General features: G+C 63.6%; 190 protein-coding genes, 2 tRNA genes, 2 pseudogenes and 1 riboswitch (1 of these 195 only partly in view). Of the genes and pseudogenes, 95 read left to right on the top strand and 99 right to left on the bottom strand.

The genetic code is table 11. The features are described from left to right. Positions 1-598: 598 nt before the first annotated feature. From XI06_RS28010 to XI06_RS28000, 3 genes are all read left to right on the top strand, one after another. The gene (locus XI06_RS28010; RefSeq protein ID WP_271607002.1) at positions 599-1,591 is read left to right on the top strand and encodes an ABC transporter substrate-binding protein; all 993 of its coding nucleotides are present in this window, start codon (positions 599-601) and stop codon (positions 1,589-1,591) included. A gap of 224 nt (positions 1,592-1,815) precedes the next feature. Further along, the gene (locus XI06_RS28005) at positions 1,816-2,784 is read left to right on the top strand and encodes an ABC transporter substrate-binding protein (RefSeq protein ID WP_271607001.1); all 969 of its coding nucleotides are present in this window, start codon (positions 1,816-1,818) and stop codon (positions 2,782-2,784) included. Between the two features lie 186 nt (positions 2,785-2,970). Next, positions 2,971-3,927 carry an ABC transporter substrate-binding protein gene (locus XI06_RS28000; RefSeq protein ID WP_271607000.1) on the top strand — a complete coding sequence of 319 codons (957 nt, stop codon included), beginning with the start codon at positions 2,971-2,973 and terminating at the stop codon, positions 3,925-3,927. Between the two features lie 508 nt (positions 3,928-4,435). Here the strand turns inward: XI06_RS28000 and XI06_RS27995 are convergent. After that, a pseudogene (locus XI06_RS27995) lies at positions 4,436-4,750 on the bottom strand (DUF459 domain-containing protein); the annotation flags it as partial. A gap of 171 nt (positions 4,751-4,921) precedes the next feature. Here XI06_RS27995 and XI06_RS27990 point away from each other — a divergent pair. The 5 genes from XI06_RS27990 (at position 4,922) to XI06_RS27970 (ending at position 10,501) form a co-directional block, all read left to right on the top strand. Continuing rightward, a complete protein-coding gene (locus XI06_RS27990; protein WP_271606999.1) occupies positions 4,922-7,255 on the top strand; it encodes a TonB-dependent siderophore receptor in 2,334 nt (777 codons plus the stop codon). A gap of 108 nt (positions 7,256-7,363) precedes the next feature. Further along, on the top strand, positions 7,364-8,299 hold the full coding sequence (locus XI06_RS27985) for a MarR family winged helix-turn-helix transcriptional regulator (RefSeq protein WP_271606998.1): 936 nt from the start codon (positions 7,364-7,366) through the stop codon (positions 8,297-8,299). Between the two features lie 279 nt (positions 8,300-8,578). Further along, positions 8,579-8,749 carry a hypothetical protein gene (locus tag XI06_RS27980; protein WP_271606997.1) on the top strand — a complete coding sequence of 57 codons (171 nt, stop codon included), beginning with the start codon at positions 8,579-8,581 and terminating at the stop codon, positions 8,747-8,749. A 12-nt stretch (positions 8,750-8,761) separates the two neighbouring features. After that, positions 8,762-9,781, top strand: a complete 1,020-nt coding sequence (locus XI06_RS27975) for a c-type cytochrome (RefSeq protein ID WP_271606996.1) — start codon at positions 8,762-8,764, stop codon at positions 9,779-9,781. A 60-nt stretch (positions 9,782-9,841) separates the two neighbouring features. Then, positions 9,842-10,501: a GAF domain-containing protein gene (locus tag XI06_RS27970; RefSeq protein WP_271606995.1), complete on the top strand. Its 660-nt coding sequence runs from the start codon at positions 9,842-9,844 to the stop codon at positions 10,499-10,501. A 162-nt stretch (positions 10,502-10,663) separates the two neighbouring features. Here the strand turns inward: XI06_RS27970 and XI06_RS27965 are convergent, their stop codons facing one another. From XI06_RS27965 to XI06_RS27955, 3 genes are all read right to left on the bottom strand, one after another. Beyond that, a complete protein-coding gene (locus XI06_RS27965) occupies positions 10,664-11,050 on the bottom strand; it encodes a response regulator (RefSeq protein ID WP_271606994.1) in 387 nt (128 codons plus the stop codon). Continuing rightward, positions 11,047-13,095, bottom strand: coding sequence for a GAF domain-containing protein (locus tag XI06_RS27960; RefSeq protein ID WP_271606993.1), 2,049 nt, complete (start codon positions 13,093-13,095; stop codon positions 11,047-11,049). The genes XI06_RS27965 and XI06_RS27960 overlap by 4 nt, the downstream gene beginning before the upstream one ends. Positions 13,096-13,556: 461 nt before the next feature. Further along, positions 13,557-14,363 carry a transporter substrate-binding domain-containing protein gene (locus XI06_RS27955; protein WP_271606992.1) on the bottom strand — a complete coding sequence of 269 codons (807 nt, stop codon included), beginning with the start codon at positions 14,361-14,363 and terminating at the stop codon, positions 13,557-13,559. A gap of 68 nt (positions 14,364-14,431) precedes the next feature. On the opposite strand from XI06_RS27955, the gene XI06_RS27950 reads away from it, so the two are divergent. Continuing rightward, complete coding sequence (locus XI06_RS27950) at positions 14,432-15,490, top strand: ABC transporter substrate-binding protein (protein ID WP_271606991.1); 1,059 nt, start codon at positions 14,432-14,434, stop codon at positions 15,488-15,490. 187 nt (positions 15,491-15,677) lie between these two features. Here the strand turns inward: XI06_RS27950 and XI06_RS27945 are convergent, their stop codons facing one another. Then, a complete protein-coding gene (locus XI06_RS27945; RefSeq protein ID WP_271606990.1) occupies positions 15,678-16,646 on the bottom strand; it encodes an MBL fold metallo-hydrolase in 969 nt (322 codons plus the stop codon). 246 nt (positions 16,647-16,892) lie between these two features. Beyond that, entirely contained in the window at positions 16,893-17,339 is a 447-nt protein-coding gene (locus tag XI06_RS27940) for a nuclear transport factor 2 family protein (protein WP_271606989.1), read from the bottom strand. 286 nt (positions 17,340-17,625) lie between these two features. On the opposite strand from XI06_RS27940, the gene XI06_RS27935 reads away from it, so the two are divergent. Beyond that, positions 17,626-18,597, top strand: coding sequence for an ABC transporter substrate-binding protein (locus XI06_RS27935; RefSeq protein WP_271606988.1), 972 nt, complete (start codon positions 17,626-17,628; stop codon positions 18,595-18,597). 848 nt (positions 18,598-19,445) lie between these two features. Here XI06_RS27935 and XI06_RS27930 read toward each other — a convergent pair. Beyond that, positions 19,446-20,372 carry a hypothetical protein gene (locus XI06_RS27930; RefSeq protein WP_271606987.1) on the bottom strand — a complete coding sequence of 309 codons (927 nt, stop codon included), beginning with the start codon at positions 20,370-20,372 and terminating at the stop codon, positions 19,446-19,448. An 812-nt stretch (positions 20,373-21,184) separates the two neighbouring features. Beyond that, positions 21,185-21,463 (bottom strand): hypothetical protein, encoded by a 279-nt coding sequence (locus tag XI06_RS27925; RefSeq protein ID WP_271606986.1) that lies wholly within the window; start codon positions 21,461-21,463, stop codon positions 21,185-21,187. A gap of 142 nt (positions 21,464-21,605) precedes the next feature. Between XI06_RS27925 and XI06_RS27920 the strand changes: the two genes are divergently transcribed. The 4 genes from XI06_RS27920 to XI06_RS27905 all read left to right on the top strand — a co-directional run bounded on the left by XI06_RS27920 (position 21,606) and on the right by XI06_RS27905 (position 25,643). Continuing rightward, positions 21,606-21,965, top strand: coding sequence for a hypothetical protein (locus XI06_RS27920; protein WP_271606985.1), 360 nt, complete (start codon positions 21,606-21,608; stop codon positions 21,963-21,965). 25 nt (positions 21,966-21,990) lie between these two features. Next, on the top strand, positions 21,991-22,542 hold the full coding sequence (locus XI06_RS27915) for a hypothetical protein (RefSeq protein WP_271606984.1): 552 nt from the start codon (positions 21,991-21,993) through the stop codon (positions 22,540-22,542). A 106-nt stretch (positions 22,543-22,648) separates the two neighbouring features. Next, positions 22,649-24,217, top strand: coding sequence for an AAA family ATPase (locus XI06_RS27910; RefSeq protein ID WP_271606983.1), 1,569 nt, complete (start codon positions 22,649-22,651; stop codon positions 24,215-24,217). A 151-nt stretch (positions 24,218-24,368) separates the two neighbouring features. Next, the gene (locus tag XI06_RS27905; RefSeq protein WP_271606982.1) at positions 24,369-25,643 is read left to right on the top strand and encodes a DUF2130 domain-containing protein; all 1,275 of its coding nucleotides are present in this window, start codon (positions 24,369-24,371) and stop codon (positions 25,641-25,643) included. Between the two features lie 448 nt (positions 25,644-26,091). On the opposite strand, the gene XI06_RS27900 is transcribed toward XI06_RS27905, so the two are convergent. Genes XI06_RS27900 through XI06_RS27885 form a run of 4 tightly spaced genes read right to left on the bottom strand, consistent with a single transcriptional unit; the run spans position 26,092 to position 28,857 of the window. Continuing rightward, positions 26,092-26,304: a hypothetical protein gene (locus XI06_RS27900; RefSeq protein WP_271606981.1), complete on the bottom strand. Its 213-nt coding sequence runs from the start codon at positions 26,302-26,304 to the stop codon at positions 26,092-26,094. Between the two features lie 35 nt (positions 26,305-26,339). Beyond that, positions 26,340-26,684 (bottom strand): DUF6527 family protein, encoded by a 345-nt coding sequence (locus XI06_RS27895; protein ID WP_271606980.1) that lies wholly within the window; start codon positions 26,682-26,684, stop codon positions 26,340-26,342. Continuing rightward, a complete protein-coding gene (locus tag XI06_RS27890; RefSeq protein ID WP_271606979.1) occupies positions 26,681-28,141 on the bottom strand; it encodes a ThiF family adenylyltransferase in 1,461 nt (486 codons plus the stop codon). The genes XI06_RS27895 and XI06_RS27890 overlap by 4 nt, the downstream gene beginning before the upstream one ends. After that, positions 28,063-28,857, bottom strand: coding sequence for a multiubiquitin domain-containing protein (locus XI06_RS27885; RefSeq protein WP_271606978.1), 795 nt, complete (start codon positions 28,855-28,857; stop codon positions 28,063-28,065). The genes XI06_RS27890 and XI06_RS27885 overlap by 79 nt, the downstream gene beginning before the upstream one ends. Before the next feature lie 252 nt (positions 28,858-29,109). Here XI06_RS27885 and XI06_RS27880 point away from each other — a divergent pair, with 252 nt between their 5' ends. The 3 genes from XI06_RS27880 (at position 29,110) to XI06_RS27870 (ending at position 31,120) form a co-directional block, all read left to right on the top strand. Further along, positions 29,110-30,183 (top strand): XRE family transcriptional regulator, encoded by a 1,074-nt coding sequence (locus XI06_RS27880; RefSeq protein ID WP_271606977.1) that lies wholly within the window; start codon positions 29,110-29,112, stop codon positions 30,181-30,183. Further along, entirely contained in the window at positions 30,155-30,667 is a 513-nt protein-coding gene (locus tag XI06_RS27875) for a hypothetical protein (protein ID WP_271606976.1), read from the top strand. Before XI06_RS27880 ends, XI06_RS27875 begins: the two co-directional genes overlap by 29 nt. 174 nt (positions 30,668-30,841) lie before the next feature. Further along, a complete protein-coding gene (locus tag XI06_RS27870; protein ID WP_271606975.1) occupies positions 30,842-31,120 on the top strand; it encodes a hypothetical protein in 279 nt (92 codons plus the stop codon). An 18-nt stretch (positions 31,121-31,138) separates the two neighbouring features. Here the strand turns inward: XI06_RS27870 and XI06_RS27865 are convergent, their stop codons facing one another. Both XI06_RS27865 and XI06_RS27860 read right to left on the bottom strand, forming a co-directional pair. Further along, positions 31,139-32,728, bottom strand: a complete 1,590-nt coding sequence (locus XI06_RS27865; protein ID WP_271606974.1) for a DUF6538 domain-containing protein — start codon at positions 32,726-32,728, stop codon at positions 31,139-31,141. A 100-nt stretch (positions 32,729-32,828) separates the two neighbouring features. Then, positions 32,829-32,903 (bottom strand) — tRNA-Gln (locus XI06_RS27860). Between the two features lie 245 nt (positions 32,904-33,148). Between XI06_RS27860 and XI06_RS27855 the strand changes: the two genes are divergently transcribed. Next, positions 33,149-34,927 (top strand): acyl-CoA dehydrogenase, encoded by a 1,779-nt coding sequence (locus tag XI06_RS27855; RefSeq protein WP_237863506.1) that lies wholly within the window; start codon positions 33,149-33,151, stop codon positions 34,925-34,927. A gap of 148 nt (positions 34,928-35,075) precedes the next feature. On the opposite strand, the gene XI06_RS27850 is transcribed toward XI06_RS27855, so the two are convergent. Further along, positions 35,076-36,323, bottom strand: coding sequence for an MFS transporter (locus tag XI06_RS27850; protein WP_237863505.1), 1,248 nt, complete (start codon positions 36,321-36,323; stop codon positions 35,076-35,078). Between the two features lie 300 nt (positions 36,324-36,623). On the opposite strand from XI06_RS27850, the gene XI06_RS27845 reads away from it, so the two are divergent. From XI06_RS27845 to XI06_RS27805, 9 genes are all read left to right on the top strand, one after another. Beyond that, positions 36,624-37,382, top strand: a complete 759-nt coding sequence (locus XI06_RS27845) for an enoyl-CoA hydratase-related protein (RefSeq protein WP_237870351.1) — start codon at positions 36,624-36,626, stop codon at positions 37,380-37,382. Between the two features lie 156 nt (positions 37,383-37,538). Beyond that, the gene (locus XI06_RS27840) at positions 37,539-39,197 is read left to right on the top strand and encodes a bifunctional metallophosphatase/5'-nucleotidase (RefSeq protein ID WP_271606973.1); all 1,659 of its coding nucleotides are present in this window, start codon (positions 37,539-37,541) and stop codon (positions 39,195-39,197) included. Positions 39,198-39,330: 133 nt separating this feature from the next. After that, positions 39,331-40,260, top strand: a complete 930-nt coding sequence (locus XI06_RS27835) for a histone deacetylase family protein (protein ID WP_237863502.1) — start codon at positions 39,331-39,333, stop codon at positions 40,258-40,260. A 73-nt stretch (positions 40,261-40,333) separates the two neighbouring features. Continuing rightward, positions 40,334-40,585 carry an exodeoxyribonuclease VII small subunit gene (locus XI06_RS27830; protein ID WP_027554315.1) on the top strand — a complete coding sequence of 84 codons (252 nt, stop codon included), beginning with the start codon at positions 40,334-40,336 and terminating at the stop codon, positions 40,583-40,585. Between the two features lie 582 nt (positions 40,586-41,167). Further along, complete coding sequence (gene dxs / locus XI06_RS27825; protein ID WP_237863501.1) at positions 41,168-43,096, top strand: 1-deoxy-D-xylulose-5-phosphate synthase; 1,929 nt, start codon at positions 41,168-41,170, stop codon at positions 43,094-43,096. A 37-nt stretch (positions 43,097-43,133) separates the two neighbouring features. Continuing rightward, on the top strand, positions 43,134-43,688 hold the full coding sequence (locus tag XI06_RS27820; RefSeq protein ID WP_271606972.1) for a nucleoside 2-deoxyribosyltransferase: 555 nt from the start codon (positions 43,134-43,136) through the stop codon (positions 43,686-43,688). 24 nt (positions 43,689-43,712) lie between these two features. Beyond that, the gene (locus XI06_RS27815; RefSeq protein ID WP_271606971.1) at positions 43,713-44,447 is read left to right on the top strand and encodes a TlyA family RNA methyltransferase; all 735 of its coding nucleotides are present in this window, start codon (positions 43,713-43,715) and stop codon (positions 44,445-44,447) included. After that, the gene (locus XI06_RS27810) at positions 44,440-45,687 is read left to right on the top strand and encodes a class I SAM-dependent RNA methyltransferase (RefSeq protein WP_237863498.1); all 1,248 of its coding nucleotides are present in this window, start codon (positions 44,440-44,442) and stop codon (positions 45,685-45,687) included. The genes XI06_RS27815 and XI06_RS27810 overlap by 8 nt, the downstream gene beginning before the upstream one ends. Before the next feature lie 110 nt (positions 45,688-45,797). Continuing rightward, positions 45,798-46,877: an Acg family FMN-binding oxidoreductase gene (locus XI06_RS27805; protein ID WP_237863497.1), complete on the top strand. Its 1,080-nt coding sequence runs from the start codon at positions 45,798-45,800 to the stop codon at positions 46,875-46,877. Here XI06_RS27805 and XI06_RS27800 read toward each other — a convergent pair. From XI06_RS27800 to XI06_RS27790, 3 genes are all read right to left on the bottom strand, one after another. Next, positions 46,874-47,464, bottom strand: a complete 591-nt coding sequence (locus tag XI06_RS27800) for a hypothetical protein (RefSeq protein ID WP_237863496.1) — start codon at positions 47,462-47,464, stop codon at positions 46,874-46,876. The genes XI06_RS27805 and XI06_RS27800 overlap by 4 nt on opposite strands. A 171-nt stretch (positions 47,465-47,635) precedes the next feature. After that, positions 47,636-48,271, bottom strand: a complete 636-nt coding sequence (locus tag XI06_RS27795; protein ID WP_237863495.1) for a hypothetical protein — start codon at positions 48,269-48,271, stop codon at positions 47,636-47,638. Positions 48,272-48,442: 171 nt separating this feature from the next. Next, entirely contained in the window at positions 48,443-49,303 is an 861-nt protein-coding gene (locus XI06_RS27790) for a DUF1194 domain-containing protein (RefSeq protein WP_237863494.1), read from the bottom strand. 203 nt (positions 49,304-49,506) lie between these two features. Continuing rightward, a riboswitch (Fluoride riboswitch) is annotated at positions 49,507-49,585 on the top strand. Between the two features lie 114 nt (positions 49,586-49,699). Here XI06_RS27790 and XI06_RS27785 point away from each other — a divergent pair. From XI06_RS27785 to clpS, 5 genes are read left to right on the top strand one after another with little or no spacing between them, the layout of a single operon-like run. Beyond that, a complete protein-coding gene (locus XI06_RS27785; RefSeq protein WP_271607006.1) occupies positions 49,700-50,908 on the top strand; it encodes an MFS transporter in 1,209 nt (402 codons plus the stop codon). Next, entirely contained in the window at positions 50,883-51,317 is a 435-nt protein-coding gene (crcB, locus tag XI06_RS27780) for a fluoride efflux transporter CrcB (protein WP_237863493.1), read from the top strand. Before XI06_RS27785 ends, crcB (XI06_RS27780) begins: the two co-directional genes overlap by 26 nt. Before the next feature lie 6 nt (positions 51,318-51,323). Further along, positions 51,324-51,749, top strand: coding sequence for a fluoride efflux transporter CrcB (crcB, locus tag XI06_RS27775; protein WP_237863492.1), 426 nt, complete (start codon positions 51,324-51,326; stop codon positions 51,747-51,749). Positions 51,750-51,751: 2 nt separating this feature from the next. Next, positions 51,752-52,093 carry a DUF190 domain-containing protein gene (locus tag XI06_RS27770; RefSeq protein ID WP_237863491.1) on the top strand — a complete coding sequence of 114 codons (342 nt, stop codon included), beginning with the start codon at positions 51,752-51,754 and terminating at the stop codon, positions 52,091-52,093. Positions 52,094-52,137: 44 nt separating this feature from the next. After that, positions 52,138-52,443, top strand: a complete 306-nt coding sequence (gene clpS, locus XI06_RS27765) for an ATP-dependent Clp protease adapter ClpS (RefSeq protein ID WP_237863490.1) — start codon at positions 52,138-52,140, stop codon at positions 52,441-52,443. Between the two features lie 9 nt (positions 52,444-52,452). On the opposite strand, the gene XI06_RS27760 is transcribed toward clpS, so the two are convergent. The 5 genes from XI06_RS27760 to fabI all read right to left on the bottom strand — a co-directional run bounded on the left by XI06_RS27760 (position 52,453) and on the right by fabI (position 56,958). Beyond that, positions 52,453-52,953 carry a GNAT family N-acetyltransferase gene (locus tag XI06_RS27760; RefSeq protein WP_237870334.1) on the bottom strand — a complete coding sequence of 167 codons (501 nt, stop codon included), beginning with the start codon at positions 52,951-52,953 and terminating at the stop codon, positions 52,453-52,455. An 18-nt stretch (positions 52,954-52,971) separates the two neighbouring features. Further along, on the bottom strand, positions 52,972-54,162 hold the full coding sequence (locus XI06_RS27755; RefSeq protein ID WP_237863488.1) for an adenylate/guanylate cyclase domain-containing protein: 1,191 nt from the start codon (positions 54,160-54,162) through the stop codon (positions 52,972-52,974). 83 nt (positions 54,163-54,245) lie between these two features. Next, positions 54,246-55,334 (bottom strand): chorismate synthase, encoded by a 1,089-nt coding sequence (gene aroC, locus XI06_RS27750; protein WP_237870332.1) that lies wholly within the window; start codon positions 55,332-55,334, stop codon positions 54,246-54,248. Between the two features lie 199 nt (positions 55,335-55,533). Then, entirely contained in the window at positions 55,534-56,133 is a 600-nt protein-coding gene (locus tag XI06_RS27745; protein WP_237863486.1) for a histidine phosphatase family protein, read from the bottom strand. A gap of 12 nt (positions 56,134-56,145) precedes the next feature. Further along, positions 56,146-56,958, bottom strand: coding sequence for an enoyl-ACP reductase FabI (fabI, locus tag XI06_RS27740; RefSeq protein ID WP_237870330.1), 813 nt, complete (start codon positions 56,956-56,958; stop codon positions 56,146-56,148). Positions 56,959-57,129: 171 nt separating this feature from the next. Between fabI and XI06_RS27735 the strand changes: the two genes are divergently transcribed. Beyond that, positions 57,130-57,618, top strand: coding sequence for a sigma-70 family RNA polymerase sigma factor (locus XI06_RS27735; RefSeq protein ID WP_128953175.1), 489 nt, complete (start codon positions 57,130-57,132; stop codon positions 57,616-57,618). Between the two features lie 106 nt (positions 57,619-57,724). Next, a complete protein-coding gene (locus XI06_RS27730) occupies positions 57,725-58,498 on the top strand; it encodes an anti-sigma factor family protein (RefSeq protein ID WP_237863484.1) in 774 nt (257 codons plus the stop codon). 318 nt (positions 58,499-58,816) lie between these two features. Here the strand turns inward: XI06_RS27730 and XI06_RS27725 are convergent, their stop codons facing one another. After that, the gene (locus XI06_RS27725) at positions 58,817-59,782 is read right to left on the bottom strand and encodes a DnaJ C-terminal domain-containing protein (protein ID WP_237863483.1); all 966 of its coding nucleotides are present in this window, start codon (positions 59,780-59,782) and stop codon (positions 58,817-58,819) included. 109 nt (positions 59,783-59,891) lie between these two features. Beyond that, complete coding sequence (locus XI06_RS27720; protein WP_333909372.1) at positions 59,892-60,293, bottom strand: RT0821/Lpp0805 family surface protein; 402 nt, start codon at positions 60,291-60,293, stop codon at positions 59,892-59,894. A 119-nt stretch (positions 60,294-60,412) separates the two neighbouring features. On the opposite strand from XI06_RS27720, the gene pdxH reads away from it, so the two are divergent. Together pdxH and XI06_RS27710 are read left to right on the top strand one after the other, a co-directional pair. Beyond that, entirely contained in the window at positions 60,413-61,054 is a 642-nt protein-coding gene (gene pdxH, locus XI06_RS27715; RefSeq protein WP_237863481.1) for a pyridoxamine 5'-phosphate oxidase, read from the top strand. Positions 61,055-61,105: 51 nt separating this feature from the next. Then, positions 61,106-61,858, top strand: a complete 753-nt coding sequence (locus XI06_RS27710; protein WP_237863480.1) for an SDR family NAD(P)-dependent oxidoreductase — start codon at positions 61,106-61,108, stop codon at positions 61,856-61,858. 187 nt (positions 61,859-62,045) lie between these two features. Here the strand turns inward: XI06_RS27710 and XI06_RS27705 are convergent, their stop codons facing one another. Both XI06_RS27705 and XI06_RS27700 read right to left on the bottom strand, forming a co-directional pair. Then, on the bottom strand, positions 62,046-62,264 hold the full coding sequence (locus tag XI06_RS27705; RefSeq protein ID WP_237863479.1) for a hypothetical protein: 219 nt from the start codon (positions 62,262-62,264) through the stop codon (positions 62,046-62,048). Between the two features lie 207 nt (positions 62,265-62,471). Continuing rightward, positions 62,472-63,449 (bottom strand): magnesium transporter CorA family protein, encoded by a 978-nt coding sequence (locus XI06_RS27700; protein WP_237863478.1) that lies wholly within the window; start codon positions 63,447-63,449, stop codon positions 62,472-62,474. 338 nt (positions 63,450-63,787) lie between these two features. Between XI06_RS27700 and XI06_RS27695 the strand changes: the two genes are divergently transcribed. After that, the gene (locus XI06_RS27695; RefSeq protein ID WP_237863477.1) at positions 63,788-64,471 is read left to right on the top strand and encodes a L,D-transpeptidase; all 684 of its coding nucleotides are present in this window, start codon (positions 63,788-63,790) and stop codon (positions 64,469-64,471) included. A 42-nt stretch (positions 64,472-64,513) separates the two neighbouring features. Here the strand turns inward: XI06_RS27695 and XI06_RS27690 are convergent, their stop codons facing one another. Then, entirely contained in the window at positions 64,514-65,614 is a 1,101-nt protein-coding gene (locus XI06_RS27690) for an extensin family protein (protein ID WP_237863476.1), read from the bottom strand. 65 nt (positions 65,615-65,679) lie between these two features. Between XI06_RS27690 and XI06_RS27685 the strand changes: the two genes are divergently transcribed. Next, entirely contained in the window at positions 65,680-67,308 is a 1,629-nt protein-coding gene (locus XI06_RS27685) for a fatty-acid--CoA ligase (protein WP_237863475.1), read from the top strand. 150 nt (positions 67,309-67,458) lie between these two features. Beyond that, positions 67,459-68,667 (top strand): ABC transporter substrate-binding protein, encoded by a 1,209-nt coding sequence (locus tag XI06_RS27680; RefSeq protein ID WP_237863474.1) that lies wholly within the window; start codon positions 67,459-67,461, stop codon positions 68,665-68,667. A gap of 86 nt (positions 68,668-68,753) precedes the next feature. Here the strand turns inward: XI06_RS27680 and XI06_RS27675 are convergent, their stop codons facing one another. Then, positions 68,754-69,959: a hypothetical protein gene (locus XI06_RS27675; RefSeq protein ID WP_237863473.1), complete on the bottom strand. Its 1,206-nt coding sequence runs from the start codon at positions 69,957-69,959 to the stop codon at positions 68,754-68,756. A 194-nt stretch (positions 69,960-70,153) separates the two neighbouring features. On the opposite strand from XI06_RS27675, the gene XI06_RS27670 reads away from it, so the two are divergent. Continuing rightward, positions 70,154-71,011, top strand: a complete 858-nt coding sequence (locus XI06_RS27670) for a DUF1499 domain-containing protein (protein WP_237863472.1) — start codon at positions 70,154-70,156, stop codon at positions 71,009-71,011. Between the two features lie 7 nt (positions 71,012-71,018). Here the strand turns inward: XI06_RS27670 and XI06_RS27665 are convergent, their stop codons facing one another. The 4 genes from XI06_RS27665 to XI06_RS27650 all read right to left on the bottom strand — a co-directional run bounded on the left by XI06_RS27665 (position 71,019) and on the right by XI06_RS27650 (position 76,440). Next, complete coding sequence (locus tag XI06_RS27665) at positions 71,019-71,942, bottom strand: MBL fold metallo-hydrolase (protein ID WP_237863471.1); 924 nt, start codon at positions 71,940-71,942, stop codon at positions 71,019-71,021. Between the two features lie 109 nt (positions 71,943-72,051). Next, positions 72,052-73,266 (bottom strand): acyl-CoA dehydrogenase, encoded by a 1,215-nt coding sequence (locus tag XI06_RS27660; RefSeq protein WP_271606969.1) that lies wholly within the window; start codon positions 73,264-73,266, stop codon positions 72,052-72,054. Between the two features lie 162 nt (positions 73,267-73,428). Beyond that, positions 73,429-74,505, bottom strand: coding sequence for a 3,4-dihydroxy-2-butanone-4-phosphate synthase (gene ribB / locus XI06_RS27655; protein WP_237863469.1), 1,077 nt, complete (start codon positions 74,503-74,505; stop codon positions 73,429-73,431). A gap of 204 nt (positions 74,506-74,709) precedes the next feature. Next, entirely contained in the window at positions 74,710-76,440 is a 1,731-nt protein-coding gene (locus tag XI06_RS27650) for a cation:proton antiporter (protein ID WP_237863468.1), read from the bottom strand. A 67-nt stretch (positions 76,441-76,507) separates the two neighbouring features. Here XI06_RS27650 and XI06_RS27645 point away from each other — a divergent pair, with 67 nt between their 5' ends. Next, complete coding sequence (locus XI06_RS27645) at positions 76,508-77,035, top strand: DUF3124 domain-containing protein (protein ID WP_333909371.1); 528 nt, start codon at positions 76,508-76,510, stop codon at positions 77,033-77,035. A gap of 255 nt (positions 77,036-77,290) precedes the next feature. Continuing rightward, positions 77,291-78,523, top strand: coding sequence for an aminotransferase-like domain-containing protein (locus XI06_RS27640; protein ID WP_271606968.1), 1,233 nt, complete (start codon positions 77,291-77,293; stop codon positions 78,521-78,523). Positions 78,524-78,533: 10 nt separating this feature from the next. Here the strand turns inward: XI06_RS27640 and hpaD are convergent, their stop codons facing one another. The 3 genes from hpaD to XI06_RS27625 are packed head-to-tail and all read right to left on the bottom strand — an operon-like array spanning position 78,534 to position 79,678. After that, entirely contained in the window at positions 78,534-79,190 is a 657-nt protein-coding gene (hpaD, locus tag XI06_RS27635) for a 3,4-dihydroxyphenylacetate 2,3-dioxygenase (RefSeq protein ID WP_271607004.1), read from the bottom strand. Beyond that, a complete protein-coding gene (locus XI06_RS27630) occupies positions 79,133-79,387 on the bottom strand; it encodes a hypothetical protein (protein ID WP_271606967.1) in 255 nt (84 codons plus the stop codon). Before XI06_RS27630 ends, hpaD begins: the two co-directional genes overlap by 58 nt. Positions 79,388-79,405: 18 nt before the next feature. After that, the gene (locus XI06_RS27625) at positions 79,406-79,678 is read right to left on the bottom strand and encodes a helix-turn-helix domain-containing protein (protein ID WP_237863465.1); all 273 of its coding nucleotides are present in this window, start codon (positions 79,676-79,678) and stop codon (positions 79,406-79,408) included. Between the two features lie 158 nt (positions 79,679-79,836). On the opposite strand from XI06_RS27625, the gene XI06_RS27620 reads away from it, so the two are divergent. The 3 genes from XI06_RS27620 (at position 79,837) to arsA (ending at position 82,782) form a co-directional block, all read left to right on the top strand. Next, positions 79,837-80,301, top strand: a complete 465-nt coding sequence (locus tag XI06_RS27620; protein WP_271606966.1) for a hypothetical protein — start codon at positions 79,837-79,839, stop codon at positions 80,299-80,301. A 93-nt stretch (positions 80,302-80,394) separates the two neighbouring features. After that, entirely contained in the window at positions 80,395-80,610 is a 216-nt protein-coding gene (locus XI06_RS27615; protein ID WP_237863463.1) for a hypothetical protein, read from the top strand. A 414-nt stretch (positions 80,611-81,024) separates the two neighbouring features. Then, complete coding sequence (gene arsA / locus XI06_RS27610; protein ID WP_237889480.1) at positions 81,025-82,782, top strand: arsenical pump-driving ATPase; 1,758 nt, start codon at positions 81,025-81,027, stop codon at positions 82,780-82,782. A 115-nt stretch (positions 82,783-82,897) separates the two neighbouring features. On the opposite strand, the gene XI06_RS27605 is transcribed toward arsA, so the two are convergent. The 5 genes from XI06_RS27605 to XI06_RS27585 all read right to left on the bottom strand — a co-directional run bounded on the left by XI06_RS27605 (position 82,898) and on the right by XI06_RS27585 (position 88,053). After that, on the bottom strand, positions 82,898-83,716 hold the full coding sequence (locus XI06_RS27605; RefSeq protein WP_237863461.1) for an aldo/keto reductase: 819 nt from the start codon (positions 83,714-83,716) through the stop codon (positions 82,898-82,900). 149 nt (positions 83,717-83,865) lie between these two features. Continuing rightward, positions 83,866-85,431 carry an alkaline phosphatase D family protein gene (locus tag XI06_RS27600; RefSeq protein ID WP_271606965.1) on the bottom strand — a complete coding sequence of 522 codons (1,566 nt, stop codon included), beginning with the start codon at positions 85,429-85,431 and terminating at the stop codon, positions 83,866-83,868. A gap of 292 nt (positions 85,432-85,723) precedes the next feature. After that, a complete protein-coding gene (locus tag XI06_RS27595) occupies positions 85,724-86,143 on the bottom strand; it encodes a hypothetical protein (protein WP_237863459.1) in 420 nt (139 codons plus the stop codon). A gap of 106 nt (positions 86,144-86,249) precedes the next feature. Next, on the bottom strand, positions 86,250-87,251 hold the full coding sequence (locus XI06_RS27590) for an NAD(P)H-dependent flavin oxidoreductase (protein ID WP_237863458.1): 1,002 nt from the start codon (positions 87,249-87,251) through the stop codon (positions 86,250-86,252). 64 nt (positions 87,252-87,315) lie between these two features. Next, positions 87,316-88,053, bottom strand: coding sequence for an SDR family oxidoreductase (locus tag XI06_RS27585; RefSeq protein ID WP_237889477.1), 738 nt, complete (start codon positions 88,051-88,053; stop codon positions 87,316-87,318). Positions 88,054-88,213: 160 nt separating this feature from the next. Here XI06_RS27585 and XI06_RS27580 point away from each other — a divergent pair, with 160 nt between their 5' ends. Next, on the top strand, positions 88,214-88,681 hold the full coding sequence (locus XI06_RS27580; protein WP_237889475.1) for a winged helix-turn-helix transcriptional regulator: 468 nt from the start codon (positions 88,214-88,216) through the stop codon (positions 88,679-88,681). On the opposite strand, the gene XI06_RS27575 is transcribed toward XI06_RS27580, so the two are convergent. The 4 genes from XI06_RS27575 to XI06_RS27560 all read right to left on the bottom strand — a co-directional run bounded on the left by XI06_RS27575 (position 88,678) and on the right by XI06_RS27560 (position 92,188). After that, positions 88,678-90,297: a DHA2 family efflux MFS transporter permease subunit gene (locus tag XI06_RS27575; RefSeq protein ID WP_271606964.1), complete on the bottom strand. Its 1,620-nt coding sequence runs from the start codon at positions 90,295-90,297 to the stop codon at positions 88,678-88,680. The genes XI06_RS27580 and XI06_RS27575 overlap by 4 nt on opposite strands. Next, positions 90,294-91,451: an HlyD family secretion protein gene (locus XI06_RS27570; protein WP_237870300.1), complete on the bottom strand. Its 1,158-nt coding sequence runs from the start codon at positions 91,449-91,451 to the stop codon at positions 90,294-90,296. Before XI06_RS27570 ends, XI06_RS27575 begins: the two co-directional genes overlap by 4 nt. Before the next feature lie 178 nt (positions 91,452-91,629). Then, the gene (locus tag XI06_RS27565) at positions 91,630-91,788 is read right to left on the bottom strand and encodes a hypothetical protein (protein WP_237863453.1); all 159 of its coding nucleotides are present in this window, start codon (positions 91,786-91,788) and stop codon (positions 91,630-91,632) included. A gap of 25 nt (positions 91,789-91,813) precedes the next feature. Continuing rightward, positions 91,814-92,188 carry a PRC-barrel domain-containing protein gene (locus tag XI06_RS27560; protein WP_237863452.1) on the bottom strand — a complete coding sequence of 125 codons (375 nt, stop codon included), beginning with the start codon at positions 92,186-92,188 and terminating at the stop codon, positions 91,814-91,816. A 142-nt stretch (positions 92,189-92,330) separates the two neighbouring features. Here XI06_RS27560 and XI06_RS27555 point away from each other — a divergent pair. The 7 genes and pseudogenes from XI06_RS27555 (at position 92,331) to XI06_RS27525 (ending at position 97,549) form a co-directional block, all read left to right on the top strand. Then, a pseudogene (locus XI06_RS27555) lies at positions 92,331-94,130 on the top strand (thiamine pyrophosphate-requiring protein). An 8-nt stretch (positions 94,131-94,138) separates the two neighbouring features. Further along, positions 94,139-94,366 (top strand): hypothetical protein, encoded by a 228-nt coding sequence (locus XI06_RS27550; RefSeq protein WP_128953211.1) that lies wholly within the window; start codon positions 94,139-94,141, stop codon positions 94,364-94,366. An 81-nt stretch (positions 94,367-94,447) separates the two neighbouring features. After that, a complete protein-coding gene (locus tag XI06_RS27545; RefSeq protein ID WP_271606963.1) occupies positions 94,448-94,999 on the top strand; it encodes a DUF4142 domain-containing protein in 552 nt (183 codons plus the stop codon). A 201-nt stretch (positions 95,000-95,200) separates the two neighbouring features. Further along, positions 95,201-96,091, top strand: a complete 891-nt coding sequence (locus XI06_RS27540; protein WP_237870297.1) for an SDR family oxidoreductase — start codon at positions 95,201-95,203, stop codon at positions 96,089-96,091. A gap of 81 nt (positions 96,092-96,172) precedes the next feature. Then, a complete protein-coding gene (locus XI06_RS27535; protein WP_237870295.1) occupies positions 96,173-96,760 on the top strand; it encodes a phosphatase PAP2 family protein in 588 nt (195 codons plus the stop codon). After that, complete coding sequence (locus tag XI06_RS27530; protein WP_237863448.1) at positions 96,753-97,100, top strand: DUF3147 family protein; 348 nt, start codon at positions 96,753-96,755, stop codon at positions 97,098-97,100. The genes XI06_RS27535 and XI06_RS27530 overlap by 8 nt, the downstream gene beginning before the upstream one ends. Then, positions 97,100-97,549, top strand: a complete 450-nt coding sequence (locus XI06_RS27525) for a DUF3147 family protein (protein ID WP_237870698.1) — start codon at positions 97,100-97,102, stop codon at positions 97,547-97,549. Before XI06_RS27530 ends, XI06_RS27525 begins: the two co-directional genes overlap by 1 nt. 184 nt (positions 97,550-97,733) lie before the next feature. Here XI06_RS27525 and XI06_RS27520 read toward each other — a convergent pair whose 3' ends face one another. Further along, the gene (locus XI06_RS27520; RefSeq protein WP_237863446.1) at positions 97,734-97,892 is read right to left on the bottom strand and encodes a hypothetical protein; all 159 of its coding nucleotides are present in this window, start codon (positions 97,890-97,892) and stop codon (positions 97,734-97,736) included. A gap of 173 nt (positions 97,893-98,065) precedes the next feature. Between XI06_RS27520 and XI06_RS27515 the strand changes: the two genes are divergently transcribed. After that, positions 98,066-98,326, top strand: coding sequence for a hypothetical protein (locus XI06_RS27515; RefSeq protein ID WP_237863445.1), 261 nt, complete (start codon positions 98,066-98,068; stop codon positions 98,324-98,326). 140 nt (positions 98,327-98,466) lie between these two features. Here the strand turns inward: XI06_RS27515 and XI06_RS27510 are convergent, their stop codons facing one another. From XI06_RS27510 to XI06_RS27500, 3 genes are all read right to left on the bottom strand, one after another. After that, complete coding sequence (locus XI06_RS27510; RefSeq protein ID WP_237870293.1) at positions 98,467-98,682, bottom strand: hypothetical protein; 216 nt, start codon at positions 98,680-98,682, stop codon at positions 98,467-98,469. Between the two features lie 85 nt (positions 98,683-98,767). Next, entirely contained in the window at positions 98,768-98,899 is a 132-nt protein-coding gene (locus tag XI06_RS27505; protein ID WP_271606962.1) for a hypothetical protein, read from the bottom strand. A 119-nt stretch (positions 98,900-99,018) separates the two neighbouring features. Further along, a complete protein-coding gene (locus XI06_RS27500; RefSeq protein WP_237863443.1) occupies positions 99,019-99,213 on the bottom strand; it encodes a hypothetical protein in 195 nt (64 codons plus the stop codon). Between the two features lie 96 nt (positions 99,214-99,309). Here XI06_RS27500 and XI06_RS27495 point away from each other — a divergent pair, with 96 nt between their 5' ends. Beyond that, a complete protein-coding gene (locus tag XI06_RS27495; RefSeq protein WP_237870291.1) occupies positions 99,310-99,822 on the top strand; it encodes a DUF4142 domain-containing protein in 513 nt (170 codons plus the stop codon). A 5-nt stretch (positions 99,823-99,827) separates the two neighbouring features. Here XI06_RS27495 and XI06_RS27490 read toward each other — a convergent pair whose 3' ends face one another. Continuing rightward, the gene (locus tag XI06_RS27490; RefSeq protein ID WP_237870289.1) at positions 99,828-100,124 is read right to left on the bottom strand and encodes a hypothetical protein; all 297 of its coding nucleotides are present in this window, start codon (positions 100,122-100,124) and stop codon (positions 99,828-99,830) included. 294 nt (positions 100,125-100,418) lie between these two features. On the opposite strand from XI06_RS27490, the gene XI06_RS27485 reads away from it, so the two are divergent. After that, positions 100,419-106,712: a HAMP domain-containing protein gene (locus XI06_RS27485; RefSeq protein ID WP_237870287.1), complete on the top strand. Its 6,294-nt coding sequence runs from the start codon at positions 100,419-100,421 to the stop codon at positions 106,710-106,712. Positions 106,713-106,726: 14 nt separating this feature from the next. Further along, positions 106,727-108,220 carry an HWE histidine kinase domain-containing protein gene (locus XI06_RS27480; RefSeq protein WP_237863439.1) on the top strand — a complete coding sequence of 498 codons (1,494 nt, stop codon included), beginning with the start codon at positions 106,727-106,729 and terminating at the stop codon, positions 108,218-108,220. Here XI06_RS27480 and XI06_RS27475 read toward each other — a convergent pair. After that, positions 108,217-108,438, bottom strand: coding sequence for a hypothetical protein (locus XI06_RS27475; protein WP_237863438.1), 222 nt, complete (start codon positions 108,436-108,438; stop codon positions 108,217-108,219). The two genes, XI06_RS27480 and XI06_RS27475, sit on opposite strands and share 4 nt — an antisense overlap. Before the next feature lie 220 nt (positions 108,439-108,658). On the opposite strand from XI06_RS27475, the gene XI06_RS27470 reads away from it, so the two are divergent. Together XI06_RS27470 and XI06_RS27465 are read left to right on the top strand one after the other, a co-directional pair. Then, the gene (locus XI06_RS27470; RefSeq protein WP_271606961.1) at positions 108,659-108,862 is read left to right on the top strand and encodes a hypothetical protein; all 204 of its coding nucleotides are present in this window, start codon (positions 108,659-108,661) and stop codon (positions 108,860-108,862) included. A 95-nt stretch (positions 108,863-108,957) separates the two neighbouring features. Further along, a complete protein-coding gene (locus XI06_RS27465; protein ID WP_237863436.1) occupies positions 108,958-109,188 on the top strand; it encodes a hypothetical protein in 231 nt (76 codons plus the stop codon). A gap of 71 nt (positions 109,189-109,259) precedes the next feature. Here the strand turns inward: XI06_RS27465 and XI06_RS27460 are convergent, their stop codons facing one another. The 3 genes from XI06_RS27460 to XI06_RS27450 are packed head-to-tail and all read right to left on the bottom strand — an operon-like array spanning position 109,260 to position 109,939. Continuing rightward, complete coding sequence (locus XI06_RS27460) at positions 109,260-109,460, bottom strand: hypothetical protein (RefSeq protein ID WP_237863435.1); 201 nt, start codon at positions 109,458-109,460, stop codon at positions 109,260-109,262. A 35-nt stretch (positions 109,461-109,495) separates the two neighbouring features. Further along, entirely contained in the window at positions 109,496-109,705 is a 210-nt protein-coding gene (locus XI06_RS27455) for a hypothetical protein (RefSeq protein ID WP_237863434.1), read from the bottom strand. A gap of 24 nt (positions 109,706-109,729) precedes the next feature. Continuing rightward, complete coding sequence (locus XI06_RS27450) at positions 109,730-109,939, bottom strand: hypothetical protein (RefSeq protein WP_237863874.1); 210 nt, start codon at positions 109,937-109,939, stop codon at positions 109,730-109,732. Between the two features lie 115 nt (positions 109,940-110,054). On the opposite strand from XI06_RS27450, the gene XI06_RS27445 reads away from it, so the two are divergent. Both XI06_RS27445 and XI06_RS27440 read left to right on the top strand, forming a co-directional pair. Continuing rightward, entirely contained in the window at positions 110,055-110,321 is a 267-nt protein-coding gene (locus XI06_RS27445; RefSeq protein WP_271606960.1) for a DUF3072 domain-containing protein, read from the top strand. A 76-nt stretch (positions 110,322-110,397) separates the two neighbouring features. Then, the gene (locus XI06_RS27440) at positions 110,398-110,664 is read left to right on the top strand and encodes a DUF6496 domain-containing protein (protein ID WP_220000580.1); all 267 of its coding nucleotides are present in this window, start codon (positions 110,398-110,400) and stop codon (positions 110,662-110,664) included. Between the two features lie 12 nt (positions 110,665-110,676). Here the strand turns inward: XI06_RS27440 and XI06_RS27435 are convergent, their stop codons facing one another. Continuing rightward, a complete protein-coding gene (locus XI06_RS27435) occupies positions 110,677-111,039 on the bottom strand; it encodes a hypothetical protein (RefSeq protein WP_237863432.1) in 363 nt (120 codons plus the stop codon). Between XI06_RS27435 and XI06_RS27430 the strand changes: the two genes are divergently transcribed. Next, the gene (locus XI06_RS27430) at positions 111,038-111,277 is read left to right on the top strand and encodes a hypothetical protein (protein WP_237863431.1); all 240 of its coding nucleotides are present in this window, start codon (positions 111,038-111,040) and stop codon (positions 111,275-111,277) included. The two genes, XI06_RS27435 and XI06_RS27430, sit on opposite strands and share 2 nt — an antisense overlap. A gap of 20 nt (positions 111,278-111,297) precedes the next feature. Here the strand turns inward: XI06_RS27430 and XI06_RS27425 are convergent, their stop codons facing one another. Beyond that, complete coding sequence (locus XI06_RS27425; protein ID WP_271606959.1) at positions 111,298-112,836, bottom strand: Do family serine endopeptidase; 1,539 nt, start codon at positions 112,834-112,836, stop codon at positions 111,298-111,300. A gap of 212 nt (positions 112,837-113,048) precedes the next feature. On the opposite strand from XI06_RS27425, the gene XI06_RS27420 reads away from it, so the two are divergent. Further along, on the top strand, positions 113,049-113,882 hold the full coding sequence (locus tag XI06_RS27420; protein ID WP_237889448.1) for a universal stress protein: 834 nt from the start codon (positions 113,049-113,051) through the stop codon (positions 113,880-113,882). Between the two features lie 21 nt (positions 113,883-113,903). On the opposite strand, the gene XI06_RS27415 is transcribed toward XI06_RS27420, so the two are convergent. The 11 genes from XI06_RS27415 to XI06_RS27365 all read right to left on the bottom strand — a co-directional run bounded on the left by XI06_RS27415 (position 113,904) and on the right by XI06_RS27365 (position 126,242). Continuing rightward, positions 113,904-114,116: a hypothetical protein gene (locus XI06_RS27415; protein WP_237863428.1), complete on the bottom strand. Its 213-nt coding sequence runs from the start codon at positions 114,114-114,116 to the stop codon at positions 113,904-113,906. A 178-nt stretch (positions 114,117-114,294) separates the two neighbouring features. Beyond that, the gene (locus XI06_RS27410) at positions 114,295-116,166 is read right to left on the bottom strand and encodes a putative bifunctional diguanylate cyclase/phosphodiesterase (RefSeq protein WP_237863873.1); all 1,872 of its coding nucleotides are present in this window, start codon (positions 116,164-116,166) and stop codon (positions 114,295-114,297) included. Positions 116,167-116,168: 2 nt separating this feature from the next. After that, on the bottom strand, positions 116,169-117,320 hold the full coding sequence (locus XI06_RS27405; protein WP_237863427.1) for an FIST signal transduction protein: 1,152 nt from the start codon (positions 117,318-117,320) through the stop codon (positions 116,169-116,171). Positions 117,321-117,498: 178 nt separating this feature from the next. Then, positions 117,499-118,227 carry a ribulose-phosphate 3-epimerase gene (gene rpe / locus XI06_RS27400; protein WP_271606958.1) on the bottom strand — a complete coding sequence of 243 codons (729 nt, stop codon included), beginning with the start codon at positions 118,225-118,227 and terminating at the stop codon, positions 117,499-117,501. After that, entirely contained in the window at positions 118,224-119,156 is a 933-nt protein-coding gene (gene cbbX, locus XI06_RS27395; RefSeq protein WP_237870265.1) for a CbbX protein, read from the bottom strand. Before cbbX ends, rpe begins: the two co-directional genes overlap by 4 nt. 99 nt (positions 119,157-119,255) lie before the next feature. Further along, positions 119,256-119,663: a ribulose bisphosphate carboxylase small subunit gene (locus XI06_RS27390; RefSeq protein WP_237863424.1), complete on the bottom strand. Its 408-nt coding sequence runs from the start codon at positions 119,661-119,663 to the stop codon at positions 119,256-119,258. 11 nt (positions 119,664-119,674) lie between these two features. Then, entirely contained in the window at positions 119,675-121,135 is a 1,461-nt protein-coding gene (locus tag XI06_RS27385; RefSeq protein ID WP_271606957.1) for a form I ribulose bisphosphate carboxylase large subunit, read from the bottom strand. Between the two features lie 31 nt (positions 121,136-121,166). Next, positions 121,167-122,252, bottom strand: coding sequence for a class II fructose-bisphosphate aldolase (gene fba / locus XI06_RS27380; RefSeq protein ID WP_271606956.1), 1,086 nt, complete (start codon positions 122,250-122,252; stop codon positions 121,167-121,169). Between the two features lie 14 nt (positions 122,253-122,266). After that, a complete protein-coding gene (tkt, locus tag XI06_RS27375; protein WP_237889441.1) occupies positions 122,267-124,288 on the bottom strand; it encodes a transketolase in 2,022 nt (673 codons plus the stop codon). 28 nt (positions 124,289-124,316) lie between these two features. Then, the gene (locus XI06_RS27370; RefSeq protein ID WP_237863420.1) at positions 124,317-125,192 is read right to left on the bottom strand and encodes a phosphoribulokinase; all 876 of its coding nucleotides are present in this window, start codon (positions 125,190-125,192) and stop codon (positions 124,317-124,319) included. Between the two features lie 12 nt (positions 125,193-125,204). After that, entirely contained in the window at positions 125,205-126,242 is a 1,038-nt protein-coding gene (locus tag XI06_RS27365) for a class 1 fructose-bisphosphatase (RefSeq protein WP_237863419.1), read from the bottom strand. 119 nt (positions 126,243-126,361) lie between these two features. Between XI06_RS27365 and XI06_RS27360 the strand changes: the two genes are divergently transcribed. Next, entirely contained in the window at positions 126,362-127,339 is a 978-nt protein-coding gene (locus tag XI06_RS27360; RefSeq protein WP_237889439.1) for a LysR family transcriptional regulator, read from the top strand. A 218-nt stretch (positions 127,340-127,557) separates the two neighbouring features. On the opposite strand, the gene XI06_RS27355 is transcribed toward XI06_RS27360, so the two are convergent. From XI06_RS27355 to XI06_RS27335, 5 genes are all read right to left on the bottom strand, one after another. Continuing rightward, positions 127,558-127,755, bottom strand: a complete 198-nt coding sequence (locus XI06_RS27355) for a hypothetical protein (RefSeq protein ID WP_237870257.1) — start codon at positions 127,753-127,755, stop codon at positions 127,558-127,560. Between the two features lie 136 nt (positions 127,756-127,891). Beyond that, the gene (locus tag XI06_RS27350; protein WP_237863416.1) at positions 127,892-128,311 is read right to left on the bottom strand and encodes a DUF4118 domain-containing protein; all 420 of its coding nucleotides are present in this window, start codon (positions 128,309-128,311) and stop codon (positions 127,892-127,894) included. Between the two features lie 140 nt (positions 128,312-128,451). Beyond that, on the bottom strand, positions 128,452-129,645 hold the full coding sequence (locus tag XI06_RS27345; protein WP_271606955.1) for an MFS transporter: 1,194 nt from the start codon (positions 129,643-129,645) through the stop codon (positions 128,452-128,454). A 62-nt stretch (positions 129,646-129,707) separates the two neighbouring features. Beyond that, positions 129,708-130,262 (bottom strand): TetR/AcrR family transcriptional regulator, encoded by a 555-nt coding sequence (locus tag XI06_RS27340; RefSeq protein WP_237889436.1) that lies wholly within the window; start codon positions 130,260-130,262, stop codon positions 129,708-129,710. Positions 130,263-130,477: 215 nt separating this feature from the next. Then, the gene (locus tag XI06_RS27335) at positions 130,478-131,437 is read right to left on the bottom strand and encodes an N-carbamoyl-D-amino-acid hydrolase (RefSeq protein ID WP_271606954.1); all 960 of its coding nucleotides are present in this window, start codon (positions 131,435-131,437) and stop codon (positions 130,478-130,480) included. Between the two features lie 241 nt (positions 131,438-131,678). On the opposite strand from XI06_RS27335, the gene XI06_RS27330 reads away from it, so the two are divergent. The 3 genes from XI06_RS27330 (at position 131,679) to XI06_RS27320 (ending at position 132,903) form a co-directional block, all read left to right on the top strand. Then, positions 131,679-131,903: a hypothetical protein gene (locus XI06_RS27330; protein WP_237863412.1), complete on the top strand. Its 225-nt coding sequence runs from the start codon at positions 131,679-131,681 to the stop codon at positions 131,901-131,903. A gap of 210 nt (positions 131,904-132,113) precedes the next feature. Beyond that, positions 132,114-132,440, top strand: coding sequence for a hypothetical protein (locus tag XI06_RS27325; RefSeq protein ID WP_237863411.1), 327 nt, complete (start codon positions 132,114-132,116; stop codon positions 132,438-132,440). A gap of 160 nt (positions 132,441-132,600) precedes the next feature. Next, positions 132,601-132,903: a hypothetical protein gene (locus XI06_RS27320; RefSeq protein WP_237863410.1), complete on the top strand. Its 303-nt coding sequence runs from the start codon at positions 132,601-132,603 to the stop codon at positions 132,901-132,903. Between the two features lie 280 nt (positions 132,904-133,183). Here XI06_RS27320 and XI06_RS27315 read toward each other — a convergent pair. After that, positions 133,184-133,260 (bottom strand) — tRNA-Pro (locus XI06_RS27315). 68 nt (positions 133,261-133,328) lie between these two features. Here XI06_RS27315 and XI06_RS27310 point away from each other — a divergent pair. The 6 genes from XI06_RS27310 (at position 133,329) to XI06_RS27285 (ending at position 139,051) form a co-directional block, all read left to right on the top strand. Further along, positions 133,329-134,318: an L-threonylcarbamoyladenylate synthase gene (locus XI06_RS27310; protein ID WP_237863409.1), complete on the top strand. Its 990-nt coding sequence runs from the start codon at positions 133,329-133,331 to the stop codon at positions 134,316-134,318. 17 nt (positions 134,319-134,335) lie between these two features. Beyond that, positions 134,336-135,763, top strand: a complete 1,428-nt coding sequence (locus XI06_RS27305) for an FAD-binding oxidoreductase (protein WP_271606953.1) — start codon at positions 134,336-134,338, stop codon at positions 135,761-135,763. 2 nt (positions 135,764-135,765) lie between these two features. Next, positions 135,766-136,197: a GNAT family acetyltransferase gene (locus XI06_RS27300; protein WP_237863407.1), complete on the top strand. Its 432-nt coding sequence runs from the start codon at positions 135,766-135,768 to the stop codon at positions 136,195-136,197. 9 nt (positions 136,198-136,206) lie between these two features. Beyond that, positions 136,207-136,788, top strand: a complete 582-nt coding sequence (locus XI06_RS27295; RefSeq protein ID WP_271606952.1) for an NUDIX domain-containing protein — start codon at positions 136,207-136,209, stop codon at positions 136,786-136,788. Between the two features lie 102 nt (positions 136,789-136,890). After that, positions 136,891-137,820 carry a glycine reductase gene (locus tag XI06_RS27290; RefSeq protein ID WP_237863405.1) on the top strand — a complete coding sequence of 310 codons (930 nt, stop codon included), beginning with the start codon at positions 136,891-136,893 and terminating at the stop codon, positions 137,818-137,820. Between the two features lie 37 nt (positions 137,821-137,857). Next, entirely contained in the window at positions 137,858-139,051 is a 1,194-nt protein-coding gene (locus tag XI06_RS27285) for a CaiB/BaiF CoA transferase family protein (RefSeq protein WP_237863404.1), read from the top strand. A gap of 3 nt (positions 139,052-139,054) precedes the next feature. Here the strand turns inward: XI06_RS27285 and XI06_RS27280 are convergent, their stop codons facing one another. Further along, a complete protein-coding gene (locus XI06_RS27280; RefSeq protein ID WP_237863403.1) occupies positions 139,055-139,615 on the bottom strand; it encodes a TetR family transcriptional regulator in 561 nt (186 codons plus the stop codon). A 105-nt stretch (positions 139,616-139,720) separates the two neighbouring features. Here XI06_RS27280 and XI06_RS27275 point away from each other — a divergent pair, with 105 nt between their 5' ends. Then, positions 139,721-140,137 carry a Tautomerase enzyme gene (locus tag XI06_RS27275; protein ID WP_237863402.1) on the top strand — a complete coding sequence of 139 codons (417 nt, stop codon included), beginning with the start codon at positions 139,721-139,723 and terminating at the stop codon, positions 140,135-140,137. 118 nt (positions 140,138-140,255) lie between these two features. Here the strand turns inward: XI06_RS27275 and XI06_RS27270 are convergent, their stop codons facing one another. After that, entirely contained in the window at positions 140,256-141,020 is a 765-nt protein-coding gene (locus XI06_RS27270; RefSeq protein WP_237870241.1) for an SOS response-associated peptidase, read from the bottom strand. A gap of 61 nt (positions 141,021-141,081) precedes the next feature. Here XI06_RS27270 and XI06_RS27265 point away from each other — a divergent pair, with 61 nt between their 5' ends. The 4 genes from XI06_RS27265 (at position 141,082) to XI06_RS27250 (ending at position 142,998) form a co-directional block, all read left to right on the top strand. After that, positions 141,082-141,579, top strand: coding sequence for a hypothetical protein (locus tag XI06_RS27265; protein WP_237863400.1), 498 nt, complete (start codon positions 141,082-141,084; stop codon positions 141,577-141,579). A gap of 17 nt (positions 141,580-141,596) precedes the next feature. Next, on the top strand, positions 141,597-142,031 hold the full coding sequence (locus XI06_RS27260; RefSeq protein WP_237863399.1) for an NUDIX hydrolase: 435 nt from the start codon (positions 141,597-141,599) through the stop codon (positions 142,029-142,031). A gap of 46 nt (positions 142,032-142,077) precedes the next feature. Further along, the gene (locus XI06_RS27255) at positions 142,078-142,455 is read left to right on the top strand and encodes a TIGR02301 family protein (protein ID WP_237863398.1); all 378 of its coding nucleotides are present in this window, start codon (positions 142,078-142,080) and stop codon (positions 142,453-142,455) included. 276 nt (positions 142,456-142,731) lie between these two features. Continuing rightward, positions 142,732-142,998, top strand: coding sequence for a hypothetical protein (locus XI06_RS27250; RefSeq protein ID WP_057757219.1), 267 nt, complete (start codon positions 142,732-142,734; stop codon positions 142,996-142,998). Between the two features lie 39 nt (positions 142,999-143,037). On the opposite strand, the gene XI06_RS27245 is transcribed toward XI06_RS27250, so the two are convergent. From XI06_RS27245 to XI06_RS27225, 5 genes are all read right to left on the bottom strand, one after another. After that, positions 143,038-143,352, bottom strand: a complete 315-nt coding sequence (locus XI06_RS27245) for a cupredoxin domain-containing protein (protein ID WP_237863397.1) — start codon at positions 143,350-143,352, stop codon at positions 143,038-143,040. 10 nt (positions 143,353-143,362) lie between these two features. Then, complete coding sequence (locus XI06_RS27240; protein WP_237863396.1) at positions 143,363-143,896, bottom strand: DUF4142 domain-containing protein; 534 nt, start codon at positions 143,894-143,896, stop codon at positions 143,363-143,365. An 85-nt stretch (positions 143,897-143,981) separates the two neighbouring features. After that, a complete protein-coding gene (locus XI06_RS27235; protein ID WP_237863395.1) occupies positions 143,982-144,671 on the bottom strand; it encodes an RNA polymerase sigma factor in 690 nt (229 codons plus the stop codon). Between the two features lie 97 nt (positions 144,672-144,768). Next, positions 144,769-145,638, bottom strand: coding sequence for a sulfurtransferase (locus XI06_RS27230; RefSeq protein ID WP_271606951.1), 870 nt, complete (start codon positions 145,636-145,638; stop codon positions 144,769-144,771). Between the two features lie 155 nt (positions 145,639-145,793). Next, complete coding sequence (locus XI06_RS27225; protein WP_271606950.1) at positions 145,794-147,128, bottom strand: dihydroorotase; 1,335 nt, start codon at positions 147,126-147,128, stop codon at positions 145,794-145,796. A gap of 101 nt (positions 147,129-147,229) precedes the next feature. Here XI06_RS27225 and ygfZ point away from each other — a divergent pair, with 101 nt between their 5' ends. From ygfZ to XI06_RS27195, 6 genes are all read left to right on the top strand, one after another. Next, the gene (ygfZ, locus tag XI06_RS27220) at positions 147,230-148,105 is read left to right on the top strand and encodes a CAF17-like 4Fe-4S cluster assembly/insertion protein YgfZ (RefSeq protein WP_271606949.1); all 876 of its coding nucleotides are present in this window, start codon (positions 147,230-147,232) and stop codon (positions 148,103-148,105) included. Further along, positions 148,102-148,728 carry a DNA-3-methyladenine glycosylase I gene (locus XI06_RS27215; RefSeq protein WP_237863391.1) on the top strand — a complete coding sequence of 209 codons (627 nt, stop codon included), beginning with the start codon at positions 148,102-148,104 and terminating at the stop codon, positions 148,726-148,728. The genes ygfZ and XI06_RS27215 overlap by 4 nt, the downstream gene beginning before the upstream one ends. Continuing rightward, complete coding sequence (locus tag XI06_RS27210; RefSeq protein WP_237863390.1) at positions 148,725-149,339, top strand: HD family hydrolase; 615 nt, start codon at positions 148,725-148,727, stop codon at positions 149,337-149,339. Before XI06_RS27215 ends, XI06_RS27210 begins: the two co-directional genes overlap by 4 nt. Before the next feature lie 103 nt (positions 149,340-149,442). Beyond that, positions 149,443-149,949 carry a tyrosine phosphatase family protein gene (locus XI06_RS27205; RefSeq protein ID WP_237863389.1) on the top strand — a complete coding sequence of 169 codons (507 nt, stop codon included), beginning with the start codon at positions 149,443-149,445 and terminating at the stop codon, positions 149,947-149,949. A gap of 16 nt (positions 149,950-149,965) precedes the next feature. Next, the gene (locus tag XI06_RS27200; protein WP_237889413.1) at positions 149,966-150,928 is read left to right on the top strand and encodes an NUDIX hydrolase; all 963 of its coding nucleotides are present in this window, start codon (positions 149,966-149,968) and stop codon (positions 150,926-150,928) included. Between the two features lie 46 nt (positions 150,929-150,974). After that, entirely contained in the window at positions 150,975-153,689 is a 2,715-nt protein-coding gene (locus tag XI06_RS27195) for a DUF2339 domain-containing protein (protein WP_271606948.1), read from the top strand. A gap of 4 nt (positions 153,690-153,693) precedes the next feature. Here XI06_RS27195 and XI06_RS27190 read toward each other — a convergent pair whose 3' ends face one another. From XI06_RS27190 to XI06_RS27165, 6 genes are all read right to left on the bottom strand, one after another. Then, complete coding sequence (locus tag XI06_RS27190) at positions 153,694-155,382, bottom strand: methyl-accepting chemotaxis protein (RefSeq protein ID WP_271606947.1); 1,689 nt, start codon at positions 155,380-155,382, stop codon at positions 153,694-153,696. Between the two features lie 279 nt (positions 155,383-155,661). Further along, positions 155,662-157,767: a methyl-accepting chemotaxis protein gene (locus tag XI06_RS27185; RefSeq protein ID WP_271606946.1), complete on the bottom strand. Its 2,106-nt coding sequence runs from the start codon at positions 157,765-157,767 to the stop codon at positions 155,662-155,664. Positions 157,768-157,962: 195 nt separating this feature from the next. After that, positions 157,963-158,214, bottom strand: a complete 252-nt coding sequence (locus XI06_RS27180) for a DUF6894 family protein (protein ID WP_237863384.1) — start codon at positions 158,212-158,214, stop codon at positions 157,963-157,965. Between the two features lie 165 nt (positions 158,215-158,379). Beyond that, the gene (locus tag XI06_RS27175; RefSeq protein WP_237863383.1) at positions 158,380-158,994 is read right to left on the bottom strand and encodes a hypothetical protein; all 615 of its coding nucleotides are present in this window, start codon (positions 158,992-158,994) and stop codon (positions 158,380-158,382) included. Between the two features lie 113 nt (positions 158,995-159,107). Beyond that, entirely contained in the window at positions 159,108-160,094 is a 987-nt protein-coding gene (gene acuI, locus XI06_RS27170; RefSeq protein WP_237863382.1) for an acrylyl-CoA reductase (NADPH), read from the bottom strand. Positions 160,095-160,134: 40 nt separating this feature from the next. Then, a complete protein-coding gene (locus tag XI06_RS27165; RefSeq protein ID WP_237863381.1) occupies positions 160,135-161,385 on the bottom strand; it encodes an MFS transporter in 1,251 nt (416 codons plus the stop codon). A 340-nt stretch (positions 161,386-161,725) separates the two neighbouring features. On the opposite strand from XI06_RS27165, the gene nadA reads away from it, so the two are divergent. The 3 genes from nadA to nadC all read left to right on the top strand — a co-directional run bounded on the left by nadA (position 161,726) and on the right by nadC (position 165,493). Next, a complete protein-coding gene (nadA, locus tag XI06_RS27160) occupies positions 161,726-162,829 on the top strand; it encodes a quinolinate synthase NadA (protein WP_271606945.1) in 1,104 nt (367 codons plus the stop codon). A 169-nt stretch (positions 162,830-162,998) separates the two neighbouring features. Next, positions 162,999-164,603: an L-aspartate oxidase gene (locus XI06_RS27155; RefSeq protein ID WP_271606944.1), complete on the top strand. Its 1,605-nt coding sequence runs from the start codon at positions 162,999-163,001 to the stop codon at positions 164,601-164,603. A gap of 11 nt (positions 164,604-164,614) precedes the next feature. After that, entirely contained in the window at positions 164,615-165,493 is an 879-nt protein-coding gene (nadC, locus tag XI06_RS27150) for a carboxylating nicotinate-nucleotide diphosphorylase (protein ID WP_237863378.1), read from the top strand. 9 nt (positions 165,494-165,502) lie between these two features. Here nadC and XI06_RS27145 read toward each other — a convergent pair whose 3' ends face one another. After that, a complete protein-coding gene (locus tag XI06_RS27145) occupies positions 165,503-166,963 on the bottom strand; it encodes a cell wall hydrolase (RefSeq protein WP_271606943.1) in 1,461 nt (486 codons plus the stop codon). A 214-nt stretch (positions 166,964-167,177) separates the two neighbouring features. Between XI06_RS27145 and XI06_RS27140 the strand changes: the two genes are divergently transcribed. Then, the gene (locus XI06_RS27140) at positions 167,178-167,339 is read left to right on the top strand and encodes a hypothetical protein (RefSeq protein ID WP_237863376.1); all 162 of its coding nucleotides are present in this window, start codon (positions 167,178-167,180) and stop codon (positions 167,337-167,339) included. Between the two features lie 78 nt (positions 167,340-167,417). On the opposite strand, the gene ppdK is transcribed toward XI06_RS27140, so the two are convergent. After that, positions 167,418-170,345 carry a pyruvate, phosphate dikinase gene (gene ppdK / locus XI06_RS27135; RefSeq protein WP_237863375.1) on the bottom strand — a complete coding sequence of 976 codons (2,928 nt, stop codon included), beginning with the start codon at positions 170,343-170,345 and terminating at the stop codon, positions 167,418-167,420. 96 nt (positions 170,346-170,441) lie between these two features. Continuing rightward, positions 170,442-170,597, bottom strand: coding sequence for a DUF3096 domain-containing protein (locus XI06_RS27130; protein ID WP_128953280.1), 156 nt, complete (start codon positions 170,595-170,597; stop codon positions 170,442-170,444). A gap of 223 nt (positions 170,598-170,820) precedes the next feature. On the opposite strand from XI06_RS27130, the gene XI06_RS27125 reads away from it, so the two are divergent. Next, positions 170,821-171,174 carry a DUF1236 domain-containing protein gene (locus XI06_RS27125; RefSeq protein ID WP_237863374.1) on the top strand — a complete coding sequence of 118 codons (354 nt, stop codon included), beginning with the start codon at positions 170,821-170,823 and terminating at the stop codon, positions 171,172-171,174. Positions 171,175-171,424: 250 nt separating this feature from the next. Here XI06_RS27125 and glyS read toward each other — a convergent pair whose 3' ends face one another. The 6 genes from glyS to XI06_RS27095 all read right to left on the bottom strand — a co-directional run bounded on the left by glyS (position 171,425) and on the right by XI06_RS27095 (position 177,103). Next, on the bottom strand, positions 171,425-173,533 hold the full coding sequence (gene glyS / locus XI06_RS27120; RefSeq protein WP_237863373.1) for a glycine--tRNA ligase subunit beta: 2,109 nt from the start codon (positions 173,531-173,533) through the stop codon (positions 171,425-171,427). Next, entirely contained in the window at positions 173,533-174,480 is a 948-nt protein-coding gene (locus XI06_RS27115; protein WP_237863372.1) for a glycine--tRNA ligase subunit alpha, read from the bottom strand. Before XI06_RS27115 ends, glyS begins: the two co-directional genes overlap by 1 nt. A gap of 214 nt (positions 174,481-174,694) precedes the next feature. Further along, complete coding sequence (locus XI06_RS27110; RefSeq protein ID WP_212297600.1) at positions 174,695-174,886, bottom strand: hypothetical protein; 192 nt, start codon at positions 174,884-174,886, stop codon at positions 174,695-174,697. 104 nt (positions 174,887-174,990) lie between these two features. Then, the gene (locus XI06_RS27105) at positions 174,991-175,899 is read right to left on the bottom strand and encodes a S49 family peptidase (protein ID WP_271606942.1); all 909 of its coding nucleotides are present in this window, start codon (positions 175,897-175,899) and stop codon (positions 174,991-174,993) included. Positions 175,900-176,115: 216 nt separating this feature from the next. Next, positions 176,116-176,883: a tRNA1(Val) (adenine(37)-N6)-methyltransferase gene (locus XI06_RS27100; protein WP_271606941.1), complete on the bottom strand. Its 768-nt coding sequence runs from the start codon at positions 176,881-176,883 to the stop codon at positions 176,116-176,118. Beyond that, a complete protein-coding gene (locus XI06_RS27095; protein WP_057757173.1) occupies positions 176,876-177,103 on the bottom strand; it encodes a putative signal transducing protein in 228 nt (75 codons plus the stop codon). The genes XI06_RS27100 and XI06_RS27095 overlap by 8 nt, the downstream gene beginning before the upstream one ends. A gap of 131 nt (positions 177,104-177,234) precedes the next feature. Here XI06_RS27095 and XI06_RS27090 point away from each other — a divergent pair, with 131 nt between their 5' ends. From XI06_RS27090 to XI06_RS27070, 5 genes are all read left to right on the top strand, one after another. Beyond that, entirely contained in the window at positions 177,235-178,242 is a 1,008-nt protein-coding gene (locus tag XI06_RS27090; RefSeq protein WP_237870216.1) for a polyprenyl synthetase family protein, read from the top strand. 413 nt (positions 178,243-178,655) lie between these two features. After that, complete coding sequence (locus XI06_RS27085) at positions 178,656-179,171, top strand: winged helix-turn-helix transcriptional regulator (RefSeq protein ID WP_237866762.1); 516 nt, start codon at positions 178,656-178,658, stop codon at positions 179,169-179,171. A gap of 1 nt (position 179,172) precedes the next feature. Further along, positions 179,173-180,435: a beta-ketoacyl-ACP synthase II gene (gene fabF, locus XI06_RS27080; protein ID WP_237866760.1), complete on the top strand. Its 1,263-nt coding sequence runs from the start codon at positions 179,173-179,175 to the stop codon at positions 180,433-180,435. A gap of 44 nt (positions 180,436-180,479) precedes the next feature. Continuing rightward, the gene (locus tag XI06_RS27075) at positions 180,480-181,112 is read left to right on the top strand and encodes a LysE family translocator (RefSeq protein ID WP_237866759.1); all 633 of its coding nucleotides are present in this window, start codon (positions 180,480-180,482) and stop codon (positions 181,110-181,112) included. Further along, entirely contained in the window at positions 181,105-181,977 is an 873-nt protein-coding gene (locus XI06_RS27070) for an alpha/beta fold hydrolase (RefSeq protein WP_237866757.1), read from the top strand. The genes XI06_RS27075 and XI06_RS27070 overlap by 8 nt, the downstream gene beginning before the upstream one ends. A 141-nt stretch (positions 181,978-182,118) precedes the next feature. Here the strand turns inward: XI06_RS27070 and XI06_RS27065 are convergent, their stop codons facing one another. The 3 genes from XI06_RS27065 to XI06_RS27055 all read right to left on the bottom strand — a co-directional run bounded on the left by XI06_RS27065 (position 182,119) and on the right by XI06_RS27055 (position 186,804). After that, the gene (locus XI06_RS27065; RefSeq protein ID WP_237866756.1) at positions 182,119-183,003 is read right to left on the bottom strand and encodes a 4-(cytidine 5'-diphospho)-2-C-methyl-D-erythritol kinase; all 885 of its coding nucleotides are present in this window, start codon (positions 183,001-183,003) and stop codon (positions 182,119-182,121) included. A 29-nt stretch (positions 183,004-183,032) separates the two neighbouring features. Further along, positions 183,033-184,829, bottom strand: a complete 1,797-nt coding sequence (locus XI06_RS27060; protein ID WP_237866755.1) for a tetratricopeptide repeat protein — start codon at positions 184,827-184,829, stop codon at positions 183,033-183,035. A gap of 313 nt (positions 184,830-185,142) precedes the next feature. Further along, entirely contained in the window at positions 185,143-186,804 is a 1,662-nt protein-coding gene (locus XI06_RS27055) for an electron transfer flavoprotein-ubiquinone oxidoreductase (RefSeq protein WP_237866754.1), read from the bottom strand. 136 nt (positions 186,805-186,940) lie between these two features. Here XI06_RS27055 and XI06_RS27050 point away from each other — a divergent pair, with 136 nt between their 5' ends. Beyond that, a complete protein-coding gene (locus XI06_RS27050; RefSeq protein WP_271606940.1) occupies positions 186,941-187,750 on the top strand; it encodes a uracil-DNA glycosylase in 810 nt (269 codons plus the stop codon). Between the two features lie 115 nt (positions 187,751-187,865). Here XI06_RS27050 and XI06_RS27045 read toward each other — a convergent pair whose 3' ends face one another. After that, positions 187,866-189,214 carry the 3' portion of a glycosyltransferase family 39 protein gene (locus tag XI06_RS27045; RefSeq protein ID WP_237870208.1) on the bottom strand. Its footprint extends 160 nt past the window's final position, so only the last 1,349 of its 1,509 coding nucleotides appear in the window; the start codon falls outside the window, past its right edge — the gene reads right to left on this strand; the stop codon is at positions 187,866-187,868.

The raw sequence follows: 189,214 nt of genomic DNA, 5'->3' as shown, positions 1-189,214 counted from the left end.
GCCCGTTGCTGCCCTTGAGCCTGATTGTCGTGGCGTCTGCTCTTGCGGTAGACCAGACAAACGGCAGGGCTCACGTCCACAGCCAATTTTGACCCATAGGCGACATTGTCGACCAACGGCTCTGCGCACGCCGCGTGCGCGATTTTGTGCCGGATACGGAGCATTGCGATAATCTAAAGAGCTTCAGCAAACGCCAAGGACGGTAGCCGGGTTCTGGAATTGACAACTTCTTAGAGCGGTGGAACTTTCCTGCTGAAGCCGCGACTTACTCAAAATATGCGCAAACTTTTCCCAGACGCGAAAGCGATTTTTCCGTAGGCAATTAGATCAGTCGTTGCACGAATAAGCAGTCATAGGAAACAGAGATGTTTGAGCGCATTTTCCGAAATGCATTTTGTCGGGGTATCGCAATCTCCCTTGCTCCAGCTTGTGCAATTTTAGCCTTGTTGCCCGATGACTGCGAAGCGGATCCCACGTCACCGTGGATTCAGCAGCCTACGTTTGACCCTCATGAGACACGGGGCGATCCTAGCATGAGGGCCTTCCGAGCGACGCTCTGGGGCAGATACACTGCCCGCATTTTGATCGGGGGACCCGAATGCGGCGACGTGAAGTTATCGGCCTTTTAGGTGGAGCGGCAGCTTGGCCGTTTGCGGCGCAGGCGCAATCGGCAAACAGGCAGGCGCGGATCGGGCTGTTAATTCCCGCTGCGGTCGACTCGCCCGCGGCGCATGAAGTTTTCGGTCTGGTTCGACAGGGATTGGCCGATTTAGGCTACATCGAGGGAAGAGACGTCATCTTCTATGAGCGAGGCGGAGATGGCTCGATCGAACGGCTCGCGGCAATGGCTGCCGAGATCGTCAGCCTGAAGGTCGATATCATCGTCGCCATTGCTACCCCAGCTGCACGCGCCGCGCAGCGGGCCACTTCAACCATTCCTATCGTTGTCGGCTCTGTCGGCGATCCCGTGCTGGACGGACTTGTGGAGAGCCTGTCACGCCCGGGCGGAAACATTACAGGCACTACATTCCTCGGCCCGGAATTGGTTGCCAAGCAGCTTGCGTTAATTAGGGAATTGCTTCCGGCTGCCTCTCGGCTCGCGGTCATTTGGAATCCGCGGGCGTTCAGTGAAGCGACCACCGCGGGGATGGTGAAGCAGGCCGCAGAGGCCGCCAAAGGTCTTGGCCTTGAGCTGCGCTACGTTGCAGTGCCCGGTCTCGATTTCGAGGGTGCATTCGCGGATGCTGCAAATGGGCAACCCGACGCGCTGTTTCAGTTCCCGAACCCGATATTTTTCGAAAACCGGAAGCGTCTGGTCGACCTAGCGGCACGATATCGGCTGCCTGGAATGTACAATGCGCGAGAGTTTGTCGTGGTCGGTGGACTAATCGGTTACGGTGCTAGCCCGCTCGGATTGAATCGCCGGACCGCATTCTTCGTCGACAGAATACTTAAAGGCGCCAAGCCAGCCAATCTACCGGTCGAGCAGCCAACGAAGTTTGACTTTGCCATAAATCGAACAACTGCGAAGACACTTGGTATCAACATCCCGCAAACCCTTCTTGCTGCCGCCGACGATGTTATCGACTAGGGTCATTGACTTCCGTGTCTGGCCCATCGCTGCCGCGTCCCACGGCCGAGGATATGTCCGCTGTCCAATGCGGACCGGACCCAACTCAAACCGCGCCAAACTGTACCGATTGACCCATGGGAGACACTACCCCGAATCCTTGTGCGCGTCGAAAGTCGGTGCGACCTTTGTCAAAGTCCTTGTGCAAAGTTAAGATGCTGCTCCTACAGGGGTGAGAGCACGGTATGCGACGTCGGGATTTCATAACCGGTGGTTTGGCCGCGGCGTGGCCCCTCGCTGCGCGCGGGCAGCAAGTACGCAAGCTTCCAGTGGTCGGTTTCCTCATCCCCGGCACTGAACAGTCGCACGGCAAGTGGGTCGCCGCCTTTACAAAACGCATGGCCGAACTCGGCTGGACCGATGACCAGACAGTGCGCCTCGAATATCGTTGGGCCGCCGGACATCCCGAGCGCTACCCAGAATTCGCCACTGAATTCGTCCACCTCAAAGCGGCGGTCGTCGTGACCTCGATCAATGACGGGGTGACCATCCTCAAGCAGACGGCGCCCGAGATGCCGATCGTTCACACCGCGATGCTTTCGGGATCACCGTTCATTGCGAGCCTGTCGCATCCGGGCGGCACGGTGACCGGGCTATCGCAAATTGGATCGGAGCTTGGCGGCAAACGTCTGCAGCTCCTTCGCGACGTTGTTCCCCAGCTTCGACGTGTCGCCGTGCTCGGGGTCGATAGAGATGTCAAACGTGTTCCGGAAACGGAGCAGGTCACTGCGGCCGCCAAACTACACGGCATCGAGGCCGTTCCGCTCGTGGTGAGCAAGCTCGACGACGTTGCCCCGGCGATTGCTTCGGTGAAGGGCAATGCGGAAGCGCTGTACGTAATCATCCATCCGTTCATCAGCGTCAATCAGATCGTCATCAATACATTGGCGCTCGAAGCTCGCTTGCCGACAATGCATGGCTTGCCTGAGCACGTCAGGTCTGGTGGCCTGATGTCGTATGGCCCAAGCTTTGAAGACCTCTTCGCCCGAGCTGGAAACTACGTCGATAAGATTTTGCGCGGCGCCAAGGCCGCCGATTTGCCGGTCGAGCAACCGGTCAAATTTGATCTCGTCGTCAATCTGAACATCGCGAAGGCGCTGGGATTGAGCGTGCCGGTGTCGCTACTCTCAAGTGCGGACGAGGTGATCGAATAAGCTCCGAGTTCCGGTTTTGGCCCGTGGCTGACCTTAGCTCAGAGCCGCCCGGAGTCCGCTTCCTGAAGGTGAGCCGAAGAGGGCGATGTATGCTGGCCAAGGCTGCCTTTGACCCGCTCCGGACATGAGCAGTATGGCCTACCACGTGATCGATTGAGTGGGTAAAGTGCGAAGTTTGGAGGTGGTATGCGGCGGCGGGACTTTCTAACCCTTGCAGGCACGGTGGCGTGGCCGCTTGTCGCGCGTGCGCAGCAACCGGAAATGCCGGTGATCGGCTATCTGTCCGAGAACACTGTTTCGGCGGATATACACGGGGCCTTCCTGCGAGGTATGTCTGCTTTGGGCTACTCAGAAGGCAAAAACTTCGCAATCGAGGACCGACACAAGCCGCGGTCGTTGCCTGAAGCTGCGGCTGATCTGGTTCGTCGTAAGGTGAACGTCATTTTCGCGTCGAACCCGGGTGCACTTTCCGCCGCCATCAAAGCCACCACCAGCATACCTGTGGTTGGAGTGGATTTGGAGAGCGATCCGGTTGCAAAGGGATACGTTCAAAGTATTGCCCGCCCTGGCGGCAATGTCACAGGAATGTTTTTAGATATCCCGCAGCTGTGCGGAAAGCACCTAGGTTTGCTGAAGGAAATCTTTCCCGGCTTATCTCGCATAGCCATCCTTGGAATACCCGGCACGAACGCCCCGCAATTCGCAGCGACTGAGACCGCAACGCGGGGGGCCGGGGTCGAGGCTGAAGTTCTGGAGGTTAGGACCTCTGATGACTTACAGGGTGCCTTGGAGAAGGCAAGAGTGCGGCCTGTCGACGCCGGTATCCTGTTGTCATCCCCATTTATGTTCCAGTATTCGAAACTAATCGCCGAGCTCGCGCTCGCCAAACGGCTTCCGCTCATTTCTTTATTCGCCGAGTTTCCGAGAAACGGCGGCCTCATGGCTTATGGACCGAACTTAGACGACATGTATCGAAGATGCGGGGAATATGTTGGCAAGGTTTTGCGCGGTGCAAAGCCAAGCGAGTTACCGCTACAGCGTCCGGAGACATTCGATCTGATCATCAATCTCAAAACTGCCACTGCGATTGGTGTCGAATTGCCAGCACGTCTTCAACTGCTCGCGAATGAGCTGGTCGAATAGACTTCGGAATTCCCGTGCGGATAATAGGGGTTTGGTGAACCCGCGCGCGATCCTCCCGTTGTGATCGCCAGCCGGCTTTACACTAGCTTGATTTCGCGCGCTTTCTCAAAGGTCACTTCTTGGCCCATCCGTATCCCACGACCGAAGACACGTCGGTCTCCAGGGGTAGACCGGACCTAACTTGAACCGCGCCAAACCGTCGCGATTGACCCACACGAGACATTGGCGATCATAGGCTCAGGGTCTTCCAAGTGATGCTCTTGGACAGATACACTCCCGCATTCTGTTTTCGGGGGAATGGAATGCGGCGACGCGAATTTATGGGCTTTGTAAGTGGGGCGGCAGCTTGGCCGTTCGTGGCGCAGGCGCAATCGGCACCGAGGAAGGCGCGGATCGGCCTGCTAATCCCCGCCGCGGCCGGCTCGCCGGCCGCGCGTGAAGTTTTCGGCCTGGTTCGGCAAGGATTGGCCGATTTAGGCTACGTCGAGGGAAGAGACGTCATCTTCGAGGAGGAGGCGACCAGCGGCAGGATTGGTCCTGCGAGGGGCCGCGCCGCGGGCTGACCGGGCACGGCATTGGCATCGGGCGTTGCAGGCTCGGTCGGCAGGGCGAGCGGCGCCGAACGTGCGGCCAGCAGCCGCGTGATTTCGCGCTCGACATAATGAGCGAGCTTCCGTGCGCCCGGTTTAGTGAAATAGATGCCGTCATAGGAGCGCAACTGGCGGATCTGGCCTTCGAAGTCGGGACCCTTCTGCAGGAAGCCGCCGGCTTCGTCGACAAATCCATCCCAGACATCGACATAGGTGATGCCGCTCTTGGCGGCGGTTTTCACTGAAAATAAAACGAATGAAAAATCGCGCCGTTTATAACAGAAGTTGCCCATTCTTGCCTGCCGCTCTTTATCGCTGACCATCGCACGCGTCGGGTTCCAAGTGGAGTTGCGCAGATCGCGGCGCCCTTCTACAATTTCGGGACATCGGGACTGGGGGCAGCCTTGGAAAGAGAAAAGCTCGAGCACCTCGCCGGGCGCCCGTTGCGGCTGAACCTCGAGGACAGGTTGCGCATTTTCGTGCGTGCCGCGCGGCGGATGGGCTTGGCTACACTGATCGCGGCCGGGCAGATCGCTCCGATCTCGGCGCAAGACGCTGATCGAATACCCGACCGCACTGTTACGCCGTCGACGCGCTTGCCGCCAGTATCGGTGTACCCTGACCGTAAACGCACTGAGAAACCCAAGTCCGGCAAGCCAGCGGTTGTGGCTTCGCCAGCTGCACCCAGGGCGAAACGCGCAAACGTGCCGGCGCTGCCCGATGGCGTCATACTGAATGGTGGCCCGCCCGCGACGCAGACCACCGCCGGGCCGGTCAGCGGGTATCGCGCGCTCACATCGGCTTCGGCAACGAAGACCGACACACTGATCGAGCGCATTCCGCAGGCGGTTGCGGTCATCCCGCGCGCCGTGCTCGATGATCAGCAACCGCTCGGGCAGATGGATGCGCTGCGCAACATCTCGGCCGTGACACCGATGTCGGCCAACACTTTCATCGGCTATGCCTACAAGGTGCGTGGCTTTCCGGCCGACCGCTATGTCGACGGCCTGCCGAATTATTATGATGGCGGTGACAACACCTCGCTGGTCAACACCGAACGGATCGAGGTGCTGAAGGGGCCGGCCGGCATTCTCTACCAGGGCGGTATCGGCCCTGTCGGCGGCATCATCAACACGGTCTCGAAGTTGCCGATCGAGACCAGGTTCGCCGAAATCGGCTTCACGGCCGGCGGTTACCAGCTTGGGAATGCGTGGTTCGACGTCAACCAGCCGCTCACGAACGGAGGCACGGCGCTGTTTCGCATCACCGGTGAGTTCGAGAAATCCGGCGACTTCGTCGACGTGATCGAGCACCGCCGCTACGCACTCAATCCGACGCTTCTCTTCAACGACCATGACGGCACCCGCCTCACCATCCAGGGCAGCTTCTCGTCGCGCTCGTTCCAGAACTACACCGGCCTGCCCGGCGCAGGCACGGTCGACCGGTCGCTGTTCACGATTCCGCCGACGCTGTTTCCCGACCGCGCCGACCTCGGCCGCAGCTGGACGACCTATAACGGCCTGACCGTGCATCTCGATCACGAGTTCAATGCGGTCTGGTCGGCCAACGCCACGACCCGCGTCAGCGAGATGCGCCTCGATCAGTTCGGACATTTCCTCGGCACCGACACCCCGCTGTTCGGCTCGACGTTCCCCTTTCTCAGCTTCCATTTGCCTGTTGATACGCGCGAGGTTGCGTCGAACGCCAACGCGGTCGCCAAATTCGCGATCGGGCCGACCAGGAATACGGTTCTGTTCGGGGCGGACAGCGATCGTGTCGCCGACAAGATCCGCGACGATGTCGGCTTCGCCGGTCTCGTCGACTTTGCCAATCCGGTGTTTCCCGCCTACACCCCGCCGACCACGCCCGCGTTCAACTCTGACAACCTTTACGTCAACAGCGGGCTGACCGCGCAGTGGCAATCGGACATCTATGAGCGGCTGCACCTGCTCGCGGGCGTGCGTCTCGCCAATGTCTATATTCACGGCACCGATACGGTTGCGGGCAGCGATTTCGTCACCAATGCCTGGAAGCCGCTGCCGCGGGTCGGCGCCGTGGTCGATCTCGTGAAGGGCGTATCGGCGTTCGCCGACTATTCGCAAGGCTACCGCGGTGTCCCCTTCTTCAATGCCGCCGGAGCGCCGAAGCCCGAGGAGGCCGAGCAGACCGAGGCCGGGTTGAAGCTCGCGCTGCCGTCCGGCTTTGCCGGCACGCTAGCATGGTTCACCAACACGCGGCGCAACGTCATGAACCTGCTGCCGGGCAGCCCCTTCCTCGCCACCCAAGTGGGCGAGCAGCGCGCCGAGGGATTTGATGCGGACCTGACCTGGCAGCCGCTCGCAGGCCTTTCGATCCTTGCCAGCTACGCGCACGTGAAGGCCATCGTCATTCAGGATCAGCTCTACGCACCCGGCACCGTGCTCGAACGCGTGCCGCGCGACTCCGGCCGACTCTGGGTCAACTACAAGGTCCAGGACGGATGGCTGCGGAATATCGCGGTCGGGGCCGGCCTTTACGCCGCCTCCTCGCAGGCCGTGGCACTCGACAACATCTATTTCACGCCGCGGTATGTGACGTTCGACGGTAAGATCGCCTACGAGACGGATCATGGGACCATCGGCGTAACAGGGAAAAATCTCGCCGACCACCGCTATTTCGTGCCCTATGCGAGCGGCTCCGGATACATCATGCCGGCCGAGGGACGCACCGTTCTCGCTTTCGCCAGGCTGAGATATTGAGCGGAGCAACTGGGCATTCCGTGCAAGTCGCCGGGTGCCTCGTCTGGAAAACATTGCGCAGATCGGCGCGGCCTTGTACTTTCCTGCTGAGGAAAGACGGGGGCGGCCTTGGAAAGAGACGAACTCGAGCGCCTCATCGGGCGCCCGCTGCGATTGAGCTTCGAGGACATTCTCAACCATCCCAGGCTGCCGGAGGCGCGGCACGCCTACCTCAAGAGCTTTTCCACGGTCTACGAAGGCGATCAATTCCTGGTCCGGCTTCTGCTTCAGGCAGGACGGTTCTTCGTTTTTCACAATGCGGCGGTGCTCGAAGCCGCGCAGGATCCGTCCCGGCGGGAGACTTGGTTCACGGTCGCAGCCCTGAAGCGGCAACTGGCCATGTTCGGATATGCGAGCGCGCGGCAGGTGGATCATCTCTTGGAGCGGCTGTGCGAGGTCGGATTCATGGAGCGGCGCCGCGCGCCGCAAGACGGGCGCGTGCGGTTGCTTGCGACCACGGAGAAGCTGCGTGCGCATCACGCCAACTGGCTTGCGGCGCATACCGTCCCGCTCGCCATGCTGTACCCCGAGCATGATTACAGCCCGGCCCTGTCGCGAGATCGCCTTTACCACGTTCTCCATTGCCGCGCGTCTCTGCCGCTCCATCCAGTCGCCGCGCGCCTGATGATGACCCTTCCCGACACGTTGCTGTTTTTTGCTCACGCCGCGGGACCGTTGATCCAGAACGCACTGCTGAAGGCCGCGATGGATGCGAGCGATCCGGCCGCAGCGATCCCCTACATGGAAGTTGCCCAGCGACTGGGCGTTTCCCGAACCCACGTCCGCAATCTGATGGACTCCGCGGAAGCGGCGGGTCTCGTCAGGATCGTGGGACGCGGCGGCCATAGCGTCGAGATCCTTCCCCGCCACTGGGTGAGCTACGACCGCGGCCTGGCCGTCGGAATCTATCTGCATGATGCTGTCAATCTCGCCGTGATGCCCGAGTGGACGAAGCGCCGGGCCGAGGACATGGCTCGGCCGCTTGCCGCTACGGCTGCCGGTTAGCAAGCAGACTCATCGAAGCCGCAGCCATAACCCCCATCGCGGGCAGAAGCCGAGCGGCCAGCCGAGGACGCGCCCGGCAGCTTGCCGTCTGATCGCGGGTCGGCCTGTCACGGCCATTTTTCAGCGTCCAAGGTATATGCGCAAAGTTTTCCGGACGCATCAGCCCCGGGACGGCTAATTTGCCATCGGCTGGAGGATTTTTCATGAGAGTGATTTGTGGTCGGCGTTTTGCTCGGTAACCCTTTGCGTATTTGAGACAGCCATTTTTGGAGGAATTGCATGTCGGAGACGGTCGACGTTCTGTTGTGGTGTGCTGCACTCGCCACGTGGCTCATGATGTTCTCCAAGATCGTCATCGAAAGCGTGAAAAAGCTCGTGCTTTTCGTCCGCGGCAGAACGAGCAAGCTTCGGCGAACACCGCCCGACCGGCATCAAAGCGCTGGTCGATGAGAGGCCACGACCTTGAATTTCATTCTGATCTCCTTGAAACGAATTTCGTTGTGCGCATTGGGCCTATTGGCGGTCGTGATTTCTATAAGTGCGGGCGGCCTTACGCTGCGGGGCGTTGGCCTGTCGGCCGCCCTGGCATCCGATGGGCTTCCGGCCTGGGCCTTCTTGTGGGACCCGACCGTCCAAGTGCCCTCGCCCACCGACACGCCCAATACGCTTCCAGGCAGCAACGCCGCGTTCAGCTGGAAACAGGCGCGAGATCTTTTCGCCGCGCTCGACTGGCATCCGGACGCCCATCCAGCGATGCCGGACATTGTCGCCAACGGACGCAAGCCCGACATTCGCGCGTGCGGAGCATGCCATCGCGTAGGGGGCACCGGCGGCCCCGAGAATGCCAGCCTCGCCGGTCTGCCTGTTGCCTATTTCGTCCAGCAGATTGCCGACTTCAAAAGTGGAGCGAGAACGATGTCCGGCCCTCAGAGGCCGTCCACACAATTCATGTTGGCCTCAGTCAAGAGCATGACGGACACCGATATTCTGGCCGCTGCGGAATATTTCGCCGCGCTCAAGCGCAAGCCGATCATCAAGGTGGTCGAAACGGAGACGATTCCGAAAACAGGACCGTCGCGTCTGTTTTACGTGAGGAGTCCGGATGGGGGCGTTGAACCGCTCGGCCAGCGCATCGTCGAGATGCCCGACGACGTCAATCAGTTCGAGCTTCGCGACTCACGGGCGACATTCACGGCTTACGTCCCGATCGGAAGCCTCGCGAAGGGAGAGGCGCTGGCGAAGACTGGCGGATCGGGCGTGACTGCCGCCTGCGCTCTCTGTCACGGACCGGACCTGAAGGGCGTCGACGCCATCCCGGCGATCGCGGGCAGATCGCCGACCTACATCATGCGCGAGCTCTACGAATTCCAGCACGGCGGCCGATCGGGAGAGGCCAGCGCCCCGATGAAACAGACCGTCGAAAAGCTGTCGCAGGACGACATGATCGCCCTTGCTGCCTACGTCAGCTCGCTCGATCCATAAAATCGCGTTCCCGGAAGGTGATTTGGCGATAATATGCCCGTCTCGGGTCGGGGGGTCGGTATGGCGCGTCCATCGGCGGCAGTCAGCGGTGCGCGCAAGCAGCGCACTCGCAAGGCTGCAAAGACTGCGGTAAAGAAGCCGCGGCGCAAATCCGCATCAGTTGCGGAGCCGCACGCCCAAATGACTGCAGCATCGCGCGTGCTGGAGCTCATTGCAAAATCGCCGTCGGACCTGCAGCCGGTGTTCGACGCCATCGTTCAGACCGCGGTACGGCTCGTTGGCTGCGAGACGGCTTCCATCCAGCGTTGCGACGGGAAGCATTTCTGGAGCTTTGCCAGGTGCAGGCATGAAGATGGCTTCTTAAATTCCCGCCTAGCGCCGATTGAGCCCAGCGCCAACCTTCCCTCGCGGGCCATTGTCAGCAGAAAACCCTTGCACCTGCCGGATTGGTCGCAGATCGAGCTTCCCGAATTCGAGCGCCGCATCCGGGAACAACTGGGTTACCAATCGGCCGTCTATCTGCCCCTGCTGCGCGAACAAGAATGTATCGGCGTGCTCGGCCTCGCTGGGTCACGGCCCGGCATGTTCGGGGAAACCGCTATTGCTCAACCTGAGTTTCTTCGCATTTTGACGCGAAGCGGTCTTGGCTGCTCAGGCAATGGCAGTTTGCGACTGCTCATTGAAAGGGTAATCTTGCCCAAGGGGGGCAGGATGGGATGACCAAGACTTCTAGAACAATAGGCGTGCTGCGACCGGGGTGGCGCATCGCGAGCGCGAACGACAGAGCTCGTTTGGGAGCGAGTAGGGTAGGCTCGAGGCTTCATTTCCGCCTCTGATGCTGTGGACGGCTCCTCCACCGGCACGAGAGTGCCTATCCTCTCATTAAACCGGCTCCAAACGTCGATCGATCTCATGGCGAAGGAGGCTAAAATCGATCGGTTTGGTCAATAGACCAGCCGCTCCCAGTGTCGTCGCCTTCTTCTTCGTCTCGTCGTCTCCATAGGCGGTGATCATTATTACGGGCACGTTGGGGCGTGCGGACTTCACATGAGCCAGCATTTCCAGCCCGCTCATGCCGGGCATGTTGATGTCGGACAGGATTAATATCAGCGACGGATCGGCGATGGCCTTGACCTGCTCAAGCGCAGCCGACGCCGAGTTGGCAAACTCCATCACGAACCGGCTTGCGCGCAGATCGCGCCGGAAATGCTGCCGGAACATGCTCTCGACATCCGGCTCGTCGTCGACAACGAGAATATAGGTAATCACTTTGTCTCTCCGGGTAGTTTTTGCGCGCCACTCTTGCGTCGCAAAGTGACGATGAACTCGGTGAAGGCGCCCGGCTCCGTCTCGACCTCGATCGAGCCGCCATGCTGTTTGACGATGATGTCGTGGCTCATCGACAGACCCAATCCTGTGCCCTCGCCGGCGGGCTTGGTCGTAAAGAAGGGATTGAAGATCTTTTCCCGGGCCTCGGGCGGGATGCCGGTGCCGTTGTCGCGGATGCGGATTTCGACCTGATCGCCCTGCGCCCTTGTCGTCGCCGTCACCAGCGGTTCAAAATCGGCAGCGCCTGATGCCGCAGCCCTGCGCTGGCTGACGGCATAGAACCCATTGGAAATCAGGTTTAGCAGCACGCGCGTGATTTCTTGCGGGAACACTTCGACCGCGCCGGCGACGGGGTCGAAATCACGATGCAGCGTCACCTGGAAATCGGAGTTTTCCGCCCGCGCGCCGTGGTAGGCCAGGTTGAGGCTCTCGTCGACCAGCGCATTGATGTCCGCCGGACGGTGCTCGCCAGAACCTTCGCGGGAATGCAGCAGCATGTTCTTGACGATGGAATCAGCGCGCTTGCCGTGGCGGACGATCTTGGACAAATTGTCCTTCAACATCTCGGTCAGCTCGTCGACGTCATTGCGGAGCTGCTCGGCAAGTTCGGCTTGCGCAAGAATGTCCTTGAGCTCGTCGGTGAGATCGAGCGAGAGCGCCGAGAAATTATTGACAAAATTGAGCGGGTTCTTGATCTCGTGCGCGATGCCCGCGGTGAGCTGGCCGAGCGAGGCCAGCTTCTCGGTCTGAACCAGTCGGTCTTGCGCCGTGCGCAGATCTTCGAGCGATTGCTCGAGCTCGCGTGTCTTGGCCTGCACTTCCTCGAACAGGCGGACATTGCCGAGTGCGATCACGGCCTGGTCGGCGAAGGTTTTTAGCAGGGCGACCTGCTTGCCGCTGAACGGATGCACTTGGGTGCGGCGCAGCAGGATTGTTCCGATGCTCTCGCCCTTGCGCAATAGGGGTACACTCAACATAGTACGAACGCCGATACGGCGAGCCGCGAGCTGTCCTGCCGGAACCTGCTCGCCCTCTTTGGATAGGACGTCGTGGATGTGCACGGACTCCCGATCCACGAAGGCCCGCCCCGCCGCCGACGCTCGGTCTATGGGCCACTTCTCCACGGTGAACTCAAGTGGTCCATGATGGGCGCTGAAACGAAGATATTGCCCATCCCGTAAATAGACGATCGCATCATCTGCTTCGCAAAGCTCGCAGGCGTTCTCGACTATTGCCTTCAGCACGGGCGCGACATCGGTCGGCGATGACGCGATGACATTCAGGATATTGGCGCTGCCGGTCTGGTAGGTCAGCGCCTCAGTGAGGTCGCGCGCCTTGGCCTGGGCCTCGTCGAACAGGCGGACGTTCTCGATCGCGATCAGCGCCTGGTCGCGGAAAGATTCAGCGAGCGCGATATCTTTTTCTCCAAACAGGTTCGCCCGTGTGCCGGCGACCGACAGCAGACCAATACATTTATTGTCACGGAGCAGCGGCATGAACAGAGCGGTCTGAATCCCCAACCTGTCCTGGATCATACGTTCGTGGGGCGGCAGCTCGATAAGCGACCAATCCGGCAGATGCACGGTTTTCTTCTGGACAATCGCCCGAGAGGGGAAGTTGGCAGCCGGGTCGATCTTGACACGCGGCATGTTGACGAGCGGGAGCCGGCCCTCCGTGCCCCACCAGGTGATCGTCCAGAAGCACTCGTCGTCGCAGCGCTGGATGAAGGCGCGGTTGCATCCGAGCAGCCGAATGGCCGTCTGGGCAATAACGTCGAAAACCGGCTGCGCGTCTGCGGGGGATTGGCTGATGACACGCAGGATATCGGCACTAGCCTGCTGCTGGAGCTGGGCAGTCTCTAACAGGCGTTTTAGACGCGCGTCTTCTAATTTGAGAACGCTCTTTTGGTCTCGGGCCTTGAGTTTGCTTGCAGCGGACCTCGCCGCACCTCCTTGCGGTAGCTTGCCCGCGCGGATCTTTTTCATGCGGCTAGGGCCTGAGGAACGGGATCGCGTTTCTCCCTTGCTTCTCTTTCTCATGGATATACAGCCGAAACGAGATACAACGTCGCCATTTTAGTAGCGCCTGCACCAGAGCTCTATTCGAAATACATCGTCAATTGCTATCGAGCCTCTAAGCCACTTCTCCATTCGTCGCAAGCGGCGCCTTATCTATCTGCGATTCCAACAGCAAGGCTTTCTAAATGCCACTTCAAAGAAGAGTTCCGCATTCTTCGACAACTGTCACATCATGCTGTGAAATCTAATTGGTTCGAGAGCGCAACAAGCTAAAGAGCGCGTACGAAGGACAGGAGATGGCGGTACAGAGCTGCCAAAGATGCGTTCATCGATCGCGTTCTTGTAGAAAAGCGGATTCGGAGGTGACGACCGTTACCTACCCGAAGCGGCCCTACTTATGAATCGCTAACGGCTCATGATCCGACGGATCAGCTTCGTTGTTGCGGGAGTTGAACACCTCTCAATCCGACTTCGTTGATGGCCTTCTGAACTGTTCCGTCAGCCCGAATTTGATTCACGAAAGCATCGATCACCGGCAGCACTGCTACCGCTCGCTTTCGTACACCTATCGCCATTTGCACCACGTTAAAATGTCCGGGGAGGACACGGGCACCTGGAAGAGTATCGGCGACAAGATAGGCGAGATGCAGATTGTCTCCGTAGACATCAGCTTTGCCCATTGCGAGCGCCTCGAGCGCCGGCTCAAAGCCACCGGCCAGAGGCACGATCTCCGCGTTTTTGATGAGACGCTGCAATACGCTATGAGGGGCGCTACCAATTGCCACCGCGATCTTTATTCCGGCTTGGTCCACGTCTTCGGCGCGTTCCAGGGTTGCGCCCGGACGCGCAACATAGCCATTCGCGACCTCCATGAATGTCTCGCTAAATGCCAGATATTCGGCACGAGATGGATCGCGAGCTGCAAGACCGATGTCCCAGATGTCGCTTGCCAGGCTTTCATCATACTCCTTCGGATTGTCGTACGGCCTAAACTCGACAGGCACTGAGAGGTAAGCTGCGAGTGCCTCAGCCAAGGCAATAGAGACGCCTCCCAACGTCCCGTCGCGGCGGAGCGTTATGAGTACAGGGTTGGAGGCAATAACTGCCGCCCGAAGCTTGCCGGTTGGCGCCAATATGCTTGCAATCGGCAGTGTTTGCGAATTTCCTCGAGACTGCATAGAAGCTGTCAACAACAAAGTGATGGTTGAAATAATAGTATCTCGTCGCGACCACATGGCTTGCCCCAAAAGCGCTATACTGCGTTTCGTATGACGGTATCATAACCCACAGAGGCTCCGTCGCGTTGATCCGATTGGAAAACATTGCGCAGATCTTCGCGCACTACTCGACCTTGAACCCGCATGGGGCTCGCACGGGCGTGCGGCGGCGCCAGTTCATTGTGTTTCTTTGTAGCGTTGCGGCGACACGGCCCGTTGCATTGCTCGCGCGAGAGCCAACGTCCGTCATCGGCTATCTTGGCAGCGCATCGCCAGAGGCTTGGTCGACAAGATTGAAGGCCTTCCGGCAAGGCCTCAGCGAAGCCGGCTTCGACGAAGGGCGCAATCTCATAGTGGAATATCGCTGGGCGGACGGCAATCTCGGTCGCCTGCCACAACTTGCGAACGAGCTCGTCGCGCGCAATGTCGCCGTCCTCGTCACGCCGGGGAGTGCGCCCGCGGCACTTGCCGCCAAGACGGCGACTACGACAATCCCGATTGTTTTTGAGACCGGTGCCGATCCGGTCGAGGCCGGTCTCGTGACGAATCTCAAGCATCCTGGTGGCAACATTACAGGCGTAGCGGCTCTGACGTTTGAGACAGGTCCGAAACGGCTCGCGATCCTTCGTGAGTTGCTGCCGTCGGTTGGTCTGATGGCCGTGCTTGCCAATCCGGCTGCTGGCGACGGGGTCGGACGCCAGGTCAAGGATTTACACGAAGCCGCAACGCAACTGGGGCTTAAACTTGCGATCCTACAGGCGAGCAACGATCGCGAACTGGAAGCTGCATTCGCAAAGGCAAAGGAGATGCGCGCCGGCGGACTGATCATTGTGGCCGATCCATTTGCCAACAGCCGTCTCAAAGAAATCGCGGACCAAGCACTAAACGCAGCATTACCATCGATCTTCGTGAATTCGCAGTTCGCCTCAGTCGGCGGGTTGATTAGCTACGGTGGGACCATTATCGAAACACACTATCTCGCAGGCGGGTATGTCGGGCGGATACTGAAGGGCGAGAAGCCTGGCAACCTCCCTGTGGTGCAAGGCACCAAGCTTGAACTGATCGTGAATCTTAAAACTGCGAGGGCGCTGGGTATCGGCGTTCCGCTCTCTTTGCTGGGACGTGCCGACCAAGTAATCGAATAGGTCTAGTGTGGCTGGAATAACGAGTCTGCTTGTGGCCCGAAGGCAAACATCGCGACGGCCTCTGACGTGTCAGCAATCGAGGCCAGAACGGACATAACCGCGACGCGGCCAAACCATCGCAATTGGCCCATTGCGGACGTTCCTTTCACCTGGGGAGATTACGAACTGTTGCGCTGAAATGCGCACTTCACAACAGGAAGGTTTTTCCGACCGCTGAAGGCACGACGCGATCTCCGAATTGCTTCGTCATCGCGCCGAGCGCCCGCCAGCCGGTGCAGTGCGCTGCGGCGATTACGTCCAGGTTGAACTTGCCTAGCGCTTCGACGGTGTCGGGGATGATGCTCTCTGTTGCGCCGGCGAGGTGAAAGCCGCCGAGCACGCCGTAGATCGGTATGTCGGGGAAGCGATGGCTGGCGTGCGTCAACACGTTGATCAGGCCGGCGTGCGAGCAGGCCGTAAAGACGAACAGGCCCTTGTTCGCGATATGAACGGCAACGAAGCGCTCATCCATCAGAAGTTCGTCAGGCTTCCATTCGCCGCGTTCGTTCAATTGATGCTGGCCGGGTAATCCCCGTTCGAAGGCGGTTACGCGCGCGATCTCGCCGCTGATATAGAACGATCCGGACAGTGCGGACTGTTCTTCCTTCGTGACGATCAATTGCGCCCCATTGCCGGCCAGCACACTCTCGCTGGGAATATCCTCCATCGGCATGAAGCGGCCATCCGGCCACTTGATGGCGCGCGGGCCGAACATGCCGGGATGCATGTAGGTCGGCACTGGCTTGCCGCCATTGGCCGATGTGATCATTTGAAGGGCGCGCGGCATGGCCGCGGCATGATCCCAATGGCCATGAGAGAGCATCATGGCATCGACTTTCCCGAGGTCGAGTCCGAGCCTGACGACGTTGCGTTCGAACACCCACTCATCTGGCCCGGTATCGAACAGCAGAGATCGAGACGAGGTCCCGGTTCGGGCCGTGATCAGGCAGGACAGGCCATGGGCAGCGCAACACAAGCACTTGCCGCCGAGCCATTTCATTCCGCGCCGCCAGGCACCGGCGAACTCCGTTTCCACGAACTTCGGCGTTGATGAGAGACTATCGGTGACATTGTCGATAACGACAGTGATTTCCAGGCTGTCGACCGGCTCGATCATCAATTCCTCCCCAACCCCACGACGTCTGCATCAAAGGCCTCATCCCGAAGAGAGCCTGCCGGGAACTTGCGGTTTGTCAAGTTGGGGTTCTGCAAGCACCGCTTACGAAAACGATCGGGTAGGGAAATGTCTCCGCCTGACCCTGAGCGAACCCAACATGGTCGCGATGCGCAAAACGTCCGCTCGGCACCGGCGCTCCCAACACTATGGAATCGAGTCGACGCATGCGCGCCGATTGCAGCGGCATCACGGGATAGGAAAAGGCAAGATGGTCGCCAATCTCCAGCCATCCGCTGTGCGAACATAGGTCTGAGTCAGAAGAAAATTCCGAGGTTGGGCCGTCTGGCCCGGCGGAGCGATTGTAAACACGGCGGGAACAAACAGCTGCGCGGCTCCCGCCGACAGCTCGCTCACCTTGATCTCCTCGAGCTTAGGTTCAAGCAGCCACGTTCCCTTGTAGTTTTCCTCAAAGCGCTTCAATGCGGCGTCGCGACCCCAAACCGGAGTGTTGCGGGTGATCCAGAGGAACTGAGGTGAATTCAGAAGAAACTCACCAACGGCCTTGAGGTCGTGCGCATTCTGGGCCGCGATAAATTTCCCAAATTGCACCTTTACCTCGTCTTCCGTTCCGGCGTGTGCTGCGGTTGCAGCAAACAAGATCGCAGCAATCGAACATGCAAAGGAAGCTTTCACGTCGATCTTCCGCCGTGGGTTCACCCGATCCGATATTGCGACATCTCGAAGGGCGTTTCGCAAGCTGGAAGTCACGATACCCGCAAAGTTTTCCAAAAGTCAGCTTGCCCTCCTCAGCCCACCAAACCGATGTCGGCTCGTGGCCCAGGCTGTGTGATAGGGCAGCCTTTGACCCAACTGCGACATCAACAGCTCCCAAATATACGTCAGTCAACCGGTTTCCGCGTCTTCCAAGTGCAGAGTTTGGACTGGTACACTGCCGCATCCTGATGCTTCGGGGGCATGCATGCGGCGGCGTAAATTCATTATCCTGATTGGCAGCGCAGCGGCGGTTTGGCCGCGAGTTGCCCGGTCACAGCAGTCGGCCATGCCAAAAGTTGGGTTTGTATGGACCGGCTGGCCCGACGACGACGTAAGTAGTGCTGGCCTGCGCCAAGGGCTATCGGACAGAGGCTATGTGATCGGGCGCAACCTCGCGTTCGAAGATCGGTATGCCCGAGGCGATCTCGAAAAGATACCGGCGCTAATTGACGAGCTTCTTGCTCTCAAGGTCGATGTTCTCGTTACGGTGGGTACCCAGAGTAGTCTCTTGGCGCGCCGCGCGACTTCCACCGTGCCGATCGTCAGCGGCAGCGGCGATCCCGTAGGTTCGGGGCTCGCGTCCAGCCTCGATCGACCAGGAGGTAATGTAACCGGCGTGTCGGTGCTCGCCGGTGACTACAGCTCAAAGTGGCTGGAATTGATGAAAGAGGCGCTGCCGAGGCTGCGTCGCGTAGCAGTGCTTTACAATCCCGATAATCCAGCAATCGCAAAGGAAGCAAATCAGTTACGGATATCAGCCCGTGCACTTGACTTAGATATCGCAACTTTTTTGGGAAGACCGGGAGAGATCGATAGCAGTTTCGTGGAAATCGCCGGCGGCGGTTTTGATGGGTTCATTGTCACCACTGACGCTTCGATTGAACCGCAGCTCTCTCGCATCATTGCATTCGCTGCAGAGCATCGGTTGCCAGCACTCTATTCGTTCGGTACGGCGGTCCAACAAGGCGGGCTGATGTCTTATGCGGTCGATTTCTTTTCGATCTGGCGTCGCGCAGCGCACTATGTCGATAGAATCTTAAAGGGAGCCCGCCCGGCGGACCTACCCATAGAGCAGCCGACGGCGGTTTTTTTGAAGATCAACCTCAAGACTGCCAATGCCCTTGGCATTACAATCCCCCCAAACCTGCTCGCCCGGGCCGACGAGGTAGTCGAATAGCGATGCTATTTGCTGCGGAGCGTAAGTCTCCTGTTGTGAAGGGTTTCGGATGCCGGCCGCAGCGGTGACGGCGCGGCATATTCGGGCGGCCGGCGTCCGAAAGCCTCCAAAGGAGGAAACCGCGCTGGGGGGACGTAGGACAATGCCGCGTGATCGAGCTAAGTCGTGTCAAACAACCTTCAGACGATCAGGAAGATCGCCTATGGGGATTTAATGTTTGGCGGCACCTGTACTTTCAACGACTTGGCCGTAGTAAAAATACCACACCACACAATCTAGACGTGAGTTCCTCGATATTTGAATCCCGTGATGCAAACTGATCTCCAGCGACCTGGAAAGCCCCCGGAGCTACCTGAGCCGAAACTGTTTCGAACTGCTCGTCAAGAGCATCACCGCATTTGTAACCCTGCTTGCGTCGAGATTCCTGGACTTGGTGCAATTAGCGCGACGGTGCGCACAATCACGATCAAGAATGACGGCTTCGAGTTGGCTCTTGTGCAACGGTTGGTTGCTCTGCCACGAACTTTCAGATCAGCACGTCCTCGATCATCGGACCATCGCCAGCTACGGCCCCGCTCGTCACGATGAGCTGTCGCCTATTGCTTCGCCGTGTCGCCAGCCGCAGCGTTCTACCGCGCGAGCGGTTTAGTCCTCTGGCCCTTCTCGGAAGTCCGACAACGTCCGCTTTCGCGCCGCTCTTGGAGGACAAGCGGACATCAGGTGCGCCTACTCTCAGCGACAGATTTTATGAGTACGCACCCTACCAAGACCTTCGCATCACGATCTTCACCGACCGTCGGCGCCTTCGCCTCCGTGGTCGGCGTCTCGGCCGGCGCTGGCCCCAAGCGTCACAAGATCGGTTGCCAGACTTTGGTGCCGACGTGCTCGCCGGTCACCATCTTGGCGGCAAGGGATGCGCTCAGACACTGCAGACCTACGCGAACTCTCATACGATTGTCGGCACCCGGGATGGGATCGAGGAATTTGATCAGCCCGTTCCGGCGAGCCGTGTTGTGAATTGTCATCCCGGGCCGCTCGCCGACTGCGAAATCGGCTCCGGGCTGGATGTAGAAGGTCTTCTTGCCGGCGTAGAACCCCTCGGCGACCAGTCCACGGTATTGTATCCGATATCGCTCCGTCGGCGGCGCCGGCATCTCATCTGGTTCGACCGGGACGACATCCTGAAGAACGCGGGCGCTCGGCAGCACCCGCGTCCGCGACGGAGCAGTGCCGGCGCGCTCAGGAGGCTGGAATCCGGCAAGCCCGAGAAGCAATTCCGAAAGCCGAACAAGCTGCTCAAGCCCCGGATCCTCTTTGAGCCCGCTCCCGAACGGTCTATCAGAATTCGCGAGCGGAACCCCCGCCGCATAGAGCCGATCAACGAGCCGCGCTTCGAGATAGCTGGCTTGGAGTTTGTCGAAACGTGGATCCCATGAGTAGAGAATGTAGACGTTTGCCCCGGCCTTGAGATCGGCGCCGAGCCGGTCACCCATCTTCCGGTCGCCATTTCCGTGGCCGACGTAAACGAGCTTTTGGACGATCACATAGCAGACGTACGCGGCTGCTGCTGGGAGAAGGGACTTCAACGCGCGCAACCGCGAGAGCGGACCGAACACGGCGGACAGCGTGTAGCCTGGCGCCTGCACCCTGCGGAGTCCGCTCAGCGTGCCTTCTAAAAGCTCCGTCGTCGCGTTGAAAGAAGTAGCGGCGCCGGTCGTTGTAGGGGCGTCCACCAAAATCGAGCGTTGCGGTTTCTTTCCGCGGTCACGAGCCATGACTGATCCATCCAGAAGTAATCGGTGTCTTTTTGTAACCGATTAAGTCGGCACTGCAAAGCTCCGCTGGCGCGAAATGCATGCCTTCGGCTCGTTTGGTTAAAAAGATTCCAAAACCACGAGAACGTTTGGCAGGAGATGCTTGCGTCGCCCATCTTCACCTGTGTCGCGGACGGGAAAGGCGAACGCCTTCGCCTCTGCTCGATGTAGCCCTCGTGAACTCGACGCCGAACTTTCGTTGCAAGACCTCGGCGACCGCATCAAGTACGGCGACGCGTCGGTAGTCCATCACCGCGGCGCTGTCGTTTTCAAGTGAAACGATTGCCTTCCGCGATACGCCCGCGTGTTCAGCCAGCGTAGCTTGATCTATGCCGACGAGACCGCGCGCCGCACGGATGAGGAAAGGCAGCGGCCAAACGTTCTCTACGGGTATTTCGGTCGGCATTGCTGATCGAGTTTCTATTTTTGCCGCTCGGCTCCGGCGACTCACTCGGTCAGAATAGCTTACGGCCGCATCGCATTGAAGTTGGCGACGCGTCGTTCCCAAAAGGCTTGCGGCATGCTCCCTATCACGCCGGAGCCTCGGTGGGCGGCTGGATCCGCCACGTTACGTCGCCTTCCCCTGGAAGAAGCTCGACGACCAATCGCAGGTGGTCGCGAAGTTGCGGTCAGCGTACAGGTCGTGGCCGGTGACCCATTAAGCGATCGTTCTTGAATGCAGCCGGCTTTCGCGCCCCTGCGGCGAATATCCGCAGTCGGTGCTTATTCGCCTCGCGCGGGCGGCACGGGTTCCGAGCCAGGCCCCGCTCGCGCTACTTCCGGAAACGCACGCCTTCGCCAGAGTTCTGGGATGCTGCGAAAAATTCAATGCCGTATTTGTCTTCCAGCACTCTCTGCATTGCCTCGAGGATTTTCCGACGACGAGGATCCATCCTTAAGCTCTCGTCCGTCTCTACCACGCTCACCGCTTGTCGAGTCACGCCAGCCTCCAAAGCTAAAGTGGCCTGGTCAACACCGGCCAGCGCCCGCCCGGCACGGATAAGACGCGGAGAAGGCCAAACATCGCGATCGGGCAAGACTTTGTTAACCATGTCCTAAGCTTTGCTGGAATTTTTCCAGCGAACGTTGACTTTGCCGCCTAGATCGCCGACATTATTCCAGCGATCGTACGCTCGGTTCTGTCGCCGAGCCAGATACGTCGAGTGTCGAAGCCGGCGTCGAACCGGCTTTGGTGTGGAAGAAGCCGACGAGGGCCAAATGATGTTTTCCGATGCCGCAAACCCGCCCTCCGAAGCCCTCATCAGCTTTCGTAATCCCATCCCCGCCACGCCCCATGCATTCCTTCCGCCGCGTTTGAAGGCTGCCGGGCGCGACTCAGCCCATTGCGGACGCTACATCAGCGGCGCCGCTTGGCAAACCGACCGGCTGTGCTTCGCCTCCGCCGAGAACGCGCGGATCGACGTGCAGCATCGCACGTACCGCAATTTCGGCTGCGAGCGTGCTGAGGACCTCACCGAAGCTTGCGACGTCCTGCCGGGTCCCAATCTGCTGTTGTCTCTGCGCCACCCGCGAAAGGGAACGACGCGCGACTGACGGAGCAGCAAAGGACAAAAACGCTATGCGCGAGAATGAGGAAGACACCATGACATCCGCGTTGCCCGGTTCTGCGGCGAAGGTTCGCTTGGCAGCGTACGATTTGGCAAGTGCCCGGCCCTGGCCTTTCAAGGCAGAGGACAGCTCGCCGTTGGCGTGGTGGCGGAGGCTCCCGTCACAGGCGTTCGGCGAACCAGAGCGCCGTCACTTGGGCGCAACGCTCAAGCAGATCAACGTGCTGCAGGCCGAAGATGACCTTACGGCCGCGATAAAGGGTGATGCGGCCGCGGCCATCGAGGTCACGTTCACGCTGATGCCGATGAGCAAAATTTCGTTGAAGGCCGACATCACGATGACGGCGCTCCTGCGCTGCGCAGGGGAGGGCAATGCGGCGGCATGCCTGGTTCTGGCTCAGGTTTTGGGATTGACCGACCTTGGCCATTCCTACGCTAGAGAGCTCGCGACCTCATGGCTCGCCTACGGTCGGCTGTGCTCGGAAAATACCCGCGAATTCAGCAATGCTGGGGACGTGCTGCTGACCGCTTTCCAGGAACGTCAGCAAGAGCAAGATGCATGATCGTCCTGTTTCTCATCCAGATCGCGAGGGCGCTCGGCAAGTGCAACCAAAACGGCTGCACGGCCGAGGATCATGCTTTCAACCATGGCGTGGTGGTCGAAGTCGGATGAGCAGCATCGGCGACAAGAATGATGATTTCGACTTGCCGACGGTCGAAAACGATGACGTGTTGACGGGCGCGGCCGCGGATTCGGCCGACTCCGAAGATCAGCTGAAAGGGTTGCCCCGTGTTTTGCGGTACGCGAAGCTGATCGGGGACCACGCCAGCCACATCGAACAACGTCTCATCGCCGAAATTCACGAGCTGTGCCCGGACCTCGTGATGAGCATTAGTTCGGACGTTCCGCTCGAAGTTGACGCCGGACTTGCGCTTGCGGTCGAGCTCGATCGTCGCGCGGTGAAAGATAACGATCCGAATCTGCGCAGCTTGTCAGATTCTGTCCGATTGCTGTGCTTGCCCGCATCCCGCGAGGGCCTTCACTCCAAGCACTACCTTCGGGTCGCAAAGGCGCTGCTGCTGGCCTTCGAAAATATTCGCAGTCGGGATGATCGGCTGTGCTGCGAAATCGAGCGGCTTGCCTTTGGTTGGGCGGCTCTGCCAACTTGCGCGCATATGGTTGCCGAACACGAATCCGCCGCTGCGAATGCGCTTCGCCTCGGCTCGCGCATGGTGGACTATCGTATCGCTGCCGCATGGAAAGAGGGTTTTGAGTCCCAGAAGGAAGCGCTGCGCTCGGCCACGAATGCCGCGCAGAAAGACGCGGAGCCTTTGCCTCGAAACGCATCCGACGACGACAATTTGCCTCCGGATCATGTGATCGTCGCTCGTCTGAGCGCCGACGAGATGAAGAACTTCCGAGTGAAGGAACTTCTCGGGCCGCTGAAAAACGTCGTCAACGTGCCGCTGCCCCTCGTTACGGTGCCGCCGTTGCATGAAGTGCGCCGCAAACTGCTGCTCGAGTTTCCCTACGCAGAACGCGTCATCGACTTGGTCCTGTCTGATCTTGTCGGCCGCCGTGTCGTTCAGCTCCGTCCGATTATCCTGGTCGGCGAACCAGGCGGAGGTAAATCTCGATTCGTCCGTAGCCTGGGCCAGGCTCTGGGTCTGCACGTCTGGCGAACAGATTGCTCTCGGGCAGACGCGGCATTTGCGGGTACCGACCGGCGTTGGCATACCGCCGAGCCCTCGCATCCCTTTCTTGCGGTCGTCCGAAGCAAGACTGCGAACCCCATGGTGCTGCTGGACGAGCTTGAAAAAGCACCTTCCAGCTCGAACCTGTCGGTGGGCCGCCTGTGGGACTGTTTGTTGGCCTTTACCGACGCCGAAACGAGCGCGCGCTATCCCGATCCCGCATTGCAGATCAATGTAGATTTGTCCCGGTTATCTTTCATCGCGACCGTCAACAATCTGGACCCGCTGCCGGGACCGATCCGGGACCGATTCGTGGTCGCGACCGTCCCCAAGCCTGGCGCCGAGGACCTGGACGCCTTGTTGCCGGCCGTCATGGCCGACCTCGCCAAGGAGCGCGGGCTCGATCAACGCTGGATACGGCCTCTCGACGAGACCGAACACATGGCCGTTGCCCGACTTTGGCAGGGCGGCTCCGTGCGCCGGCTGCGCCGTATCGTCGAGGTCATCCTGCGCGAACGCGATCTGAGTGCCACGAGGAACTAATATGAGCCGTGAAGCCAACGAGAAGCCCGCTACTCAACGAAAACCGCCGCTTCCGCGGCTGCCGCGATTGCCGGGGATAACCCCGCCCTCGCCTCCGGATCATGCCGGAAACAAAGATACACTCACGCCTCACCATCAAAGGACCCATATCGTGAGCGACCCCCAGATCACCTGCACGAAATGCGGAACTGAGATCAAGCTGACGGAGTCCCTCGCGGCGCCCTTGATCGTGGCTGCCCGCGAGCAGTTCGAGGCGCAGCTTGCGGCCAAGGAAGCCGATTTCAGCCGCCGTGAAGAACAGCTCCGGCAAACGAAGACCGAGCTCGCGAAGGCCCGGGAGACCGTCGACGAGCAGATCGCCGCCAGGATGGCGGTCGAACGCACCGCCATCGCGGAGGCTGAAGCTAAGAGGGCCCGCTTGGCGCTGGCTGATGATCTCGGCCGTCGGGATCAGCAGCTCGCCGACCTGCAGCACCTGCTCGTCGCGAACGACGCCAAGCTTGCCGAAGCTCAGCAGGCTCAGGCCGAGATGCTCCGCAAGCAGCGTGAACTCGACGTTGCCAAGCGCGAGGTCGAGCTGACCGTTGAGAAGAAGGTGCAGGAGAACCTAATTGCGGTCCGCGACAAAGCGCGGCTCGAGGCTGAAGACGCGCTCAAGGCGAAGGTCGCCGAGAAGGAGGCCCAGCTCGCGGGCATGCAGCGCCAGATCGAAGATCTCCGCCGCAAGGCGGGCCAGGGTTCCCAGCAGCTTCAGGGTGAATCGCTCGAGGAAGAGCTCGAATCCCTGCTCCGGGCCCGCTTTCACGGCGACCTGATCGAGCCGGTCCCCAAAGGAGAGTTCGGCGGCGACGTGGTGCACGGCGTGGTCTCCGCCAGCGGCCAGCGCTGCGGCACCATTCTGTGGGAATTGAAGCGGACGAAGTCCTGGAACCCGGCTTGGCTCGGCAAATTGCGGGATGATCAGCGCGCAGCTAAAGCGGAGCTCGCGCTGATCGTCTCGACCGTTCTGCCGAAGGACGTCGAGGGTTTTGACCTGGTCGAAAATGTCTGGGTGGCAGGTCCGCGCTTTGCAATCCCCCTAGCTGTCGCACTCCGGCAGCTGCTGATCGACGTCGCCACAAGCCGCCAGGCACAGGAAGGTCAGCAGACCAAGACCGAGATCGTGTACAGCTACCTGACCGGACCGCGCTTTCGTCACCGCATCGAAGCCATCGTCGAGAAGTTCACTGACATGCAGAAGGACCTCGATCGCGAGCGCGCCACCATGTCGCGCCTTTGGGCCAAGCGCGAGGAGCAGCTCAGGGGCGTGCTGGAATCGACGGCCGGCTTGTACGGGGACATCCAGGGCATCGCCGGGCGCGCCATGCAGGAGATCGAGAGCCTGGACGTGCTGATGATCGAGGCGAAGGGCGAGGCTGCGGAATAGCACTCGGAAACCATCGAAATTTCGAGTTGCCCTGGTACGCCAGAGTGGTTGCTGGGGCCGCAGGAAGGGAATGCCCGACCCGTCTGTGGGCTATTGATATTTACGCTTTTTTTTGGTCCCTCCGCAAAAATTTTACTCAGATTCGTTCAGCATCCCCCGAGCGCCCCGAGCAAGAGCGGCTTCGGGCCTCTCTCGGGCAGCGGGATGACCGGCGGCGGGACATCTTGGGGCGTGACGAGGAGTCGCGGGGGCGTAAACATCCGGATCGTACGTCCGCGCGCCGGAGCGAGAGTTCGTCAGTGCTTTCACCGAAGTGAACTCGCCCATGGCGCGAGCGGCGTGGGTCCCCAAAAAGACCACGAGCGGCTTTAGGGTACGACGCGCCCTTGGCGCCACCCGCCATCCTACGCGGACCAGTTTGACCCACCGCGACCCGTCGCGGATGAAACTATCGGTCCTTCTTGAGCAACTGATCGAGACTTTCGAGCCCTTCTTTCTTAAGGACGGTGCCGAGCTTCGTATCGGCACGATAGCCCTTCGCGACCTTGTCGCCATACTCATCGCGCAGAGTGCCGACGAGCGTATCGGAGCGCTTCTTACGAATCTCGCCGTTCCGGTCACGCATGCGACCATCGAGTCCTTTCGGATAGTGCTTCGGCATTTAGGTGTCCTTTCGAGGTGACAATGCAGCGATACTCAAACCCAACGTACTTTGCCCTTCCGAAGCCAGAAGTGAGCTTCGCAGTCCCTCTTCAACCAGACTGACGGGTGAAGACTGGCAAGCCCATCCGAAGTCTCGGTCAATGTCCAGCAAGGCTGGGCGTCCGGCAGCAAGTTCATCTCCAACACTTTGCCGCACCCGCAGGGGCACAGCATCGCGGCCGACCAGGCATAGCCATCCTCACTGGCCACGTACAGCCGTTCGGCGCGAAGCCTATCGGGAATGTCGACAACGCGCACCGTGCGAAACGTTGGCGTTCGCAGGCCTAGCCGCGTCAGAAGCCACAGCCAGAGTTCAACAATCTGATGCCAGAGCGTCATAGGCTGAGCTCCGGCAATCCAAGCAGCGGCCCGGCATCGCCGCGGCCCACGAGCTTTGCCATGACCGGGCAAGGCGCGCCTTCAGCCACGCTCTCAATCTCATTCTCGGCGAGATTGATGCGCGTGATCGCGTAGGCGGCGTTCGGCTGGTTACGCGTCCGGTAGAGACGGGCGAGGAGCTCGTTTGCTGCCATCGCCGCCACCGTCATATTAACGCTGATGACCGCCGGCATCTCTTCATCAGCACCTTTGATGTACTTTTCGCGGACGCGCTCGGCATAGAGCGCCGGGTTCTGCCGCCTCAGAGCATCAGCCGCCACCTGCTCGACCGTGTAGGCTTCGCGCGATAAGAGGCTCGAGCCGCCGGGCTTCAGATAATGGACCACGACCTCGATGGCGTCGACCGTACCATCCGGCAGGGCGTGGATACGCACACCCATATCGATATAGGGGATCATATATGCCGCGCAGATGCGACTCATGACATCGCGGCCTTCGGCGCTGTCGACGCCACCCACCAAAACATCCGCCTCGGCGATCGCGAGGACGGATTTGCGCGAGACGAGATCTTCCGGGATCGGTACCGTCTCGGTGCCCAGCCCCATTGCCTGGACCGCGCGGCTGGCAATCTCGACCTTCGGCGTCTCGCGCGCCGCATCCTGCGCAGTCGCATTGACGATCCTGTTGAGATTCTTGCGCTCGGCATTTTGCGGGTCGACCGTAATGATCTTGCCGAAACCAAGCCGTCCAAAGGCTTCGTTGATAATGCTGCCGGTGCCCGAGGCGCCGGCGAGTGCTGCCGTCAGCCGTGCCATCTCGGCCGTCATCTGACGGCCGAAAGCCGATGTCGCGCGGCCGATCGTGTCGCTCGCGGTTCGCGGCGGATCGGCGAAGTAGATCTCGATATCGTCGCCGACCACGGAAATGCGCTCCAGCGGCTCGAACGTCCCATAAGCGTCCACGCTGCGGCCGAACAATGCGCCCGTCGGCATCATCACCACACTGGCATGGACGGCAACACCCTCGACGAGCGCGTGGATACCGGGAAACAGGCGGCTATCGCTCACGTCATCTGCCGGCGAGAAGCGGGCATAGTCCCCCGGGTGGCTGTGTACCTTGACGATGCTGAGATGCTTCGCCGCAGCACGATCGACAAGGTCGTCCATCCATTCAACCGGCCAACTGATGAAATCCTCGCGGCGCTCGCAGACCGCGTAGGGAACCGGATGAATCTCGCGTGCGAGAAGGCGATGGCGCGATGCGCCATCATGCTGGCCACAGAGGATCAGGGCCGCAGCCTCTTTCCCGTCGCCGGGAAAGAGGTGCGCCTTGAGGTGATCCCGCTGTTCGCCGGTGAGCGTAAGGGTGATCACCTTGCTCATTGGCCAAGCTCCCGGCTCAACCAGCCCTGCATGTAAGCGAAATGCGACTCGAGATTGTCGATACCCGGCTTCCATGCGGCGCCACCCATACGATGCCGCGACCAACGTTGCCATTGATGGCCATCGAAGGTCTCGTTCGAATCGGCGTTGGCGATCGCACGCCCCGTCTGCAGCCGCAACGGCGGGCTGAAATACGCCATGTCGAGCTGCGCGGTCGGGTAGCCGGGCGCGATCTCGATGGCGACATTGGCCTGCTGGACATTGTAGCCGTCCGGCACCCCCACCTGGTAGATCACCAGCCACAGCCGGAAGCCGGTGCCATCCGGCTTCGGGACCTTGAGCGTCTCCCAGACGAGACCGAGACCGACAAGAAAGGCGAGGTCTTCGTCGCCCAGCTCGAACTCCAGCCGGGCCTCGCGGCCGTCCTGGACATGCTTGTGCTGGGCGATGAAACGCTCAACGCCATGCTCGCGCAGATGGATGATTTCGTGCGGCTTCACCTCTTCAGGCGGGCCGTGGCGGCGCTTCTTGCGCAGCCGGTAGTCATCCACGGGCACGAGGCCAGCATTGGTGAGGATCTCCTCGCGGGAGATCTCCTCCTTCTCAGTCTCGAACGGCTGCTTGTTGACGCGGTAGCGGTACTTGCGCGCCTTCGGAACCGGGCGGCCCTCGCGCACATAGACCTCGATCTCGACGAGCTCGAGGATAACGCCATCGTCTTCGAGTACGACAATGTCGCGTTCGATCTCAACGATGTCATTCTCAACGACGTCTTTGTTCTCTGCCGACATGGCAAAGCTCCTTCGCTAGTGATTCCGCCCTGGATTCACAGCGAAGCGAAAATGTGCCATCCTTTGAGTCGCGAACGTGGGGCACACACCTCACATGCTGCCCAGCCGCCAGAGCTCTACGGCTGGCACTCACGGCGGTCCGGGTGCAACCGGGCCGCCGTTTCACTTTGCAAAACAAGGACTTGACCCAAGTCAACCTCTTGTTTACAAAAAGATAGTAAATACATATACTGTAAACCAACGGAGGTCAAGGTGATCGGTGAGAGGCTACGCATAGCTCGGCGAAAAGCCGGATTTTCTCTGCGAGACCTCTCAGAGCGTATGGACGGCCGCATCTCGCACAACGCCATCGCCAAGTATGAGCGCGGCGAGATGGAGCCCACCTCAAGCGCGCTGATCGAGCTCTCACGCGCCCTCGCAGTCCCGATGGAGTTTCTGGCGGCGCCGCTCGATGTACGCCTCGGCGAACTCGAATTCCGCAAGAAGTCCGGTACCAGCGCCAAGGACCGCGCCATTGTCGAAGCCACTGTGCTCGAACATGTCGAGCGTTACCTGTTGGTCGAAGAGATCCTCGAGCTCGACAGCGCCGCGTGTAAAATGCCGTTCGAGAAGAAGACTGTCCGCAGCTTCGATGAGGTCGAGCAACTCGCCATCGAAGCGCGGGCGGAATGGAATCTCGGTAACGCTCCCATTAGCGATGTCGTTGAATTGCTTGAGGAGCACGGCATCAAGGTCATGCTGCTCGATTTGCCCGAATCCGTCTCCGGCCTGACCTGTCTCGTTCAGCGTAGCAACGGGCCGGATGTGCCTGTCATCGTCGTCAACAAGACCTTCAACCTCGAACGAATTCGCTTCACCCTGTTACATGAGCTTGGGCATAGGCTCATGGAAGTTGACGGCATCGATGAAGAAAAGGCTGCGCATCGCTTTGCCAGTGCCTTCCTGATGCCCGCGGATCATTTGCGCGAGGTCATAGGCATCCACCGGCACGGCTTTGGCGTGGCTGAACTCGTCGTCACCAAGCACCTCTACCGGGTTGCGGCTACCGCTCTCCTCGTGCGTTTCCGCGATCTCGGCATCATCTCGCCAGAACAAGCTATGGCTATCTTCCAGACGACGGCACGGCATTGGCGCCGGAATGAACCGCAGCCGCTCCCGCGAACGCTTGGTGCGGAGTGCCCGCAGCGTTTTGATCGGCTGTGTTACCGTGCCCTCGCCGAGGGGGTGATATCGATTTCGAAGGCAGCCGACTTGCTTCGTAAGCCTGTTGCGGCCATCGCAAAGAAGATGAATGGCGATGAGCCGGCTGAAGATTGTTGTCAGTGATTCCTCGGTCGTCATGGACCTGGCAAAGGTCAGGCTCATCGAGCCTGTCCTGCAACTGCCTTTCGAGTTCATGATCCCCGACGTCATCTTGGCGCTGGAGCTTCTCGATCTCGGCGCTTACACAGCCAAGGGCCTGCTGGATCTCGGGTTCGTTCAGGGCGAGCTCGACGGCGGTGATAGCCGCCAAGCGCGCGACTACTTCGCGAAAAACCGTCGCCTGAGCCTGAATGATTGCTTCGCCTGGCGCTTGGCCGAGGTGCATAGGGCGATTCTGATGACAGGTGACGCCAATCTGCGTACCGTCGCGACGGCGGCAAAGGTTGAGGTCCGCGGCATCCTTTGGGCGGTCGAGATGATGCTCAAGCACAAGACGAGCCCGGTCGCGGCGCTCGCCAAAGCCCTCGATCATCTCGGTAGCGACCCGCTTGTCCGGCTTCCACCAGCCGAAACGCAAGCCCTCCGTGACCGGCTGAAGATGGGCTGATCAGAGGAGATCACCAGCTAAATACAATCAAGTTGTCATTTCCGAGATCGCCTTAAACTCTTAGGCATCGACATTACTGCGGCTCGCCGATCGTTTAGCCCGCGACGGCTGCGAAAACGGCGCGACCTCCATGCGCTCCACCCACGGGATAAGATTGATAGCCTGCGGTTCGAGATGGCCGGTGACCACCTCCAACTTCATGATGAACTCGAACAGGGTGTCGATCTCGTGGGGCTCGCAATAGCGCTCGCTGGTCTCGCTGTCGCCGCCGTGTCCGAGGAGGTCCGCGCGGTCCTCTTTCGTCAGCAGCTTCTTCTTCAGTTGAGCGCCGAAGAGATGGCGGACGGCGTGGGCACCCAGCCCCTCTTCGGTGATTTTGGCTTCCGTGAGGATCGGCTTGAAGAGCTTGTAGAAGCGATTACCGAGCGGCGACCGGCTGCTGGGAGAGTATAGGTCGGGGAAGAGCAGCTTTTATCCGAGGCCCCTGATCCTCCGGACGTAGTCGAGGAAGCCCAACCGAAGAAGCTCTGGATGGAGAGGGATGTTTCGCTTCGATTGGGGGTTCTTGATGCGCCGCCGCTCGTTGGCCGCGATGTGGATGTACGGCTTGCATCCATCGCGATCGAAGATGATGTCGTCCACCATCGCGCCGCAAAGCTCCTCGCGTCTCGCCCCCGAGTAGTAGATGAGGATCGGAACAAAATAGAGCGCACAGTGGAAAATCTGGGCGGCCCCCTGCTGGCCCTCCTTCCCGAGATCGTCCCAATCGGCGCAGTTGATGAACGGAGGCGTCTGGAAGATCGCCTTCGCGCGGTCGATGGGGAGCTTGCGCCTCTCATCGCGGGCCCGCTTGTTCTTGCCGCGGCTCTTCGCACGCAGCTTGGTCAGATCGATAGTTTCCAGGCTCCTCACGCCGCGCGCCGTGGCGTGGTCGAAGATCTGGCCAAGGAAGGTCGCATGGCGATTGAGAGTTCCGCCACTGATCCCGCGCTTGGCGTGCACGACGGATCGCCCCTTCTCACGAAGCTGCTCGATCGTCAGTTGCTCGTCACGAACAGACTTGCCGTAGTGCTTGTAGATGTCGAAACGGAGGAAATCGACGAATTTGCCGACGTGCTCCTGGCGTAACAGGCTCAGATCGAGAATGCGCTGATCCTGGACCATGAACTTGACGAACAGGTTTGCGATGCTCTTGGCCTGCCGCTGGGTTTTGTCATCCCAGTTATTGTCGGCAGCATTCAGCTGAGCGACGCGATCCGCGAACTGCAGGAAATCTTCCATGGGAGTGAATTGCTGGACGATCGGTGCGTCCACCCTCGGTGGATCATCGCGGCGATCCAACACGTGGCCTGCCGTAGAAATTATCGGTCTCAGTGAATCGTTCTTCGCAAGCAGCAGACGATCCACCAGCCCTTCGTCCTCGACCCTCGCCCCGCCGTAACGGCGTTCGGACTGAGCCAGGGCAAGCCTCATTCCGCGGAAGTACGTTCCCTGCGCGACGTCCAAGTTCATGGCGGTAGGCACCGCCTGCACGCCTTCGATCATTTGCCGAAGGACGTGATGCTTGGTCGGCACCATGTCGTTGGCCCGGAGCATCGTCAGGTGATCCTTGACGGCCTCGACGTCAACCTCCGAGAGGCCTTCCGCGAGCATGCGGTCCCGATCCTCCGGACGCACAAAGGCACCCGGCCCTTGGCCGTCGAGCAGCGTGTAGGTCCACAAGGCCCGCAGATCGTCTGCCTTAGCGCGGTCGACGACGAAGCCTGGCCCACTTTTGGCGGCGAGAGCGACCCGCTCGAGTTTGGCCAAATGCTTTTCAACGACAGCATGAAGCATTGTCTCAATTTGAGACCGCGTCAGATGCGGGTCGGCGCCATCGGCAAGCATCGCAAGGTCATCCAAGAAGAGGTTCACTTGAGTGGCCAGACGGCGAGCGGCCGCCCGGTTCGTCGTTTTCAGGCTCATAGAAAGATGCGGGCGGCCGAGCACGCTGGCAAGCGCCCGAGGGGTACGGCGCCGCCAATAGTAAACGGCTTGGCGCCGAAAGATGTGGAAAGCCATTGCGAGCGACACCCTGTGCAGCAGTGATGTGTCGCAGCGCTGTGCAGCAGCGCCCCAGCTAGGCCGGTTTCGTCAGCAATTTCAGGGGAAGCGGAGCCTCTGGCTGGGGCGGGAGGGATCGAACCTCCGAATGGCGGAATCAAAATCCGCTGCCTTACCGCTTGGCTACGCCCCATCAGGCAACCACGGGAACGGCGGACGAGCTGGCACCCGCAGATTCCCTTTGGTCGCAGCCGGTCTATAGGGTGCGGCGCGGCATTTCAACCGCCTGGAGGGGCAAAATACCACCGTCCGGGGCGCGGTCGCGCCACACCTTAATATAGGCGGGGGCAAAGGCCCGATGCGGTCCCGTATCGCACCCATTGAGGCCTCAGCCATTTCATGGGAATACGACGGCAAACCTGTCCTCGGGAGTGAGCCATGACCTACCGCGCGCCGATCTCTGACATGCTGCTGTCGCTCAACCATGGCGCCGGCCTCAAGGCCGCCGTGGACGCCGGCCATTACGGCGATTTCGACGCTGACATTGCTGCTGCCGTGCTGGAAGAGGCCGGCAAGTTCGCGACCGATGTGCTGGCACCGCTGAACAAGGTCGGCGACGAGCACGGCATCAAGCTCGATGCCGGCAAGGTGACGACTGCGCCGGGCTGGCCGGACGCCTACAAGCGCTGGACCGAAGGCGGCTGGAACGCGGTTTCGGGCCCGGAAGGTTTTGGCGGCCAGGGCCTGCCGATGGCGATCAACGCCGCCTGCACCGAGATCTGGAGCGCCGCCAACGTCGCGTTCGGCCTCTGTCCGCTGCTGACGGCCTCCGCGATCGAGGCGCTGGACGCGCATGGCAGCGACGAGCTGAAAAAGATCTATCTCGAAAAGCTCGTCACCGGCGAATGGACCGGCACGATGCAGCTGACCGAGTCGCAGGCCGGCTCCGATGTCGGCGCACTGCGCACCCGCGCCGAAAAGCAGGCGGACGGCACCTATCGCATCAAGGGGACGAAGATCTTCATCACCTATGGCGAGCACGACATGACCGACAACATCGTGCATTTCGTGCTGGCGCGCCTGCCCGATGCGCCCGCGGGCACCAAGGGGATCTCGCTGTTCCTGGTGCCGAAATTCATGGTCAATGCCGACGGCTCGCTTGGCGCGCGCAATGATATCTTTGCCTCGGGCGTCGAGCACAAGCTCGGCATGCACGCCTCCCCTACTTGCACCATGACCATGGGCGACCATGGCGGCGCGATCGGATTCCTGATCGGCGAAGAGAACCAGGGCATGCGCTGCATGTTCACGATGATGAACCAGGCCCGTCTCGGCGTCGGCCTCGAAGGCGTCGGCGTCGCCGATCGCGCCTATCAGCTGGCGCTGTCTTATGCGCAGGAGCGCAAGCAGGGCCGCGCCATCGGCAAGAAGGGCGACGGCTCGGATGCGATCTTCGTGCATCCCGACGTCAAGCGCATGCTGATGCGGATGCGGGCCCAGACTGCGGCCGCGCGCACCATCTGCTATGCGACCGCGGTCGCACTCGACGTCTCCATGCGCGCCAGGGATCCGAAGGTGCGCACTGAAGCCGCCGCACGCGCCGCGCTGCTGACGCCGATGGCGAAGGGCTATTCCACCGATATCGGCAACGAGGTCGCCTATCTCGGCGTGCAGATCCATGGCGGCATGGGCTTCATCGAGGAGACCGGCGCCGCCCAGCATTATCGCGATGCCCGCATCACCGCGATCTACGAAGGCACCAACGGCATCCAGGCGATCGACCTCGTCACGCGCAAGCTCGCCGCCAATGGCGGTGCATCGGTGTGGGCGCTGCTCGATGAGCTCTCAGCCATTGTGAAGCAGGTCGAGGCGTCCAACGATCCCGCCTTCGGCACCACGGGCGTGAAACTGCGCGAGGCGCTGGAGGCCTTGAGGCGCACGAGCAAGTGGCTGCTCGAGCGCGTCACGTCTGCGCCGAACGAAGCGCTGGCCGGCGCGACGCCGTATCTGCAGCAGTTCGGTGCCACGCTCGGCGGCTGCATGCTGGCCTCCGAGGCGCTTGCCGCGAAGAGTGAAGGTGTTGCGGATGCGCAGCGCTACGTCTCGCTCGCGCGCTTCTTCGCCGAGAACATCACCGTGCAGGCAGGCGCGCTCGAGCGCACCGTGACGGAGAGCGCGGAGTCGGTCGCGGCGGCGGATGCGGTGCTGTTGGGGTAGACCCGTCATCCCCGCGCAGTGGCGAAGCCATTGTCGCTGGTACGAGCCATGCGACGCAAAGCGCCGCGTGGGGAGCCTCGAAGGATGACCGGCCGAGATGTTGCAGCCGGGCCGTCGCCCTTCGAGGGACGCTGAAGAAGCGGCCACCTCAGGGTGACGGTGATAGATTGCGCGTCTGCTCCGCCCTCTTCCCCGGCCGCCACAGCACGATGCCGGCGGCGACGACATCGAGCACCACGCACATCGCAAAGGCCATGGTGTAATCGCCGCTCACGCTGCGCACGAGGCCGACGAGGCCGGGACCGAATGCGCTGACAATGCCGCTGATCGACGTTCCCAGCCCCATCGCGGCAGCGAAGGCCGCACTGCCGATCTCGCGCTGGATGATCAGGGGCGGAAACGTGATCATGTTGCCGATCGAGAAGCCGTAGACCGCGCAGCACAACAGCAGCACGATCGGGCTCTGGCTTTGCAGCAGCACAAGCAGAGCCGCAGCCTGGCTGATCATCGACGCCGAGCAGGCAAGCCGCGGATCGAGCCGGTCGACGAACAGGCCGAGCGTGAGCCGGCCGACGACCGCCATCGCGGCCATGATGGTGACCGCGAGGCCCGCACTGGCGCGGCCGATCAATGGTTCGAGAAACGTCACCTGGTGGATGATGAATCCCATCTGCGCCAGCAGCGCGATCGCGATCGGCAGCACCATGGTCCAGAATGATGCATTGGCGAGCAGCGTCCGGCGCGAATGACGCGCGGCCTTGCCCCCGCCGGAAGCACCTGCCGCATGCAGCGACGCGCCGACCGGCCAACCGGTGAAGACGACAACCACCGGCAATACCAGCACCACCATCACGACGGTCGCCGCCAGCATGGCCGAACGGAAGCCGATGCTGGTGCTCAGCGCCAGCAGGACGGGAACGAGGATGATGCCGCCGCAAGTGGCGCCGTTGAAGGCGAGGCTGAGCGCGAGCCCGCGCCGTCGCTCGAACCAGGAGTTCAGCACGGTGGCGATCACCACCGAGCCCATTCCGGTCCAGCCGACCGACATCAGCGCATAGGCGAGATAAAGCTGCCACGGCAACTGCATCAGCCCGAGCAGTGCGGTCGATGCACCAAGCGCGGCCAGCCCGCACAGGATCAGCGCGCGCAACCCGATGCGGACGAGCAGATCGTCGGTAAAGATCACGAGGACGGCGCTCAGCAGGAACGAGAAGGTGCTGGCCGAGGACACCAGCGTGCCGGACCAGCCATGAGCGCGCTGGAGCTCGGCGAGATACACGCCCTGGCCATACAGGCCAAAGCCGAACATGAAGAAGGCCATCAGGAAGCAGGCCAGCACCACGCGCCAGCCGCGGTAACGCAGCGAGGACTCGTCAACCTCCGTTGCGGCGATCATCGTCAAATATCGGCCTGATGGAACGAAACAGCTGATCGTGACGTACAACCACCGGTTTTTCAAATGAAACGTTGTAGCCAATTGTTGCAATGCGCAAATCGTCGCAGGAGGCGCGATGCAGCCTTCGCTGCTGGTTTGTTCCCCGACGCATGCCGCCATCTGGCGGGTGTCATGCAACCACTCGACGGCATCACTGCCGAAATGATCGCGCGGCAGGATTGGCACGCCTGCGGGATCATGTAGGCTCAGCTGTGCAAGACTCGCCAACGGCAGGCGCCGCGGCGATCGCAGGGAGTGCTCATGCCGAACGGCAACATCATCGTCACCGACGAGCGCGGCACACGCGTCATCACCCTGCGCCGTCCCGGCAAGAAGAACGCGATCACGCAGCACATGTATCGCGAGATGAGCCGCGCGATCGACACCGCGCAGAACAACCCCGACATTCGCTGCATGATCATCACCGGCGGCTCCGGCGTGTTCACCGCCGGCGACGACATCGATGACTTCATGCACGCCGATGCGGCGCGTCCGGAGACGTTGTCGGACGGTGTCAAATTCCTCTATTCGCTGGCGCTCAACGTCAAGCCGATCATCGCCGCCGTGGACGGCGCCTCGATCGGCATGGGCACCGTGATGCTGTTTCACTGCGACTATGTGCTCGCTTCCAACGCCGCGACCTTTTCGGCGCCCTACATCAATCTCGGGCTCGTGCCGGTCGGTGCCGCGAGCCTCCTGATGCCGAGCACCATGGGTTACCAGCGCGCCTTCGCCATGCTGGCGATGGGCCGCAGCTTCACCGCCGCCGAGGCCCATGCCGCCGGCTTCGTCAATACCGTGGTCTCGCCGGGACATACCGAGGTGGAGGCCCGCAAGGTCGCGCGCGAGATCTGCCGGCTGCCGGCCGAGGCCGTCGCAACCTCGCGCAAATTGCTGCGCACCCCGCCGGAAGAGCTCACCCGCCGCATCGATCAGGAGGGCCATCTGTTCGGCGAGCGGCTGAAATCGGATGAAGCTGTCGCCGCGTTCAATGCGTTTGCGAACAGGAAGAAGCGGTAGGGGCCGTCATTCCGGGGCGCCCGTAGCGCGAACCCGGAATCCATCGGGCGGCAGAGTTAGTCGATGAATGGATTCCGGGCTCGCGACTTCGTCGCGCCCCGGAATGACGGCGAGAACTTTCGTGAAATCTTCGCGCCGAACGGCTAGCCTTGTTTCATGCGATACATCTTCCGCCTCGTCCTTGCCGCCCTCACCCTCGCCACCCCCCCTGCCGCGGCGCAGACCGCAGCGCCCGTCGAGCTGCGGATTCTCGCGATCAACGATTTCCACGGCAACCTCCGTCCGCCGCCGGGCGGCATTCGCATCAATGACCCTGAAGACAAAACCAAGAAGGTGATGGTCGCCGCCGGCGGCGCCGAATACATGGCGACGCTGGTCAAGCAGCTGAGCGAGGGGCACAAGAACACCATCTTCGTCGCCGCCGGCGATCTGATCGGGGCGAGCCCGTTCCTGTCGGCGATGTTTCATGACGAGCCCTCGGTCGAGTCGCTCTCGATGATGGGGCTCGCGATCACCTCGGTCGGCAACCATGAATTCGACGAAGGCAAGACCGAGCTGCTCAGGATGCAGAATGGCGGCTGCCATCCCGAGGACGGCTGCCAGGGGCCGCATGCTTTCCTAGGTGCCAAATTCCACTATCTCGCGGCGTCCACCGTGGAGGCCGCCACCGGCAAGAGCGTGCTGCCGCCCTACGAGATCCGCGACTTCGAGGGCATCCCGGTCGCCTTCATCGGACTGACCCTGAAGGAGACCGCCGGCATCGTCTCGCCCAAGGGCATTGCCGGACTGGAATTTCGCGATGAGGCCGAGACGGTGAATGCGCTGGTGCCGCAACTGAAGGCGAAAGGCGTCGAGGCGATCGTGGTGCTGATCCACCAGGGCGGTGAGCCCGCAGGCGATTACAACGAATGCCCTGCCATCACAGGGCCGATCGTCGACATCGTCAAGAAGTTCGACCGCGCGGTCGACGTCGTCGTCAGCGGCCACACGCATCGCGCTTACGTCTGCGAGATCGACGGGCGGCTCGTCACCAGCGGCGACAAATACGGCACGCTGGTCACCGCGATCGACCTCAAGCTCGATCCTGCGACCCGCGACATCGTCAGCGCCAAGGCCGAGAACGTCATCGTCGCCAATGCCTCGCTCGCCAGGGATCCCGAGCAGACCGCGCTGATCGACGCTTATGACAAGCTCTCGGCGCCGATTGCCAACCGGCCGGCCGGATCGGTGACGCAGACGCTGTCGCGCGTTCCGAACGAGGCCGGCGAAAGCGCCCTCGGCGACATCATTGCGGATGCACAGCTCGCCGCGACGAAGGATGCCAAGGACGGCAGCGCGGTCATTGCGCTGACCAATCCCGGCGGCATCCGCACGGATCTCATCCCGAAGGAGAATGGCGCGGTGTCCTACGGCGAGCTGTTCGCAAGCCAGCCGTTCCGCAACCGCCTCGTCACCATGACGCTCACGGGCAGTCAGCTCAAGGACATGCTGGAGCAGCAATGGCTCGATCCGAAGCGGCCGCGAATCCTCCAGGTCTCGATCGGATTCAACTACAGCTGGGACGCGTCAAAGCCATACGGTGAGCGCATCGTGGCCGACAAGATGACGCTCAACGGCAGGCCGATCGAGCCGGCCACCGGCTACCGCGTGACCCTCAACGACTATCTGGCGGTCGGAGGCGACGGTTTTACCGTCGCCAAGCAAGGCACTTCGCCGCAATATGGCGGGTACGATTCCGACGCACTGTTTGCCTTCTTTAAGGCGCATGGTCCGATCGGCCCGTTGCCGCCTACCCGCATCCTGCGCGTCAATTGATCTGGATCAAACGGGCCTGAACGGGCGGCCCTTTGCCATTCCGCAGGGAACGCCTAGATTGGGTTTTGCATTGCGTTTTGGCGCCGGATGCGCCAAGCGACGTCGAGAGTACGTTCCCAGCGAGGCCGACCTGATGAGCACGCTTCTCCTTTCCCACAAGGCTTGCCTCGACCACGTCACGCCGCCGGGGCATCCCGAGCGCCCGGACCGCCTGCGTGCAGTGGAGGAAGCGCTGTCGGTCGAGCGCTTCCAGTTCCTGGCGCGCGATCTGGCGCCGGAGGGCGATCTCGATCTCGTCACGCTTTGCCATAACGAGCATTACGTCACCGAACTGCGCCACGTCGCGCCGACAAGCGGCCAAGTCTATCTCGACGGCGACACCTCGATGTCCCCTGGCACGTGGGAAGCGGTGATGCGCGGCGTCGGCGGCGCAGTGGCCGCGACCGAGGCTGTGATGAACGGCGAGCATCGCAACGCCTTCGTCGCGGTGCGCCCGCCCGGTCATCACGCCGAGATCGGCAAGCCGATGGGTTTCTGCTTCTTCGACAATGTCGCGATCGCCGCGCGCCACGCGCAGCGCAAATACGGCATCAAGCGCGCGGCCATCGTCGATTTCGACGTGCATCACGGCAACGGCACCCAGGACATCTTCTGGTCGGATCCGACCGTGATGTACTGCTCGACCCATCAGATGCCGCTGTTTCCGGGCACCGGCGCCAAGAGCGAGCGCGGCGATCATGACACCATCGTCAACGCGCCGCTGGCGTCTGAAGACGGCGGGCCCGAATTCCGCTCCGCGTTCGAAAACCTGATCCTGCCGCGGCTGGAGAAATTCAGCCCCGAGCTGCTCATCATTTCCGCCGGCTTCGACGCGCATTACCGCGATCCGCTGGCCTCGCTGAATTTACGCGGGGAGGATTATGCCTGGGTCACGCGCAAACTGATGGACCTTGCGGACAAGTCCGCAGGCGGCCGTGTTGTTTCTGTGCTCGAAGGCGGCTACGACCTGCAAGGACTGAAAGAATCTGTTACGGCGCATGTCGGCGCCCTGATGGGCGCTTGAGAGACCCGCCACATTAAGCCCGCAAAACTCTGCTGTTTTGCAGCAGAAGCGAATCGGGCAATCGGAAACGGATATGGCCGAAAATACCCAAATCGACGTCTCCCGGCTCACCTTCGAGCGCGCGATCGAGGAACTCGAGACGATCGTGAAGCGGCTCGAGGACGGCAAGGTGCCGCTCGAGGAATCCGTCACGATCTACGAGCGCGGCGAAGCCCTGAAGCGGCGCTGCGAGGAGCTGTTGCGCCAGGCCGAGGCGCGCGTCGACAAGATCACCACCGATGCCAGTGGCCAGGCCGCCGGCACGGCCCCACTGGACGTGCAGTAAGGGCGCGCGCAGCCCCCCGCCTCGCGCATCGGCCGCCTGCAATTTTTCAAGATCGCACGCCCCCGTTTTGGCTGGGCGTAGGGAAGCCGGGCGCCAGGGCGGAAGAGTTCCCGCGCCGGTGTTGTCATCCCGCGAAATTCCACCGAAAAGGCTGTTCTTGTGCCCAGAATCCTGCCAAGGAACCGGGCAGGATTGGAACCTTCCTACCGGCGCCGCGATTAACCAAATTGGCCCGCCGGTTGCACCTGCATACCCGTAATCGGCCCTGCGGGTTGGCTTTGGCCCAAGCTTTGGTGTAAAGCTGCGCGGAGTGTGGCTTTTTGTTAGCCTTGACGTGGGGACCGATTTTCGATGTCAAGTGCTTCAAATCGCTGATGAATTGGCTGGGACGGACGAAGCCGATCTACGTGACAGGGATCACAGAGACTGAACCGGAGCGCACTTAAGCTCACCTAAGCTTGAAGACGGGGCTTTGCCCCATGCAGGTGGCTCCGACGGTTTAAGGACTCGCGCTGCGCCGATATTGTGCAAACCCATCGCGCACCGGAATGACCTTCCGGCGCTGACAAATTGGAAATCGCCGTGAACGCATACAGTAAAACGCCGCTTCTCGACACCATCCGGACGCCGGAAGACCTGCGCAAGCTCAAGGTCGAGCAGGTCCGCCAGGTCGCCGACGAGCTGCGGCAGGAAACGATCGATGCCGTCTCGGTGACCGGCGGTCACTTCGGCGCGGGCCTCGGCGTGGTCGAGCTCACCACCGCGATCCATTACGTCTTCGACACGCCGCGCGACCGGCTGATCTGGGACGTCGGCCATCAGGCCTATCCGCACAAGATACTCACCGGACGCCGCGACCGCATCCGCACGCTGCGCACCGGCGGCGGCCTCTCCGGCTTCACCAAGCGCAGCGAGAGCGATTACGATCCGTTCGGCGCCGCACATTCCTCGACCTCGATCTCCGCCGGTCTCGGCATGGCCGTCGCGCGCGACCTCTCCGGCGGCAAGAACAACGTTATCGCCGTGATCGGTGACGGTGCGATGTCGGCGGGCATGGCCTATGAGGCCATGAACAATGCCGGCGCGATGAACTCGCGCCTGATCGTGATCCTCAACGACAACGACATGTCGATCGCGCCGCCGGTCGGCGCCATGAGCGCCTATCTGTCGCGCCTCTACTCCGGCAAGACCTATCGCACGCTGCGCGATGCGGCCAAGCAGATCAACAAGCGCCTGCCCAAGATCCTCGCCAACCGCGCCAACCGCGTCGAGGAATATTCCCGCGGCTTCATGATGGACGGCGGCACGCTGTTCGAGGAGCTCGGCTTCTATTACGTCGGCCCGATCGACGGCCATAACCTCGACCATCTCCTGCCCGTGCTGAAGAACGTGCGCGACATGGAGACCGGCCCGATCCTGGTCCACGTCGTGACGCAGAAGGGCAAGGGCTACGGCCCGGCTGAAGCCTCCGCCGACAAATACCACGCCGTCGTCAAATTCGACGTCGCCACCGGCACGCAAGCCAAGGCCAAGCCGAATGCGCCGGCCTACCAGAACGTGTTCGGCCAGAGCCTCGTCAAGGAAGCGCAGAAGGACGACAAGATCGTCGCCATCACCGCGGCGATGCCGTCAGGCACCGGCGTCGACATCTTCAACAAGGCGTTCCCGGACCGCACCTTCGACGTCGGTATCGCCGAGCAGCACGCGGTGACCTTCGCCGCCGGTCTCGCGACCGAGGGCTACAAGCCGTTTTGCGCGATCTACTCGACCTTCCTGCAGCGCGGCTACGACCAGATCGTCCATGACGTCGCGATCCAGAACCTGCCCGTGCGCTTCGCCATCGACCGCGCCGGCCTCGTCGGCGCCGACGGCGCGACCCATGCCGGCTCGTTCGACAACGCCTATCTCGGCTGTCTGCCCAACATGGTGATCATGGCTGCGGCTGATGAAGCCGAGCTCGTGCACATGGTGGCGACCCAGGTCGCGATCAACGACCGTCCGAGCTCGCTGCGCTATCCGCGCGGCGAAGGCCGCGGCATCGAGATGCCCGAGGTTGGGATCCCGCTGGAGATCGGCAAGGGCCGCATGATCCGCCAGGGCAACAAGATCGCCCTGCTCTCCTTCGGCACGCGCCTGGCCGAATGCGAGAAGGCGGCCGACGAGCTCGCCGCCCATGGTCTCTCCACCTCGATCGCGGATGCGCGCTTCATGAAGCCGCTCGACACCGAGCTGGTGCTGAAGCTTGCCCGCGACCACGACGTGCTGATCACGGTCGAGGAAGGTTCGGTCGGCGGCTTCGGCTCGCATGTCGCGCAATACCTGACAGACCAGGGCGTGCTCGACACTGGCATGGTCAAGTTCCGCACGATGGTCCTGCCCGACGTGTTCCAGGATCACGACACGCCGGCCGCGATGTATGCCCGTGCCGGTCTCGACGCCAAGGGCATCGTCGCCAAGGTCTTCGAAGCCCTCGGCAAGGATGTGAAGACCGAGACGGTCAAGCTCGCCTGAGGCGAGCTTCGACCTTCCGCGAACCAGCGCGACGTTCATGAAAATCTATCTGGCAGGTCCCGACGTGTTCCTGCCGGATGCGGTCGAGATTGGTCGCCGCAAGGCGGAGATCTGCACCGCGCACGGGCTCACCGGCTTCTACCCTCTCGACAACTCCATCGACCTCACCGTTTCAGACGCCTCGCGGCAGATCTTTTGCGGCAATGAGGCGATGATGGACCACGCCGACGCCATCATTGCGAACCTGACGCCGTTCCGCGGTGCCGGCGCGGATCCTGGCACCGTCTACGAGCTCGGCTACATGGCCGGCCGCCGCAAATTTTGCCTGGCCTACTCCAACGATCCCGCCACCTATGCCGACCGCCTCGGCCGCTTCATGGACGTCACCACCGAGGGCGGACGGCTGGTCGATGCGCAGGGGCTGACGGTCGAGGATTTTGGCCTCGTCGACAACCTCATGATGATCCACGCGCTGGAGCTGCATGGCTGCCCGCTGGTGACGCCGGCAGCTCAGCCTGTCGACGTCTGGCACGATCTTGCCGCGTTCGAGACTTGCGTCCGGATGGCGGCCGCGCGATTGATCGCTACATAGCGCTTCAGTCACCCCGGAGAGATCATGTCCCCTGCCCGCAAGCGCGCGGATGTTCTGTTGGTCGAGCGCGGCCTGTTCGAGAGCCGGGCGCGGGCGCGCGCGGCGATCGAGGCCGGGCTCGTCACGGCCAACGACAAGCAGGTCGCCAAGCCGTCGGAGACGATCGCCGAGGACGCGGTGATCCAGGCCGAGCCTGCGCATCCCTATGTCTCGCGCGGCGGCGTCAAACTCGCCGGTGCGCTGGAGCGATACCCGATCGAGATCGAGGATCACGTATGCCTCGATGTCGGCGCCTCGACCGGCGGCTTCACCGAGGTGCTGCTGGCGAACGGCGCGAGCCTGGTGTTCGCCATTGATGTCGGCACCAGCCAGCTGCATCCCTCGCTGCGCGGTCATCCCAAAATCGTCTCGATGGAGGAGACCGACATTCGCGCCTATGAAGGCAAGCGGCTTCCGGCGCGGCCGGATGTCGTCGTCATCGACGTCAGCTTCATCTCGCTGAAGACCGTGCTGCCGGTCGCGCTGTCGCTCGCGGCAGCGCCGATGAGCCTGCTGGCGCTGATCAAGCCGCAATTCGAGGCTGACAGAAAGCACAACAAGAAGGGCATCATCCGCGACGCCGCGGTGCATCAGGAGATCTGCGACGACATTGAGGCCTTTGCCAAGTCACTCGGCTGCACCGGCATCGAGGTGTTTCCATCCTCGATCGCAGGCGGCGACGGCAATATCGAATTCTTCCTGGGCGCGCGCCGTGGTTGAACGCGTCACGATCGATCATGTCGGCCATCGCGGCGACGGCGTTTCGCTCGACGCCGGCGATGCGATCTATGTGCCCTATACGCTTGGCGGCGAGACCGTCGAGGTCGACCACGTCGCCGGCCACCATCCCGATCGTCGCAAGCTGCTGGCGGTCGATATCGCCAGCCCCGAGCGCATCGAGCCGTTTTGTCCGCATTTCGGCGTCTGCGGTGGCTGCGCGATCCAGCACTGGGCGACTGAGCCGTATCATGCCTGGAAACGCAACATCGTGGTCGAAACGCTGGCGCAGGCCGGCATCGACTGCGATGTGGCGCCGCTGGTCGATGCGCATGGCGCCGGGCGAAGGCGCGTCACGCTGCACGGCCGGTTCGGCACGCATGACGTGCTCAAGGTCGGGTTCTCCGCGACGAGCTCGCATGACGTGATCCCGATCGACCGCTGCCCGATCCTCGATCCCGCGCTGGAAGGCGCGCTCGATGCCGCCTGGGCGCTCGCCGAGCCGCTGACGTCAAAGATGCCGGTGACGAAGCCGCTCGACATCCAGGTAACGGCTACCGCCAACGGCCTCGATGTCGACGTGCGCGGCTCCGGCCCGCTGCCGACGCCGCTGGTCACGGCGCTGTCGCGCGTTGCCGAGCAGCATCGTCTTGCGCGGCTGACGCGGCATGGCGAATTGGTGCTGCAACGCCTGCCGCCAACGCTGAAAATGGGCCGCGCCGAGGTGACGCTGCCGCCAGGCTCGTTCCTGCAAGCGACCGTCGCGGGCGAAGAGACGCTTGCCGCTCTCGTTGCCGAGCGCGTCGGCAAGGCGAAAGAGGTTCTCGACCTCTTCTGTGGCGTCGGCCCGTTTGCGCTCAGGCTCGCCGAGAAGGCCCGCGTCACCGCCTATGACAGCGACGCCGGCGCTATCGCCGCACTGGCGAAAGCAGCGCGCACGCCGGGACTGAAGCCGATCAGGTGCGAGCCGCGCGACCTGTTCCGCCGTCCGCTGGTGCCACCGGAGCTGCGCGATTTCGATGCCGTGGTATTCGATCCGCCACGCCAGGGCGCACAGGCACAGGCGCTGAAACTCGCCGCGAGCAAGGTGCCCGTGGTGGCGGCTGTCTCGTGCAACGTCGCAACGTTTGCCCGCGACGCGCGACTTCTGATCGACGGCGGCTACAAGATCGAGAATGTCATTCCGGTCGATCAGTTTCGCCACACGCCCCATGTCGAGATCGTCGCGCGGTTTACCCGCTAGGGCCGAAGTCCCGATCGCGTCAACGCGCTCCAAGCTTGATTCTGCTCAATCGCCCCGTGCTTCGTGGGCGCTAGAAGCTTGCTGGGCAATGGTACGCGGAGCGGACGCTTGTGGTTGACCGACGACAGTTCATCGCGGCCACGCTCGGGCTTTCTGCGCCCGCCGTCAGCGGCCTCCCTGCTGGCGCGGCCGGCATGACCTACGACGAGGCCATCAGGTCGTCACGCGCCCCCTTGCGAGCTGCGCCGCGGGACCGCGAGCTCGTGCGTTGTGCGACGCTTGCGGCCAACAGTCACAACACGCAGCCCTGGATTTTTTCCGCCCACGGCAATGAGATCGCGATTGCGCCCGACTTCAAGCGCCGCTGTCCGGCCGTCGATCCCGACGATCATCACCTCTTCGTCAGTCTTGGATGCGCCGCCGAAAATCTCTGCCTCGCCGCATCCGCGCTCGGCTGGCGCGCCAACTCCGTTTTCGACGGCGAGCGGATCGTGATCGCGCTCGAGGAAGCCTCGCCGGCAGCAGCGGCGCTGGCCGATGCGATTCCAGTCAGGCAATGCACGCGCGCGGCTTTCGACGGCAGGCCGGCCGCGCCCGAAATCCTGCATCAGCTCGAGAACGCCTGCCGCGAACCTGGTGTCGCCGCGATGCTGATGACCGACCGTCCCGCAATCAAGAAGGTGACCGACTATGTGCTCGAAGGCAATTCGGCACAGATGCGCGATCGGGCCTTCATGCGCGAGCTCGTGAGCTGGATGCGTTTCAACGAGGCCGATGCGCTCGCAACGATGGACGGGCTGTTCTCGCGTGTCTCGGGAAATCCATCCCTGCCCGCATGGGTCGCCCGGCCGCTGCTGAGGCTCTTCTTCACCGAAGAAGGGGAAAACAAGAAGTACCGCGACCAACTCGACAGCTCTGCCGGTGTTGTCGTGCTCGCAGCCGACCGCAGCGACAAGGCGCACTGGATCGCGGTCGGCCGCGCCTGCCAGCGTTTCGGTTTGCAGGCGACCGCGCTGGGTCTCAAACATTCATTCGTGAACCAACCGGTCGAGGTGACGGCCCTGAGACCCCAATTCGCGACCTCGCTCGGTCTCGGCGCACGGCGCCCCGACATCGTGATGCGTTTCGGAGCAGGCCCGGACTTGCCAAAATCGCTGCGGCGTCCCCCGGAACAAGTGATGCAATTCTAGCGTCGCAGTTGGCCCAGCGCCGGCGACTCGCCGGGCAGCATGTCCGACCTGATATCGCTGTCCATGCGGCTCGAGTCGCGCTGGGTGAACCCGGCCCCGAACGACAGGCTGAGGTTGGAGGTCGGCTTGAATTCGACGCCGGCAAATCCGCCGTAGCCGGGCCCGGCGGCAGAGGTCAGCGGCGCAACCGAGCTGCCGATGCCGTTGCCGTATTTCAGTGTGTCGAAGCCGGCAAAGAAGGTCACGGGCGAGCCGCCCGCGGTCTTCATGTTGTAGCCGAACTGCGTGCTGTCGTAGGAGAGCGCGCTGAAATTGGCTGAAGATCCAGCCTGCGTGAAACCGTTCAGACCGAGACTGCCGCGCTGGCTTCCGACGAAAAAGCCGGGACGGAAATCGTAGCCATTGTTGACGGCACCAGTGTTGAAGCTTGGAAAGTTGCCGTAGCTCTCGGCGCTACCGCCATAACCGAAACCCCCACCGGGAATCCAATACTGCAGAGGCGCGACCTGGGCATGAGCAGGCGCGCCGCCAAGGCAAAACATCGCGAAGAGAGTTGCAAGAGCGCAGGAACGAACAAGGCTGGACATTCGGCTAACCGTCAGGATGGTACGCAAATTATACGGGATGCACGCGGCAAATACCAGCTGAGCCGGGACGGGCGTGAGGCGGTTCCAGAGACGCCCATCTGAATGTGACCTGATTGCCGTCGGCATCGGCCATGTCGACGGCGCGCATGCCATAATCGAAGTCGCAAGCGGCTACGCCGTCTTGTCCACCGAAGACGACGAATCCGCCGGCGGATATTTCGTGACCGGCACCATGAAGGATTTGGTGCCGACCTGGTAGATGATCTTGCCGTTCTGCCCGTCGTCCGTCGCGATCTGCGCCTGGCCGAACATGATGACGTTCTTGTAGACGATGCCGGTGCCCTGGCGGGTGATGCCGTCGGTGGTGACGCTGACCTGCGCTTCGTTGCCGTCGACGGATAGCACGCGAAAGCTCGCGCTCTTGCCGTTGTCGCTGGAATAGCCGCCCCAGCTTCCCATCAGCCGGCTGTCGGAGGCCGGCGGCGCTTGCTTCTGAAGGTTGGCGGTCTGCTTGCCAGCGCCCCCAAAGGAGAACAGGAGCACCATGTTCTTGCCGTCCTTGGTGCCGACCGTAACTCCGCCAAAGGTGATGAGCGTGCCTTGGACCTGGGCAAAGCCGCGCTCGGTGTGCCCGTTGTGAGTATACTCGACCTGCGCCCGGTTACCCCTGATGTTCACGACTTTGAAATCGACGGGCTGGTTGTTCCCCACCCAATTGCCCTTCCAGTCGCCGACTAGAGCGCTCTGGTGATACAGCCGCTCGTTAGCGGGCGAGATCTGGCTGGTGCTTTGCGTGACGATGGCCATGGGCTTGGGCTTGCTCGACGAATGGATCGGACGAACCCGCCGGCCTTCGAACACTGGCCAGGGAGAGTCGGAAACATTCAGAAACGCTTGGATTAGGGCCATGCCGTCGTTAACAAGCGGTTAATTTCAACCGCTGGTGTGATGGGCAAATGGTCTCATCGCAGATGCGCTTCAGCGGCCCCAACGATCCGACCAGATCTTCTCGCCGATCATGCAGCTCACGCGCGGCTCCTTGTCCTTGTCCGCAACGCGCACCACCGGACGCTCGGGCGTGCGGCCGGCCACCTCCATCAGAAGCTTGGTGCGGATCGCTTCCTTGAACTTCTCGCGATCCTTGATCGCAATCACAAAGGAGCCGGGCCCGCCGATCACGCAATCCTCGTAGTAGTAGTCGAGATTGTCGATATCCATGGTCGAATAGGACGGCTCCTTCACCATGATCGGCAGGCCGTTGATGACGATCCCCTTCTCGAGCGCGAGATCGCGCGCCACCGTGACGGGGCCGCCATTGTTGTTGGGGCCATCGCCCGAAATGTCGATGACGCGGCGAAGCCCGTGATAAGGATCCTCGTCGAACAGCGGCATCGCAAATCCGATCGCACCCGAGATCGAGGTGCGTGAGGCGCGCCGGATCGGCGTCTTCAAGATCTCGGCCGAGACTGCATCCGCCGTCTCCGGTCCGTCGATGAGGCGCCAGGGAATGATGATCTTCTGGTCGCTGGATGCGGCCCATTCGAAATAGGTCACCGCGATCCTGCCGTTGGGGCCGGCCTTCAGCGCCTGCAAGAACTCCTTGGACTGGATCGCCTGGGCATAGCCCTCGCGCTGGATCGCGAGCTCATCCATGTCCATGGAGTAGGAGACGTCGACCGCGAGGATCAACTCGATATCGACAGACTGCGCATCGCCATCGGCCGCCTGCCGCTGCTTTGGCGATTCGAACTTCGGCCCTGGTGCCGCGATGCCCGCGACGTCCCCCCCGGCAAGCACGCCGGCCACCAGCACAGCCCCGATCGAGAACAGCAAGCGCATCGCGGTCTCCCGTCGTATGACGCGATGGTGACATGCAAACGCCTTACCGCAAAGCGCGAAGATCGCTTGTGCTTCACATTCAGGTTAGGATTTTCACACGCCAGCGCGAAACCGCCGCCATGTCGCCACGCTTGCGCCGCCACGCGATCGCGCCGCGTGACCGGGCGCCCACTTGTTCCCCCTGATTTCCATGCTAGGCTGAGCGAACAGATGGGGATGGAGTCCCCCGACAACCGCCCGGCGGTCGCGTAACTGTAATGGGCTGATGACTCCTGCCCAAGGTGAGGCAATCGGCCTCTGCCTTTGGCGGGAGCATGGACAAACCCGCCGCTGGCGGGTTTTTTGTTGCCTGAAACTTTGTTGCCTGAAACGAAGGCCAAGGAGACCGTCCACGACATGGCGACGACCACACCGAACGCTGCGCACGCCAAGCTGCCCAGGGGGATCTGGGTGCTCGGCTTCGTCTCGATGCTGATGGACATCTCCTCCGAGATGATTCATGCGCTGCTGCCGGTCTATCTCGTCACCATGCTCGGCGCCTCGACCCTCACCGTCGGGTTCATCGAGGGCATCGCGGAGGCCACCGCTGCGATCACGAAGATCTTCTCCGGCGCCCTGTCCGACTGGCTCGGCCGCCGCAAGCTGCTCGCGGCCCTGGGCTACGGGCTGGCCGCGCTGACAAAACCGTTGTTCCCGCTTGCCCCCAGCGTGGGCTGGCTGGTGGCAGCGCGCTTCATCGATCGCGTCGGCAAGGGAATTCGCGGCGCACCGCGCGATGCATTGATCGCCGATATCTCGCCGATGGGCCTGCGCGGCGCGAGCTTCGGCTTGCGGCAGTCGCTCGATACGATCGGCGCCTTCGTCGGGCCACTCGCCGCAATCGGCCTGATGTGGTGGACATCAGATCATTTTGTCATCGTGTTCTGGGTGGCGGTGCTGCCGGCATTCCTGTCGTTCGGACTGATCACGTTCGCAGTGAACGAGCCGGAGCCGGATGCGAGCCGCGAGCCCACGAAGAACCCGCTCAACGCGGCCGCGATGCGGCAGCTCGGGCCGGTCTATTGGCGCGTCGTTGCGATCGGCGTCGTGTTCACGTTGGCACGTTTCAGCGAGGCCTTCCTGATCCTGCGGGCGCAGAACATCGGGCTCAATGCCATGTGGGTGCCGGCGGTGCTGGTGCTGATGAACATCACCTACGCTCTCTCCGCCTATCCGGCCGGCGTGCTGTCGGACCGGATCAACCGGACCGCCCTGCTCGCGCTTGGCCTCATCCTCCTCGCTGGCGCGGACGTTACGCTGGCGCTGCTGCCCGATCTCGCCGGCCTGGCGCTCGGCGTCGTGCTGTGGGGCCTGCATATGGGATTGACGCAAGGCTTGCTCTCGGCGCTCGTCGCCGATACTGCACCTTCGGCGCTACGCGGCACCGCCTTCGGCTATTTCAACCTGTTCACCGGCCTTGCGATGCTGGCCGCGAGCGTGATCGCCGGCGCGCTTTGGGATGCCTATGGTCCGGTCGGCACGTTCCTTGCCGGGCTCGGCTTCGCATTGACCGCGCTGGTGGGACTGTTGACCGTCGGCAATGGCCTGGCCATGGAGAACAAGTGATGACGGGGGGCTGTTCATCGTGCTGAGCGGAGCGATCGCTATCGTGGTCGGCAGCGTGCTGGGCGGCTGCGCGCGCTATTTTGTCTCCGGCGCCATCGCGCGGCGGCTGGGCGAGACCTTTCCCTGGGGCACCATGACCATCAATGTCACCGGCGCCTTCCTGATCGGCATTCTTGGCGCGTTGGCGACCCATCCCGGCTCGATGTTCGCGACGCCCAATCCGTGGCTGTTCGCGGTAACAGGCTTCCTCGGCTGCTACACCACGGTGTCCTCGTTCAGCCTGCAAACGCTGACCTTGGCGCGCAACGGCGAGCCGGTGCACGCGCTCGGCAACGTCGTGTTCTCAGTCGGACTGTGCCTTGCGGCGGTGAGCTGCGGCTTCCTCCTTGCAGACAGTCTTGGAGGATAAAGGCAGATGAAGGCTTCCTCCGCCGACCGCTGGCGTACCGCAATCCTCTATGCCTGGGTCTCTGCCGGCAGCATCGTCGGCGGGCTGACCCGTTATCTGGTCGGGCTCGCCCTCGATACCGGCCCGGGCTTTCCCTTCGCGACGTTGTTCATCAACGCCATGGGCTCGCTGATCATCGGCTTCTATGCGACGCTGACCGGCCCCGACGGCCGCATGCTGGCGCGGCCCGAGCACCGGCAGTTCGTGATGACCGGATTCTGTGGCGGCTATACAACTTTCTCGACCTTCAGCCTCGAGACCTTCCGCCTGTTCCACGGCGGCATGAAATATACCGCCATCGCCTATGTCGCGGCGTCGCTCGTCTGCTGGCTGGTGTCGGTATGGGCAGGGCATATGATGGCGAGCCGCTACAACCGCTTGACGAGGAGCTGACCATGCAAATCCCCAATCAGGCTGTTTCGCTGCGGATCTTCATTGGCGAGAGCGACCATTACGACGGCAAGCCGCTCTATGAAGCGATCGTGATGACGGCGCGCGAGCGCCATCTCGCCGGCGCCACCGTGCTGCGCGGCCCGATGGGCTTCGGCAAGTCGAGCCGGCTGCACACGTCGAAAATCCTGCGGTTGTCGGAAGACCTGCCGCTGTTGATCGAGATCGTCGACAGCGAAGACAACATCAACGCATTCCTGCCCATCCTGGATGGCATGATGTCGAGCGGCCTGATCACCTTGGAGAAGGTGCAGGTCCTGCAATATGGTGCGAAGACCGCGAGCTGATCGCTCCGGCCGGGAACCCGAGCCCGCCGTGTCCAGGAGGCGGAATGAACGACACTGTTACGACGCCGAAAACCAGGACGAAGACCAAGGTCGAGCGGCCGAAGCTGCACAAGGTCATCCTGATCAACGACGACTTTACGCCGCGTGAATTCGTCACCATGGTGCTCAAGGCGGAATTCCGGATGACCGAGGATCAGGCTTACAAGGTCATGATCACCGCGCACAAGCTCGGCGCCTGCGTCGTCGCCGTGTTCACCAAGGACGTCGCCGAAACCAAGGCCACCCGCGCCACCGACGCCGGCCGCGCCAAGGGTTATCCGCTGCTGTTCACGACGGAGCCGGAGGAATAGGCCAGCGCTTTAAGGCGAGCCCTTGAGACGCGCCATGACGATCTCGTCGTGATAGATGCCGTCGAGGAAGATCGCCATCTGCTTGGTGCCCTCCTCGACAAAGCCAACCTTGCGATAAAGCGAGGCCGCGGCGGTGTTGGTCGCGAACACGCCGAGCTCGATGCGACGGAAGCCGAACACATCTGCAGCTTGAATCGCTCGCCGCAACAGCCGCTCGCCAAAACCTTTGCCCCTGAAATCCGGAACAAGCCCCATGAAGAGATCACCGACATGCGCCGAAACGGCGCGGCTGGCCGGCGGCACGTTGCACCATCCGACCACGGCGCCGTCGGCGATGGCGACGATCTGCGGATAACCGCGCTCGACATTGCGCGCAACGAAAGCGCGAACCTGCTCGACCGGCGGCGCTTCCGTCAGCGCAATGTATTTGCGTTCGTGGGCCACGGTATCGACGGCAGCGCGAAAGGCGTCGGTATCAGCGATTTCGATCTGGCGGAATTCCACGGTCATAAGCGAGCCTCGCGCACGCTACGCCATCACCACCGGCGTTTCCTCGGTGAGCCCGTACACGCGCTGCGCCTTGGAGAACCCGGCGATCGGAAACTCGCCGAGATTGCGCCAGTCATGCTGGCAGACTTTGGCAAAGCCCTCGGACACCACGACGGTCCGCCCGAGGCGGCCGGCGATCTTCTCCAGCCGCGCTGCGAGATTGATGGCAGGGCCGATGCAGGTGAAGTCGAGCCGGTTGCCGCCACCGATATTGCCGTAGAGGATGTTGCCGACATGCAGGGCGACGCCGAAACGAAAGCGTTCGACGACATCGCCGACCGGATGCCCCAACGCCTCGACGCTGGCGCGGGCTTCGCGCGCCGCTTCCAGCGTACGCGCGCAGACATGGTTGGCATCGCCGACATATTCGTCGATCGGAAACACCGCGAGCAGGCCGTCGCCCATGAATTTCAGAACTTCGCCGCCATGGCCGCGGATCGCCGTGACCTGGCAGTCGAAATAGCGGTTCAGGATATCGACGACCGTCTCGGCCGGCAGCCGGTCGGATAGCGCGGTGAAGCCGCGCAAGTCCGACAGCCAAATCGCGGCCTGCATGGTGTCGTTGTGGCCTCGGCGAATCTGGCCGCCGAGGATGCGCTCGCCGGCGCGATTTCCCACATAGGTGTCGAGCAACGTCACAGCGGTACGACGCAGGGTGACGATCTCGCTGACGCGCGCGAGCGGCGCGACGATGGAGCGGATCGTCGCGATGTCGTCTTCGCTGAAACCGCCGGGATGCCGCGTGGTCCAGCTGATGGCATGGATCGAACCATCGAGAAATCGCATCGGCGTCGCGATGTAGTCGGTGACGCCCTCGGCACGCATGTCGTCCAGGAACGGAAAGCGTTTGCTGTCGGGGTCATCCATGCGTCCCCTCACCTCCAGCCCTTCTTCGAACACGATCCGAAGCGGGCTCCGCGCAAATTCGGGCGTGGCGAGAATCTCGAAATCGACAGTGCCGATCTCGACTTCCTCGCCCTGCCGCCAGATGAAATTGCGGCCGTAGATCTCGGGATGCAGGGTGCGGATGAAGACGCCGAACCGCCACAATGGCAGGCCGGCCGCAACCAGTTGCTCGCAGGCGTCCGAGATCATCTCGGCCGACCCGCGCGACGACCGGGCACCGTCGATCAGCCAATTGATGATGCGCTGGAGGTCGGAGCTTTCCATGCCCACATTAGCCGACGAAGTTGTGGAATCGTCAAGCTGCGCGGTGGACTGATACCGCGGCCCAAAAGCTTCAAGCTGGGATTCTACCGCCCTACCTGCCCGCGGTCGCGCAGGAAGTGGTCGGCCAGCACGCAGGCCATCATGGCCTCGCCAACCGGGACGGCGCGGATGCCGACGCAGGGGTCGTGGCGGCCCTTGGTCATGATCTCGGTGTCGGCGCCCTGGCGATCGACGGTGAGGCGTGGCTGCAGGATCGACGAGGTCGGCTTCACCGCGAAGCGCACCACGATCGGCTGTCCCGTGGAGATGCCGCCCAGAATCCCGCCCGCGTGGTTGGACAAAAAGCGCGTGCCGTCATTGCCGGTGCGCATCTCGTCGGCGTTCTCTTCGCCGGTCAATTCGGCGGCGCCAAAGCCGGCGCCGATCTCGACACCCTTCACCGCATTGATGGTCATCATCGCGCCGGCAAGATCGGAATCGAGCTTGGCGTAGATCGGCGCGCCAAGGCCTGCCGGGACGCCCTCGGCGACGATCTCAAGCACGGCACCGATCGAGGAGCCGCTCTTGCGGATGCCGTCGAGATAGGTTTCGAAGAACGCGGCCTTGTCCTTGTCCGGACAGAAGAACGGGTTGTTCGCGATCTCGTCCCAGTCCCACTTCTCGCGGTCGATCTTGTGCGGGCCCATCTGCACCAGTGCGCCACGCACCTTCACGTCGGGCAGCACCTTTCGCGCGATCGCACCGGCGGCGACGCGCATCGCGGTCTCGCGCGCGGAAGAGCGGCCGCCGCCACGATAGTCGCGCAGGCCATACTTCGCCTCGTAGGTGAAGTCGGCATGGCCGGGGCGAAACTTGTCCTTGATCTCGGAATAGTCCTTCGAGCGCTGGTCGGTGTTCTCGATCAGGAGCCCGATCGGCGTACCCGTCGTCACCTGCACGCCGGTCTCGGGATGTGCCATCACGCCCGATAGGATCTTCACCTGGTCCGGCTCCTGGCGCTGGGTGGTGAAGCGCGACTGCCCCGGCTTGCGGCGATCGAGGTCCTGCTGGATGTCGGCCTCGGTGAGCGGGATCATCGGCGGGCAGCCATCGACCACGCAGCCGATCGCCACTCCGTGACTCTCGCCAAAGGTGGTGACGCGGAACATGTGGCCGAAGGTGTTGAAGGACATACCGAGCTGCCGCCTAGCGTTGACGTTCTGCATAAACTTTGTTTGTCAACGTCGTAGCGCCGAGGAGGATCAGGTTCAACCCTAGTTCCGTCATTCCGGGGCGATGCAAAGCATAGAACGCGGAATCTCGAGATTCTCAGGTGCGCAAGGGCGCACCGGAGTTCGCCCTTCGGGCGCCCCGGAATGACGGCGGGTTGGCTTAACTACACTTCTCCAGCCGGCCGTCGCGAAACACGTAGACGGCGCCCTGCTCGATATAGAGATCGGCGGCACTAGCCGGCGTCTCCAGGCCGAGCGAGACCATCAGGGCGCGGCAGGTGCCGCCATGAGCGACCGCGACGGTGTCGCCCTTGAGCTCGTCGTACCAGGCACGGACGCGGACCTGCACGTCGGCATAGGTTTCGGCGCCAGCGGGCCCGACCGTCCATTTGTCGGCGAGACGCCTGGCATAGATCTCGGGATCTCTCGCCTCGCTCTCGGCCAGCGTCAGCCCTTCCCAGACGCCGTAGCCGATCTCGCGCAGACGATCGTCGAGTGCATAGTCCGTCACGGGCAATTCGAGCTTGCCGCGCGCGAGTTCCATGGTCTGGCGGGCACGGCCGAGCGGGCTCGACACATAGGGCAGCGTCGCCTTGTTGTGGCCGTCGCGCCTGAAGAGATCGGCCAGAATAAGGCCTGCCTGCACGGCCTGGTCGCGGCCGCGCGTATTCAGCGGAATGTCCTTGGTGCCCTGAAGCCTGCCGAGCGCATTCCACTCGGTCTCGCCGTGGCGAAGATAATAGATCGTGGGCGCGGGCATTGCTGGCGGTGGTCAGTCCTTCGACGTGTCCGACGCTTCAGGCCGCATCATGCCCAGCACGTTATAGCCGGAATCGACATGATGGACTTCGCCGGTGACGCCGCGCGACATGTCCGAGAGGAAATACACCGCGCTGTCGCCGACCTCCTCGATCGTGACGTTGCGCCGCAGCGGCGCGTTGACCTCGTTGTATTTCAGCAGCAGGCGTGAATCGGCGATGCCGGCGAATGCCAGCGTCTTGATCGGACCGGCCGAGATCGCGTTGACGCGGATCGCCTTCACGCCGAGATCGGCGGCCAGATAGCGTACGCTCGCCTCCAGCGCTGCTTTCGCAACGCCCATGACGTTGTAATTCGGCATCCACTTCTCGGAGCCGTAATAGCTCAGCGTGATGATCGAGCCGCCGTCCGTCATCAGCTTCTCGGCGCGCTGCGCAATCGCGGTCAGCGAGTAGCAGGAGATCAACATCGACTTGGAGAAATTGTCCGCGGTGGTGTCGACGTAGCGGCCCTCGAGCTCGTCCTTGTCCGCAAACGCGATCGCGTGCACGACGAAATCGATCTTGCCCCACTTCTCCTTCAGCACATCGAACACCGCGTCGATGGTCGCAGCATCCGTGACATCGCAATGGCCGAGCATGAGCGCGCCGAGCTCGGCAGCCAGCGGCTCGACGCGCTTCTTCAGCGCATCGCCCTGATAGGTGAGCGCGATCTCGGCGCCAGCCGCCTGGCATGCCTTGGCGATACCCCAGGCGATCGAGCGGTTGTTGGCAACGCCGAGGATGACCCCGCGCTTACCCTGCATCAGACCTGATTTCTGCGCCATTTGCTCACGTCCTGTAGCTCTCGTTCAGGTCTGGAGGTACACCAGCCCTCCCCTGCGGTACAGTCCTAATACGCGGCGTTAACGCTGTTTCCAGCGCCGGAATAGCCGTTCCGTTCGGGTGTTATGATTGTTATAGGCGCTCGCGCCGAATGGCAGGACATCAAAGACGGCATGAGTGCGTTTCGCCAGAGTGTAGAAGCCATGATCCCCGCGTTGCGCCGCTACGCCCGCGCGCTGACGCGCGATGCGGATGCGGCCGACGATCTGGTGCAGGACACGCTGGTGCGTGCATTGCGCTCGGAGCGGTTGTTTCTGGGAGGTGACGTCAGGAGCTGGCTCTACACGATCCTGACCAACCTCAACAAGAACCGGCGACGCTCGCTGGCAAGGCGGCCGCAATTCATGCAGCTGACGGAGAACAACCCGGATGCCAGCGGGACGGAGGCCGAGGGACGCGACATCGAGCGAGCCCTCTCGACGCTGGTCGAGGAGCAACGCTCGGTGCTGCTTTTGGTGATGCTGGAGGGTATGAGCTACCGAGAGGTCGCGGACATCCAGGGCGTGCCGATCGGCACTGTCATGTCCCGCCTGGCGCGTGCGAGAGCCCACGTCAAAGCGTCGCTGGAGGGTGAGCGCCCGGCGCTCAGGCGGGTGAAATGATGGCAGGATTAATGCATCGCGCATGCCGAGTCCCCTGCACGGAGAGAGAAGCAGCGCAGTTGAACCGCGTCAGATATTTTGGGCCGCAGAGCCAGAGACGACCGATATGAACGACCACAATATTCCAGTGACCGAAGACGAATTGCACGCCTTTGTCGATGGCGAGTTGCCGCCCGAGCGCCGCGCCGACGTCGAGGCTTGGCTTGCCGCCCATCCCGACGATGCCGAGCGGGTGCAGTCCTGGCGGACCATGGCCGAGATGCTGCACGCCCGTTACGACGGCGTCGCGCAAGAGCCGGTGCCGGCCCGGCTGGAGCTCGAGCGGCTGGAACGCCGTCCGCGGCAATGGCTCTATGGCGCCATCGCCGCCACGCTGGTTGCCTTCGTCGCCGGCGGCACCGCCGGCTGGGTGGCACATGGCGCCGCAAATGCGCCCTCGACATTCCAGAGCTTTACCGAGGACGCACTCGACGCCCACCGCCTCTATGTCGTCGAGGTCCGCCATCCGGTCGAAGTGCCCGGCAATGAGCGCGACCACCTCCAGGCCTGGCTGACCCGGCGCTGCGGCTGGACCGTGTTCGCGCCCAATCTGGAGGCGAGCGGGCTAAAACTCGTCGGCGGACGGTTGCTGCCGGGGCCGAACGGCCCGGCGTCCTTCCTGATGTATGAGGGCGCCTCGGGCGAGCGCTACACGATCTACACCGCCAAGACCGAGACCGGCGCAACGCAGATGCGCTACGCCAGGACGGACAAGGATGGGGCGCTGTTCTGGGCCGAGCGCGGCGTCGGCTACGTCGTCAGCGGCGGCGGCACCGACCGCGATCGCCTGACCAAGGTGGCGCAGGCCGTGTACGACCAGGCCGAGAAAAACGGCACCTAGACAACCGCGCAAACGCCGTGCCCAGATTCCGTCATTGAAAATTTGGAATCAAGACATGGGCGCGTCTCATTATCGCACCGGATGTTCACGCGAAAATGAGCAGCGTTCGATCCGCCGATCGACGCGGGCGGCCTCGATTGGGGTTTTTGGTACCGCGCTGGTCCCCCTCTCGAGGCCGCACCTTTTTATCGACTGCCCCGCCGGACAGCCGACACGTCGAGTAAGCGAAGCGCTACCACGCTTCACGCGTATGATGAGCATCATCCGTTCGGAGATGCGCTAGGCCTTTAGGAGAACCCCTTCAGTTCCGATCTCGCCCTAACCAAGCCCGCTACGTGGATTGTAGGGGTGTTGGTCCCGCCACTTTTCCATCAATGCTTCAAGCTCGGCGTCGTTCCCGTCCGGTAGCATAATCCTGATGGTGACGAAGAGATCCCCGGTCCCGCCAGATTTTGGCAGGCCTTTGCCTTTGAGGCGGAAGGTCCGGCCGCTGGAGGTGTTCTTCGGGACTGACAGTTCCACGGCATTGCCGAGCGTGGGCACGCGGACCTTGCCGCCGAGGACAGCCTCGTAGAGCGTGACCGGGAGGTCGACCCTCAGGTCGGAGCCATCGATCTTGAAGAACGGATGGGCTGCGATGCTGATGGTGATCAGGAGGTCGCCGGGTGGATGGCCTTGCGCGGTCTCGCCCTGTCCCCGCAGACGGATCTGCTGGCCCTCGATGACGCCGGCCGGAATCTTGACGTTGAGCTCCTTGCCGTTCGGCAACCGGACGCGCTTCTCGCCGCCTTTGACCGATTCTTCCAGCGAGACGGACATGGCAACATTGACGTCGAGATCGAGCCCGATCCCGCCGGTGTCGAATTCGAACTGCGCACCGCCGCCGGCCCCGGGCCGCGCACCGCGCATCCCGCCGCCGAACATGCTGTTGAGGATGTCCTCGAAAGCGCCGGCTCCCTGACCGGGGCCAGCGCCGCCACGGAACGAGTACTCGAAGCCGCCGGGGCCCGCTCCCGCCCGCCCGCGCGGCCCACCGCCGCCCGGAAAGCCCTGGAAGCGCGGCTTGCCCTCGGCGTCGATCTCGCCACGATCGAACTGCTTGCGCTTGTCCTCGTCGCCGATGATCTCATTGGCCGAATTGATCTCGGAGAAGCGCTCCGCGGCCTTGGGGTCATCCTTGTTGCTGTCAGGATGATGCTTCTTGGCCAGCTTGCGATAGGCGCTCTTGATCGCGGCAGCGGTCGCGCTCCGCGGCACCCCCAAGACCTCATAGGGGTCGCGCATCCGTCACGTCTCCTCTTAGGAAATCGAAATGTTCAAAGGGCTCCCCGCCCACCTGAGCCTCATGTGGGGGGCGAGTGGCATTTTTGCAACTAGTCGATGGGGCTGATTCCTAGCTCCGCCACGGCTTTAGCGTATGAATCTCCCAACGGCCACGGCTGCTTTGGCAACCGGCGCCCTGCAGCCAGGTTTCGGTGGTGCCGTTGACGTAGCTCGCCAGGAAATCGCGGCATTTGCGGCCATCCTCGGCGGCATAGGATTGCGCGATCGGCGTCACCGACCCGCGCGCGCCTGTTTCCGGATTCTCCCAGTGCTGGCTGGCGTCCTTGTCGCCGATGCTGAGCACGTCGGAGGCGGCGTTGCGGGCAAAGGCAAGGTCGGTCTCGGTCGGTGCGGCGTCCTTCGCCGGTCGCGCGATCGAACCGGTGAGGTCGCTGTCGTCAGCCTTGGCGTAGGCGTTGGTGTCGGTGCGAGACATGCTGCAGCCGCCGGCGCCGAGCCCGATTAGAATCATTGTCACGACGAAGCTGGATGGCCGGATCGCCGATAGGCCAACGCGTCCCCATGCCCTATATAGGGCAGTACCAGACGGTAGCGCGCTTTGGGCCGCAGGACGCAATTCGGACTCCAGACATGACCGACACGACCTCGATGAAACACCAGACACCCTTAACATCCGGTGATTTCACCACCGCCGATGAGCCGTTTGCGCTATTCGAGGCCTGGTTGAACGAGGCGATCAAGAGCGAGCCGAACGATCCGAACGCGATGGCGCTCGCGACCGTCGATCCTGATGGCCTGCCCGACGTGCGCATGGTGCTGATGAAGGGCTTCGATACCCAAGGTTTCGTCTTCTACAGCCACATCGCCAGCCAGAAAGGCCGCGAACTCGCCGCAAATCCTAAGGCGGCTTTACTTTTTCACTGGAAGTCGCTGCGCCGTCAGGTCCGCATCCGCGGCAACGTGACGCCGGTAACGGATGCCGAGGCGGACGCCTATTTCGCCACACGACCGAAGCAGGCGCAGATCGGCGCCTGGGCCAGCAAGCAGTCGCAAGAGCTCGAGAGCCGCTTCGCTTTCGAGCAGGCCATTGCCAAGGTCGCGGCCAAGCACGTCATCGGCGACGTGCCGCGGCCGCCCGGCTGGAGCGGCTGGCGCATTGCGCCCTCGCGTATCGAGTTCTGGCACGACCGCCCGTTCCGCTTGCACGACCGCATCGAATTTCGTCGTGACGCGGCCGGCCAGCCGTGGTCCAAGACGCGGATGTATCCCTAGAGCCTTGTCTCGATCTTTGCCTCGATCTTTGGGCCGACCTGAAAGATGTCCATGCCGCATTCGTCCAATGCGCCGCGCCGCACGCTGCTCCTGACCGGAGCGAGCCGCGGTATCGGCCACGCCACCGTGATCCGCTTCTCGTCGGCGGGCTGGCGCGTAATCACCTGTTCGCGGCATCCCTTCCCGGAGGATTGCCCGTGGGACGCCGGCCCTGAGGATCACATCCAGGTCGACCTCGGCAATCCTCAGGACACCACGCGCGCGATCTCCGATATCCGCAACCGCCTCGAAGGCGGCATGCTGCACGCACTCGTCAACAACGCCGCGATCTCGCCGAAGGGCCCGGGCGGCTCAAGGCTCGGGTCTGTCGACACCGACCTCGACACCTGGACGCACGTCTTCCACGTCAATTTCTTCGCGCCGATCATGATCGCGCGTGGCCTGATCGAGGAATTGAAGGCGGCCAAGGGCTCGGTCGTGAACGTCACCTCGATCGCCGGCTCGCGCGTGCATCCCTTCGCGGGCGCAGCCTACGCCACCTCGAAGGCGGCACTTGCCTCCCTGACGCGCGAGATGGCCTCCGACTTCGGCCGCGTCGGCGTGCGCGTGAACGCGATCGCGCCGGGCGAGATCGACACCTCGATCCTGTCGCCGGGCACCGAGAAGATCGTCGAGCAGCAGATCCCGATGCACCGGCTCGGCACGCCGGACGAAGTTGCCAAGATCGTCTACGTGCTGTGCACGGACACCAGCTCTTACGTCAACGGCGCCGAGATCCACATCAACGGCGGCCAGCACGTCTAGGTGACGCATCGAAGGTGACGCTTTGGCCGGTTTGCCAGTACGGCGTCGCAACGGCATCGTCGCCGAGACGATCGTCTCGACGGCTGAGATCGTAAAGCGCTAGGGAATTTGCCGCGAAAGGCGGGAAGCTAGGCGATCCAGACAACGCCGCCGCAAGACTGGATCGCCCGCCCTTCCTTCCGCTTCCTCAATCCAGGCGAATTCGACGCGACCGTTCGCGCAACCGCGGTGCGGCTGCGTTGAATGCCGTCGAGCAGTCGTCATCGTTCTCGCCATCGAGCAGCGGAGCACCACAGTGCCGGCACATGCGTGCCGACAACGACGGCGCCTTGCCGCTCGCCACCACCTGACGATAGCTCGTCAGATCGATGACGTTGGGGGGCGTCGTTATGTGTTTTTCAACCATGGTTGTTCCTCGCGGCTAACCCGCTGCTTATCGCAGACAAGTTTCGCGCAAACGTTCAGCCCACCGCTCAAATTTTACCGGAGGAATTGGGGCACGGCACACACATCACGGCGTGGCCGCAATGACGCTCTATTCTGCGACACCATCAGGCTTGTCTCGGCGACCGGCGTAAGGTCTCGGTCACTATTTTCGGAAGCGCGTGCCGGATCACAGCCATTTCTTGAGCTTGAAGATCCAGTACGGAACGATCGCGGCGATCACCATCAGCACCAGCGCGAATGGATAGCCGTGCGCCCATTCGAGTTCCGGCATCGATTTGAAGTTCATGCCGTAAATCGAAGCGATCAGCGTCGGCGGCATCAGGACAACGGCCATGACCGAAAACAGCTTGATGATGTTGTTCTGCTCGAGGTTGACGACGCCGAGCATCGCGTCGAGCACGAAGGTGATCTTGCTGGAGAGATAGGAAGCATGGTCGGTCAGTGAGGCGACATCGCGCTGCATGGTCTTGAGCTGCTCGCGCATGTCCTTGGACCATTTCACGCCCTCCACCACCGCCGACAGGAAGGTCACGACGCGGCCGATCGACACCAGGCTCTCACGGACCTTGGAGGTGAGATCGCCCTTGCGGCCGATCGAGATCAGGATCTGCGAATATTGCTTGGCGTGACCGTGGCGCTCGCTCTCCGGCTCGAAGATGTCGTGGCTGACCTGGTCGATCTCCATACCGCAGCGTTCCAGAATGTCGGCGCAACGGTCGATCACGGCGTCCAGCAGTTCCATCAGCACCATCTCGCCTGTGATCGCGGGGGCGCAGGTGCGGGCCAGCTTGGCCTCGACCAGAGCGAACGGCTTGGGCTGGTCGTAGCGCACCGTCACCAGACGATGGTCGCCGAGGATGAAGGTCACCGCCGTGGTCCGGGGCATGTCGGTATCGGAGTGGCACATCAGCGTCGCGGTCATATAGCGCGCGCTGTTCTCGATATAGAGGCGGCTGGAGATCTCGATCTCCTGCATGTCCTCCCGGGTCGGGATCGCGATCCCCAGCAGCCGTTCGACCGCCTTGTCCTCGGCCGCGGTCGGGTTGACCAGGTCGACCCACACGGCGTGGTCGGGCACCGCCTCGAGATCGTTGACGACGGCCTTCTTCAGGGAGGAGTCGGTGGGAACGAACACAGAAAACATGAACAACTCCAAGACGGGGCCTGCGACAGAATGACTGCCCTTAGCGCGATTCTGACAAGTTCATGATGACAACCACATTAACGGAGCGTTTGCATTTGTGGCGGCCGCATGGCCCAACTGTGGCACGGAATCGACAGCTGTGCTTTTCGCGCCAAAGAACCAGCCCAGACGCGGAAAACTTGCGGCAAAAAAGCCACAGGTTGGGTCTCGCAGCGCGGGATAAGCCCCTAAAAGCTGGAATTGTGGCGGATTTCAACGATAATGAAATCAACGGAGTCGAGGCCTTGGGTGCTACGTTTCAAGGACCTGCGCGGTATTGTTTTGATTGGAACCAAACCATGTCGTCGCTGAAAGTTATCGTTGGAGTTTTGGCTGCCGGCTTCATGCTGTCGGGCTGCATGCAGGCCACGCATTTCGAAGCCACCAACACCCAGAATTTCAAGCCCAAGGACAAGGAACTCCTTGCCAAGATCCGGTACGAAAATACGCCGGTGGCAGAGCCGTTCCGTCGCGCCATTGTCGATTACCACCGCAAGGAATCGCCGGGCTCGATCGTGGTCGATTCCGACAACCACTACCTTTATTATGTGATGGATGGCGGCAAGGCGATCCGCTACGGCATCACCGTCGGCGAAGAGGCCATGGCCTGGTCCGGCATCGCCAAGGTCGGCAGCATGACCGAATGGCCGGCGTGGCATCCGACCCCCGGCGAGATCTCGCGTCTGGGCGTTCCGACCTATGTCGCCCCCGGCCCGGACAATCCGATGGGCTCGCGCGCGATGTATCTCTACTCGGGCGGCAAGGACACGCTGTTCCGCATCCACGGCACCAACCAGCCTGAATATATCGGCGCTTCGATCTCGTCGGGTTGCATCCGCCTGACCAACGAGGACGCCATCGACCTCTACAGCCGCGTCAAGATCGGCACCATCGTCGTGGTGCTCGAGCCGAAGCATGGCGACTCGCCCTACAATTCGCGCCTCGCGCTGCAGGGCGGCGGCGGTTTTCCGAGCAGCAACTAGCGATTTCAGCGTTATCTGAAGGCTTTCGAAAAGCGCCGGTTTTCACCGGCGCTTTTTTGTTGCTGGCTTGCTCTTGCCGGAGGCGGGTGCCGGCTTGTCCGCCGGCGCGGTGAGTTTCTCCTGATCGTCGGCCGCCTCCTTGCCGACCTCCGATTTGGCCGCAACCTCGCGCGGCGGCGCCTCCTCGGGGCGCTCCGCCGGCAGCAGGGGCGCAATCTGCGGCAAGGGATCCCAGACGTTCCACTGGCAGATCCGGTAGTCGTTGCGGCGCTGCGCGAGATCGAGGTGGATGTGGTCCTCGTGGTACCAGTCCGAGCCCGGGCCGAGCACGGTGGCGAACCGCGCGCAAACCGAATGCAGCACGCGCTCGCGCACGTCGCGGGATAGGGTGCGATCGGTCAGGCCGATCGATTGCCCGTTGGCGAGCTTGAGCGCGCGCACGTCGAGCGCGTTGGCCTTGCCGTGCTCGGACAGCATCGCACCGACGACGCGGTTGCGGCCGCGGCACTCGAAGCTGTCGAAATTGTCCAGATCGGTGATGGTCGAGCCGAGGCTGGTGGCCAGCGGCACCATGTCGGTACGCACCCAATCCGCAATCGCCGATGCCATGGTGCAGCGGAGGGTCGCCGCCGGCTTGACCGCGACCTTGCGCTTGTCCGGCAGCACGATGGCCTCCAGCCGCACCAGGTCTTCGCCGCCACAGGCGCCGGGGCCGTGGATGTCGGGAATGGACGGCGCGACCGCGATCTCCTCGGTCAGTGAAAGCCGGCAGGCCGAGAGCTGCTTTTCGGGCGGTGCCGCAGCCTCGGCCGGCTTATTGCCGCCGGGCTTGTCCGGGGGAGGCTTCTCCGGGGAAGACTTGTCGTCAGCCTCCGGCGCAGCCTCATCGGTTGCCTTGCCTATTCTTCTGGGAGCCTCGTCAGGCCGCGGCTTTGGTAGCGGTATCTTGGTGGAGTGAACGCTCCGGTGTGGCCGCCGCGCACCAAAACCAAAGATATCGAGCGGTGCAGCATAGTTTCGCGCGTCCGCGGGCTCAGGCAGCACGAGCGATAGCCCAAGCGCAGCGGTAACCATTGCCGCGCCCGCGGACATATTGCCGCGATAAGACCATTTGCGGCGAAAGTCCGGCAGGCTAAAACTCATGACAATTCTTTGGCCCTGCGCTGAGAGCGACAATGCGCCCAGCGATTTCTCGGAGGAACGTCTGAATGCTTGGTTTGATGCAAGATTGGCCCCTGCTCTGCCACCGGATCATCGAACACGCCGCCAAGATTCACGGCAATCAGGAGGTCGTCACGCGATCGGTCGAGGGACCGATCCACCGCACCACCTACGCCGAAATCCACAAGCGCGCGCTCAAGGTCTCGCAGATGCTGGAGCGCGACGGCATCAAGCTCGGCGATCGCGTCGCCACGATCGCCTGGAACACCTGGCGTCACCTCGAAGTCTGGTACGGCATCATGGGCATCGGCGCCATCTGCCATACCGTCAATCCCCGCCTTTTCCCCGAGCAGATCGCCTGGATCATCAACCATGCGCAGGACCGCATCGTGATGGTCGACCTCACCTTCGTGCCGGTCGTCGAGAAGCTCGCCGACAAGCTGCCGAGCGTCGAACGGTACGTCATCCTCACCGACAAGGCGCATATGCCCGAGACCACGCTGAAGAACGTCGTGGCCTACGAGGACTGGATCGCCGAGGCCGACGGCAAATTCAAATGGAAGGACTTTGACGAGAACACGGCAGCCGCGATGTGCTACACATCAGGCACGACCGGCGACCCGAAGGGCGTGCTGTATTCGCATCGCTCCAACGTGCTGCACGCGCTGATGGCGAATAATGTCGACGCGCTTGGCACCAGCGCCTCGGAGACGATGCTGCCGGTGGTTCCATTGTTCCACGCCAACAGCTGGGGCATCGCCTTCTCCGCGCCCTCGCAGGGCACCAAGCTCGTTATGCCCGGCGCCAAGCTCGACGGCGCCTCGGTCTACGAGCTGCTCTCGACCGAGAAGGTGACGCACACCGCCGGCGTGCCGACAGTGTGGCTGATGCTGCTCCAGCACATGACCGCCAATCATCTGAAACTGCCGCACCTGAAGATGGTGATCTGCGGCGGCTCGGCGATGCCGCGCTCCATGATCAAGGCGTTCCTCGACATGGGCGCGAATGTCCGCCACGCCTGGGGCATGACCGAGATGAGCCCGATCGGCACCGTCGCTGCGCTGAAGCCGCCGCACCAAAACGCGACCGGCGAGGCGCGGCTCGATGTGCTGCAGATGCAAGGCTATGCACCCTTCGCGGTCGAGATGAAGATCACCGATGATGCCGGCAAGGAGCTGCCCTGGGACGGCAAGACCTTTGGCCGGCTCAAGGTCTCCGGCCCCGCGGTGGCCAAGGCCTATTTCCGGCTGGACAACAACATCCTCGATGAGGAGGGCTTCTTCGACACCGGCGACGTCGCGACCATCGATGAGGGCGGCTATATGCGGATCACCGACCGCTCCAAGGACGTGATCAAGTCCGGCGGCGAGTGGATTTCCTCGATCGACCTCGAAAACCTCGCGGTCGGCCACCCCGCGGTGGCGGAAGCAGCCGTGATCGGCGTCTTCCACCCGAAATGGGACGAGCGCCCGCTCTTGATCGTCCAGCTCAAGCAGGGCCAACAGGCCACGCGCGAGGACATCTTGAAATTCATGGACGGCAAGATCGCCAAATGGTGGATGCCCGACGACGTCGCCTTCGTCGACGGCATCCCGCATACCGCGACCGGCAAGATCCTGAAGACCGCGCTGCGCGATCAGTTCAAGGACTATCGCTTCCCGCACGCGGCAGCGTAACGCCCAATCGACAACATCAGCCGAAATCGGCCCCTGCCCACCCGCAGGGGCCTTTTTCGTTGGCGTGTCACGACCAAAGACGAATTGGAGCCGAGCCGACGGCTCCCTAACGTCGCGCCGCACTTCAAGCCAATAAGAGGAACGCTCAAGATGAAATTGTTTGCGCTGCGAATGCTGCCATGGCTGCTGGCCACGTCGATGGCGGCCACCGCCGCCGCGAAGGCGGCCGATAACAAGGTCGTGATCGGTGATATCGACGATATGTCCGGCCTGTATGCCGACGTGATCGGCCCTGGCGGCGTCGAAGCCGCCAAGATGGCGATCGAGGATTTCGGCGGCAGCGTCCTCGGCAACAAGATCGAGTTCATGGTGTCGGACCACCAGAATAAGCCCGATGTCGGCGCGCAGAAATTCCGCGAATGGGCCGACCGCGACGGCGTCACGATGATCCTCGGCGGCTCCAACACCGGCGTCAGCCTGGCGATGAACAATGTCGCCAAGGAGAAGAAAATCCCGTTCATTGCGATCGGCGCCGCCGGCGCCTCGCTGACCGGCAAGGACTGCACACCCTACACCGTCCACTATGTCTACGACACCACGGCGCTGGGCAACGGGACCGCCAAGACCATGGTGAAGCAGGGCGGCAAGACCTGGTTCTTCCTGACGGCCGACTATGCCTTCGGTACGCAGCTGCAGGAATCCGCCTCGAAGGTGGTCGAGGCCAATGGCGGCAAGGTGGTCGGCGCGGTGCGCGTGCCGCTATCAACCTCCGACTTCTCCAGCTATCTGCTTCAGGCCCAAAACTCGGGCGCGCAAGTGCTGGGCCTCGCCAACGCCGGCAACGATTTCACCAACTCGATCAAGGCCGCCGACGAATTCGGCATCGCCAAGACGATGAAGCCGGCCGCGCTGCTCGCCTTCATCAGCGACATCCACAGCCTCGGGCTGAAGACCGCGCAGGGGCTCTATCTCACGACCGGCTGGTATTGGGATCTCAACGACAAGACCCGCGCCTTCGCCAAGCGTTACTTTGAGAAGACCAAGCGCGAGCCGACCATGAACCAGGCGGGCTACTATTCGGCCACCATGACCTACCTCAACGCGGTCAAGGCTGCGGGAACGACCGACTCCGACAAGGTGATGGCCGAGCTCAAGAAGATGAAGATCGATGACATGTTCACCAGCAACGGCAAGATCCGCGCCGACGGCCTGATGGAGCATGAGATGTACATCATGCAGGTGAAGAAGCCCGACGAATCCAAGCAGCCCTGGGACTACTACAAGCTGGTGCAGACCATGACAGGCGAGGAGGCATTCGGGAAGCTGTCAGACTCGGCCTGCCCGCTGGTCACGCACTGACCCCTGATCCAAAACCAGGTGTCACAAGAGGCGCACCCCAGGGTGCGCCTCTTCCTGTTGGCGGGCAGACCGGCCCCTTGGACCGCTCACAATTGCGAGCAGCGAAAGCCGATCTCCGGACGACTGAAAAACAGACGCTGCTCCTTCACCACGAGCACGAGCTGGCTGCGGTCGCTCAAGGCCTGGCACAGATCGCCGGCAATGGTCTTGAAAACGCGCGTTTCCGCATAGGGCGTCACGTTGAGATCCTCGATCGCCCAACGCTGGAGATTCAGCACGTTGGTGTTCTCCGAGGTGTGCACCAGATACGGGCGGACGTGGCCCGGTGTCGAGGCCGCACCGAGATCGCTGAGATAGATCTGCGCTTCGGTGAGGTTGCCGGAATAGAGCGCCGAGGACAGGTAGGAATCCCAGAGATTGAAGAAGCTCAGCGCCGGCAGCACCACGAACAGCACCACTGCCGCGCCATGGCGAAAATCGCGCACGTTCCAGACGATATCGCGCCAGGTGAAGTCATCGTTGCCAGAAAACAGCAGCACGTCGAACACCGCCATGGCCGCGGTCCATGGCCAGACGATGTCGTTCCAATTCAACCCCAGGGGACCGAACATCGCCAGAATGAAGACGTGCATGCCGACTGCGGCGGCGAGCGAGGCGCGACGGAAACGCCGGGTCAACAGACCGACGCCGAACGTCACCTGTATGAAAGGGACCAGGAAGCCGAGAGCATCGAGAGGGGTCGTCGTCGCCGGAAGCAGGCTGGTGATCGGTGTGATGATCCAGGAAAACTCGTGCTCCATGAAGTTGAGGTTGATCTTCTGGAGCCCGGAGAAGACGTAGGTGAAGACGATGACCAGCCGGGCCAGGTTCAGCGTCTGGAGATCGCCGGCCGGCGCCGCGCTGCCACCGCGCCCGAGCCCGACGACCATGAGCAGGAAGCTGTACTGAAACACCCAGGGCTGCCACCGCGTCTGGTCGGCAAGACAAAACGCGATCATGATGATGAGGAAGCCTGCGATCGGCCAGCGCGGGCGAGGGATGATCACGGCGAGCCCCGCCAGCACGAACAGCGCGCCATAAAGCGCCAAGGCCACGGCGCCCTCGATCGGCGGCAGCAGCGACCAGACCGGCACCTGTGGATAGGACCGCGGCCCTACCCACAACCCCGGGGACATCACCAAGCCGATACAGAACGCGACGAGGATCGTCAGCCGCAGCAGGAACAGGCGCTGCCGCAGAGGCGCGGCGTCATCCTCCGCATTGCCTCGCTTCCATCGCCCCTGCCTTCCCACGGCCCCTCCCGCGAACCACCATACACAGGTATGTGGCTCGTCAGGGCGCGTTGGTTCGACGGCCATGGCCTTGGTCTTTCACCGGTCCAGAACGGGGGATAAACCGCTTCACAGCCAAGCGGAAAATGCGCTAGGTCAGCCTACTCCCGTCGCCTGTGCCCTCAACCGGCGACCCAGATCGGTGATGGAACGACATGGCCCGCAGGTTTTCCGCTCCCTATCAGACGGAGCCCGTGTCCAGCCTCGCCACCTGGGCGCGCAATCTGGCCGTATTCGCGGTGGTGGCTGTGGTGGTGTCGATCATCATCGTCCGCTTCGACTTCCTGGAGATGAAGCCGGCGCTGGCCACTTTCTTCGGCGGGCTCGCGATCGCAGGATTATCCATCCTGTTCGGCCTCGCCGGCTTTGCCGCGATCTGGCAAAACGGCTCGCGCGGCATGGCGCGCATCCTGCTCGCCTTCCTGATCGATGGCGCGATCCTCGCCTATCCCGCTTATCAGGCCCTGCTGTACCGCAAGCTGCCTCACATCTACGACATCACCACCGACCCGATCGATCCGCCGCGTTTCGATGCGCTGTCGCGCCTGCGCACCGGGGACGGCACCAACACCGCCGTCTATGCCGGTCTCTATTCGGCCGAGCAGCAACGTCAGTTCTATCCTGACATCGAACCGATCGAGCTCGAGATCCCCGTCGACCGCGCCTATGCGATCGCGCGCCAACTCGTCATCAAGCGCAAATGGACCGTCATCGACGAACGCGAGCCGCAGCCCCCGCGCCGCATGGGCCGCATCGAGGCGGTGGCGCGCACGCCGATCATGGGCTTTCGCGAGGATATCTCGATCAGGGTCGTGCCTGACGGTGACGATTCCCGCGTCGATATCCGCTCCGCCTCACGCTATTTCGACAGCGACCTCGGCAGCAACGCCGCGCGCGTGACGAAGTTCATCGACGATCTCAACACCGCAGCCGACGCCGATGCGCTGAAGCCGGCGAAGAAGACCCCGGTGGCACCGCCACCCAAGGCTCCCGCGAAGACAGTGAAGAAGTGACGGACCGCTAGGCGTTCGCCATCCGGTATGTCCCGCCAATCACGGGATCGCCATCCGTCGCGACGACGCCGCGCGCGACGAGGTCTTCCAGATGCGCCAGCACGGAATAGCCGGCGGCCGTCGTCAGGCGCGGGTCGATGCCGATATAGATCGCGCGCACCATGGTCGGGATATCGGTCTCGCCCTTGGCGAGGCGGTGCAGGATCGAGGCCTCACGCGCCTTGCGGTGACGGATCAGGAAGCGCACGAAGCGCTGGCCCTCCGGGATCTCCGGGCCGTGGCCGGAGAAATACAGATCCTCCTCGCGCGCAGCGAGCCGGTCGAGCGAGTCCATGTAGTCGATCATCGAGCCGTCGGGCGGCGCCACAATCGAGGTCGACCAGCCCATCACGTGATCGCCGACGAAGTTGAACTTTCGCTCGGGCCAGGCAAAGGCGAGATGGTTGGCAGTGTGGCCGGGCGTCGCGACGGCCTCGAGCCGCCAGCCGGCGCCCTCGACGACATCACCATCGGCGATCCTGATATCGGGCACGAAGTCGCGGTCGGATCCGGATTCCGGATTGTGCTTCTCGCTCTCGAAGCGCGGGCGCGAGGCGCGATGCGGGCCCTCGGCATAAACTGGCGCGCCGGTCGCCTGCTTGATCCGGCCCGTGTTGGGCGAGTGGTCGCGATGGGTGTGGGTGACGAAGATGTGGCTCACCGTCTCGCCGCGCACGGCGTCGAGCAACGCGGCCGCATGGGCCTCGTTATCAGGACCGGGATCGATGATCGCGACGTTGCCGGTGCCGACGATGTAGCTGACGGTGCCGGTGAAGGTGAAGGGACTCGGATTGTGACAGAGCACCCGCCGCACGCCGGGGCGGACTTCCTCGACGGCGCCGGCCTTCAGCGGAAAGTTGCGGTTGAACGGGACATCGTCGTTGTCGGACATGGCTTCTTCTTTGTTCTTTGACGTCATTCCGGTGCGCCCTTGCGCACCTGGGAATCTCGAGATTCCGGGGTCGATGCTTCGCATCGCCCCGGAATGACGAAGAACGTCTTCAGAAGAACGCCTGAATGCCCGTGATCGCGCGGCCCAGGATCAGGGCGTGAACGTCGTGGGTACCCTCGTAGGTGTTGACCGTCTCGAGGTTATGGACGTGGCGCATCACGTGGAATTCGGCCGAGATGCCGTTGCCGCCGTGCATGTCGCGGGCGACGCGGGCGATGTCGAGGGCCTTGCCGCAATTGTTGCGCTTCATGATCGAGATCATCTCGGGCGCGAACTTGCCCTCGTCCATCAGGCGGCCGACGCGCAAGCTACCCTGCAGGCCCAGCGCGATCTCGGTCTCCATGTCGGCGAGCTTCTTCTGCACCAGCTGGGTCGCGGCCAGCGGCTTGCCGAACTGCTTGCGATCGAGCGTGTACTGGCGGGCGCGATGCATGCAGTCCTCGGCGGCGCCGAGCGCGCCCCAGGAAATGCCGTAGCGGGCGCGGTTGAGACAGCCGAACGGGCCCTTGAGGCCGGAGACGTTGGGCAGCAGCGCGCTTTCCGGGACCACGACACCGTCCATCACGACCTCGCCGGTGATGGAGGCGCGCAAGCTGAGCTTGCTGCCGATCTTCGGCGCGGAGAGGCCCTTCATGCCCTTCTCCAGCACGAAGCCGCGGATCTGGTTGTCGTGTTCGGCCGACTTGGCCCAGATCACGAACACGTCGGCGATTGGCGCATTCGAGATCCACATCTTGCTGCCGGTCAGGCGATAGCCGTCCGAGACCTTCTCAGCGCGGGTCTTCATGCCGGCCGGGTCGGAGCCGGCGTCGGGCTCGGTCAGGCCGAAGCAGCCGACCCACTCGCCGCTGGCGAGCTTCGGCAGATACTTCTTGCGCTGGTCATCGTCGCCATAGGCGTAGATCGGGTACATCACCAGCGAGGACTGCACCGAGTTCATCGAGCGATAGCCGGAGTCCACCCGCTCGATCTCGCGCGCGACGAGGCCGTAGGCCACGTAGCTCGCATTGGCGCAACCAAACTCCTCCGGCAATGTGATGCCGATCAGGCCGAGCTCGCCCATCTCGTTGAAGATCTCGCGATCAGTCTTCTCTTCCAGATAGGCCTTGGTGACGCGCGGCAGCAGCTTGTCCTGGGCGTAGGCTCGCGCCGTGTCGCGCACCATGCGCTCGTCTTCGGTGAGCTGCTCGTCGAGCAGGAACGGATCGTCCCACTGGAAGGAAGCCGCAGCCGGCTTGTCCTTGGTCTGAGGGCGCACGCTCATGAAACGTCCTTTCGGGTCTGGTTCCGTCGGAAAATTGCCGGACAAACTAAAGCGCCGCGGCAACAAGTGCAATTGCGTTGCAGATGTGGGGCCTTGCGTGAATCCCGGGGATGCGCTTCGCGCACCCCGGGGCACGCCAAGCGCGTCCCGGGAATGACAGCGCTAGCTTTCAAGCTGCTCGTTGGCGACGATCTCGATGCCGAAGCCGGAGAGGCCCTTGTAGTCGTGCACCGACGAGGTGAGATGGCGGATCGAGGTGACGCCGAGATCGCGCAGGATCTGCGCGCCGACGCCGACCTCGCGCCACTGGCGGTTGCGGTCGGCCTCCGTTGCCGTCTCATCCGGCAGTGGCGATACCGGAACGCCGGCAGCGCCATCGCGCAAGTACACCAGCACGCCGCGGCCGGACTTCTTGAAGTGCTCAAGCACGGTCGCCATGCGCTTGTGGCCGGTAAAGGTATCCTTGACGATATTCGGCTTGTGGAAGCGCGTCAGCACGTTCTTGCCGTCGCCGACACCATTATAGACGAAGGCGACGTGGGCAATGGAATCGAACGGCGAGCGGTAGGCATAGCCCTGAAGCGCCCCGATCGGGCTGTCGGTCGTGAAGGTCGAGACCCGCTCGATCAGCTTTTCGCGCGCCTGCCGGTAGGCGATCATGTCGGCGATGGTGACGTGCTTCAGCTTGTGCCTGGCGGCGAATTGGGCGACCTGCTCGCCCTTCATCACGCTGCCGTCGTCGTTCATCAGTTCGCTGATGACGCCGACCGGCGGAAGTCCTGAGAGCTTGCACAGATCGACCGCGGCCTCGGTATGGCCGGAGCGCAGCAGCACGCCGCCGTCCTTGGCGATCAGCGGGAAGATATGGCCGGGGCGGGCGAAGTCGTTGGCGCCGGCATTGGGATTGGACAGCGCGCGGCAGCAGGAGGCGCGCTCCTCGGCCGAGATGCCGGTGCCGCCGTCCGGCTTGTAGTCGATCGAGACCGTGAACGCGGTGGTGTGCGCGGAATCGTTGTGGGCGACCATCGGATCGAGCCGCAGCCGGCGCGCATCCTCGGTGGTGATGGGCGCGCAGACGATGCCGGAGGTGTGCCGGATAATGAAGGCCATCTTTTCCGCCGTGCAGAATGAGGCGGCAACGATCAGATCGCCCTCGCCTTCGCGATCCTCGTCGTCGGTCACGACGACGAGCTCGCCCCTGGCAAAGGCCTGCAAAACTTCCTGGACGGTATCGGGCATGTCCCAATCTCTATTGGTTACGGGCCGGCGGCTTCACGGACGCCCTAGCCGGGATCGCCTTAGCTGGACTTGGAGCCCGACGCTAGTGTCCTGGATGCAACCGCATATGCCCGGAGCCGCCTCCCCCGGCCAGGCTTTCAGGCTTGCACCGAAGATACCAGCGATATAGGCGCACGCCGGCCAGACGGAAGACGGCCCCAGCGATCAGGGCAGCACCTCGCCCCGCTCGCCCAGCCGAGCATCGAGCTCGGCGCGCTTGTCGGCCAGCAGGCCGGCCTGGGCCGCCTCGATCACCGTCAACAATTCATGAGCGTCGCTGAGCCGGGTCACGGTCACGTAGCTGGCGCCGGCCGCATAGAGCTCGCCGACGTCGGAGAGGAGATCGGCCGTGGCGACGATCGAGGCATTCGGATTGAGGGAGCGGACATGGCGGACCAGCTTCTCGTTGCTGGCGCCCTTGAGCAGCGCGTCCGGTACGCTGAGGATGATCATCTCGGATTTGCCGATCCCGGCATGGAGCAGCGTATCGACGTTGCTGATATCGCCATAGATCACGTGCAGGCCGCGCGAAAGCAGGGTCTGGTACACATTGGGGTTGAAGTCGACCACCGTGATCTGTTCCAGCAGCACCGGCGCCTGCCGCTCGATCTCGGCCAGCAGCGCGCTCGCCGCGCGGAAAAAGCCGAGGATGACGATGCGGCGAGCCTCGCCATGGCCGCCCTCGTGGCCCTCTTCGGCATGGCCGTTGCCGTGATCGAGATCGCGGAGGCCAATCCGCTTGAGCGGGCCGATGGCCCAGCGGGTGATCTCGTCGCTGCGCGTCATGACGAAGGTCGAAAGCACGGCCAGCACCACGAAGGCGAAGGAAGCCGCATTCGCCGTTTCGGCTGCGATGTGGTTGTCGGCGACGCCGGTCTGGATCACCACCAGCGAGAACTCGGAGATCTGCGCCAGATTGATCGCGGGCAGCAGGCTCGCGCGCAGGCCCTGCTTCATCAGATAAAGCGGCGTGAAGGTGGTGACGACACGGCTCACCACCGTGAACGCAGCGATCATCAGCGCCAGCCCGATCACCGAAAGGCTGGGCACCGGAATGGTCATGCCCAGCGCCACGAAGAACAGCGTGATGAAGAAGTCGCGCAGCGTCGTCACCTTGGCCGTAACGTCGAGTGCGTAGGGAAAGGTCGACAGCGAGACACCGGCGATCAGGGCACCCATCTCGCGCGACAGCGAGAGCTGCTCGGCGGTCTCGGCGACGAGAAAGCACCAGGCAAGCGCCCCGAGCAGGATCAGCTCGGGCCGGCGGGCGATCTGGTGGAACAGCCGCGGCAGCACGTAGCGGCTGACCAGCAGCGCGGCGGCGACCAGCACCGCGACGCGGCCGATCGAAAGCAGGATCACACTAATCTGCAGATTGGCCAGGCTAGGCTGCACCGCCAGGAACAGAATTGCAAAAATGTCCTGGAGCACCAGCACGCCGAGCGTGATGCGGCCGGGCAAGGTGTCGAGCTCGCGCTTCTCGTAGAGCACCTTGACGATGATGACGGTCGAGGACAGCGCGCAGGCAATGCAGAGATAGAGCGCATCGAAATGGCCGCCGCCGAGCGAAAGCCCAAGACCTGCAAAGAACAGGATGCCGAGCAGGCAGCCGCCGAGCAGCTGGCCGCCGGCCGCGAACAGGATCACCTTGCCCGCCCGCACGATCTTCTTGAGGTCGATCTCGAGGCCGATCATGAACAGCATGAAGATCAGGCCGAGCTCGGAGATGACGCTGATCGATTCCTGCGACTTGACCCAGCCGGCGCCGAATGGACCTATGCAGAAGCCGGCGATAAGGTAGGCCAGGATCAGCGGTTGCCGGGAGAAATGAGCGAGCAGGCCCAGCATCCAGGCAAACAGAATACAGAGAGTGATGTCGCGAATGAGCTCGTGCATGCCAGACCGGTCCGTTTTGCCGCACCCTAGAGACCGCGTGCAGCGCGGCAAACGAGCAATTCGTCACATGCGGGCGAGCCTCGCCGCTGCAATGCTGCTATGCCCCCTCGCCTGCGCTGGCCCGGCGGGCGCGCAGCCCAAAGTGAACCTCGAACAGACTTTTGCCGATTCGCTCGCGGCGATGCCGAAGGAGGAACTCGCTGTCTCCGGCGGCTTCTACGTGCCCGCCTATTCGAGCGTGGCGATGAGCCAGGGCAAGCTGCGGGTCGATTTCTCGGTGACGCTGAGCGTCCACAACGCCTCGGAGACGCAAGCCCTGGTGGTCCGGCGCATCGCCTATTTCGACACCGCGGGCAAGCAGGTCGAGAGCTATCTGAAGGCACCAGTCGCGGTGAAGCCGCTCGCCACCATCTCGGTCGTCATTCCAACCGATGACGTGCGCGGCGGGACCGGCGCCAATTTCATCGTCGACTGGGCCGCCACGGGCGAGATCGCCGAGCCTGTGGTCGAGGCCCTGATGGTCGGCGGCGTCGCCAATGCGCATTACGCTTTCATCAGCCAGGGTCGTCCGACCAGGACGGTGGGCAAGAAGTAAAGCGGCCACTGCTTCGAGCCAGTGGCGTCGCGCCCTCGAATCGAAAACCCGAAAACAACCCCATGCACAGTAGCCGCTTCAGTGAAATCAACGCCTTGTTCGCATGCGCGACGGAGATGCGGATTTTACGAATTTTGTTTGACGCGTCGGGCAAAACACTGGCATGATGTCATCATCGAAATCGCCGTGCCGGTCGGCACCAAGCCGGCCGCCCAATAAAAACAACGCTCAATAAAAGCAACGAGGAACACTCCCATGACGTCCAGCTTCGATTTCGCACCCCTGTTTCCCGCAGGGCTGCCGGCCCCTTCTGCGCGCTGGACAGGCCTTGCCAAATACAGCTTTGTCGGCGGCAATAACGATTCCGAACAGGTGCCGCTCGACGAGCTGATCGAAGCGGCCAATCAAGCCTTGCGACGCGAGGGCCGCTCGCTTGCGACCTATGGCCTGGCGCATGGCCCGCAGGGTTACATCCCACTGCGCGAATTCCTGGTGACAAAGCTGAAGCGCGATGCCGGAATCAGCTGCACGACCGACGATCTCATGATCGTTTCGGGCTCGCTGCAGGCGCTCGACCTCGTCAACAATACGCTGCTTTCGCGCGGCGACACCGTGATCGTCGAGCAGGAAACGTATCAGGGAGCGCTGCAGCGGCTGACGCGGCTGGGCGTCAACACCGTCGGCGTTCCCCTCGACGACGACGGCATGCGGATGGACGCGCTGGCCTCCACGCTCGCCGACCTCAAGAGCCGCGGCATCCGGCCCAAATACATCTACACCATCCCGACCGTGCAGAACCCGACCGGCAGCATCATGCCGGAGGGCCGCCGCGCCGAACTGCTGCGCCTGGCGGCCGAATATGGCGTGCCCGTCTTCGAGGACGATTGCTATGCCGATCTGGTCTGGTCCGGACAACGGCCGCCAGCGCTCTACGCGATGAGCCAGAATGGCGGGGTGATCCACGTCGGCTCGTTCTCGAAGTCGATCGCGCCGGCGCTGCGCGTCGGCTTTATCGTGGCGCCCTGGGATGTGATGTCGCGAATGCTGGCGCTGAAGACGGATGCCGGCTCCGGCGCGCTGGAGCAGATGGTGCTCGCCACCTATTGCAAGCCGCACTTCGCAAGCCATGTGCCGGCGCTGTCCAAGGCGCTGCGCACCAAGCTCGACACGCTGATGGAAGCCCTCAACGAGCAGTTCGGAACCGCGGCCGAATTTAGGGAACCCAAGGGCGGCATCTTCCTATGGGTGAAGCTGCCCGACCAGGTCGATACGCTCAAACTTTATCAGGCTGCGCTTGCCGCCGGCGTCTCGATCAATCCGGGGCCGGAATGGTCGACCAACAAAGGCTATTCAAGCTCGCGCCTGCGGCTGTGCTTTGCGAGCCCTTCGCATCAGCAGATCCGCGACGGCGTCGCCGTGCTGGCCGACGTCTGCCGCAAGGAGTTCGGCGTGCCCTCGCGCAGCGCCAATGTGGAGAAACGGACCTGACGCCAGCGTGTCAGGTGTCGACGTGGAATTCCACGGTGACCTGGCCGCTTCCGGACGACGGGAAATAATCACAGAGCTGTTCTGCCGTCCCGCGATAATCGTACCACCCGAGCGCGGCGAACAGCATGATCGTGTCAGCCATGCCGCCCTCGCCATTGCATTTGGTGGCGTAGTCCGGGAGCATATCCAGGAACTCGCGATAGCGGCGGGCCTGCCATAGCTCGAGCACGCGCAAATCGACCTGACGATTGAATTCGCTGGCAACCGACGTCCATGCCTCGGGCCCCAGCTTCTTGTTCGGCCAGAGCCGATGCGAGAGCGATCCGCTGGCGAGAATTGCGACCCGTTCACCGGATTGGTCGATAGCCCGCCGCGTGGCTTCGCCGAGCAGCCGGCTCTCCTCGAATGACGTGAACAGCGGCGAGGCGACGGAGACCACCTTCGCGAAGCCGTCCGGGTTCATATAGTGCATTGGCACGATGGTGCCGTATTCCAGCCCAAGGCTTGCGACTTGATGCGCGGTCACGTTGAGATCCGCGTCGAATGCCCTGTCCGCAATCGCCTTGGCGAGATCGGTATCACCGGGCAGATCGTATCGCAGATCCTGGATCATCTGCGGCGCCTCGTGGCTGGTGAACGCGCCGCGATGCCGCTCATTGGCGTTGATGTGGTAGCCGAAATTGGAGAGCCAGTGGTGTCGAACACCACGAAGCAGGTGACGCCGCGCTCTCTCGCCCGCCGCCCGAGCTCGCGCAGGGACGCGACCGCCGGCTCGCGCGCCGCGCGCAACGGGCTGCCTGATATCTCCGACAGCATCAGGGAAGGAACATGGGTAACCTTCGCCGCGAGGACGAGCTGGCCCATAGCGGTCACCTCAAGGTGTCAGGCTGCCTGAGGCTGGCTGCCGTGGATTGCCGAGGCAAGCCGAAGCAACAGGACGATCGAGACATTGCCCTTGCCGGCCTCGATCTGGGCGATATAGCGCTCCGAAATGCCGGAGCGTCGGGCCAGCTCCCGGCGCGACAGCTCGCAACGGGCGCGCGACGACTTCAGGCGCTCGCCCAGCTCGGCCAGAAACGCGGTCTCGGAATAAGGCGGCGCGGCACGGCTCCCCGGCAGCACCTCACCCGCGAAATCCATGACTTGATTCAGCATCGCTCTCACCACGTTCGCCTTCGGGAAGCGTTATCTTACCCTCCGCACGCACGGCCTCATTGACGCGGATCAAATTCGCGCGCGATTGGGGCCGGCCGTGGACGATCGCAAAGGGAATGCTAGACTTTGGAATTGTTCGAGGCGGGGCCTTTCGGGACATGATGCGTTATTTGAGCCGCTGGACCACGGCGGCGGTGCTTTGGATTGCATTCACTTCGCTGGCGGGTGCCGAAACGCTCGCGGCGACGGTCGAGCAATGGGGCCTGCTCGGCTCCTGGGCGGTCGATTGCGCTGTCCGACCCGACCGCGACAAGGGCGCGGTGCTCACTTACGAAATCCGCGGGGATGGCCGGGTGATGTATCGGCGCGATTTCGGCGACGCCAAGGACGAGAACGAGGTCGTGTCCGCCACCGTCAATGCCGAAGGCCTGCTCAACCTGATGGTCTACTTCCCCACGCTGCATCAGACCCGCCAATTCGGATTGCTGCTTGCGAAGGACGGCAGCCTGCGCGCGATCTACAATCGCAGCGAGCGCGGCGAGTACACGATCAGGGACGGCAAATACGTCAAGACTGGCGTGCCGACGCTTCCGCAGCAACGCTGCAGTCAGCAATCGTCCTGATCCTGAACATCCATTCAGAATTCTCTTCCCGTTCCTTCGGAACGTTCAAACGTATGCGCCGTTCTCAATTGCATTACGTTGGAGGAGGACATCATGAAGAAGCTTGGTTATGTCGTTGCCGCTTTGGGTGCGCTTGCGGTTGCGGCGCCGACGCTGGCGAGTGCCGAGACCATCGTGGTCGGGCACGAGCATCACGGCTACGGCGCCCGCGCCGAAATGCGCGAGCATCGCGACAATGGCTGGCATCGTGGCTGGCATCATCACGACCGTGTCGTGGTGATCAGGCACGGCCATCACCACATGTACTAATGCGCAACGCAAATGGAAATGGCCCCTCGCGGGGCCATTTCTTTGCGTTGAAAGCATGCCGCAAGTTTTTGAGTTAGATCAATCCGCTGGTTTGTGTCGGACCTATTAATTGGCGGCCCCTAGCAAAAAGGGGAGGGCATCGACCATGAAATCGAATCCACTGAGGCCGCACACCCCTGACGATGATCCAGAACCCGGAACGCCAGGTACCGCCGAAGACCTCTGTCCCGAATGCGCGGGAACCGGAAAAGTGGCAGACAAGGTGACTGGCAAAGAGAGTGCTTGCGAACGCTGCGACGGTACCGGCATCATCATCCAGGGCGTCGGGTAGTGCTCGACGCGATGCAATTCCCGGGTCGCCACTTCCACAAGGGGCATCCCGCATAACCGCATGCGACCCAGGTACGAGTTTTGATGCTTCACTTTCGCGCGCTAGACGCTCCGACATTCTTTCTCTTCTTTACTGGCAAGGGCGGCGTCGGCAAGACCTCGCTGGCCTGTGCTACCGCCATCGGTCTGGCCGACCGTGGATCGCGTGTCCTCCTCGTCAGCACCGATCCTGCATCGAACCTCGACGAGATGCTGGAAGTCAGGCTAACAGATAGTCCCGCGCCGGTGCCGAACGCGGCCGGGCTCTTCGCGATGAATATCGACCCGGAGACCGCAGCCGAAAACTATCGAACCCGCGTGCTCGAACAGCTAGGGCCCTCGGTTACTGCTGAGGAGAAATCGACCGTACGCGAGCAACTTTCCGGCGCTTGCACGACCGAAATAGCCGCCTTCGACGAGTTCGTCGGCCTGCTGGATGGCGATATGGCGGGGTTCGACCATATCATTTTCGATACGGCCCCGACCGGCCACACGTTGCGGCTTCTTAGCTTGCCCAAGGCATGGACCGGCTTTCTGAAGGACAACGACCGTGGGGCATCCTGTCTCGGCCCACATTCAGGTTTGAAGATGCAGGAGGATCGATTTCGACAGGCGCTTCAAGCGTTGGGCGATCCCAAGCGGACCACCGTTGTCTTGGTCACCCGCGCCGATCGGAGCGCGATCCGCGAGGCGGCTCGAACTTCGGGCGAACTCGATGCGCTCAATCTCTCGAACCAGACTCTCGCTGTGAACGGACGCTTTCACGCCACGGACCCTACTGATGTTGTGGCAGTCGCCCTTGAGAAGGAGCAGGACGAGGCTCTCGCCTCGATGCCAGCGTCGCTGACGAAACTGCCGCGAGACGAAATCCCATTGTTCGGTTTTGACATCGTGGGCCTCACGGCCCTCAGGCGGGTGTTGGCGCCATCCAATCCACCGCCTCCGAATGAGGCCGCCGAACAAGATGCCAAGCCGATCGACTTGCCGGGCCTCGACCGGTTGGTCGATGACATCGCCCAAGGAAAGCATGGCCTCATCATGGTCATGGGCAAGGGCGGCGTCGGAAAGACGACGATTGCCGCTGCCATCGCTGTGGGACTTGCCAAGCGCGGACACGCCGTTCACCTCAGCACGACAGACCCCGCCGCCCATATCAATTTCGTGGTTGATGGCGTGATGCCGGGCCTGACGGTGGATCGGATCGATCCCCGGGTTGAGACGGAACGCTATGTCGCAAAAATACTGGCGAGCCGTGGCCGCGACCTAGACGAGCAGGGCAAGGCGCTTCTGCTTGAGGACCTGGCTTCGCCATGCACTGAGGAAGTCGCTGTGTTTCATGCCTTCTCGCACGTTGTTGCGGAGGCGCGAAGCGCCTTTGTGGTCCTCGATACGGCTCCAACAGGCCACACCCTACTGCTGCTCGATGCGACTGGCGCTTATCATCGCCAGATGACAAGCCAACTAGAACCGAGCGGACCGGGGCGTATTGTTACCCCGCTGATGAGGCTGCAGGACCCCACCCACACCCGGGTGGTCCTGGTAACTCTGCCAGAGACAACTCCAGTTTCAGAGGCGGCTGCTCTTCAGCAAGACCTGCGGCGTGCCGGTATCGAGCCATTTGGTTGGGTCATCAACAAGTGCCTCGTCGCTTCGGGACCTCACGATCCCTTGCTGCGGTCGCGGCTGGCGAGAGAGCGGACGCAGATTGCTCGCGTTCGGGACGGTCTGGCAGAACGGTCATACATGGTTGGCTGGCAAAGCAAGCCTCCTGTCGGCGTTGAGGAGCTTGAGGCGCTGTCATAATTGACCCGCTCCCTGATGATGTCCACTCAGGGGCGCAAGCAGGAGTGCTCTGATGAAGCATAGGATTTCTGCTTGCTCCCGAAAGCCGACATCGGCGCCTTTATCGGTACACGCCCTAATCCCACTCAGGCCCGAAGCCGGGATTGACGCAGCGCCTGTCCTTCGGCAGCGCGGCGATCTTCTTGCGATCGGCATCATCCAACTCGATCTTCAGCGCATCCAGATTGGCCTGCTGGCTCTCGCGGCGTGACGCCTTCGGGATCGCGGCGACGCCGTCCTGGTCGAGCAGCCATTTCAATGCGACCTGAGCCGCGCTCGCATTGTGCTTGGCGCCGATCTCGGCGAGCACCGGGTCGGTGGCAAAGCGTCCCTGCGCCAGCGGGCAATAGGCGACCAGCGGGATCGACTTCGCCCTGAGATAGGCCAGCACCTTCGATTGATCCAGCATCGCGTGATATTCGACCTGGTTGCAGGCGATCGGCGCCTTGATGTCCTCGACCGCGATCTTGAGCAGCGCCGTGGTGAAATTGGCAACGCCGATCGCCCGCGTCCGCCCCTCCTCCTTCAGCTTCATCAAGGTCTCGAACACCGCGCCCCAGTTCGCCGATCTCGACGGCCAGTGAACGAGATAGAGGTCGACATGGTCGAGCCCGAGCTTCTTCAGGCTGGCGTCGAAGGCGCGGCGGATCGCATCCGGGCTGAGATTCTCGTGCCACACCTTGGTCGTGATGTGCAGCTCGCCGCGCGGCACGGAGCTAGCGGCGAGCGCGGCGCCGATCGCCTCCTCGTTGGCATACATTTCTGCGGTGTCGATGTGGCGATAGCCGATCGACAGCGCGCTCTCGACCGCTTCACGGCAGACATCGCCCTGCATGCGGAAGGTCCCGAGGCCGAGCTTGGGCATGCTGATGCCCTGTGTTTTCAGATTGTCCATAGAACAGGCTCCCTGAGGCATTTCAGCCCGCCGGATGCGCGCGGCGATGCCGCGTGAGCAGACTCTTCGGTGAGGGAAAAGAGGTGGCGGGAACGGGCATCATAGCGCGGCTGGCGCGGGACGGCCAATCAAGATCGGGTTAGCACTCCTCACAAATGCTGCGCCACCACCGCGGGACGCGCCTGCGGTTGAGGCATGATGTCGACCGACCAGAGGTCGCGATTGTCGACGTCCTTCAAGGTCACCGTCATCACGCCGCTCACGCCATCGATGTCGACCCGGCCGAAGAATTGCAGGCCAAAACACGGCGCCAGATTCTCGCCCTGGGCTTCGCTGCAGCCATTCCGGTACATCGCCACGGGGCCGAACGTGTTGTCGAGCTCGCCGGGGCCCCAGGTGCCGGCATGGAGCGGACCGGAAACGAACTCCCAGAACGGCTCGAAATCCTGGAATTGCGCCTTGTTCGGATCGTAGTAATGCGCGGCGGTGTAGTGCATGTCGGCGGTGAGCCAGACGACGTTGCGGACACCGGCGCGCTTGATCGAGCCGAGCAGATCGGCGATCTCGTGCTCGCGCCGGTCAGGCGGCCCATCGCCGAGCGCGACGGCATCGAGACTGATCAGGCCGATCGGCAAATCGGCTGCAATCACCTTCCAGGTCGCCCGCGAGGCGGCGAGCTCGCGCTTCAGCCAGGCAAGCTGCTCGGCGCCGAGAATCCAGCCGCGATGATCGCCGCCCTTGTTCCAGGTGTCGTCGCGATAGCTGCGCATGTCGATCATGAAGACGTCGAGCAGCGGCCCGTAGGCGATCTTGCGATACACCCGCCCCTGCCGCGGGCCGAGATCCCTGATCGGCATGAAGTCGAAGAAGGCGCGGCGGGCGCGCGCGACCAGGCGCGGCGTGCCGTCGTCCTCAAAGCCGGCCTCGTCATAGCTACCCTTGGGCGACCAATCGTTGGTGACCTCGTGATCATCCCATTGCGCGAACATCGGCACCTCGGCGTGGAAGGCGCGAAAATGCGCGTCGATATGATTGTATTTGTAGTTGCCACGGAATTGCGCCAGCGTGTGCGCGACCTCCGATTTCTCCTCGGTCACGACGTTGCGCCAGATCTCGCCGTTCGGCAGCTTCTGCTCCGAGGGAATCGTGCAGTCCGCATAGATGTGATCGCCGGAGTGAATGAAGAAATCCGGTCTGTTGTCGAGCATGGTGCGATAGCTGCGATAGCCGCCGCGCGAGATGTCGATGCCCCAGCCCTGCCCCGCGACGTCGCCCGACCACAGGAACGAAATCGACTGGCCGGCGGCCGGCGCGGTGCGGAAATGGCCGATGCGGCTTTCGCCGGCGATGCCGGTCGCGATGTCGTCGAAGCGCACGCGATAGAAGATGTCCTGCCCGGGCGGCAGGTCGTCGAGCAAAAGCTTTGCGGTGAAGTCTGCGTCCGGCAGAGCATCAGTTGACGCCGAGGCGATGATGGTCTTGAAGCTCTCGACGGTCGAACACTCCACCTGCATCCGGGCGGGCCGGTCGGCGCGCGCCCAGATCACGGCCGAGCCGTCCGAGATATCGCCGGACTGGATGCCGCCCGCGATCTGCGGCCGATCGGCGGCGCGGCTGATGCCGGGTTTTGCGAGCGAGGCGATGGCGAGAGAGGATGTGGAGCGAACCAGGAACTGCCGCCGGGTCCATGCGCGCGAAGCGCGGTGCGTTGCCATCAAGGAAACCTTCGTCGAATCGCGACGGAAGGTGCCTGCGTCGTTTGACGACGAGCTTACGGTTTCCTGACTCGGGGCCTACGGTTTTGCGACGGGGAGGTGACGGGCCGGATGCAGCCGCGAGCCGCCGTGCTCCCTCGCCCCGTTCTTACGGGGAGAGGGTTGGGGTGAGGGGCGCTATCCGCGATCACGCTGGGAGTTGGACTCGCGGAGAGTCCCCCTCACCCGGAATCCGCGCTGCGCACGCATTCCGGCCTCTCCCCGCACGCGGGGAGAGGCGAAGAGAAGCGCGTCAGTGTTTCCAGTTGCAGATGCCGCCGGAACGGCAGGGCCAGGTCTGGATGCGCGTGTCCATCGCCTGCGCGTCCAGCGGATTGCCGTGGCGATGCGCGAGCTTGGTTCGGGCGGCGCCGCGCGGCTGTGTGCTCTTGCTGTGAGCGATCTTCGGTTCTGAGACGTGCACGCGTTCGGCCGCGACCTTCTTCGGCACGTCGACCGGTTCTGCACGAGCTTGCGCCTCGTTACCGCCCTTCGCTTCCATCGCAACAGGGGCGAATTGCGTTTCGGGCCCGAGCCGCTTCGGCGACAGCACGGCCTTGGAGAGATCGAGACCGAGATATTCGTCAGGCTTGTAGTCGTCAGCGCGCGCGATACCGCCCACTGCGAGCACGAGGGCAATGGCAACCGCAAAGGGAACGCTTTTCAGGACCACGGACGCCTCCTGAAATGATTGTTAAAGAGTAATTTACTCCTATTTAGGAGGCGCCGCGTGCATTTCCAGCGGCCAGATGCGGCCGTGGTTAAGAAGTTTGGCGGTGTCAGGCGACCTTTTGCGTCGCACCCGTCCCATCCAGGAACCCGATCAGCCTGTTACGGATGATTTGTTCCGCCTCCGCCATGATGCGATCGACCAATTCCTTGCAGCTGGGGATGTCGTGGATGAGACCTGCGACCATGCCGCAGCTCCAGGCGCCGGCATCCATCTGCCCCTCCAGCATGATCTTGGGATAGACGCCTGCGACCTGGTCGTGGATGTCGTCGATCGTGAGCTTGTCGCCCTTCGTGCGCTCGATCTCGAGCAAGCGATCGACATTGGCGTTCTTCAGCACCCGCTCGGTGTTGCGCAGGGCGCGCATGATCAGGCGGGTGTCGAGCTCGGTCGCCGCGACCAGCGCGTTCTTCACGTTCTGATGGACCGGCGCTTCCTTGGTGGCGATGAAACGCGTGCCCATGTTCATGCCGGCCGCGCCGAGCGACAGGGCTGCGACGAGGCTGCGCCCGTCGGCCATGCCGCCGGAGGCCACGAACGGGATCTTCAATTCCTCCGCCGCGCGCGGCAGCAGGATCATATTGGGAATGTCGTCCTCGCCGGGATGGCCGCCGCACTCGAAGCCGTCGACGCTGACGGCGTCGCAGCCGATCCGCTCGGCCTTCAGCGAATGCCGCACCGAGGTGCATTTGTGGATCACCTTGATGCCGGCCGCTTTCAGCGCCGGCATGTATTGCTCCGGGCTGCGGCCCGCGGTCTCCACCGCCTTGATGCCACCCTCGACGATGGCGGCGATATATTCCGGATAGGGCGGCGCCGCGAAAGTCGGCAGGAAGGTGAGGTTCACGCCGAACGGCTTGTCCGTCATGTCGCGGCAGCGCGCGATCTCCTTGGCCAGCAGCTCCGGCGTCTTCTGTGTGAGACCGGTGATGATGCCGAGCCCGCCGGCATTGGAGACGGCCGCAGCCAGCTCGGCAAAGCCGACGAAATGCATGCCGCCCTGGATGATGGGATGCTCGATGCCGAACAGTTCGGTGATCGCGGTCTTCACGTAGGTCGCCTCCCGGATTTCGGTTTGTATTGCGGATCAGTCTAGCCGCAGTCTTGCGCCGCGGTCACCATTTCTCGCCGAAGGGGCGGATCTCCATTTCGAAGGTCCAGGCACTCTTCGGCTGCTGATAGAGCTGCCAATAGGAATCGGCGACGGCCGACGGCGGCATCAGCAGATCAGGATTGTCGAGCGCGTTGGGGCCGAGCGCCTCGAGACGGCGCTGCCGCACCCATTCGGTATCGACCCCGGAATCGATGATGAGATGGGCGACGTGGATATTCTTCGGCCCGAGCTCGCGCGCCATCGCCTGCGCCACGGCGCGCAAGCCAAACTTGGCGCTGGCAAAGGCGGCAAAGCCACTGCCGCCGCGCAAGCTTGCCGTCGCACCGGTGAAGAAGATGTTGCCGCCACCGCGCGGCAGCATCAGCCGCGCCGCTTCGCGCCCCGCGAGAAAGCCGGAATAGCAGGCCATCTCCCACACTTTCCGAAACACGCGCTCGGTGGTGTCGAGAACAGGGAAATTGACGTTGGCGCCGACATTGAAGATGCAGACTTCCAGCGGCGCATGCTTGTCGGCATCGGTGAGGAAGGAGATGACCTCCTCCTCTTTCCGCGCGTCCAGCGAGCGCGCGTGGATCTCGCCGCCGGCAGCTTCGATGTCCTTTACCAGCGGCGCGAGCTTGTCGCCGTTGCGGCGACCGGCAAAGACAGTGAAGCCCTCGGCAGCAAATTTCTTGGCAATCTCGGAGCCGATGAAATCGCCGGCGCCGATCACGGCCGCGGTCGCGTTTCGCTTGGGCAAGGTCGCCTCCTCCGGTGAGCGTATGATTGAGCTGGAGGCTATAGTTCTAAAATAGAACTGTCAAACTTCCCTGCCGAATGTTAGCCTATGGCGCAAATTGCGCTGATCATTCAAGTCAGTTCCTTTTTCTGACTGACCAAGCCGTGGCGGAGACAGGATCATGAAATGGGATACGCTGGAGGAGGAGCCCTGCTCTCTCGCCCGCACCGTCGCCGTGGTCGGCGACCGCTGGACGCTCTTGATCCTGCGCGAATGTTTTCTGCGCGTGCGCCGCTTCGAGGCGTTTCAGTCCTCGCTCCAGATCACGCGGCATCTGCTATCCGAACGGCTGAAGAAGCTGGTCCGCTTCGGCATCCTGCGCCGCGTCCCCTATTCCGAGGCGCCGAAGCGCTACGAATACATCCTGACGCAGAAGGGCCTCGACCTCTATCCTGTTATCATGGCGATGGTGCATTGGGGCGACACCCACATGGGCGACGAGCGCGGCCGCCCGCTGCTGCACGAGCACAAGAGTTGCGGCAAGCAGTTCGATCCCGTGATGGTGTGCTCGGAATGCGGCGAGCCGCTGCATGCCAAGCAGGTGCATGTGCATGCGGGGCCGGGGCGACGAGGCGCTGACGCAGCCTAGTGTCCCCGCGCCGGCGCGCCGAGATCGATCGGGCGCAGCACGGCTGCGGTCGGAATCATCAGCACGGCGACGATCGCGAGCGTCCAGAACACGTCGATATAAGCGAGGAAGTCGACCTGCTGTTGGAGGGTTTTGCCGACCCAGGAGACAGCCTGCGAGGCAGCATCGCTCGCGTTCGAGCCCTGGGCCTGGAAGTAGCGCGTCATCGCGTCGATGGTCTGCTGGTAGCCGAGGTCGGAGGGCGCTGCGTGTTCGATCAGGCGGCTCTGATGGAATTGCTGGCGCTGCGCAAGGATCGTCTGCGCCAGCGCCACACCCATGGAGCCACCGATATTGCGGGCGACGTTGATCAGCGCGGAGGCCTGGTTGGTCTTGTCAGGCGGCACGCCGTCATAGGAGGCGGTCGTCACCGGCAGGAACAGGAAGGGAAGACCGATGGCGAGGAAGATGCGGGCCAGCGCCGCGTAGCCGTAGGTGATGTCGCCATTGAGCCCGGTCAGATGCCACATCGAGAACGCCACGACCGCGGCGCCGAACATGATGAGATATTTCGGCTGCACGGTGCTGACGAGCCTGCCGACCACGGGCATCAGCATCAAGGTTGCAATGCCGCCGGGCGATAACGCGAGGCCGGCCAGCAGCGCGGTATAATTCAGCTCGGTCTGGAGCAGTTGCGGCAAGATCTGCGTGGTCGAGATCAGCACCGCGCCGGTGCCGAGCATGACCAGGAAGCAGGCGGCGAACTGCCGCCGGCCGAGCAGCCGGAGATCGATGATCGGCTCTTCGCGCGTCAGCTCCCACGGGATCAGTGCGAGCAGCGACACCGCCGACAGCACCGCGAAGAAGACGATCAGGTTGGAGCCGAACCAGTCGTTGCGCTGGCCTTCGTCGAGCACGTATTCGAGCGAGCCGAGCCCGATGGCGACCAGCGCGAAGCCGATATAGTCGACCCGCAGGCCCTTGCTCAGCAGCTTCTCCCGCTCCTCCTCCGCACCCGATGGTTCCTTGACCAGCGTACCGACCAGGAACAGCGAGAGCATGCCCATCGGCACGTTGATCAGGAACACCCAATGCCAGCTGTAGGTATCGGTGATCCATCCGCCGAGCGTCGGACCGATCACCGGTGCGACGACCACGGCGACGCCGTAGATGGCAAAGGCCTGGCCCCGCTTCGCCGGCGGGAAGGAGTCGGCGAGGATCGCCTGCTCGCTGGTCGCCATGCCGCCGCCACCGAGGCCTTGCAGGATGCGGAACAGCACCAGCGCCTCGAGATTCCAGGCGAAGCCGCACAACAACGACGCCACAGAGAAGGTCGCCACGCAGATCATGTAAAAGCGCTTGCGGCCGATCACTGTCGACAGCCAGCCCGAGATCGACAGCACGATGGCGTTGGCGACGAGATAGCTGGTGATGACGTAGGTGCTCTCGTCGATGCCTACGGCGAGACCGCCGGCAATGTGGCGCAACGCGACGTTGGCGATGGTGGTGTCGAGCACCTCCATGAAGGTCGCGATCGAGACCACGAAAGCGATGAGATAAGGATTGTGCCCACCGGCCGCCGAGCGCTCCGGCGACCAGGCACCAGTGGACGCGCCGTTTTGCGAGGCGTCGGTCATCGCACCTTGGTCCAGGGCACGACCGACATGCCAGGGCCAACGGGCAGATCCGCCGGCCAGGTGTCGACCAGGATCTTCACCGGCACGCGCTGCACCACCTTGACGTAATTGCCGGTGGCATTCTCCGCCGGGAGCAGGCTGAACGCGGTGCCGGAGCCCGGCTGCACGGAATCGACATGGCCGGTCAGCTTGCGCCCGGGATAGGCGTCGATGCGGATCTCGACCGGCTGGCCTGGCCGCATGTCGGCGAGTTGCGTCTCCTTGTAATTGGCGACGATCCAGACATCGTCGGGGACGAACATCATCAGGCTCTGCCCCGCCGTGACGAACGTGCCCTTGGCGCCCGAGAGCTTGACGACGCGGCCGGACTGGGCCGCGACGACGCCGGTATATTGCAGGTTGAGCCTGGCCTGATCGAGCTGCGCCTGCGACTGCTCGAGTTGCGCCTTGGCGCCTTCCAGCTGCGCCTGAAGCGTCTTGATGCCGACCTGGGCAACCGCCACCGCGGTCTTGCTACGCTCGGTGTTGGCTTGTTGCGACTGAAGATCGGAGCGGGTCTGCTGCTGACGCTGCACGGTGCCGGCGCCCTTCTCGACCAAATCTTGTGCACGGTTGAACTCCTCCTGCGAGAACTGCAGCTGCGCTTGCGCCTGCTCGAGCTGCGCCTGGGCCTGCTTGATCTGCTCCGCTTGCGAATCGATTTGCGCCTCGACATTGGCGATGTTGGCCTTGGAGACCTCGACCTGCGCTAGAGCCTGATCGACGGCGATGCGATAATCGCGCTCGTCGATCCTGGCGAGAATATCGCCGGCATTGACGTGCTGATTGTCCGTCACCGGGATGTCAGTCACGTAGCCGCCGACCTTCGAGGTCACGGAGAAGCTGCGGGCGGCGACGAAGGCGTCGTCGGTGGATTCGTAGTGCCGGACCTGGAGCCAATAGAGCAGCCCGCCGACCAGAGCCGCGATCAGCACGATGGCGCCCACGGTTGCGAGCAGCCAATGCTCGGCAATCCGCTCGCGCAGCGTCGGAGCCTTGTCCGGCTTCGCCGGCTGCTCCTTGGTCTCGTGCTTGGCATCAGGCGAAGTCTTTGGAGCTTCCACCTTCTGCGGCTGCTCCGCGGACGGCCCACGCTCCCGGGTTTGAGCATCCACTGCGAATACCTCGATCGGGATTTTTGACTGGCGTGGTGCGCACACGCCGGCAGCCTAACCGCAGCCTCAAGGCATGGTTCCGGCCCGCGGGAGCACCGCTGTCATTCGTGAATGCATCGCACGGAAAAGAAGCGCGGCACTGTTCCCGCCGCGCTTCACCGATGGCATTCGCACTGGGTCAGTGCGTCTTGGTCTCGTGCCATTTCTCCAGGTCCGGCTTCTTGTCGCCGGACTTCTGCTCCTTCTCCGGATTGCCCTGCCAGGGCCTGTCCGTCTGGGCGTGCGATCCCCAGTCGTTCTGAGTCCGGGGATCGTCGGTGGGCTTTTCCTTGCTCATCGGGTCTCCCTCTCTCTGTCGCGGATCAAGCGAAGGGAACGCCGTAATAGGCATTGATGCCGCGCGTGGCGGCGTCATCGCTCCAGTTCCAGTCGCTGCGCTCGCCAAATTTCGGCGCGTCTTCGAGCGCCTTGGCGGTGATTCCGGTGACATAGCCACCGAGGTCGGTGTCGTATTTCAGCGACTGCCAGGGCAACGGATAGTGATCGTTGCCGAGCCCTAAAAATCCGCCGAAGCCGAGCACGGCATAGGACACCCTGCCGCTGACCTTGTCGATCATTACGCGCTCGATCGAGCCAATACGGTTGCGATCGGCACCATAGACCGATGTTCCCTCGACCTTGTCGCTGCCGATCAGACGGCCCATCTCGCTGCGGTCCATCTCGCCTTGATTCAACATGTCTGTTCTCCACTCAGCCGATGTGGGGATCAACTTGCGAGACAGGGCGATCGTTCCCGAAAGCAACTGCGACCAAACAGGAACATCGCCGGGAACGCGCTGTTCTTGGTTTTCCATCCAAGGAAACCGGGAGCCGTCCACGATGTCCGAGACCGTCTCCGACTTCATCGTCCAGCGTCTGCATCAATGGGGCGTACGTCACATCTTCGGTTACCCCGGCGATGGCATCAATGGCGTGTTCGGCGCGCTGAACCGGGCTGAAGCCAGGGACGAGACCAAAATCGGCTTCGTGCAGGCCCGCCACGAGGAGATGGCGGCGTTCATGGCGTCAGCCTATGCGAAATTCTCCGGCGAGCTTGGCGTCTGCATCGCGACCTCTGGCCCCGGCGCCTCGCATCTCATCACCGGGCTCTACGACGCACTGCTCGATCACCAGCCGGTGCTGGCGATCGTCGGTCAGCAGGCGCGAAACGCGCTGGGCGGGAGCTATCAGCAGGAACTCGATCTCGTCTCGATGTTCAAGGACGTTGCCGGCGCCTATGTCGCACAGGCCTCCTCATCCGCCCAAGTGCGGCATCTGATCGACCGCGCGGTGCGGATCGCGCTCGCACGCCGGGCCCCCACGGCGATCATCCTGCCGAGCGACCTCCAGGAAGAACCCTATGACGGGCCTCCGCGCGCGCACGGCACCTTGCATTCCGGTGTCGGCTACAGCGCACCCCGAATGCTGCCGCGCGACGTCGAGCTCGATCGTGCCGCGGAGGTGCTCAATGCCGGCAAGAAGGTCGCGATGCTGATCGGTGCCGGCGCACTGCACGCCACTGACGAAGTGATTGCGGTCGCCGATCGCCTGTCCGCCGGCTGCGCCAAGGCTCTCCTCGGCAAGGCGGCGCTGCCGGACGACCTGCCCTGGGTGACTGGCTCGATCGGCTTGCTCGGCACTGAGCCCAGCTACACCATGATGATGGAATGCGACACGCTGCTGATGGTCGGCTCCGCTTTCCCTTACGCAGAATTCCTTCCCAAGGAAGGTGCCGCGCGCGGCGTTCAGATCGACATCGACGCCGGCATGACGTCGATCCGCTTCCCCATGGAGGTCAGCCTGGTCGGCGATGCCGCGGAGACTTTGCGGAGCCTGCTGCCGCGGCTCGCACCCAAGAGCGACGGCGCCTGGCGCAAGGGCATCGCGGATGACGTCGCCAAATGGTGGACAACGCTGGACGGCCGCGCGCATCAGCCTGCCGCACCGATCAATCCGCAGCTCGTCGCCTGGGAACTGTCGCCGCGCCTGCCCGAGAACGCCATCATCACCAGCGATTCCGGCTCCTGCGCCAACTGGTTTGCGCGCGATCTCAAGATCCGGCGCGGCATGACGGCCTCGCTCTCCGGCGGCCTCGCCTCGATGGGTGCCGCCGTGCCTTACGCGCTGGCCGCGAAATATGCCCATCCTGACCGCCCCGTGATCGCACTGGTCGGCGACGGCGCCATGCAGATGAACAACATGGCCGAGCTGATCACGGCCGCCAAATACTGGCGATCCTGGCGCGATCCGCGCTTCGTCGTCTGCGTCTTCAACAATGAAGATCTCAACCAGGTCACCTGGGAGCAGCGCATCATCAATGGCGATCCCAAATTCGAGGCCTCCTAGCGCATCCCCGACGTGCCCTATTCGCGCTTCGCGGAGATGATCGGCCTCACCGGCATCTTCGTCGACAGCCCGCAACTGCTCGGCTCGGCCTGGGACCAGGCGCTGGCAAGCGAGAAACCGGTCGTGTTGGAGGTGAAGACCGATCCCGAGGTGCCCCCGCTGCCGCCGCACATCACCTTGCAGCAGGCGAAGAACTTCTCGCTCGCCTTGATGAAGGGCGATCCCAACGAGAGCGGCGTGATCAAGGGCGCAGCACGGCAGGTGCTGGAAAAGATCCTGCCCGGAAAGGAATGAGGTGAACCATGAGCGACTTTCGCGACATTCAACACGGCGTCAACGACCCCGTCGACGGCGTCGACGTGAAGCGTCAGATCAACACCAACCAAACGCCGCACGAGCGGGCGCAGCGTCATGCCGACGTGCGAGCCGAACCGTCGGCCTCGCCGTCCGAGCCGTTCCTCCCCGAGCGACTGCGGCGAAAGCCGACCGATCCGATCAATCCCCGCACCGGCCGACATCCGACGGATTAGGAACCTCGGTCCCGAACCTGTGTTGGTCGCCACAAAGACCGGCGCGGCAGGTGCCGCGTGGTTAATCAGAGGGACCGGATCATGAAACGTACCGTCATCACCTTTGCCTGCATGCTTCTTGCAGGCCCAGCTCTTGCCCAGTCGCTCGGCGAGAAGACCGGCGTCAATTCGGCGCTCGGCGTCGCGCCTGCGACCGCAGATTTCGTCAAGGAGGTCGCCGTCAGCGACATGTTCGAGATCGAGTCGAGCAAGCTCGCCGAGCAGAAGGGCAATGCGCCGGAGAAGCGCTTTGCGCAGCAAATGGTCACCGATCACACCAAGACCAGCGGCGAGCTCAAGGCGCTCGTCAGCGACGGCAAGGTGCAGGCGACCTTGCCGACGGCGCTCGATAGCTCGCACCAGAGCAAGCTCGACAAGCTCAAGGGCGCCTCCGGCAAGGACTTCAGCTCGGACTACAACTCCTACCAGGTGAGCGCGCATGAGGATGCGATCTCGCTGTTCGACCGCTACGCGAAGGGCGGCGACAATGCCGCGCTGAAGGATTGGGCCGGCAAGACGCTGCCGGCGCTCAGGCATCATCTCGATATGGCCAAGGAGCTTGGCAGGGCGCCGAGCGTCGGGCAGTCGAAGTAAGACCTTTTACGGGGACATCGGCTCAGCCGGCGTCCCTTGATAGCAACGATGCGTCTCTCCGCGGGTTTGGACTGCAAACTCGCGGAGACCCTCATGGCACATCAAAACAAGACTGCAATATCCCGCCGGCAAATCGTCCGCGCGGCGAGCGCCACGCTTGCTGCGGCTTCGCTGGCACCTTCGACAGCGAAAGGAAGCACTATGGCCGAGCAGGACCTGATCGATCCCGTCACCCGCTATCCGAAGCCGCCATTCAAGAAGCAATCGCAGCCCTGGCCCGGCCTCGCCGGCAAGATGGAGCCGCAGCCGGATCACGGCGAGAGCAGTTACAAAGGTTCCGGCCGGCTCAAAGGCCGCAAGGCGCTGATCACCGGCGGCGATTCCGGCATGGGCCGGGCGGCCGCGATCGCCTATGCGCGCGAAGGCGCCGACGTCGCCATCAACTATCTGCCGGCGGAGGAGCCCGACGCGCAGGAGGTGATCGCATTGATCAAGAAGGAAGGTCGCACCGCCCTTGCGATCCCCGGCGACCTCAAGGACGAAACGTTCTGCAAGAAGCTGGCCGAACAGACGGTGCAGGGCCTCGGCGGTCTCGACATCATCGTCAACAACGCGGCACGCCAGCAGACGCGCGCCTCCATCCTCGACGTCTCGTCGGAGGATTTCGACGCAACCATGAAGACCAACATCTACGCGCCATTCTGGATTATCAAGGCGGCGCTGCCGCATCTCAAACCCGGGTCCTGTATCATCGGCACGACATCCGAGCAGGCTTACGATCCCTCACCGGATCTCTACGACTACGCACAGACCAAGGCGGCGACGATGAACTACGTGAAGTCGCTGGCAAAGCAGCTCGCCTCGAAAGGCATTCGTGTCAACGGCGTTGCGCCAGGACCGATCTGGACGCCGCTCCAGGTCTCCGGCGGCGCCACGATGGAGAAGCTAGAAAAGTTCGGCGGGATGACGCCGCTTGGTCGCCCTGGTCAACCCGCAGAACTGGCCTCGATCTACGTGCAGCTTGCCGCGGCCGATGCGAGTTATGCGACCGGCCAGGTCTATGGCTCTGCGGGCGGATCGGGCCAACCGTAACGCCTCAGCTTGGGGAACGATCATCGATCGTTCGGCTTTACAAAACTGTCATGGAGAACCTTTCGCCAAGACCTTGGATCAATGGCGCCAGTAACAGTCAAACCCACGCGGACCGATATCGCGATCGCGAATGAGATCGCCGAGCATACCAACCCGGAGCTCGAGCAGACTGCCAAAGCGTTGACCTGGGGCGCGGACGAGCATGTGCTGCTCGCCCTCGCCGCTGCCGGATGGCTGTACGCGAGAATGCGACCTGCCGAAGAGCGCCGTGCGGCCAACCATATCCTCGCGGTGTCGCTGGTAACGGCGATCCTTCCTCACGTCCTGAAATCCGCGTTCAATCAGGTCAGGCCTGATCGGCTGACGATGCAAGGCCATCGCCGCGGCGTCCCGTTCTCGGGACAGGCGCGCGATGCCTTTCCGTCAGGCCATGCCGTGCATATGGGCGCGCTGGCATCCGCTGCGGGCCTGCTGCCGCCGCCTCGGCGACGTCTCGTGCGCGGCATCGCCGTAGGACTCTCGCTGACCCGCATCGCTCTGCTGGCGCATTGGGCCAGCGATGTGGTGGCAGGCTTCACGCTGGGCATCGCCATCGAGCGGATGCTGCGACCGTTGACGCTGGCAAGGTGGAACACCGATCCTGGAAAATGCGAGCGCGGTCATGACTGAGTATGTCGTCCGCTTCATCGCCGGCGGCGTGATCGTGACCGCATTTGCAATTCTTGCTGACATGCTGCGGCCCAAGAGCTTTGCTGGCCTGTTCGGCGCGGCGCCGTCGGTGGCGCTGGCGACGCTGAGCATCGCCGTCGTTCAACACGGCCCCCAATATGCCGCGGCGGAAAGCCGAACCATGATCTATGGCGCCGCAGCCCTCGCCTGCTACAGCATCGCGGTCTGCCACCTCCTGATGAGATTTCGCTTCACGGCGCTGCCTGCCACGATCATCGCTTCCGTCATTTGGCTTGCGGTCGCCTTCGGCCTGCTCGCTGGTCTCGGAGGGGCGGCGTGATGCTGGTCAAATTGTCATCATCGGCTCTGAGGCAAACGCGCTGGTACGAGTACGGCATTCGTTTCCTGCTCGGCGGATTGGCGACAGTTTTCACCGGCCTCGTCAGCACGCGCTTTGGCGTGGCCATCGGCGGGCTCTTCCTCGCCCTCCCCGCCATCTTCTGCGCCAGCGCGACGCTGATCGAGAGTCACGAGCGCCGAGCCAAAAAGAAGGTTGGTCTTGGCGGGCGGCGACGCGGGCAGCAGGCTGCGGCTCTCGATGCTGCGGGGGCTGGCCTCGGAAGCATTGGTCTCGCCACGTTTGCCGCGACCTTCTACGCGCTGGTTGCGGCAAGCGTGATCGGGGCGTTCGCGGGCGCCATCCTGGTATGGGCTGTCGTCTCGATGGCTGCGTGGTGGCTGAGGCGAAAGCTTCGCATCACCTCTCACATCACGCAGGCAAAACGCTGAGGGCGTTCAGCGAGAAGCGACCGCCGCTTCCCGCACCATCAGGAAATCGTGCATCTCCGCTGCGCTTTGCAACTGTTCGAGGCGGGCCACGAGGGCGTCGCGCTGCCCACCGTCCGGCAGTCGCGACAGCTCGCCTTCAAGCCGTAGCCTCTGCGCCTCGAGACGTTGTTCGAATGTGTGGGGTTCAGAACGTCTTCGCATCATCTGTCCTTGGTGGCTGCAGGCCCGGGCTGTTGGCCCAGCGTTCGACCTGCTCCATGACCTTCTGGTGGCTGGGGCGCACCGGCTTTGGTCCTTCGCGCTCCTCGGAAAGCTTGCGGGGTAACCTGACTTCATCCGTCATGGCCAATCTCCCTTTCCAAGAGAATGCACCAGATCGCGAGTCGTTTCAATATTAACTTATTGATTTTGCATGGTATTTTTACTCAACTGGCGATTTTTTGGACTCTTGGGGAACTCGCGCCAACGCCGTCCGTTGAGTAAACTACTCAACTTACTCACTTCGCGTGATGGACCATGAATGACCTTCGCGCCGATCGCCTTCAGGTCATGCTTTCTCCGGAAGAGCTGGCCGCAGTTGACGATTTCCGGTTCAAGCACCGCATGCCGACGCGCGCCGCCGCGGTCCGCGAACTGCTAAAGTTCGGGCTCGCGGCCGCGGGCATCGAGACGAGCGTAGGCGCGTCAGCAGGCATCAAATCAAGCGAATTTGGTGTGTTCGGCCGCGGTCCCGACGGACACACGCCGACGAAGCCCGAGGGCGAAGCCGAGGATTGATTCCCGGACCACTCATAAACAAAACGACCCCGGCACGGGGGTGCCAGGGCCGTCCTTGGAGATTGCTTCCGGAGCACCGGGGGCATGTCACCGGAAGCAATGAGTCGACTCTTCGTGGGAGGATTCGTTCCTGGTGAATTCTAGCCGCTCGGAGCAGCGCCGGAATCATCCGGCGTCATGCCCGAGCCCGGCGTCTTGCTGTTGTCGTTGAGCTCGGGATCGCGCGTCGCTTCTCGCGACGGCGAACCGTTCTGACCGTTCTGATCCGTCTTGTGCACGGTCTGCGCACGCTGCTTGTCGCGCGGCTGATCCTCAGCGCGCTTGTCCTTGACGATGCCGTGGTCGGAATGTGCCATGATGTCCTCTCGCTTCTTCCGATGCCTCGAAGCGCTTACGCTTCCATGCATCGAATGTTCCTACGAGAGCGAGAGGCCCGCGGCGCTAGCTGTGCGCCGCGTGCACCGCCACGGATGCGTTTTCCTGATGCACCTGCCGGACCGTCGTCACCGTCGCAAACGCGACCGAAACGCCAAAGGCGAGGATGAGTGAGAGAAGTGCCAGACGTGGAGCCATCGCAAAACCTCCTTCTGGAATTGAAAAATCAATGCGACCGACTATTCCCGGATGATCGTTGATTGTTGCAGCTCATTCCGTGAGCGGTGTCACACGCAGACGCACGAAAACGAGAGCGATCAGGCGCCCTGGCTTTGCAAGACGCTGACCTTGACGGGCGGGACTTCGCCATCGAGCCAGTCCTGCTCTTTCGCCAAAGCCGTCCAGGCATCCGCCATGCGCGAGTATCTGTTGTAGGCCGGCTGCCCTTCCGATCGCTCGGCGAGTTGCAGGCAGTTCTCAGCGTTATCCCTGAAGATGTCTGACTGTTTCATGAACAAGAATTGGGTACGGAACCCCGCACCCGCAACCGCCCTTACGGGATCGTAACCTCCGCCGGAACTTTGCACGCTACTGGTCATTACATCACCATGCGGATATTTGTCGCGATCATCCTGGCCTTCATCAGCACCGCGGCGCTTGCCGACAGCACCGGCGAGCAAATGCGCGGAGATCGCGTTCCCAATGCCACCGACGTCATCAGCGGCCTCTACGCCTTCGGCCGCTTCCAGCAAGGCTTGTTGGAGAGTACCGACCTGAAAGGCAATGCGGAAGTCAAGAACCTCGCTGCGCTTCGCGCCGAAGAGGCGGCCAAGCGCGACAAGGCATTGAAGGAGATCCAGGATGCGATCGGCGCCGAGCCGCGTCTGAGCAAGGCGACGTCAGCCGGCATCGACCTCGCAAAACCCGATGATGCCGAGGGGCCGGCCTATGTGAGAACCTTCTATGCCGCCCAGATCCCTGAATACGAGTCCGCGATCAACCTGCTCGAGCGCTATCTGAGGACGCCTGACAATCCCGCGCTCGCGGCCTTCGCCCGCGAGCATCTTCCGGTGCTGCGCGCGCAGTTGAAGGACGCCGAGCGCACCATGGCCGACAAATAGCAGCCCTACTTGTCCTCCGGATGATGCTGCTGATCCATGGGGCGCACCGTGCGATTGCTGCCCGGCATGTTGTCCCGGCCAGCATCGCCATTGGCGTCCTTGCCGCCCGAGGACGAGGTGCCGCTGCCACTGGGGTTCGACTTGGTGGCGGCCCCAGTGGTCTGCGAACCCGCATGCGGCGTGGCGGAGCTGGCAGCCGGATCTCCGGTCGCGGCGCCGCGCCCGCTGGGTGCGCCGGCCTGCGCCAGCGCAGATCCCGTTGCGAATAACGCGGCGATGAGGACGCCCAATCCAGCTTTCATATGCGCTCTCCCTGTGTTTGCAGGGCTAACCTCAGGACCTCTCCCGGCGTTCCTAGTGGATGGCGGGAGTTTCGAAATTGGAACAGCGCGAGCCCCACCCTAAGGGCTGAGAAATTTTAGGTAATCTGATGGAACTCTCGATAACCTTCCCGGTTAGTTTGACCGGGCTGAGCACGGCAGGTTCCAATTCCCAGCGTCGCAACCTTGGCGCTTGATTTCGAATTTGGCTGACGCTCTAGTTTGATCAGGCGCGTCACGCCATAGGATTCGGCCGACGCTTGCGGGGGAATCAGTATGAGCGACCTCGATCCCGGAACTGCATCACGGTCCGGTCGTCGCGTTCCAAAACCCAAACCCAACGGCACCTCAGAGCCGGATTCCCGGCAGGAACTGCTGCTCGCGCTCCAAGCCATGCGCAGCGGCGATTTCTCCGTTCGCATGAGCGGCGACTATCTCGGCATCGACGGCAAGATCGCCGACACGTTTAACGAAATCATCGCAGCCAACCAGCGCATGGCCCAGCAGCTCGAGCTGGTCGGCCAGGTGGTGGGACGCGAAGGCAAGACGCGTCAACGCGTCAAGTTCGGCCTCGCCTCCGGCTCCTGGGCCGATATGGAAGGCTCCGTCAACACGCTGATCGACGATCTGCTCTGGCCGACGCGCGAGGTGACGCGCGCCGTGGCGGCCGTGGCGCAGGGCGACCTGCTTCAGACCGTCAAGCTCGACGTCGACGGCCGCCCGCTGCGCGGCGAATTCCTGCAATCGGCGACCATCGTCAACACGATGATCAAGCAGCTCGGCGTGTTCACCTCCGAAGTGACGCGTGTCGCGCGCGAGGTCGGCACCGAGGGCAAGCTCGGCGGCCAGGCCCAGGTGCCTGAAGTGACCGGCGTCTGGAAAGACCTGACCGAGAGCGTCAACTCGATGGCGAACAACCTGACCAACCAGGTTCGCAACATCGCCGAGGTGACGATCGCGGTCGCCAACGGCGACCTGTCGAAGAAGATCACGGTGGACGTGCGCGGCGAGATCCTACAGCTCAAGGAAGCCATCAACACGATGGTGGATCAGCTGCGCTCCTTCGCCTCGGAAGTGACGCGCGTGGCGCGCGAAGTCGGCACCGACGGCAAGCTCGGCGGCCAGGCCATCGTGCCCGGCGTTGCCGGCACGTGGAAGGACCTGACCGACTCCGTCAACGCGATGTGCGGCAACCTCACCGCACAGGTCCGCAACATCGCCAACGTGACCACCGCCGTGGCGCGCGGCGACCTCTCCCGCAAGATCACCGTGGACGTGCGCGGCGAGATCCTGGAGCTGAAGGACACCATCAACACCATGGTGGACCAGCTCAACTCCTTCGCCTCGGAAGTGACGCGCGTGGCGCGCGAGGTCGGCACCGAAGGCAAGCTCGGCGGCCAGGCCCAGGTGCCCGGTGTGGCCGGCACCTGGAAGGACTTGACCGACAACGTCAACTTCATGGCGTCGAACCTGACCGCGCAGGTCCGCAACATCGCCGACGTCGCGACCGCCATCGCCGGCGGCGACCTGTCGAAGAAGATCACGGTGAACGTCTCGGGCGAGATCCTTCAGCTGAAGGAAACGCTCAACACCATGGTCGACCAGCTCAACGCCTTCGCCGGCGAAGTGACGCGCGTCGCCCGCGAGGTCGGCACCGAAGGTCGGCTCGGCGGTCAGGCCAACGTGCTCGGCGTCGCCGGCACCTGGAAGGACCTGACGGAAAGCGTCAACTCGATGGCGTCGAACCTGACGGCGCAGGTCCGCAACATCGCCGAGGTGACGACGGCGGTCGCCGGCGGCGACCTGTCCAAGAAGATCACGGTGGACGTGCGCGGCGAAATTCTGGAGCTGAAGGACACCATCAATACCATGGTGGACCAGCTCAATGCCTTCGCCGGCGAAGTGACGCGCGTGGCGCGCGAGGTGGGCACCGAAGGCAAGCTCGGCGGCCAGGCCCAGGTGCGCGGCGTCGCCGGCACCTGGAAGGATCTGACTGACTCGGTCAACTCGATGGCCTCGAACCTGACCGGCCAGGTCCGCAACATCGCCGAAGTCGCAACCGCCGTCGCCAAGGGCGATTTGTCGAAGAAGATCACCGTGAACGTGTCGGGCGAAATCCTTCAGCTGAAGGAAACGCTCAACACCATGGTCGACCAGCTCAACGCTTTCGCCGGCGAAGTCACCCGCGTCGCGCGCGAGGTCGGCACCGAAGGCAAGCTCGGCGGTCAGGCGCAGGTGCCTGGTGTCGCCGGCACCTGGAAGGACCTCACCGACAACGTCAATTCGATGGCGGGCAACCTCACCGCCCAGGTCCGCAACATCGCCGAGGTCGCGACCGCCATCGCCGGCGGCGACCTCTCGCGCAAGATCACAGTGGACGTGCGCGGCGAAATCCTTCAGCTGAAGGACACCCTCAACACCATGGTCGACCAGCTCAACCGCTTCGCGGGCGAGGTGACGCGCGTGGCGCGCGAGGTCGGCACCGAAGGCCGGCTCGGCGGCCAGGCCAACGTGCCCGGCGTCGCCGGCACGTGGAAGGACCTGACGGACAGCGTGAACTCGATGGCGGGCAACCTCACCGCCCAGGTCCGCAACATCGCCGAAGTCACCACCGCCGTGGCGCGCGGCGACCTCTCCCGCAAGATCACCGTGGACGTGAAGGGCGAAATCCTCGAGCTGAAAAACACCATCAACACCATGGTCGACCAGCTCAACGGTTTCGCCGGCGAAGTGACGCGCGTGGCGCGCGAGGTCGGCACCGAAGGCAAGCTGGGCGGCCAGGCCGAAGTGCCAGGGGTCGCCGGCACCTGGAAGGACCTGACCGATAACGTCAACTTCATGGCCTCGAACCTGACGGCGCAGGTCCGCAACATCGCCGAGGTCGCGACCGCGATCGCCGGCGGCGATTTGTCGAAGAAGATCACGGTGGACGTCCGCGGCGAGATCCTGCTGCTGAAGGACACCCTCAACACCATGGTGGAGCAGCTCCGCTCCTTCGCCGCCGAAGTGACGCGCGTGGCGCGCGAGGTCGGCACCGAAGGCCGGCTCGGCGGTCAGGCGGTCGTGCCCGGCGTCGGCGGCACCTGGAAGGACCTCACCGACAACGTCAACCTGCTCGCTGCGAACCTCACCACGCAGGTCCGCAACATCGCCGAGGTCACCACGGCCGTCGCGCGCGGCGACCTCTCCCGCAAGATCACCGTGGACGTGAAGGGCGAAATCCTCGAGCTGAAAAACACCATCAACACCATGGTGGACCAGCTCAATGCCTTCGCCGGCGAAGTCACGCGCGTCGCCCGCGAAGTCGGCACCGAAGGCGAGCTCGGCGGTCAGGCTCAGGTGCCTGGCGTCGCCGGCACCTGGAAGGACCTCACCGACACCGTCAACTTCATGGCGGCGAACCTCACCGAGCAGGTCCGCGGCATCGTCAAGGTGGTGACCGCGGTCGCCAACGGCGACCTCAAGCAGAACCTCACCGTGAAGTCGAAGGGCGAAGTCGCGGCGCTCGCCGACACCATCAACAACATGACCGAGACGCTCGCGACCTTCGCCGACCAGGTGTCGTCGGTGGCGCGCGAGGTCGGCGTCGAAGGACGGCTGGGCGGCCAGGCCGACGTGCCCGGCGCAGCCGGCACCTGGAAGGACCTCACCGGCAACGTCAACCTGCTGGCGGCCAACCTCACCTCACAGGTGCGCGCGATCGCGGAAGTTGCGACCGCCGTGACCAAGGGCGACCTCACCCCGTCGATCCAGGTCGATGCCCGCGGCGAGCTCGCCGAGCTCAAAGACAACATCAACACGATGATCACGAATCTCCGTCTAACGACGGAGCTGAACACCGAGCAGGACTGGCTGAAGACCAACCTCGCCAAGTTCACCAACATGCTCCAGGGCCAGCGCGATCTCGCCACCGTCGGCCGGTTGCTGCTGACCGAGCTGTCACCGCTGGTGAACGCCCACACCGGCGTGATCTACCAGGTCGAGAACGAAGACAGTCCGCAGTTGCTGCTGCTCGCCTCCTATGCCGGCGACGGCGTCTACCCCTATCAGCGCGTGCTGCAATTCGGCGACGGCCTGATCGGCCAGTGCGCGGTCGACCGACGTCCGCGCGTCGTCGCCGACATCCCCGCCGACGTGGTGCCGATCAACTCGGCGCTGCTGCGCGTCGCGCCGAAGAACCTCGTGGTGCTGCCGGTGCTGTTCGAGGGCCAGGTCAAGGCGGTGATCGAGCTCGCCTCGCTCACCTCGTTCACGACCTCGCAGATGACGTTCCTGGAGCAGCTCACCGACTCCATCGGCATCGTGCTCAACTCGATCGAAGCGACGATGCAGACCGAAGGCCTGCTCAAGCAATCGCAGCAGCTCGCCGGCGAGCTCCAGACCCAGCAGCGCGAATTGCAGCAGACCAACGACCAGCTCGAGCAGAAGGCGCAACAGCTCGCCGAACGCAATGTCGAGGTCGAGCGCAAGAACCAGGAGATCGAGCAGGCCCGCCGCGCGCTCGAGGAAAAGGCGACCGAGCTCGCGCTGACCTCGAAGTACAAGTCGGAATTCCTCGCCAATATGAGCCACGAGCTGCGCACACCGCTGAACTCGATCCTGATTCTCGGACAGCAGCTGACCGACAATCCGGACGGCAACCTCTCGGCCAAGCAGGTCGAGTTCGCCCGCACCATCCACGGCGCCGGCACCGACCTCCTCAATCTCATCAGCGACATTCTCGATCTCTCCAAGATCGAGTCGGGAACGGTGACTGTCGATGCCGAGGAAATCCTCACCGCCAACCTGCTCGAGACGGTCGGACGGCCGTTCCGGCACGAGGCGGAGAACCGCAATCTGTCGTTCAAGATCGACGTCGATCCGAACCTCGCCCGCAGCATCGTCACCGACTCCAAGCGCCTGCAGCAGGTGCTGAAGAACCTGCTCTCCAACGCCTTCAAGTTCACCGGCGAAGGCGAAGTGCGGCTCAAGGTCGCCGGCGCGCTCGGCGGCTGGGGCCCCGATCACCCGGTCCTGAACTCGGCGCCGGCCGTGATCGCGTTCGAGGTCTCCGACACCGGCATCGGCATCCCGCTGGAGAAGCAGAAGCTGATCTTCGAGGCGTTCCAGCAGGCGGACGCCGGCACCAGCCGCAAATATGGCGGCACCGGTCTTGGCCTTGCGATCAGCCGCGAGCTTGCAAGCCTGCTCGGCGGTGAAATCCATCTGCGCAGCGCACCCGGCAAGGGCTCGACCTTCACGCTATACCTGCCGCTGAAATATTCCGGTCCGACGCTGGCACCGCGCGCGCCCGCGGCGCAGCAGTATAATCAGACACCTGCACTGCAGCCGACGACAGCGACACCCGAACGCGTCATCGAGCAGCTGCCCGACGACCGCCTCAATATCGAGCCCGGCGACAGCATCCTCTTGATCGTGGAGGACGACCCGCATTATGCGCGGATTCTGGTCGACCTCGCGCGGGACAAGGGCTTCAAGGTTCTGGTCGCCGCGCGCGGCGCAGAGGCGCTTGAACTGGCGAAACAGTATCAACCGCGCGCCGTTTCGCTCGACGTGTTCCTGCCCGACATGCTCGGATGGACGGTGCTGAGCCAGCTCAAGCACAATCCGCTGACGCGCCACATCCCGGTGCAGATCATCACGCTCGACGAGGACCGCCAGCATGCGCTGGCCCGCGGCGCCTTCTCCTTCGTCAACAAGCCGACGACGACCGAGGGCGTTGCCGCAGCGCTGACGCAGATCAAGGAATATGCGAGGCCGCGCCGCAAACGGCTCCTGATCGTCGAGGACAACGAGGCCGAGCAGCTGTCGATCCGCGAGCTGCTGCACCACGACGACATCGAGATCGTCACCACCGATACCGGCGCGGGCGCACTCTCGACACTTCGCGAGGCGCCGTGCGATTGCGTGGTGCTCGATCTACGCCTGCCCGACATGAGCGGCTTCGAGGTTCTGGAACAGATCCGCCGCGACGAGACGCTGTCTAACATTCCGGTCGTCGTATTCACCGGCCGCGAACTCTCGGCGGAAGAAGATGCCGAGCTCCACACCATGGCGCGCAGCATCGTGGTCAAGGGCGTCGAATCGCCCGAGCGCCTGCTCGACGAGACCGCTTTGTTCCTGCACCGCGTGATCACCGAGCTACCGGTCGAGAAGCAGCGCATGCTGGAGAAGCTCAACAGTTCCGACGAGGACCTGATCGGCAAGACCGCGCTCCTGGTCGACGACGACGCCCGCAACATCTTCGCGCTGTCGAGCGTGCTGGAACGGCGCGGCATGAAGGTGCTGACGGCGACCACCGGCCGCGAGGCGGTGACGCTCGTCGAATCCAACCCGGAAATCGCCATCGTGCTGATGGACATCATGATGCCGCAGATGGATGGCTATCAGACCATCGGCGTGATCCGGGAGAACCCGGCTTTCCTGCGCCTGCCGATCATCGCGCTGACAGCGAAGGCGATGAAGGGCGACCGCGAGAAATGCCTGGAGGCAGGAGCCTCCGATTATCTCGCAAAACCCGTCAACACCGATCAATTGCTGCTTGCAATCCGCATGTGGCTGCACCGTTGAGTTTGGATCCGAGAATGGACCACGAAAAGGTCAACATCCTCCTCGTCGACGACCAGCCCGCCAAGCTGCTCGCCTATGAGGTGATCCTGAAGGAACTCGGTGAGAACCTCGTGATCGCCTCGTCCGGCCGGGAGGCGCTGGAGGTGCTGCTCAAGACCGAGATCGCGGTGATTCTGGTCGACGTCTGCATGCCCGAGCTCGACGGCTTCGAGCTCGCCGCCATGATCCGCGAGCATCCGCGCTTCCAGAAGACCGCGATGATCTTCATTTCGGCCATCCAGGTCAGCGACATCGACCGCCTGCGCGGCTACGAGATGGGCGCGGTCGACTACGTGCCCGTACCTGTCATACCGGAAGTGCTGCGCGCCAAGGTCAAGGTGTTTGCCGAGCTCTATCGCAAGACGCGCGAGCTCGAGCGGCTGAACCAGGATCTCGAGGATCGCGTCCGCGCCCGCACGGCCGAGTTGGAGAATTCCACCGCCAAGCTGCGCGAGAGCGAGGAGCGACGCACCATGGCGATCGCCGCGGGCAAGATGGGCTCGTGGGACTGGGATTGGGTCAATGGCGACTGGATGTGGGACGAAGGCCAGTATCGCATTTTCGGCGTGACGCCAGAAACGTTCAGTGTCACATCGGCGAACGTCCAGGCGCTGCTGCATCCCGATGATGCCGACCAGTTCAGCAAGGTCATTGCCGCGTTCAACACCGGCTCGCATGCCTATGAAGGTGAATTTCGCATCTATCGTCCCGATGGCGAAGTGCGCTGGTGCGTCGGCACGGCTGCGGCAACGGTGGATGAGAATGGTCGCGTGGTGCGGGTGAGCGGCGTCACCGTCGATATCACCGAGCGCAAACGCGCCGAGGAACGGCAGAACCTCCTGGCGCGCGAGGTGGATCATCGCGCCAAGAACGCGCTGGCGCTGGCGCAATCGATCGTGCGCCTCACCCGCGCCGACGAGGTCAAGGCCTACGTCAATGCCGTCGAGGGGCGCATCAACGCGCTCGCGCGCGTGCACACCATCCTCTCATTGTCGAGCTGGCAGGGCGCCGAGCTCTCCAAGCTGATCGAGGAAGAACTGGCGCCCTACTCGCTCGGCGGACAGATCAAGCTTGCGGGTCCCGAAGTGCAATTGCTGCCGGCCACGGCGCAGACGCTTGCCCTGGCTCTGCACGAGCTCTTCACCAATTCGGCCAAGTATGGCGCGCTCTCGACGCGGTCGGGACGGCTCGCGATCGGCTGGCAGGCCGAGAACGATCTCCTCACCTTGACGTGGGACGAGACCGGCGGGCCGACGGTCAGGACACCGAAATCGCGCGGCTTCGGGACAAGAAGCCTGCTCGCCAGCGTCGAATCCCAGCTTGGCGGACAGGCTCAATTCGATTGGCGTTCAGAGGGCCTGATGTGCCGTCTCGAAGTCCCCTTGACGCGGACGAGCGCAGCGACATCGGCGGCGCAGGACAAGTTCGAGACCAGCAATTCTCCCGAGCTTCAGCGCGCGTTGGGTTAACGCGACGCGGCAACTTTCAATCGCGACACCGCCCTCAATTCATCGGCGACGCGCCCTTCGAGCCAGGCTTCCGTTTGCGCGAGATCGCGCAGCGCCCTCGCGTAGCGGCGGGCCGCGCTGCGGTCTGCGCCACGCGGCAGCTTGCGCGCCTTGCGCAATATGTCGGCGGCCGCGTTACGGTAGGCCAGCGATCGGTAGAGAAAGACCACCTTACCCATAGTGAATGTTCCCGTGTTGATGGCTTACATCCTCGCAAGGCCGGCATGAACGTCGGATGAAGCGGATGATGACAAATCCTTTAGTCGGAATGGAACCCGCAATCACGGCACGCGTTTTGATGCCAGATCGATCGGCTGTTCCATGCCCGCAAAAAAGTCGCCAAACAGGTCGCCAAACAGTTCGTCAAGTCTGATCTCTCCCACCGGCGTGATCAAGCTGATGACCCATGCGATGATGGGCGCGGCCCTCGGCCTGGTGTTCACGCTCGCACTCATTCTGGCCAATCCCGCGGTTGTAGAATTGCTGAACCATGGCGGCCGTGCGGCGGGCTATGTGTTTGTCGCAACGATGGTGACGACTTTTGCCATCGGTGCCTCGTTGACGGGCGTCGTGTTCATCCTCAACGAGGACAAGGACTCCTAAAGCGAGCGTGAAACTCGCGCGGCGATTTTATTCGGAACTCCTGCGGCAAATGGAGGTTGGCTCCTGCGTCAATTCAACTCAGGGAGTTCCCTTACATGAAGACGATCAAGCTCGCTCTCGCCGTGATGTTGGCAACCGGTCTCGCCGCCGCGCCGTTCGCTGCACAGGCCAAGTCGCATAAGAAGCATCACTCGTCCATGTCGCAGACGACGGGCGCCAACATGAAGTCCAAGGGCAGCGAACCGACCCCACAAGGCGGCACCAACCCGGGTACCGACCAGAGCGGCATGACGAACAACAAGAGCGCTCCGAGCAACACCAAGTAAGGTTGCAAGCGAGTTCCGGCGTTCAGGCCCCGCGAGAGCGGGGCCCTTTGCTTGAGCGCTTGAGCATTTTGTCAGGGCCACATGGTCGGCGCGCGGATCAGCGCACCACGACCGGCCTGCTTCAATTCGTCGACCGAGCTGCGCCCCGAACGGACGACGTCGCGCAGTCTCGCGGCAATTCGCTCGCGCGTCGCCGTATCCCACGCGGGTATGTCCGCACAGACTTCATCGAGCACCGCCTGCAGCAGGGCGGTCATTTCGGCATCCGGCATGGACAGGCTCCGGCATGTCGCGTTGCGCGACCGCTTTAGCTGCGTCGGATGTCAGGGATGTTAAGGGGGTGGACTGTAGAGCTCGCCTTCATGAGATGATCAAGCTGCGCCCGCTTGCGCGTGATCAGGAGCTGGGCGGTGGCGTCGTCGAGGCCTTCCCGCTGCAATTGCCTGATAGCGGAGCCCAATTCGAGGATCTCAGCGCGCAGTCTCAGAATCCGGTAGGTGTCCGGGTCTTCCTCCACGGCCAGCCTCCCTCCACGAACGCCTCAGCGGCGTACCGGCCTGCTCTCGTTCTTCAGCGGACGGAGACGCACCCGGTTGCGGATGTCAGGCAACACCTCGCCGCCGCCCGCCGCCTTCCATTCGCTGACAAGCAGGTTGATTTTCCGGCGCAGGTCGATCTGCGCCTGGGCTCGTTCGGTGCAATCGCGGTCGCGATTGACAAGATCGCGCACGGACGCTTCGACATCGGCCATCTCCAGCCTCAAGACGCTGATTTTACGTCGAATTTCATTAATTCTGTTGTCCATGGCTTGTTAGAACAAAATAAGAACATATAGTCAAGCCAGGAATTCAGGATGGAGAGGTGACATGCAGGTTCAGGGTAAATACGACGCCAAGGCTTTTCTGGACGCCAAGACTTTTCCCGACGCCAAGGCTTTTGCGAACGCCAAGGCTTTTCCGGACGCCAAGGCTTTTCTGATGGAGCAGATGACCCGGGCGCAGGGTCTGCGGCTGAAGCGGCTGAGCGAAGAGGCCTACCAGCCCGCGCAATACGATCGCGATCTGTCCTTCGCCGAAGCCGCACGCCGCATCCAAATCCTGGAAGCGGAGATCGAGCTCGCGAACTCTTTCTGAGGAGTTCTGTCGCTGAGCGTTTTAGGAACATTGGGTCAGCACTTCTGTTCTCGTCCAGAGCCATGGGAGAGAGCTGATGGCACGGAAGGCAAAGAAGCGCCGCTATTCACGTAGCTCCGGCAGCGATGTCGAGAGCGAGATGCGGCGTTACAAGAAGGGCACCGCAAAGAGCGGTCGCGGCGGACGCGGCGGTCGCGTGAAGAGCCGCAAACAGGCGATTGCGATCGGCCTGTCGAAGGCGCGCAAGAAGGGCAAGAAGGTGCCGAAGAAGGCGTCGAAGCGAAAGACGTCCAAGAAGAAGACGAGCAAGAAGAGCTCGAAGCGCAAATCTTCCAGGCGGTGACGCCGGCCGCCGTCAGATCATGCTGCCGGGCATGAAGCAGCGAATCGAAACGCCGAACACCGTCTTGACCGGCCAGACCATGGTGCGGCCGGCCCGGTTCGGCTCGGTGATCACGGCTTCGTCGGGGACTTCGACCCAAACTCCATCGAGCCGCACCCGGTAATGGCCATTATACGAATCCCAATCGGGATCGGCGACGGCAACGCCGTCGGCATCCGAGCAGCACGGACCAATATGGCTGCGCAAACTGTCGAACCAGGGTTTGAGCGGCGAGTCGGTGAAGCGACCGTCGTCGCGCCCCAGGGCGCTTCCGGTCGACAGCACGAAGGGCGCGACAAGCAGCGCAAGCTTCAGCGAGAGCTTCAATCGATCCATGTCGGCACCGATCAAATGCGAACCACCGGCCGGTTCCACAAATCAGCCGGACGTCCGAAGTTCCACTCGCCTCTGCGGCGTCATTGCCGCCGAAGCACAACATTTCGAAGTCTGCCGGGCGAACGCGGCTTTTTCGGACGAACCCGTCACCATTGCTGCCGTTAACGAGAATGTTATCGATGGGCTGTGGGTATCTCGGGAGGCGCACGAAAAAGGCGGCCCGGAGGCCGCCTTCTGAATTTGCCGTCAAGCTAGAGATCAGGCGAGCGGCACCGCGACGAACCGGGTCGCCTCGGCGTTCTTCACCTGCAACAGCACGCTGTTCTTGCCGGACGATTTGGCCTGCGCCAGCTCGGAGCGGACCTCGCCGACATTGGCGACGGGCTTGCCGCCGACATTGAGGATGACGTCGCCGGTCTGGATGCCACGCTGCGCCGCCGGTCCCTGCGGATCGACTTCGGTGACCACGACGCCGTTCTGTCCGGCCCCCTGTACTTCGCCGGCCGGCGCCAGGGTGAGGCCGAGACGCGGCGTACCGGGGGTCTGCTGCGTCTTGCCGTCGCCGGCGTTGGCCTGCCGCTCGTTCGGCAGCTCGCCAAGGGCGAGCGTCACCGTCTTGCTGTCGCCCTTGTGGACGACGTCGAGCTTCACCGAGGTGCCCGGCGCCAGGGTGGCGATGGTGCGGGCCAGATCGCGGGAGTCCTTGATCGCGGTGCCATTGACCGCAGTGATGACGTCGCCCGCCTCAATGCCAGCCTTCGCTGCCGGGCTGCCATCCTGCGGATTGTCGACGATCGCGCCGCGTGCCGCCTTCAGGCCGAGGCTGTCGGCGATCTCCGCGGTCACCGGCTGCACCTGCACACCAAGCCAGCCGCGGGTGACGGCGCCCTTGTCCTTGAGCTGCGCGACGACGAGCTTTGCGGTCGAGGCGGGAATGTCGAAGCCGATACCGACCGATCCGCCCGAGGGCGAGTAGATCGCCGTGTTCACGCCAATGACGTTGCCGTTCATGTCGAAGGCCGGACCGCCGGAATTGCCCTTGTTGATCGGCGCATCGATCTGGATGAAGTCGTCATAGGGGCCGTTGCCGATGTCGCGGCCGCTGGCCGAGACAATGCCGGCCGTCACGGTGCCGCCGAGGCCGAACGGATTGCCGACCGCGACCACCCAGTCGCCGATCCGCGGCTTCTGGTCGGAGAATTTCACGAACGGAAAGTCCTTCTTGCCGTCGACCTTGATCAGCGCGAGATCGGTCTTCGGATCGGTGCCGACCACCTTCGCGGTGAAGATCGTGCCGTCGTCCATCGTCACCTGCACGGACTCGGCGTGGTCGACGACATGATTGTTGGTCACGGCATAGCCGTCGGCCGAGATGAAGAAGCCTGAGCCCTCGCCCGTGATCATCTGGTGCCGCTGGCGCGGCATGCCGTTCATGCCACCCGGACCGCGGAAGCCGAACTGCCGCGAGAACTGGTCGAATGGGGAATCTTCGTCCTGATCCATCCGGTTCTGTTGCAGCATGGCGCTCTTGTCGTTGTCCTGGTCGATTTTCACCCGCACCGAAATGACGGCCGGCTTGACCTTGCTGACAAGGTCGCCGAAGCCCGGCGGTGTTGCGGCGCCTTCAGCGGCCTGCGCGGGCGAAATCAGGGAGGACACGCCGAACGGCGTTGAGGCGGGGGAAGCCGCCAGCACGGCCACGCCCAGTGCGGCCACCGTGCCAAGCAGCGCGAGCCGGCGCGGCTTCAGAATTGTAGGGGTCGTCTTGGTGGTGTCGGAATTGACGCGATCGATCATGTCGAAATGTCCATGTTGGGTGAGTCGCCTTGCCCCCAAGATGGACGTCGCCACCTTACCGCGTCCCGTCCACGCGATTAATTCTTGGCAAAGAAAGTGCGGCGGGCGGCCGCAGGTCAAAATCCTGGCCGCACATTTGATACAGCTCAACGCGAGCCCTTCGGGCGGTGAAAAACTGCTTCTATCGGATGATGTCCATCAAAGGGGCCGCCATGTACAAAGACATTCTCGTCCACATCCCGACCGAACGACCGATGCGCGCCGTCATTGATGGCTCGATCTCGCTCGCAGCCGGCCTCAATGCCCATGTCGATGCAGTCGCGGTCGGCTATGTTGCAAGCACTACGGCCTACGTGATGGAAGGCGGTGCTGCCGTGGCGGCCGTGTTCGAGATGGAACGCGAGCGCGCGCTCGAGCGGGCCGAAGCTGCGCTGGCAGTCTTCAGAAGCGAAGCGGGCAACGCCGATATCTCCTGCACTTGCCATCCGATCGGCGCGATTCCGGTGGATGCAGCCAGTTCGCTCGGCGAGATGGCGCGGCTGCACGACCTTAGCGTCGTGCTTCAACCGGATCCCGAGCAGGTGACGTTCGACAACGAGGTCCCGCGCGAGATCCTGTTCCAGGCCGGTGGTCCCGTCCTGTTCCTGCCATACACATACCGCGGAGCCTTCACGGCGAAGCGGATCGGCATCTGCTGGGACGGCAGCCGCGTCGCGGCGCGTGCGCTCCGCGACGCAGCAACATTCCTTGCCCGCGCCGAGGAGATCGCGATCATTGCGATCAACGAAGCCGACACCGCCCCCGACGCCTCGGCAAACAATCTGGCCAAGCATCTCGGACGGCGCGGCCTCTCGCCCCGCACGATCAGCCTGTCGGCCACACGCGCCGATATCCAGCCGACCATCCTGTCACTGGCAGCCGACGAAAACCTGGATCTGCTGGTGATGGGGGGCTACGGCCATTCCCGATTGCAGGAACGCTTTCTCGGCGGCGTCACACGCGCCATGCTGGAAGCCATGACGATCCCGACGCTGATGTCGCACTAGCTAGGACGCAAACGGCCGCCATCACGCCGCGGCGGAAGTCTCCCATGCCGCGGCGGCGATGGCGTCGTCTTCGCGTTGCGCATTGCACGCTTCGAAATGCGCCTTCAGCGCGACCTCGGCAAGATGTTCGAAATGTTCGGCCTGACCGAGCAGCTGCCAGTTCTGCAGCGGCCGATAGGCAGCCTGCTGGCGACAGAGGGACGCCAGCGCGCGGTAGCGACGTACGTTCTCCATGAGACCCTCCCTCGCATTCACATTGGGGCTTATTGCCCTGATTTGCGTCAGGCCGATGGCAGTTATGCAAAACATTTTCTGCGCGCGCCAGCCCGAACAACCTTGGTTTGCTCGAAAGAAATGTGCAGACGCACATTGGTTCCTATCGGCGAAACCGAGTGTGGAATTGATACTACTTTTAGGCGTAGCGGCGGCGTTCGACGTTGATGCCGATCAAATTGAAATAGTGTTCGATCGGTTCCGGCCGCCCGATGAGATAGCCCTGCATTTCCTCACAGGCCTCGCGTTCCAGGAAGGCGCGCTGGGCGTCCGTCTCCACCCCTTCGGCGACAACAGGGATGTACAGGGCGTGTGCGAGGCTCAGCACCGCCCGGACGATCTCGGCCGATTGCGGCGTTGCCTCGAGGTTGGAAATGAAGCTGCGGTCGATCTTGATCTTGTCGAACGGGAATGACTGCAGATAGGACAGTGATGAATACCCGGTGCCGAAATCGTCCATCGCGATCCGGATGCCGAGCGCTTTCAGCCGCCGCAGCAGGTTGAGCGCGCGGGTGAAATCGCCGATCAGCACACCCTCGGTGATCTCGACCTCGAGCCGCGTCGGCGAAAGTCCCGTCTCCAGCAGGATCTGGTGGATGGACCGTTCGAGATCGCCGGCCTGAAACTGGACCGGCGACAAATTGACCGCGACCTGCAATGGCCGCGGCCAGGAGGCCGCTTCCCGGCACGCCTCCCGCAGCACCCATTCGCCGATCGCGATGATCAGCCCGTTTTCCTCTGCGAGCGGAATGAACTGATCCGGCGGCACGAAGCCGCGCGTCGGATGATTCCAGCGCACCAGTGCCTCGAAGCCGATGATCTCGCCATCCATCCGCGCCTGCGGCTGGAAGTAGACCAGCAACTGGTTCTGCTCTACCGCCTGCCGCAGATCGTGCTGTAACAGCCTACGGTCGCGCAGCTCCCGGTCCATCTCGGTTTCAAAGAAACAGACCCTGCCCCGGCCCTCGCGCTTGGCGCGATAGAGGGCAGAATCGGCGTTGGCAAGCAGCGTCGCTGCGTCCACGCCGTCGTCCGGATAGACCGCGATGCCGACGCTGAGGCCGACATGGGACAGAAAATCGTCGACCTCCAGCTCCTTGCCGATCGCCTCGACCATGCGTTCGGCGAGCGAGAGCACGTCTTCGCGCCTGATGTCGTCGGGCATCAGGATCGTGAATTCGTCACCGCCGATGCGGGCGACAAAGGCGCCGTCGGCCTCCGCGACCAGACGTTCGGCGGCAGCCCGCATCATCATGTCGCCGACGGGATGTCCGAACACGTCGTTGACATCCTTGAAGCGGTCGAGATCGAGGCTGAGGACCGCAAAGCTGGTTGAGGCCTCCTGCGCGCGCTCCAGCCGCTCGGCCAGCGCCGTGTTGAAAGCGCTGCGGTTCGGCAGATCCGTGAGCGCATCGTGACGCGCCAGATGGCTGATCCGCGCCTCGTTGTTGATCCGTTCGGTGACGTCCTCGATCACGCCGACCAGATATTGCGGCGCGCCGTTCCCGTCGCGGACCAGCAGCTTGCGCGAATTGACCACACGATCGGGACCGTTGACGCCGACCTCGAGCAGATGCCCTTCCAGGAACATCGGCGTGCCGCTATCGACGACACGGCGATCCTGCTCGTTGACGAGGCGGGCGATATCGTCGGGAAAAATCTGCTCCGGAGTCTTGCCCAGCATCTCCTGGCGGGGCATGCCGTAATACTCTTCGCCGGCGCGGTTGAGCAGGATGTAGCGCGAGTCGCGCGCATCCTTGGCGAACACTGCCATCGGGATGTTCTCGATGATACTGTCGAGAAACTCGCGCGCCCGCAACAGGTCCTGCTCGGCGCGCTTGTGCGTCTGCTCGAGCTCCTCGATCATCAGCTTCATGGCGCGGTCGGTACGGCGGCGATCGCGATCGCTCTCCTCGTAGGCCGCGCCGACGAGCTCGCCGAGCCTGGGCAGATCGACCTGCCCGGATTCGTCCGTCGATTGCCTGATCTGCCTTGCCAGCAGGCGATGCATGGTCACGCGGCCGCCTCCGCGATGACAGTGACGGTCATGGTCTGGTTGTGCAGCTCGCAGCGGCGGGTCGCCGCGGGTGGCGCGATCTCGCCATAGGAGTAGAAGCCGATCCGGGTGACGTCCTCGCCGAGCTCGGCGGCAACCGCATCGAGCTCATCCTGAGTGCGCTGCCCCATCACCTTGCGACGGCCGGTGCAGCTCACGAGGATCGCGAGCTTGTCGCCCACGACCTCGTCCGCGAGAGCGTTGCGCGCCTGTCGGCCGGCCTCCCCTGCACCTGCGGCGAGACTATCGAAATTGGCGCGCATCAGCTGAGCGGTGCATCCTTCCGGAATATCGGCCGCAAATGTCAGCGTGCCGGCATTGCGATCCACTGCAAACACGGAGCGCACGATCTGTCGTTCAGGCGCGGCCTCGTCATGGATGCGCAATGGAAATGCAAGACCCGAGCCCGGCATCGCGGCGGCCTCTTCCTCCCCGAGATAGCGGGTGTAGAGGTCGAGCGGCCGCTCGCCGTCGAGCTCGACCACGACAGGGCCGTCCGACTTTGTGACCTTGCGCCGCGGGCCGAACACGTCCCAGCCCCCGGCGCAGCCATGCGCGAAGCGGAAGGACGCACCATAGAAACCGATCGCGGCAACTCGGTTCGGCTGCGGCTCGCCATCGGCGCCAACCAAGGTTTGCTCCATCCTGGTGCCATCGCCGGCGAGGCCACCGGTCACCAGCAAGTCGGGCCCAAGCACGTCAGTGATACCAGCAATTAGTTCACTGCCGTTGACGTTCAAGCCTTCGCAGAGGACGAAGACACCGGCGAGATCCGGCGCCGCCAGCTGGCGGGCGAAACGCATGCCGCAAGTCCGCGACGCCTCGCGGGATTCGATTGTCTCGTTCACGACCCGCACTTGTGTCCGAGCGAAATGCAGGGCGACGGCGACGATGACGTCGTCGGCGATGTCGTCGCCATGGATCTGGCCACCCGTGCTGCAACCGACGATGTGGCTGTCGGGATAAAATCCGCGCAGCTCGCGATAGCGCTCGCCGCCCGCCAGTCCCTCTCGGCTGCCGAAATAAAGGACGAGCTGAGGCAGCTCGCGCAGGGCACTCGCTCCGCGCCAGCCATGGGCAGCATTCCAGTGGCGATATTGAATCTGCATCCCACGCTCTCTGCGGTCCTTGAACCACAGATTGTGACCCGGCGCATTGCGTCGCCGTTAATCGAGCGCCTGCTTTACCGCCATTGGTTACCCCGGCATGAAAGCCGTCGCCAATTCGCGATCTATTCCCCGTAGGAGCCCGGAGAATCGCCGCATGCATGCGCGACGCCTCCGTATTCTACCGGACGAGCACGGGCTCTCCGGGCTGCGCGGAACTATCATGCCGCTTCGGAACCCTGCCGGCCTCCGCAGCAACCCTGATGGCCGCGATGTTGGCGGCATAATCGGCGCTGCTCTTGCCGCGGAACACGGCGGAACCCGCCACCAGCGTATCAGCGCCTGCGGCGGCAATCGCAGCAGCATTGTCGCGCGTGACACCGCCGTCAACCTCGAGCCGGATCGGTCGCCCGCCGATCATGTTGCGGATGCGTGCGATCTTCTCGAGCTGGGAACCGATAAATGATTGGCCACCGAAGCCCGGGTTGACCGTCATCACCAGCACCAGATCGAGACGATCGAGCACATATTCGAGCGCGCTCTCCGGTGTCGAGGGACACAGGCTGACGCCGGCCTTCTTGCCGAGGGCGCGGATCGCCTGGAGCGAGCGGTCGAGATGCGGGCCGGCTTCTGCATGAATAGTGATGACGTCGGCGCCCGCCTTCGCGAACGCCTCGAGATAAGCATCGGCAGGCGCGATCATCAGATGCACGTCGAAGATCTTCTTCGTCATCGGCCTGACCGCCTTGATGATGTCAGCGCCGAAACTGATGTTCGGAACGAAGTGCCCATCCATGATGTCGCAATGGATCCAGTCGGCGCCTGCAGCGTCAATTGCCGCGATCTCCTCGCCGAGGCGTGCGAAATCCGCTGCCAGGATCGACGGGGCTATAATGATCTCCTTGCTCATGGCTTCGCACTCCGTGCATCGGCCCCGCCGCTGAAGACGCGGCTCGCCAGGACATCGATGGGATCGATCGTTTCGAGATCGGCAACATCGAGCATGCGGTCGAGATCAGACACAAGGCGATCGGCCTGCCGCAGGCGGATACGATCGACCGCGTTGCGGATCGAGCGTGCGTTGGAGAAGAACGGCTGGGTCCGACGTAGTGCAATGTATCTCTCGAACGCCTCGCGTGCGGCAGCCGAGAAGCGATAGCCGCGCTCCTTCAGCATCAGCTCCGCGATGACCAATAGCTCGGCCTCCGCATAATCAGGAAATTCGATGTGATGGGCAATGCGCGAGCGAAAGCCGGGGTTGGAGGCAAAGAAGCTCGTCATGCGCTCGCCATAACCGGCGAGGATCACGACGAGGTCCTCGCGCTGGTTCTCCATCACCTGGAGCAGGATCTCGATCGCCTCCTGGCCATAGTCGCGTTCGTTGTCGGGGCGGTGCAGGTAATAGGCCTCGTCGATGAACAGCACGCCGCCCATCGCCTTCTTCAGGATCTCCTTGGTCTTCGGCGCGGTATGACCGATATATTGCCCGACCAAATCGTCACGCGTCACCGAGATCACCTGCCCACGCCGCACGAAGCCGAGCCCGTGCAGGATTTTTGCCATGCGCAGCGCCACGGTGGTCTTGCCGGTGCCGGGATTCCCGGTGAACGACATGTGCAGCGTGGGCGGCGCCGATGCGAGCCCCACGCGCTGACGGATGCGTTCGATCAGCAGCAATGATGCGATCTGTCGCACGCGGCTCTTGACCGGCTTCAGGCCGATCAACTCCCGCTCGAGCTGCTGCAGCGTGTCGGTGATCCCGGCCGCCTCGGCCTCCTTGCGGAGATCGAAATGGGTTTCGTTCGGCTCCGATGTCGTGGCGCGGGGAACGTCGAGCATGGCTGGCCTCGAAGAAAAGAGCTTCGCCGCGGGGGGAGCGGCGAAGCAGTGGTCCGCCAAGGAAACGGAGCAGGGAGCGCTCCGCGCGGAAAGGAATGGCTACTGCTCGGCGTGGGCTGCAGGCTTGCGCACCGTGGTGTAGCGGATCGCACGGCCGCCGACCTCCTGCCGCACCAGCTCGAACTCGGCCTCCTTAGGCGGCCGGTTGACGATGAAGGAGATCCGCACCGATTCCCAACCGTGGCTGGAATCGAAACCGCTGATGCGGATGTAACGGTCGCCGTACACCCTGCGACACTCGGCGAGCTCCATCATCACGCCGGCGGCGTCCTGGAGATCGAACATCGGCAGGCCCCACATCTCCCAATAGGTGTTGCGGGGATGCGGATCGTCGGTGAACTCGATATTCACCGCCCAGCCGTTGGCAAGGCAGTATTGCACCTGCTTGTAGATCTGGTCGTCGGTGAGATCAGGTAGGAACGAGAAGCAGCCCTGGGTCAGTTTCATGTCAAAGCTCCTCAGACGGTTTCCAGCGCCGTCGGCACGAAGTCCGGCGTATCGGTGGATTGATAATTGAAGGTGACGTCCTTCCAGACTTCGAGCGCCGACTTCAGCGGCGTGCAGGTTTGGGCTGCCTTGGCCAGGATCTCCGGCCCTTCATGGACGTAGTCGCGGCCCTCGTTACGGGCGAGGATCATCGCTTCCAGCGCCACGCGGTTGGCGATCGCACCGGCCGCGATGCCCAGGGGATGGCCGATGGTGCCGCCGCCGAATTGCAGTACGACGTCCTCACCGAGCAGATCGAGCAGTTGATGCATCTGGCCGGCATGGATGCCGCCGGAGGCGACCGGCATCATCTTGTTCAGGCTCGCCCAGGACTGATCGAAGAAGATGCCGTGCTCGAGCCTGGTTGGATTGAACTCCTCGCGACAGACATCGTAATAGCCACGGGTGGTGTTGGGATCGCCTTCGAGCTTGCCGACCACCGTGCCGGCATGGATGTGGTCGACACCCGCGAGCCGCATCCATTTGGCGATGACGCGGAACGATACGCCGTGGCTCTTCTGCCGCGTGTAGGTCGAGTGACCGGCGCGATGCAGATGCAGGATCATGTCGTTGCGGCGTGCCCATTTCGCCATGGACTGGATCGCGGTGTAGCCGATCACGAGGTCGATCATGACGATGCACGACCCGAGCTCTTTGGCGAACTCAGCGCGCTCGTACATATCCTCCATCGTAGCAGCGGTGACGTTGAGGTACGTGCCCTTGACCTCGCCAGAGGCCGCCTGCGCGCGGTTCACGGCCTCCATGCAATAGAGGAAGCGGTCACGCCAGTGCATGAAGGGCTGCGAGTTGATGTTCTCGTCGTCCTTGGTGAAGTCGAGCCCGCCCTTCAGCGCCTCATAGACCACGCGGCCATAGTTGCGGCCCGATAGCCCGAGCTTCGGCTTCACGGTTGCGCCCAGCAGCGGACGGCCGAACTTGTCGAGCCGCTCGCGCTCGACCACGATGCCGGTTGCGGGGCCCTGGAACGTCTTCACATAGGCGACCGGGAAGCGCATGTCTTCCAGCCGTAGCGCCTTCAGCGGCTTGAAGCCGAACACGTTGCCGATGATCGATGCCGAGAGGTTCGCGATCGAGCCGGGCTCGAACAAATCGAGGTCATAGGCGATGTAGGCGAAATACGATCCCGGCGTGCCCGGCACCGGGTCGACGCGGTAGCACTTCGCGCGATATTTCTCGGCCGCGGTCAGGCGATCGGTCCACACCACCGTCCAGGTTGCGGTGGAGGACTCGCCGGCCACTGCAGCCGATGCCTCGATCGGGTCCACCCCATCCTGCGGCGTGACGCGGAACAGCGCGATGACGTCGGTGTCCTTCGGCGTGTATTCGGGCTCCCAATAGCCCATGCGCGCGTATTCCATCGTGCCCGAGCGATAGCGCTCTTTGCCGCGGACGGTTCCAGCATGTGCGTTCATGGCTCTCTCCTGCTCTTCTCTCTCTGAATGACTAGGCTGCGACCGGCTCGCGCGTGCCGGTGCGCGGGTCGAGCTCGCCGGTGCGGTAGCGCCGTGCCATCTCGCTCAACGGAACCACCTTGATCTTGCTGGCATGGCCCGCGGTGCCGAACTGCTCGAAACGGTCGCGGCAGAGCTCGCGCATCGCATCCATCGCGGGCTTGAGGAATTTGCGCGGATCGAACTCGGAGCGCGATTGTGCAGCCACTTTCCGGAACACCGCTGTCATGGCCAGGCGGCAATCGGTATCGATATTGACCTTGCGCACGCCGCTCTTGATGCCGCGCACGATCTCCTCGACCGGCACGCCCCAGGTCTGCGGCATCTCGCCGCCGAACTGGTTGAACATGTCCTGAAGCGGCTGCGGCACCGACGAGGAGCCGTGCATCACCAGATGCGTGTTCGGCAGCCGCCGATGGATCTCCTCGACCACCCGCATCGCCAGGATATCGCCGTCAGGCTTGCGGCTGAACTTGTAGGCGCCGTGCGAGGTGCCCATCGCGATGGCGAGCGCATCGACCTTGGTGGCGCGGACGAAATCGACGGCCTGATCAGGGTCGGTCAACAGCTGGTCGTGGCTGACCTTGCCCTCGACGCCGTGGCCATCCTCCTGCTCGCCGCCGCCGTGCTCGAGCGAGCCGAGCACGCCAAGCTCGCCTTCGACGGAGGCGCCGACCCAATGGGCGAGATCGACCACACGGCGGGTAATCGCGACGTTGTAGTCGTAGTCGGCGGCGGTCTTGGCATCGGCCTTGAGCGAGCCGTCCATCATCACCGAGGTGAAGCCGTGCGCGATGGCGGAGGCGCAGGTCGCCTCGTCATTGCCGTGGTCCTGATGCATGCAGAGCGGGATGTCCGGATAGGTCCGCTCCAGCGCGTCGATCATATGCGAAAGCATGAGATCGCCGGCATAGCTGCGCGCGCCGCGCGAGGCCTGGATGACGACGGGCGCGTCGACCTCGGCCGCCGCCTGCATGATCGCGATGCCCTGCTCCATGTTGTTGATGTTGAACGCCGGCACCGCGTAGCCGTGGGACGCGGCGTGGTCGAGCAATTGGCGAAGGGTGATACGGGCCACGGGACTTCCTCCTGTTATGGCTTGCTGACGCGGGCAATCGCCCGGCGGGCAGCTTCGGCGACGCTCTGCGGCGTGATGCCGAACTCGCGGTAGAGCACCGGTGCCGGCGCCGAGGCGCCGAAGCCGCGCATGCCGACGAACTCGCCGTCAGCGCCGATCCAGCGAAACCAATCACCGGCGACCGCCGCCTCGACGCCGACACGTGGCGCGGTGCCGAGAACGGCGGCGCGATAGTCATCCGGCTGCTCCTCGAACAGAGCGAAGCAAGGTGCGGAGACCACGGCCGCGCGGACGTACTCGGTCGCGAGCAGCCGGGCGGCCTCCAGCGCGATCGAGACTTCCGAGCCTGTGGCCATCAACGTCACGTCACGGCCGCCGTCCGGCGAAACGATCACATAAGCACCGCGTGCGACGCGGTTTCGGCCGCGGACATCGCTGCGGAAGGTCGGCAGAGCTTGCCGCGACAAGCACAGCACGGATGGACGATCTTCGCTCGCAAGCGCGCAGTCCCAGGCTTCCAGCGTCTCGACCGCGTCGGCGGGGCGGAACACGAGCAAGTTCGGAATGACGCGCAGCGCGGCGAGATGCTCGACCGGCTGATGCGTCGGCCCATCCTCGCCGAGCCCGATGGAGTCGTGCGTCATCACGTGGATGACGCGCAGCCGCATCAGGGCCGCAAGGCGGATTGCCGGCCGGCTGTAATCGGAAAACGCGAGGAACGTGCCGCCATAGGGGATGAAGCCGCCGTGCAGCGCGAGACCATTCATCGCAGCGGCCATTCCGTGCTCGCGAATGCCGTAGTGGATGTAGTCGCCGGCGAACGCATCGCGCTTGACGGGCGTCTGGGCCTTGGCATGCGTCAGGTTTGAATGCGTCAGGTCCGCCGAGCCGCCGACGAAGCCAGGGATGGTCCCCGCGATGCCATCGAGCACCTGCTGCGAGGCTTGCCGCGTCGCGAGCTTGGGACGCTCGGTGGCAAAGCGCTCGCGCAATTTCGCCGAGGCCTGGGCATAGGCATTCGGCAGGGCAACCGACTTGCCCTCAATGAAGAGCTCCCGCTGCTCGGGCGTCGCGTCTTCGTAGCGGTCGAGCCAGGCGAGGCGTTCGACCTGCCCGCGCTGCCCGATCATCCGCCACGCCTTTGCGACAGGGATCGGCACCACGAAGGGCTGATAGTCCCAGCCAAGCGTTCGCCTTGCTGCCGCGGCCTGCTCGGTGCCGAGCGGCGCGCCATGCGCCTTCTCGGTGCCCTGACGGTCCGGTGCGCCATAGCCGATGATGGTGCGGCAGGCGATCAGCGACGGCTTTCCGGTTTCGCGCTCTTCCGCGATCGCCTGAGCAACGGCTTCGGGATCGTGGCCATCAACGCGGCGCACCGACCAGCCTGAAGCCGCGAAGCGTGCCAGCTGGTCATCCGAGGTCGCGAGCGACGTCGGCCCATCGATCGAAATGCCGTTGTCGTCGAACAGCACGATCAGGCGGCCGAGCCCAAGATGTCCTGCGAGCGAGATCGCCTCCTGGCTGATGCCCTCCATGAGACAGCCGTCGCCTGCGATCACATATGTGAAGTGGTCCACAAGACCATCACCATGCCGCGCATTGGCCATGCGCTCGGCGAGCGCCATACCCACGGCCGTCGCAATCCCCTGCCCCAGCGGACCCGTCGTGGTCTCGACGCCGGGCGTGTGGCCATATTCCGGATGTCCCGGTGTCTTCGAGCCCCACTGCCTGAAGGCCTTGATGTCGTCGAGGCTGACATCACCGCCAGTGAGATGCAGCAACGCGTACAGCAGCATCGAGCCATGGCCCGCCGAGAGGACAAAACGATCGCGATCCGGCCAGTTCGGATGCGCCGAGTCGAATTTGAGGAAGCGCGAGAACAACACTGTCGCGACATCGGCCATGCCCATGGGCAGGCCGGGATGACCGGACTGCGAGGTCTCGATGGCATCGACCGCGAGGAAGCGGACGGCGTTGGCGAGATCGCTGTGCGCGACGGCCGTGAGCTCGGCGTCGGCATGAACCGAAATGTTCATCAGATCCTCCAATTGTCGATCTTGCAGATCACTTCAGGCTGCGCTTGCGCTCGATCAGCTGCATGATCAGTGGCGTCAGGATCAGCTGCATGGCGAGGTCGAGTTTCGCACCCGGACACACGATCGAATTCGCCCGCGACATCCAGCTGTGCGGCAGCATCGACAGCAGATAGGGAAAGTCGATGCCGCGTGGATTCTTGAAGCGGATCACGACCATCGATTCGTCAGGCGTCGGGATCCAGCGCGCGATGAACGGATTTGACGTGTCCACCGTCGGCACGCGCTGGAAATTGATGTCGGTCTCGGTGAATTGCGGGCAGATGTAGTGGATGTAATCAGGCATCCGCCGCAGGATCGTGTCGGTCACGGCCTCGGTCGAATAGCCCCGCGCGCTGCGGTCGCGGTGCAGCTTCTGGATCCACTCGAGATTGATGACGGGCACGACGCCGATCTTGAGGTCGGCATAGCGCGCGACATTGACCCTGTCGGTGACGACGGCACCGTGCAGGCCCTCGTAGAACAAGAGGTCCGAGTTCTCCGCCAGTCGTTCCCATTCGGTGAAGGTGCCGGGCGCGGCGCCGTGCAGCGCGGACTCCTCCTCGTCGTGCACGTAGTGCCGCGTCACCGCCGTGCCGGTCTCGCCATAATCGCGGAAGGCACGCTCCAGCTCCTCGAACAGATTGGTCTCGGGGCTGAAATGGCTGAAATGCTTGTTGCCGCGTTCGGCCTCCGTCGCCATCTGCGCACGCATCTCGGCGCGGTCATAGCGATGGAACGCATCGCCCTCGATGTAGACGGCGTTGACCTTCTCGCGGAAGAAGATCTGCTCAAAGGTCTTCTTGACCGAGGTGGTGCCGGCACCGGACGAGCCGGTAATGGAGATGATGGGATGCTTCCTGGACATGGGTCACCTCGCTCACAGCCGGAAGAAGCCGCGCCGCGCGAACAGCGGTGCGGAGACGCTGGCGACCAGCAGCGGATCGCAGTGCAGCTCAGCGACGCGCCGCACCTCGTTGCTCGAGCCCATGATCAGGGGCACGCGCTGGTGCAGGCTTTGCGCTGACAGATCGAGGATGCGCTCGCGCCCGGTCGAGGCCGAGCCGCCGGCCTGCTCGATGATCATGGCCATCGGGTGGGCCTCGTAGACGAGGCGCAGGCGGCCGTCGCCATAACCAGGCCGCGCGTCCGAAGGATAGAGGAACACGCCGCCGCGGGTCAGGATGCGATAGGCTTCAGCAACCAGCGAGCCGATCCAGCGCATGTTGAAATTGTGGTTCGCGGGCCCGTCGATGCCGGCGAGACATTCGTCGATGAAGGCGCGCACCGGCGGATCCCAATGGCGACGGTTGGAGACGTTGATCGCGAACTCCTCGCAAGTTTCGGAGATCTGTACGGCGCTCCGCGCGAGACGGAAGCAGCCGGCCTTGCGATCGAGGGTGAAGATGTCGACGCCATCGCCGAGCGTTAGCACCAGTGACACTTGCGGCCCGTACGTGACGAAGCCTGCCGCCAGCTGCGCCGAGCCGCGCTGATGGAAGGCGAGGCCGAGATCGTCGGGTGCCGGCAGGATCGAGAAGATCGTGCCGACGGTCATGTTCAGGTCGATGTTGGAGGAGCCGTCGAGCGGATCGATCGCGACACAAATCTCGGCTGCGCGGTCGCCGATCTGCGGCTCGCGCATCTCTTCCGACGCCAGCGCCGCGATCGGCAGCTTGCCGAGGCAGCGGCGCAGGATCGCATCGGCCTGCACGTCGAGGTCGCGCTGGATGTCGCCGTCACTGTTGCAGCCGGTGGTCAGGCCGGAGGCGTCGGCGAGAGCGCCTGTGGCGATGAGGTCGGCGATCTCGATCGCGGCGGTTGCGATGGCGTCGACTGCGGCCGCGACGGCCAGCGCGTGCGGCGCCGTCTCGGAATAGCGTTGAAGGTGGTCGTCCAGCCTGAGTTGCCCGGTCATCTGCGTCCATCCCCTTGCGGGCATCGCATCCAGTTCCCTCCCTTCCGGAGGTCGGTGCGGTCTGTCCCAGCACGATGAGATTGACAGGGGCGGCTTAATAAGGAAAATTTCTAATCATAATGAGTGCCAAAGAATTTCCTTATAATGGTTCCGGCCATGCGGCGACCCAACTCCGGCATCTGACGATCCGGCAGTTGCGCTCGCTTGCCGCGCTCTCGGCCAAAGGCAGCGTGACGGCGGCCTCGACCCAGCTCGGGCTGACGCAACCGGCGGTGACGCAGCAACTCCGGCAACTTCAGGACCTTGCGGGTTTGCCGCTGGTGCAGCGGACCGGGGACGGCATGCTACTGACCGAGGCAGGTCGGGAGGTGCTGGCGCTCGCCGAACGCGTCGAAGCCGCGATCGCCGACTGCCAGGGTGCGCTCGACCTGCTCGCCGGCAAGACCGGCGGAACGGTGCACCTTGGGGCGGTCTCGACCGCGAAATATTTCGTGCCGCACGCGATCGCGGCGTTCTCCAAGCGCTCGCCGAAGATCGAGATCAAGCTAACCATCGGCAACCGCGAGGAGATCCGCGAGGCCATGCACGGCTACGAACTCGATTTCGCCGTGATGGGTCGGCCACCGGCCGACGTCAGCGTCGACGTGCGCCAGCTCGGGCGCAATCCGCACATCATCGTCGCGCGCAAGGGACATTGGCTGGAGAAGGATTCAGGCCTGAGCCTGACTGACCTCGTGCACGAGACTTTCCTTACGCGCGAGCCGGGATCAGGCACCCGCACGCTGATGGAGGGGATGTTTCAGAAGTCGGACCTCGAGCCGATCATCGGCATGGAGATGAGCAGCAACGAGACCATCAAGCAGGCTGTCATCGCCGGGCTCGGCATCGCCTTCATCTCGGCGCACACCGTGGCGCATGAGCTCGCCGAGGGCCGCCTCGTCGTGCTCGACGTCGCGGGCCTGCCGATCGTCCGGCAATGGTACGTGATCCGCCGCAGCGACAAGGTGCTGCTGCCGCCGGCGCAGGCGATGTTCGATTTCCTGGGCTCGGAGGGCGCGAATTATCTGCCTGAAGTGCCCGATTTCGGCGAGCGATAGCGCCGCGTTCAGCCCATCAGCTTCATTGCGATCGTCGCCGCCAGAATGACGATGATCTGGAGCAGACGCTCTGTCGTGAAGATGCGGTTGAAGGTGGTCATCGCGTGCCCGGTCGTCGTGACGGAATTGGTCGGCGAATTGCTAGCATACGGGGCCGACGGCGTAACTCCGTATGGCCCACGTATCCTGCCGGCACGCATACTCGCGATGGTTGACCATCAGGCGGCGCGCGGCGTGGCGAAATCGGCGTGTGCGGCGAAATAGGCTTCCAGCTCCGACAGCGCGCGGGCTTCCCACTCGCTGGCCTGCTCCAGCAGCGACCAGCGCTGGCTCGGACGAAACGCCGCGGTCTGGCGATAGAGCGATGCGATGCCGCGGTAGCGGCGCACGTTCTCGAAAATGGCGTGCCCGTTCATGACCAAAACTCCCTCGTAATCCCGCGGGAGAAACTGCGGCCAAATCTTTTTCGAAAAGTTAGCGGCGCGATCCGGTTGCACGGATGGTTGCCGGACTGTTGCGCGCGCGCAACGGCGTGATCGCAACACCCTCCGTCTATTGCGAATTCGTTGCCGCGCTCTCGCCTGACGCCTTCAATCCGCCGCGGCTGACGATCGCCATGGCCTTGCGGCAGAGATCGGCCAGGCCGATCAGGAGGACGGCAAGCAGGAAGAACAGGTTGATGGAATCAGCGTCAGCAGCGGTCAGCGGGGTGATCTCGAAGACCGGCGGCATGAACGCAAACCACACCACCGGAATGGTGAGCAGAGCTGCGAAGATGGCCGCAGGCGCGCCCGCGACAAGGCCGAGCACGAACAGGCCGGGCAGGAAGGTTGCGAAATAGAGCTTGGCGCCGAGCGCGACGCAGACGCCTTGAAGCGCAGCCGACACCGCGACCGAAACAAATCCGAGCAGAAATGCCTGCCACGACCATGGCCGTACTCGCGGTACGCCAACCAGTCCCGCACGCCTCATAGGGCCTCCCCCTGCCGCCGTTAACCAGGCCGCTTGCGACCAAAGTACTACAGCTGCAGGGACTCTGCGAAGCGGAAATTACGCCCTGTGCGCCCGACTATCCGAGCCTTGGTAAACGGTCCCGGCACACAATCGTACCGCTATTCGGTTGCAGCGTAGATCAGGCTGGCGACGGGCAGCGCAAGGCCAATGGCAGAAGCCAGCGTCCAGCCGCCTTGCGCGAACGCCCAGGCTCCGACCGCGGATCCGGCCGCGCCGGCGGCGAAGAACGTCGCCATGTAGAGGCCGTTGAGACGGCTGCGATACTCGTGGCCGAGCACGAAGATGGCGCGGAAGCCCAGCACGACATTGCCCTGCACGCCGAAATCGATCGCGATTGCGGCAACGACCAGACAGGCAAGATTGAGCACCGATCCGACCGCACCGACATGCGTGACGAGGAAGCCGACGGCGACGAACAGCATCGCAGCAAGCGTGGCGATGCGGCTGTGGCCGCGATCGGCCAGCCGCCCTGCGATCGGCGCCGCGAACACGCCTGACACGCCGGCGAGCGCGAACAGCGCGATGCCGCTCTGGGTGAAGCCGAATTGGCTGGCAAGCTGCAGCGGAACGACCGTCCAGAACAGGGCGAAGGCACCGAACAGGCCGGCCTGGTAGAGCGCGCGGCGCCGCAGCAGCGGCATGGTCCGCACCAGATGCGGCATCGACAGCAACAACGCGCCGTAGTGCATCCGCGCCACCGGCTTGCGCTGCGGCAGCGTCAGGCGAAGCACGACGATGAGCGCGATCATCAACGCCGCCGAGCAGAAGAACACCGCATGCCACGACAGCGCCGCGGTGATGAAGCTCGAGGCCGGCCGCGCCAGCATGATGCCGAGCATCAATCCGGTCGAGACGTTGCCGACGACCCGGCCGCGAATGGCTTCCGGCGCCAGATGGGCGGCATAGGGAACGATGATCTGCACCGCGACCGAGCCGAGGCCGATGAACAGCGCCGCGATCAGAAACGGCAGCGCATGGGTCGCAAAGCCGGCCGCCACCAGTGCCGCCGCACCGAGCGCGATGACGGTGCAGATCAGCGTGCGGTTCTCGACGAGATCGCCGAGCGGCACGATAAACAGCAGCCCCGTGCCATAGCCGATCTGCGTCATGGTTACGATCAGGCCGGCCGCCGCATGCGACAGGCCGAGCGCGGCGCTGATCGGGGCGATCAGCGGCTGAGCGTAGTAGATGTTGGCGGCGACCATGCCACAGGCCGCGGCTAGCACGAAGGTCAGTCGTTGCGACACCGCATCCGTCTCCGGCGCGGTCTCGATCGTGGCATTCATCGTCATTCCAAGCTCTCCAGGACTCTCTCAATATATAGGAAACGTTCGTTCCCTAATTCGACAACAATTCAGGCAAGCAGCCTCATCGCGACGCCGACCAGGCGCTCGCCGTCGAGCGGCAGGCGCGCCTTGCCGACGACGCGCAGCCCCTGCGTCATGCAGATCATCAGCCGTGCGGTATCGTCGGCGTCGACATGGTCCGGGATCGAGCCGTCGGCCTGTCCCTCGCGAATGAGGCCGGCGATGAAGCTTTCGTTGGTCTTGAGCTGCGTTGTGACGCGCGCACGCATCACCGGATCGACCGCCGACAGTTCGACCGCGCTGCCGACCACGATGCAGCCGCGGCGCCCCTCTGCGCCTTGCGAGTGCTCGACATAGGACAGCAGCACGTTGCGCACCCGCTCGCGGCCATTGGCGCCGCGCGCGGCTGCATTGCGGGTCTGCTCGCTCCGCACCGCCACGTAGCGCTCGAAGGCGGCAAGGAAGACGGCATGCTTGTCGCGAAACGCCTTGTAGACGCTGCCGGTGGCAAGCCGCATGGCCGCCGTGAGCTCTCCGATGGAGGTCGCATGATAGCCGCGCTCGCAGAACACCCTGATGGCGCCGTCGAGCGCTGTGTCCATGTCGAACTCCCGGGGACGACCGGGAGGATGGGCTGATGGCTCGGATTTTCGGGCGGCCTTTTGCATCGCGATATATTAGGGAATGATTGTTCCCAAATAAAGGCACGTGTTTGTGATTGTTGGGGACGCGACAACGGCCCCACCCTGGCGTCATCCTGGCCTTCGCCAGAACGACGATGAGGAGACAGAATGGCAACCCGACACGCGAAGAGCGATCACCCCTTCCGCCGCACCGGCGTGCCGTCCGCCATGGTCGTCACGCCCTTCCGCTCCACGATCATCCCGTAGGCCTGCGGCTGGCGGTGAACATCGAAATTGAACGTCGTGCGCTTGTAGGAGTTGCAGAGGTCGAGATCGCAGCGGGCAAACGCGAGCTCGTCGCCCTTGGTGGTGCATCGCGCGATGATCTCGCCTGATGGCGCGATGATGCAGCTGCCGCCGACATGGTCGACGCCCTCTTCAACACCGGCCTTGGCGACGCCGACGACGAAGGTGCCGTTCTGATAGGCGCCAGACTGCATCACCAGATGGTTGTGGAACAGCGAGAGATCGTCGTGCTCGGGCGCCGGCGGATTGTGCACCGGCGTGTTGTAGCCGATCATCACCATCTCGACGCCCTGCAAGCCCATCACCCGATAGGTCTCGCTCCAGCGGCGATCGTTGCAGATCGCCATTCCCATCACGCCGCCGAAGGCGTCAACGACACCGAAGCCGGAGCCGGGCTCGAAATAGCGCTTCTCCAGATGCTGAAACTTGCGCCATGGCTCATGCTCGGCATGACCGGGCAGATGGACCTTACGGTACTTCGCAACCGTCGCGCCGCTTTTGTCGATGAGGATCGACGTGTTGTAACGATGGACGATGCCAGTCTCGAGCGTGAGCTCCGCATAGCCGAGGCAAAAGCCGATGCCGCTCTCGCGCGCGAGGTCGAACAGCGCTTGCGTCTCCGGCCCCGGCATCTCGAGTTCAAAGAAGCCGTCAATCTCGGCCTGATCCTCAAAATACCAGCGCGGAAAGAACGTGGTCAGCGCGAGCTCGGGATAGACGATCAGATCGCAGCCATTGGCCTTGGCCTGGCGCATCAACGCCATCAGCCGCCCGACGACCTCAGTCCGCGTCTCGCTTCTCGCGATCGGGCCGAGCTGGCCGGCCGCAACAGTCAAAAATCTCGCCACGCCTTTGCCCTCATACGCGCCCCGGATTTCCCGAGAGCCGCCGCACTATCCAGCCGCGCCTATGCAGATTCCGCGCCTGTCGGGCCGGATGCCGCAAGGAATTTTGGCGAAATCAGGCATTCCAGGAACTTTCGTTGCCAATCTGCAACGGTTCCCGACGATCTAAGACCGGACAAAAGAAACGCCCATTGCGGCCACGAACCCTGCTCACAACGCCGTGAGACAAGTCAGGGGAACGACGATGCGTGCACAACGCGTTTGGAACGTGAATGGAGCCGCCAGCATCGGGCAGCTTCAATCCAGATTGGATGATCTGAACAAGCGGCTAAGCCAGCTCGAGAGCCAGCATCCCGAAAGCTGGAAGGTGGAAGAGCTGAAATCGAGCGCGCTCAACCTGTCCAGGGAGATCGACGACATCCGCTGCGCCGAGGCGACGGCGGCGCTGCGCGAGTTGCTGCGGAAGTAGCCGCGCCTGCGCGCAGGACGATTCGCACAGCGCCTCGGAACCAACGCTCCGCCCCGCCATTTCCATGGGGAGCATGGAGCAAAATCATGACCAGGCATCTGACGCGAGCCCTTTTCGCGCGTGGTGTGGCCGGCGCGGTTTCCACGCTGGTTTTGTGCGCGACGGCGGCCTTCACCATCGCGCGCCACTTCGCGCTGTGAGGATTTTTGCATGACGTCCGAACCCGAGGAGTCGGTGAGGCTGCAAGGCTTTGGCGAGATGACGCTGCGCACGGCAATCGCAACCGTGATGCTGCTCGCCCCGCGCGAGCGCGCGGAGGCCGCGATCTTCCGCGTGCGTGATGGCGTACGTCTGGCTTCAAGCGAGATCGCCGAGCTTGCGACGGAGTGGGAGATCGCGCCGGCGGCCGAGATCAGATCGCCAGGACTCGTCCCCGATCAGCACTGGTCAGACATCGTCCGCGGCATGGTCCGCGAGGCCCCGCTGCCGTCACTGATCGTGGCGTTTCTGGTGGGTGTGCTGGTAGCGCGGCGGTGATGACGCACGCTCGAAAGGACAAGCTCGTGTGAGTGAATCGCGCCGTGCCGCGAAATCCGGAAGAAATCTTTTGCGCTCGCGAAATCGCGATCCGTCGGCAAGGAACGGCCGAAGGCAGCAGGGATTGGCCCCCGTGTCGAAACCTGACATGGAGACAACCATGACACGCATGAAACTTGTGAGCGCGGCCGCACTGATGGCCGCGATTTTGCCACTCGCGACTCTAAGCCCCAGCCTCGCCGCGGGACGCGGTCCGGGCGGGTGTACCCCTCCGGCCGGAGCGGCTGTCGGCGCCGCGGGTCCAGCCATGAGCGGCGGCCAGCTGATGGCCGGCGTCGGTCAGTGCCGTCCCGTCGGCGGCTGGAGTCAAACCAACACCTATGGCTATCGCGAGCCCGGTTACGGATATGACGAGCCCGGCTGGGGCACGCCGGCTTACGGACCGGCACCGTACGCGTACTGAGGCACAGTCCTGAAAGATTACAACGGCGCGGTCGATCTCGGCCGCGCCGTTTGTGTTGGATGAATACCGATTGAAGCCAGGGGTCTGGGCCGCGCGATCCACAAGACGTCATTGACCGCCAGCGTTGGATTATCCTCGGGCCAGCCATGCCGCTGCGGCAACCGCCCCTGCGCGAACCAAATCGGCCGTGGACCCGCCCTCAAAATCGTTGCACAAAGGCGTCTCGAGACGCTGGCGGCCGGTCCGCCAAGCCTTTGGAAAACGTCAACTTTTGGAAGAATGGTCGGAGTGGCAGGATTCGAACCTGCGACCCCTGCGTCCCGAACGCAGTGCTCTACCGGGCTGAGCCACACTCCGACAAGAGGCCGGCTTATAGCGTCGGGTTTGGCGCACCGCAAGCGGCCGAGCTGAGGAATTTTGTCCCTGTGAAAACGGGTCTTGAAACGCTGATTTTGCCAGCCGGTGAGGCCGGCGCACAAGCCGCCGCCCGGACCCTGGCCGCCGGCGGGCTGGTCGCGTTTCCAACCGAGACGGTCTATGGGCTCGGCGCCGATGCCGCCAATGCCACTGCGGTCGCCCACATCTACAGCGCCAAGGGCCGGCCGGCGTTCAATCCGCTGATCGCCCATGTCCCCGACCTCGCGGCGGCACGGCGGATCGGCCGGTTCGATGCGCGCGCGCTCAGGCTTGCGGAGGCCTTCTGGCCGGGACCGCTGACGCTGGTGGTGCCGAAGACGGATGATTGTCCGGTCTCTGATCTCGCCACGGCAGGCCTCGACACCGTCGCGATCCGCATTCCCGCCCATCCGGTGGCGGAGGCGATCCTGCGCACCTTTGGCGGGGCGGTGGTGGCACCGTCCGCAAATATCTCCGGCCACGTCTCGCCGACGCTGGCGGCCCACGTGGAGAGCGATCTTGCGGGACGGATCGACCTGATCATCGACGGCGGGCCGGTTGCGGTCGGCGTCGAATCGACCATCGTCGGCTGCTTCGAGGCGCCGATGCTGCTCCGCCCCGGCGGACTGTCGCGCGAGCGGATCGAGGCCGTGCTCGGCGCGCCGCTGGCGCGGCCACTCGTCGAGGCCGACAGCGACGACAGCCAGCCGCTGGCGCCGGGCATGCTGGCCTCGCATTACGCGCCGCGCGCCACTGTGCGGCTTCACGCGCAGGACGTTGCGCCCGGCGAGGCGCTGCTGGCCTTTGGCCCTGTGCGCCTGCCCGGTGTGGAGGCCGCCGCCGCCGTCATGAATTTGTCGTCCACGGGCGATCTCGATGAAGCCGCGGCCAATCTGTTCGGCTATCTTCGCAGCCTCGACGCGAAGACACCGCGAGCGATCGCCGTGATGACGATTCCGGAAGAAGGCTTGGGCGAAGCAATCAACGACCGGCTGCGGCGAGCTGCGGTGGCACGATAAGAGTGGAACAAGACACGATGAACATCAATCAATCCGCCACCCCGCCGCTTGCGCCTGAGCTGATCGACCAATTCCGCAAGATCGTCGGCGATCGCCATGCGATCACCGATGCGGCCGATATCGAGGCTTACGTCACCGAGGAGCGCAACCTGTTCCACGGCCGCTCGCCGCTGGTGCTGCGCCCGGGTTCGACGGCGGAAGTGTCCGCGATCTGCAAGCTCGCTTCCGAACACAGAATCGCGCTGGTGCCGCAGGGCGGCAATACCGGGCTCGTCGGGGGCCAGACGCCGCATAATGGCGAGGTCGTTGTGTCGCTGCGCCGCCTGGACAAGATCCGCGAGGTCGACACCGCTTCCAACACCATGACGTGTGAGGCCGGCGTGATATTGCAGATCGCGCAGCAGAAGGCGTCCGATGTGGACCGACTGTTTCCGCTGTCGCTGGGCGCGGAAGGCAGCTGCACCATCGGCGGAAATCTCTCGACCAACGCCGGCGGCACCGCGGCGCTCGCCTATGGCGTCGCGCGCGAGATGGTGCTGGGCCTCGAGGTGGTGCTGGCTGACGGGCGCGTGCTCAACCTGCTGTCGAAGCTGAAGAAGGACAACACCGGCTACAATCTGCACAATCTCTTCATCGGCGCCGAAGGCACGCTAGGCATCATCACCGCGGCCACGCTCAAGCTGTTTCCGAAGCCGCGGGCGATCGAGACCGCCTATGTCGGGCTGAAATCGCCGGCGGCGGCACTCAAGCTGCTGACGATCGCGCAGGGCGAGGCCGCGAATGCGCTGACGAGCTTTGAGCTACTCTCGGAGATGGCGGTCGATTTCTCGGTGCGGCACGGCATCGACGTGCGTGATCCGCTCAGCGAGAAGCACCCCTGGTATGTGCTGATGGAATTGTCCTCCCCCGGCGACGACGCCCGCACGCCGCTGGAGACGATCCTCGGGCGCGCCATGGAGGAAGAGATCGTCGACGACGCCGTGATCGCGGCCAACCTCACCCAGCGCAGCAATTTCTGGAAGCTGCGCGAGGAGATGTCGGCGGCGCAGAAGCCGGAGGGCGGCTCGATCAAGCACGACATCTCCGTTCCCGTCGTTGCGGTGCCGGCCTTCATCGAGGAGGCCAATGCCGCTGTGGTCAAACTGATCCCCGGTGCACGGCCGGTGCCGTTCGGCCATCTCGGCGACGGCAATTTGCATTACAATGTCAGCGAGCCGATCGGCGCCAACACCGCTGACTTTCTCGCACGCTGGCATGAGATGAACGCCGTGGTGTTCGAGATCGTGCTGCGCATGGGCGGCTCGATCTCGGCCGAGCACGGCATCGGCGTGCTCAAGCGCGACGAGCTGCCTGACGTCAAAGACAAGACCGCGATCGAGCTGATGCGGTCGATCAAGGCGATGCTCGATCCACTGGGCATCATGAATCCGGGGAAAGTGCTGTAGGCATGTCTGCTCTCAAGATCGATGCCATCAACGACACCGATGTCGAGCCGGTGGTGGCGCTGTGGCAGCGCTGCGGCCTGACGCGCCCCTGGAACGATCCGCATACCGATATCGCGCTGGCACGGCGGCGCGAGAACTCGACGGTGCTTGTTGGCCGCGACAATAGCGCGATCGTGGCGACCGTCATGGTCGGCCATGACGGTCATCGCGGCTGGGTCTATTACGTCGCGGTCGACCCCGATGGCCGCAAGCGCGGCTATGGCCGGGCGATCATGGCGGCCGCCGAGGACTGGCTGCGCAATGCCGGCATCGCCAAGCTGCAGCTGCTGGTTCGCCGCGAGAATGCGCAGGCGAGTGCGTTCTATCAATCGCTCCGCTTCGAGGAATCGACCTCGGTGATGTTCCAGAAGTGGCTCGACGGCCGCGAACACTGAAAGACAGTCATGACCATTTCCGACCGCGTCCGCATCAAGGACGTTCGCGTGCTCTCGGACGGCTGGACCACGCTGAAGAGCACCACGTTCGACTACCGGCGCGCCAATGGCGAGTGGCAGACGCAGAAGCGCGAGACCTATGAGCGCGACAACGCGGCCGCCATCCTGCCCTACAATCGCGCGCAGCGCAGCGTGATCCTGGTGCGCCAGTTCCGCCTGCCGGCTTTCATCCGCGGCTACGACGATCTACTGATCGAAGCGGCCGCCGGCGTGCTTGATAATGCCGAGCCCGAAGCGCGCATCCGCGCCGAGGCCGAAGAAGAAACCGGCTATCGCCTGCACGACGTGCACAAGGTGTTCGAAGCCTTCATGAGCCCGGGCGCCATCACCGAAAAGCTGCATTTCTTCGTCGCCGAGTACGCGCCGCACATGCGGGTCAGCGACGGCGGCGGCCTCGAGCACGAGGGCGAGGACATCGAGGTGCTGGAGCTCGGCATCGACGAGGCACTGGCGATGATCGCCGACGGCAGGATCATCGACGGCAAGGCGATCATGCTGCTGCAATACGCCGCGCTCCATATCTTTCGCTAGACCGCTGCGGTGGCAATTCTGGCCTGCGCGGCCCTGGCCCCTGTTGAGCAACCCGAAAACTATCTCTAGTCTGCCTCTCAACAAGAACCAGGAGACGCGCCCATGTCCGCTCCGCGCGACGACGAATTCGGTTTTGCGCCCGACTATGATTCCCCGATCCCTTATATGCAGCGCACGCGGGATTATTACAGCGCGATCGGCTACACCACGCCGTATCGCTGGGCGCATTACACCGCGGCGCCGTTCCAGAAGCTGACGAAACCGCTGGCGGAGTCGCGTGTCACCATCATCACGACGGCCGCGCCCTACGATCCCGCCAAGGGTGATCAAGGCCCGGGCGCGGCGTATAATGGCAGCGCCAAATTCTACCAAGTCTATGACGGCGACACCTCGCAACAGCACGATTTGCGCATCTCGCATATCGGTTACGACCGCAAACACACCACGGCGACCGACAACGGCACCTGGTTTCCACTGCCGCAGCTTTTGAAGGCAAGCGCTACGGGCCGCATCGGCGGGGTCGCGCCGCGCTTCTTCGGCGCGCCGACCAATCGCAGCCATCGCGTCACGCTCGACACCGACGCGCCGGAGATTCTGGCGCGCTGCCTTGCCGACAAGGTCGATGTCGCCGTGCTGGTGCCGAACTGCCCGGTCTGCCATCAGACCACGGCGCTGGTCGCAAGGCACCTCGAAGCCAACGGCATTGCGACCGTGATCATGGGCTGTGCCAAGGACATCATCGAACAAGCGGCCGTGCCGCGCTTTTTGTTCAGCGACTTCCCGCTCGGCAATTCCGCCGGCAAGCCGCAGGACATCGCCTCGCAGGCGCAAACGCTGGAGCTCGCGCTCAAACTATTGGAGACCGCGAGCGGGCCGCAGACCACGATGCAGTCGCCGCTGCGCTGGAACGAAGACGCCTCCTGGAAGCTCGACTACAACAACGTCGCGCAGCTTTCACCGGAGGAGCTCGCCCGCCGCCGCGCCGAATTCGACAAGCAGAAGGAGATCGCGCGCGGCAACCGCGCCGCCTGACGTCCTTCCAATAACGACAATAAGCAGGGAGAGAGACGTGACGCGACCGTTCGAAGGCGTGAAGATTCTGGACTTCACGCAAGTGCTGGCCGGGCCCTATGCGAGCTACCAGCTCGCACTTCTGGGAGCCGACGTCATCAAGGTCGAGCGGCGCGAGGGCGAGGACATGCGTCGCACGCCACTCAGCCGCGAATGGGCAGAGCGCGGACTGGCACCGGCGTTCCAGGCCATCAACGGCAACAAGCGCAGCCTGACGCTCGATCTGCAAAAGCCTGACGCGATCGCGATCGTGAAGAAGCTTGCCGCGACAGTCGACGTCGTCATGGAAAATTTCCGCCCGGGCGTGATGGACAAGCTCGGCATCGGCTATGAGGCGCTCTCGGCGATCAATCCAAATCTGATCTATTGCGCGGTGTCGGGTTTCGGCCAGACCGGCCCGGACCGTCTGCGGCCCGGCTATGACGGCAAGATCCAGGCGCTGTCGGGCATCATGGCGATCACCGGTCACCCCGAGACGGGCCCGACGCGGGCGGGCTTTGCCGTGTGCGACGTGCTGTCGGGCGCAACGGCCGCATTTGCGGTGTCGAGCGCGCTCTACCAGCGCGACCGCACCGGCAAGGGCCAGCTCGTCGACGTCTCCATGCTGGAGGCGACGATGGCGTTTCTGTCAGGGCAGATCGCGGATTGGTCGGTCGCCGGCCATCGCCAGCAGCTCTCAGGCAACCAGGCAGTCAGCCGCAAGACCACCGCGAACCTGTTTAGGGCGGGCGACGGTTACATCCTGCTCGCGGTCAACAACGAGAAGCAGTACCGCGCGCTGATGACCACGCTCGGCCGCGAGGACACGCTGAGCGATCCGCGCTTTGCCGACTGGTTTTCGCGCAACGAGAACGAGCCGGCGCTGCGCGCCATCATCGAAGGGGCACTTGCGGCAAAGCCCGCGCGTGAATGGGAGACGATCCTCGAGGACGCCGGGGCGCCCTGCGCCAGCATCTGGAAGATCGAAGAGGTGATCGACCATCCGCAGATCAAGGCGCGCGGTGCGATCCAGGAGCTCGACACGCCTTACGGCCGCCTGCGCTTTGCCGGCAGCGGCTTCAAGCTCGCCCATGGCGGCGGCAAGCTCGACAGGATGGCGCCGGAGCTCGGGGCGGATACGGATGCGGTGCTGGCCGAGCTGGGCTTTGACGCGGCGGAGATCGCGGCGCTGAGAGCGCGGGAGATCGTCTGAGAGCTAGATCGCCTTGGCCGCGACCTTGGCCGCGGCGAGGATCTCGCGCCTGATGGAATCGTCCTTCACCGCGCGCGCCATGTCGGCGGCACCTGTCAGGATCGCCAGCAGCGCCAGCGCGCGCTGGCGCGCATGCGTGCCGCGAAAGCCTTGCGCGACGAGATCCGCGAGGCGCTCCAGCTCTGCCTGGTAGACAGTGCGCGTCGCCGCGTCCGAGCGCGCGACATCGGAGGAAAAGCTCGGAAGCGCGCAGGCCTCATCCAGGCCAACCTCCATTCGCTCACCGAGATAGAAATCGATGAACGGCTCACGCCAGGCGTTGCCGTATTGCGCCTGAAACTGCGCGATGCCGCCGCGCAGGAAGGCGAGCCCATCCGCGACCGCCAGCCGAAATGCATCCGCCTTGGAGTCGAAATGGGCGTAGAACGCGCCCGAGGTGAGGCCCGCCCCCTTTGCGAGCGCGTCCACCCCGGCGCCGCCGAATCCGCCGGTGCGGAAGCCGCGCCCGACCGCATCCGCCAGCCGCGCACGTGCGTCACCATCGCTCTTCTTCGGTCGTGCCATCAAAGCTCACCTCTCGATAGCGATCGTTATATTAGACTTGACGAGATAACGATCGTTATGTTCTATATAACGACCGTTATGTTACGGTTCAAAGGGAGACCTCACATGCCTATCCAGATCATCGTTCCCGAAGGCGCGCTGACGCCATCAGGCGAAGCCGAGGCGTTCGGCAAGCTGACCGAGTTGCTGCTCCGCCTGCACGGCTTGACCGGCAACCGCTTCATGACGCCGAACGTCATCGGCGAGGTCACCGTAGTGCCGAAGCGGCGCACCTATTCCGGCGGCAAGCCTGCCGACATCGCCGTGTTCGAGCTCAAGGTGCCGTCCTTCGTGCTGCCGACACAGGAGCTGAAGGACGCCTGGATCTCCGAGGGAACCGCCATCATCGAGAAGGCCGCCGAGGGACGCATCAGGCGCGAGCACATTTTTGCAAATGTCAGCTACGCTGTGGATGGTGGCTGGGGGATCGGCGGCGAGGCGTTCAGCAACGCCGCGCTCGGATCGGCGGTCGCTGCGGCCTGAGGCGAACAAGTCAAGCTCTTGTAGGGTGGGCAAAGCGAAGCGTGCCCACCATCGCGTATTGAAGCGAGAGGTGGTGGGCACTGCGCGTTGCGCCTTTGCCTACCCTACGGCAGCGCGCCTAGAACAACGAGCCCTGCCCATCATCCGGTGACGCAGCAGCAACCTTCCGCACCGCCTTCTTGGGCTTCGCAACCTCTGCCTCCGCCTCCATCTCCTCCGCGCTGATCGGCAGGAGCAGTTGCTCGTCGTCATTGGCAACGCGGTTGACGCGGGTGGAGACCGGGTGCCAGGCGAATTCGCCGACGCGCGGCGCCGTCATCAGCGGCAGAACCGAATCGATCTCGTCGCCGCGGCAATCGAGCCAGCGCTCGAAATCGCGCGGGCTGATGGTGACGGGCACGCGGTCATGCAGCGTGGCCAAGTCTTCGCCCGCAGCGGCCGTCACGATCGCGACCGTGTCGAGCTCCTCGCCGTTCGGCCCGATCCAGGTTTCGAACAATGCGGCGAAACCGAGCGGCGCACCGTCGGCGTGATGGATGAAGAACGGCTGCTTGCGGCCGCCTTCCGATTTCCATTCGTAATAGCCATCAGCCGGGATCAGGCCGCGTCGCCGGCGAATTGCTTTTTTGAACGCGGGCTTCTCCAGCACCGTCTCCGAGCGGGCGTTGATGAGAAGCGTAAAGCCCTTCGGGTCCTTGACCCAACTCGGCAGCAGGCCCCAGCGCATCAGGCGGAAATGGCGCGCGCCATTCTCGACCAACACCACCGGAATCGGTTGTGTCGGGGCGACATTGTACCGGGGCGGGAAATTCGGCTGGTCGATATAGCCGAACAGTTGCCGTAAGGCCGCGGGGGCCGAAGTTATGACGAAGCGTCCACACATCCTTGCGCCAATATAGGGTCCGTTGAGGTCCTTTTAACCCCGAACGTTAACACTGCGGCCGATGAGCTCAATGGCCTCCCAACCCGCAACGCGCGCACAGACGGGCCCCGAGGCCGCGGCCTGGGCTGAGCGGCTGCGCGTGGCCAACATCAACCCGCGAACCGGGCTTGCCACGGACTATCTCAACCATTTCAATGAAGCGGTCATGCTCCTGGAGATGGTCCCGGACATGCCCGAATGCGCCGAGGATTTCCTGACCTGGTCGCCGCTGTCCTATGCCGAACATTTTACGGCCTCGAACTTCAAGGCGCGGGATCTCGCCATCGAAGCCTATGAGAAGGCCGAACCGAGCGTGCGCGCCCAATTCGACCACATCACCGACACCATGACCTCGATTCTATCAGCGGTCGGCTCGGCCATGCGCGAGGTCGAGAAGGACACGACCCGCGTTCGGCTGGCCGAGCAGGCGACGGCTTGGGTCAAGCCGCTGATCGCGGCTTGCGGCGGCATCATCAATGGCGGCGCGGAAGCCGACGTCGATACCATCATGGCGAACTGAGCCAGGTCGTCAAAAGCATGGCATCCGTCGTCCAGCCGACCCATCCCCAGATCGCGGTCAGTGCCGCGATTTTCCGCGACGGCAAGGTGCTGCTGACGCGACGCGCCCGCTCCCCCGCCAAGGGCTTCTATTCGCTGCCCGGCGGGCGGGTCGAATTCGGCGAATCGCTGCACCAGGCCCTGAGCCGTGAGGTCGACGAGGAGACCGGGCTCGCTATCGAGATCGTCGGCCTTGCTGGCTGGCGCGAGGTGCTGCCGGCCGCACCCGGTGCCGGCCATTACCTGATCATGTCCTTTGCCGCCCGCTGGGTGGCCCGGGAACCGGCCCTGAACGACGAGCTCGACGATTTCAGGTGGATCGCCCCTGACGCGCTCGGCAGCCTCAGCGACCTCAAGCTGACCGGGGGACTGGAGGAGATCATCCAGTCCGCCGCGCGCCTGATCGGCCCCTGAGCGCCCGCCTTGCGTCATCAGCCCTGAGGGGGCATACACGCCGCCGATGTTCCCGCGATTTCTGGCCATTTTTGCCCTGATCCTCGCCTGCGCTTCCGCGCCCGCCCGGGCCCAGGACGTGGCTGCGCCGTTCGACGCCGATTTGCAGCGGCTGGCCGAGATTTTGGGCGGGCTGCACTACCTGCGCGGCATCTGCGGCTCCAACGAGGGCAACAAATGGCGCAGCGAGATGCAGGCGCTGATCGATGCCGAGACCCCCGCCGGCGAGCGGCGCACCCGCATGATCGCCGCGTTCAACCGCGGCTATAACGGCTTCCAGCAGACCTACCGAAGCTGCACGCCGGCGGCGACGGTGGCGATTCGCCGCTACATCGAGGAAGGCTCGAAGATCTCGCGGGATCTGACGGCGCGTTACGCGAACTGAAACCCTCCATTCGTCATTCCGGGGCGCGCGTAGCGCGAACCCGGGAGCCACCTCACCACCAACTCGGCGGCCTGATGGATTCTCAGATGCGCAATTGCGCATCATAGCTCGCGACTTCGTCGCGCCCCGGAATAACAGCGACTGGAACCCTGTCATCGACTTTGTTCACAGCCGTTAACCGTTCTTAAAGATGTGGCCTAGCGGTCGTTAATGCGCGTGCTACACCTCCCGCACAGCGCATCGCCGTGGATCGCGCCCCAGCCCTGATCGAGTTTCATGAGCCAGCCGATTTCCTACGCCCCCGCCCGCGCGCCGCTGCCCGATCACGAGCAGAAACAGGCCGCCCTGAGCTATCTGAACGAGGCCTGGGCCGAAGCACGCCATGACGGCGTCGACGGCGATTGCCTGGCGCAGGCGAGCCTGTTTGCGGCGCTGGCCGAACTCGTGGGCACCTATGGCGAGGACGCGGTGGCGAAATTCGTCGAGGGTTTTCCCGCGCGCATCCGCAATGGCGAGTTCTCCGTCAGCCTCGCACGGCAGTAAGCCCTCCCTGACAAAGCCCCCCCGCAGGCAGGGTCTTCATCAAGGCTCGATCTTGAGCGTCGCTTTCATGTTGGGATGAAAGCGACAGTAATAGTCGACGGTTCCCGCCTTCTTCAGAACCAACGTCGCCGACTTCTTCGGCGGCAGCGTCACGTCGAAATCGCCGTTCGTCGCGGTGGCAGTGTGGGCGAAGACGTCCCTGTTGATCCAGGTGATGGTGTCGCCGACTTTCGCCGACACCTCCGCCGGCGAGATCACGAGATTTTCCATCGTGATCTCGATCGTTGCGGCGTGCGCCGGGACGACCGTCGCCGCAAAGACAAGGGCGATCGAAAACAGTCGTCCCGGCTTCATCGCACGCTCCCTATTTCAGTTCCGACGCGACGTGCTCGGCATGCTGCTGGTGGCCCTGAAAGATCTTCAGGCCGGTCTGCAGCAGGCTCTTCAGTTCGGCATTACCAGCGGACGGAATGAGCTGCGTCTCCAGCGCGCCGTTGACCGTCTTGTGATAGGCGACCTCATTGGCGACATAGGCCTTGTCGAAGGCGGCGCCGTCGAGTTTGTCGAGCTCGGCCAGCTTGTCGCTGGCCTGCTTGGCCAGTGCCTTGCTGGTGTCGTTATCCTCGGGCGTGACGTTCAGCTTCTTGACCAGCGCGAGCGCCTGTTTGTTGACCGCCTCGTGGTCGCGCAACATGTCGTCGGCGAATGCCTTGACGTCCTTGTTCTTCGCTTTCTTCTGCGCCTGCTTTGCCGCGTTGATGTCGATTACGCCCGCGGTGTAAGCGATGTGGGCGATCTGCGGATCGGTAAGCTTATCGGCCGCGCGTGCACCTTGCATCAGCACGGGGCTGGACAACAGAATGGTGGCGGCGATCGCCGCGCTCCAACGAACGAGCATGGTCTGACACTCCTGTGCTGGCGGTTTGCCGGCGTTGCTTCACAGGAATTGGATGGGTGCTTCGCGCAAACGTTCCCGAAAAAAATCAACCGCCGATTCCGAGGCGCTTAAGCACTGCTTCCGTCAGCCGCTCGCAGCGCCAGCCGGCGAACGGAAACGCGTCCATCATCACCGGGCCGATCTCCTTCTCGACATTCTCACGCAGCATGGTGCGGGCGCGGTGCAGCCGCGTCTTCACGGTTTCGGGTTTCACGCCGAGCAGATCGGCGGTCTCCTCGATGTTCATGCCCTCCATGACGCGTGCGACGAAAACCATGCGGAAGGCGTCCGGTAATTCGTCGATGGCGCGTTCCACGACGCGCTGGATTTCACGTTGAGCCATGGTCCTTTCCGGATCGCCTGCGGGAGAAACGGGAAACCTGATGATCTGCGCTTCAAGCGCCTCCTCCGGCACTGAGTCGAGCTCGACATGCGGTTTTGCACTTCGGGCCCGGCCAAGTGCCTCGTTGATGGCGATACGCGACAACCAGGTCGACAACGCGGACTCGCCCTTGAAGCCGTCGAGATGGGTGAAGGCGCGGACATAGGTTTCCTGCACCACATCCTCGGCCTCGCTATCGCTGCGCAAGATTCCGCGCGCGAGGCGGTAGAGCCGGCGGTTATTGGCCTGCATGATCTCGCGGAGCGCGGCCTCGTCCCGGCTGCGCGCCCGATCGATCAGCTCGGCTTCCGATACCCTGAGTCCGGCGGACAGGCCGGCTGCGCTCCGTTGCATGGCGGTCACCTGTCTCCGTTGGTTCCAGGTATTGGATGCAGGCCGGCAGAAAAGGTTCCCAACTTTCTTACCCTCTATTGGAAGGCAAGATTCGTCCCTAATCCGTCTCGATCGGCAGTGTCGGGTCCCTCGCCCACTCGCCCATGGAAGCGTCGTAGAGCGTCAGTCTGTCGTAGCCGAGCTGTGTCAGCATCAGTAGGTCGATCGTCGCCGAGATTCCGCCGCCGCAATAGAGGATCACGTTCTTGTCCCGCGTGACGCCTGCCGCGGCGAATTTGGCTTCGGCATCGGCGAGTGTCGTCAGCGTCTTGTCGGCATTGACGAGGGTTGCAGCCGACACGTTGACGCTACCGGGCACGCGGCCGGGCCGGCCATAGCGGCTCGGCTCGAGCCCCCTATGAAATTGTGGCCCGAGCGCGTTGACAGTGACTGTCGCGGGATCGCCGATCCGCGCCTTCACAAAATCCTTGTCGACGAAGAAGCCGGTACGCGGCGCGGCTTTGAAGCTCGTCGCCGGATAGCCCTTCGGCGCACCGGTCTCGACCGCCCGCCCCTCGTCCTTCCATTTGTCAAAACCGCCGTCGAGCACGCGCGCATCGACGCCGAGCGAACGCAGCATCCACCAGAACCGCGTCGACCACATCATGGTGCCGATGCTGTAGAGCACGACGGTCTTGCTTGCATCGAGCCCGTGGCGGCCGAAGGCGGCCTCTAACTGGGCCACATCAGGCATCATGAAGAATTGTTGCGCGGAAGCGTCGGAGAACTCGCCCTGCAGATCGAGGAAATCGGCGCCGGGGATGTGGCCGGCCGCGAAGGTCTTGTCGCCGGGGACGGCCCGATACGGCACGTCGCTGCCTGGTGGCACCGGCTCGTTGTAGGTCGTGCAATCGTAGAGGCGGAGATGGGGGTCGCCGAGGATCGCGGCGAGTTGCGCGGTGGTGATGAGGGCGGTGGGCTGGGACATTGACTGCACTCCCGTTCGCGCGGAAGTGTAGACCTCCCCCCTCGTCATTGCGAGCGCAGCGAAGCCATCCAGACTGCCGCCGTGGAGGGATTCTGGATTGCTTCGCTACGCTCGCAATGACGGCTGGGGAAACACTGCGCGTCCCTGCACATCGGCTACTGCTTCAACGTCTCCAGAAACCGCACCGCCTCGCCCTGCGACGGCGTCACCAGTTCGCCCTGCCACATCACGCGGCGGCCGCGGATGAAGGTACCGACGGGCCAGCCCGTGACGCGCACGCCGTCATACGGGGTCCAGCCGGCCTTCGACGCCACCCATTTGTTGGTGATGGTTTCGCTGCGCTTGAGGTCCACCACCGTGAAGTCGGCGTCGTAGCCGGCGGCGATGCGGCCCTTGCAGGCTATGTTGTAGAGACGCGCGGGCCCGGCGCTGGTGAGATCGACGAAGCGCGCGAGAGAAAGCCGGCCCGCGTTGACGTGGTCGAGCATCAGCGGCACCAGCGTCTGCACGCCGGTCATGCCGGAGGGCGAAGCGGGATAGGTCTTCTGCTTCTCTTCCAGCGTGTGTGGCGCATGGTCGGAGCCGAGCACGTCGATGATGCCCTGCTCGATGCCGCGCCAGATGCCGGCACGGTGGTCGGCGCCGCGCACCGGCGGGTTCATCTGCGCCAGCGTGCCGAGCCGCTCGTAGCATTCCGGCGCGACCAGCGTGAGATGGTGCGGCGTCGCCTCGCAGGACGCGACGTCCTTGTGGTCGCGCAGGAACTCGATCTCTTCCTTGGTCGAGATGTGCAACACGTGGATGCGTTTTCCCGTCTCATGCGCGATCTTGACCAGTCGCTGGGTCGCCATCAGAGCCGCGGTCTCGTCGCGCCAGACCGGATGCGAGCGCGGATCGCCCTCGATGCGGAGCGACTTGCGGTCGTTGAGGCGATACTCGTCCTCGGCATGGAAGGCGGCGCGGCGTTGGATCACCTGGAAGATTCGGCGCAGGCTCTCGTCGTCCTCCACCAGCAGCGCGCCGGTCGACGAGCCGATGAAGACCTTGACGCCGGCGCAACCCGGGGCACGCTCCAGCACCGGCAGGTCCTGCACGTTCTCGCGGGTGCCGCCGATGAAGAAGGCGAAATCGCAATGCATGCGGTGATGGGCGCGCTTCACCTTGTCGGTGAAGGTGGCCTCGGTCACCGTGAGCGGCGACGTGTTCGGCATCTCGAACACGGCGGTGACGCCGCCCATCACGGCGCTGCGCGAGCCGGTCTCGAGATCTTCCTTGTGCTCCAGCCCGGGCTCGCGGAAATGCACCTGCGTATCCATCACGCCGGGCAGGATGTGCAGGCCCTTGCAATCGATCACTTCGGCGGCGGAGCCTTGCGACAGCGGGCCCAGCTCGGCGATGCGGCCATTGGTGATGCCGATGTCGCGAACGGCCTCGCCGTCCTGATTGACGACGGTGCCGCCTTTGAGGATCACGTCGAAGCGCTGGGTCATGGCTGAAGGCCCCTCTCATCCCCAAGCGCAGGGCTCGAGGTCTTGTCGTTTATGCCTTGCGGGCTTACGTTCCGAAGCAACATGTCGCAAGAGATTTTCGCATGAAATCAGCGTTTCTTCCCGACCGGGGCGTGATCAAGGTCGCCGGCGAGGACGCACGCAACTTCCTCAACGGCCTCATCACCACCGATGTCGACAGGCTCAAGCCGGGCTTGGGGCGATTCGGCGCGCTGCTGACGCCGCAGGGCAAGATCATCGTGGATTTCCTGATCACGGAAGCCCCTGGCGGCCATGGCGGCGGGTTCCTGATCGACTGTCCGAAGCCGCTGGCCGATGGCCTCGCCACCAAGCTGAAATTCTACAAGCTGCGCGCCAAGGTGACGGTGGACATCCTCGATCTCGGCGTGCTCGCGGCCTGGGATGGCCAGCTTGCTGCGCAACCGGACCTAGCCTTTGCCGATCCCCGCAATGCCGAGCTTGGCACGCGCATTCTGATCCCCGAGGATCTCAAGCAGAAGCTCTCGGACCTGATCGGCGCGGAGCTGGTCGATGCCAGCGAATACGAGGCGCACCGGATCGCGCTCGGCGTGCCGCGCGGCGGGCTCGATTTCATGTACAGCGACGCGTTCCCGCACGAGACCAACATGGATCGCCTTGCTGGCATCGATTTCGACAAGGGCTGCTATGTCGGCCAGGAAGTCGTCTCGCGCATGCAGCATCGCGGCACCGCGCGCACCCGCAGCGTGAAGGTGCTGCTCGAGGACTCCTCGCCGGAAGTTGGCGTCAGTGTCATGGTCGGCGACAGGTCCGTCGGCACCATGGGCTCATCGGCGAAGGGCAAGGGCATTGCGCTGGTGCGCATCGACCGCGTTGCGGATGCGCTCGATGCCGGCCAGCCGCTGACGGCTGGCGGACTCACGCTGAAGCTGGCAGAACCCGAAATCGTTCGCATTCCCGCAAAGCAGCCCATCGCATGAGCCGTGCTCCCCGCCTGCATCCCGACGGAAAGACCCGCTGCCCCTGGCCCGGCGAAGACCCGCTCTATGTCGCCTATCACGACACCGAATGGGGTGTGCCTGAATATGACGACCGCGCACTCTATGAAAAGCTGATCCTCGACGGCTTTCAGGCCGGCTTGTCCTGGATCACGATCCTGCGCAAGCGCGATAATTTCCGCAAAGCCTTCGACGATTTCCAGCCGGAGAAGATCGCGCGCTACAACGAGAAGAAAGTGCACGCGCTGATGAACGATGCCGGCATCGTGCGCAACAAGGCCAAGATCGACGGCGCGATCCTGAGTGCGAAGTCGTATCTCGACATCATGGAAAACGGACCCGGCTTCTCGAAGCTGCTGTGGGACTTCATGGACGGCCGGCCCAAGGTCAACAACTTCAAGACCACGGCGAGCGTGCCGGCGTCGACGCCGCTGTCGGTTCAGATCTCCAAGGAGCTGTCCTCGCGCGGCTTCAAATTCGTCGGCCCGACCATCGTCTATGCCTTCATGCAGGCGACCGGCATGGTCAACGATCATCTCGTCGACTGCCATTGCCACGCCACCTGCAGCAAGATGCAGCGCAAGCCGCGCCTCAAGGCCAAATGACCGCCAAGAAGACCGCGCGCGCAGTGGAGTTGCGCGCCTGGCAGCGCATGCTGTCGGGCCGGCGGCTCGATCTGCTCGATCCCTCCCCGCTCGATATCGAGATCGCCGACATCGCACATGGGCTGGCGCGCGTCGCCCGCTGGAACGGGCAGACCACAGGGGCGCATATCTTTTCGGTGGCACAGCACACGCTACTGGTCGAGACCGTGCTGCGGCACGAGATGCCGCGCGTCGACCAGCGCATGCGGCTCGCAGCCCTGCTGCACGATGCGCCCGAATATGTGATCGGCGACATGATCTCGCCGTTCAAGGCCGTGCTCGACGGCCATTACAAGGCAGTGGAGAAGCGCCTGCTCGGCGCCATCCACATCCGCTTCGGCCTGCCGCCAGTGCTCCCTGACGAGATCACGCAGGCGATCAAGGCCGCCGATCGCGGCGCGGCTTACCTCGAGGCGACCGAGCTTGCCGGCTTCAGCGAGAGCGAGGCCAAGCGCCTGTTCGGCAGGGATCCCGGCCTCTCCGACAATATCAGGCGCGACTATCTGACGCCCTGGACGGCGGCGCGGGCCGAAAAGCAGTTTCTGGAGCGATTTGGCGCCGTGTTTGCGTGAGCACGTATTGGGTTGGTGCCGCCTCACGCTTCGCCGGGACGACGATGTTGAGGCGCTTTGCCCACTCTACGGCACCGGCTATAATCGCCCAAAAAGGTCCGCCATGATCCACGTCTGCTCGCTCGCCGCCCTTCCCGAAACCGTTCGCCGCACCGGGGCCAGCCATGTGCTGACCGTGATGGCCAATGTCGAACAGGTGGCGCGGCCGGTGTCGGTGCTGCCGGCCAATCATCTCAAGGTGTCGATGGACGACATCACCGAGGAGATGGACGGCTTTGTCGCGCCGTCCAAGACCCACATCGAGCAGGTGCTGAATTTCGTGCGCGGCTGGGACCGCGCTGCGCCGCTCGTGGTGCATTGCTATGCCGGCATCAGCCGCTCCACGGCGAGCGCGTTCGCCGCCGTCTGCGCGCTCAATCCTGATCGCGACGAGATCGAGATCGCGAAGAAGATCCGCGCGGCCTCCCCGATCGCCTCGCCGAACCGGCGCATCGTCGATCTCGCCGACCGTGCGTTGGGGCGCAACGGCCGCATGCTGCGCGCGCTCGACGAGATGGGGCCGGGCGAGATGCTGGTCGAAGGCCGCCCCTTCGTGATCGAGCTCGAATGACATCAGCGATCTTGGGATGAGCGACAAGCTGCTGACGCCGATCGAGATCGGCCTGACTGCCGCGATCGTCGCGATCGAGGATCACGAGCCGCTGGTGCTGACTGCGCGGGGCGCTGACGGGCTCGCCGGCCTGCCGTTCGGTCCATTCGATGCGCCGAGCCATCGCACCTTCGAGATCGGCCTGCGCGCCTGGGTCGAGGAACAGGCGGGATTGCGGCTCGGCTATGTCGAGCAGCTCTATACGTTTGGCGATCGCGGCCGTCATGCCGAGGCCGGCGACACCGGCGCGCATATGGTGTCGATCGGCTATCTCGCGCTGACACGCGGCGCCGAGGGTGCCGCGAATGCCGCGAGCTTCGAGCCCTGGTATCGCTTCTTCCCCTGGGAGGACTGGCGCGAGGCGCCACCGGCGATCATCGCCCGTGACATCATTCCGGCGCTGACGGCATGGGCCGAGGAAGAGACGCCCGAGACGACGCGCGCGCTGCCGCGCAAGGATCGCGTGCGATTCTATTTCGGCCTCGAGGGTGCTTCCTGGGACGAGGAGCGCGTGCTCGACCGCTACGAGCTGCTCTATGAGGCCGGCCTCGTCGAGGAAGCCCGGCGCGACGGCCGGCCTGCGGCACTGGCGCGCAAGTCCCTGCCCGCGCTCGGCACGTCCATGCGCTTCGACCACCGCCGGATCCTCGCCACCGCGATTGCCAGGCTGCGCGCAAAGCTGAAGTATCGTCCTGTGGTGTTTGAACTTTTGCCCGCCGAGTTCACACTCACTGAGTTGCAGTATACGGTGGAGGCGATCTCCGGCCGGCATCTGCACAAGCAGAATTTCCGTCGTCTAGTCGAAACCGAGGCGCTGGTCGAACCGACCGGCGTGATGTCGACACAGACGGGCGGGAGACCGGCGGCCCTCTATCGCTTCCGCCGCGACGTGCTCCAGGAACGGCCGGCGCCCGGCTTGCGGGTACGCTCCCGGCGCTAGATCAAGATTGCGGTCGGCCCCCGCCCGCCGATTGCCAGGAGGCCCCATGTTCGACGCCCCGTTCGACGTCTTTGCAGTGATGATTGCGATCGCCGCGTTCCTGATCGCGCTGAAAGCGTCGAACCAGGCGACCGAACTGCGCCGTCGGCTGGGCTCGCTGGAGGCCGCGCTGCAGGCGCAGCGACAGGTTCAGCCACCGCCACCGCTGCCCGTGCAGGAGCAGCCAAGCACGCCCACGACAAATGCGGCAGAGCCGCCGCCGCTTGCGCCGGAAGCCGAGACCGCGCCGCCGCTCGTCACCGAAGAGGCTTCGCCGCCTCCGCCCGAAGCAAGTCCTGAGGCCAGCCCCGCAGCCGACGCACCGCCGCCACCTTTGCCCGCCCCCGCCCCCGGTTTCGAGGAACGGCTCGGCACCCGCTGGGTGGTATGGATCGGCGGCCTGGCGCTTGCGCTCGGTGGCTTCTTCATGGTGCGCTATTCGATCGAGGCTGGCCTTGTCGGCCCCGGCGTACGCGTGTTCCTCGGCGGCCTGTTCGCGGCCGCGCTTTTGGGTGCCGGCGAATGGACGCGGTGCAAAGAAAGCATCTCGAGCATTGCAGCGCTGCCGATTGCCAACATCCCCGCGATCCTCACCGCGGCCGGAACGGCGGTGGCTTTCGCAACCGTGTATGCGGCCTACGCGCTCTATGGCTTCCTCGTGCCTGCCACCGCTTTCGTGCTGCTCGGCATCGTGGCGTTGGCCACGCTCGCGGCAGCATTGCTGCACGGACCGGCGCTCGCGGGCCTCGGCGTCGTCGGCGCCTTCGCGACGCCGGTGCTCGTCTCCAGCGGCAAGCCGGACTATTGGGCATTGTACATCTATCTTGCCGTCGTCACCGCCGCGAGCTTTGGCCTCGCCCGCATCCGGCTGTGGCGCTGGCTCGCGGTCACGACGATCGTCTTCGCCGTGCTCTGGACTTTCCCGGGTCTCGACACCGGTGACCTGCACGTCGCGCCGCACGCATTCCACGTGATCGCCGGCTTCGTGCTCGCTGCACTGCTGGTCGTCTGCGGCTTCCTGTTCGGCCCAGCCATCGAAGGCGGACAGATCGAAGCGGTCTCGTCGAGCACGCTGGGCGCCTATCTGTTCGGCGCGATGCTGATCGTGCTGTCGAGCGCGCATGCCGACCTGTCGCTGATCGCCTTCACGCTGCTTGTTGCGGCGACGCTGTTCGTCGCCTGGCGCGCGGAGGCCGCCGTCGGCGCGCTGGGCGCGGCCGCTGCAACCGTGTTCATCGTGTTCGCCGAATGGGCGGTGCGCGCCAATCCTGACATGCTGGTGCTGCCGGGCGGCCCAATGCCCGGCATCACGCCGACCGCGATCGATAGCGCGGTGACGCAGCATCTGGTGATGGCCGCGATCTTTGCCGCCGGCTTCGGCATCGCCGGCTTCTTCGCGCAAGGACGCTCCCATTCGGCCATCATTCCCGTGGTGTGGTCGGCAGCAGGTGTCGCGACGCCAATCGCGATCCTCATCGCGCTCTACGCCCGCATTGCCCATCTCGACCGCTCGATCCCGTTCGCGATCCTCGCGGTGCTGCTCGCCGCCGCCTTTGGCTTTGCGACGGAAACGCTGACCCGTCGGGAGAGCCGGCCGGGCCTTGCGATCTCGACGGCGCTGTTTGCGACCGGCACGCTCGGCGCGCTGGCGCTGGCGCTGACCTTCGCGCTGGAGAAGGGCTGGCTGACCATCGCGCTGGCGCTGATGTCGCTCGGCACCGCCTGGATCGCGCTGCAGCGGCCGATCCCATTCCTGCGCTGGCTTGCCGCCATCTTCGCCGGCATCGTCACCGCGCGCATCCTCTATGATCCGCGCATCGTCGGAGATGCCGTCGGTACCACGCCGATCTTCAACTGGCTGCTGTGGGGCTATGGCCTGCCGGCCGCCTCGTTCTGGGCGGCGAGCCACTTCCTGCGCCGCAGGGGCGACGATGCGCCGCTGCGCATGGTGGAAGCGGCCGCGATCCTGTTCACCGCGCTGCTCGCCTTCATGGAGGTCCGCCACTTCGCGACCGGCGGCGACATGATCGCATCGCCCTCGCTGCTCGAAGCCGCGCTGCAGGTCTGCGTGGCGCTGGCGATGGCGATCGGACTGGAGCGGCTGCGGCTGCGCAGCCACAGCATCGTGCACAATGTCGGCGCGATCGTGCTCACGGCGATCGCAGGCTTCGTCAGCGTGTTCGGCCTGCTGTTCCTGGAGAACCCGCTGCTGTGGCACATTGATGTCGGCGGCGCCTTGTTCAACCTGCTGCTGCTCGGCTACGCATTGCCGGCGGTGCTGATGCTGCTGCTCGCTTATGCGGTGGCTGACGCGCGGGGCAAGATCTATGCGAATACGATTGCGGGTGCGGCGCTGGTGTTTGCGCTTGTCTACCTGACGCTGGAGATCCGCCGCTTCTATCACGGCCCGTTCCTCACCACCGGCGAGACCACGGGGGCCGAGCAATACACCTATTCGATCGGCTGGCTCGCCTTCGGCGTCATGCTGCTCGGCATCGGCATTCTCGCCAACTCCGAGCGGGCACGGCTGGCGTCCGCCGCCGTCATCGCGCTGACGATCCTGAAGGCCTTCGTCATCGACATGTCGACGCTGACAGGCGTCTATCGGGCCCTGTCGTTCATGGGCCTCGGCATCGTGCTGGTCGCGATCGGCTGGCTCTACCAGCGCATCCTGTTCCGGCGGCAGGCAGCGCCACCGCCGGCTCCGCAGACGGGCAGCTAAAGGATCAGGCCGCGCGGACCGACTCCAGGAACTGCGCGACCTCGACCTTGAGGCGTGTGCTGTCGGACGCGAGCGACTTCGCCGCCGACAGGACTTCGACTGACGCCTCGCCGGTCTCGATCGCACCGCGCTGCACGTCGGTAATGTTCGACGACACCTCCTGGGTGCCAACCGAGGCCTGCTGGACGTTTCGCGATATCTCCTGCGTCGCCGCGCCCTGCTCCTCGACCGCGGCGGCGATCGCCGCCGACACTTCCGACAGCCGCTCGATGGTGCCGCCAATCTCCTGGATGGCGTTGACGGATTCCTGCGTTGCGGCCTGAATGCCCGAGACCTGCGCCCCGATCTCGCCGGTTGCCTTCGCGGTCTGTTCGGCCAACGCCTTCACCTCGGAGGCGACGACGGCAAAGCCGCGGCCGGCCTCGCCCGCGCGCGCCGCCTCGATGGTGGCGTTCAGGGCCAGCAGATTGGTCTGGCCCGCGATGGTGTTGATGAGCTCGACGACGTCGCCGATGCGGGCGGCCGCCTGCGACAGCTCGTTGACGCGCTCGTTGGTCCGCGACGCCTGCTCGACGGCTTCCGCCGCCATCCGTGCCGAGTCCTGCACACGGCGGCTGATCTCGGTGATGGAAGACGAGAGTTCCTCGGAAGCGGAAGCCACCGCCTGCACGTTGGTGGATGCTTCCTCGGAAGCCGCGGCGACGACAGTCGCCAGTTCCTGTCCGCGCTGGGCAGTATTGGTCAGCGTCGACGCGGAAGCCTCGAGCTCGGTCGAGGCCGACGACACGGTGCCAACGACTTCGCCGATCATGGTCTCGAACTTGCGGGTGATGGCGTCGACGCGGCGACCACGCTCGATCTTGGCCTCGGCGTCGAGCCTCGCCGCCTCGTCGGCGGCCCGCTTGGCGATCAGCGCTTCCTTGAAGATCTGCAGCGCATCCGCCATCGATCCGATCTCGGTCTTCTCGCCACGGTGCGGCACCTCTGCCGACAGATCGCCTTCACCGAGCGACTGCATCGGCTTGATGATCGAGGCAATGCCGCGCGACACGTCGCGCACGAGATAGTAAGCCGCGGCGATCGCGATCGCGACCGAAGCAATGATGATGCCCACCAGCACGCGGAAGATCATGGCGTAGCTGTCGGCCGCCTGCTTCGTCTCCAGCTCGGCGCCGTGATTGTTCAGCTCAATGCCCTTCTGAAGCAGCGGATCGGCCGCCTGGGCCATCTTCGCGACCTTGGTCTGCAACATCTCGTTGGCGTCAGTCGGGAACTTTCCGGGGCTCTTGCGCGACAGCGCCATCACATCCTGCACGCCCGTCAGGTAATCGGCCCACGCCTTGGTCCATTGCTGGTAGAGCGAGCGCTCTTCGGCCGAGGTAATCAGCGGCTCGTAGACCTTGCGGGTGGTCTCGATGCGCGCCTGCAGCGAGGCCAGCCGCTTCTCGGCGGCCTCCTTGCCCTCGATTGTGTCCTGCATCAGGTGCAGGCGAAGCGCGACGCGCAGCTCGTTAATGTCAGCCCGCATCGAGCCCAGCGCACGCACGCTCGGCAGCCAGCTCTCCGCGATCTCGACTGTGTGGGAATTGATGTTCTGCATCGTGCCGATTGCCACGACGCCGACGCCGGCGAGCGAGAGCACGAGGACCGACAACACGGTCAGAAGCTTGAAGACGATCGACAATTTCGACATCACGACAAATCCCGATGAGACCTAAACGCACACGTCACCTGCGCCATGACCGTCAGACGGACGGCAGGGCGGGTCATTCCAACAATGCTGGCTGGTTCTTATCCGGCAAGATTGCGCACATAGTTGCAACCAGCCGTTAACAGAGACCTACGTGGAACTACGGATAGTGACATTGTGGCCGTTATTTCTTCCACAACCATTTGTTGCAGCGTCGCGAACGTTCCATCGCGCCACACCGGTGCGCCGCGGCCGGCGCGCCGTGAACGGGGCAGGCCTGGATCAGGCGGCGCGAACGGTACCCAAGAACTTGCCGACCTCGAGCTTGAGACGGTTGCTGTCGCCGGACAGCGACTGCGCCGCCGAGAGCACCTGCGCGGAGGCGGAGCCGGTCTCGCTCGCGCCGCGCTGTACGTCGGTGATGTTGGCCGAAACCTGATGGGTGCCTTCAGCCGCCTGCTGTACGTTGCGGGAAATCTCCTGCGTCGCGGCGCCCTGCTCCTCGACGGCGGCTGCGATTGTCGAGGAAATTTCCGACAGTTTCTCGATGGTGTCGCTGATGTCCTTGATGGCACCGACCGAGAATTCCGTCGCGGTCTGAATGCTGGCGATCTGTTGGCCGATCTCGCCGGTCGCCTTCGCGGTCTGCTCGGCGAGGGCCTTGACCTCGGAGGCCACCACAGCAAAGCCGCGGCCGGCCTCACCGGCGCGCGCGGCCTCGATGGTGGCATTGAGTGCCAGCAGGTTGGTCTGGCCGGCAATGGTGTTGATCAGCTCGACCACGTCGCCGATCCGCGTCGCGGCCGCGGAGAGCTCGCTGACGCGATCGGTCGTGGTGCGGGCCTGGTCGACCGCATCGCCGGCGACGCGGGCGGATTCCTGCACCTGCCGGCTGATCTCTGTGATCGACGACGACAGCTCCTCGGTCGCCGACGCCACCGACTGCACGTTGGTGGATGCTTCCTCGGAAGCGGCAGCGACCATGGTGGTGAGCTTTCGTGCGCGCTCCGCCGTCGAGGTCAGCGTGGAGGCCGACGCTTCGAGCTCGGTCGAGGCGGAAGACACCGTCTCGATGATTTCGCCGACCGCCGCTTCGAACCCGTCGGCAAGCTTGTGCATCTCGGCCTTGCGCTGCTCGGCGGCAACCCGAGCCGCGTCGGCCTGCTCTGCCCTCATCCGGTCGACCGCAAGGCCGTTCTGCTTGAACACCTCCACTGCTCGCGCCATCTCTCCTATTTCAACAGGCTGGCCCGCGCACGGCACTTCGACCTCGAAATCTCGATCAGCCAATCCTCTCATCGCGGCCGTGATCGCGGAAAGCGGCTTGAGAATGCGCGAGAAGGTAATCCAGAAGCTCAGCCCTGCCAGAACCAGCGAGATGCCGAGAAACGCAAGCGTGATGATGAAATTCCGGAGACTGGACGTCGCCTCCAGATTTGCTTCTTGCTCGGCAGCTGATCCGATGGACCCTGCAAGCTTCAGTACGGCATTGATACCTGCAGTCGCGCGAGCGAAGTAGTCGGCCCCGCTGATCGTATAAGCCCCGGAGTCCCCGGCCGAAAGCACAAGCGCACGAGTCTCTCCGTAGCTGCCGAAATAGGTCCTCTCCACTTCGGCCATGGACTCGCCGATCCCCGTCGGCAAATCCGGGCGGAGCCGCAGCGGCACCACCGCCTCCCATGCGAGCTCGACCTTGGACCGCAGCCCGGCGAGACGCTGGAGTTCGCCAGCGCCAAGCTTGGCGCGAGCGCCGACAGCACCGGCGAGCAGCGCACGCTCTCTCCCCGCGTTCTCGGCCATTTGGGCCGTCAGGTGCCGCACGCCAATGAGCTGGGCGAGTTTTGCGGCGGGAGGACTGGTCAAAGTCTCGAGCGTTAACCGCAACCGGTTGCTCGCGATCTCGATCACGTCGGTGATCGCGGCGGCGAAGCCGTCGACCACCTCAGGAGCCCGTTCGGAGCGTGGCCGCGAGAGATTGGTGGCGGCGTTCGCTCGGAGGCCGCGCAGCGACTCGAATCTGGCCTGGGCTTCCGCAATTTGCGACTGCGCCAGCGCCATTTCAGGAATGGACCGGATCTCGACGATAGCTGCTTGGAACGCCGCGTCCGCCGATCCTTGGGCCTTGTCGATCTCGGCAGCGTGTTCGTAAGCAAGTGGATCGGCGGATTTCAGCGCGCCGTTGGTCAGTCCGCGTTCGATCGCCCATTGTCCTGCGCTCTGGAGCAGCAGTTGGGCGGCGCGATTGACCTTCAGGAACGCATCGGCATCCTGCCGCTTGCCGATGGCGTGGAAGGCAATCAAACTAGCCGATCCCACACCCAGTAGCACCAGCGCCGCGATGATCGCCGGCAGCGCAATTCCTATGCGCAATCTGATGTGGCTCAACATTCCCGCTTCCTCAGAAACGCGAGCAGCCATGTCATTGCCGGCCGCTTGGACGTTGATCGCCCTTACCCGGAAGGCTATCGGCCAGAGCTCCATCTGCGGTTAACGGCGAGATCCGCAGAAGTACTGATTTTTTGCGCTACATAATTGAAATCGAAGGAATTTGATCTCGTCATAGTTGTAAATTGCAGCCTCAAGTCAACGCGGGGTCATTTTGCATCCGACGGCTTCGCCGGCCAAGCTGATGCGAAACACCGGCTGCTTGTTCTCGTCGAGCAGCTCCATGCTCCATTTCGCATTCGGCTTCAGATTGCGGGCGATGCTGCCGAGCAGATTGGCGCAGACCTCGGTCATCTCGGTCCAGGCCGCAGCACGATCCTCGAACTCGTACGGCTGATCAGCGGCGCCGGAATATCGGCCGGTGCTGATGCGAAAGAAATACAGCGACATTATCGAACTCTTGCGTAGGGCCGCCTCCCGGCCGTTGCGCAGGCTGGGGCGACAGTCGCTACCAAGGCATAAAAACCGCGGGCCGTATGACTACGGCGCCACGGCTTCGCGTGCGATGCATTCGTCAAAAGCGGGTAAATTGAGCGCGCAGGCTTGCGCCTGACATCACTCGGTCGAGCGGCGCAGTTCCAGCGGACCTTCGTTCTTCGATTCCGACTTTGGCTCGGACCTCGCGTCCGACCTCACCGGCTCGATCCGGCTGCTCTCGACCCTCGGCGTCTCGACCCGCGCGGCAACCTCGGTGCTCGACGTATTGACCGAACCGGTCTGCTCCGGTGCATGCAGCGAGCGCGGCCGTGCGACGGCACGCGCCATCAGCATCTGGTTGCCGCCCTGGTGGTGGAAGTCGCAATAGGCAAAGCCCATGCCTGAGACCGAGCCGCGGAAGCTGCGGTCGTCGGTCTTCTCAAGGTTGAAACAAGGCTCGAACGGAATGCCCTTAATCGAGGCGCAAACGTTCTGGCCGCGGATCTGGAGAGTGTTGCCCGGCAGGCGGAGATGGCGCACCGGGCCCGAGCCCGAGAACTGCACCGCGCCGGCAGCACCGAGATCGTCAAGGATCCGGCCTGCGCCGCGGGTACCGTCGAAACAGGTGAAGGCGAAGACCTTGCCGGCGACGAAGCGGCGTGCCTCGTCGGCGTTCATACTCCCAGCCAAGGCGATGGCCGGTGCAAACGTCACGACTGCCGTGACAGCCCCCAACACAATACGCGCAAGCATGCTCTACTCCGAACCGACCCCGCAGCGGGCGATGCCTTTATCTCTTTACCCGCTGCTTACCATACTAACCATGGCGACATTGAAGCAGCTTGGTTGGTAAAGTCTGAACGTCGTTAGAGAATTTTTACCACGATGCGGCCGCGGACCTGGCCGGCCAGGATTTTCGCACCCCATTCCGGAGCCTGATCGAGCGAAATTTCCGTAGTGATTTCAGATAGTTTCGCCCTGTCCAGATCGGAGGCGAGGCGCTGCCAGGCGGCTTTTCGCGGTTCGATCGGACACATCACGGAATCGATGCCGAGAAGGCACACCCCGCGCAAAATGAAGGGTGCGACAGAAGACGGCAGGTCCATGCCAGCCGCGAGACCGCAGGCGGCGATGGCGCCACCGTACCTGGTCATCGACAGCAGATTCGCCAGCGTGGTCGAGCCGACGCTATCGACGCCGCCCGCCCAGCGCTCCTTGGCCAGCGGCTTTGCCGGTGCGGACAATTCACTGCGGTCGATCACCTCGGCGGCACCCAGGTTCTTCAGGTAATCGGCCTCGGAGGCGCGGCCGGTCGAGGCGATGACGTGGTAGCCGAGCCGGGACAGCACGGCGATGGCGACCGAGCCGACACCGCCTGCCGCGCCGGTCACGACCACAGGGCCACTCTTCGGCGACAGGCCGTGCTTCTCCAGCGCCAGCACCGAGAGCATCGCGGTGAAGCCGGCGGTGCCGATCGCCATGGCATCGCGCGCCGACAGGCCCTGCGGCAGGGCGACCAGCCAGTCGCCCTTGACCCGCGCCTTCTCGGCATAGGCGCCGAGATGGGTCTCGCCCATGCCCCAGCCGGTGCAGACGACCTTGTCGCCGGCCTTCCACTGCGGATGGGAGGAGGCTTCGACCGTGCCTGCGAAATCGATGCCGGCGATCATCGGGAAGCGGCGCACCACCGGCGCTTTGCCTGTCAGCGCGAGGCCATCCTTGTAGTTCAGCGTCGACCATTCAACGCGGACGGTGACGTCGCCGTCCATCAGCTCGGCTTCGTCGAACTGCGTGAGCGCGACGGTAGTGCCTTTGTCCGCCTTGTCGATCCGGATCGCCTTGAACGTGGCCACAGCAAACTCCCTGACTTGTTTGACCGGGATGTTTAGCCGATCAGGCAGGCTGCGCAACCACTCGCTGAACCGGCTTCTCCACGATCGGGAGATTGATCAGCGCCGAGAGCACACCGAATAGGATCGAGAGCCACCAGATCGGCGTATAGGAACCGAACTTCTCGAAGACGATGCCACCTAACCAGACGCCGAGGAAACCGCCGACCTGATGGCTGACGAAGGCGAAGCCATAGAGCGTCGCCAGCCAGCGCGTGCCGAACATCAGCGCCACCAGCGCCGAGGTCGGCGGCACCGTCGACAGCCAGGTGAGGCCGGAGATTGCACCGAACGCGATCGCGGAGAACGGCGTGATCGGAAACGAGATGAAGGCGAGCGTCGCGAGCGCACGGGTGAAATAGATCGCCGAGAGGATGTAGCGCTTCGGCAAGCTATTCTGGAGATAGCCGACGCTGAGCGAGCCCATGATGTTGAACAGGCCGATAGCCGCGATCACCCAGCCGCCGGTTTGCGTCGAGATGCCGCGATCGACCAGGAACGCCGGCAGATGCACGGTGATGAAAGCGAGCTGGAAGCCGCAGGTGAAGAAGCCGAGCACCAGCAGCACGTAGGAGCGATGACCAAAAGCCTCGGCAAGCGCCCTGGTGATGGTCTGCTCATCCGCGGGCGCCGCGTTGGCCGTGGTTGCGACCGGCGGCGTCGAGATCGCCAGCGCAAGGGGGATGATCAGGAGCATCAGGAAGCCGAACACGGTGAGCGCCTGCTGCCAGCCGAAATTGTCGATCAGGGCGACGCCGATCGGCGCGAACAGGAACTGGCCGAGCGAGCCCGCCGCAGTGCCGGCGCCGAGCGCAAGCCCGCGCTTCTCGGCTGGCAATAGTTTCGTGAACGCCGACAGCACCAGATTGAACGAGCAACCGGCGAGGCCGAAACCGACCATCACGCCCGCACCGATGTTGAGCGACAGCGGCGTCGACGAATAGCGCATCAAGAGAAGCCCGCCGGCATAGAGCAGCGCGCCGACGCACATCACACGGAACAGGCCGAAGCGATCGGCGACCGCGCCGGCGAACGGCTGGCCCAACCCCCACAACAGATTCTGGAAAGCGATGGCGAGGCCGAACACGTCGCGCCCCCAGGCGAACTCATGGCTCATCGGCTGCACGAAGAAGCCCAGCGCCGAGCGCGGACCGAAGCCGAGCATGCCGATCGCGCAGCCGCAGAGGATGATGACCGCCGGGGTGCGCCAATTGGAGGAACGAGAGGGAGCGAGCTCGCCCGCTGGGATCGACATGGTGTTCCTCATTCGGCGTTGGCGGTCCGCAAATCGGCGGCCGCGAGTCAGCCGTTTAATGCAGATGCATGAAAATCGAAAGTCAAAAATGATTGCGTTCCATGAAGGGCTTTTGCCGGAGCGTTGCGTTTGATCGCTGCCTCCGTCGGCGCACGGAGCACGAGTTGACGGAAATGTGTGCGACTCGGCCTAGCGGATCGCCCAAGGGCGTGCTATTTCAGATTTACTCAGATTGAGTATATGCAAGCTCTGGCGAAATTCCCACCGGCCGCTTCGGCCGGATTTCTCAGGGCCCGTATATACTCAAATAGAGCATAATTGACCTGCACGGGAGGCTTCGATGCCGATTGCTGAAATTTACGGCCCTGATGATTTCGCCGACCGGCCGAAGGGCCAAGCCACCCCCACTCCGGTCGCGCCGGCACGATCAGGGCCGACGCTGCCGCGCCCTTCGCTGGAATGGACCGGCGAGGTGGAACGCGCGACCGCGCCGATCTACGAGCGCGTCAAACATGTGATCCCGGCGATCGAGTGGCCGCTGATGGCGCCGACGATTCACGCGATCAACCAGCTCAAGCGAGAGCGCAACGCGGTGATCCTCGCGCACAATTACCAGGCGCCGGAGATCTTTCACGGCGTTGCCGACATCGGCGGCGACTCGCTCCAGCTCGCAGTCGAGGCCACCAAGGTGAAGGCCGACATCATCGTCCAGTGCGGCGTGCACTTCATGGCGGAGACGTCGAAGCTGCTTAATCCGGACAAGACGGTGCTAATCCCTGATACACGCGCCGGCTGCTCGCTCGCCGCCAGCATCACCGGCGCCGACGTCCGGCTGCTCCGCGAGAAGTTTCCCGGCGTGCCTGTCGTTGCCTATGTCAATACGTCGGCGGAAGTGAAGGCGGAGGTCGACATCTGCTGCACCTCGTCAAACGCGGTGCAGGTGGTCGAGAGCCTGAACGCACCGCGCGTGATCTTCCTGCCCGACCGCTATCTCGCAACTTACGTGGCCTCGAAGACCGACGTGAAGATCATCGCCTGGAAGGGCGCGTGCGAGGTGCATGAGCGCTTCACCGGCGAGGAGCTGCGCGCCTTCCGCGATGCCGACCCCTCCGTGCAGATCATCGCGCATCCCGAATGTCCGCCTGATGTGCTGGCGGAAGCCGACTTCACCGGCTCGACCGCGCACATGATCAATTGGGTGCGCGAACGGCGGCCGAAGCGCCTCGTGATGATCACGGAATGCTCGATGGCCGACAATGTCCGCGCCGAGCTGCCTGATGTCGAGATGCTGCGCCCCTGCAATCTCTGCCCGCACATGAAGCGCATCACGCTGGCCAACATCCTGGAGAGCCTGCTGACGCTTGGCGAGGAAGTGACGATCGATCCCGCGCTTGCAGGACGCGCGCGGCGTTCGGTCGAGCGGATGATCAATTTGAAGAACTGACAACACATTCGGTGTCCTCCCGGACAGGCGAAGCGCAGATCCGGGACCCAAAACCACAGGAAGATGTGGTTGCGAAGAACGACGTTGCAGAGCTTCGCCAGACAACTTCCGCCGCGGCGTATGGGTCCCAGCTTTCGCTGGGACGACAGTTGAGTGAAAGGAAAGAGCCATGACAAACATCCACAACCTCACCCGCTCCACCGACGATGTCGTGATCGTCGGCGGCGGCCTCGCCGGATTGTTCTGCGCACTGAAACTCGCGCCGCGGCCGGTGACGCTGATCTCGGCGGCGCCGCTCGGACAGGGCGCCTCATCCGCGTGGGCGCAAGGCGGCATCGCGGCTGCCGTCGCCGATGGCGACAGTCCCGAGGCACATGCCGCGGATACGATTGCGGTCGGCGGCCGCATCGTCGATGAAGCGATCGCGCTCGGTATCGCGCGCGAGGCCGGCCCGCGGATTCACGATCTGCTCGCCTATGGCGTGCCGTTCGACCGCGATCTCGAAGGCCGGCTTGCAGTGGGGCGGGAAGCCGCGCATTCGGCGCGGCGGATCGTGCACGTCCGCGGCGATGGCGCGGGCGCAGCCATCATCGCGGCACTGAGCGAGGCTGTACGCCGCACGCCGTCGATCCGCCTGATCGAAGGTTTTGTCGCCGAAGCGCTGCTCACCGACGATGGCGCCGTCACCGGCCTTCAATTGCGCGAGGCCGGCAATTTTGCGGCAAGGCCCGTGATGATCGCCTCGCGCGCAGTCGTGCTCGCGACCGGCGGCATCGGCCATCTCTATGCCGTCACCACCAATCCGGCTGAGGCCCATGGATCTGGCCTCGCGATCGCCGCTCGCGCCGGCGCTGTGATCGCCGATCCGGAATTCGTGCAATTCCACCCGACCGCCATCATGGTCGGGCGTGATCCGGCGCCGCTTGCGACCGAGGCGCTGCGCGGCGAAGGCGCGACCTTGATCAACAGCGAGGGTGAGCGCTTCATGGCGGCGCAACATCCCCTCGCCGAACTCGGGCCGCGCGACATCGTGGCCCGCGGCGTGTTCGCCGAGATCGCGGCGGGCCGCGGCGCCTTCCTCGATGCGCGGCAGGCACTGGGCGCCCATTTCGCTGAAAGATTCCCGACAGTGCATGCAAGCTGCATTGCCGGCGGCATCGATCCAGCGATTCAAGTCATCCCGATCGCGCCGGCGGTGCACTATCACATGGGCGGCATCGCGGTCGACGCGCGCGGCCGCAGCTCGATCGACGGGCTCTGGGCCAGCGGCGAAGTCTCGTCAACGGGCATGCATGGCGCCAACCGGCTTGCGTCAAATTCGCTGCTGGAGGCGGTGGTCTACGCCGCGCGCATCGCCGACGACATCGCCGGCCAGGCGATCCCCTCACCTGCCGGGCTCCCCGAAACACTGGTGACGCCACGCGGCAGCGCGCCGGATGCAAGCGCCGCGAAGCGGCTGCGCGCGATGATGAGCACAAATGTCGGCGTGATCCGCGAGCACTACGGGCTCGCAGAAGCCGTACGCAGTTTTGGTGCACTGGAACGCTCAGCAACAAGCACCGCGGTCCGCCACATGGCAACGGCGGCCTTGCTCGTTGCTTCCGCGGCCTGGAGCCGGCGCGAGAGCCGTGGCGCGCATTTCCGCTCTGACCATCCCGAGGAGGCGCCTGCGCTGGCGCAGAGAACGATGACGACGCTCGCTCAAGCACGCGAGATCGCGGACGGGCTCAGCGCGCATTCACTTCCACGCATCGCTCAATCCATGATCGCCTGACGGAGTTTGTCATGATCACCCCCACCTCCCTGCTCTATCCCGACGCCTTCCTCTCTCCACTCGCCATCGATGATGCCGTGCATCGCGCACTCGACGAGGATCTCGGCCGCGCCGGCGACATCACCTCGCTCGCAACGATCCCCGAAGCGACCAAGGCGCAAGCCGTCCTGATCGCACGCCAGTCCGGTGTCATCGCCGGCCTGCCGCTGGCGCTGGCGACGCTGCAAAAGCTATCGACCGACATCGAGGTCCACGCGCATGTCCGCGACGCCGCGCGCATCGCCCGCGGGCAACAGGTGTTGACGATCTCCGGTCCGGCCCGTGCGATCCTCACCGCGGAACGGACTGCACTGAACTTCGTCGGCCGTCTCTCCGGTGTCGCGACACTCACGGCCGACTATGTCGCGCGTACCGAAGGCACGAAAATGCGCATCTGCTGCACGCGAAAGACCACGCCCGGATTGCGGGCGCTGGAGAAATACGCGGTGCGTTGCGGCGGCGGCTTCAACCACCGTTTCGGCCTCGACGATGCCATCCTGATCAAGGACAACCACATCGCAGTCGCCGGCGGCATCCGTCCCGTGCTGGAGCGCGCTCGGGCCCATGCCGGCCATCTCGTCAAGATCGAGATCGAGGTGGATACGCTGGCGCAGCTCCGCGAGGTGCTCGACACTGGGCTGGCCGAGGCCGTGCTGCTCGACAACATGGACGTCGCGACGCTGCGCGAGGCTGTCAGGATGACGGAAGGCCGCGTGAAGCTGGAAGCCTCCGGCGGCGTCACGCCGGACTCGATTGCGGCGATCGCGACCACCGGCGTCGATTACGCCTCCTCGGGCGCGCTGACGCATTCGGCGCCGAATCTCGACTGCGCGTTGGATATCGAGATGTGAGACGCGCTTTTAGCGCCGCTCCGTCACGCCCATCTCGGCTGAGCTCTTCGCCTCCTGGACGAGCTCGGCCGAGAGCGCGGCGGTCTGCGCCGGCGTGCCCCAGCTCGGCTCCTCGCTGCCGTCGCCCCAATTGCGCGGCCGGTAGAAAGTGTGCACGCCTGTCTTGTACATCTTCTTCATCTCGGCGACCCAGGACGGACGCACCCAATAGGCGTGGTAATGCGTCGACTTGCCCACTTCAGGCAGCCAGATCTGGCCGTCGAGCATGGCCTTCGAAATCTTCTTGGCGCGCTCCCACATCTCGGGCTCGCGGATCACGTCGGGATTGTTGTCGCAGGCAAAGGTGAACTGGCAGGCGAAGTGGCGGTACTTGTTCTGATAGACCACGCCGCACACCGTATCAGGATATTTGCCTGAAAATACGCGGTTCATCACAACTTGCGCGACCGCGATCTGGCCGCGCACGGCCTCCCCGCGGGATTCGAAATAGACGGCTTCTGCAAGACACTTTTCCGACTTCGCGCGTGATTTCTCGTCGAGGGCCAGCCGCTCGGCCGGAGATTTTGCGCGCTGGTTGTCGGCGTTGACCTCACCCTTCGGCGCGACGCTCTCGCCGCTCTCGGTGGCGCTCGCGGCGTCCTCGTTCGCCGGCGACAGCGAGGCCAGCTTCATATCAGGGTCGGGCATCACGATCAGCGGCTCGGCGCCGGGCTGCCAGCTCTCGATGCTCTCGAGGTTACCGCCCAGTGAAGAGCTGCCGAAGAACAGGTTCGAGGTCTTGATGCTGAAGGGATCGCGCGGCGGAGCTTCGACCGTCGCCTGCTTCAGCGTGTTGAGTGGCTGTGCTGCAAACGACAGGGCGTTGTCGTCTGCCCTCGGCGCATTTGTATATTGAGCCAACGGCGGCGCACGCATCGCCTCCTGCAACTCGGGATCGAGCGCCGCCGCGGACTCCGGCGACATCGCTTGCGGCTGTACGGCGGGCAGCACGGCAGTTTTCGCGCCGAACACGGAGCTGTTCGAGGTCGCGGGATTTTCCTGCGCGGGCGTCGCGGCTGGAGCTGCCGGCTCAGGCACAGGCGCGGGCGTCACGGTGGCGAGCCGATCGCCCTTCAGCGCACGGTCAACCCTGGGAAAGTCGGAGGCCTGGTAGCGCGCAGGCGCTTGCAGCACCGGGTTGCGCGAAATGGAACCGGTGACATCGCGGCCATCGAGACTGGCGAGACGCACCATCGCGCTCTGCGGCGCGGATGTGCCGATGGGGCGCGAGAAGCTGTAAGTGGCAAGCTGAATGGACGAGGCCGCAGAGAACACCTGCTTCTGCCAGCGCTCGGCAACGCCGGGCTGACGCGCCAGCAGCGAGCCTATGTCCTGATATCCGATCTCTCTCGGCATCAATGCGAAGATGCAGAGACCGAGTCCGAAGGATGCGAACCGCGCACCCTTCGGATGGTTACGCAACACTGACATCGATACGCTCACGCTACGCTTACGCCCGTTCTGATCGAACTCAGTACATCCGTGCAATTCGATCTTTATCGTGAGTATCTAATTTAGGTTGCCGGGGCGTTAATCCGCGTTGCGCGCAAGGCACACTCAAGCAATGTCAGGTGTTTCCACGGGGCGATGCTGCGCATTGGTAAACGTCGCGTCGCGAGAAGCGGTAAACAATCGGTCAATGCGAATGGTGAAGGAACTCTTTCTGATGATTCTTGCGCGCACGTATCATTACGGGACGCGTGATGAACTCGCGCTGCCGCAACACACTCGTCATTGCGAGCGCAGCGAAGCAATCCAGCGTCTTTCCGCGGAGGGATTCTGGATTGCTTCGCTGCGCTCGCAATGACGTGGAGAGAGCATGGGCTCAAATGAAAGAGGCGGAGCCGAAGCCCCGCCTCTTCGCATTCAACCACTCAACTCGTCCTTACGCCTGGCTCGCAACCGCCTTGCCGAGCGCGGCCTGCGCGGCGGCGAGGCGCGCGATCGGCACGCGGTAGGGCGAGCACGATACGTAGTCGAGGCCGACATTGTGGCAGAAGGCAACGGAGGCCGGATCGCCACCGTGCTCGCCGCAAATGCCCATCTTGAGCTTCGGGCGCGCCTTGCGGCCGCGCGCTACGCCGATCTTGACCAGTTCGCCGACGCCTTGCTGGTCGAGCGAGATGAAGGGATCGATCGAGAGGATGCCCTTGGTCACGTAGGGACCGAGGAAGCTCGCGGCGTCGTCGCGGCTGATGCCGTAGGTCGTCTGCGTCAGGTCGTTGGTGCCGAACGAGAAGAACTCGGCGCTCTCGGCGATCTCTTCCGCGAGCAGGCAGGCGCGCGGCAGCTCGATCATGGTGCCGACCTGATAGGCGATCTTGGTGTTGGTCTCGCGCATCACCGACTTCGCGGTGGCGTCGATGCGGCCCTTGACCAGGTCGAGCTCGGCCTTGGTCGCGATCAGCGGCACCATCACCTCGAGGCCGACGGCCTTGCCGGTGCGCTTCTCGGCCTCGACCGCGGCCTCGAAGATGGCGCGTGCCTGCATCTCGGCGATCTCGGGATAGGCGATCGCGATACGGCAGCCGCGGAAGCCGAGCATCGGATTGAACTCCGACAACTCGCGCGCGCGGTCAGCCAGGCGCCGCGGATCGGTGTTCATGGCGCGCGCCACTTCCTCGACCTCGGCATGGGTGTGCGGCAGGAACTCGTGCAGCGGCGGATCGAGCAAGCGGATCGTGACGGGCAGGCCCTTCATGATCTCGAACAGCTCGACGAAATCGGCGCGCTGCATCGGCAAGAGTTTTGCCAGCGCGGCACGGCGCGACTGCTCGTCCTCGGAGAGGATCATCTCGCGCACGGTGCGGATGCGGGTCTCCTCGAAGAACATGTGCTCGGTGCGGCAGAGGCCGATGCCTTCCGCGCCGAACTTGATCGCGGTGCGGGCATCGTCAGGCGTGTCGCCGTTGACGCGAACACCGATCTTGCGGACCTGGTCGGCCCAATTCATCAGCGTGCCGAACTCGCCAGACAGTTCCGGCTCGATCATCGGCATGCGGCCGGCCAGCACCTGGCCGAGCGAACCGTCGATGGTGATGACGTCGCCGGCCTTGAAGGTGCGCGAGCCGATGCTCATGGTGCCGCGGCCGTAATCAACGCGGATGGTGCCGCAGCCGGAGACGCAGGGCTTGCCCATGCCGCGCGCGACGACCGCCGCGTGCGAGGTCATGCCGCCGCGGGTGGTCAGGATGCCTTCGGCGGCGTGCATGCCGTGGATGTCTTCGGGGCTGGTCTCGATGCGGACCAGAATCACCTTGCGTCCGTCGCCCTGGAGCTTGGCCGCTTCGTCCGACGAGAACACGATCTCGCCGGAGGCAGCACCCGGGGATGCCGGCAGGCCGGTCGCGATCACGTCGCGCTTGGCGTTGGGATCGATGGTCGGATGCAGGAGCTGGTCGAGCGAAGCGGGATCGATCCGCATCACCGCTTCCTTCTTGGTGATCAGGCCCTCATTGGCGAGTTCGACCGCGATGCGCAGCGCGGCCTTCGCGGTGCGCTTGCCGCCGCGGGTCTGCAGCATCCACAGCTTGCCCTGCTCGACCGTGAACTCCATGTCCTGCATGTCACGGTAGTGCTTCTCGAGCAGCGTGTAGATCCGCGTCAGCTCCTTGAAGGCCTCAGGCATCGCCGCTTCCATCGATGCCTTGTCGGAGCCGGACTCCTTGCGCGCTTCCTCGGTGATGTCCTGCGGCGTGCGGATGCCCGCCACCACGTCCTCGCCCTGCGCGTTGATCAGGAACTCGCCGTAGAGCTTGCTCTCGCCGGTCGAGGGGTTGCGGGTGAAGGCAACGCCGGTTGCCGAGGTCTCGCCCATATTGCCGAACACCATGGCCTGCACGTTGACCGCGGTGCCCCAGGATTCCGGAATGTCGTGCAGCTTGCGGTAGGTCACCGCGCGCGCATTCATCCAGGACGAAAACACCGCGCCGACCGCGCCCCAGAGCTGGTCATGCGGATCCTGCGGGAAATCCTTGCCCGTCTCGCGCGCGACCGCGTCCTTGTACTTGCCGACCAGGTCGACCCAGTCCTCGGCGGTGAGGTCGGTGTCGAGCGTATAGCCCTGGCTGTCCTTGAAGGTGTCGAGGATTTCCTCGAAGTGATGATGCTCGAAGCCGAGCACCACGTCGGAATACATGGTGATGAAGCGGCGGTAGCTGTCATAGGCGAAACGGCGGTCGCCGGAGAGCTCGGACAGCGCTTCCACCGTCTGGTCGTTGAGGCCGAGATTGAGCACGGTGTCCATCATGCCCGGCATCGAGGCGCGTGCGCCTGAACGTACGGACACCAGCAGCGGGTTCTTGGTGTCGCCGAACACCTTGCCGGTCAACTTGCCGATATAGTCGAGCGCCTTCTCAACCTGCGACTGCAGCTCCTTCGGATAGGATTTGTCGTGGGCGTAGAAATAGGTGCAGACCGAGGTCGGGATGGTGAAGCCCGGAGGCACCGGCAGGCCGAGATTGGCCATCTCGGCGAGATTGGCGCCCTTGCCGCCGAGCAGGTCGCGCATCTCCGTCCGGCCCTCGGCCTTGCCGTCGCCGAAGGTGAAGACCCACTTGTTGGCCGGGATCTTTGCCGGCGCGCTCTTGGCTGGAGCAGCCTTGGCAGCGACCTTCGGTGCAGCCGCCTTGGTCGCAGCCTTAGCGGCCGGCTTGGCCGCAGCCTTCGCGGCAACCTTGGCGACCGGCTTTGGGGCGCTCTTCACAGAGCTGCTCTTGGGGAGCGCCTTGCGGGCGGCCGGCGCGGCTTTCGCCTTGGCGGAAGGCTTTGATTTCGCTGGGAGTTTCTTAGGCTTCGAGGCGGCTTTGGCCATAGCTTGCACACAACCTTCGAGAGGAATGGGAAATCGCGCGCCTTACACCACTTTGGGCAGGCCTGCGCAAGTCGAACAGTTCCGAAAAGTGAAGGCCTAGAGATGGAGCCACTTCAACAAACCGAGCCCGATCGCACCATTGAGGATGAGAAAGATCGCCACGATGAAGTTGAGCAGGCGCGGCATGATCAGGATGAGAACGCCCGCAAGCAGCGACAGGAGCGGCGAGATGTGGGCGACGGTGAGGTGCATGAACTATCTTTCCGTGGGATGAGGCGAATCGCGGCGGGATCATAGCGGACCGGGTTTCGCCCGTAGAGACGCACAAGGACTGATCCCGGTTCCAGGCTTCGCGAAAACTGCCCGAAATTGCCGCGTATGCGGCAAGGCTTTTTCCGGAACATCACGCGCGGCGCAGCATTGGCAACCGGTCGCGCCACTGGCGCGGGCTGAAATCGATTCGAAGGAGTTGCCCATGCGGAACAGGATTCTCGCCCTCGCAGCGCTTGGCATCGCGCTCAGCGCGCCGATCGCGGCGCAGGCGCAAACCGGGATCACAGTGGGACGCGCGCCCGTTGTCGTTGACAGCGGCCCAACGATTGCGGTCGAGCAGCGGCCGGCTTTCCGGGACTATGTCGTCGAGCAACGTGTGCCGGCATTCAGCATTCCCGATCGCGTCGTGGTCGGTGCCACCTTACCTGAAACCGGCATCACTTATTATGACGTGCCGCAACGTTTCGGTGCGACGACGTATCGCTACACGGTCGTGAACGGCGAGACGGTGCTGGTCGAGCCGCGCTCGCGGCGCATCGTCGAGGTGATGAACTAGCGCTTCCAGAAATCAACTAGATGTCCGTCGCGTCACATCAATCAGGCTGGCGCGAGCAGTGTAATCGGACATCAGGCCCCGCCCGGTCTTCCCCCCGCCGGGTGGGGCATTTTTTCTCTCGTCATTCCGGGGCGCGCGGAGCGCGAACCCGGAATCCATCATGCAGCGCATGACGAGGAGAAATGGATTCCGGGCTCGCGCCAAGTGGCGCGCCCCGGAATGACAGCGGTGTTTGCCGCGCGACCGCGCCTCAATCCTGGATCTTCGAGAAATCCGCCACTCCGCGCGTGGCGCTGCGGATCTCATTCAGCAGTTTCAAACGATTCTCGCGCACCTTGGCATCGTCGTCGTTGACGCGCACCTTGTCGAAGAACGCATCGACCGGCGGACGCAACTTTGCCATCGCGCTCATCGCGGCGGCGAAGTCTTCCTTGGCGACGGCGGCACTTGCTTCCGCCCTCACCTCGCCGATCGCCTTGGCCAGCGCCTTTTCCTCATCGAGGCCGTAGAGCGCAGCATCCGGCGCACCGTCGAACGTGCGCTTGTCCTTCTTCTCCTCGATCGAGAGGATGTTGCTGGCACGCTTGGTGCCAGCGAGCAGATTCTTGCCGTCGTCGGACTCCAGGAACTTGCCGAGTGCATCGACGCGGCGGACGATTGAAAGCAGCCCAGCCTCGTTTCCGCCAAGCTCAAGCACAGCGGCGACGAGATCATGCCGAGCGCCTTGTTCTCTCAGTTGAACCGTCAATCGATCTTCCAGGAAGTCCTGGAAGGAATCGCCGATGTTTCCCTTCTCAGTATCAGAGACGTCGGGCCGAACGGTGTGGATATGCGAGTCGAGGAGACCTCTTGGATGCAAGTCGATCTCGTTCTCTAACGCGATTCTAATCACACCCAGCGCCGCACGACGCAGTGCATACGGATCCTTGCTGCCCGTCGGCTTCTCGTCGATCGCCCAGAACCCAACGAGCGTATCTATCTTGTCCGCGAGCGCCACCGCAACGCTGACCGGATCGGTCGGCACGCGGTCGGCAGGCCCCTGCGGCTTGTAGTGCTCCTCGCAGGCAGCCGCGACCGAGGCGTCCTCACCCTGGGCCAGCGCGTAGTACTTGCCCATCAGGCCCTGCACCTCAGGGAATTCGCCGACGACTTCGGTCAGCAGATCCGCCTTGGCGAGATGCGCGGCACGCGTCGCCTTGACGACATCGGCGCCGACCAGCGGCGCGATCTCGGCGGCGAGACGCTCGATCCGCTTGATGCGTGCGGCCTGCGTGCCGAGCTTCTCGTGGAACACGATCTGCTCGAACTTCGGCAGACGATCCTCGAGCTTGGTCTTCAGGTCGGTCTCGTAAAAGAACTTCGCATCCGACAGCCGCGCGCGGATCACGCGCTCGTTGCCTGACACGATGACCTTGCCGCCGTCGGTGGCCTCGATATTCGCCGTGAGGACGAACTTGTTGGTCAGCCTCCCGGTCTTGGGATCCCTGACCACGAAGCATTTCTGGTTGTTACGGATGGTGGCGCGGATCACCTCGTCGGGAGTCTTCAAGAACTCCTGCTCGAACGAGCCCATCAGCACGACCGGCCATTCGACGAGGCCCGAGACCTCGTCGAGCAGGTTTTGGTCCTCGACGAGCTCGAACCCTTGCGCGAAGGCAAGCTGCTTGGCATCGGTGAGGATCGCGTCCTTACGCCGCTCAGCGTCGAGCACGACCTTCGCGTCCAGGAGCTTGGCTTCGTAGTCCTCGAAGCGGCGGACGGAAATAGCCGACGGCGCGAGGAAGCGATGGCCGTAGGTGGTCTGGCCGGCCTCGATGCCGTCGACGGAAAACTTCACGACATCGGGCTCTTCGGTCTCGAGGCCGAAGGTCGCGGTGATCGCGTGCAGCGGACGCACCCAGCTCAGCGCGCCCGGCTTGGCCGAGCGCGCGCCCCAGCGCATCGATTTCGGCCAGGGGAAGGTGCGGATCATCACGGGCAGGATTTCCGCGAGCACGTCGATGGCGTCGCGGCCGGGCTTCTCGATCAATCCGATGTAGAAATCACCCTTCGGGTCGCGCTGGATCTTGGCCTCATCCAGTGACTTCAAGCCTGTGGCCTTCAGAAAGCCCTGCACGGCCGCATCGGGGGCGCCGACTTTGGGCCCGCGGCGTTCGGTTTTCAGGTCAGGCTGACGCGCGGGGATGCCATGCACGGTGAGCGCAAGACGGCGCGGCGTCGCGAAGGCTTTCGCGCCTTCGTAGACCAGGCCCTCGGCGACGAGCTTGTCGGTGACCAGGCGGCGCAGATCATCGGCCGCCTTGGCCTGCATGCGCGCGGGAATTTCTTCGGAAAACAGTTCAAGCAAGAGATCTGGCATCAGGCCGCTCCACCGGCTTCGGTGTGCACCCAGGCTTCGCCGCAGGCTTTCGCCAACTCGCGAACCCGGAAGATGTAGCTCTGTCGCTCCGTCACCGAAATCACGCCGCGCGCATCGAGCAGGTTGAAGACATGGCTCGCCTTGATGCACTGGTCATAGGCGGGGAGCGCCATCAGATGGGCCTCGCGCTTGCCGGATTCCGAGTTTTTCTGCCAGCCAGCCTCGAGGTATTTCTTGCAGGCCGCTTCGGCCATCTTGAACTGCTCGAACAGCATCGCCGTATCGGCATATTCGAAATTGTGCCGCGAATATTCCTGCTCGGCCTGGAAGAACACATCGCGGTAGCTGACCTTCTCTGCGCCTTCGCGGCCGTTGAAGTTCAGGTCCATGATGCGATCGACGCCCTGCAGATAACAGGCGAGGCGTTCGAGGCCGTAGGTGAGCTCACCCGCAACCGGTGCGCATTCGACGCCGGCGACCTGCTGGAAATAGGTGAACTGGCTGACTTCCATGCCGTCGCACCAGCACTCCCAGCCAAGGCCCCAGGCGCCCAGCGTCGGGCTCTCCCAATCGTCCTCGACGAAGCGGATGTCGTGGACGGCGGAGTCGATGCCGATCGCGGCGAGCGACTTCAGGTACAGCTCCTGGAGGTTCGGCGGCGACGGCTTGAGGATGACCTGGAACTGGTAATAGTGCTGGAGCCGGTTCGGGTTTTCGCCGTAGCGGCCGTCCTTGGGCCGACGCGAGGGCTGCACATAGGCGGCATTCCACGGCCGCGGTCCGAGCGCACGCAAGGTCGTCCCAGGATGGAAGGTGCCGGCGCCGACTTCCATGTCGTAGGGCTGCAGGATCACGCAGCCGTAATCCGCCCAGTAGCGCTGCAGGGCCAGGATCAGGCCCTGGAACGAGCGGTCCGGGCGCATATGGGCGGGCAATGAGGCGTCCATCGTCAGATCAGGCTCTCGCGGGGGTTTTGAATCGCGCGGGACCGTATCGACGGCGGCCATGGGAATCCCCCCCCCCCCCCCCCCCCCCCCCCCCCCCCCCCCCCCCCCCCCCAACCTCGTTCCGGGGCGATGCAAAGCATCGAACCCGGAATCTCGAGATTCCGGGTTCGATGCTTTGCATCGCCCCGGAACGACGGTGGGCCTGAAAAGGGTACTAACCCGGCCTATACGCCCCGGTCACGGGGTCACGCTTCAGCGTCTGGATGGTCCCCATATGGGCGGCCTCCGCGACGCGCGACAGGCGCATCTCCTCCAGCTCCTCGTTGATCCTGAGTGCGGTCTTGTAGGCCCAGCGGACCACGGCAAGCCCACCCAGAACGCCCGCAAATGCGACGAACGGCGGCATCGGTCGATCCTCGTGTAGTGCTCAGCCCCCACACACATTCTCGCGCAGTCCGGGCCGCGCCGCAATTGGCTCAGCACGGACCAAATGGCGCGGGGGAGCCGAACCTAGAACCCGAATTTCGCCCAAATCGCCCGCGTCTCGACGGCCGAGATCAGCTCATCCGGTAGCCCAGCCATTGATTCCATGGCCGAAAGCTGGCCCGCGCCGGGCGATTTCCGCCCCAACAGGCCGGACAGCAGCCCGGAGGGCTGCGCGATCACGGGGGTGAGAACCTTCTCGCCATAGCGGGCACGAAGAGTTGAGCGGATATCGCCGATCCCGTCGGCGAGCCCCAGCGCGATCGAGCTCTCACCGGCCCAGTATTCGCCCGTAAACAGGACGTCGTCCGCGCCCCTCAGCCTTGCGCCGCGGCTGTCCTTCACCAGCGCGATGAAGATCTGGTGGATCTCGCGCTGGAGAGCCTTCAGCTTGGCGACGTCATCGGGGTTTTCGGGCAGGAACGGATCGAGCATCGCCTTGTGGGCGCCTGCCGTGTAGAGGCGCCGCTCGATGCCGAGCCGCTTGATCGCATCCTGGAAACCGAAGCTGCCGCCGACCACGCCGATCGATCCGAGGATCGACGACGGATCGCAGAAGATCTCGTCGCCGGCGCAGGCGATCATGTAACCGCCCGAGGCCGCGACGTCCTCGACGAACACCAGCACAGGCAGCTTCTTCTCCGCCGCGAGCTGCTTGATGCGCAGATAGATCTGGCGCGACTGCACCGGCGAGCCGCCCGGCGAATTGATCACAAGCGCGACCGCCTTGGCGTTCCGGTATGAAAACGCCCGCTCCAGCACGCGGGCGAGGCCCGCCAGCGTCATGCCCGGACGCAGCGGCGTGACCGCGCCGATGACGCCCGACAGCCGCACCACCGGTACGACCGCGGCACCGGGGCGCAAGCGCGCCGGCAGATATTGCATGAGCTTGTCGGCCAGGCCGGAATTCTCGCGATCGTTCAATTGTTCGGCCATGCCGTCACCTCTGGTTAACCCTTATTTATCACGCGACTGTCATTGCTGGTGCCTGGAACGTGTTTTGCAGAATCCCAGTTGGGAAGCTGCAATGAGGCAGCGGAGGAAACGACATGAAGATCTATCTGCTGTTGATGCTGATGGGCGCGCTCTTTACGGCGATTCGCTTTACGTCCCAGCCAGAACAGCAGTCGGAATCGCTTCCCCAGTAAGCCGTCACGGCTCCGCCAGCGGCAAGACCGCTCTCCCTTCCAGAATATTCCGCACCTCTTTTTTGGGCACGGCTGACTCATCATTGAGCATGAGGCCCGGCAGCAATCGCATCGGCGCCCGTCCACCCTTCACCGCGCGCACCAGCACGCGGATCGCTGGACGTCCCGCTTCGCCATGAACCGGCAGGATCGACAGGCTGCCGAAGCCGCGTGACAGCGCTGCCAAGACATCTGCGATTCCATCTGCGCGCCAGATCAGCGTGAGCACACCGTTCGTTCGCAGGATACGCCGCGCTGCATGCACCCAGGCATGCAGCGTCTCGTCCGTGGCGACATGCGCGGTGTGACGCGCCTGGTCCGGCGAGCCGCGGTGCCGCGCGGGATCGTTGAAGGGCGGGTTCATCAACACGCAATCCGCACTATCAGGCGTGAGCCCATGGGCTGCAAAAGCCTGCGCGTCCGCGGTGACGTCGAGCACGATCACATCAGCGGCAATCGCATTCGCGGCCGCATTGGCGCGCGCGAGTTCGGCCAGCTCCGGATCGATTTCGACGAGGCAAAGCTTGATCCCGCCAACGCGCCGGGCCAGCGCGAGGCCAGCCGTGCCGACGCCGGCGCCGAGATCGACCACACGGTCGCCGTCGCGGGCCTCGGCCGCAGCGGCAAGCAGGATGGCGTCATGCCCTGCCCGATGGCCGGATCGCTTCTGCTTGAGCAGCAGCTGGCCGCCGAGAAAGGCGTCCTCGGTGAGATCTGTGACGACGTCAATCATCGCCGCGCAGTTCGTGGCTAAGGCCGGCGTCGGTCAGCAATTGCCGGGCCTCGCTGGCATCGTCCTCATGGACTAGGATCCGCCTGGGCAGCACGCCGAGCGAGCCCTCGATGATGCTCATGTTCTGGTCCAGCACCAGATGATGGATGTTGGCGCCGTCGAGCAGCGCGCCGATCGCCGACACCAGCACGATATCGTTGGTCCGAACCAATTCACGCAAGACGAGCCTCCTGCCTGAAAGGGGTGAAAGCGGCAAATGTCAATGGTTCCACAGGCCTTGCCGCATCCCCGTCCAGTTTCTATTGTCTTTCCATCAGAATAGCCCCTCCGGGGCAAATATTGGAGACCGGCGTGGCCGTCATCGTACCTTTCGAAACTCCCGGCGCGTCGATCGAAGAGCTGGTTGCCCTTGTGGCCCCCGACATGGAGCGCGTCAACGCCACGATCCTGTCGCGGACCGGGTCTGACGTGACCATGATCCCTGAAGTCGCCAACCATTTGATCTCCTCCGGCGGCAAGCGGTTGCGGCCGATGCTGACGCTGGCGATGGCGAACCTCGCCGGCTACACCGGCGACGGCCACATCAAGCTCGCCGCGTCCGTCGAGTTCATGCATACCGCGACCCTGCTCCATGACGACGTCGTCGACGAGAGCGAGATGCGCCGCGGCAAGCTGTCGGCCCGCATGCTCTGGGGCAATGAGGCGAGCGTGCTGGTCGGCGACTTCCTGCTCGGCCAGGCCTTCCGCATGATGGTCGAGGTCGGCTCGCTGCGCGCACTGGACATTCTTTCGGCAGCCGCCGCCACCATTGCCGAGGGCGAGGTGATGCAGCTCGCAGCCGCCAAGAACACCGCGACCACCGAGGACGAATATCTCGCCGTGATCCGCGGCAAGACCGCCGAGCTGTTCGCGGCGGCCTGCGAGGTCGGCCCCGTCATCGCCAACCGCCCAAAGGCCGAGCAGACCGCCTGCCGCTCCGTCGGCATGAATCTCGGCATCGCCTTCCAGCTGGTCGACGACGTGCTCGACTATGGCGGCAAGAGCGCCAAACTCGGCAAGAACACCGGCGACGATTTCCGCGAGGGCAAGATCACTCTGCCCGTCGTGCTCGCGTTCCGCCGCGGCAACGACTCCGAGCGCGCTTTCTGGATCAAGGCGCTGGAGCGCGGCGAGATCGGCGATGCCGATCTCGACCACGCCATCGGCCTGATGAACAAGCACCGCGCGCTCGAGGACACGCTGAGCCGCGCCCAGCACTACGGCGCCATGGCGGTCGATGCGCTGGCGCTGTTCCCGTCCTCGCCGATGAAGAGCGCGCTAGAGCAGGTGGTGGCGTTCTGCCTGGCACGGTCGCATTGAGCGCGGCGAGCTCTATCGATCTGCACTGCTCTTAGCACCGTCGTCCTGAGGCGCGAGGCACGGGACGCAATGCGTCCCATGAGGAGCCTCGAAGGATGTACGGCCCGGATGCAGCCGGGCCGTCGCCCTTCGAGGCTCGCCGAAGAGGGGAGCACCTCAGGGTGACGGTGATGGATATGTGCGCTCGCAATGACGGAGTACGGCGCACAGCCGTCGCTCAACTCCCGTGTCCCGGACGACGCTACAGCGCCGTTTGCGTTGGTGCACAGAGCCGGGACCTACGCGACATCCAGTGATCAGCAACATGGACCCCGGCTCTGCAGCGCACCGCTGAAAACGCGATGCGCTGCGTCCGGAGCAGGAGCGCGTATAGTTACTTGCATTTCGCAAGTTACTCTCCTACCTTCCCCGCCATGCAGCCCAAATTGCCTTCCATCCAGGAATGTCCGGTCGGCCGCGCCGTCGAGACGGTCGGGGAATGGTGGAGCATCCTGATCCTGCGGGACGCCTTGCAGGGCTCGACGCGGTTCGACGAGTTCGAGCGCAATCTCGGCATCGCGCCGAACATCCTGTCGCGGCGCCTCGCCCATCTCACCAAGACCGGCATGTTCGTCCGCCGCCGCTATCAGGAGCGGCCGCCGCGTTGCGAATATGTGCTGACGGACAAGGCGCGGGATTTCTTTCCCGTGATCGCAACGCTGCTCGCCTGGGGCAACAAGCATCTCGCGCCGAAGGGTGAATCCATCCTGCTGGCCGACAGGAACGATCTTCGGCCACTCGATCCGGTCGTGGTCGACGCCGCCGAGCGACAGCCGATCACGCTCGCCAATGCGGTGGTGGTTGCCGGTCCTGCCGCGAGCCGCCTAATGCGGCGACGGCTCACCTTGCTCAAAGCTATGAACCCGGACCTCGCACCGGCTGGAGACTGACATGCGTCGTATCGTCGTGACTGGAATGGGCGCGGTATCGCCGCTCGGCTGTGGTGTCGAGATATCCTGGCGCCGGCTGCTCGCGGGTCAAAGCGGGCTGCGCCCGCTGCCTCAATGGTCGCAGGCATTGCCCGCGCGCATTGCCGGTCTCGTACCCGACAAAGCCGATGATGCCGACGGCGGCTTCGATCCGGCCGACGCCGCTGCGCCAAAGGATCAGCGCAAGATGGACCGCTTCATCCTGTTCGCGCTGCTCGCCACCGCGGAAGCCGTCGCGCAGGCCAAATGGACGCCACAGGATGCATCTGCACAGGAGCGCACCGCGACGATCATCGGCTCCGGCGTAGGCGGTTTTCCCGCGATGGCGGAGGCCGTGCGCATCACCGAGCAACGCGGCCCGCGCCGGCTGTCGCCGTTCACGATCCCCTCGTTCCTCGCCAACCTCGCCGCCGGCCACGTCTCGATCAAATACGGCTACAAGGGCGCGCTGGGCACGCCGGTCACCGCGTGCGCCGCCGGCGTGCAGGCGATCGGCGATGCCGCACGCATCATCCGCGCGGGCGAAGCCGATGTCGCAATCTGCGGCGGCGCGGAGGCCTGCATCGACATCGTCAGCCTCGGCGGCTTTGCGGCGGCCCGCGCGCTGTCGAACTCCTTCAACGACGAGCCCATGCGTGCCTCACGCCCGTTCGATCGCGACCGCGACGGTTTCGTCATGGGCGAAGGCTCCGGCATACTGGTGATCGAGGAGCTGGAACATGCGCTGGCGCGCGGCGCCACACCGATCGCCGAGCTTGTGGGATATGGCACCACTGCCGACGCCTATCACATGACGTCGGGGCCGCCCGATGGCGACGGCGCCCGCCGCGCCATGGAGATCGCGCTCCGGCAGGCGAAGCTTGCGCCCGCCGATGTGCAGCATCTCAACGCCCATGCGACCTCAACGCCTGCCGGCGACGAGAGCGAGCTTGGCGCGATCGGCGCGCTGTTCGGCCGCAACAAATCCATCGCGGTCAGTGCGACCAAATCGGCCACCGGCCATCTGCTCGGCGCCGCCGGCGGACTGGAGGCGATCTTCACCGTGCTTGCCCTGCGCGACCAGATCACGCCGCCGACCCTCAATCTCGAAAATCCGGATGCGGGTGCGGAAGGGATCGATATCGTTGCCGGTGCTGCACGTCCCATGCCGATGCAGCACGCGATCTCCAACGGCTTCGGCTTCGGCGGGGTCAACGCCAGCGCGATCTTCCGCCGCATAGGCTAGCGGACCGGGCTTGCAATCGCGCACGGCATCGCTACCAAGGCAGGATGAGCGAAACGAATTTTTGGCTATTCCTCGCTGCCGCCCTCGTCATTGCCGCCATTCCGGGCCCCGGCATCTTCTACGTCGCGGCGCGAACATTGTCGGAGGGGCGCGCCGGCGGCTTTGCCTCGACCGCCGGCACGGCGCTGGGCGGACTGGTTCATGTCATCGCCGGCGGCCTCGGCATCTCCGCGGTCATCCTGGCCAGCGCCGAGTTGTTCGCCGCCGTCAAATTCGTCGGTGCGCTCTATCTGATCTGGCTCGGCATCAAGACATTTCGTGGTGCAAGCCGGATGCTGTCGCTTGAGAGCGAGCCTGTCGGCGACAAGCGCGCATTCCGTGACGGCGTGCTGATCGAGGCGTTCAATCCGAAGACCGCGGCATTCTTCCTCGCCTTCATTCCGCAATTCATCGATCCGGCGGGTACGAGCCCCACGCTGCAGTTCATCCTGCTCGGCGCCATCTCGGTGGCGCTGAACACGCTCGCCGACATCGTCGTGGTGCTGATGGCATCCGCGACCCGCACACAACTGATCGGGCGGCCGCGTCTGATGCGGCGCCTCACGCAGGGGTCTGGCATCTTCATCGCCGGCCTCGGTCTCTCGCTCGCGCTGGCACGGCGGCCGGCAAATGGCTAGCGCCCCGCAAAGCCGCTTCTATGAATCGCACGGCCTGCAACTGCATTATGCCGATTGGAGCAACGCGGGCGCGCCGCCGCTCATCCTGGTGCATGGCGGCCGCGATCATTGCCGGAGCTGGGACGCCATCGCCGGCTCGCTGCAGCCGCACTTCCATGTGATCGCGCCCGATCTGCGCGGCCACGGCGATTCCGACTGGACCAGAGGCGGCAGCTACGCGCTGACCGAATATGTCTACGATCTCGTCCAGCTCGTCCGCAGCATTGCAGCGCCGCGCGTGACGCTGATCGGCCATTCGATGGGCGGCATGGTGAGCCTGATTTTCTCGGGGGCGTTCCCCGAACTGGTCGACAAGCTCGTCGTGCTCGATGGCGTGACGATGCTACCCGATTCACCCAAGCCGCCGACGCATGAACGCATCGGTAAATGGGTCAGCCAGCTCGACAGGCTGCACGACCGAACGGCGCGCCGCTATGCGACGCTCGAGGATGCCGCGGCGCAGATGGTGCTTCACAACAAGCGCCTCACCCGCGACCTCGCGCTGCATCTTGCCACGCATGGCGCGCGACGGAACGAGGACGGCACCTATAGCTGGAAGTTCGATCCCTACCAGCGCGTTTCGGCGCCGCACCGGCTCTGGCCGGACGATCACATCGCGCTGTGGTCGCGCATCACGTGCCCGACGCTGCTGTTGAACGCTGGCGAAAGCTTTCTCGCCGGCGCGCGCTCAGCGGGCCTGGAGCGCTATTTCCAGCAGGCGCGCATCGCAACCATCGCCGGTGCCGGGCACTGGTTGCAACACGACAAGCCGGAAGAAGTGCTGGGTGAGATCAGGCAGTTTCTAGGGCTTGGCGAGCTACCGTAGGGTGAGCAAAGGCGCCCTTGCGCCGTGCCCCCGCCTCTCTCAATCGCAAAAAAATGCGTGGGCACGCTTCCGCCTTCGCTCTTCGAGCTACGGCGGACAAGTCGCTTTGCCCACCCTACGAGACCGTCGCCGGGGAAATACTTAGCTCAGCGTCCCCGCATGCACCCACCAGCCGGGGTGGTCGCGCCGAATCTTCTCTGCGGCGGCATGCGCGTCAGCGGGCGCACCGTATATCGCAAAGCACGTCGCTCCGGAGCCGGACATCCGCGCCAGCTTGACGCCGGTCGAGTCGCGCAAGGCGCTCAGCACGTCGCCGATCACGGGCTCGATGCGCATCGCAGGCGCTTCGAGATCGTTGGCCACCGTTTCGAGAACGTCGACCCAGTCAGCAATGGTGGCGCCCTCTTCCGGCCAGGCCGGAGCTCCGAGGACCGAGGTGGCCCCGACCAGGAGTTCGCCATTGCGCAGGCCAAGGGCCTTGAACACGTCCTTTGTCGCAACCGGCACGCGCGGATTGACCATCACGCAGGGCATGCTCGGCAACGCCAGCGGCAACAGCTGCTCGCCGACGCCAGTCATGTCACAGGCGCGCGAGAGCAGGCATACCGGCACGTCGGCACCGGTTGCCAGCGCGACCTTCTGAAGGCGGGGATCGTCGAGCGGCAAATTGTTGAGACGCGCGAGCAGGCGCAGCGCCGCGGCCGCGTCGGCCGAGCCGCCGCCGATACCGGCCGCGACCGGCAAGACCTTATCGAGCGCGAAGGCACCGAGCTTCAGATTCGGCACCGCGTCCGCCAGCAGCTTGGCGGCCTTGAACACGAGATTGTCTGAGGTCTCGCCGCAGGCCGCCGCGAGCGGCCCTGTGGTGGCGAGCTTGAGCTCACCGCCCGGCTCCAGCGTCAGTCGGTCGGCACAATCGGCAAACGCAACCACGCTTTCGAGATCATGATAGCCGTCGGCACGACGGCCGACCACGCGAAGGCTCAAATTGACCTTCGCGCGCCCTTCTTCAATCAACGCCGGCATCGGCGATACGCCCCCAGAACTTAACGAGATTAGCCGCCCTTGCCGTCGTCTTTCTTCTTGTCCGCCTGCGCGGCGGAAGAATTCGAACTGTCATCCGTCATGCCGTTGGCGATCTTGGCTTCGATCTTCGGCAGATCGTCCGGCTCGGGCTTGAGGTCGCGGGCATGCGCCCACTGGAATTTGGCTTCCAGCGTGCGGCCGACGCGCCAATAGGCATCGCCGAGATGGTCGTTGATGGTGGGATCCTCGGGCTTCAGGTCGATCGCGCGCTCGAGGTTCTTCACCGCCTCTTCGTAGTTGCCGATGCGGTAATAGGCCCAGCCGAGAGAGTCGACGATGTAGCCGTCGTCGGGACGCTGCTCGACGGCACGCTTGATCATCTTCATGCCTTCGTCGAGGTTCACGCCCTGGTCGATCCAGGAATAGCCGAGATAGTTGAGGACATGCGGCTGGTCGGGCTGCAGCTCGAGCGCCTTCTTCATGTCGGCCTCGGCCTTGCCCCACTGCTTGGAGCGCTCCTCACAGATGCCGCGATAATAGTACCAGACGCTGTTGGCCTTGTCGTTGCCTGCAGGCAGCACGTCGATGCCCTGCGAATAGGTCGCACCGCAGTCGCCGAACTTCTTGCGGCCGCGCTCGAGATTGCCGAGCGCCATAATCGCTTCGATGTCCTTGGAGTCCTCCGAGATCACGCCCTTGAGGATCTTGATCGCCTCGTCGCTGCGGTCGGCGGAATCCAGATCAATAGCAAGCTGGATCTGCGCGTTGCGCTTCAACGGCGAGGATGAGGGGACGCGCTCGTAGATCTTGATCGCCATCTGCGGCCGCTTCACCGATTCGTAGAGGTCGGCGAGCGAGAGCAGGGCCAGCGGATGGCTGGGCTGCAGATAGAGCGCAAGCTGGAGATAGACCAGCGCCAGATCCTCACCGCCTCGGCGGGTCAGGGTGGCGCCGATGCCGTAAAGCGCCTCGGCCGCACCGGCCTGCGCAGAATCGACCAGCGAGGGCATCTTCTTGCCGGCCTTGGTCTCGCGCAGACCCTCCACGATCAGCGGATGGCGGGCGAGCTTCTTGTCGAAGGCTTCGTAGACCGCGGTCGCCGAGGCCGCGTCCTTGTTGCGCGACAGCCAGCGCGCATAGGCTTCCGTCACGCGCAGCATGGAATCGTCGAGCTTGTAGGCGCGCTCGAAGCGGACGCCCGCGTCCTTCTCCTTGCCGGCGTTCTCGAGGATCATGCCGGCGTGCAAATCCTTGAACAGCGGGTACCATTCCGGGCCCGCCAGCTTGTCGATGGTCGCAACCGCGCCCTTGGCATCGCCGGCGCCATAGGCGGCCCAGCCGGACAGCAGCGTCGCGACGAGATCGGTGATGGGTCCGCGAATCGACTGGTTGATGTTGCTTTGCGCGCTCGGATATTTCTTCAGCTTCAGATCATGCACACCGACCACCAGGCGCGCGACGCGATTGGTCTTGTCGATGGTAAGGATGCGCTCGGCGAGCTTGACCGCTTCTTCGATGTCGCCGTCGTCGACCGAGGAGATGAAGGCACGGTCGAGCAGCTCGTTGTTCTTGGGGTCGGTCCGCAGCGCGGAGCGGTAGAAAGCGGCGGCGGAGGTCGCATCGCGCTCGACGCTGGCGTGGCGGGCGGCGAGATAGCTGCCGGCGGTGGTGAGCGACTTCAGATCGTTTCGGGTCGGAAACTGCGCCGCCGTGTCGGCCGGGTGGTCCGGCGTCTGCGCCAGCACCGCACCGGGGACCGCCACGATCGCAGAACCGGCAAGGGCGATGGCAGCAGCAGTCCAGCGGGTGAAACGATTTGAAAACATCAGGGCTCGCCTTGAGTTGGTAGTGCCTGGGTTTGAAGCAAAAGGCCGTCTCGCACGCGCGGCCGGCAACATGTGACCCGGAACCGTCGGGTCCGGACAATGCCGCTTTTGGCGCTTCACCGCAAGGATTCGGACCGGGCGATCCCCCTCCGCACGCCCCAAATCGGCCAAGTGACCGCCAAGAGAGCCCCAAGACGACGGTACTATGGCCTTATCGTGGCCGGGAGCCCCGGTGATGCTCCCGGGGGCACCCATGGTGTGCCCGTTCTCACGCGAACGTGCGCCAGGTCACGTTTTGTAACCCGAGGTCCCTTTACATCGCCTCGTAGTTCGGCCCGCCGCCGCCCTCCGGGGGAACCCAGGTGATGTTGCCGTTGGGGTCCTTCACGTCGCAGGTTTTGCAGTGGACACAGTTCTGCGCGTTGATCTGGTAGCGCGGCGCCGCACCCTCCTCGACCCACTCATAGACGCCGGCCGGGCAATAGCGGTTCGATGGACCGGCGAAGATGTCATGCTCGGAGGTCTTCTGCAGGTTCATGTCGGCGACCCGGAGATGGACCGGCTGGTCTTCCTCATGGTTGGTGTTGGACAGGAACACCGAGGACAGCTTGTCGAAGGAGATCTTGCCATCCGGCTTCGGGTAGTTCTTCGGCGCGTGCTGCTTGGCCGGATCGAGCGTCGAGCGATCGGGCTTGGCATGCGACTGCGTGCCGAACAGCGAGGTGCCGAACAGCGTGTTGAACCACATGTCGAAGCCGCCGAGCGCGACGCCGAGCACGGTGCCGAACTTCGACCACAGCGGCTTGACGTTGCGGACCAGGAACAGGTCCTTGCCAACCGACGAGGACCGCCAGGCATTCTCGTAGTCGACGACCTCGTCATTGGCACGATCGGCGGCGAGCGCGGCCGCGACATGCTCGGCCGCCAGCATGCCGGTGCCCATCGCATTGTGCACGCCCTTGATGCGCGGCACGTTGACGAAGCCGGCAGCGCAACCGACCAGCGCGCCACCGGGGAAGGTCAACCTCGGCACCGATTGATAGCCGCCCTCGGTGATGGCACGCGCGCCATAGGCAAGACGCTTGGCACCTTCGAAGGTGCCGCGGATCGACGGATGCGTCTTGAATCGCTGGAACTCATCGAACGGCGACAGATACGGATCGTCGTAGTTGAGATGCACGACGAAGCCGACCGCGACGAGGTTGTCGTCGTAATGATAGAGGAACGATCCGCCGCCAGTCTTCAGATCGAGCGGCCAGCCGAACGAATGCTGGATCATGCCCTTCTGATGCTTGGCGGGATCGATCTGCCAGACTTCCTTGAGGCCGATGCCGAACTTCGACGGCTCGCTCTTGGCATCAAGCGCGAACTTTGCGATCAGCTGCTTGGTCAGGCTGCCCCGCGCGCCCTCGGCGAACAGCGTGTACTTGCCGAGCAGCTCCATGCCGCGGGTGAAGGAGTCCTTGGGCTTGCCGTCGCGGCCGATGCCCATGTCGCCGGTGGCGATGCCCTTCACCGCGCCTTTGTCGTCATAGAGCACTTCCGCGGCGGCAAAGCCCGGATAGATCTCGACGCCGAGCGCCTCGGCCTTGCGCGCCAGCCAGCGGCAGACATTGCCGAGCGAGCCGATATAGCAGTGATGATTGTTCATCAGCGGCGGCATCATGAAGTTCGGCAGCTTGATCGCGCCGCCGGTCGTCATCCAGTAGAAGCGGTCGTCCTTGACCTGCGTCTTCAGCGGACAATCCGCATCCTCACGCCAGTCCGGAATCAGCTTGTCGAGCCCGGCCGGATCGATCACGGCGCCGGAGAGAATGTGCGCACCGACCTCGGAGCCCTTCTCCACCACGACGACGTTGAGATCGGCATTGATCTGCTTCAGCCGGATCGCCGCGGCCAGACCCGAGGGGCCGGCGCCGACGATGACGACGTCGAATTCCATGGATTCGCGCGGGGGAAGTTCTTCGGTGCTCATCTGATCTCAGCCCTTGAGACGGTTCCTTGTCATTTGCGCCCCCTTGTTTCCGATTTTTCCGGGTAGGACAACCACGGAAATGCGTTCCGCTGGGATGCAAGGCGCCTTAAGATGAACTAATAGTCAGACTTTCCCAATGATCACCGAGCCCGCACCCACCGTTCGAGAGCTTCTCGCCTTCTATCTGGAGGCCGGTGTCGATTGCGCGCTCGCGGAGGAACCGGTCGACCGCCTGGCGGAATTAGACGCCCCGCCGCCGGCCCCGCGCGTAGCGGCGGTTGAAGCGCCGCGGCCTGTCGCCGCGCCTGCGGTGATACGCGGCGAGGCCGCACCGGCGCCCGACATTGCGATCGCCTCGGCGCGCGAGGCCGCGCGCACCGCGCCGACGCTCGAGGCCCTGCGCGAGCTGATGCAAAATTTCGAAGGTTGCGCGCTCAAGCACACCGCGACGCGGCTGGTGTTCGCCGACGGCAATTCGCAGGCGCGCATCATGTTCGTCGGCGAAGCGCCGGGCCGCGACGAGGACATCGAAGGACTGCCGTTCGTGGGACGCAGCGGCAAGCTGCTCGATCTGATGATCGGCGCGATCGGGCTCAACCGCACCACCGCCTACATCACCAACGTCATCCCCTGGCGCCCGCCCGGCAATCGCACGCCGACGCCGCAGGAGACGCAGATCTGCCTGCCCTTCATCCAGCGTCATATCGAGTTGGTGAATCCCGACATGCTGGTGACGCTCGGCAATCCCTCGACGCAGACGCTGCTCTCGACGCGCGAAGGCATCATGCGCACGCGCGGGCGCTGGTTTGATTACGACACCGGCCAGCGCACCATCCGCGCGCTGCCGACCTTCCACCCGGCCTATCTGTTGCGCTCGCCGTCGTACAAGCGGCTGGCCTGGCAGGATCTGCGGGCGATTGCGAAGGTGTTGGCGCAAGGCTCGTGAGAGGCAGAACGGCCTATCCCCGTCGTTGCGAGCGCAGCGAGGCAATCCAGAGTCTTTCCGCGGAGACAGTCCGGATTGCTTCGTTGCGCTCGCAATGACGAATGGAGAGAGCGACCTACGCCCCCTTCGGCCGCACGATCGCCCAGCCGATGCGCAACAATCCCTGACGGCCATTGACCAGCCATTCGAAGGCCCGCGGCACTTCGGGCACGATGCCCGGGAAGCGCGCGAGGATTTCGGGCGGCGGGGTGCCGGCGGTGTCGGACGCGCGCCAGACCACGACGCCGCCGCTCTCGCTGAATTTCGCCTGTGACATCCAGGGTGTGCGCCCCGGATCAGCATCGATGAAGAGGTGTGGCCGGCCGGAATGCAGCGTGATCAGGCTTGCAAGCTGCGTCTCGCCGGCGACCGCGCGCAGGCGATGGTTGGTGCGGCGGGCAAAGCTCTCGTCGAAGAAATCCGAGATCGCGTGCGCCGGCATCGAGGTCGCAATCTCGCCGGTGCCGGTCCAGGGCATGAACAATACCGCCAGGACGACGCCGGCGGCAGGGGCGATGACGGCCGCCGCCCATACCGTGCGCAACATCCGCGCGCGGCGCATGGCGATGAGATCGCCCGCCATTACGACCATGGCGAGGCCCGACATGACCAGCACGACGCCGGCACCGCCGACCACAGTCTCGAGCCAAAACAGGCCGGAGATCAGGACCGCACCGAGCGCCGGCGCGAGCGCAAAGAAATAGACGAAGTTGCGTGCGAGCGGCTCGACCGGCGGCCGGTAGATGATCGGCGCCTCCTCACTCTTGCCGGCGAACAGGGGTGTGTTGAGGAAGCTCAGCACCGGGACCGCGATGGCGCCGAACACCAGCCCGCCGAGCAGCCAGACGGCGTGGATCGCACGGGCACTGAGGTCGGCCAGTTGCGGCAAGGCCGGCAGCACAAGAGTTTGGGCGCGCATCAGCCAGACCGCATAGGGCAGCGCCAGCACGGCCACGACGACGAGCGCGAACAACGGATCGAGCGCGCGCAAGGTCCGGCGGCCGCCGGCGGTCGACAGCGCGAAGATGACGAGCAGCGCGAGCAGGAAGATCGCAGCCGGCGTGGTCAGGAGCAGAAGGCCCGCCTCGATCGACCAGGCGAACCAGGCATTACCGCGGCGCTGGCCGATGATCTGCCAGGAATGCAGCAGCAGCAACGCCCAGAGCGGCCGGGCGAGGACCAGGGGGCCGAAGTCGAGCGCGGACGAGGAGAAGGCCAGCACCGTCATGGTCAGGAGCACGGCGAGAACCGCCTGCTGGGTACCCACCACGGCCCGCGACAGATGATAGAGCGTGATGAAGGTCGCGATCTCGCAGAGCTCGGCAAGGACGTAGACGCCGAACACATGGCCGCCTGCCACGCGATAGGCAATGTCCGCGAGCCAGATCGACAGCGGCGGGCCGAGATCAGTGCCGACCCGATATT

The sequence above is a fragment of the Bradyrhizobium sp. CCBAU 11434 genome, from assembly GCF_028128895.1.
Lineage (GTDB): Bacteria > Pseudomonadota > Alphaproteobacteria > Rhizobiales > Xanthobacteraceae > Bradyrhizobium > Bradyrhizobium zhengyangense.
This window is presented reverse-complemented; position numbering and strand designations above follow the sequence as displayed.

Coding starts and splice junctions, on each gene's coding strand:
- XI06_RS28010 (WP_271607002.1), top strand. CDS start 599: ATGCGGCGACGTGAAGTTATCGGCCTTTTAGGTGGAGCGGCAGCTTGG.
- XI06_RS28005 (WP_271607001.1), top strand. CDS start 1,816: ATGCGACGTCGGGATTTCATAACCGGTGGTTTGGCCGCGGCGTGGCCC.
- XI06_RS28000 (WP_271607000.1), top strand. CDS start 2,971: ATGCGGCGGCGGGACTTTCTAACCCTTGCAGGCACGGTGGCGTGGCCG.
- XI06_RS27980 (WP_271606997.1), top strand. CDS start 8,579: ATGTCGGAGACGGTCGACGTTCTGTTGTGGTGTGCTGCACTCGCCACG.
- XI06_RS27970 (WP_271606995.1), top strand. CDS start 9,842: ATGGCGCGTCCATCGGCGGCAGTCAGCGGTGCGCGCAAGCAGCGCACT.
- XI06_RS27960 (WP_271606993.1), bottom strand. CDS start 13,095: ATGAAAAAGATCCGCGCGGGCAAGCTACCGCAAGGAGGTGCGGCGAGG.
- XI06_RS27955 (WP_271606992.1), bottom strand. CDS start 14,363: ATGTGGTCGCGACGAGATACTATTATTTCAACCATCACTTTGTTGTTG.
- XI06_RS27945 (WP_271606990.1), bottom strand. CDS start 16,646: ATGATCGAGCCGGTCGACAGCCTGGAAATCACTGTCGTTATCGACAAT.
- XI06_RS27935 (WP_271606988.1), top strand. CDS start 17,626: ATGCGGCGGCGTAAATTCATTATCCTGATTGGCAGCGCAGCGGCGGTT.
- XI06_RS27930 (WP_271606987.1), bottom strand. CDS start 20,372: ATGGCTCGTGACCGCGGAAAGAAACCGCAACGCTCGATTTTGGTGGAC.
- XI06_RS27925 (WP_271606986.1), bottom strand. CDS start 21,463: ATGGTTAACAAAGTCTTGCCCGATCGCGATGTTTGGCCTTCTCCGCGT.
- XI06_RS27915 (WP_271606984.1), top strand. CDS start 21,991: ATGCGCGAGAATGAGGAAGACACCATGACATCCGCGTTGCCCGGTTCT.
- XI06_RS27910 (WP_271606983.1), top strand. CDS start 22,649: ATGAGCAGCATCGGCGACAAGAATGATGATTTCGACTTGCCGACGGTC.
- XI06_RS27900 (WP_271606981.1), bottom strand. CDS start 26,304: ATGCCGAAGCACTATCCGAAAGGACTCGATGGTCGCATGCGTGACCGG.
- XI06_RS27895 (WP_271606980.1), bottom strand. CDS start 26,684: ATGACGCTCTGGCATCAGATTGTTGAACTCTGGCTGTGGCTTCTGACG.
- XI06_RS27890 (WP_271606979.1), bottom strand. CDS start 28,141: ATGGAAGCCGGGTATCGACAATCTCGAGTCGCATTTCGCTTACATGCA.
- XI06_RS27885 (WP_271606978.1), bottom strand. CDS start 28,857: ATGTCGGCAGAGAACAAAGACGTCGTTGAGAATGACATCGTTGAGATC.
- XI06_RS27875 (WP_271606976.1), top strand. CDS start 30,155: ATGAGCCGGCTGAAGATTGTTGTCAGTGATTCCTCGGTCGTCATGGAC.
- XI06_RS27870 (WP_271606975.1), top strand. CDS start 30,842: ATGGCCGGTGACCACCTCCAACTTCATGATGAACTCGAACAGGGTGTC.
- XI06_RS27865 (WP_271606974.1), bottom strand. CDS start 32,728: ATGGCTTTCCACATCTTTCGGCGCCAAGCCGTTTACTATTGGCGGCGC.
- XI06_RS27855 (WP_237863506.1), top strand. CDS start 33,149: ATGACCTACCGCGCGCCGATCTCTGACATGCTGCTGTCGCTCAACCAT.
- XI06_RS27850 (WP_237863505.1), bottom strand. CDS start 36,323: ATGATCGCCGCAACGGAGGTTGACGAGTCCTCGCTGCGTTACCGCGGC.
- XI06_RS27845 (WP_237870351.1), top strand. CDS start 36,624: ATGCCGAACGGCAACATCATCGTCACCGACGAGCGCGGCACACGCGTC.
- XI06_RS27840 (WP_271606973.1), top strand. CDS start 37,539: ATGCGATACATCTTCCGCCTCGTCCTTGCCGCCCTCACCCTCGCCACC.
- XI06_RS27835 (WP_237863502.1), top strand. CDS start 39,331: ATGAGCACGCTTCTCCTTTCCCACAAGGCTTGCCTCGACCACGTCACG.
- XI06_RS27830 (WP_027554315.1), top strand. CDS start 40,334: ATGGCCGAAAATACCCAAATCGACGTCTCCCGGCTCACCTTCGAGCGC.
- XI06_RS27820 (WP_271606972.1), top strand. CDS start 43,134: ATGAAAATCTATCTGGCAGGTCCCGACGTGTTCCTGCCGGATGCGGTC.
- XI06_RS27815 (WP_271606971.1), top strand. CDS start 43,713: ATGTCCCCTGCCCGCAAGCGCGCGGATGTTCTGTTGGTCGAGCGCGGC.
- XI06_RS27800 (WP_237863496.1), bottom strand. CDS start 47,464: ATGTCCAGCCTTGTTCGTTCCTGCGCTCTTGCAACTCTCTTCGCGATG.
- XI06_RS27795 (WP_237863495.1), bottom strand. CDS start 48,271: ATGGCCATCGTCACGCAAAGCACCAGCCAGATCTCGCCCGCTAACGAG.
- XI06_RS27790 (WP_237863494.1), bottom strand. CDS start 49,303: ATGCGCTTGCTGTTCTCGATCGGGGCTGTGCTGGTGGCCGGCGTGCTT.
- XI06_RS27785 (WP_271607006.1), top strand. CDS start 49,700: ATGGCGACGACCACACCGAACGCTGCGCACGCCAAGCTGCCCAGGGGG.
- crcB (WP_237863493.1), top strand. CDS start 50,883: ATGGCCTGGCCATGGAGAACAAGTGATGACGGGGGGCTGTTCATCGTG.
- crcB (WP_237863492.1), top strand. CDS start 51,324: ATGAAGGCTTCCTCCGCCGACCGCTGGCGTACCGCAATCCTCTATGCC.
- XI06_RS27770 (WP_237863491.1), top strand. CDS start 51,752: ATGCAAATCCCCAATCAGGCTGTTTCGCTGCGGATCTTCATTGGCGAG.
- clpS (WP_237863490.1), top strand. CDS start 52,138: ATGAACGACACTGTTACGACGCCGAAAACCAGGACGAAGACCAAGGTC.
- XI06_RS27760 (WP_237870334.1), bottom strand. CDS start 52,953: ATGACCGTGGAATTCCGCCAGATCGAAATCGCTGATACCGACGCCTTT.
- XI06_RS27755 (WP_237863488.1), bottom strand. CDS start 54,162: ATGGAAAGCTCCGACCTCCAGCGCATCATCAATTGGCTGATCGACGGT.
- aroC (WP_237870332.1), bottom strand. CDS start 55,334: ATGTCCTTCAACACCTTCGGCCACATGTTCCGCGTCACCACCTTTGGC.
- XI06_RS27745 (WP_237863486.1), bottom strand. CDS start 56,133: ATGCCCGCGCCCACGATCTATTATCTTCGCCACGGCGAGACCGAGTGG.
- fabI (WP_237870330.1), bottom strand. CDS start 56,958: ATGGCGCAGAAATCAGGTCTGATGCAGGGTAAGCGCGGGGTCATCCTC.
- XI06_RS27735 (WP_128953175.1), top strand. CDS start 57,130: ATGAGTGCGTTTCGCCAGAGTGTAGAAGCCATGATCCCCGCGTTGCGC.
- XI06_RS27730 (WP_237863484.1), top strand. CDS start 57,725: ATGAACGACCACAATATTCCAGTGACCGAAGACGAATTGCACGCCTTT.
- XI06_RS27725 (WP_237863483.1), bottom strand. CDS start 59,782: ATGCGCGACCCCTATGAGGTCTTGGGGGTGCCGCGGAGCGCGACCGCT.
- XI06_RS27720 (WP_333909372.1), bottom strand. CDS start 60,293: ATGATTCTAATCGGGCTCGGCGCCGGCGGCTGCAGCATGTCTCGCACC.
- pdxH (WP_237863481.1), top strand. CDS start 60,413: ATGACCGACACGACCTCGATGAAACACCAGACACCCTTAACATCCGGT.
- XI06_RS27710 (WP_237863480.1), top strand. CDS start 61,106: ATGCCGCATTCGTCCAATGCGCCGCGCCGCACGCTGCTCCTGACCGGA.
- XI06_RS27705 (WP_237863479.1), bottom strand. CDS start 62,264: ATGGTTGAAAAACACATAACGACGCCCCCCAACGTCATCGATCTGACG.
- XI06_RS27700 (WP_237863478.1), bottom strand. CDS start 63,449: ATGTTTTCTGTGTTCGTTCCCACCGACTCCTCCCTGAAGAAGGCCGTC.
- XI06_RS27695 (WP_237863477.1), top strand. CDS start 63,788: ATGTCGTCGCTGAAAGTTATCGTTGGAGTTTTGGCTGCCGGCTTCATG.
- XI06_RS27690 (WP_237863476.1), bottom strand. CDS start 65,614: ATGAGTTTTAGCCTGCCGGACTTTCGCCGCAAATGGTCTTATCGCGGC.
- XI06_RS27685 (WP_237863475.1), top strand. CDS start 65,680: ATGCTTGGTTTGATGCAAGATTGGCCCCTGCTCTGCCACCGGATCATC.
- XI06_RS27680 (WP_237863474.1), top strand. CDS start 67,459: ATGAAATTGTTTGCGCTGCGAATGCTGCCATGGCTGCTGGCCACGTCG.
- XI06_RS27670 (WP_237863472.1), top strand. CDS start 70,154: ATGGCCCGCAGGTTTTCCGCTCCCTATCAGACGGAGCCCGTGTCCAGC.
- XI06_RS27665 (WP_237863471.1), bottom strand. CDS start 71,942: ATGTCCGACAACGACGATGTCCCGTTCAACCGCAACTTTCCGCTGAAG.
- XI06_RS27660 (WP_271606969.1), bottom strand. CDS start 73,266: ATGAGCGTGCGCCCTCAGACCAAGGACAAGCCGGCTGCGGCTTCCTTC.
- ribB (WP_237863469.1), bottom strand. CDS start 74,505: ATGCCCGATACCGTCCAGGAAGTTTTGCAGGCCTTTGCCAGGGGCGAG.
- XI06_RS27650 (WP_237863468.1), bottom strand. CDS start 76,440: ATGCACGAGCTCATTCGCGACATCACTCTCTGTATTCTGTTTGCCTGG.
- XI06_RS27645 (WP_333909371.1), top strand. CDS start 76,508: ATGCGGGCGAGCCTCGCCGCTGCAATGCTGCTATGCCCCCTCGCCTGC.
- XI06_RS27640 (WP_271606968.1), top strand. CDS start 77,291: ATGACGTCCAGCTTCGATTTCGCACCCCTGTTTCCCGCAGGGCTGCCG.
- XI06_RS27630 (WP_271606967.1), bottom strand. CDS start 79,387: ATGGGCCAGCTCGTCCTCGCGGCGAAGGTTACCCATGTTCCTTCCCTG.
- XI06_RS27625 (WP_237863465.1), bottom strand. CDS start 79,678: ATGCTGAATCAAGTCATGGATTTCGCGGGTGAGGTGCTGCCGGGGAGC.
- XI06_RS27620 (WP_271606966.1), top strand. CDS start 79,837: ATGATGCGTTATTTGAGCCGCTGGACCACGGCGGCGGTGCTTTGGATT.
- XI06_RS27615 (WP_237863463.1), top strand. CDS start 80,395: ATGAAGAAGCTTGGTTATGTCGTTGCCGCTTTGGGTGCGCTTGCGGTT.
- arsA (WP_237889480.1), top strand. CDS start 81,025: ATGCTTCACTTTCGCGCGCTAGACGCTCCGACATTCTTTCTCTTCTTT.
- XI06_RS27605 (WP_237863461.1), bottom strand. CDS start 83,716: ATGGACAATCTGAAAACACAGGGCATCAGCATGCCCAAGCTCGGCCTC.
- XI06_RS27600 (WP_271606965.1), bottom strand. CDS start 85,431: ATGGCAACGCACCGCGCTTCGCGCGCATGGACCCGGCGGCAGTTCCTG.
- XI06_RS27580 (WP_237889475.1), top strand. CDS start 88,214: ATGAAATGGGATACGCTGGAGGAGGAGCCCTGCTCTCTCGCCCGCACC.
- XI06_RS27575 (WP_271606964.1), bottom strand. CDS start 90,297: ATGACCGACGCCTCGCAAAACGGCGCGTCCACTGGTGCCTGGTCGCCG.
- XI06_RS27565 (WP_237863453.1), bottom strand. CDS start 91,788: ATGAGCAAGGAAAAGCCCACCGACGATCCCCGGACTCAGAACGACTGG.
- XI06_RS27560 (WP_237863452.1), bottom strand. CDS start 92,188: ATGTTGAATCAAGGCGAGATGGACCGCAGCGAGATGGGCCGTCTGATC.
- XI06_RS27550 (WP_128953211.1), top strand. CDS start 94,139: ATGAGCGACTTTCGCGACATTCAACACGGCGTCAACGACCCCGTCGAC.
- XI06_RS27545 (WP_271606963.1), top strand. CDS start 94,448: ATGAAACGTACCGTCATCACCTTTGCCTGCATGCTTCTTGCAGGCCCA.
- XI06_RS27540 (WP_237870297.1), top strand. CDS start 95,201: ATGGCCGAGCAGGACCTGATCGATCCCGTCACCCGCTATCCGAAGCCG.
- XI06_RS27535 (WP_237870295.1), top strand. CDS start 96,173: ATGGCGCCAGTAACAGTCAAACCCACGCGGACCGATATCGCGATCGCG.
- XI06_RS27530 (WP_237863448.1), top strand. CDS start 96,753: ATGACTGAGTATGTCGTCCGCTTCATCGCCGGCGGCGTGATCGTGACC.
- XI06_RS27525 (WP_237870698.1), top strand. CDS start 97,100: ATGCTGGTCAAATTGTCATCATCGGCTCTGAGGCAAACGCGCTGGTAC.
- XI06_RS27520 (WP_237863446.1), bottom strand. CDS start 97,892: ATGACGGATGAAGTCAGGTTACCCCGCAAGCTTTCCGAGGAGCGCGAA.
- XI06_RS27515 (WP_237863445.1), top strand. CDS start 98,066: ATGAATGACCTTCGCGCCGATCGCCTTCAGGTCATGCTTTCTCCGGAA.
- XI06_RS27510 (WP_237870293.1), bottom strand. CDS start 98,682: ATGGCACATTCCGACCACGGCATCGTCAAGGACAAGCGCGCTGAGGAT.
- XI06_RS27505 (WP_271606962.1), bottom strand. CDS start 98,899: ATGGCTCCACGTCTGGCACTTCTCTCACTCATCCTCGCCTTTGGCGTT.
- XI06_RS27500 (WP_237863443.1), bottom strand. CDS start 99,213: ATGAAACAGTCAGACATCTTCAGGGATAACGCTGAGAACTGCCTGCAA.
- XI06_RS27495 (WP_237870291.1), top strand. CDS start 99,310: ATGCGGATATTTGTCGCGATCATCCTGGCCTTCATCAGCACCGCGGCG.
- XI06_RS27490 (WP_237870289.1), bottom strand. CDS start 100,124: ATGAAAGCTGGATTGGGCGTCCTCATCGCCGCGTTATTCGCAACGGGA.
- XI06_RS27485 (WP_237870287.1), top strand. CDS start 100,419: ATGAGCGACCTCGATCCCGGAACTGCATCACGGTCCGGTCGTCGCGTT.
- XI06_RS27480 (WP_237863439.1), top strand. CDS start 106,727: ATGGACCACGAAAAGGTCAACATCCTCCTCGTCGACGACCAGCCCGCC.
- XI06_RS27475 (WP_237863438.1), bottom strand. CDS start 108,438: ATGGGTAAGGTGGTCTTTCTCTACCGATCGCTGGCCTACCGTAACGCG.
- XI06_RS27470 (WP_271606961.1), top strand. CDS start 108,659: ATGACCCATGCGATGATGGGCGCGGCCCTCGGCCTGGTGTTCACGCTC.
- XI06_RS27465 (WP_237863436.1), top strand. CDS start 108,958: ATGAAGACGATCAAGCTCGCTCTCGCCGTGATGTTGGCAACCGGTCTC.
- XI06_RS27460 (WP_237863435.1), bottom strand. CDS start 109,460: ATGCCGGATGCCGAAATGACCGCCCTGCTGCAGGCGGTGCTCGATGAA.
- XI06_RS27450 (WP_237863874.1), bottom strand. CDS start 109,939: ATGGCCGATGTCGAAGCGTCCGTGCGCGATCTTGTCAATCGCGACCGC.
- XI06_RS27445 (WP_271606960.1), top strand. CDS start 110,055: ATGCAGGTTCAGGGTAAATACGACGCCAAGGCTTTTCTGGACGCCAAG.
- XI06_RS27440 (WP_220000580.1), top strand. CDS start 110,398: ATGGCACGGAAGGCAAAGAAGCGCCGCTATTCACGTAGCTCCGGCAGC.
- XI06_RS27430 (WP_237863431.1), top strand. CDS start 111,038: ATGTCGGCACCGATCAAATGCGAACCACCGGCCGGTTCCACAAATCAG.
- XI06_RS27435 (WP_237863432.1), bottom strand. CDS start 111,039: ATGGATCGATTGAAGCTCTCGCTGAAGCTTGCGCTGCTTGTCGCGCCC.
- XI06_RS27425 (WP_271606959.1), bottom strand. CDS start 112,836: ATGATCGATCGCGTCAATTCCGACACCACCAAGACGACCCCTACAATT.
- XI06_RS27420 (WP_237889448.1), top strand. CDS start 113,049: ATGTACAAAGACATTCTCGTCCACATCCCGACCGAACGACCGATGCGC.
- XI06_RS27415 (WP_237863428.1), bottom strand. CDS start 114,116: ATGGAGAACGTACGTCGCTACCGCGCGCTGGCGTCCCTCTGTCGCCAG.
- XI06_RS27410 (WP_237863873.1), bottom strand. CDS start 116,166: ATGCATCGCCTGCTGGCAAGGCAGATCAGGCAATCGACGGACGAATCC.
- XI06_RS27405 (WP_237863427.1), bottom strand. CDS start 117,320: ATGCAGATTCAATATCGCCACTGGAATGCTGCCCATGGCTGGCGCGGA.
- rpe (WP_271606958.1), bottom strand. CDS start 118,227: ATGAGCAAGGAGATCATTATAGCCCCGTCGATCCTGGCAGCGGATTTC.
- cbbX (WP_237870265.1), bottom strand. CDS start 119,156: ATGCTCGACGTTCCCCGCGCCACGACATCGGAGCCGAACGAAACCCAT.
- XI06_RS27390 (WP_237863424.1), bottom strand. CDS start 119,663: ATGAAACTGACCCAGGGCTGCTTCTCGTTCCTACCTGATCTCACCGAC.
- XI06_RS27385 (WP_271606957.1), bottom strand. CDS start 121,135: ATGAACGCACATGCTGGAACCGTCCGCGGCAAAGAGCGCTATCGCTCG.
- tkt (WP_237889441.1), bottom strand. CDS start 124,288: ATGAACATTTCGGTTCATGCCGACGCCGAGCTCACGGCCGTCGCGCAC.
- XI06_RS27370 (WP_237863420.1), bottom strand. CDS start 125,192: ATGTCCAGGAAGCATCCCATCATCTCCATTACCGGCTCGTCCGGTGCC.
- XI06_RS27365 (WP_237863419.1), bottom strand. CDS start 126,242: ATGACCGGGCAACTCAGGCTGGACGACCACCTTCAACGCTATTCCGAG.
- XI06_RS27360 (WP_237889439.1), top strand. CDS start 126,362: ATGAGTGCCAAAGAATTTCCTTATAATGGTTCCGGCCATGCGGCGACC.
- XI06_RS27355 (WP_237870257.1), bottom strand. CDS start 127,755: ATGAACGGGCACGCCATTTTCGAGAACGTGCGCCGCTACCGCGGCATC.
- XI06_RS27350 (WP_237863416.1), bottom strand. CDS start 128,311: ATGAGGCGTGCGGGACTGGTTGGCGTACCGCGAGTACGGCCATGGTCG.
- XI06_RS27345 (WP_271606955.1), bottom strand. CDS start 129,645: ATGACGATGAATGCCACGATCGAGACCGCGCCGGAGACGGATGCGGTG.
- XI06_RS27340 (WP_237889436.1), bottom strand. CDS start 130,262: ATGGACACAGCGCTCGACGGCGCCATCAGGGTGTTCTGCGAGCGCGGC.
- XI06_RS27330 (WP_237863412.1), top strand. CDS start 131,679: ATGCGTGCACAACGCGTTTGGAACGTGAATGGAGCCGCCAGCATCGGG.
- XI06_RS27325 (WP_237863411.1), top strand. CDS start 132,114: ATGACGTCCGAACCCGAGGAGTCGGTGAGGCTGCAAGGCTTTGGCGAG.
- XI06_RS27320 (WP_237863410.1), top strand. CDS start 132,601: ATGACACGCATGAAACTTGTGAGCGCGGCCGCACTGATGGCCGCGATT.
- XI06_RS27305 (WP_271606953.1), top strand. CDS start 134,336: ATGAACATCAATCAATCCGCCACCCCGCCGCTTGCGCCTGAGCTGATC.
- XI06_RS27300 (WP_237863407.1), top strand. CDS start 135,766: ATGTCTGCTCTCAAGATCGATGCCATCAACGACACCGATGTCGAGCCG.
- XI06_RS27295 (WP_271606952.1), top strand. CDS start 136,207: ATGACCATTTCCGACCGCGTCCGCATCAAGGACGTTCGCGTGCTCTCG.
- XI06_RS27290 (WP_237863405.1), top strand. CDS start 136,891: ATGTCCGCTCCGCGCGACGACGAATTCGGTTTTGCGCCCGACTATGAT.
- XI06_RS27280 (WP_237863403.1), bottom strand. CDS start 139,615: ATGGCACGACCGAAGAAGAGCGATGGTGACGCACGTGCGCGGCTGGCG.
- XI06_RS27275 (WP_237863402.1), top strand. CDS start 139,721: ATGCCTATCCAGATCATCGTTCCCGAAGGCGCGCTGACGCCATCAGGC.
- XI06_RS27270 (WP_237870241.1), bottom strand. CDS start 141,020: ATGTGTGGACGCTTCGTCATAACTTCGGCCCCCGCGGCCTTACGGCAA.
- XI06_RS27265 (WP_237863400.1), top strand. CDS start 141,082: ATGAGCTCAATGGCCTCCCAACCCGCAACGCGCGCACAGACGGGCCCC.
- XI06_RS27260 (WP_237863399.1), top strand. CDS start 141,597: ATGGCATCCGTCGTCCAGCCGACCCATCCCCAGATCGCGGTCAGTGCC.
- XI06_RS27255 (WP_237863398.1), top strand. CDS start 142,078: ATGTTCCCGCGATTTCTGGCCATTTTTGCCCTGATCCTCGCCTGCGCT.
- XI06_RS27250 (WP_057757219.1), top strand. CDS start 142,732: ATGAGCCAGCCGATTTCCTACGCCCCCGCCCGCGCGCCGCTGCCCGAT.
- XI06_RS27245 (WP_237863397.1), bottom strand. CDS start 143,352: ATGAAGCCGGGACGACTGTTTTCGATCGCCCTTGTCTTTGCGGCGACG.
- XI06_RS27240 (WP_237863396.1), bottom strand. CDS start 143,896: ATGCTCGTTCGTTGGAGCGCGGCGATCGCCGCCACCATTCTGTTGTCC.
- XI06_RS27235 (WP_237863395.1), bottom strand. CDS start 144,671: ATGCAACGGAGCGCAGCCGGCCTGTCCGCCGGACTCAGGGTATCGGAA.
- XI06_RS27230 (WP_271606951.1), bottom strand. CDS start 145,638: ATGTCCCAGCCCACCGCCCTCATCACCACCGCGCAACTCGCCGCGATC.
- XI06_RS27225 (WP_271606950.1), bottom strand. CDS start 147,128: ATGACCCAGCGCTTCGACGTGATCCTCAAAGGCGGCACCGTCGTCAAT.
- ygfZ (WP_271606949.1), top strand. CDS start 147,230: ATGAAATCAGCGTTTCTTCCCGACCGGGGCGTGATCAAGGTCGCCGGC.
- XI06_RS27215 (WP_237863391.1), top strand. CDS start 148,102: ATGAGCCGTGCTCCCCGCCTGCATCCCGACGGAAAGACCCGCTGCCCC.
- XI06_RS27210 (WP_237863390.1), top strand. CDS start 148,725: ATGACCGCCAAGAAGACCGCGCGCGCAGTGGAGTTGCGCGCCTGGCAG.
- XI06_RS27205 (WP_237863389.1), top strand. CDS start 149,443: ATGATCCACGTCTGCTCGCTCGCCGCCCTTCCCGAAACCGTTCGCCGC.
- XI06_RS27200 (WP_237889413.1), top strand. CDS start 149,966: ATGAGCGACAAGCTGCTGACGCCGATCGAGATCGGCCTGACTGCCGCG.
- XI06_RS27195 (WP_271606948.1), top strand. CDS start 150,975: ATGTTCGACGCCCCGTTCGACGTCTTTGCAGTGATGATTGCGATCGCC.
- XI06_RS27190 (WP_271606947.1), bottom strand. CDS start 155,382: ATGTCGAAATTGTCGATCGTCTTCAAGCTTCTGACCGTGTTGTCGGTC.
- XI06_RS27185 (WP_271606946.1), bottom strand. CDS start 157,767: ATGTTGAGCCACATCAGATTGCGCATAGGAATTGCGCTGCCGGCGATC.
- XI06_RS27180 (WP_237863384.1), bottom strand. CDS start 158,214: ATGTCGCTGTATTTCTTTCGCATCAGCACCGGCCGATATTCCGGCGCC.
- XI06_RS27175 (WP_237863383.1), bottom strand. CDS start 158,994: ATGCTTGCGCGTATTGTGTTGGGGGCTGTCACGGCAGTCGTGACGTTT.
- XI06_RS27165 (WP_237863381.1), bottom strand. CDS start 161,385: ATGTCGATCCCAGCGGGCGAGCTCGCTCCCTCTCGTTCCTCCAATTGG.
- nadA (WP_271606945.1), top strand. CDS start 161,726: ATGCCGATTGCTGAAATTTACGGCCCTGATGATTTCGCCGACCGGCCG.
- XI06_RS27155 (WP_271606944.1), top strand. CDS start 162,999: ATGACAAACATCCACAACCTCACCCGCTCCACCGACGATGTCGTGATC.
- nadC (WP_237863378.1), top strand. CDS start 164,615: ATGATCACCCCCACCTCCCTGCTCTATCCCGACGCCTTCCTCTCTCCA.
- XI06_RS27145 (WP_271606943.1), bottom strand. CDS start 166,963: ATGTCAGTGTTGCGTAACCATCCGAAGGGTGCGCGGTTCGCATCCTTC.
- XI06_RS27140 (WP_237863376.1), top strand. CDS start 167,178: ATGGTGAAGGAACTCTTTCTGATGATTCTTGCGCGCACGTATCATTAC.
- ppdK (WP_237863375.1), bottom strand. CDS start 170,345: ATGGCCAAAGCCGCCTCGAAGCCTAAGAAACTCCCAGCGAAATCAAAG.
- XI06_RS27130 (WP_128953280.1), bottom strand. CDS start 170,597: ATGCACCTCACCGTCGCCCACATCTCGCCGCTCCTGTCGCTGCTTGCG.
- XI06_RS27125 (WP_237863374.1), top strand. CDS start 170,821: ATGCGGAACAGGATTCTCGCCCTCGCAGCGCTTGGCATCGCGCTCAGC.
- glyS (WP_237863373.1), bottom strand. CDS start 173,533: ATGCCAGATCTCTTGCTTGAACTGTTTTCCGAAGAAATTCCCGCGCGC.
- XI06_RS27115 (WP_237863372.1), bottom strand. CDS start 174,480: ATGGACGCCTCATTGCCCGCCCATATGCGCCCGGACCGCTCGTTCCAG.
- XI06_RS27110 (WP_212297600.1), bottom strand. CDS start 174,886: ATGCCGCCGTTCGTCGCATTTGCGGGCGTTCTGGGTGGGCTTGCCGTG.
- XI06_RS27105 (WP_271606942.1), bottom strand. CDS start 175,899: ATGGCCGAACAATTGAACGATCGCGAGAATTCCGGCCTGGCCGACAAG.
- XI06_RS27100 (WP_271606941.1), bottom strand. CDS start 176,883: ATGATTGACGTCGTCACAGATCTCACCGAGGACGCCTTTCTCGGCGGC.
- XI06_RS27085 (WP_237866762.1), top strand. CDS start 178,656: ATGCAGCCCAAATTGCCTTCCATCCAGGAATGTCCGGTCGGCCGCGCC.
- fabF (WP_237866760.1), top strand. CDS start 179,173: ATGCGTCGTATCGTCGTGACTGGAATGGGCGCGGTATCGCCGCTCGGC.
- XI06_RS27075 (WP_237866759.1), top strand. CDS start 180,480: ATGAGCGAAACGAATTTTTGGCTATTCCTCGCTGCCGCCCTCGTCATT.
- XI06_RS27070 (WP_237866757.1), top strand. CDS start 181,105: ATGGCTAGCGCCCCGCAAAGCCGCTTCTATGAATCGCACGGCCTGCAA.
- XI06_RS27065 (WP_237866756.1), bottom strand. CDS start 183,003: ATGCCGGCGTTGATTGAAGAAGGGCGCGCGAAGGTCAATTTGAGCCTT.
- XI06_RS27060 (WP_237866755.1), bottom strand. CDS start 184,829: ATGTTTTCAAATCGTTTCACCCGCTGGACTGCTGCTGCCATCGCCCTT.
- XI06_RS27055 (WP_237866754.1), bottom strand. CDS start 186,804: ATGAGCACCGAAGAACTTCCCCCGCGCGAATCCATGGAATTCGACGTC.
- XI06_RS27050 (WP_271606940.1), top strand. CDS start 186,941: ATGATCACCGAGCCCGCACCCACCGTTCGAGAGCTTCTCGCCTTCTAT.